Origin of the sequence: Sphingomonas crusticola (assembly GCF_003391115.1) — a bacterium.
Taxonomy (GTDB): domain Bacteria; phylum Pseudomonadota; class Alphaproteobacteria; order Sphingomonadales; family Sphingomonadaceae; genus Sphingomonas_I; species Sphingomonas_I crusticola.
In genome coordinates this window covers 2,929,003-3,156,572 of the sequence record NZ_QTJP01000001.1, presented here as the reverse complement: position 1 = coordinate 3,156,572, position 227,570 = coordinate 2,929,003, and the positions used below count along the sequence as shown (strand labels likewise).

Sequence of the window (227,570 nt, the reverse complement as noted above, 5' to 3'; positions counted from 1 at the left end):
CCGCCGGCGCCAGCGTGAACAGCACGAGCGTGAACAAGGCAGCGAGCCAGAAGGAGGCGATGAATAGCCGCGCTTCCGCTCTCCGCCCGCTGTAGGCGAAATAGGCCAGCAGGATGAAGGGCGTCGCGAAGATGCTCTGATAGGCGATGCTTTCCGCCAGCTGCAGCAGCGGGTGCGCCGCCACGAATTCGTACCAGGATAGCCAATCGAAGCGCAGCAACCGGTCGGCCCGTTCGAGCGCGAAATCATCGAACCCACGCGTATCTGCGGCGACCGGATAGCTTGCCAATGCGCCGACCAGCACGATCAGCGCGAACAGCCCGACATGATCGATCGCGTCGCGCGCGATCCGCTGCGCACGGGATTGCGCGGGCCGGAGAATGAACCGCACGGCGATCGCAATGACCGTGAGCAGTGCGAACAGGCGGTCGGCAATGTTGCGCGGATCGATCTCCACCTGCGCGCGCGCCATCAGCACAAGCACGATCAGCAGGCTCATGCCGACGGCCGCGGCGAGCCAGCGCCCCGGAAGTTCGATGGGATCGTGTTTCAGATTGCTTGCCAAAATCGGATCTTCAACCGGCGGAAGACGCCCGGCTACGGCCGCGGGCCTGAACCGCGCATTGCCATGATGCCAAGGTCGTATTGCGGGCGCTGCCGACACGTGCGAGGTTCTCCAAAACGGGAGATGGGGATGGCGACGGCACACCGGGCGAAGATCGCGATCGTCACTGCATTGCTCGCATCGACAATGGCTGTATCGGCCCCGCCGCCGCCGTGGATGAATAAAGCGCTGGACCCGGATCAGCGTGCCTCGCTGCTCGAGGCGCAGATGACGACCGAGGAAAAGCTCACCATCGTCCACGGCCCGATGGGCCGTTCGCGGATGGGCATCCCCAAGCCGGAGCGCGCGCTCGGCTCGGCCGGTTTCATCCCCGGCATCCCGCGTCTGGGCATCCCCGATCTGCAGGAGGCGGACGCCAGTGTCGGCGTCACCAATCCCGGCAACATCCGCCCAGGCGACGGCGCCACCGCATTCCCCTCGATCATGGCGACCGCGGCGACGTGGAGCCGCGCCCTGGCGTATCAGTCCGGTGTCGCGCTCGGCAACGAATCGTGGAGCAAGGGCTTCAACGTCCTGCTCGCCGGCGGCATCAACCTGATGCGCGAGCCGCGCAACGGCCGGACCTTCGAATATGCCGGCGAGGATCCGCTGCTGGCGGGTATCCTCACCGGCGATGCGATCCGCGGCATCCAGAGCCAGAATGTCGTCTCGACGATCAAGCATTTCGCGTTCAACAATCAGGAGACGGGGCGCTTCTTTGTCGATGCCACCATCGGCGATGCGGCCGCGCGCGAAAGCGACCTGCTCGCTTTCCAGATCGCGATCGAGACCGGCAAGCCCGGGTCCGTGATGTGCGCTTATAACCTCGTCAACGGCCGCCAGGCCTGTGACAGCGATTGGCTGCTCAATCAGGTGCTCAAGCGCGATTGGCGCTATCCTGGTTGGGTCATGTCGGACTGGGGCGCGGTCCACAGCACCGACAGCGCGCTGCACGGGCTCGATCAGGAATCGGGCGAGCAGCTCGATCGCGAGGTCTATTTCGGCGCCCCGCTGACCGAGGCCGTGCGCAGGGATCCCGCCTATCGAGCGCGGCTCGACGACATGGTCCACCGCATTTTGCGGACCCTATTTGCCGTCGGCGTGATGGACCGACCGGCCAAGCTCGCCGCGATTGATTATGCGGCCAACGCCAAAGCCTCGCAGGCCGTAGCCGAAGGTGGCATCGTCCTGCTTAAGAATGATGGCGGGCTGTTGCCGCTCAAGGCCGTCAAACGCATTGCGATCATCGGCGGCGAAGCGCAATTCGGCGTGCCATCGGGCGGAGGGTCGTCCTCCACCATCGCCATCGAAGGTCCGGGCCTGCAAATTCCGGTGATGGGCACCGGCGTGCTCGGCTCGCCGCGGCTGATGATCTACCATCCGTCCGCGCCGCTCGATGCAATCCACGAGCTCTTGCCGGAAGCGGAGCTCCTGGTCGATGATGGCCGTTACCCCGGCAGCGCCGCGGCGGCCGCACGCAAGGCCGACGTCGCGATCGTCTTCGCGACGCAATGGGCAACCGAGAGCTACGACATTCCCGATATCTCGCTGCCCAATGGCCAGGACGCACTGATTGCGGCGGTCGCCGCTGCCAATCCCCGCACGATCGTCGTACTGGAAACCGGGGGCCCCGTGTTGATGCCCTGGCTCGACAAGGTCGGCGCCGTGCTGGAGGCTTGGTATCCCGGCGGGCGCGGTGGCCCTGCCATTGCCAATGTGTTGACCGGACGGGTCAATCCTTCCGGGCGTCTGCCGGTTTCCTTCCCGGCGGCGCTTGAACAATTGCCGCGCCCCGAGATCGTCGGCGCCGGCGCCAATGGCGAGCGGCCTCCGCTCGGGACCAAGCCGCTGCCCCTGCCCTATCGTGAGGGCCCAGACGTGGGCTATCGCTGGTATGCGCGTCAGAAGCTGAAGCCGCTGTTCCCGTTCGGCTACGGCCTCAGCTACAGCCAATTTGACTATTCGGATCTGGCCGTCACCGGCGGAACCACGCTTTCCGTTTCCTTCAACGTCCGCAATACTGGGAAAGTCGCCGGCGCCGACGTACCACAAGTTTATCTGACATCCCTGGCCGGCGCGCCGGAGCTGCGGCTTATCGGCTGGGAAAAGATCGGGCTCGCGCCGGGAGAGAGCCGGCGGGTTACTCTGGCCGCCGACCGCCGCCTGATCGGCCGATATGATGCGAAGGCGCATGGCTGGCGCGTGCCGGCTGGCCGGTACGAGGTCGGGCTTGGCACATCGTCGGCGGCGCTAGCCGCCCGTGCCAGCGCCACGATTGTCGCCTCCTCGCTCGAACCGTGATTTCCGCTCGGCGTCGCAGGTGGTCTACCGCTTGAGGGACGGGCTCATCTCTGGCAGCGCCACCCGATGACTGATTTCACATCCCTGATCACCGCCGACCGTGGGCAGCCTGCCCGCTCCCTTTCGCTCGTGGGCAAGGCGGACTTTGCGGAGTGGCTCAACCGCCAGCCCCCGCGAGCACGCGCGGCGGTGGAGGCCGCCCGGTTCGAAGGCAAAGCCGACACGTTCGTGATCCTGCCCGGCGAAACCGCCGAAGAATGGAGCGTGGCGATCGGCGTCGACCCCGCGGGCGGCCCATGGACACTCGCCGCCGCCGCCGCCAAGCTGCCCGAAGGAAGCTATCGCCTGGCGGACGGCGTCCCCGGTGACGCGGCGCTTGGTTGGCTGCTCGCGCAGCATCGCTTCGATCGGTATCGCGAGTCGCCCGAGTTGCTGGGCCCGCGTGTCCTGCTGACCTCGGAACCAGCCCGGATCGAACAGATGCTACGCCTCGCGCACGCCACCGCGCTTGTCCGCGATCTGGTCGACACCGGCGCGGGCGACCTCGGGCCCGCCGAACTGGCAGCGGCCGCCAAAGCGGTGGCGGACAAGCACGGCGCCAGATTCTCGGTCGTTCAGGGCGATGCCCTGCTCGAAGCGTATCCGATGGTCCATGCCGTCGGCCGCGCCGCCAGCAAAGCGCGTAGCCCGCGCCTGATCGAGATCGAATGGGGCAACCCCGCCCATCCCCGCATCGCCTTGGTCGGCAAGGGCGTATGTTTCGATTCCGGCGGGCTCGACATCAAACCCGCCGCCGGCATGCTGCTGATGAAGAAGGATATGGGGGGAGCCGCTCACGCGATCGCGCTGGCTGGACTGATCATGGACGCGCGGTTGCCGGTTCATCTCCATCTGCTCGTCCCCGCGGTGGAAAATGCGATTTCGGCGGATGCCTTCCGCCCGGGCGACATCCTCAAGAGTCGCAAGGGACTTCATGTCGAGATCGGCAACACCGACGCCGAGGGACGCCTCATCCTCGGCGACGCTCTCGCCCGTGCGTGCGAGCTGCAACCCGCCCTGTTGCTCGACTTTGCGACGCTCACCGGCGCCGCACGCGTCGCGCTCGGCCCCGATCTGCCCGCCTTGTTCGCTAATGATGAGGCCCTGGCGGCGGAGCTGGCGGAGGCGGCGACGCAGGTTTCCGACCCGGTTTGGCGCCTGCCTTTGTGGCAGCCTTATAATGAGATGCTGAAGTCTGACGTCGCAGACATCAACAACGCCCCCGGCGGCGGCTTTGCCGGTACGATCACCGCTGCGCTGTTCCTGGAGCGGTTCGTTGAATCGTCGGTGCCATGGGCGCATTTCGATACGTTCGCCTGGCGCCCAACGGCAAAGCCAGGTCGCCCGAAAGGTGGCGACGCGCTCGGTCTGCGCGCCGCCTGGGAGATGCTGCAGCGCCGATTCGCCGGTTGATCGCGCGACAAAGTCCAAAATAGTGACCGCGAATGAAACGAAACGGCGCGCCCGCGTGTTTTCCTGCCGACGAGGCAATTAAGCATCGAGTGAGACGTTGGCATGATGCACGACACAACCCTGGCGGGATGGATGCAGACGCTGGTCGGTTATGTCCGCTCGGGTCAGCCCGATCTTACCAATCGCCAGATGGCGTTGCTGCTCTTGGTCTATCTGACGTCCGGGCCGCATACCGTGCGCGGGCTTGCCCAGGCGCTGGGCGTTTCGAAGCCCGTCGTCACGCGCGCCTTGAACACGCTTGGGGCGCTCGGCTATCTGCGCCGGGAGCGTGACGAGGCCGATCGGCGCAACATCTTCATCGCGCCAACGGAAATGGGGCATAAATTCCTTGAAGGTTTCGGCGGACTCATCGACGGCGATACGCCCGCGCACCTCTCGCGACAGGTTCGTCACGCCGCGGCCTGAAGGGTTTCGGCTGGAAGGGCCTTCGCGCCGGCTCGATCCCCGTACGCACGCTTACCGACCGGACATCGCCGATGTCGAACTCGCCGGCATGCTGTTCGCGCCGCATTATGCGCGCGCGCAGCCCTGCCGCTGCATCGCCGACGCCGTGACGATCCGGGCACGTCCGTCCGAACAGGCGCCGGCGATCTCGCAGCTGGTCTATGGCGAGGGCTTTGCCCTGATCGACCAAGCCGGCGAATGGGCATGGGGGCGCTGTGCCCATGACAATTATGTCGGCTATCTCCCGGCTGCCGCTCTAGGCGCGCTACCGGCCGCCACCCATCGCATCGTCGCGCCGCTTGCCCTGGTCTTTGCCAATGCCGACATCAAGGCCCCGGTGATCAAGGCGCTGCCAATCGGAGCGCGGGTTGCGGGCGAGCCGGAGGACGGGTTTTTGCGGGTTGCGGAAGGCTATATTCACCCGCGCCATCTCGCGCTGCTGGACGAAGTGGCGGGTGACGCGGTGGCGGTCGCCGAAAGCATGCTGGGCGCACCTTATCGCTGGGGTGGAAGGGGTGCCGACGGTATCGATTGCTCCGGATTGGTGCAGCGCGCGTTGGAGTTGGCCGGGATCGCCGCACCGCGCGACAGCGACATGCAGCGCGAGCAGCTGGGCGAAGCGCTCGGCGAGGATACGGCGCTCGGGCGCGGCGATCTCGTCTTCTTCCCCGGCCATGTTGGCCTGATGGTCGATGCCGAACGCCTGATCCACGCCAACGCCTATTGGATGGCGACGGTGATTGAGCCGCTGGCGGATGTCGTCGCTCGGCTCGCGCCGCTGCACGACAAGCCGATTATCGCGCGCAAGCGGATCGCCCGATGATCAAGGTCTTCGTCGACGGCGCGGCCGGTACCACCGGGCTGGAAATACGCGAACGGCTGACCGGCCGGCGTGATGTCGAACTGCTTGTCCTGCCGGAGGACAGGCGCAAGGATGCGTCAGCCCGGCGCGACGCCCTCAACCAGGCCGACATCGTGATCCTGTGCCTGCCGGACGATGCGGCGCGGGAAGCCGTGTCGTTGATCGACAATGACACGACGCGGGTGATCGACGCCTCAACCGCGTATCGCACCGATCCAACGTGGACCTATGGCTTCCCCGAATTGGAAGCCGGCGCGCGCGAGGCGGTGGCGGCGGCCAAGCGCATATCCAATCCCGGCTGCTATCCAACCGGTTTTCTCGCGCTCGTCCGCCCGCTGGTCCGTACAGGCTTGCTGCCTGCCGACACCCGGCTCAGCGTCAGCGCGGTTTCCGGCTATTCCGGGGGCGGCAAATCGCTGATCGCGCGGTTCGAGGACGCATCGCTGACGGATGCCACGCCGACCGCCTTCCACGCTTACGGCCTGACGCTGGGCCACAAGCATGTGCCGGAGATGCAGCATCATGCCGGCCTCGCACATCCGCCAATTTTCATGCCGTCGGTGGCGCGTACCTATCGCGGGATGCTGGTCGAGGTGCCGATCCATCTCGATCTTGCCCGTGGACGGATCGCACAGCTGCGCGAGGCGCTGACCGAAGCCTACCGCCACAGCGCGGTCGTAACAGTCAGCCAGGATCATCACGGCGACCTGCCGATCGAACGTCAGGCCAATACGGACCGGCTGGAATTGTTCGTGTTCGGCAGCGACGATTTCGGCCAGGCGCGGCTGGTCGCGGCGCTCGATAATCTTGGCAAGGGTGCTGCCGGTGCGGCCGTGCAAAACCTCAACCTCGCGGCCGGCTTGCCGGAAGCAGCGGGCCTGCGCCTCTAGCGGCTGCCCTGCGCCTTGCGCAGATTGTAATAGCGCTGAACGTTGGCGTTATGATCCTTGAGATCATTGGCGAAAACGTGGCCGCCCTTACCGTCGGCGACGAAATATAGCGCCTGGGTATTGGCCGGCGCGAGCACTGCCGCGATCGCATCGCGACCTGGATTGGTGATCGGCCCGATCGGCAGCCCCGCCATCGAATAGGTGTTATAATCGTTTTGCGCGCGTACCTCGCTCAGCTTGATCCGCCGCCCGAGCGGTTTGCCCTTGGTGAGCGGGTAGATGATCGTCGGATCGGCCTGAAGCCGCATTCCCGTCCGCAGCCGGTTCGAATAGACGCCCGCCACCATCGTCCGCTCCTCGGGAACGCCGGTCTCCTTCTCGACGATCGAGGCAAGCGTCAGCGCGTCGTGCTTGGAGCTGACGACGCTGTTCGCCTTGCGCGTCATCCACAATTGGTTGAGCGTCTGCGTCATGGCATCCTGCATGCGCTTGAGCACCGCCCTGCGCGGCTCGCCCCGCTGGAAGCTATAGGTTCCGGGCAGCACCGAGCCCTCGGGCGGCACCGGCAATTTGCCGGTGAGCAGCTTCTCCTTGGCCAGCCGCTCGAACACTTCGATCGATGGCATACCTTCGGGGATCGTGATCAGGCGCTGCACGGTTCGGCCGCTCTGCAGCAGTGCGAGGATTTCACGCGCGCTCATATGCGGCGCGATCTCATATTCGCCCGCCTTGATCGGCGCGGACGAGCCGAAGCGGCGCGCGAAACGCAGGAAGCCGGTGGTGGAACGCACCGCACCGACCTTCTCCAGCTCGCGCGCGGCGGCGGCCAAAGTCGAGCCCGGCGGCACTACCACCGCGGTGGCATGCTGCGCCGGGCCAGGCCCGGTCCAATTGCGATGGATGGTGAGCCACCCCGCCCCGATGACGATCAGCACGATCAGGACCAGACAGCCAAGGCCGCCGCGGGTTGAGGAGGAACGACGTTTGGCCACGGCCTATCCTAGCGCTCCTGCGATCCGGATCAAATGGCGCGCATCACCAGGCTGGCGTTGGTCCCGCCAAAGCCGAAGCTGTTGTTGAGTACCGCCTTGACCTTCCGCTGCCTGGCGACGTTGGGCACCAGATCCACGCCGGCGCATCCTTCGCTCGGATTTTCCAGATTGATCGTCGGTGGCACGATCTGGTCGCGCATCGCCAGGATGCAGAAGATCGATTCGACCGCGCCCGCGCCGCCGAGCAGATGCCCGATCATCGACTTGGTCGACGACATCGACACGGTCTGCATGGCATCGCCGAACAGGCGGCGCACCGCCCCCAGTTCCAGCTCGTCACCGAGCGGGGTCGAGGTGCCATGCGCGTTGATATAATCGATGTCCTTGGGTTCCAGCCCGGCTTTGCGGAGCGCCATCTGCATCGAACGGAAGGCGCCATCGCCTTCGGGGTGCGGCGCGGTCACGTGATAGGCATCGCCCGTCAGCCCGTAGCCGATCACCTCGGCATAGATTTTGGCGCCGCGTGCCTTGGCATGCTCATATTCCTCGAGCACGACGATGCCCGCGCCCTCACCCATGACGAAGCCGTCGCGGTCCTTGTCATAGGGCCGGCTGCCTTTTTCGGGCGTGTCGTTGAAGTTGGTCGAAAGCGCGCGCGCCTGGGCGAAACCCGCAATGCCGAGCGGGCAGATCGCGCCCTCGGCCCCGCCTGCCAGCATGACGTCGGCATCGTCCGCGGCGATGATCCGCGCGGCGTCCCCGATCGCGTGGGCACCGGTCGAACAGGCGGTCACCACCGCATGATTCGGACCGCGCAGGCCGTATTTGATCGAAACCTGACCCGAGATGAGGTTGATCAGGCGTCCGTGCACGAAATGCGGGCTGACGCGGCTTGGCCCCTTCTCGAAGCGCACGATCGATTCGCTCTCGATTCCCGGCAGGCCGCCAATGCCCGAGCCGATCATGCAGCCGACACGGCAGCTCTGCTCATAGCTCAGCTCGCCCAGACCGGCATCTTCATAGGCCTGGCCCGCGGCATCGATGCCATAGACGATGAATGGATCGACCTGACGCTGGACCTTGTGATCGACGCGCTTGCCCGGATCGAATCCCCACGGATGGTCTGCCGGCTTGACCTCGCATGCGATCGTGCACTTCTGGTCCGACGGATCAAAACGCGTGATCCGCGCCGCACCCGACTTGCCTGCCTTGATGTTCGCCCAGGCAAGCTCGACCTCGGCGCCTACCGGCGTCACGAGCCCCAGTCCGGTCACAACCACGCGGCGCATGGCCTTCTCCTATTCATCTCTCAAAACGAAAGCGGCCCCCCGACACCGGGTCGGAGAGCCGCTTGGCCATCAGGCGAAGGGCTCAGCCCCTCGCAGATCAGCCCTTATGCGCGTCGATGTAGCTGATCGCATCCTTGACGGTCGTGATCTTCTCAGCGGCATCGTCGGGGATTTCGACCCCAAACTCTTCCTCGAAAGCCATCACCAGCTCGACGATGTCGAGGCTGTCGGCGCCGAGATCGTCGATGAAGCTCGCATCCTCCGTGACCTTCTCAGGCTCGACGCCGAGATGCTCGACGACAATCTTCTTCACGCGATCGGGGGTGTCGCTCATATCTTTGTGCCTTCCCTAGGTCTTGATTTGGCGCTGCCCTACAATCGCGGGAAGGGTCCCGCAAGAGGCCGTCAGAGCATCGCCATGCCGCCATTAACATGGATTGTCTGCCCGGTCACATAACCGGCCTCCCGGCTGGCGAGATAAGCGACCGCCGTGCCGATGTCCTCACCCTTGCCGAGATCCCCCGCCGGGATGCGCGTGAGGATGGTCGCGCGCTGCTGTTCGTTGAGCGCGTCGGTCATCGCGCTGGCGATGAAGCCGGGCGCCACGCAGTTGACGGTAATGCCGCGGCTGGCGAATTCCTGCGCGAGAGCCTTGCTCATCGCGGTGAGACCGCCCTTGGACGCCGCATAATTGGCCTGGCCCGGGTTGCCCGTCCAGCCGACGACCGACGTGATCGAAACGATTCGTCCGAAGCGCGCCTTCATCATCGGGCGGCTGGCGGCGCGGATCAGCCGGAATGCGGCCTCCAGATTGACCGACAGCACCTGTGCCCATTCATCGTCCTTCATTCGCATCGCCAGATTGTCGCGCGTGACGCCGGCATTGTTGACGAGGATGTCGAGCTTGCCGCCAAGCGCTTCCAACGCTGACGGGATCAGTGCCTCCACGGACTGCGGGTCCGCAAGATTGGCCGGTACAGTCACGGCATCGCCGCCGATGTCGGCCTTGACCGCATCGAGCGCCTCCTGACGGGTGCCGGACAGCGCCACCGTCGCCCCCTGCGCCGCCAGCGCCCTGGCGATGGCCGAACCGATCCCCCCCGAAGCGCCGGTGACGAGCGCCGTCATGCCTGTAAGGTCGAACATTCTTCTCTCCTAAAGTGCTGCCGCCAGCGCCTCGATTTCGTTCATCGTCACGATGCTGACGACGTTCGCATCGGGCGCGATGCGCTTGACCATCGGACCGAGCACCTTGGCGCCGAACTCGACAAAATCGGTCACCCCCGCATCCCACATCGCCTCGACACTCTCACGCCAACGCACCGTCCCGGTCACCTGGCGCACGAGCAAGTCGCGAATGACATCCGGATCCGCCGCGGGGGCAGCGGTGACGTTTGCGTAGACCGGAACCAGCGGCGAGCGCACATCCGCCTCGGCCAGCGCCTTGGCCATTGCCTCGGCGGCGGGCTGCATCAATGCGCAGTGGAAGGGTGCCGACACGGCCAGCAAGACCGCCCGTTTGACGCCACGCTCCTTCGACAACACCATCGCCCGCTCGACGGCCGCCTTGTTCCCCGAAATCACCACCTGGCCGCCGCCATTGTCATTGGCCGCCTGGCACACCTCCCCTTGCGCGGCATCGGCGCAGATCGCCTCCGCCAGCGCAAAATCGGCGCCGAGCAACGCAGCCATCGCCCCTGCACCGATCGGAACCGCGGCCTGCATCGCCTCGCCCCGCAGCCTCAGCAGCCGGGCGGTGGTCGACAGGTCCAACGCCTGCGCAGCGCAGAGCGCACTATATTCGCCTAGGCTATGGCCGGCGACGAACTCCGCCTTGTCGGCCAGCCGCACCCCGCCTTCCTGCTCCAGCACCCTTAACGTTGCGAGCGCATTCGCCATGATCGCGGGCTGTGCGTTTTCGGTGAGCGTCAGGTCTTCCGCCGGCCCTTCCGCCATGAGCCGCGAGAGCTTTTGGCTGAGCGCCTCATCGACTTCCTCGAACACCGCGCGGGCGTGCACGCTGGCCGCAGCCAGATCGGCGCCCATGCCGACGGCCTGGCTACCCTGGCCGGGGAAAAGAAACGCCCGCATCTAACTCTCCCATTGCCCTGCCCTCACCGGAAACGGACAAGGTGGGTCTCAATCAGCGCAAGCCGGCAAAGGCTCACGATATCGGAGGCGCAGGTAGAGGAAAGCTCGGCATCCACGCAACCCGATTGGCGTGGTACACCGCTCCGCGAACCGGCTTGCCTTTTTGCGCCCCATGCGCGATAGGGCCTGCACCCGGGCGAAGGCTCATGCCTTTCGCCCGGTTTGATTTTTGCAAGACAGCCGGAGGGGCGTCGCATGGGGCGGCGTCAGCGATCGGCAGGAGATATGAAGCATGGCTCTTTACGAGCACGTCTTCCTTGCGCGCCAGGATCTGGCGCAGGCGCAAGTGGACGCACTGGCGGAAGCCGCCACCAAGATTGTTACCGATGGGCAAGGCAAGGTCGTCAAGACCGAGACCTGGGGCTTGCGCTCGCTCGCCTATCGCATCGCCAAGAATCGCAAGGCGCATTATGTGATGCTCGAAATCGATGCGCCGACGGGCGTCGTCGCCGAGCTTGAGCGCCAGCTTGGTATCAACGAAGATATCGTCCGCTTCATGACCGTCCGCGTCGACGAGCATGAGAATGGCCCGTCGGCGATGATGCGCCGTGGCGAGCGTGATCGCGAGCGTGGCCGTGGCGACCGTCCGGATCGTGGCGATCGCGGCGACCGGCCTGACCGTGGTGATCGTGGCGACCGTCCGCGTCGCGACGACCGCGACGATGTGGCCGCGTAAGGGAGTATAGCAAATGGCCCGTGCATTTTTCCGCCGCCGCAAGAGCTGCCCCTTCTCCGCGAAGGACGCGCCCCGGATCGACTATAAGGACGTCCGGCTGCTCCAGGGCTTCGTGTCCGAGCGTGGCAAGATCGTTCCCAGCCGCATCACCGCGGTTTCCGCAAAGAAGCAGCGCGAGCTCGCCCAGGCGATCAAGCGTGCCCGTCATATCGGGCTGCTTCCGTACATCGTTAAGTAAGGAGCGACACGCATGGACGTGATCCTGCTTGAGCGCGTCGAGAAGCTCGGCGCCATCGGCGACGTCGTTTCTGTCAAGAACGGCTTCGCACGTAACTATCTTCTGCCCAACAAGAAGGCGCTCCGCGCCAACGAAGCCAACAAGAAGGTCTTCGAAAGCAACCGCGCGCAGATCGAGGCCGATAACGCTTCGCGCCGCGCGGATGCCGAGAAGGCATCGAAGGGCATCGACGGCAAGACGCTGACTCTGATCCGTCAGGCGTCGAACACCGGCCAGCTTTACGGTTCGGTTTCGGCGCGCGATCTGGCCGAGCTGCTCGAAGAGGACGGTACCCGGGTCGCCCGGAACCAGATCGTCCTCGACAAGCCGATCAAGGCGATCGGCGTCAGCACGATCAAGATCGCGCTTCACCCGGAAGTGACGGTGGCGATCAAGGTCAATGTCGCCCGTTCGCCGGAAGAGGCAGAACTGCAGGCGCAGGGCGTCGACGTCATGGCGCAGATGTTCGAGCGTGACGAAGCCGGCTTCACCGAGGATTACGATCCGAACGCGGAGCCAGGTGAAATCGCCGTCGATGCACCTGCTGAAGCGGCTGACGATCGGTCTGCCGCGGCCTGATCCGATCCGATCTGGAACGAAAAGGCCGTCCGGACCACGTCCGGGCGGCTTTTTTATTTCGGCATATTCGCTACTATGGTCCGGGGGTAATCGGGCGTACGTCCCCCGGGGAGCGGCCATCAGGTCATAGCGCATCATGAATGAAATGACCCCGCCGCGTCCGCCTGCGACGATATCCGATGTAGCGGAGGCCGCCGGCGTATCGATCAAGACCGTTTCGCGCGTCTTCAACGAAGAGCCGAATGTGCGCGAAGAGACGCGCCGGCATGTGCTGCAGATCGTGGCGGAGCTGGACTACCATCCAAACATGGCGGCGCGCAGCCTCGCAGGCCGCAAATCCTACCTAATCGGCCTGCTCTACGATAATCCGTGCGCCAATTATATTCTCGGGCTGCAGAGCGGCAGCCTGGATCGGTTGCGCGGCGACAAGTGGCGGCTGCTGGTGGTGCCCTGCGAGGATTCCGGGCGGCTCGGCGGCAAGACGGTTTCGATGGTACGCTCGGCGGGCGTAGGGGGCGTGATCCTGACGTCGCCGATTTGCGACAATCCTGAAATTTTGAACGAACTGATCACCGCGCGGATACCGTTGGTTCGGATTGCGCCCGCAGGCGATGCCAATATCGACGCGATCGCCCCGTCGGTCGGGATGGACGATTGTTCGGCTGCGGCCGACATCACCCAGCATCTCATCGCGCTCGGCCATCGTAGGATCGCGATCATCCTCGGCGACCCGACCCATTCTTCGAATCAGGAGCGCTGGGCCGGGTTCAATCGCGCGATGGACCTGGCCGGCCTGCAGGTCGAGCCGAGCCTTGTCGGCCGCGGCCTCTACACTTTCGAGAGCGGGCTCGAGGCCGCCCGCTTATTGCTGAACCGGCCGGATCGCCCGACCGCGATCTTCGCCCAGAATGACGACATGGCGGCGGGCGCGATCGTGGCCGCCGGGGAGCTCGGGATTGCGGTCCCGACGCAATTGTCCGTCGTCGGCTTCGACGATAGCCAGATTGCCAGCACCGTGTGGCCGCGCATTACCACCATCCGTCAGCCGATCCGGGCCATGGCCCAGGCTGCCACCGATGCTCTCGTCAAGATATTGGAAGGCTCTCATCGCGCGCCCGAGCATCGGCTGATGCCCTATGAATTGATCGTGCGGGAATCGTGCGGCCCAGTACCCGCCGAATAGCCCCACGCGCAGCGCTCGCTTTCTTGCCTAGGGTAAGGCCCGCGCGCTTGCCTGCTTGGCGACTGCATGCGCGGCCCGAGCCACCTCGCCTTCGCGGCTAGGCTCGACATTACGCATCTCTCCCCGATCCCGCGCAGGCTTCTCCTCCTTCGCGGCTGCCACCCAATCGCTGAGGTCGTCGACAGGTGCGAATTCAGGAACCAGCTCGCGCAATAGAGTACGGACGGCGGCTGCGTCCTGCGCTGCGATCACATCGCCAAGCTGGGCGAGCCGATCGCCAAGCTTGTCCCAGGACAGATAGGCCTCGTTCGCCATCATGATCCTCGGGTGCGCCGTACGGATCGGGTCATTCCCGATCAGCAATTCCTCGAACAGCTTCTCGCCGGGCCGCAATCCGACGACCTCGATCTCGATATCGCCGTCGGGGTGGTCGGCCGAACGGATTGAAAGACCGGAAAGCTCGATCATATTGCGCGCCAGGTCGTACACACGAACCGGCTCGCCCATGTCGAGCACGAACACCTCGCCGCCCCGGGCCATGATTCCGGCCTGAAGCACCAGCTGAGCGGCCTCGGGAATCGTCATGAAATAGCGCGTGATATCGCGGTGGGTGATCGTCACCGGACCACCATCGCGGATTTGCTGGCGGAACAGGGGAACGACCGACCCGCTCGATCCCAATACGTTGCCGAACCGCACGATCGCATAGCAGGTCCCGCCGGCGTCCGCCGCCAACGCCTGGAGGATCAGCTCTGCCAGCCGCTTGGTCGCACCCATGACATTGGTGGGCCGCACCGCCTTGTCGGTGCTGACGAGTACGAACCGCGCTACTCCCAATTGCTCGGCGAGTTGCGCCATGACCAGCGTGCCGAGCACGTTGTTGCGCGCGCCCTCGACCGGATTATGCTCCACCAGCGGCACATGCTTGTAGGCAGCCGCATGGTAGATGGTGGAAGGACGCCACGTCGCGATGATCTCATGCATCCGCGCGCGATCGGTAACGGAGCCCAGCAGCGGAATGATGCGACAGCGATCCTCGGGCCGCATTCGATCTTCGAGCTCGCGGTGGATCGCGTAGAGCGCGAATTCGGAAGAATCGACCAGCAACAGCATTGCGGGCGAACCCGCCAGGATCTGACGGCACAATTCGCTGCCAATCGATCCGCCCGCGCCCGTTACGAGAACGGCAGCGCCGGTAAAGAGGTGGCGCAAATGATCCTCGTCGCCGGCCACGCTATCGCGACCCAACAGATCCTCGATTTCCAGTTCCTTGACGTCGCTCGCGTGGACCTTGCCCTCCGCCAGATCCATCAAGCCGGGCAATGTCCGCACCGCCACGCCCGCTGAACGGAGCCGTTCCAGCACCTCCTTGCGACGGCGGCGCGTCACCGACGGCATTGCCACGACGATATCCGACACGGACAATTTGGGTATGAGCGTCTCCAGCTCGCCCGGCGAAAACACGGGCAGCCCAAGCAGATGCCCGCCCTGCAGCGAAGCGTCATCGTCCAGGAAGCCCACGATATGCATCTGTCGGCTGGTGGCGACGACGCCGGCCAATTGCCGTCCCGACGAGCCGGCCCCGTAGATCAGCACGTTGGAAGAAGCGTCGCGCCGCAGGGCTTTCTGATAAGGTCGGCCGAGCCAAAGTCCGGCGAGCGCCCGCACGCCGGCCACGCTCAGGAAGAGCAGCAGCGGCTGGATAAGGCCGACGGTGCGTGGCACCCCACTGAAGCCATGGAGCGTGAACAAGGTCGCGTAAGCGACGCCGTACAGCAGGCTCGCACGAAGAATGGCCAGAAATGCGCTGGTACCGGCATGACGAAAGATCATGCGGTACAGGCCGGTGGAAACGAAAATCGGCAGAGCGATGACGACCGCGGCGATCGTCGGCACCTTTGCATCGGTCGATAGGTCGATCCAGGTGCCGAGGCGCAGATAATAAGCGACCCAGACCGAAAGCAGGCACAGCACGGCGTCGACCGCGAGCGCTATAGCGCGCTTTAGCGGCCGTGGGATGGCCAAGGCCGCCTCTGCCCACGACTTTACGAACATCGAACTCATACCTTTACATCACATCCACCCACCCGATGGCCATTGCATCAGGTAACTTCAAGCTTAGCATAGGCTTAGCCGCATCCCAAGGAAGGGCCGCTTCGGACTCGACTGCTTGATCGCATCGTTGCTTGCTCCTAGACGGGCGAGGTCTCAGCCGGGCAAGATCCAAAGCCGTGGCGCCAATCATGGATATTCGATGTTCGACGGTAAGACGCTCCTGATCAGCGGCGGCACGGGTTCCTTCGGATCGACGGTGTTACGCCTGCTCATGAGCGAGCCTTTCGCGGAAATACGCATCTTCAGCCGCGACGAGAAGAAGCAGGAAGACCAGCGGCTACATTATCGCGACAAAAGGCTGCGTTATTATCTCGGAGACGTGCGCGATTATCGCTCGATCGCCAACGCGGTCAGCGGTGTCGACTATATTTTCCACGCCGCGGCGCTGAAGCAGGTTCCCTCGTGCGAATTCCATCCGATGGAGGCGGTCAAGACCAACGTTCTTGGCACCGACAATCTGCTCGAAGCCGCGATCGCGGCCGGCGTGTCGCGCGTCGTGTGCCTTTCGACCGACAAGGCGGTTTATCCGATCAACGCCATGGGCATCTCCAAGGCGCTGATGGAAAAGGTGATGATCGCCAAGTCGCGGCTCGCCGTGGGGACCGCCACCACCATCACCGGCACGCGCTATGGTAACGTCCTCGCCTCGCGCGGATCTGTCGTGCCGCTGTTCGCCAATCAGGTGCGCAGCGGCAAGCCGATCACCATAACCGATCCGAGCATGACGCGCTTCGTGATGACGCTCGCCGAAGCCGTGGATCTGGTGCTCTACGCCTTCAAGCATGGCGAGAATGGCGACCTGTTCGTCCAGAAAGCGCCGGCGGCGACGATTGAGACGCTCGCGCGCGCGGTCTTGGAAATACTCGGCGTGCCCGATCATGAAAGCCGCATCATCGGCACGCGCCATGGCGAGAAGCTATACGAAACCCTGCTCAGCCGGGAAGAGATGGCGGTCGCTCATGACCTCGGCGATTATTATCGCGTGCCCGCCGACAATCGCGACCTCAATTATTCGGTCTTCGTCGAAAAAGGCGAGCGGACCATCTCTCAATATGACGACTTCACGTCGCACAATACGCGCCAGCTCGACCAGACCGAGATGAGCGCGATCCTGCGCAAACTCGATTATTTTCAGGGCAGTTCGGCCGGTATCGAAGAATGAGCACGCGCCGCATCCTGGTCACGGGCGCCGACGGCTTTATCGGCCGCAATCTCATCGTCGGTTTGCGCGAGCGCGGATTTGAGATCGTACCGGTAACGCGCCAGACCAGCGACCTGGCTGCAGCCTTGGCCGGCGCTGACGCGGTGGTCCATCTCGCTGGCGCCAATCGCCCTTCCGATCCTGCCGATTTCATGGCGATCAACCGCGATTTCTCGCAGCGGCTGGGTGACGCGATCATCGCGTCCGGGCGTCCCCTGCCGCTGATCGTCGCATCGACCCAGAAGGCGCTCGACGACACGGAATATGGCCGCAGCAAACTTGCCGGCGAACAGACTCTTGCAAAGGCAGGCGCTACCGCCGGAGCACAGGTCCACGTCTTCCGGCTGCCCAACGTTTTCGGCAAATGGTCGCGCCCTAATTATAACAGCGCGATCGCCACCTTCTGCCACAACATCCCGCGTGGGCTGCCGATCGAGATCCATGATCCGGCGACACCTCTGAAGCTCGTTTATATCGACGATGTGGTTCAGGCGTTTGCGACGCTGCTGGCCAATCCTGCCGCTGCGGGTGGTGTCCATAACGTAGCGCCGGTCTATCAAACGACCGTCGGCGCGGTCGCCGACATGATCCGCGATTTTCATGCGGATCGCAGCGACAACCGCATCGCAGATGTCGGCACCGGTCTCACCCGCGCTCTCTACGCGACCTATGTCTCGTTCCTGCCGCCCGACGAGTTCAGCTACCCCATAGTGAGCCATCGCGATCTGCGCGGCGCCTTCTCCGAAATGCTCAAAACGAGTTCGGCAGGGCAGTTTTCCTATTTCAACGCGCTGCCGGGCGTGACCCGGGGTGGCCATTATCACCACAGCAAGGTTGAGAAATTCCTGATCGTGCACGGTCGCGCCCGCTTCCGCTTTCGTCACATCCTCACCGATGAGCGCCACGAGCTCGAAACGTCGGCGGACGAACCGGTGGTGGTGGAGACGATACCCGGCTGGACGCACGACGTTACCAACGTGGGGGACGATGTGATGGTGTCGCTGTTATGGGCGAATGAAGTGTTCGATCGGACCAGGCCGGACACGATCGGAGCACCCGTCTAATGCGCCGTTTGAAGGTCATGACCGTGGTAGGCACCCGGCCGGAGATCATCCGCCTGTCGCGCGTGATCCCCGTACTCGACGCGCATACCGACCACGTTCTTGTGCACACCGGCCAGAATTACGATTACGAACTCAACGAAGTGTTCTTTCGCGATCTTGGCCTGCGCGCGCCGGACCATTTTCTGGAGGCGGCCGGCGGAAGCGCCGCCGAGACCATCGGTCGCGTCATCATGGCCACCGACAAGGTTCTTGCCGAGGTTCAGCCGGATGCGATGCTGGTCCTGGGCGACACCAATAGCTGCCTGGCAGTCATTCCGGCCAAGCGTCGGCGCGTTCCGATCTTCCACATGGAAGCGGGCAATCGCTGCTTCGATGATCGCGTACCCGAAGAGATCAACCGGCGCATCGTCGATCACACCGCCGACATCAACCTGCCTTACTCGACGATCGCGCGCGATTATCTCCTGGCGGAGGGACTGCCGCCGGATCGGGTCATCAAGACCGGCAGCCCGATGTTCGAGGTGCTGGCGCACCACCGCGCGGGGATCGAGGCGTCGCAGGCGCTCGCTGAAATGGGTGTGGCGGCCGGCGGCTATTTCCTGGTCAGCGCGCACCGGGAGGAGAATGTCGACGGCGAGGCTCAGCTCGGGCGCCTGGCCGCTTCGCTGAACGCCGTAGCCGCGCATTACGGCCTGCCGATATTGGTCAGCACCCATCCGCGCACCCGCGCCCGTATCGAGCAATTCGGCCTCTCGTTCGATCCGCTGGTACGGCTGCTGAAACCGTTCGGCTTCCTCGATTACAATGCGCTGCAGATGCAGGCGCGCGCGGTGTTGTCCGATAGCGGAACGATCAGCGAAGAATCCTCGATCCTCAACTTTCCGGCCGTCAATATCCGCGAGGCGCACGAACGGCCCGAGGCGATGGAAGAGGCTGCGGTAATCATGACGGGGCTCGGCGAGGAGCGCATCCTGCAGGCGCTCGCGGTCCTTGAAGCTCAACCGCGCGGCGCGGATCGGCTGATCCGCCTGCCGGCTGATTATGCCGTCCCCAACGTTTCGGCCAAGGTGCTCCGCATCATCCTGAGCTACACCGATTATGTCAGGCGGACGGTGTGGAAGGACTATTGATCCCTGCGCACCGCGCTTGCGGCTGAGGGCGCTATGACCGCCAGATCCAAGAGGATAATCCTTCTCACCAGTTCGTACAGCCGAAGCGTCGGCGATCCCTCCCTGATCAACGATCTCAGCGCGCAGCTGGCGACCGACGGCCATCAGGTGACGGTGGTAGCGATGGACTGGCGCGATCGCCCCGAAACGTCCTCCGCGCATTATCGGGAGCCGAACGGGACGGAAGTCCTGTTCCTGATACCGCCGCCTTTGCCCCGGAGAACGATCTTCCGACGTGGCCTCCGCTTCCTGACGGCAGCATCATCCCTGGTGCGCGATGCCCGGCGCGCGATGCGCGGGCGTGATTTCGATCTGATGATCGTTATCGCCCCGCTGACCCAGCAGCGAGCGCTGATCAAATGGGCGAAGCGCAGCTTCACCTGCCGCTCTTATGTCTACGTCACCGATTTCTTTCCGTTTCATCACCAGCAGATCGGCGCGATGCCCGGCGGCGCCGTCGCCCGGATCGCCTATCTGGTCGAAGCGTCCTTGCTGCGGATGTTCGACGTGATCGGCTGTATGTCGCCGGCCAACATCCGCTATCTCAAGAGTCATTACCGCCTGAAGCCGACGCAGCGCGTCGAGGAGCTCTCCCTGTGGGGACCCACCGATCCCCCACCTGCCGAAGATCAGGCCACCGTCCGGGGGCGCTTTGATCTTCCACTGGACCGCCCGATTGTCGCTTATGGCGGCCAGCTGAGCGCCGGGCGCGGGTTCGACGTGGTCTTGGAGGCCGCGCGGCTGGCGAGCGAGAGCCGCCCCGATCTTTTCTTCCTGATCATTGGCGAGGGTCCACTCGCCGGCATGATCGCGGAAGCGGCCGGCCGCCAGGGCAACATCGCCGTCAAGCCGCGCGTTCCGCGCGAATCCTATCTTTCCCTACTGGCGGCATGCGATGTGGGATTGGTCTGCACCGTCACCGGTGTCGACGTGCCGACCTTCCCATCGAAGACAATCGACATGCTACGCGCCGGCGTGCCCATCGCCGCCGCGGTCGAGAGCACGACAGATTATGCGGACTTCGTCAGGGACAACGAAATCGGGGTGGCGGTCGAGGCCGGCAGCGGCGCGCGCCTGCTGGGGGCGATCGTCACCATCGTCGACGACCCTGCAGCCGCGGCGAGGATGGCGGCGGCCGGGCGCGCGACGCTCGAGCGCGTGTTCGACGTCGCCAAGGTCAGCCGCCGGCTGGTGGCGCAGAGCTTTCCCGAAGAGTACGCCGCCTGACGCTCCCGACCGCATAAGCGATCCAGACGGCCAGTGCGCAGGCGCCATAGGCCGCAGGATAAGCGATCATCGGCGCGTCGCTCCGCCCGAAATGGATGAGCAGCAGCATGATCGCCGCGAACAGACCCAGCGTTCCGGCCTCCAGTCCGACATATCTGATCAATTTCGCCCGCGCGAAGGCGGCATACATCGCTACCGACACTGTCGCCCGGAACAGGTCTCCGGTCATATAGCCGAGGATGAAAGGAACAGCGGGGGTGAACTTTTGCGACAGGAACAGCGGCACCAGCAATCCGGATGCGGCGTAGAACAGGATTAGGAAACCGACCATGATGCCGGTTGCCGCCAGCCAGCTTTCGCGCAACACCTTGCGCCCGTCCTGCACGTGAGCGGCGGTGTAGCGCGGCATGAATATCTGGATCAGGTAGAGCGCCATCAGCTGGGTGGTGGTGTCGGACACCCGGCTCGCCGCCATCCAATAGCCGAGCTGCTCTGCCCCGAACGCCTCGCGATAGCCGTAGCGCAGGGCGAACGGTATGCCGGCATTGAGAATGGCCAGCACCGCGAATGCGCCCGAATAGCCGAAGAGGATCCGCACCTCGGCAAAGACATGGCCAAGCGTGCCGCGCGGCAGGCGATGTTGCCGTACCATCAGTCCGCTCACCAGCAACGTCGCGAGCGAGCCGGCGCTGAAGGCGATCACGGCCAAGGCCGCGTCTCCCCGCGCCAGACCGAAGACCGCGCCTGCCGTGCTGGCCAAGAGCCCGACCGACTGCGCGGCAAGGCTTGCCGGCGTGCGGCCGAGACCGGTCAGCATCGAGCAATAGATCTGGCCCGGTCCCGCCGCCAGGATTGGCAGCGCGATCGCCGGCACGACCCACCAGGCACCAGGATCGCCGGTCAGGAAATCGGCGATCAGGCTGGCGAAGGCCACGCTCGGCACGCCGAGCAACACCACCGCGCCCGTCCAGATGGCTAGGCCGGCATTACGCACCCGCGCACGGTCGCTGTCGTCACCCGCCGCGGCGATCTGGCGGATCAGCCCGGTCTGCGCGCCGCCGACCGAGAGCATATTGAGCAGGGCAGAAAATAATAGGAATTGGGAGAAGACCGAGAAGCTCGCCACCGGTAGGAACGCCGCTGAAATCTTCAGCAAAGCCAGCCCCGACAGGACCTTCAGAGCGAAGAATGCTGGCAGAGCGAGGATCGTCCAGCGCCGCTTTCCCTCCCTCTCCCCCGGCATTCGCCGCAGCTCCCTTTACCATTTCCGACGAAAATCGGCCGATGCCGCCTTGACGGGCGAAACCGGATAGCGTGAATGATTTGGGCGCTCCACGTCTGGCCCGACACTCGGTAGGCTTGGCCGGGGGGTGCGCAGGCGTCAAGCAGGCGGGCCCGCGGCAGGGCTTGCGAGCGTCTCGGGTGAGTGTTCTTGATCAGCCTTGAATTGATTACGAGTTCCTCGCCGGCGTGGGCGGACATGCTCGGCCGGGCAGAGCATGATTTCTATCACCTGCCCTGCTATCTCGAACTGTCCGCCGCGCCGGGCGAAACCCCGCTCGCCTATCTGGCGACGGCGGGCGAACATCGCCTGCTGATCCCCTTCCTGCGCCGTCCGCTTCCCGCCGCCATCTGCGGCGACGAGCTCTTGTTCGACGCCGCATCGCCTTATGGTTACCCCGGACCGATCCGGACGCGCGGAGCGCCGACCGAGTTCGTCATGGAGGCGCTCGCCCCTTTCGGCCCCAAGCTCCGCGAAGGGGGTCTGATCGCGGGCTTCGTCCGCCTGCACACCTTGCTCAACGATCCGGCCTTGTTCGCCGGGATCGGCGAGATCGTGAACCATGGCCCCTCGGTCTTCATCGACCTGACCCTTTCGCCGGAAGAGCTATGGGCACAAACGCGCCGCGGTCATAAGCGCGACCTCGCGGTGCTCGAGCGGCGCGGTTACGAAATCACGATGGACGATTGGTCGCGCTTCGACGATTTCCTCACCTGCTATTATGACAGCATGAAGCGGCTCGGCGCGGGCGACTTCTACTTCTTTTCGCGCGATTATTTCGATCGCCTGCGCGCCTGTCTGGGCGACCGCATCCACCTGTGCCTCCTGCATCTCGACGGCGAGATCGCCTGCGCCGGCCTGGTCACCGAGATGGACGGCCTATGCCAATACCATCTCTCCGCTACCGCCGATCCGCACTTTCAGGACCATCCCTCCAAGCTGATGCTGCACCATTTGCGCTTTTGGCTGAAGGCGCGCGGCAACCGCATTTACCATGTCGGCGGCGGTGTCGGCGCGCTGCGCGACACGCTGCACCTGTTCAAGGCAGGCTTTTCGCCCTTGTCGGCCGATTTCCACACCTGGCGCGTCATCCCGGACCGGGCATTGTACGATCGCCTGGTCGAGCGTTGGTCCGCCGCGACCGGGCGCGAACCGGTCGAAAGCGAACATTTCTTCCCGCAATATCGCGCTCCGCTCGAGATCTGAGCAGGCATGCGCATCCTCATCATCAGCCAGTGGTTCGACCCCGAGCCGACCTTCAAGGGCCTGCTGTTCGCACGCGAGCTCAAGCGCCTGGGGCATGAGGTCGAGGTGCTCACCGGCTACCCCAATTATCCCGGCGGCAAGCTCTACCCCGGCTATCGCCTGCGCCTGTTCCAGCGCGACACGACCGACGGCATCCGCATCCTGCGCGTGCCGCTCTATCCCAGCCATGACGGCTCAGCACTACGGCGTGCGCTGAATTATCTCTCCTTTGCGCTGGCCGCCACGCTCGGCACCATCTTCGTCCGCCGGCCGGATATCGCCTATGTCTATCATCCGCCGGCAACCGTCGCCCTGCCCGCGATGGTCCTCAAACATCTCCGGGGCGTCCCGTTCGTCTACGACGTGCAGGATCTCTGGCCGGAATCGCTGAGCGCCACCGGCATGGTCCGCGGCAGCGCCATCCTCGATCTGGTACGGGCAGGAATGCGCCGGATCTACCGCAGCGCTGCTCACATCGTCGTGCTGTCCGACGGCTTTCGCGCCACGCTGGGCGCCAATGGCGTTCCCGAACAGCGGGTCAGCGTCATCCCCAACTGGACGCACCAGCAGGATGCCGGAACCGCGGCCGAACGCGCGCAAGCCCCTGCGCTGCGTCCCGATGCGCGCTTCAACATCATGTTCGCGGGCACGATGGGGCGGGCTCAGGCGCTTGAAACGGTTCTGCAGGCCGCCAAGGCGCTGCAGGATCGCGCTGCCGCCATAGACTTTACGTTCGTCGGCGGCGGGATCGAAAGCGCGAAGATCCGCGAGCTGACCGGCTCCATGGACCTCCGCAATGTCCGCTTCCTTGGTCAGCAGCCCAGCAACGCCATGGCCCCGATCTTCGCCGCCGCCGATGCCCTGCTGGTTCATCTCAAGGATGATCCGCTATTCGCCGTGACCATCCCGTCCAAGACCCAGGCCTATTTACAGGCGGGCAAGCCGATCCTGATGGGCGTGCGCGGCGACGCCGCGCGGATGGTGGAGGAGGCAGGTGCAGGCATCGCCTTCCCACCGCAGGATCCACACGCACTAGTGGAAGCGGCATTGGCCATGGCTGAGTTAAGCGAGCCCGAGCGCCGGCAGATGGGCCAACGTGGAGCGCTCTATTATGCTGAAAGACTGTCGCTGCCGATTGGCGCCCAGGCATTCAGCGCGATTTTTGAAGCGCAGCGCTACAGCTGGCGGCGCGGCTTCGCGCTCAAGCGCCTGATGGATGTCTGTGCCGCCTCACTGGCGCTGATCGTCCTCGCCATCCCGATGCTCATCATCGCCCGGCGGATCGCGTCGATCATGGGACGACCGGTCTTCTTCCGTCAGGAGCGGCCGGGACGGGACGGCGTGCCGTTCAACATGCTGAAATTCCGCACCATGACCGACGAATGCGACGCTTCCGGCAATCTGCTGCCCGACAGCCACCGGCTGACACCGCTGGGAGCATGGCTCCGCCGCACGAGCCTCGACGAGCTACCGGAACTAGTGAACGTGGTACGCGGCGATATGAGCCTGGTCGGCCCGCGGCCCCTCCTCATGCGCTACACGAAATTCTTCTCCCGGGAGGAGCGGCTGAGGCTGACCGTACGCCCCGGCATCACCGGGCTTGCGCAGACCAGCGGCCGCAATGCGGCATCGTGGGACAAAAGGCTGGGCCTCGATGTCCGTTATGTTAAGCACTGGAGCCTGCTGCTCGATATCCGGATTCTGGCCATAACCGTGCTGCATGTCTTTTCCCGGCGCGACGTCGTGGTCGATCCCGTCTCGATCATGCAGGACCTCGACGAAGAACGGCAGGCAGGTGGCCGATGATAATCGAGCGCGCCCTGGTTGCGGATACCGGCGCAATTGCGGAGCTGTTGCAGCTCTCCTTTGACCCGGAGCTGCGGCCCTTCCTCGCTTATGCCCAGCATGGCGTCGCGGCCTTCCTGAGCGACATCCTGGTTAATCCACTGCTGTTCGCCGATCGCCATCTGCTGGTCTGCCGGGCGAGCGACGGGACGGTGATAGGCTTCGCGGAATTCCGTATTTCCAGCCGGACCGAAGGCTTTCTCTATTATATCTGCGTGTCGCCCGCCGCCCGCCGGCATGGCGTGGCCACCGCGATGATCGATACTTTCCTCGCCGATAATGCTGGCCTTGCAACGCTTGGGCTGGACGTATTCGCGACCAATGACGCGGCGATCACCCTTTATGGCAAGCGCGGCTTCGTCCGCAGCGGACAAAGCGACTGGTGCATACGGCCGATCCCGGCGGCCGGGCCGGACGCACCGGGCCACTGTCTCGTCGCCAACTCGACACCCCTTGCGGCCTTCTACCGGTACGGCTTCTGCGAACTGACGCTCGACTTCGCACGCGGCCCCCTACGCATAGGACGGATCGGCGCCGCCGTTCTGCGCTGTTCGTCAGCCGAGATTTTCCAGGATGACGCGCTGCTGGCGGCGGCTGCCGCCGTCCTGCCGCCTGCTCGCACCGCTTTCCTGATTCGCCCCGCCGAGCTGCGCGGCGGCCGGCTGCGGGACGAGGCGCTGCTGAGATCGTCATACCGCATGGTTCTGGCGGTCGAGCCCTGACCGCCGACGGCGGCTTAGCCGGCCTGACGCGCCAATATTGCGCACACCCGCGCCACGTCGGCCTCGTCCATCGCCGAACCCGACGGCAAACACAGCCCGCGCTCGAACATCCGCTCCGCCACGCCGCCCGCGATGCAAGCGGCGTCGCGGAACAGCGGCTGCAGGTGCATCGGCTTCCACAGCGGGCGGCTTTCGATATTCTCGCGCTCCAGCGCGGCCTGGGCCTCCTCGCGGTCGAATCCCGCCTCCGCCGGATCGATCGTGATGGTCGTCAACCAGCGGTTGGCGGCCATCCCCGCCGGTTCCCCCACGAACGCCACGCCGGGCATGTCGCCCAGGCTCGAGCGATAAGCAGCGAAGATCGCCCGCCGCGCCGCGACGCGGTCGGCCAGAACCTCCAATTGGCCCACCCCGATCGCGGCGCAGACATTGCTCAGCCGGTAATTATAGCCGTACGTCTCATGCTCGTAGTGCGCCGCCGGCTCGCGCGCCTGCGTCGACAGGAACCGCGCGCGCGCGATTGCCTCGCCATTCTCGCTGGCAAGTGCCCCGCCGCCGGAGGTGGTGATGATCTTGTTGCCGTTGAACGACAATATGGTGAAGTCGGCGCCCTTGCCGGCGTGGACGCCGTCGCGATAGGCGCCGACCGCTTCCGCCGCGTCGCTGATCCAGATGAAGCCGAAGCGGTCGGCCAGCGCCCGCACCCGGACGGCGTCGACCACGTGCCCATAGAGATCGGTGGTGATGACGACCTTGGGCTTGTCGGCGCGCGTCTCCAGCGCTTCCTCGAGCAGATCGAGGTCGAGCAGGAAGCCATCGCGTTCGATATCCAGGAAAAGCGGCGCCGCCCCCATGTAGAGGATCGGTGCGACCCCGCCGATGAAGGTCATGGTCGATCCCCACACCACATCCCCCGGGCCGATACCGCTTAGGCGCAGCGCGAGGTGGAGCGCGGCGGTACCGCTCGACAGGGCGACGACATGGCCGATGCCGGTAAGTTCGGCGAGCTTCGCCTCGAACAGGTCGATCATCGGCCCGATCGGCGCGATCCAGTTCGAAGCGAAGGCCTCGCCGACCAGCGCCTGCTCGCGCGTCCCCATATGCGGCGGAGACAGATAGAGGCGTGGCGGGCTGGTCATGACTGCGGGCATCCGAACGCCGCCGCGGTTCCCGGCGTCGGCACACAGGCGTTGGCGGGACCGGTCGTGATCGGTGAAGCGGTCGCAGCCAGCGGCTTGAGCGCGCCCTCACGCTCGATCCGCGTCTGCAGGCGCGTCGGCAGTCGCGTATCGATCCGCTTGGTAGCACGCGCATCGTGATAATCGCCGCCGATGCGGTCGCCAGGGAGACGCTGGCGTGGCGCCGGCTGGGCAACCAGCGACACGGCCGGCACGATCGCCAGCAAGGCTCCCAGGATCGGACGCCATATCATCGCCGGCCCTCCGGAACAGGCAACACGCGCAGCTGGCTGATCTCGCCGGAACTGCCCGCCGGGTCGTCACCGCCGTCGACCACCACTTCCAGCCATTGCGCCGTGCAGCCCGCGGGCACGGTGACGCGGCTGGCAAAAGCCGCCCCATGCTCGCCACCGTTCTCGATCGGGATCGTGGCGATCACCGCACCGCCACCGGCACAGGTCAGCCGCAATTGCGCGGCGCTGGCAGCGTTGAAGGCACGGCCGCCGACGATATAGCTCGCGCGCGGCAATAGCAGCAATTGGCGTGCGACCACCCCGCCCGCTCCCGTCGCCGCATGATAGGCAAGGCGGCTGGCCGGACCCTCCAGGCGCGGTTCCGCGGCGATGCCGCTCCCCGGCAGGATCGCCCAATCGAACGGGGTGGCGTTTTCGCCGAGCCGGGCAAAATCGGGATCGCGCAGGCCGCTGCGGACCGCGCCATGACGCGACGCGCTATAGGTCTCCCATGCGCGATCGTAACGCCCCGCATCGGCCATGCGCGCGGTCGCAAGCGCGATCGTCGTGTCCGGCAACGGATAGCCATGGCGCGCCAGTCCGACGAGCAACCGCGCCAGCCCATCGAAATCCCGGGCGTCATGGCTGGCCTGATTCAGGAACGCGTCGGCCCAGCGCGGTTTCGCCCGCAGCGTGTCGATCAGTCCCTCCACCACCGGGGGCTGGGCAAGCGCTGCCACCAGCACCGGGAAGAGCAACGGCGCCGTCGTCACCGATCCGCGCAGGGCGATATCGTAATGGTGCAGCGCCTGGGGCACGTCATTGCGTCGCACCGCATCCTCGATGAACCACAATTGCGTCGGCAGGTCGCGACGCGACAGGCTCTCGGAATAACGCATCAACCGCCGGGCGGAGCTCGGGTCGCCGGCGAGGTCGCGGGTCGTGGCCAGCATGCGCGCGGCGGCCGCGGATGTGGGTGAGCGGTCCAGCGCCCGCCGGGCCAGCTGCTCGGACAAGGTGCGGTTCGCGGGCGAAGGATCGGTGCGGAGCAATTGCTCCGAGCGCGACGCCGCCACTTCGGCGTTGGTCGGATCGATCCGCAGGGCGAGTGCCGGATCGATCGGCCGGACGATGAAGGCTAGGCTGTTGCGCAGCATGGCCACCGCCAGCAGCGCCAGCCCGATCAGAAGCAAGGCCGCACGCGGGCGCCCGATAGCGCCGCTCATCCCGATCACGCCCTTAGCGGCCTCGGGATTTGGGTTCATGGCCATAACCATAGCCATAATCATAGCCGTAGCCGAAATGCGCACGCTGCGACTCGAACTTGACCAGGACGCCGCCGATCACGCGCGCGCTGGCGCTGGCGAGGCGGCCGAGCGCGGTGCGGGCAAGGCTGGCGCGAATGCCATGCGCTTCTACGGCGAACACGACCGCCTCGACGCGGCTACCGATCAACGGCGCATCGGCCAGGCCCATCACGGGCGGCGTATCGATCACGACATGATCGTAGGATTGGAGCAGTCGTTCGATCAGCTTCGGCAGCCGCTCGCCCGTCAGCAGTTCGGCCGCGTTCGGCGGGATCGGCCCTGCGGTCATCACCGTCAGGCCATCGTCCGTTTTCTCCAGCAGACTTTCGAGATCGTCATTGCCGGCGAGATAATTGCTCAGACCCTTTGTGTGCGTCGTCCCGATCATGGTGTGCACCGACGGCGAGCGCATATCGCCATCGATCAACACCACCTTCTTGCGCGAGCGCGCCAGCATCAATGCGAGCGCAAAGGCGGTCGTCGATTTACCCTCGCCCGGCCGCGTGCTGGTGATCGAGATCGAGCGTGGCACCCCGTGCTCGGTTGAGAATTCCAGATTGGTTTGCACCGCCAGATAGGCATCGATCAGCTCGGATTTGCGATCGTGCAGCGCGTCGATCGGCGTCTGCCCGACCGTCATCGGCACCGAGCCGATCAGCGGCACGCTCAACAGACGCTCCACCTCGCCGGGGTCCGCGATCGACTCGTCGCTCTGCTCGAGGATGATCACAACCAACACGCCAAACACGATGCCCGCGAGGATGCCGAGCGCGAGGTTCAAGCCCAGCCGCGGCGACGACGGGCGCTCGGGAACGTCGGCCGTGTCGACCACGGAAACGTTGTTGACGCCGACGCCGCCGGCGACGCCAATCTCCTTGTAGCGCTGCAACAGGCCGTCATACAGCTCGCGGTTGGTATCGACCTCCCGCTGGAAGATCGCATATTGGATGCTGCGTCGGCGCAGATCGAGCAGGCCGGACTTGAGCCGGTCGACACGGCTGGCGAGCCCCTGCTGGCGCTGCAGCGCCGCGCGATAATCGGAGGCGAGCGACGATGAGACGCGCCCCTCTTCGCGTGCGATGCTGCGGTCCAGCTGCGCGATCTGCGATGCGATCGCCTTGGCGGTGGGATAGCCGGGCTCGAACTGCACCATCAGCCGCTGATATTCGGCGGCGAGTTCCGCCCGCTTTTCGCGCAACTGGTTGATCGCGACGTTGGTCAGCGCTTCGGTCTGCTCGCCGCCGGTCGCGCGCGACTGGTCGAAGCGTGCCTCCGCCTGCACCCGGTCGGCGGTGGCCTGCGACAATTGGGCGTTGAGCGCCGCCAGATCGTCGGCGACGATCGAACGCTCGACGGTGCGGTTCTCGCCCTGGCCGGATGCGGCCGGCAGGTTGATGATCTGCTGGGCCGACGCATAGGACACCAATTGCCGCTCGGATTCCTCCAGCCGACGGCGCAATTGATCGAGACGGCTTTCCAGGAAGGTGCGGGCATAGGCCGTCGCCTGGTAACGGCGCTCCAGCGTCATCTGGATGAAGCTGCTCGCCCAGGTGTTGACGATCCGTGCCGCCAGCGCCGCGTCGGGCCCGGTGAAGCTGACGTCCGCCAGCCGCGAAAGGCGCGTCGGCGTCACGTCGAGATGCTTAAGCAGCGTCTCCGCCGCGCGCCGTTGCCGCTCGCCATGCCCTGCCGGCGCGTAACGGCCGTCGCGGCCGAGCTGCGCGAGCTGGGTGGGCAGCTTGACCCGGAACATCTTGAAGAAGGCTGGATCGTCGGCAAAGCCGAGCTGCTGCGCCACGCGATCGGCCAGCGAGCGCGCCCGCAACAGCCCATATTGGGTCTGATAGAATTCCTGATCGGCGACGCTGGTTTCCTGCTGCACGTCCTGGATGTTCACGATCTTGTTGGAATCGCGCGTGATCTCGATCGTGGTCGTCGCCGTATATTTCGGCGTCATCAGCAAGGTGGCGATCAGCGCGAGCACGAGGCCGCCCAGCACGAAGCCGGCGAACACCATGCGCCACCGCGTCGCGATGCGCAGATATTGGCGGAAGAGCGGAATCTTTCCGTCGTCGTTGACAGGGCGTGCGCCGATCTCGCGGGTTTGGCTGGTCAGGCGCAGGGGCTGGGAGGTGTTCACGTCCGCGGCCTCAATTCTGGATCAGCGCGATCAGCGGCGCGGCGAGCAATGGCGTCACCGACACGAAATCCCTGAACAGGCGGCGCGCGGGCGAATCGCCGACCACGATGACGTCGTTGGGATAGACCGCCGGATCGGCATAGATGCCGCGCCGGATCGCGGTGAGGTTGTAAAGGCCCGCCATCCGCTGGCCGTTGACCGTGCGCATGATCACGACATCGTCGAGCTTGGCAAATTCGCTCACCCCTTTGGCGGACGCGATCGCACGGCCCAGGGTCATCTGGTTGGTTACCGGATAAAGGCCCGGCTCCGCCACCTGCCCATCGACGGTTACGACCTGGCTGACCGAGCTTTTGACATTCACCGTCACCTCGGGATTGCGGACGTAGCGGCCGCGCAACGCCGCTTCGATCGCGTTGGCCAATTCCACCGATGTCTTGCCGCGCGCATCCAGCGTACCGATCAGCGGCATCGCGATGCGGCCGCCTGAATCGACCTGCACTTCGCGGCTCAGCTCGGGCACGTTGAAGACGTCGATGCCGATCGTGTCGAGCGGCCCGATCAAGCTTTCCCGATCCGGCGCGACAAGATCCGTCCGTACTGGCGCGGGGAGCGACGTGTCGTGGATTACAGTCAGCTGAGAGGTGCTCTGCAACGGCACCCGGCCACCGCAGCCGCCGAGCAATGCGGCAGCGAAAAAGACAAAGCTAAAACGCATTCTTTTCAACAATCCCCTCGCGCCGCCCTCATAGGAAGAAGTGGGCGGAGCGTAAAGCAGGTTAGGCCCGGTCATGCCGCCGCCGGCTGGCCATAAGCATCCACGCGGCCGCCTGCGCCGCGACGATCATCATCAACGGCGTCCTTAGCGGATAATCGGCGATGCTTGCGAGCATGATGAGCAGCAGCAGAACCGTGCCGAGGCGGCCGAACGCGGTGCCCTCCCCGCCCCGCCGGGTCCACAATTGCAGCGACTTGACCGCCCACCAGGCGACGAAGCAGACGATCAGGATCAGCCCCGGCAGGCCCGCTTCCATCACGACCTGCAGATAATCGTCATGCGCCTGGTTCATGAAAGTCACGGCCAGATTTTCGAACGGCTCGTAACCGCGATAGACCGCATCGAACGAGCCGAACCCACTACCGAAAGGGAAGAAGTCCCGGATCATGCGCAGCAGTGACGGCAGCAAGCGGATACGCGCGTCTGCGACGGGGTCCGCCTCGAACAGCCGGCGGACCGCTTCGGCACGCGCGAAGGTAAGGGCCGCACCGATCAGCAACATCAGCAGGACGATGCCGCCAAGGCCAAGTATGCTCCGCTGCCTGCGTGACAGGGATCGGATCGCATGGCGACCCGCCGGCCATGCCAGCGGAATGGCGAGCGCGAGCGCCAGCCCGCCCAGCGCCAGACCCGCGCGCGATCCGGTGGTTGGGATCATCAGGATCAGGAACGCCCCGGCGGCTGCCGCGAGCAGCGCCCGCATCCGGACATTCGACAGGCCGCCGGCGCCGAACTCGGCCCACAGCGCGAGCATCGGGATGCCGCAACAGAGCAAAAGCGCCTGATGGTTGCGGTTGGCGAACAGGCCGACAGCCGAGCCGGTCGGCGGGGCGGCGTAGAAACGCAGCATGTCGTCGCCGCCGCCCGAGACCTGACCGAGGCCGACCATGGCGCTGGCGAGTATGATGAGCACCATCGCCGCAAGAATTGTCACCTGATGCTGTGCACGTAACCGGCTGACCGCAGCCAAGGTGGCGACAGGAGGCAGCAATGCGAACAAACTGTTCCAACCGCGATCCGGGGTAAGGTTGATCGGGCGCCAGGGCTGTGATTGCCCCGCTGCGGCCGCGGCATCGAGATAATGTGCGCGTCCCGGTAGCATCGACCAGAGTCCAGGCGGCAGCGGCACCAATTGAATGGCGACAACCGCAGCGACCAACGCGAGAAACCCCAAGCCGCGGCGGGTGATCCTGGGGTCGCCCACGCCGGGATAGGCCACCAGGATTGCGATCAGGCCAATCGAAGCCAGGCGGATCACCGGCTGGCTGGCGGCACCCAGCTGGGACGATCCCCCGGTCAATGCCGCGCAACCCAGAAAGGCGATATAGGCGGCGATCGCCACTCGGCCCGATTTGTGGACTTCCGCCATTGTCACCTGGAAGGGGAGGCCGGCGGCAGGTCCCGGCGGGACCGCACCGCCGATCCTTCGACCCACGATTGACCCATAAGAAAATAGCCGCCCCGAGGGACGGCTATTCTAACTTCATGCCTGGAACTGGACAGTGCGAGTTCAGCCGCTCGAACCGTTATCGACCGCATCGGCCACTACCACAACAGCGGCGATTGCCGCGCCCGCGATCAGCAGCGACGCGAGCAGGCCGAGACCCAGCACATGGCTTCCCTTGTTGGTCTGCGCTCCGGCGCGAACCGAATGGGACAGCGCCAGCGGGCTCGCGGAAGACCCCAACGAAAGCGACTGTGCCGCCGGTGCAACGCCCGCACCCTTTGCCGACGTAGCGGCCTGAGCGACGGATGGAACGAGCGTCAGCGCCATTACCCCACCCAGCAATGCTTTCGATACGCGCATGGAACGACATCCTTGTTATCTGATACTTAACGGGGCCGTTCGCACATTTTCTTTTGGCGGACAAGCCCAAACCGGTCCTATTTTCTCTCTCAACGATCCGTATTGGCTCATGTTCCTCACGCTAAAAGGGTGCCGACAGCGCCTGCCCCGATTCCCGCCTTGCACGCACGGCCGTGGCAGCGGCGGAGACTGCTGATATGCGCAGTTTCCAGCGCGGATGGGTGCCATCCAGCCACGACAATGCCCGCTTTCGACCGAGCCGAGCGACGAATGCGGGCGTCTGGCTGACCTCGTAGCCCGCTCGCGCCATCATCCAGATCGCCATCCGATCCGCGGCGAGTTCGGCCGCCCGCTGGCCTGCCCCGCCCCCAGGCACGCGCTTCGCCTCCGGAAATATATTATGGGCGAGTTCGTGCGCGATGATGAACGCCAGCTCCTCATCCGCAGCCGCGAATTCGTACATCGGCCCCGATATCTGCACATAATGCCCGTCTGCGCTCGCATCGAACTTTGGTTCGGGCACCAGCTGGACCTGTGAAGCGCAGCCTGGATCTCCAGCCAGTTCGATGGTGCGCGATCCAAATTCGAGCCGCGCGGGCGGATGCTCCAGGGCTTTCGCCAACGCCCGTTCGACCGCTTCGCTCGCGGCATAATTAGCAGGCCCGCCCCGCGGTCGAGGCATGGCCACCCCGTCGATCGCGCGAAGATTATCCCCCGGCTTGATGCCGGCACGGGCCGCAGCGCTCCCTGGAACGACGGCGCTCACCTGCGGCAGATCGCCGAGCCCCAGTTCCGACGACGCCTGCGCGCGCAACGCGGGGCTGAATTGATCGAGCGTCTGAACGGAAAAGCCAGCCAACGGCACAATATCGCGGCATAAGGCCGCATTGGCCGTCTGCAGCCGCCAGGCGACCGCTGCGACGCGACCATCGGCGCTTTGCAGCGTCCCGAACAGTCCCGCCAAAACCAGCAACCCAAGCATGCCGAGCGCGCTACTTGGCATTGCAACGCGGAGCAACGTCGCCGGGGATCCTTCCGCCGGCATTGGTGCAGGCACGATCTCCGTTGACGACGTTACGTGGATCGTGGCAGTCGCCCGGCTGACCGCACGCGGATCGCAAGCCGGAACTGATCCGGCCGGCCGCACGGTCCGATCAGCGCCTCGTCGTTGATATGCGGGTGTAGCTCAATGGCAGAGCAGAAGCTTCCCAAGCTTACGACGAGGGTTCGATTCCCTTCACCCGCTCCACCGCTCACAGGTCTAGCATGAACAGAACACCGGACTCGGCCTGAGTTCGGTCGCAGCGCCGAGCCGACCGAAGGCGCCACAGGATAGGATCGCGGTCCCACCAAACCGAGCAACCACTACGCCTACTCGGTGAGCTTCTGCCGTCGGCACCGATGAGCGCTCGCTCTAGCATTCTCCGGCTCAGCTGGGATTCGCTTCATCTTGCAACTGACATCAACAATCCATTGACTTTCGTACGCATAATGCATACAATCCATGATGTGTAGCCTCTCATCGGCGGACAACGGCTTTTTCTCAGGTTGATGATGGCACACGCTAAGAGCTGCTGCCCGGTCGCGTTCCGCCCATCGCGAGGCCCTTTACCTTGGCGTAGTTGAGCGGGCCGTGCTGCGCTGCACAAATCATCAAGTTCGTTTCTGGTGTTTTTTTCTTTGCCGTTCGACGTGAAATTCCCTGTGTCTGCGATGCAGGGCGCGGCAACTTTGCAACGGCAGCTAGCGCGGTTGATTTTCCAGATAGAGGTAGGTCGGATCGAAGCCCGCAAATTCCCGCAACCGTGCCACGTCCGGGATCGAGGCATAGCCGTCGCGGACCACGGCCAGGCCTGCCTCGCGCAGCTTGCGCAAGGTGCGGTTGACGTGGACCGGCGTCAGCCCGGTCATATCGCCGAAATCCGCCTGCGTGAGATCGACGGCGAAGCCTTCGGGTGTAGCCAACCCGATCACGCTAAGCCGCGCATGCAGTTCGCACAGCAGCTGTGCGATCCGCACCGCCGCCGAATGGCCCAGCCGCGCGGTCCATTCCCGATGGATCGCGGCGTCGATCACGGTCAGCAGCCACAACATGCGCGCCAGATGTGGCTCGGTTTCGGTCAGCCTGCGCAGCGCAGCATGCGGAAACAGCGCGACGCGCACTTCGCTCATCGCGATGACGTCATGGTCCAGTCGCTTGAGCAAAAGGCTGTGCAGGTCGACGAAGTCGCCGGGCGTATGAAGCGCCACGACCTGCCTTTTGCCCTCCGACATAAAGAAGACGCGACCGAGCATGCCGCTGACCAACAACGTGCTATATTCGGCCGGCGCACCGGCGCGGATCAGCGTATCGCCCGTGGGATGGGTGCGCATTTCGCCGACCGCGGCCGCCAGTGCAGCGCGCTCCCGGTCGGAAAGCCGGTCCCGCCGCTCGAGCGCACGGATCAGGACATCGACGACCGCCAGGTCGTCGTGCACCGCGTCCCGCGCCAGCACAGCCATTTGTCCCGAAGCCATGTTGTGTGCCTTACCCCGCATCGACTAAAGCGATGCCCCTTGCCGACGATCCGCTCTTCCCACTCCAGCGTCAAGTGCTTGGATTAAGGGGTTGTTCGGAACCGTTCGATCAGGGCAAGCCGGTCCGCCACCCGCGCCCGCCATGGCGCATCGGCGGGCGCGCCGGCAAGCAAGCCGCGCCACACCGCGTCCGCGCCGGCGAGGTCCCCCATCTGCACATAAGCAAGGCCGAGGAAATAAGGCGGCGCCGGATGGCCGGGCGCCACGGCCGCCGCGCGTTGGAAGGCGTAAAGCGCGGCCGGTGTAACCATGCCGTCGGCATGAGCCTGCAGCGCATTACCCAGCCCCAGCCACAGCACCATGTCGTGGGGATCGCGCATCACGCCGGCGCGCAAGATACCGGCGGCATAATCGGGGCTGCCGTTATGGATCAGGGCGTCGGCGCCATCGAGCTGCTGCGCGTCCGGGCCGACCGTCTCCAGCCAGATGGTGCGTTCGTGCGCGAACAACGTGTCGCCGCCCCGCTTGTGGGCGTTGGCCGGCGTAGGCCGACCCGGCAGTGCCGGGCTGCCCTGCCAGGCATAGCCGGCCAGCCCGACCAGCATCGCCGCGGCGATGAGCGAGGCGACGCCGCGCTGGCCGCGCGCCATGACAATCAGCCCGGCCGCGGTGACCAGCGCCAGCAGCACCGAGATCGCCCAGCCATTCATCTCCGCTGCCTCGGTCGGAACGAGCGGCGGGCGAGGAAAAGACCCGCCACAAGAAACAGGGCCGGTGCCGCCCATAACAGCCAGGTGACGCGATCGAGCGGCGGTTCATAGCTGACCCATGCGCCATAGCGCCGCACCAGCCAGGCGCGGACCGCCGCAGGCTTCTCGCCCGCGGCAATGCGCTGGCGAATGAGCGCCCGCATATCTCCCGCAAGTTCGGCATTGCTGTCGGCGATCGACTGGCCCTGACAGACCAGACAGCGGATCGTTTCCATCAGCGTTTGCGCGGCCGCCTCCTGCCGGGGATCGGCAAGCTGGGTATCGGACAGCGGCGCCGGCGGCAGGCCGCTGTCGGCGAGCACGGCCGACGTCAGCAACAGGGCCGCTCCCAGGATCAGCGGCCTCATCGTGCGTCCCTTACCGCTGCGATTATGCCGGCGACGTCTTGGGGATTGATCGGGCCGATCGTCTGGAGGCGGATCGTGCCCGTGCCATCGATCACGAAGCTTTCCGGCACACCGGACGATCCCATCGCCATTTGCAACTGGCTCGCATTGTCGGCACCGATCGCACGAAACGGATTGCCGTGGCGGGCGAGGAACGCGGCAACGGTCTGGGGTCTGTCGCGCACGGCGATGCCGACGATCGGCACGCCGGCCTCGGCGAGAACTTTCAGCTGCGGCGCCTCGGCTATGCATGGCCCGCACCAACTGGCGAAGAAATTGACGAGATGCGGCTGGCCCTTGGCGAGGTCGGCGCTGGACAGCCCGGGCAGGCCAGATGTTGCGGGCGCGAGTTTAAAGGACGGCACGGCCGCGCCAACCATCTTCGAGGTGATGTTGGTCCTGGCGGGTTTGGCGAGCCCGTAGGTCAGCGCCGAAGCCAGCGCGATGAAGACCGCGAGGGGCGCCCAACGGATGAGATTGCTCACGACCAATCCTCCTGCGGGCGCCGCCGGCCGCGCCGGACGCGCCCGAGAAGAGCCAGCGCACCGCCAAGGGCGATCAGGCCACCGCCCGCCCAGATCAGGGTCACAAACGGCTTCCACCACAGGCGAAGCTGCCAGCGCCCTTCACCAGCTGCTTTACCGAGCACCGTATAAAGCTGCCCGTCGAGCGCCGTGTGGATCGCGCTCTCGCTGGTCTCCGTCGGCGGCGACCAATAAGCCCGCGCCTGCGGCTTCAAGACGAGCGCGTCGCCAGCCCCGCGCCGAGCTTCCAGCGTCGCTTCGAGCGCTTGCCAATTGGCGCCGAAGGTCGGCGCGAGCCCGGCAAAATGCACCTGATAGGGTCCGACCTGCACCGTCTCGCCGACGCGGGCGGCGACCAGCTTCTCGACCGTGAAGCTGCTATCGCACGCTATACCGGCCAAGCTCACCGCGATGCCAAAATGGGCCACCACCATGCCCCATACGAACAGCGGCGTGCGCAGCAGATTGCGCCTCCAGAGCGGCGCGACGCTGGCGAGGGCCGCGCCGATTGCCAGCGCCAGCCCGAGCAAGGGCAGGATGTGCATGCGCGGCGCTGCGAATTTAACTCCGACCAGCACAACCGCCGCGAGGACCGCCGCCGGCGCGACGCGTCTCAGCAGCGGCATGAGCGCATCGCGCCGCCAGCGCAGCAGCGGGCCGACCCCGATCAACGCGACCAAAATCAGTGCCAGCGGACCAGCGGCGGCGTTGAAGTAAGGCGGCCCGACCGAAAGCTTGGTGCCCGTTACTGCCTCTACGATCAGCGGATAAAGCGTGCCGACCAGCACGATCCCGAGTACGGCTGAGAGCAGCAGGTTGTTGGCAACCAATGCCCCTTCACGGCTGACCAGGTTGAAGCGAGCGCCCTCACGCACCGTTCCGATCCGCGCACCGAACAGGGCCAGTGCGCCCCCGATATAAAGAAACAGCAATGCCAGGAGGAAAGTCCCCCGGCGCGGATCGACGGCGAATGCATGCACGCTGGTGAGTATGCCCGAGCGGACGAGGAAGGTGCCGATCATGCTCATCGAAAAGGCGACGACCGCCAGCATCACCGTCCACGCCCGCAAACCGTCGCGCGTAGCCAGCACGGTGACCGAGTGAAGCAGGGCCGTCGCCGCCAGCCATGGCATCAGCGACGCATTCTCGACCGGGTCCCAGAACCACCAGCCGCCCCAGCCCAGTTCGTAATAAGCCCAGTAGCTGCCGGCGGTGATGCCGAGCGTCAGGAAAATCCACGCCGCCAGCACCCACGGCCGCATGGCGCGGGCAAAAGCGGGCCCGACGTCGCGCGTCACCAGCGCACCGATGGCGAAGGAGAAAGCCACCGACAGGCCGACATAGCCAAGGTAAAGCGTCGGCGGATGGAAGGCCAAACCAGGATCCTGCAGCAAGGGATTGAGGCCCTGACCCTCCGCCGGTGCCGGGCTGATCCGTGCGAACGGGTTGGAGGCGAACAGCAGGAAGGCATAGAAACCAAGCGCGATCGCCGCCTGGCCGCCGAGTGTCGCGGTCAGCGTGCGTTCCGCGAGGCGGCGCTCGAACAATGCTATCGCGGCGCCGGCCAATCCCAGGATCGTCACCCACATCAGCATCGAGCCTTCGTGGTTTCCCCAGGTCGCGGCGAAGCGATAGAGGAGTGGCTTCTCGCTATGGTCGTTCTCGGCCACCAGCAGCACCGACAGGTCGACACGAACGAACAGCCAGATCAGCATCCCGAAGGCGAACACGGTCAGTGCGGCCTGCCCTATCGCGACCGGACGGACCGTTGCCGCTAGCTGCACCTCACCGCGTACGCCGAGCGTCGCGACGATCAACTGAAGCGCGCACAAGGCCGCACCCAACCAAAGCGCAGCAAGGCCGGCTTCGGCGATCATTTCTTCAAGCTCTCGCTCTTGTGAACTGCCTCGCCCTGCAGGCTCTTGGCCACCTCAGGCGGCATATAGCGCTCATCGTGCTTTGCTAGAATCGTGTCCGCCAAAAATTGACCGCCGGTGTCGAACTGGCCGTCGGCGACCACGCCCGACCCCTCACGAAACAAGGCGGGAACGATGCCCGCAAAGCGTACCGGCACGCTCGCTTGATTATCGGTCACGACGAACAGGATGGTGACTCCATCGGCCAGCCGCTTGAGCGACCCTTTCTCAACCATGCCGCCGAGCCGCACCGCCGTACCCGGCTGGACATGGTCGCGCACGACATCTCCCGGCGTGTAGAAATAGGCGGCCTGATCCTTGAGCGCGCTCATGGCGAGCAGCCCGGCCCCGATCACTGCCACCAGTGCCAGCAATGCCAGCGTCAGCCGCTGGTTCTTCGCTTTCATCGCTCAGTCGTCTCGCCGGCGATTCAGCGCATTGGCGCGCGCTTCGGCACGCCGCAGCGCCATCAGGCTCCAGCCCAGCAAGGCGGCGGTACCGCCGATCGTCACCGCATAGGCGGCAAGCACGAATGGCCATGCATCGAGCGCCGCACTCATGACGACGCCAACCGGCGCATCCGCGCCTCTACCTTGGCATCGGCAAGCAGCGTCCGCATGCGCATCAGCACGACGCTCAGGAAGATCAGGCTGAAGCCGAGCACCGCCAACGGGATCGGCCACAGCATCGAATTGTCGATGGTCGATCCGCGCAGGCCGATGCTCTCCCCTTGGTGGAGCGTGCGCCACCAAAGCACCGAATAATGGATAACCGGCAAATTGATCGCGCCGACCAATCCGAAGATCGCGGCGATACGTTGCCCGCCTTCCTCGCGCCCCGCTGCATTGGCCAGCGCGATATAAGCCAGATAGAGGAAGAACAGCACCAGCATCGAGGTCAGCCGGCCGTCCCATTCCCACCAGGTTCCCCAGGTGGGACGGCCCCAGATCGATCCGCTGATCAGGCAGATTGCAGCGAAGGTCGCCCCCGGCACGGCGGTTGCACGCGCGGCGACATGTGCCAATGGATGCCGCCAGACCAGTTGCGCGAAACTCGCCGCGGCTATCCCACCCCATCCGGCCATGCCGAGCCAGGCTGCGGGCACATGGATGTAGATGATACGAACAGTATCGCCCTGGAGATAATCGCGCGGCGTCACGAGCAGACCACCGCCAAGCGCAATCGCCACCAATATCATGCCGGCCCAGCCGAACCAGGCGGTCAGCGGGCGCGCGATGCGCGTGAAGCGGGCAGGATTGGCAAAGCGGTGCATGGAAAGTCCGGGCCGCATTAGTCGAGCCGCCCGCCGGAGGAAAGGCGGGTTGCGCTCGGCCGTCGCAGCGGTCAATCGCGGCAAATGTCCTCACCTCCAACCGAACGGCGCCTGCGGGGCATCGCGATGCGCATCACCGCAGCGACCGCTTTCGCGTTGATGGCCGCTTTGCTCAAGGCCGCGAGCGAACGCGGGGTTACGACGCCGGAGATGATCTTTTACCGCAATGGCTGGTCGCTACTGGTCGTTTCGATCTGGCTGAGCCTGGGGCCGGGATGGGCCGCCGTGAAGACCCGCGCGCCGCTGGCGCACCTCACCCGATCCGTGGTCGGGCTCGTATCGATGCTTTTCACCTTCGGCGCATTGGCCTTGTTGCCGCTGGGGGAGGCGACCACGCTCACCTACGCGGCACCGATCATCGCGACCCTGCTCTCGGGCCTGCTCCTCAAGGAAAAGATCGGCATCCGCCGCTGGGCGGCGGTGGCGGTCGGCTTTGCTGGAGTGTTGCTGATCGCTCATCCCGGAAACGGCGCCGCGCCAGTGGGCATCCTGGTGGGTGTCGCTGCAGCCTTTGGGCAGTCGGCGGTAATGATTACCGTTCGGCAGATCAGCCAGACGGAAAATGTCGCGGCGATCGTGTTCTGGTTCAGCGTCTTCACCACCATCGCCGGTGCCGCGATGCTACCTTTCTTTGGGCAGGGCCATGACCGGCTCACCTATCTTCTGCTGGCCCTCTGCGGATTATGTGGCGGCATCGGCCAGCTCACCATGACGGCCTCGCTGCGCTATGCGCCGGTCTCGGTCGTCGTCCCGTTCGATTATCTGCAGATCGTGTGGGGAATCACCATTGGCTGGCTGGTCTTCCTCACGCCCGCGACCCCGCTCGTCTTCGCAGGAGCCGCGCTGATCGCCGGCAGCGGCATCTACACCGCCTACCGGGAGGGCGCCCGCGGCAAGGAGCCAGCCGAAGCCCGCTCAATGCCCGAATCGAGTTAGCCGCGGCCGATCAGCGCCATCGCCATACGGTCTGCCACACGCGCGGCGGTGTCGCCGCTAGCGGCGCTCTCCGCCCAGATCGTTTCGAGCCGCCCCGGTATTTGCCGGAGCCGTGCTTCGACCTCGGCGCGGTCGCCCTGGCCCAGATATTCCAGCGTCACGTTGATGATCCCGCCGGCATTGATCACATAATCGGGGGCGTAGAGGATGTTCCGCGCATGTAGCCGGTCGCCGTCCTCGGGCGTCGCTAGCTGGTTGTTGGCGCCGCCTGCCACAATGGGAGTTCGCAGCGCGGCTATCGATTCGGCCGTCAGAACAGCACCAAGCGCACACGGGCTGACGACGTCGGCCTCGGCCGAAAGGATCTCGGCTGCGTCCACCGTGGCGCCGCCAAGTTCGGCCGCGAGCCTCTCGGCGCGAGCACGATCGACGTCGGCAAGTGTCAGCCGCGCGCCTTCGCCCGCAAGTAACCGCGCCAGACCGCCGCCGACCGAGCCGACGCCCTGGATCGCGACATGCACGCCCTGCGCGCTGTCCTTGCCGAGCGCCTGCCTGATCGCCGCCTTCACACCCAGGAACACGCCCATTGCGGTGGACGGTCCGGGATCGCCGCCTGCGCGGCCCTCGCCCACCGGCAGCCCGGATACGTGGCGCGTCTCGCGGCCGATCGCCACCAGATCGGCCTCGCCCATGCCGACATCCTCCGCGGTGACGTAGCGTCCGCCCAGCGACTCGATCGCGCGGCCGAACGCGGCCAGCATGGCCGGAGTCTTGGTCCGCGCCGCATCCGCCAGGATAACGCCCTTTCCGCCACCCACCGGCAGCCCGGCCATCGCGTTCTTGAAGCTCATCCCGCGCGACAGGCGCAGCGCATCGGTGACCGCATCGCCGGCCTCGGCGTAATGCCACAAGCGTGTCCCCCCCGCCGCGGGGCCAAGGTGGGTCGAATGGATCGCAATGATCGCGCGCAGATCCGACGCCGGATCGGAAAAGAAATGGACGCCTTCGTGAGCGTCGAAGTCAGGCAGGTCCCACAAGGAAGGCATCGATCACGCTCGCTAATAAAATTGCACAAAAGCGCAATAATCTTGTTGAACGCGCTCCGCCAGTCCTGAAAGATGGGGCGATCGACGGGGATTGAACCCGCAACCTCCGGTACCACAAACCGGCGCTCTAACCAATTGAGCTACGACCGCCACGCTGACCGCGTCGCCTGAGGCAAACGCGCCGCAGCCCCTTACGGGCGCGCTAGTGTCTCGGTCAAGGCATCCGGGGAATGAGCCTTGTTATCGATATCCGGACCCGGGCGGCCGGAACCTGCATCCACGGCTGCGGTTCGAACCCTATGGCCCAGCCCAAACCGTCCATCGCGCCCATGGAAGCGCGGCTTGTCGATATCCTGCCCCAAGGTCCGGGCTGGATCTACGAGCCCAAATGGGATGGCTTTCGCTGTATCGCCTACCGCCACGGCGAGGCCGTCACGTTGGTGTCGAAGTCGGGCAAGCCGCTTGGCCGATACTTCCCTGAGGTCATTGCGATGCTGGAGACGCTTGATGAGCGCTACTTCATTCTCGACGGTGAGCTGACGATCGCGACCGGCGACAGCCTGTCCTTCGCCGCGCTTCAGGCGCGGCTGCATCCCGCGGAAAGCCGTATCCGTAAGCTTTCGATGGAAACCCCGGCCCAGTTCATCCTGTTCGACTGCTTGTCGCTGGGCAGCCGCGACCTGGGCGGGCTGCCATTTGCGGAACGACGCGCGGCACTGGAATCGTTCTGCGCGGGGACTAGGCTGGAACGCCTACTGCTGTCGCCGGCTACTACCGACGCCCGTCAGGCGGAAAGCTGGCTGGCCCGAGCCGGCACCGCGCTGGATGGCGTCGTCGCGAAGCGGCTCGACCTCGCTTATCAACCTGGGGTGCGTGCCATGGCGAAGCTCAAGCAGCACCGCACGGCGGACTGCGTCGTCGGCGGTTTTCGCTATGCCGGCGATACACGCAAGGCAGTCGGATCGCTCCTGCTGGGTCTCTTCGACGATGGCGGCCGGCTCAACCATGTCGGCTTCACCTCCTCGTTCGACGCGGCCGAGAAGAAAAGGCTGCTGGAGGTAGTCGAGCCGTTGATCGGGCCACCCGGCTTTACCGGCGATGCACCGGGCGGCCCCAGCCGCTGGTCAACCGATCGCTCGGTGGAATGGCAGCCGCTACGGCACGAACTGGTGGTCGAGGTACGCTACGATCAGGTGACCGGCTGCCGGTTCCGCCACGGCACCACCTTCTTGCGCTGGCGTCCCGACAAGGCCGCCGAACAATGCCGGATGGACCAGCTCGCCCGGGAGCTGAAACCGGCCGAGCTGGAAGAATTGCTCGGCCTCTGACCATCACGCTACCTCGCTGCCGGTCAGATGCGCCCATGTTTCCTTCGCCTTGGCGATCCCGAACTTCCACGCCTGGCCGACCTCGATATGCGGCATCGTCGGGATTTCGGCGGCATCAACCACCGCGTGCAGGATCGCCGGTCCGGGCGCGGCAAGGAAGCCGCGCACGCTTTCCTCAAGCCTTGCGGGATCGCGGGCGACGAACCCCTGCGCGCCGCAGGCACGGGCAAGGGCCGCAAAATCGGGATTGGCAAAGGTCGAACCCTTGGTGGCTGGATTACCCGCGCCCTCCATTTCCAGATGGACAAGACCCCAGCCGGCATTGTCGTAAACCACTGCCTTGATCGGCAACTTGTGCTCGACCGCCGTCATGAACTCGCCGAGCAACATTACCATGCCGCCGTCACCGACATGAAGGATTACCTGCCGGTTGCGGTCCAGCGCCTGGATGCCATTGGCAATACCGAGCCCTGTGCCGACGGCGGCATTGTTGAACGAACCGGAAATGCGCTGGGTACCGCGCTGGCGGGTCCAATTAGCGGCCCATAACGTCACTTCGCCCGTGTCGGTGACGAATACCGCGTCGTCGTTCGCATAATCGCTCACCAGCCGCGCGACCGCCTGCGGATGGATCAGGTCCTTGCTGCGCGGGGGATCGGCCTTCCTGTCGAGCATCGCGTTCCAGTCGGCACGATCGGCGGCCACCCTGTCGAAAAAGGCGCGGTCGCCGCGCTGCGGCAGGCGTTCGAGCAGCATCTGCAGCGCCGGGCGGACCGACCCCACCACACCCAGCGCGATCGGTGTCCGCCGACCGAGCGCAAACGCCCGCTCGTCGATCTGCACGACTCTGCCCTTCTTGGGCAGGAAATCGGAATAGGGATAATCCGTGCCGAGCATCAGCATCAGATCGGCATTGTGGAGCGCGTCTACACCCGGCCGACCGCCGATCAGGCCGACGCCGCCGATCCAGCGCGGGTAATCATAGGCCATGATATCCTTGCCGCGGTACGTGTGCATCAGCGGTGCATGGAGGCGATCCGACAAGGCGGCCAATTCGGCCTTAGCCCCATGACATCCGTTGCCGCAGAATATGGCTACCGTTTCGGCCGCGGCGATTATCGCCAGCGTCGCATCGATGTCGGCAGCCGCCGGCGCGACTTCGGGTCGTTCGCGCAGAGTAGCGAGGCTTGGCACCGGGCCCGGCGCCTTGGCAGCGAACACGTCGGGCGGCACCGAGATGTGGGCGACCCCACGCGCCCCATAAGCCTCCGCGATCGCCTGGTGAAACACCGCTGGGGCCTGCGCAGGACTGGCGAGCAGCTGCGAATAGACCGCGACATCGTTGAACAGAGCAACCGGATCGTCCTCCTGCAGATAGTCGGTTCCGCGCTGCTCGCTCGACACGTTGCCGGAAATCGCGAGCACGGGCGCATGATCCTTGCGCGCCTCGTAGAGGCCGGGAATGAGATGATTGCCGCCGGGCCCAGTCGTGCCGCAACACACCGCGAGCCGGCCGGTCAGCTTGGCTTGACCGGCCGCCGCCAGGGCCGCGCCTTCCTCGTGGCGAACGCCGATCCACTCGATCCGTCCATCGCGGCGCAGCGCATCGGTGAACGGATTGAGCGCATCGCCCACGATCCCGAAAATCTGTGTCACACCAATCTTGGCAAGCGTGTCGACAAGCAGTTCCGCCACAGTCTGCGCCATCATCTCTACTCCGCTGGATGGTCGCCTGAACGCGGCGCGCAAAGAAGCGCTCCGCCGGGAATTGGACGCGGGCGCCGCCTCGGCTAAGGCGTGTCGCAATGACGCCAGACACCGCCCTTGCCGCATGGATCCACGACGCGCTCGGCCATCAGCCGCGCGATATTGTCCTTTTTCGCCGCGCGCTCACCCATGGCAGCCAGGGGGGGCCAAGCTATCAACGGCTCGAATTCCTGGGCGATCGCGTGCTTGGCCTGTCTATCGCCACCTGGCTCTACACGTTGTTCCCGGATGATCCGGAGGGCAAGCTGTCGGCGCGCCTCAATGCGGTCGTCAGCGGCGAGGTTTGCGCCGAGATCGGTCGCGAGCTTAACGTGCCGGCCCATTTGATCCTCGGCAAGCAGGCGCGCGATGACGGCGCGCAAATGAGCGACAATGTTGTCGGCGATGCGGTCGAGGCTCTCATCGGGGCGCTGTATCTGGAGGCCGGGTTGGATGGCGCCTCGGCCTTCGTCCGCCGCATATGGGAGGGCAAGCTCGACCGCAGCGCCGCCGCCCCCAAGCACCCCAAGTCGGCGCTGCAGGAATGGGCGGCCGCACGGCAGTGCCGCCCGCCAGTTTATACGTTGGTCGGCCAGTCCGGCCCACACCACGCGCCATCGTTCACCGTTCAGGTCGAGGTTGGCGGAAAAAGAGGTGGCAGTGCCACCGCCGAAGGCACGTCCAAGCAGGACGCCGAGACGGCAGCCGCATCGGCCCTATTGGAGAAGCTCGCATGAGCCAGCATTGTGGCCTGATCGCCGTCGTCGGCGCGCCTAACGCCGGCAAATCGACCCTGGTCAATGCGCTGGTCGGGCAAAAGGTGGCGATCGTAAGCCCGAAGGCGCAGACCACCCGCGCGCGCCTCCTCGGGATCGCGATCGAAGGCGAATCGCAGCTGCTGCTGGTCGACACGCCGGGCATCTTCGATCCCCGTCGCCGACTGGACCGGGCAATGGTGGCTGCCGCGTGGAGTGGCGCTGACGGCGCGGACCTGATCGCACTCGTGATCGATGCCAAAGGCCGCTTCAACAGCCCGGCTCGCGCGGTTGTCGATGCCGTCGCGGCGCGCGCCGAGCCCAAGATCGTCATCCTCAACAAGGTTGATGTCGCCGACAAGGAGCCGATGCTGGGGCTGGCCGCCGAGCTGCAGGCGATGCTGGACCCCGAAGCGATCTACTTCGTATCCGCTCTTTCGGGTGACGGCATACCCCAGCTCAAGGCCGAGCTCGCCAAGCGAGTGCCCGAAGGCCCCTGGCACTTCCCTGAGGATCAGGTCTCCGATGCGTCGGAACGGATGCTCGCCGCCGAGGTCACGCGCGAACAGCTTTACCTCCAGCTGCGCGCCGAATTGCCGTACGACAGTGCGGTCGAAACCGAGAAATATGAGGAAAAGAAGGATGGGTCCGTCGCGATCCATCAGCAAATCCTGGTCGCACGCGACACGCAGCGCGCGATCATCCTGGGCCATCGCGGCGCACGCCTGAAGGAAATTGGCCAGAAAGCGCGCGAGGAGCTGACGCGCATCACCGGTCAGAAGGTCCATCTCTTCCTGCACGTGAAGGTGAACCCGCGCTGGGAAGAGGACCGCGATCTCTACAAGGACATTGGGCTCGACTGGGTGGAGTAGAGTTGCCGGCAGTCGAAACTTCGAGATGCCGCACTACTGATTATCGCCGTAGAGAGTGAAGATGATGAACGGTCGGGTCATTGCCGTCGCCAGCGATCCTAGCCACGCTTTCTCGAAGCAACGCGCGCCCGAGATCCAGCTGGTTGCCGGGCTGGGGGTGGCGGGAGATGCGCATGCGGGGGTCACGGTCAAGCACCGCTCGCGGGTCGCTGCGGATCCGACGCAGCCCAATTTACGCCAAGTGCATTTGATTCCTTCCGAGCTGTTGGGCGAACTCGAGACGAAAGGTTTCAAAATCGCCCCTGCCGATCTTGGGGAAAATATCACCACCTCGGGGCTCGACCTGCTTTCAATGCCGCAAGGCACCTTACTTCGCGTCGGTGAGGCGGCGGTGCTTAAGGTGACGGGGCTACGAAACCCCTGTGCGCAAATCGAGCGCTTCCAACCCGGCTTGCTTGCAGCGGTACTCGGCCGGGGCCCGAATAACGAGCTGATCCGGAAGGCCGGGATCATGGCGGTCGTGCAGACTGGCGGCACGGTTCGAGTTGGGGATCTGGTAGACGTTCACCTGCCGCCCCTGCCCCACCAGCCGCTGGAACGAGTCTAGCCCGACTATTCTCGCGGTCGCTGCCAATCGGGCCTGCTGGTTAAGGCTTTGGGAAATGTAGCAGCTTGGAACCCCCGCCCGCCTCGCGCTTTGAATCGGCCTCGTAACGATAAGGGACGAAGCAATGGCAGCGCGCGCCTATTGGCAGGGGCAGATCAGGCTCGCCCTGGTATCGATCCCAGTCGAAATTTATTCGGCCACCAAGAGCGGTGCCACAGTTGCCTTCAACCAGATCCACGAGCCGTCGGGCAAGCGCATCAAATATGAGAAGGTCGCGCCGGGGATCGGGCCGGTCGATCCCGAGGAGATCGTCAAAGGCTTCCAATATGAAAAGGGCAAATATGTCCTGATCAGCGATGAGGAGATCGAGGCGGTCAAACTGGAGAGCAAGAAGACGCTCGAGCTCACGCAGTTCGTCGATGCGAGCGAGATCGATGCCATCTATTATGACAAACCCTATTTCGTCGTGCCGGCCGACGATCTCGCCGAGGAGGCGTTCGTCGTGCTGCGCGAGGCGCTGCGTAAGGCGAAGAAGGTTGGGCTCGGCCAACTCGCGTTGCGTGGCCGCGAATATGTGGTCAGCCTCAAGCCCTGCGGTCGCGGCATGGTGCTGGAGACGTTGCGTTACGCGGACGAAGTCAACAAGGCGGCCTCTTATTTCCGCGACATCGCTGAGACCAAGCCGGACGAGGATCTGCTGGATCTTGCCACCAGCCTGATCGACAAGAAGACAGCGCGCTTCCACGCCGACGATTATCACGATCGCTATATCGACGCGCTCAAGGAGCTGATCGAACGAAAGCGCAAGGGCAAGACGATCGAGACCGAAGAAGAGGAGCCCGCCCAGTCGCGCGGGTCCAACGTCGTCGATCTGATGGCGGCGCTGAAGCGCAGCCTAGAAAAGCCCAGCGCCGCCAACGACAGTGGTGTGAAGACCAAACCGGCTAAAGCGCCCGCCAAAGCTTCGGCGGCGAAGAAGGCGGCGGCAAAGGATGACGACGCCCCCGCCAGGAAGGCGCCAGCCCGGAAGCGCGCCTGATGGCCAAACGCGCGATCAAGGCAGCCGCCGACCTGCTCGCTAAGTACAATGCCAAGCGGGACTTTAAGCAGACCGCTGAGCCGGCCGGCATCGCGGAAAGCACCGGTCGCAACATTTTCATGGTACAGAAGCATGATGCGACCCGGCTCCACTGGGATTTCCGGCTGGAGCTGGACGGCGTGCTCAAAAGCTGGGCCGTGACGCGCGGCCCCTCGCTCAACCCCGACGACAAACGGCTCGCGGTGCGGACCGAGGATCATCCGCTCGCTTATGCCACGTTCGAAGGCACCATTCCGAAGGGTCAATATGGCGGCGGCACCGTGATGCTGTGGGACCGCGGCATCTGGATCCCGCATCCGGGCAAGGATCCGCGCAAGACGATCGAGGAGGGCCATCTCCACTTCACGCTGCAAGGCGAGCGGATGAAGGGCGACTGGCTTATGATCCGGCTCAAGCCGCGCGGCAACGAGAAGACGGAGAATTGGCTGCTGCGCAAGATCCAGGACGAATATGCCGGAGGCAGCGGGGATCTTGTCGATCGTGCGCTGACCAGTGTCGCCACCGGCCGCACGATGACTGAGATTGCCAGCGGCAAGGGTGGCAAAAGCGAGTGGCAATCCAATCGTGCGGATGGCGGCCAGCCGGAGGCGGCGACGGCCCCGCCCAAACCGGTCGAGCGCAAGCCGGCCAAGCGCGCCGCCGGTAAGATACCGCCCTTTCAGGCACCGCAGCTCGCTACCTTGGTCGATCATGTGCCGTCGGGCACGGGCTGGCTGCACGAGATCAAATATGACGGCTACCGCACCCTGGTGGCGGTCGGCGGGGGCAAGGCCAGGGCGTACACCCGGACCGGGCTCGACTGGTCGGATCGGTTCACCGCCGTCGTCGCCGGCGCTGCCAAGCTGCCTGGGTCGGCGCTTATTGACGGCGAAGTCGTCGCGCTCGACGCCAATGGCAGGCCGAGCTTCCAGGCCCTGCAGGCCAGCCTCAAGGAAGGCACCGGAACCTACGCTTATTTTGCGTTCGACCTTCTGGCGCTCGACGGCGAGGATTTGACCGGCCTGCCGAACCTAGATCGCAAGGAACGGCTCAAGGCCTATCTGATCGACGCACCGACACCGATCCAATATTCGGACCATGTTCTCGGCAATGGCGAGAAGTTGTTCGACAGCCTGTGCCAGCAGGGCTTGGAAGGTGTCGTCTCGAAGCGGGCCGACGCGCCCTATCGCGGGCGCCGCACGCAGAGCTGGCTCAAGGTTAAGTGCCTTCACCGCCAGGAACTGGTGATCGTCGGCTGGACGCCCTCCGACAAGGGGCGCGGGTTCCGCTCCCTGCTGCTTGGACTGCACGAAAACGGCGAGCTGCGTTACGCGGGCAAGGCCGGCACCGGCTTCGGCATGGCGATGATCGACGAATTGATGGCGAAGATGGCGCCGCTCGAGCAGAAGGAACCGACGGTCAAGGCGCCGCGGGCGGCCGTGCGCGGTGCGCACTGGATCAAGCCCAAGCTCGTGGCCGAGATCGCGTTCACCGAATGGACCGACGAGGGGGTGCTCCGCCACCCGAGCTTCATCGCATTGCGCGAGGACAAACCTGAACAGGATGTCGTGCGCGAGTTGCCAGCTACGCTCGAGGAGACGCACCCGGCCAAAGGCACGTCAAAACCAGCAGCGAAGGCCAAGCCGACCGTGCCCGATCATGCGGGGGTAACGATCACCAACCCGGGTCGCGTAATCTATCCCGAAAGCGGCATCACCAAGGGTCAGCTCGCCGATTATTATGCATTGATGGCCAGCCCGATCCTGGAATGGCTGGCCGATCGTCCCGTCAGCCTCGTGCGCTGTCCGCAGGGCCGCGCCAAGGCTTGCTTCTTCCAGAAGCATGACGCCGGCAGCTTCGGCGACGCCGTCAGGCATGTCCCGATCCGCGAGAAGGACGGGCACGACGAGCCCTATCTTTATCTCGACGACGCGCGCGGCATCCTGACTTGCGTGCAGATGGGCGCGATCGAGTTCCACGGCTGGGGCTCGAAGGTTGCCAATGTCGAAATGCCGGACCGCCTTGTGTTTGACCTCGATCCGGACGAGGGCCTCGGTTTCGAAGAGGTGAAGAAGGCGGCATTCCAGCTGCGCGACGTGCTCGGCGAGATCGGGCTGGCAACGTGGCCCTTATTGTCGGGCGGAAAGGGCGTCCACGTCGTGGCGCCGCTCGACGCCAGCCGCGACTGGGTCGCGGTCAAGGATTTCGCCAGCCGCTTCTCCAAGGCGATCTCGCAGGCACATCCAGAACGCTTCACCGCCAATATGAAGAAGGTCGAGCGGCGCGGCCGCATCTTCCTCGACTGGTTGCGCAATCAGCGCGGCGCGACCGCGGTCTTGCCTTATACCGCCCGTGCGCGACCGAACGCGCCGGTGGCGGCGCCGATCACCTGGGACGAGCTTGAGGATATCCAGGCCGCATACCATTTTACCATCGCCGACGGAGAGACTTTGCTGAAACGTGCGGCGTCGCGCGAGCTCAAGGATTGGGGGCGCGCCGATCAGCGGCTACCCGACCTGTGACCGCGCCATGCTTGGTTGCCTGCCTCCGCGTCCACGCCTATAGCGGGAACAAGCTCCTCGGCCGCGTATTCACGTCGCCAGACAGATAAAGGCTAGGCTTCCCTTGGGGATTGCACGGCGAAACACACAGGCGGATTCCGAAGCCTTGCTCGACACCAACATCGCGGAGAGTCAGGCGCCTGGAGCGCTGGAGCTCGATCCTTTCGCCTTCCATCCCGGCGCGGTCAGCCGCATCGCCGGGCTTGGCGGGACGGGACCGGCTCCTACCCCTGAATATGTCTTCCACACCCCTTACGTGGAAGCCGCGGCGGGCAAGGCGATCTTCCATGTGCAGTTCCACGGCCTGACGGCCAAAAGCGGCACGCTCGTACTGCGCGTGCACATGCTGCCGATGGAACCGGGCGGGCGCTCGCGCATGGTGAACAGCCAGCGGGTGGCGCTCAATCGACTTGCTCATCTGGGCGGCGAGATCGCGATCAGCTTCGAAGGCTATCACGATGTCGTATTCGGACTGCTGGCGATCATTTCCGGCGACACCGACGCGGCGGCGACAGGCGTCACTGTCACGCTCGACCGGCCTGCGGATCCGACCCAGCGCCCGGCGCAAGGCGCCGAGGCGCGCGGCACCGCTTATGGCAAGACTCCGCTGACGCCGGCGCCGAGCCTGCTGTCAACGGATGTTCCCACGCTCGCGAACCCAGTGTCGCAGATCGCCACCACCGGGCAATTGCGCGAGTCGATCGCGGGCGGATGGATGTCGCGGCTACGCCCCCAGGGAAAGGCGGGGGTCGAGCATTGGCGGAAGGTCTACACGCTCCAGGTGCTGCGCCGGTATGGAATGCTGGAGCATGGTGCGGTTGGTCTTGGCTTCGAGCCTTCGCCAAGCGGCGTCCCGGCGGCACTCGCAGCGATGCAAACTCGGGTGGTCGCGGCATTTCCGGCGCGTCCCGGCTATCCGCTCAATCCCGATACGTTAAAGCAAGACTTGCGGGGGCGCGCCCCCTGCGACGAACGGGCGTTCGAGGAAAACATCATAGCGCGCATCGCCTCCTGGCGAAATATACCGGAGGACTTGGTCAATTTCGATTTCCTCTGGTCTTCCCATGCCAACGAGCGCCTTTATTCGGTCGCCGCGGCGGCGCAATTCGTCGAGAATGCGATGCGCTGTCTGCGACCGGGCGGACTTGCCGTGCATACGATGAGCTATGATCTCGCGCCTGGCGGCCGCTCGACGCCGTCCAGCGAGCGCGTCCTTCTGCAGCAGAATGACGTAGAGCGCCTCGGGCTGGTGCTGGTGTCGCGCGGCCACGAGGTCGCCCAATTCAAGTTCAGCACTGCCGACGCCATCCTCGCAGACGGCGCGAAACACGGCGTCGCGAGGCGGACGATGGTCGGCCTTATTGCCCGTAAGGCGCGCCTGCCGGATTAGGCCGCCTTGGTCACGACGATGCCCATGCAGGTAGAGATGAAGCCGTCGACACCGACCTTGAGGTGAAGTGGCTCGGCCAGCCAGGAAGCGAGTTGGCTGCCTGTGTCATAGCCCCACGGCGGTAAGTCGATGAAGCGATCAAGCACCTTGCTGCCGGGGTCGAAATCGAATTCCGCGACCTGGTGCCCGTTAGCGCGAAGACGAGCGGCAAGCTCTTCCATATGGCGTTGCTGAAACAGTACCGACGGCCAATTATCGATCGTTGGCCCGTCATTCTCGATGTTGAACTCGGTGGTGTGGACTGCGATGCCACCGGGCTTGATCGTATCAAGCGACCGCTCGATGAATTCCAGCCCCTTGGCGATCGTGCCGAGATGCTCCAGCGCGCAAACCGACCAGCAAAAATCATAGCCGGTGAGGTCATCGGGGATCGCGGTCATGTCGACGGCGCGGAAATCCACCAGCCGATCGAAGTCGGCACGGGCCACCAGCTGCGGATGAAATGCATTGTCCAGCCCGGATGCGTGCTGGTTGGTTTCGATCCAGCCCCGTCCTTCCGCTTCCTCGATCGGCAGATCGGTGACGGTCGAGGCCACGCCGATGGAAGCAAGATAGCTTGATATCGGCTCCGATCCCGATCCGAACCCCAGGCCGCGCATCCCCGCGCGCAGGAAGCCATTCTCGTGGAATGCCTGGAGAATATAGGCCAGCTCCCACAGCTTGCGGTGGAACACGACGGGAATCTTCAGTTGGGCGCACCAATGGGCCGCCCAGTCACTTTCGATGTCCGCCTGCGTCGACAGGCTCGTCTTCAGGCCGACGTGGCGCGCAGCCGTCTCGCCTGGCGGTGGCAGCGCTTCGCCCAACTGCCGTGCCAGTTCATAGCCAAGGCTCTTCACGTTCAGGCTGAGGATGCGGATGTTGCGCACGACCTCGCCCAGATGGTTGAGGTTGGGTTGCGACTGCGGATTGACCATTTCCACGATCAGCCGGAGTTTTTCATAATCTTCGTGGGTGAGCGCGATCGGAGGGGCGATCTCCGGCGCATGCCCCGCCTGCTTGCGGCCCTGCCAGAATTTCCAGTTCATTGAGCTACCTAGCATATCGCGTCGGACGCGATCTTAATCTGATATGGCCGATGCGTGTTGCGGCGCGACCGGGAGGCGCGCCTTTCAGGGCTTCTTCGAAAAAGCGTCGGAATTGATCGTCATGTCGGTTTTGCCGCCAGAGGTGGAGGTCGAACTCAATGGCGCGACGCTGCCTACGATCGCCACCGCCTGCTCGGGATCGAGCATTGCCGTCACGTTGGGATAGGTCTTCACCATCGTCAGATCGAACATGGTCACTGAATAGGATGGCGGACCCTCAATAACCAGTGCGGGAGCAACACTGATTGCGCGGCCGGCATCGTTGAGCGCCACAAAATAGCGATCCGTCGCTCCATCGGGACGATAGACGGCCCATGGGACCTTCGTCTCGGCCCGATCCCGGCAGAAGATCGGCGGTGCCGCCTTCTCCTTTTTCGCCGTGTCGCTGGCGACGGTCGGAAGCATCGCGTTGATCAGCGCCTGGGCCATATCAGGCTTGACCATCCTGGCCTTGCTGAAGCGCAGCGGCGTGCCGCACACCGCAACCGGCACTGCCGCCGGGCCAGCAGGTTGCTTCGCGGGCCAGCGGATATCGCGCAGCACGCCCGACATCGTTTGATCGAGCGTCTCGGCCGACATGCTGCCGGAGGACAGCCGCACGGCGACCAGCCACTCGCCGACCGGCACAAGGGCCAGCGCCGTGGCCGTGAGGTTGCCTCCCTGCAGGGCATAGGTGATGCGGAGGGAATCGTTCGCACCACCCGACCGGATCGCGAATGGGCGGGGCTCGGCCGCGCCAACCGGCGAACCATAGCGTTTATTGGTCAGGATCGCCGTTTGCGACCGGTCGAACCAGACGGGCACGCTATCGAGGCCGGGATGGAACAGATAAATCGTACCGATCGTGTGTTCGGCATTGCCGTAGCTCGCGGCCACATCGGCCTCTTCCGTGCCAAAGTCGCCAATCTCGATCCGCGACATGCCGGCGACCTGCGGCATGAGGATCAGTCCGGTCCGGGCATGCTGCCACCCCGCCGTGACCGGCACTTCGAGTTTGCGCATGTCCGCCCACGCATTGGCGCTCGCCAAAGCGGCAGCAACCAGCGCGATCAGCCGCCACGCCATCATCAATAGCCCATCAGCGCCAGCACCTCGCGGCGGCTGCGTTCGTCATCGCGGAACACGCCCATCATGCGGCTGGTCGTCATCGATACGCCGTGCGTGCGCACGCCGCGCCCGGTCATGCAGCCATGCGATGCCTCGACCACCACCGCCACCCCCTGCGGCTGGAGATGCTCCCAGATACAGTCGGCAACCTGTGCGGTCAGCCGTTCCTGCACCTGCAGCCGGCGGGCAAAGCCGTGGAGCACGCGCGCCAGCTTCGAGATGCCGACGACGCGATGATTGGGCAGGTAGGCGATAGCCGCCTTGCCGATGATCGGCGCCATATGATGCTCGCAATGCGACTGGAACGGTATGTCCTTGAGCAGCACGATCTCGTCATAGCCGCCGACTTCGTCGAACGTACGGGTGAGATGATGGGACGGATCCTCCAAATAGCCGACGCAATATTCCTTCCACGCGCGTGCCACCCGCTTCGGCGTGTCCAGCAAACCTTCGCGGCGGGGATCGTCACCCGCCCAGCGCAGCAAGGTCCTGATAGCGTCCGCCACCTCCGTCGGCACGGGCAGCTTGGACATATCGTCTTCGGGTTCGGTCGTACCGGTCATGCGGGCACTCTTAGTTGACCACAGGCCGAAGGCGATAGCCGAAAGCTTCGCCAATATGCACTTTGCCGGTGTGCGGATTGCGACCCCGCTCTCGGAATTCCGGAACACGCGGCGCCGCGGCAAAGGCAGCCCGCGGCCGGCCGCTTGGTGCCGATATCGGCTTCGATTGCCTGTTCCGACGCGTCCCGAGTCGGCCGCTTCCCCCGCAGATTGAAGGTCCCGCCCAAGCGCGCCCCACACGAAATCAAAAAAAACATCAGATTCGAACTAGATGATTTTACCGATATGGTTCGTTCGGCAGGAAAAGGCGCATATTCGAACCGTTGTGGTAAACTTAGCATTTCCAAGAGCGTCTACGGATCCGACAACGACCGGCGCAAGCCTCGCGCCGCTTCCGGCAATCGTACAAGTTTGTTCCTGTTTTGTCCACATCATTCGGACCGATAATTGCGGCGCCCGGGCTGCCGCCGCCGTCGGGAACAGCCAGCCGGGCGGGTCATCGAGGGTCGCGGTCGTCGCGCTGAGACCGAGATCAGCCAGTCTTTGCCAGCACTGTTTTCAAGTCCTGTTGCGGGACAGTGTGATTACGCCACCTTGCCGTGTTATTCGCGCGTCGAAAATCCGCGCGGCCGCACGGCTGAATCCGAGCGGATCGTTTGCCGCGAACAGACCCGATATCGGTTCGAGCGCCAAATCGGGATCGTGGATCAGAATGCGCGTATCGCTGTAACGGGCAAAGCTGCTCGCGGCCTGCTCGAGCGTGTCCCCTTCAAAGGCAATCTTGCCTTCCCGCCAGGCGAGCTCACGCGTTACGGCGTCGGGTGAGACCGGGACGGGCTGCTCCAGCGGCGTCGCTCGAAGCAGGCTGGTTGGCGCAAGCACCATTTGCATATTGGCGGTGAGAAAAATCGGCGCCGGATCGCGCCAGCGCGCGGGATCGAGCGCGACCGAGCCATCGTGAACGAGGATTTCGATGGGCGCGTTGGGAAGTTTGCGGACTCGGAAGCCCGCGCGCGCCGCATGCAGGCGACGGCCATCGACCTCAACCAGGAAGGAGCGTTGCCGGTCCTGGGCGACGGTGAAGTAAGCCTCGCCATCCAGCAATGTAACATGGCGCTGGCGCGGGTCGTCACCGATCGTGATGCTGCTTTCGGTGTTCAGCATCACCGTCGAGCCGTCCTTCAGGGGAATGAGACGAAGCTCGCCCCGTGCGGTGCTGATGGCGGCGTTCGCGGCCGACATGCTGACACTCCAGGCGACCAAGGAGGCGCCTACCGCGCCGGCGCCGGCCCACGTGAGCATCCGTCGCCGAGATGGTCTTGTGACCGCATCTGATGCGGGTTCGGCGAAGTGATCCGGATCGAAATCCGGTCCCAGTGCCCGGGCCGATTCGCTCATGAGGGCATAAGCCTGCGCGCGCATCAATGCTCCGGCACATCTGCGATCGCCAGCGAGCCACGCCTGCAGCCGATCATTCTCTTCCGCCGTCAGAGGCGCACGATCAAGCCGCGCCGCCCATGCGGACGCCGCTTCGTCAATGCCGCCACTGGCTTCGCGTCTCGACATCTAAAGCGGCGATCTCCACGTCCAACCCTATAGAGGTTCGGGGCTGTTCTGTTCCGCCATCCCTAAACCATGCAACCAGAAAACGAAGACCGCTGGAGATCTGCTTTTCGACGGTATTCTCCGAAATTTGCATCCGCGATGCGATTTCGCGCTGCGACAGGCCTTTCACCCGCCGCAACACGAAGGCTTCGCGCGTCCTGGCGGGCATCGCCGCGATGGCGCGGGCCAATATCCTGAGCTCGTCGCGGTCAATCGCCAGCTGCTCGGGTGAGGCGCCATCGTCTGCATGGTCGAGCTTCGCGATGTCATCGACCGCATGGATCGAGACGATGCGCGCGCGCCGCACATGCTGCGTCACGATCGAACGCGCCACCTGAAACAGATAAGCGCGTGGCGCGCGAATGGCGTGGACCGATTCCATACCGGCGAAGATCGAATAGGCTTCCTGGATCACGTCGTCCGGATCGATCCCGGTATTGGTCATGCGCGACAGCCACGTGCGCAGGCGTGGCTCGTGGGGCAGGATGTTCCGCAAAAACCAATGCGTACGTTCGCGATCAAAAACATGCATGCTGGGCCCGCGGAAGATAAGCGTGGTTCGCAGCGGCACCTTCCCCTGCGCCGAGGCAAGGCAGCGCCGCTGCGTTTCAGTCGGCAAGCTAAGGGCGGAATGTGACAGTCTGACGCATGCGCAGCGCGCGGTCGGCACGCAGCGTCATACGTCCGTCATCTGTCCTGACTAGCGGCCGCTTTTTTCGCACGCGGACGGTAAGGATGCAGATGCCTGTCATGAAACGGCTCTCGCGCTCGGGCGGCATCGCCCTCGTGCTGCTCCTTGCAAGCGGGGCGGCTTCGGCAGAGCCGCTTCCCAGCCTGCCGCTGGCGCAGAATGGGGGCACCTGGGCGTCGGGCCACGTGCAGGGGATCGCCGTCGATCTGAAGGGCGGCTATATCTATTATTCCTTCACCAACCTGCTCACCAAATATGATTTCAGCGGGAAGCTGATCGGGACGTTGGTCGGCTGGAGCGGCCATCTCGGCGATCTCGACTTCAACCCGCAAGACGGCAAGCTCTACGGCTCGCTAGAATATAAAGCGCACCGCGCTTTTTATATCGCGGTGATCGATGTCGGCCGGCTCGACCATGTCGGTACCGAAGAAAGCCAGTCAGACCTGTTCCGCACCGTATATCTGCGCGAAGTCGTCAAAGATTATTCGGCTGACCTGGATGGCGACGGAAAGATCGACGAGGATGACGGGAAATTCCGCGGAGACGCGACCCGTTCGCTGGATCATCGCTATGGCTGCTCGGGCATTGACGGTGTCGCGTTCGGGCCTGCCTTCGGAAAAATCGACGGCATGCGCTACCTGACGGTGGCCTACGGCATTTACGGAAATACGGGGCGCAGCGACAATGATCATCAGGTCCTGCTGCAATATGACATCAGCGATTGGGCACGTTTCGCGCGACCTCTGAACGAAGACACGCCGCATCGGGACGGCCCGCTGCGGGCGCATGGCAAATATTTCGTGCGGACCGGGAATACGAGCTACGGCGTCCAGAATCTCTCGTATGACGACACGCTGCGGCGTTGGTTCATGGGCGTATATCAGGGCAAGAAACCGGCCTTTCCCAACTATCTGTTGTTCGCGGTCGATGCATCGGAGCAACCGCACCGCGGAGATCTGATCGGCGTGCGCGCGGCCACCGGCAAAGGCTGGGAAACTGGCATGCTGCTGCGCCTGGCGGAGGATGGCCTGTCAGATCCAGCGACCGGAATTCGCGGCTGGAACCAGAAAGGCGATGTCGGCTTCCAGCCGGTCGGACGCGGGCTATTCTATCTGTCGGTGAATTCCGGTGCGAAGGGGCACCAATCGGCCGACCTGACGCTCGCGCGCTGGACCGGCGACGCGCAACGGCCATTCGTGCCGGTGCAGTCGGAGGCGATGCCGCGAGCCACCACTGCGCGGTCACCCGATCAAAAATAAGCGATCCGGAATGGCGGAAGCGGGCGGCTGAAACATCTCAAGCCTCGGGGAGCGGCGATCGCCGCTCGAAGAGGGGTCAAAGATGTCCTGCCGTCATATTATCCTGTCCAGCTCCGCCATTGCCGTCGTGGCCGCGCTCGTCACGCCCGCATCCGCGCAAGTGCGTTCGTTCAACATCCCCGCGCAGGACGCGGTGAAAGCGATTCCTGAATTCGCGCGGCAGGGCCAGATCCAAGTCGTCGCCTCGGCGCGCGATCTGTCAGGCGTGAGCACGCATTTGATCAAGGGATCGATGGATACGCGCGAAGCGCTGCGCCTGCTGATCGCGGGCACGCCGCTGAAAGTCGTCAGCGACGACGGCACGGTCGTAACGCTTCGTTCCGAGCGCGCATCCGTAGGCGGCGACCGCGCGCGCACCGGCGGCACCGGCACCATCCGCGGACAGGTAGTCAACAGCGTCACCGGCCAATATCTGCGCAATGCGGAGGTCCGCCTCGATGGCTCGACCAGCATCACATATACGGATGAAAGCGGGCGCTTCAGCATCACCGACGTCCCGGCGGGCAGCGCCGTCATCGTGGTGCGCTATACCGGCCTGGAGGATGTGCGGACCACCGCCGATGTCGTCGCCGGGCAGGCGGCGACGATCGAGGCCGATATGAAACCCCTGGCCTTCGGCGCCGAGGGCGACGATCATCAGGAGGTCACGGTCGTGGGCGCGCGCGGCGGCCAGGCAGCTGCGCTGATGAAGCGGCGTTCCGCCTTGAACGCGGTCACCGCCGTCGATGCCGACAATTTCGGCGCGCTGACGATGGGCGACGTGGGCGAGTTCCTCAAGAACATGCCCGGCATCTCGCTCGACTATGTCGAGGTCGACACCAACGCCGTGCGCATCGGCGGCCTCGATCCAAAATATTCGATCTTCACGCTGGACGGCGCGCGCATGGCGACGGCGACGTCGAACAACAATGCCGGCCGCCAGAATTCGTTCGAGCAGATGTCGATCACGGGTATCTCGCGGATCGAACTCAACAATACGCTGACCGCCGGAATGGATGCGGATGCACCGGGCGGCTCGGTCAATCTGGTCAGCAAATATGCCTTCGAGCGGAAACGGAGCCTGCTCCAGCTTCAGGTCGGCGGGATCGGCACGTCGGATTCGCATTTCGGCAAGATCTACGCGCCCGACGACAAGAAGCATTCCACCGTCTTTCCGTCCGCGCAGGCCAGCTTTGCCGATGTCTTCCTGGACGGACGCCTCGGCGTTGCCCTGAGTGCCAGCTACAATGCCAATTATGTCGAACAAGACCGGGTCCAGACCGATTGGTCCTACCTGACCAACGGCACCGTCATTCCCTATCGCGTGATGTGGCGGCCGGGGCCGAAGTTCACGCATCGCGAGGCGGTCAATGCCGCGATCGATTATAAGTTCTCCAACAACCTCGCCTTGTCGCTGCGCGGCAGCTATTCTTTTTACGACGTCGAATATTTCAACCAATATACCTATCTGACCTTCGGCACGACGACGAAAAGCTACGCCACGCCGGATTCGACGCCGACGCATATCGTCGTGAACGCGAGCGGCACCAACACCAACGTCAACACCCAATATTCACATCGCTATGCCGGTACGCCGGCCGCGATCCTGTTGCCCAAGCTCGAATATCAGGATGACCGGTGGAACGTGGTTCTGCGCGGCTCTTATTCGAGTTCGGAATATAATTTCCGGGACGGCAGCAAGGGCTTCTTCCAGCGCGACGACACCAACGATTCCGGCATCGGCTTCACGCTGGATCGCGACGCGTCGACCTCTCCGGCCTATATGCTGACGCAGACCGCAGGTCCGAACTGGAGCGATCCGGCGAACTGGAAAACCGTCAGCAACAGCGTCCGCACCGCCGAGTCCAATGCGGTCGACCACCAATATAGCGGCAATCTCGACATCCGCCGGAAGTTCGAGGTCGGCGCGCTCCGGTTGACGGCCCTGGCAGGCGGCCAGATCCGCACGAACAACTGGCACACCAACGAGGGCTCGTACGATCTCTTCAACTATGTCGGCCCGCAGGCGGGATCGATCATCCCGGCCAATCAGAATTACCAGTTCAAGATAATCGGCTTCGATGCGGGCAATATAAACGCCCAGCATTGGCGCTCCGACAGCAATTACGCGACCTGGACGCTGTATCAGCAGCACCCCGAATATTTCGTGGCCGACACGGTCGGCAACCTGCAGCGTGACTATCTCAACGACAAGCAGGTCAAGGAGCGGGTTACCGCCGGCTATGGCGAGTTGCAGGGTCAGCTGGGCAAGCTCAAGCTGGATCTCGGCCTGCGCTACGAAGCAACCCACGAGGGCGCGCTGATCGCGCAGGCGCGCCCGGCGAGCGAGGTCCTTGCCGCCGGATATAAGGCCGGAACGGTCGATTACGTGAAATATCAATATCATAACGGCGAGCAGCTGTGGAAGACCGGCAATTATGACGATTGGTTCCTGAGCGGTGGCGTCAAATATGACTTCAACCGCCATCTGGTTGCGCAGTTTGCCTTCAGCCAATCGGTGCTGCGTCCCGATTACGGCAATCTGGGCGGTGCCATTTCGGTCAACGACAGCACCCAGATTGTGACCGTCCCCAACCCGCTGCTCAAGCCCGAGCACTCGACGAAATATTATGCCAGCCTGCAATATTATCTGGAGCCGGCGGGAATCATCGGGGTGTCGGTCTATCGCCTGGACGTCAAGGACATGCAGGTCACCGGCATCACCATCGATCCGGCAGATGCAGGCTATAACCAGAGCGATTACAGCGGTTACACGTTCGTCAGCACGATCAACCAGCCGGGGGTCAGCAAGACCAATGGGCTGACGGTGGAATATGACCAGCAGCTCGTCTTCCTGCCCGGCATCCTCAAGGGCTTCGGGCTGCGCGGCTCGGCAACGCTCGTGGATCCAGACGGCGTGCGGGTCAGCCTGCCAAAATATTCAGCGAACTGGGGCGTGCGCTACGCGCGCGGCCCGATCGACTTCCAGCTGACGGGCAATTTCCAATCCAAATATCGGACCAGCGCGCTCAGCAATACGCCGACGACCGCGAACAACGGCATCCTGTACCACACGGATCGCACGCTGTGGAATATCAGCGCGACCTACAAGGCGTCGAAGAACCTGTCGTTCCAGATTGCCGGCCGCAACATCTTCAACGCGCCGGACATCATCTATTCGAACGTGCGTGCGCGGGTTCAGCAATACAGCATCTACGGTTCGATGTGGAACGTCGCACTCAAGGCGACCTTCTAACCCCGCTTCATCCACGGAGATTCACCATGATCGATATCGATCGGCGACGCCTTGTCGTTGGCAGCGCGCTCGGCATCGGCGCGCTGCTGCTCCCGGCGGGGGCCGGGCTCGCGCAGGCGCTCACCGCCCGCGGCTTCACGCACAATGTCGCGAGCGGCGAGCCCGGCACCGATTCCATGCTGCTGTGGACGCGCTATGTGGCCGGCGCGGTCGACGGCGAGGCCCGCCTCCAGGCCGAGGTCGCGCTGGATCCCGCCTTCACGCGCATCGTCGCCGGTGGCACCGAACGCACCGGGGCCTATCGCGACTGGACCGTCAAGATCACGGTCGACGGGCTTAAGCCCGGCACGACCTATTATTATCGCTTCGTCGCGCCGGACGGCAGCATGTCGCCGGTCGGCCGGACCAAGACCCTGCCGGAGGGCGATGTCCGCCGCTTCGGCGTCGCGGTCTTCTCCTGCTCCAACATGCCGCTCGGCTGGTTCAACGCCTACGGCCATGCCGCCGCGCGTCCGGACCTCGACCTGTGGATGCATGTCGGCGACTATCTCTACGAATATGGCGCCGATCATGAGGGCGACCGTCAGGTCCCGGGGCGCATCGTGACGCCGGCCACCGAGATGATCGCGATCGCCGATTACCGGCTGCGCTATGCCTGTTACCGCGCCGACCCGGATCTGCAGCGGCTGCACCAGATGGCGCCGGTGGTCGCGATGTGGGACGATCATGAATCCGCCAACGACAGCTGGGAGGGCGGCGCGCAGAACCATCAGCCCGCCAAGGAGGGCGATTGGAATCCGCGCCGCGCCGCCGCGATGCAGGTCTATCGCGAGTGGATGCCCGTCTCCGAGGAACCGTGGAAGGCCTATCAGATCGGCAGCCTGGCGACCTTGTACCGCACCGAGTCCCGGCTGCTCGCGCGCACGCACCAGGCGGACCTCGGCCCGGTCTATGGCGCGCCCGACGAGGATGTCGCCATTGCCGCTTTCCGCGACGGGGCATGGCACGACCCATCGGCGACGATGCTTGGGACCGCCCAGGAGAGCTGGCTGTTTCACGGCTTCAGGGGCCAGGCGGGAAAGACCGCGTGGCAGATGGTCGGCATGGGAACGATCATGGGCCGCACCCGCATGCCGGCGGATGCGGTCAGCTGGCTTCGCCCCGACGTCACCCCAAAGAAGGCCCTGTCGTACCGCAATGACGTCCGCGCTGCGGCGCTCGGGCTGCCGATGTGGATGGACCGCTGGGACGGCTATCCCGCCGCGCGCGCGCGGCTCCTGACCGCCGCCCAGCATGCCGACACGGATCTCGTGATGCTCAGTGGCGACAGCCATAATGCCTGGGCCTATTCGCTGGTGGAGGACGGCCGCCCTGCCGGCGTCGAATTTGCCGGCCATGGCGTGACGTCGAGCGGGATCGAGAAGGATATGGCGGCGGACCCAAGGACGGTCGCGCGCGGCTTCGTCGAGGGCAATCCCGAGCTGAAATGGGCCGACACCAGCCAGCGCGGTTACATGATGATCGACGTCACACCGGCGCGCGTGACGGGCGAATGGCTGTTCATGCAGACGGTCGCGACACGCAACCTCGGACTTGCCGGGTCGCATCGAATGGAGGTTCAGCGAGGGCGCAAGGCGTTCAGCTGATCAGCGATTGCAGGCAGAGCCCCTAATTGACCACCGGCCTCAAGCGATAGCTCAGCGCTTCGGCGATATGGACCCGCCCCACATCCTGCGCGCCGGCGAGATCGGCGATGGTGCGCGCGACGCGGAGCACACGGGTGTAGCCGCGTGCCGAGAGGCCCATCGCGGCGGCGGCCTGCGCCAGCAAGGCGCGGCCGGGCTCGTCCGGGGTGGCGGTCGCCTCCAGCAAGTCGCCGTCGACCTCGGCATTGGTGCGCAGGCCGTGCGCCGCGTAGCGCGCCGTCTGGACCGCGCGCGCCGCCTCCACGCGCGCCCGCACTTCGGCCGAGCCTTCCGCCGGCGGCGGCAAGACGAGATCGGCGGCGCTCACCGCCGCGACCTCGACATGGAGATCGATGCGGTCGAGCAACGGCCCGGAAACGCGCGCCTGATAATCCTGCGCGCAGCGCGGTGCGCGGCTGCAGGCGCGCGCCGCGTCGCCGAGGTGGCCGCAGCGACATGGGTTCATCGCCGCCACCAATTGCACCCGTGCCGGAAAGGTGACGTGGGCGTTGGCGCGGGCGACCTGGACCTTGCCGGTCTCCAGCGGCTGGCGCAGCGAATCCAGTACAGGCCGCTGGAATTCGGGCAATTCGTCGAGGAACAGCACGCCGAGATGCGCCAGACTGACCTCGCCCGGCTTGATCCTGAGGCCGCCGCCGACCAGCGCCGCCATCGACGCCGAATGATGCGGGCTGCGGAACGGGCGCGTGCGCGACAGCCGCCCGCCTTCGAGCTGACCGGCGACACTGGCCACCATCGAGACTTCCAGTGCTTCCGCCGGCGTCAGGTCCGGTAATATGCCCGGCAGGCATGCCGCCATCAGGGATTTGCCCGCACCCGGCGGCCCCACCATGACCAGATTGTGCCCGCCCGCCGCCGCAATCTCCAGTGCACGCTTTGCGGTCTCCTGGCCCTTAACCTGCGCCAGATCCGGCCCGAAACCGGGTGCCTCCGCCTCGCCCGGCACCGGTTGGGGCAAGGGGCGCACGCCGCGAAAATGGTCGAGCAGCGCCATCAGATCCGGTGCGGCAACAACCTCGACCGATCCGGCCCACGCCGCCTCCGGGCCTTGCGCCGCCGGGCAGACCAGACCCAGTTCGCGCTCAGACGCATGCAAAGCGGCCAGCAAGACGCCCGGAGTGGGTGCAATCCTCCCATCCAGCCCCAGCTCGCCGACCACGACATGCGCGGCCAAGGTTTCGGCATCGACCACGCCCATCGCGCCCAACAGGCCGAGCGCGATCGGCAAATCGTAATGCGATCCTTCCTTGGGCAGATCCGCCGGCGACAAATTCACCACGATCCGTTTGGGCGGGAGCGAGAGGCCGATCGCGCTGAGGGCGCCGCGTACGCGCTCCCGGCTTTCCGCCACCGCTTTGTCGGCCAGCCCGACCACGACGAAGGCGGGCAAACCGGGCGTGACCTGCACCTGCACCTCGACCGCACGTGCCTCAAGCCCGAGAAAGGCAACTGTCGAAACCAGTGCGACCAAGGCTACACCCCCCGTTTGTTCCACTTTCATAGCGGCTTTTGCAAAGTTGGGAATGGGCTTCGGAGCCGCCGTATTACTGGCTCCCCCTGGCGCGAAATGCGCAGAACGCGGTACTGCTTTCCGGCCGCGGTCTTGCACAAGTAACACACCATGCGCATGTGCAGAGGATGGAAAAGCCCCGCTCACGCTGGCGCGTCGCCTTGATGGCACTAGGCTGGCTGCTGATCGCGGTCTCGCCCCTGGTAGGGGTGATTCCCGGGCCGGGCGGAATCTTCGTGTTCGCGGCGGGCGCGGTCCTTCTGATCCGCAATTCGGGCTGGGCGAAGAGGCGCTATGTCATGCTCAAGCGGCGTTGGCCGAAGATCGGTCGCGCCTGCGACAAGGCAATGCGCCGGAGGAAGTGGACCACTGAGACGAATTGACTTTGCGGCCATCCTCGCATAGTGGCGCAGGCCTTGACGGCCGCCGCTTGTCCGGCGGCCTTTTGCATTGCAGTTCCAGGGATACAGACGATGAAGCGGACCTTTCAGCCGAGCAACCTCGTTCGCAAGCGTCGCCACGGTTTCCGTGCGCGCACCGCGACGGTCGGCGGCCGCAAGGTGCTCGCCGCTCGCCGTGCGCGCGGCCGCATCAAGCTTTCCGCCTGAGCGACACCGCTCCGGTGCTGCGCCGTCTCGTGCGGCGCTCCGAATTCCTCGCCGCCAATGCCGGCAAGCGCGTGCCGATGCCCGGCTTCGTGCTGCTCGTGCGCTCGCGGGCGGATGACGATCCAGCCATGGGCATCGGTTTCACGGTCACCAAGAAGATCGGTGGCGCGGTCATCCGCAATCGCATGAAGCGCCGCTTTCGGGCGCTCGCCCGCGAAATCCTGCCGGAAGCCGGGACCGCCGGTGCCGATCATGTCATGATCGGCCGTGCCGGCGGGCTCGAGCGGGATTATGCTCTGCTCGGCGGCGAGTTGCGCAAGGCTTTGGCCAAGGCGCAACGATGATCGCCCGGCCGCTCATCTGGGTCGCGCGCGCCTGGCAGATCGGCCCTTCCCGGCTGATCCCGCCGACCTGCCGTTTCACGCCGTCCTGCTCGGCCTATGCGATCGAGGCATGGTCGCGCTATGGGGCGCTCGCCGGTTCGTGGCTGGCGATCAAACGTCTGTTGCGATGCCACCCCTGGGGCGGGTGCGGCGTCGATCCGGTTCCTTAGACCTCAAGGTTAGAAGCAGTCGTGCCAAACCAGCGCAATCTTATCCTCGCCATCGCCTTGTCGCTGCTGGCGTTCGTGGCGTGGACCTGGCTGTCGAGCCGCTATCTGCCGGCGGCCGCGCCGCAATCGACCAAGATCGTCGAGGGCAAGCAGGTGCCGCTGCCGACGCCGGAGTCGCGGACCAACCAGCCTGACAAAATCCGCGACCGCGCCATCGTGCTGCGCGAAAATCCGCGCGTGACGATCGCGACGCCGCGGCTGGCGGGCTCGATCAACCTCAAGGGCGCGCGGATCGACGATCTCGTCCTGCTCGGCCACCGCGAGACCATCGCCAAGAATTCGCCCCCGGTGCGCCTGCTGTCGCCGGGCGGCGCGCCCGATGCCTATTTCGCCCAGTTCGGCTGGAGCGGCCAGGGCGTCGCCCTGCCCGGCCCGGACACGGTGTGGACGGCCGACAGCGCACAACTCACCCCGGCCAAGCCGGTGACGCTCAGCTGGAATAACGGCCAGGGCCAGCTCTTCCGCATCGCGATCGCGATCGACCAGAATTACATGTTCAGTGTCCGTCAGAGCGTAACCAATAGCGGCCCGGGGGCGCTGGCGCTCAAGCCCTACGGTCTCGTCAGCCGGGTCGGCGAATCCAAGGATCCGTCGAGCTGGACGATGCACACCGGCCCGATCGGCGCGTTCAACGGGTCGACCGATTATTCCGTCAGCTTCAAGGATCTGAACAAGGCCGGGCCCGCGGGCACGCGCTTTCAGACGACGGGCGGATGGATCGGCTTCGGCGACAAATATTGGCAGACGGCGCTTGTGCCTGCGCAGAATCTGGGCGTCGATGCCGGCTTCCGCGCCGGCGAGGGCGGGGTCTACCAGGCCGATGTCGCCGCGCCGGCCGTCACCGTCCAGCCGGGCGCAACCGCCACCGCCGAGCAGCGCTTCTTCGCGGGCGCCAAGGAAGTGGCGGTGCTCGATGCCTATGAGGCAAGCGGCATCGCCCGCTTCGACCGCGCGATCGACTGGGGCTGGTTCGTGTGGTTCGAGAAGCCGATCTTCTACCTGCTCGACTGGCTGTTCCGCCATATCGGCAATTTCGGCGTCGCCATCATCTGCCTGACCGTGATCGTGCGCGCTTTGCTGTTCCCGGTGGCGCAGCGCCAGTTCGCGTCGATGGCGTCGATGCGGAAGGTGCAGCCCAAGATGAAGGTGCTGCAGGAGCGCTACAAGGACGACAAGCCCAAGCTGCAGCAGGAGATGATGCAGCTCTACAAGACCGAGAAGATCAACCCGCTCGGCGGCTGTCTGCCAATCTTCATCCAGATGCCGATCTTCATCGCGCTCTACAAAGTGCTGATGCTGTCGATCGAGATGCGCCACCAGCCGTTCACATTGTGGATTCAGGATCTGTCCGCGCCCGATCCGCTGACCCCGATCAACCTGTTCGGCCTGCTGCCGTTCACGCCGCCGCCGATGCTGCATTTGGGCGTGCTCGCGATCGCGCTCGGTGTGACGATGTGGGCGACCATGCGGCTCTCCCCGCAGCAGATGGACCCGGCGCAGCAGCAGGTGATGAAGTTCATGCCGTGGCTGATGATGCTGTTCTTCGCGCCGCTCGCGGCCGGGCTGCAGCTTTATTATGTCGCCAACAATCTGCTCAGCCTGGCGCAGCAGCATTGGCTGTATTCGCGCACGCCGGGGATGAAGGACGACCCGACACCGTGAGCGAGTTCGACGAAGACCGGACGGAACTGACCGAGACCGCGCGCAAATTGTTCGCGGGGCCGGTCACCTTCCTGAAGTCGGCGCCGGGGCTGGAATTCCTGCCCGAGGCGGACGTGCCGGAGGTGGCATTTGCCGGCCGCTCCAATGTCGGCAAATCCTCGCTGCTCAACGCACTGACCAACCGCAACAGCCTGGCGCGTACGTCCAACACGCCGGGTCGTACGCAGGAGCTGAACTTCTTCAATGTCGGCGAGCCGCTGCGGATGCGATTGGTCGACATGCCGGGTTACGGCTTCGCCGAGGCGCCCAAGGATGTGGTGCGCAAATGGCGCTTCCTGGTGAACGACTTCCTGCGCGGCCGCGCCACGTTGAAGCGCGCGCTGGTCCTGATCGACAGCCGCCACGGCGTGAAGGATGTCGACCGCGAGGTGATGGAGATGCTGGACAAGGCCGCCGTCTCCTACCGGCTGGTCCTGACCAAGGCCGACAAGATCAAGGCATCCGAGCTGGCGGCCGTCCAGGCGTCCACCGCCGCCGAGGCGCGCAAGCATGGCGCCGCCCATCCGGACATCATCTCCACCTCGAGCGAAAAGGGCGGCGGCATCGCCGAACTGCGTGCGGCGGTGCTGGAAGCGATTCTGAACTGAATGTCATGCCGGGCTTGTCCCGGCATCCACCGTCCGCCGTCCCCACGGGCGTCGATTGCGCGGCCCGGTGGACCCCGGAACCGGTCCGGGTGACGGTGTGCGGTTGCGGCTGCCCCAAGCCCGCATTATCGCGCGGCCATGCTCAAGCTCATCATCGGCAACAAAGCCTATTCTTCCTGGTCGCTGCGCGGCTGGCTCGCGGTCAAGCAATCCGGGCTGCCGTTCACGGAGGAGGTCGTCTCGCTCTATGACGAGGCCTGGCCCGCACGCCGCCAGCAGCCCGATCTCGCGCCGTCGGCGGGCAAGGTGCCGTTGCTGTGGGACGGCGATGTCGCGGTGTGGGAAAGCCTCGCCATCATCGACACGCTCGCCGACAAGGTGGGGGCTGAGCGCTTCTGGCCCGCCGATCCGGCCGCGCGCGCCTTCGCCCGCTCGATCGCGAGCGAGATGCATGCCGGCTTCGTCGATCTCCGCAGCGAATGCCCGACCAACTTCCGCAAGATTTTCCCGACCAAGGCGATCGGCGCCGGCGCGCAAGCCAATGTCGATCGGATCGTCCAGTTGTGGGACCGGGCGCTGACCCGCTTCGGCGGCCACACCGGTAACGATGGGGGCGATTTCCTGTTCGGGGAGTTCGGCGCGGCCGACATCATGTATGCGCCGGTGACGACGCGCTTCACCACATACAGCCTGGCCGTGCCGGAGTTCGCGCGCGATTATTGCCGGCGCGTACTGGCGCACCCGTTCATGCAGGAATGGGTGGATGGCGCGCATGCGGAGACGTGGGTGATCGAAAAGTTCGAGGCCGACCGGTAGCAACGGCTCGGCGACGGGCCGTCCGCATCCGGGGCCGTGCGCCAGGCCCAAAAGCGGCTATGGGCTGGACCGCGATGCGCCGACACAGCATGTTGCCGATCGAGCGACCTGGTGCGGGGGATTGCGAGCAGACAGGCGCGTGCGTCTCGCAGCGCGGCCAGATTGGTGTTTCAGGGTGAGGGTGATGCGTGAAGCGCAGTCGAAAATAGGGCGGGCGGCCTTCGCCATCGGCGATGACAAGCTCCGCGACGAGGAAGGCAGGATCGCGGCGCTGGCACGCTATCAGATTGCCGGAACGCCGCGCGAGGAGAGCTTCGACAAGATCACCGCACTCGTGCGCGACATCCTCCAGGTCCCGATCTGCGCGGTCACGTTGCTGGACCGGGATCGGCAGTGGCTCAAATCGATCCAGGGGCTGGATGGGACCGAGACGGCCCGGGACGTCGCATTTTGCAACCATACGATCATGAAGCGCGAGGCGATGATCGTGCCGGACGCGACGCTGGATGCGCGCTTCGCGTCCAACCCGTTCGTGACCGGCGATCCGCGAGTACGCAGCTATGCGGGGGTGCCGCTCTGCTCGCCCGACGGTTATAATATCGGCTCGCTGTGCGCGGTCGACACGATGCCGCGCGACTTCACCGCGGCCCAGATCGGCATACTCGACAAATTCGCCGCTCTGGTCGTCAACGAGATGGAGCTGCGGACCATCGCCCAGCGGGACTTCCTGACCGGCGCCGGCAGCCGCCGCGCCTTCATGGAAGCGGCGCAGAAGCTAATCGATCGCTACGACCGCAACCAGCGTGTGAGCGCGTTGGTGATGTTCGACCTCGACCATTTCAAGAAGATCAACGATCGGTTCGGCCATCAGTATGGCGACAAGGTATTGAAGGCGGTTGCCGATGCCTGCGATGACGTGCTGCGGTCGAGCGATATGCTCGGGCGGCTCGGCGGAGAGGAATTCGGCATACTCCTGCCGGAGATGGACGCGGACGCGGCGTTCGCCGTTGCCGAGCGGCTGCGGACGCAGGTTTCCGCCGTGCGGTTCGGCTGGGCGGACGACATGCGGGTCACGGCCAGCTTCGGCGTCGCAGCGCTGGGCGCGACCCAATCGGTCGAAGACTGGATCGCCGTGGCCGATGGCGCCTTATATCGCGCCAAGCGCGAGGGCCGCGACAAGAGCGTGTGCAGCGACCATCTTCCGGCCTTGGCCTAGCCGGCAAGGTGCGCCGCGGCCGCGGCGGCCGGGCGTGCCGCGCTGAAATCTGGCGGGGGCGCCCTTGTAATCGACGATCCACGCGGCCATTTCGGATATTCCATCTCAGCCTAAGGCGATGATGGTGGAGGTATGTGCGGCGAGCGCCGCCGTCCCCCATGTTTTTGCCGAAACCAGCTAAGGCGGCCTTCTCATCGGGAAGCGTCACCGTCCGCGGGCAGCTCGGTCAGAGCTGAAAGCAGGTAGCGTGGCGTTGGTATCGATCGAGAAACAGCCGGTGGCAGGCGCCGAACTGCCCCCACAAGATGACGGAGCTCGCGCTGGCGGGCCAGCAGAACGAGCTGCCCAAGCGCCGGCTTCGGAAGCGGAGCTGCTCGGCCGGCTACTGGCGGTCCGCTTCAAAAATCATGGCGCGGACCTCAAGCGTAGTCTGGTGCAGCTGGTAACGACCGCGACGCCGTTCATCGCCTTGCTGGTGGTGATGGGCGTGGCGTCGCGCGGCGCCTATTGGCTGACCTTGTTGCTGGCGATCCCGACCGGCGGGCTGCTCGTCCGATTGTTCATCATCCAGCATGATTGCGGGCATGGCTCATTCTTCAAGTCGCGCGCCGCCAATGACTTTCTCGGCCGCGTCCTGGGGGTGCTGACGATGACGCCCTATAGCAGCTGGAAACAGGGTCACGCCGTGCATCATGCGACCACCGGCAATCTCGACCGGCGCGGCCGCGGCGACATCGACATGCTAACCGTGGACGAATATCGGGCGCTGACGCCGCTGCGAAAGCTCGCCTACCGTCTCTACCGCAATCCCTTTGTCATGGTGCTGCTCGGCGCGCCGATCACCTTCATCCTGCTGCAGCGATTGCCGACCGGACCGGCCTTCCGCAACCGCGAGGCGCGCCACAGCATCCTGCTGCTCAACGTCGCGCTGGCGGCGGTGTTCGGGCTGCCGATGATCCTGTTCGGCGTCCTGCCGGTGCTGATGACCTATTTGCCCGTGACGATCATCTCGTCGTGGATCGGCAATTGGCTGTTCTACGTCCAGCACCAGTTCGAGGATGCCTATTGGGAGCGCGACGGCGAGTGGAATTTCCACGCCGCCGCCGTGCGCGGCAGCTCCTATTTCGTTCTGCCGCCGATTTTGCGCTGGTTCAGTGGCAATATCGGGATGCATCACATCCATCATCTGTGCAGTCGCATCCCCAATTACCGGCTGCGCGCCTGCTTCAAATCCGCGCCCGAACTGGCGCGGATCGCCAAGCCGATCACGCTGCTGGAAAGCCTGCGCTGCTGGCGGCTGGCCCTGTGGGACGAGCAAAGCCGGCTGCTGGTGCGGTTCCGCGATCTGAAGCCGCAGGCGGCGTAGCCACCGGCGCTCAAGCCCGGGCGGCCGACCAAGCCCGCCCACACCGCTTTAGTTTCGCCGCCCATCGCCCAGCGCTATGACATGCGTCCGTCTGCCGTCACAATCGCCTGCCAGAGATACTCCATGCATTTCGATCTGATCCAATCGGTCAGCCTTGCCGGCTCGGCGCTCGTGCCCAACGACGATCGCGCGGGTGCAGCCGATACGCTCGCCTGGGTGATTGACGGCGCGACCGATCTGGGACCGCCCGGCCTGATGGGCGCGCGAGGCGGCGCGGCATGGCTCGCCAGTGCGGCACAAGCCTATTTACAGGCTGCGACCGACGCGCCGATCGAAAGGCTCTGCACGGATCTGGCCGCGAACCTCGAAGCGGCTTACGCGGCGACCCGCACGCGCGACCCGATCGGGCGCTGGGAATTGCCGATGGCATCGATGCTGGCGGTCCGCCTGGGCGACTCCCTGCTGGAAAGCGCCTGGCTCGGCGATTGCGCCGGCCTGATACGCAGCGGTGATCGCGTCACGCGCCTCGGCCCACCGCGCCAGGGAAAGGATGACGAAGCGGCGATGGCCAGCAGCCTGGCGCAGCACGGGCTGGGCAATTTCAAGCGCTGCGCACCGATCGTGGAGGAATTGCGGCGATCGCGCAGCGGGCCGGGCAAGCGCATCCTGGGGGTCGAGGCGGAGACGATGGCGAGCGTGGAGAGCGCCCGGATCGCCTGCATGGCCGGAGATGAATTGCTGTTGATGAGCGACGGTTTCTCCGCACTGGTCGACGCTTACGGGTTGATCAGCGAGGCCGAACTGATGGCTGCCCTGGCCGAGCAGGGCCTGGCGGCGCTGGCGGTGCGCCTGCGGGAGGTTGAGGCCGCGGATGCGGCCTGCGCGCGCTTTCCGCGGTTCAAAGGATCGGACGACGCGACGGCATTGTGGCTGCGCATCGGCGGCTAAGCTCGCCTCCTGCGCGATCTGCCAGGGCATCAGCGCCCGAGCCAGCGCCGGTGGCCCCGTCCGGCAATTCTGACCGCGCCGGCATCGCTGCCGAGCTTCAGATTTTCCGCGAGGATGATCCGGTTGCGACCGCGCGCCTTTGCTTCGTAAAGCGCGCGATCGGCCTGGACGAACAATTGCTGGAAGGTCTGGCGCCCGTCGCGCGTCGCCACGCCCGCGGATATGGTGATCGATACCGGGACGCCATCGGTCAGAATGGGGGTCCGGGCGATGGTCTCGCGAAAAAGCTCCAATTGCCGCAGCAATAAGGCGCGATCGTCGCGATAGGCGAGCAGCGCAAACTCTTCGCCGCCGAGCCTCCCGACACGGCCAAACTCCCCCAGCGAGCGCGCCATCATCGTCGCGGTGGCGCGCAGAACCTGATCGCCTATCCAGTGACCATGCCGGTCGTTGACATGTTTGAACTCGTCCACGTCGACGATGATCAGCGCCAGGAAGGTGCTGTCGTCGACCTCTTCGAGGAAGGCGCGCCGGTTCAGCAGGCCGGTAAGCTCGTCGGTCGTTCCTGCCCGATAGAGTGCGAGCTGCGCCTTGCCGATCTTGAGGGAGACGGGCACGGCAATGAGGAGCACTACGAGGATCGTGACAGTCCATGATCGCACCGCGACCAGCCAACTTTCAAAAAAGCTTAGCTGGTTCGCGACATCGACAGCTAAAGCAATTGCAACGCACAACAAGGTGGTCCGCAGAACATAAAGCCTGAGGTCGCGATCACTTCTGAGCTGGATATGCGGGAAGAGAGCCATGGTTTCAGATAGTGACTATTCGCACCACTGTAAGGCTCAACGCTCGAATTAAGATTTATACAGCCAAATTGGTGAGAACTGCTTATGCCGCGCGCCTTTTAACTGGCGATTGTCGCCATTTTGGACAAGTATGGCATGAAGCGCCCTACGATGGGTGCCCCTATTTCACCCGCCGGCTCGGATAAAGCGTGCCGTCCTTGCGGGTATATCCGCCGGCGGTGAACAGCATGTCGATATCGGGATATTCGCCGCCGGCATCCGCACCGCCGCTCATGCACAGGAAGGTGCAGTCGGCCTCGCCGCGGTTGACGACGTGATGGCCGTTGCGATCGCCCTTCGGGAAGGCGACGCAATCGCCGGGCGCGAGGGGCTGCTCGCCGGCGTCATCGATCAGCAATGCCGCGCCCGACAGCATCACCAGGAATTCGTCTTCGCCTTCGTGCCAGTGACGCTGGGAGGACCAGGCGCCGGGCTCGAGCCGGACGAAGCTGACGCCGAATTCGGTGAGGCCGGTGGCCGGCGCGAGGCGGCGAACCCAGCGGCCGGCTACCGCCTGGTCGAAGGGCGGCGGATAGCCGGTGCGGTTGGATTCGGGAATCTGGGCAAGATCGATCTTGGGCATGGCGGCTCCGGATTAGAGCGCCACCATGCCGTGCTTTGCGCCGTTTTGGGAGCCCCCTGCGCTCAGCTTTCGGCCTCGCGCAAGGCGGCGGTGTCCTCGCGCGGATCGGCCGTGTCATACGCGCCGTAGACGCCGATATATTCGGGCCGCGCCGCCAGCTCGCGAATGGCGTCGCTGTCATATTCCTCGGTCCAGTCCTGTCCCGCGGCGCGCAGCAACAGCCCATCCTGCTGCTCCGGCGGCAGTTCGAGAAAGGCGCCGACGAGCTCGTAGAGGGTGCCGCGCGCGACCAGCTCTTCGAAGATTTCGGCGCTGGTCGCGGCGGGCGTGACGCGCATCAGGCTGGCTTCGCTGTCCCACTGGATGTCGGGCATGACGGGCTCCTTATTTCCTGGCCGCGTGTTCGGGCTTGCCCTTGCGCTTGGTGTGGGCAAATTCCTCGAGCTGCTTCTCGCTCATGGATTTCTCCATGCTTTTGGCGGCGCCCTTGAGCTTGCTCTCCGGCGTATCGCCGCGCTTGGCCGACAAGGCCGCGCCGGCGGCCTTTTGCTGGGCTGCTGACTTGGCTGGCATTTCCAAACCTCCGTGCTGGTCGATGGCTGTCGAACGCACGAGCTTGGCAAAGGCTCAAGCTGCACTTGTCGGCGGCCAAGCATCCCTCGGCTGCGGTGCGCGTTACGGCCCACCATATGTCCGCCGTGCCGCACCGGCAGCAGGAGAAGAATCGAATGCCGCGTCTTACCGATCCGATCGAACTGGGCTCGATCCACGCCGCCAGCCGCATGTTGATGGCCCCGCTGACCCGCGGCCGCGCCACGCGCGAAGCGGTGCCGACGCCGATCATGGCCGATTATTACCGGCAGCGCGCCTCGGCCGGGCTGATCATCAGTGAGGCGACCGGCATTTCGCGGATCGGGCTTGGCTGGCCCTATGCGCCCGGCATCTGGAACGACGCGCAGGTCGAAGGCTGGAAACGCGTCACCGCGGCCGTCCATGAGGAGGGCGGCAAGATCGTGTCGCAGCTGTGGCATATGGGACGGATCGGCCACCCGGAAGTGAACGAGGCGCAGCCGGTCTCCTCCTCCCCCACGACCGCGCCGGGGCACGCGCATACCTATACCGGCAACCAGCCTTATCAGCCGGCGCGCGCGCTGGAGGTGGGCGAGATTCCGGCGTTGCTCGACGATTATGCCCGCGCGGCGGAAAATGCGCTGAAGGCCGGGTTCGACGGCATCCAGCTGCATGCCGCCAACGGCTATCTGATCGACCAATTCCTGCGCGACAATGCCAATTTCCGCACCGACGACTATGGCGGCCCGATCGAGAATCGGATCCGCCTGCTCGGCGAGGTTGTCGACCGGCTGGTGGCGACGATCGGCGCGGACAAGGTTGGCGTACGGCTGTCGCCCAATGGCGAGGTGCAGGGCGTCAACGACAGCGATCCGCATGCCTTGTTCGGCGCGGCGGCCAAATTGCTGGACGAGAAGGGCGCGGCGTGGCTCGAGCTGCGCGAGCCGCGGCCGGGCGGGACGCGCGGAGCTCCCGACGTGGCGCCGGTCCATCCGGTGATCCGCAAGGCCTTTTCGCGTCCGCTGATCCTCAATGCCGATTATACCTATGAGAATGGCCAGGCGGCGCTGGATCATGGCGAGGCGGACGCAATCGCGTTCGGACGGCTGTTCCTTGCCAATCCCGACCTGCCACGCCGCCTGCTCGACCGGCTGCCGCTCAACCCGCCCCGCCCGGAGCTGTTCTACACCCAGGGCGAAGAAGGTTATGTCGACTATCCGCGCTGGGAAGAGGTGAGGCAGCCGGCTTAGGAGAGCGCGGGACGCGCGACTTATTCCCGATCCGGCTCCCACCCCGCGGGTGCCAGCGTGAAGCCGGCAAAATCGAAGCCGGGGACGACGACGCAGGATACGAGCGCCCACCCCGCCCCGGCACGTGCCGCCTGCCAGACGTTCGCGGGGACGAGCGCCTGCGGATTGGTCGCGTCGAGCGTGATCGCGTCACCGCCGATCTGGAGCTCCAGCGGGGCGCCGGAATGCCACAGCCATAATTCGTCGGCATCGACCTTGTGCCAATGCGAGCTTTGCCCCCGTTCCAGCAGGAACAGGATGGCGGTGCCGCCCGCGCGTTCACCGGGGGCGGCGGCCGCGCGCCAGGTCTCGCGATACCAGCCGCCTTCGGGATGGGGCGCGAGGCCGTGGCGTTCGATCAGCGCGGCGGCATCACTCACCCGTGGCGCTTCGCCGCCCAGGCCTTGACGGCGTCCAGCGTGCCTGTGACGTGGCCGGCCGGGTCCATCGCCGAATAAGCGAAGATCACGCGGCCGTTGGGCGCGATCACGTAGGAGGTGCGATCCGACATTGCCGGATTCTTGGGCATGGTCACGTTATAGGCGCTGATCGTGGCGGGGGTCGCCGATCCGACCGCGAATTTGTTGCGGCATTCCGAGACCGAAAATTGGTTGAGCTTGTCGATGTTGTCGGCGGACATGCCGATCACGGTCGCGCCCAATTTCTTGAAGTCGTCGGTCGCCTCGGCGAAATCATGCGCCTCGATCGTGCAGCCCTTTGTGAAAGCGGCGGGATAGAAATAGAGCACGACCGGCCCCTTTTTGAGCGCGGCCTTGAGCGAGAAGGGCATCGGCTTGCCGGCGAGGCTGACCTGGGTCGCGAAGTCGGGCGCCTTGGCGCCCACCGGCAGCGCGGCGGTCGCGATCGCGGGCAGCGCCGACAGCGCAAGGGCGAAGCAGAGAGACGAACGCAGCATCGGCGGGATCCTCGGGCAAGGGAAGAAGGCGCTCAGCCTATCCCAAGCGGCGCCCGACTCCAACCGTTACGCGGGCCGCAGATCCCCGACCAAAGTCGGTATCAGCTCGGATACCGTCGGGTGGATCGGCACCGCCCATTGCAATGTCGCGAGCGGCTGATCCGCGTTCATCATGTCCAGAATGCCGTGGATCGCCTCATCCCCACCCGTGCCGAGGATGGCCGCGCCGAGGATGCGTTTCGTCTCCGCATCCGCGACCAGCTTGATGAAGCCGAGCGTCTCCGCCTTCTCGACCGCACGGCCGACCTTGGTCATCGGCCGGGTCGAGACGAGCAGCGGCCGGCCGCTGGCGCGCGCCTGGGTCTCGCTCATGCCGACCCGGCCGAGCGGCGGGTCCGTATAGAGCGCATAGCCGAGGATGCGCTGCGAGAGCTTGCGCGCGGCACCGTCGAGCAGATTCGCGGCCACGATCTCATAATCGTTCCAGGCGGTATGGGTGAAGCCGCCGCGGCCGTTGCAATCGCCCAGCGCCCACACGCCGGCGACGTTGGTCGCGAGCATGTCGTCGACGACGATATTGCCCTTGGCATCGGTTGCGATACCGGCCTTGTCGAGGCCGAGATCATCCGTGTTGGGCCGTCGGCCGACGGCAAGCAGGACATGGCTGCCGATCACCTCGGGCGCGCCCTCGGTACAATCCACGCCGACCGCGACGCCCTGTTCGTGCCGACTGAGGCTGATGCAGCAGGCGTCGGTGCGCACGGCGATGCCTTCGCCTTCCAGGATCGCGCGGATCGCGTCGGAAATGTCCGGATCTTCGCGGCCGATCAGCCGCGGCCCCATTTCGACGATAGTCACGCGCGCGCCGAAACGGCGATACATCTGCGCGAATTCCAGCCCGATATAGGAGCCGCCGACAATCACGAGATGCTCGGGCACATGATCCAGCGCGATGATGCTGCTGTTGGTCAGGAACGGGACGTCGTTCACGCCGGGCATATCCGGCACCGATGCCCGCCCGCCGACATTGAGGAAGATCCGGGGCGCCTCCAGCAGATCGTCGCCGACGCGCATGACATGGGGCTCTTCGAAACGCGCGTGACCGCGCAGGAAGGTGAGCCCCTCCATCCCCGCCAGCCATTCCTCATTGGAGCGGCGGGAATCCTGGATGATCGTGGCGGCGCGCGCCGCCACCGTCGGCATGTCGATGCCGATCGCGCCGGTGGTCACGCCATAATCCGCACCGCGCCGGGCGAGATGCGCGGCATAGGCGCTGGCGATCAAGGTCTTGGTCGGCTTGCAGCCGGTGTTGACGCAGGTGCCGCCGACGAGATGGCGCTCGACCAGCGCCACCGTCATGCCAGCGCCGGTCAGTCGTCCCGCCAGCGCCGGTCCTGCCTGGCCGGCGCCGACAATGATCGCGTCGAAGCTGCGCGTCACGCCGCCGCCAGGACAATCAGAATGGCGCCAATGATAGCAACCCCATCCTCAATCAGTGCCGCCGGCCGATCCTGCCCGAAGGTGGCCGCGAGGCGCGCGCGAGCCGCCGCGCCCGCCAATGTGCCGATGACCGCGCCGATCGCCCCGGCGACGATGCCGCCGATCAGCATGTGCTGCGATGCGCCGAGCGCGCCGCCAGCAAGGCCACCCATGACGATCCGGGTGCCGAACTGAACCGGCACCTTGCGGCTGGGCGTGGTCGGCAGCTGATCGGTGATCAGCTCGCCCAATGCGAGCAGCCCCAGAATCCACGGCGTCCACATATAGCCGAGAAAGGCGAGCGGCGTGCCAGTCAAATCAAGGCCACCGAATCGCGCGGCGAAAGCAACCGCAGCAGGCGCCATCAAGGCCCGCAGCCCAGCGACAACACCGATCAAGAGAGCCAGCAGCAATATCATGTTCGTTCCCCCACAAACCGTGGCGCAAGGTCGCGCATTCCGGCGCAAAGGTCCACCGCTGTAGTCTTTGCGGATCGGCGCCTGTCACTTAAGAGAGCGGCGATGAGCGACCTCGTCGATTTCAAGCTGGCCGAGCAGCCGACCAGGACTTTGCTGCACGTCGGCACGGAGCAGCAGCCGGTCATCGTGTTCGATTCGGTGATGTGCGATCCTGCACAACTGGTCGACTTCGCCGCGCAGAGCGTGACGTTCGGCAAGGATGGGGTCGACGGCGGAGCCTATCCCGGCCTCGGCGCCCCCGCGCCGCTGGATTATGCCCGGCCGCTCGCGCAGGCGGTGGATCCGATCATCAGGCAGATATTCGGCATTGGCGACGCGCCGCTCACCAAGGCGCGATGCCGCTTTTCGCTTGTTACCACACAGCCGGAGGACCTCTCGCCGCTCCAGCGCATTCCTCACATCGACACGACCGACGGCAGGCAGTTCGCGCTGCTCCACTATCTGTGCGGGGATGATTTCGGCGGCACGGCATTCTTTCGCCATCGCGCGACCGGTTACGAGACGATCGATGCCGCGCGCGCGGCCCATTATCGTGCGACCCGTGAGCGGGAGCTCGATGATGCGCCGCCGATCGCCGCTTATTTCGCGAAAGACAGCGCGACCTATGAGCGGATCGGCGCTGTCGAGAGCCGATTCGACCGGCTCGTGATCTATCGGTCGCATCTGCTCCATTCGGGGTTGATCAACGATCCGCACTCATTGTCGGCCGATCCGCGGCGCGGCCGACTGACCGCGAACATCTTTCTGACCTACGCCGCGGACTGAGTCGCGGCCGCCCGAGCCTCATGATGATAGCGCTCCCAGTCCCGGCGGATAAAAGCCCGATAAACCGCTCGGCGTGACATTTTAGCCACGTTTCTTCGCTGCAGTCGCGAAACAAACTAGGGTAGCCAAAGAGAAGAGTTCATGGTGCGACGCAGCCAAGCGGGTGCGCAAAGCAGTCAAGCCAACCTTCTCGGTCAATAAAGCAAACGTTTACATTCCTGGCCGTCGATTGCGCGCCTTTTCGCGCGTGCGCGTTTCGTTGACAGCCATTGCCGGTATGATAATCCCGATGCGGCACCATTGGTGTCTGCACAAAAATAATCAGCGATCACTTAGAGTTGCTGAACATGGGGGGTATCTGATGAAGAGCTTTACGCTTTCGGCTTCGCTTGCGCGTTCGACTTCCGCATTGGCGGTAGCTGCGTGTCTTTTGATGCCTGCGGCCGGGTTAGCCCAGACCGGCGGTGGTATCGATAACGCGGGCGCAACCGCGACCAACGCCCAGCCCGGCGCTGCGGGAAATGTCGCGCAGCAGGACGCGGCGGCCGACGAGATCGTCGTCACCGGCATCCGCGCTTCGCTCAACCGCGCGATCGACATCAAGCGTAACTCGTCCGGTGTGGTCGACGCGATTTCGGCCGAAGATATCGGCAAGTTCCCCGACACCAACCTGGCGGAATCGCTGCAGCGCGTGACGGGCGTTTCGATCAACCGCGTCAATGGCGAAGGTTCGGAAGTCACGGTCCGCGGCTTCGGCGGCGGCTTCAATCTCGTCACCCTCAACGGGCGGCAGCTGCCCGCGACCAACCTGGTCGGCGTCGGCGGCGACCAGAATGTCGACTTCGCCACGGCGACCGGCCGCTCGTTCGACTTCGGCAATCTCGCGTCGGAAGGCGTGAGCACGCTGGAGGTCTACAAGACCGGGCGCGCCCGCATCCCCACGGGCGGCATCGGCGCCACGATCAACGTCGTCACTCGCCGTCCGCTCGACGCGCGCGATAGCGGCCTGAGCGGCTCGATCGGCGCCAAGGCGTCGTACGACATGAGCATGAGCAAGGACGTCGACGGCCTGAAGAAAGTCACGCCGGAAGTATCGGGCCTGTTAAGCTGGAAGAACGACGCCGACACGTTCGGCATATCGGCCTTCGGCAGCTATCAGAAGCGCAATTCGACCGCCGCGAGTGCGACCGAAAATGCATGGAATATCCGCACGATCGATCAGTTCCGCACCGAGAATTTCGTGAACGCGTCGACCGTCATCACCAATGCACCGCCGACCGGCACGTTGGTCGCCGTGCCCAACGATTCGCGTTACAATTTCTCGGAATCGCAGCGCGAACGCATCAACGGTTCGGCTGTCGCGCAATTCCGTCCGACCGAAAGCCTGACGATCACCGCCGACGTCCTGTACGCGCAGAACCGGCAGAACGAGGCGCGCCAGGATCAAACCAACTGGCTCAATCGCCCGTTCGATCGCGTCACTTTCGACAGCAGCCCGGTCGCCACCGCCTCCTTCATCCAGCAGGCTGTGCCGACCACGAAAGATTCGGGCTACGAGCAACAGTTTCGCGCGACCAAGGACATCCTCAAGCAATATGGCTTGAACGCGAAATGGGACCTGACCGACAGCTTCACCGTTGCCCTCGACGGACAGCATTCGACTTCGGTGTCAAAGCCGGATGCCTCGAACGGCGCCAGCTCGACCCTCTTCTCGATGGGCGTGAACACCGTCTTCGCGCAGCAGATGGATTGGACGAGCGGTTTCCCGCAGACCAACTGGACGCTCAACGACTGCTTCGATCGCAACGGCACGGCTCCGGGGGGATTGAGCGGCAATTGTAACTCGCAGAACGATGCGGGCGACCTCGGCACGCAGGTCGCGCGCACCAATGCCGCACGCCAAAGCCAGCGCATCAACCAGGGCCAGGTCGATTTCGGTTGGGATCTGGGTCAGGGCAGCCGCTTCGATTTCGGCGGCAGCTACATCGACTCCAAGATGCGCAGCACCCGCGTCCAGCAGGAGCAAGTGCTCGGCGACTGGGGCATTAGCACCCCGGGCGAAGTCACGGCCCGAGCGAACGACCTCATCACCACCTTCTGCCTAGTCTGCAAATTCGACAAATATGATCCGGGCGTGTCGGGACCGGGCCTGGTCGCATTCCGCGGCAACGCCGTCGAATTGTTCAACGTCTTCTCCCCCATCTATCAGGCGCTCGCCCCAACGCTCGGGTCGAACCGGGGTCTCCGCGTGACCGGCAATGACGACAATAGCGTTCGCGAGAAGATCGGCGCGGTATACGGGCAGCTGACCTGGAAGGGTCAGCTCGCCGATCGCGAAACCAGCGTCGTGATTGGCGCGCGGTACGAACGCACCAAGGTCAAGTCGGTGTCGCTGGTCGCCGCTCCGACGGCGATCATATGGACGTCCGACAACGACTTCACGCGCACGGTTTCGGCCACGCTGACGCCGGTCCAGGGCACGGGCAAGTATAACAATCTCCTGCCCTCGATCGACTTCCAGATCGAGCCGATCGACAATGTCATCACCCGCGTCTCCTTCAGCCGCACGATCGCCCGGCCAGGCTATGGCAACCTGTTCGTCGCGCAGACGGCTGGCGCTGGCGGCCGGGCAACGACCTACGGCGGCCAGCCGAATGGATCGTCGGGCAATCCAAACCTGCAACCGCTCATCTCCGACAATTTCGACGTGTCGGCAGAGTGGTATTACAAGCCATCGAGCTATATCTCGGCCGGCTTATTCGAGAAGCGGGTGCGCAACTTCGTTGGCTCCGGCATCACCACCGGCAACTTGTTCGGGTTGCGTGACGCGACCGCCGCCACGCCGGGCTCGCGTTCGGGCACCGCCCGAGGCCGCCTGACGGCGCTCGGCCTCGATCAGACCGACGTCAATTTGTTCAGCTATACGGCGCGTCTCATCCAGAACGGCGGCAACGTTGCGCAGACGGACGCGGACATCAGAGCCAATTCTACCGGTACTGCGGTCAACTTCAGCTATTTTGACCAATTGTCGAACCAGGTCGATATTTCGCCTGACGCGAACGACCCGCTAACAATCTTCTCGATCACGCAGCCGGTCAACAACCGCGAGGCCAAGATCTGGGGCGGCGAGTTCGCGTTCCAGCACTTCTTCGGCAACACCGGCTTCGGTGTGGCGGCGTCCTACACGCTGGTTCGCGGCAACGTGTCGATCGATGTGCTGGCGCCGCCGGTTGCCGATCAGTTCGCGCTGCTCGGCCTGTCGGACAGTGCCAACGCGTCGCTGATCTACGACAAGAACGGTCTGTCGGCGCGGGTGACGTACAATTGGCGCGACAAGTTCCTGTCTGAGACCGGCCGCGGCGGTGCTGCCGATCGCAACCCGGTTTTCTTCAGGCCCTTCGGAACGCTGGACACCAATATCAGCTGGGACATCACGCCGCACATCGCGGTGTCGCTGGAAGCGGTCAATCTGCTCAGCCAGTCGGTCCGCAGCTATGGCCGGTCGAAAAACCAGACCTTCTTCGCGCAGGAGAACAAGCCACGCCTGCTCGCAGGTGCACGCTACCGCTTCTGATCCGATCCGAAGCCTCAACCGGAAGGGCCGCTGTTCGCAGCGGCCCTTCTCTTTTTGGGAGTGCGGCCAAGCCGAGTTGAGCCCGCCGCACCCTTGGGCCATAACCGCCGCTCGGCACAGGCCGAGTGAGAGAGGACCGTCAATCGGCATGAACCGGGTGCAGATCAACAATGTCGATCATGCGGATCTGAAGGTCGCGATCGCCTACGGCGCGGACTATGGCGACAGCGTCAACCAGCTGCCGGTCTTCCCGACCGAATTCGAAGAGGTTGCTCGCGAATATCCGATCCTGTTCCAGCGCGACGACAATGGCGTTTGCCAGTCGCTCGCCTTGCTCGGGCTCGACCGCGATGAGAATCTGTTCCTCAGCGAGAAAGGCTGGCTCGGGCGCTATGTCCCGGCGATCCAGCAGCGTGGCCCCTTCTCGATCGGGCTGGTGCGCTCAGAGCACGGGGACGAACCGGCCGACGCGTTGATCCACGCCGATCTCGACGATCCTCGCGTCGGCAGCGAAAGCGGCCACGCGCTGTTCCTGCCGCACGGCGGCAACGCCCCCTATCTCAACCATATCGCCGGCGTGCTGCGGGTGTTGCATCAGGGCGTCGAGCTGTCCGGGCCAATGTTCGCCGCATTCGAAGACCATGGCTTGCTGCGTCCGGTCACGCTGGAGGTGAAGCTCGCCGAAGGTCGCCAATATGATATTCCGGATCGCTTCACGATCGATGAGGTTCGCCTGAGCCAGCTGGATGGCGCCGCGCTGGAAAAGTTGAACAGCGGCGGCTTTCTGCGAGCGGCTTTCGCCGTTGCCTGGTCTTTGGCCAATGTCGCCCGCCTGGTCGACCTCAAGAATCAGCGGGACCGTGGCTGAGCCCGGTCATCCTGGATGGACGCAACGATGACCGGCCCAACGCGCGCAACCAAGGTGATCGAGGGCCTCGCACCCGGCGAGGTGCCGTGGGACGCGCTCGCAGACGAAGCGCGGCCGATCATCCTGAAAGGGCTGGCCCGCGACTGGCCGCTGGTGGGCCATGGGCTCGCCTCTGCGGACGAAGCGATGCATTACCTGCTGACCTTTTACGCGGGCCATCCAGTGGTCGGTTATACCGGCCCGCCCGAGATTAACGGGCGGTTTCACTATGATGCCGCCGCGACGGGACTGAACTTCACCGGCGCGCGCGTGCGGCTGGACGAGTTCCTCGCGCAGATTGCGGCTTCGGCCGGCGATCCGGAAGCGCCATCCTTCTATGTCGGCTCGACCGACGTCGACGGCTATTTGCCCGGCCTGCGCGCCGAGAACGACCTGGCGCTGGCGGGGCTCGCCAAGGCCGCCGAGCCGCCGATGGTGAGTATCTGGATCGGCAATCACACGATTGCGTCGGCACATTACGACATGTCGAACAACATCGCCTGCTCGCTCGTCGGCCGACGCCGCTTCACCCTGTTTCCGCCCGAGCAGATCGACAATCTCTATCCCGGCCCGCTCGAGCCGACGCCGGGCGGGCAGGTCGTCAGCATGGTGGACTTCGCCCATCCCGATCTGGATCGCTACCCACGCTTCGCCCAGGCGCTCGCCGCGGGCGAGGTGGCCGATCTGGAACCGGGCGACGTGCTGATGTACCCGGCCTTATGGTGGCATCATGTCGAGGCGTTCGAGCCGTTCAACGTCATGATCAATTATTGGTGGAATGCGGCGCCCGCCTTCATGGATACGCCGGCAAACACGCTGCTCCATGCCATGCTCAGCCTGCGCGACCGGCCGGAGCCCGAAAAGCGCGCGTGGCGGGCGATGTTCGATTATTATATTTTCGGCGACGCCGAGCGGCCCGCCGCCCATTTGCCGGAGGCTGCGCGCGGTAATCTCGCACCGCTGGACATGATGAAGGCGCGGCGGCTGCGCGCGCTGTTACTCAACAAATTCAATCGTTAAACGGGCTATGGGGGAAGAGGCGATGGCAGCGCAGATGGTAAAGCGCGTGGTGATTGCCGGCGGCGGCACCGCCGGCTGGATCGCCGCGGCGGCGCTGATCAAGCAGCTCGGGCCGCTGATCGACGTCACGCTGGTGGAATCGGACGAGATCGGCACGGTCGGCGTGGGCGAATCCACCATTCCGACGACGCGCGCCTTCCACGGCTTCCTCGGCATTTACGAACAGGCGTTCGTCCGCGCGACAACCTCCACCTTCAAGCTCGGCATCGAATTCGAGAACTGGAATCGGATCGGCGACAAATATTTCCACGCCTTTGGCTCGGTCGGCAAATCGGTGTGGATGGCGGATTTCCAGCATTTCTGGCTGGAGGCCAAGCGCCAGGGCTTTGGCGGCGACTATGGCGATTACAGCCTGGAGCAGCAGGCGGCGATGGCGGGCAAGTTCGCGACATCCGACCAGGCCGCGATCGGTTATGCCTATCATCTCGACGCGACGGCTTATGCGAAATTCCTGCGCGGCCTGGCCGAGCCGGCCGGCGTCAAGCGGATCGAAGGCAAGATCGAACAGGTCGAGCAGGATCCTGAGACAGGCTTCGTTACCGCGCTGGTACTGCAAAGCGGGGATCGGATCGAAGGAGACCTGTTCATCGATTGCACCGGTTTCCGGGCATTGCTGATCGAGCAGACGCTCAAGACCGGCTTCGACGATTGGAGCGAATGGCTTTCGACCAATGCCGCCGCCGTGGTGCAGACGACGTCCACCGGCCCGGCACGGCCCTACACGCGCGCGATCGCGCATGAGGCAGGCTGGCGCTGGCAGATCCCGCTGCAGCACCGCGTCGGCAACGGCCTGGTCTATTGTTCCGATTATATGTCGGACGACGAGGCGAGCGCAAAGCTGCTCGCCGACAGCGAGGGCGAGGCGCTGTTCGAGCCGCGCCTGCTGCGCTTCAAGGCGGGCGCGCGCAAACAGGCATGGAACAAGAATGTAATCGCGATGGGCTTGTCGAGCGGCTTCATCGAACCGCTGGAATCGACCAGCATCCACCTCATCAAGATTGCGGTGACGCGCCTTATCCAGTCTTTCCCGTTCAGCGGCGTCACCGAGTCCGCGGTGGAGCGCTTCAACGCCCAGTCGCGCAAGGAGGCGGAGCATATCCGCGACTTCATCATCCTCCACTATAAACTGACCGAGCGTGATGACAGCCCGTTCTGGCGCCGTTGCCGCGACATGGCGATCCCCGACAGCCTGGCCGAGCGCATCGCCCTGTTCCGCGACAATGCCGCGGCTTATCAAGGGGCCGACGAGATGTTCCGCATCGATAGCTGGATCATGGTGATGATGGGCCAGGGGATCGAGCCGCGCGCCTATCATCATATCGCTCAGATGATGGAGCCGGCAAAGCTCAAGCAGGCGCTGACCGACCTCAAAAGCGGAATTGCCGCCGAGCTGACCAGATTGCCGCAGCATCAGCAATTCGTAGAGAGCTACGCCGGGGCGTAATCGCCTGACCCGCCCTGCACCCGATCTGCACGGAAACAGCACGCGATCAAGACGAAGGCGCGACAAGCGCCCGCAAGCGCGACGTTAGAGATACGGTCCTCCCAAGGCGAGGATCGATCGATGCATTCACCAGGCGGGCGTTACAGCTTTGTCCGCAAATTCGGCGTCACGATCCTGCTGGTCGCGCTGTTCGACCGGCTGTTCCCCGATATCGTCGATGGCGTCGGCATGGGCGTGTTCGCGCTGGCATGGCTGATCGGGCTGATCGCCGTGCGGCCGGCGGTACGGCGACAGCAGGCAGCCTTCGTCGCGCTCGGCGCTGCCCTGCTGTTCATCTTGTCGCTGACCTACGATCCAGGCGTGCTCGCTTGGGCGATGTTCTGGTGCGCCTTGTCGGTCGCGGCGCTGCTCCCGCGCACCGCCGGTTTCGACGACGCCTGGCGCTGGGCCGCGCGCCTGCTGTTGCACGCTGGAAGCGGGCTGGTCGCGCCGTTGGCCGACCTCCATCGCCTTTTCTACCGCCGCCCGCGCGAGCGCAGGCTGACGATGCGCTCGGTTGCGGCGCTGCTGGCGATGCCGCTTGTCGGAACCGCAATCTTCATCGCCTTGTTCGCCAATGCCAACCCGCTGATCGCGGACCTGCTCAGCAGGATAAGGCTGCCGTCGATCGATCAGATCTGGGCGTGGACCATCGCCACACTTTGCGTCTGGCCGGCAATGCGGCCACGCGCGCTCGCGACACGATTGGCTCGCCGACTCCCCGAACCGGGCCTGCAACTGCCGGGGTCGTCCCTCCCTTCGGTGCTGATCGCCCTGGTGCTGTTCAACGCCCTGTTCGCGTTGCAGAATGGGCTGGACATCGCCTTTCTGTGGAGCGGCGCGGCACTGCCGGCCGGCACCACCATGCCAGACTATGTCCATCGCGGCGCCTATCCGTTGATCTTCACCGCGCTGCTGGCCGGCTTTCTGGTACTGACGATGCTGCGGCCGGGGACCGCCAGCGCGGACAATAAGCCGGCGCGGTGGCTGGTGGCCTTATGGGTGGCGCAGAATATTTTCCTGGTGGCGTCCAGCGTGCTGCGGACGATCGAATATATCGAATCTTATATGCTGACGGCCTGGCGCATTGCCGCGCTAGCGTGGATGGCGTTGGTGGCGGTCGGCCTGATCCTGATCCTCTGGCGGATGCTGAGCGGACGGAGCGCGCGCTGGCTGATCAACGCCAATGCGCTGGCCGCGTCCATCGTCTTGCTGCCCTGCTGCTTCATCGACCTGGGCGCGACCGCCGCGACGTGGAACGTGCGGCATGCGCGCGAGGCAGGCGGGACCGGACAATCGCTGGACCTGTGCTATCTCTCCAGCCTGGGCGATGCCGCCCTGCTGCCGATCATTGAAATGGCGCAACGCCCGGTCCCGGCCGAACTACGTGACCAGCTCGATTATCTGCGGGAAAAGCGGTTCAACGATCTGGCCAAGCGGCAAAGCGATTGGCGGACATGGACGCCGCACGGCGCCATGCGGCTGCACCGCGTCCAACGGCTGCTGGACTTTTCGACGCCAGCTCGGCTTCCCGCTCCGGGCGAACGCGACTTCTGCGGTGCGCTGGTGAAGAAGCCCGCTCCCGCCCTGCCCTTGACCGCGACCCCTGCGCGATGATCCAGTGCCCCATGCCCCGAACGATCCTGGTTGCCGACGACGATCCGCACATTCGCCAGTTGATCGTCTTCGCCCTCACCAAGGCGGGGCTCGACGCGATCGAGGCGGAAGATGGCGAGGCCGCGCTTGCGGCGGCCGCGGCGCATGCACCGGACCTGATCATATTGGATATCAACATGCCACGCATGGACGGGATCGAGGTCTGCCGCCGCCTGCGCGCGGATGGGGACTTGCCGATCCTGTTCCTTTCGTCGCGCGACGACGAGCTTGATCGCGTGCTCGGCATCGAGCTCGGTGCCGACGATTATGTCACCAAACCCTTTTCGCCGCGCGAAGTGGTGGCACGGGTGATGGCGATCCTCCGCCGCGTCTCCGCCCATCCACCGGCGGCACAATCGGTGACGGGCAATTTGCACCATGGCCGGCTTATGCTCGATCTCGAAGGGTGGCGCGCCACTTGGGACGGGGACGAGGTGCCGCTTACCGTCACCGAATTCGGCATCTTGCGAACGCTCGCGGCGATGCCGTCCAAAATCTTCAGCCGAGATGCGATCATCGACCGGCTGCACGGGCCCGGTTTCGCGGTGACCGACCGCACGATCGACAGCCACGTCCGCAATCTGCGCGCGAAATTCGCCAAGGCAGGTGCCGGCGACATCATCGAAACCCGCGCGGGCGTCGGTTATCGCATCGGTCCGTGCGCGGGCGCATGATCGGGCGCGCGAAGGCACTCGCCAAGCGTCACTGGCCCCGGCTCGGCCTGCGGACCATCCTGCTCAGCACGCTGATCCTGGTTGCGGCCCTGCCCGGCTTCGGCGCGCTGTTCCTGCGCGTCTATGAGAATGTGCTGGTACGCCAGACCGAAAGCGAGCTGATCGCGGAGAGTGCGGCGCTGGCCGCCGCGGCGGCGGCAGGATGGCCGGGCTTCGTCGCTCCGCCCGAAACCCGTGCCGACGATTATTACCGGCCCGAGACGCCGAAAATCGATCTGCGCCTATCTCCGATCCTGGCCGAGCGACCGCCACCCCGCCTCGTGCCGGGGACGATCGACAGTCAGGCGCGCGCGGCGGCGATACGGATGAAGCCCGTGCTGGCCCAAACCGCCGCCACCACGCTCGCATCGATCCTGTTGCTCGACCGGTCGGGGCGGGCGGTGACGGGCAGACTGGCGGGAATGAGCTATGCCGATCTACCCGAAGTGGCGGCGGCGCTGGATGGCAAGGCGTCAACAATGCTCCGCCGCAACGATGCCCGTCACCGCTCCCTGCCCATCGCGTGGCTCAGCCGGTCGGCCGATCTGCGGCTCCATCATGCGCGGCCGATCACCGTCAATGGCCGGACGGTCGGCGTGCTGCTGCTGTCGCGGTCGCCGCCCGCCTTGTACATGGGCCTGTACGAGGACGCCGGGAAGATCGCATTCGGCTTTGCCTTCATCCTGCTGATCATCGTGGTGCTGAGTGGGCTGCTGTCGCGCGGCATCGTCCGGCCGATCGCGCAATTGGGTGCCGTCACGCGGGATGTCGCGCGCGGCGTGGTGGTAGCGCCGCCCAAGATACCCAATACCGCCGCGATCGAGATCCAGGCGCTCTATGCCGATTTCGCCGCCATGGCCGCGGCGATTGAGCGGCGATCGCGCTATCTGCGCGATTTCGCCCATGCGGTGAGCCATGAGTTCAAGACGCCGCTGGCCGGCATCCGGGGCGCGGTCGAACTGCTGCAGGACCATCATGCGACCATGTCGGAAGAGGAGCGGCGGCGCTTCCTCGCCAACGCGGCGGTCGATGCGGAGCGGCTTTCATCGCTGGTGACGCGCCTGCTGGAACTGGCGCGGGCCGATATGACGGAGGCAAACGGCGAGGTCAGCGAGCTTCCGATCCTGCTGCGGCGGTTGACCGATGCCTATTCCCGCCCAGACTTCACGATCTTCGTCTGCGGGCCGGCCGTACCGCCTCCGGTTGCCGTGCCTGCGGCAACGATTGAAGCGGTCGTCGGCGGCCTCATCGAAAACAGCCGGCAAGCCGGCGCCCGGTACTGCTGGATTCATGTCGCCGCGAAGCGGGACCATATCGGCCTGACGCTCACCGACGATGGTCCGGGCGTCGCACCGGCCGACCGCGAGCGCCTGTTCGAACCCTTCTTTACCACCCGCCGTGCCGACGGGGGGACTGGGCTTGGGCTGGCGATCGCGCGGTCGCTGCTCGATGCCAGCGGGGCTTCGATAAGGTTGGCCGACAGCGAAACGGGCGCGCGCTTTGAGCTAAGCTTTCCGCTGGGGTAATTGCCCCGGTCGAGCCTCAGCGCTTCATAATGAGAGCCGCTCGCGCGTGCTGTCGTCAACCTTTCCCGACAGGCCGGGCACCTCATCGAGTTGGCGCAGCGCAGTGAAACCGCCCCGCTCCTCACGATAGCGGACGATCTCGAAGCCGTGGCCCGCCAATCCCTCGACCCCGTCCAGCTCATCCTGGCTGGCCTTGTTGATGTTGACCTGCGGCGGGGCAGCCTCAACCACGCCGTGTCTCCCCAAGCGTCGGTGCTGGTGTCGTCACCGCATCAGCCCGGCGGCCCGCAGCGCATCCTCGATGACCTTGCCGACTCCAGAAGCCTGGCTTGGCTTGGGCGCGGCGGCGGCAGGACGGCTCGGTATCCGCCGAAGACGCGGGGTCGTGCTTTGCCGGGCAGGAGCTTCAGCCTGAGCGCGGACGGCAACTGCCTGGCGCGGGATGGCGCGGCGGGCGGGCTTGGCGGCCGCCTTCTCCAGCCCCCAGAAACGGGCGATGTGGCGGGTAGATGAGATATGTGCTTCCAGCATATAGGCACCCGCCTTGCCGAAGCCGTCCTCGCCCTGCGTCGCCAGCGGCGTGCCGTGACCCATGCCGGTGATGCTATATTCCTCGATCACATCGCGTCCGGCGGCGTCGGTCCATACGCGCCGCGGATATCCATCGACGATTTCCTCGCGGTTCGGCGCTGCCGTCACGCCGTGAAGCGTGCGCCACTGGCCGACGATTGCCGCCGCGTTGACCGGGTCTACGGTCGCATCACCGCTGCCGTGCCAGACCGATATGGTCGGCCACGGGCCGGCATGGTCGGACGCAGCGCTCACCAGCGCGCTCAATTGGGCTTCGTTCGGCCCGCCATGACCACGCATGCGATCGAACGCCTGCGGCATATTGGTGGCGCTGCCGTAAGGGAGCCCGCCGATGATGGCGCCGCCTGCGAACACCTCCGGGTAAGTAGCAAGCATCACCGATGCCATCGCACCGCCGGCAGAAAGACCGGTGATGTAGATACGGCGGGGGTCGAGGCCATATGTGTCCACCATGTTCGCGACCATCTGCCGGATCGAGAGCGCCTCGCCCTCGTCGCGGCGGCAGTCGCTGGGCGTGAACCAGTTGAAGCAGAGATTGGGATTGTTGGCGCGGCGCTGCTCCGGGAACAGCAATGCGAACCCATCCTGTTCGGCGAGATGCGACCAGCCCGAGCCGGCGTCATAGCCCGCGGCGTTCTGCGTGCAGCCGTGCAGGACGACGACCAGCGGCGCGCCGGCAGGCAGATCCTCAGGAACATAGACCTTGGCGCCGAGCGCGCCGGGATTGGTACCGAAATCCTGCAGATCAGCCAGCAGACCGCCTGACGCCGCGTCGGCGATCCCCTTGCGGGCCTCCGCCAAGGCGGCCAACCGCGTCAACGTATCGGACAATTTTCTCACGCTTACACTCCCGATCGCTGCAAACAGGTGCGATCAACCTGCTTAACGTAAGCGTTATGCTGCAATGCACAATAAGATTGCACGATCATTTAGTAATATATTGTTTTACTAATCTAGATTAGCGCATGAACGGATGGCGCCGCGCGAGATCATTGCGGATCGTCGTCGCGGCGACGCCGCCCTCGCCCATGGCATGGCTGATCTGGTCCAGCCCTTTTACCACGTCTCCCGCAGCATAGAGGCCGGCGATGCTGGTACGTTGGTGGTCGTCTACCACCAGGCATCCCTCGTCCGACGCTTCCGCCCCGAGCGACCGGGCAAGTTCGGAGCGGATAACGGAGCCCAGCGCGGGATAGATGCTGGCGAAGCTGCGGGTCCCCGCGGCGGTGTCCACCTGGATATGATCGGCCGCCAGCTGAAAATTATGCGCCGGCCCGTCGATCGCGGCGATACCCGCCTGCTCCAGCAAAGCGCGCTGTGCGTCGTCCAGCTCATGCGGGCCCGCCGGTGCGATCAACGCAAGGTCCGCCGTATAGCCGCGCAGGAAAATCGCTTCGCGCACGCCATGTTCGCCGCTGCCGATGACGCCGACAGGCAAGTCGGTGACCTCATAAGCGTCGCAGATCGGGCAATAGCGGATCAGTCCGCGGGCCAGTGCCTGATCATGCACTTCCGCCCGCATTTCCGGACGGATATTCACCACGCCCGTCGCCAGCAGGATTGATCGTGCCACCACTTCCCCATCGGAAGTGGAGATGTGGAAGAGGTCGTCGTCACGAGCGATGGCCGTAACTTCGCCCTCCTCGATCCGCGCGCCATAGATACGCGCCTGCTGATTCATGCGGCGGAGCAGGTTCGGCCCGCTGATGCCTTCCGGAAAGCCGGCATGGTTGCGCGTCTTGGGGATCAGCCCCGCGCGACTGTTGCCGGCATCGACGACGCGGATGTCGAGATGAAAACGGGCCAGATAGATGGCCGCGGTCAAGCCGGCGGGGCCGGCGCCCACGATCAGGCAGTCGAGCGGTTCCTCGGCCATCAGGCAGCGAGCATCAAAGCGGGGACAACAGGGCGCATCGCGCGCACCAAGCCGCAAACCTGCCGATGTGCAAGCTCGTTAAGAACGGCGCTTACCCCGTCCGCGCGTCATCGGATCCGGCTTGGCCGGCGGCCGCCAGCCGGGCGGCGGGGTCATGCGCTGTTGGCTCGTGCCGAGGCCCATCCGGCCCGGTTGCTGACGCGTCAGGCCCGAGACATCTGCTTCGGCATCGTCGCCCGCGCCGCCCCCCCGAGCGATGCTGAGCTGGTCGCGCAAGCGCCGAGCCTCTTCGAAATCGAGCGCGGCCGCCGCCTCTTCCATCCGCACGCGGAGCTGTTGGATCTTGTCAGTCACCGGCCCAGAACGCGCGAACGCGGCTTTCGCACCCGTCACCAATGCAGGCGGACGCGCGCGTTGGCTGGGACGATATAGTCGATCCGATCCTTGCCATGCCGTTTGCCCTTTGCCTGGCCACCTGGCTCCGACGAAACGTCGACGCGCGGCAATGGCGCCCGGCCGTTGCGGATGAGACTGAGATTCGCCGTGCTCGATGGAGGGCCGTCGAGCTGGAAGGCGAGGGACGTCTGGCTGGTGCGGTCGCTGGCCAGCAGGGATCGGTCGCAGAACAGGTCAAACGGCGCGCCTTCGATATGGTGGAAGGCGCGGCTGGCAAAAATGAAAGCTGCGCCCGCGCCATAAATCTCCTGCCCGACCTGGCCGGCTATGTCGCCGCCGACATACAAATCCTCGAGCGGGAATGAGAGTTTTCGGTCGATGTGACCGTTGCGCGGCTTCTTGCACAGCAAGTCCGCGGGCAGCGCGTCGGGATAATAGAACCACGCCCGGTCCAGCGCGAACCGGCAATATTCGCTGACCATGAGACGCGCGGACGCGTCCAGATCGGGGCCTCCATCCTTGAGATAGCGTTCCATCGCCGCGAAGCTGTCGAAACATTCGTACAGTGCCATGTAAGGTGCGTCATGCAGTGCGGTCACGCCCAGGAAATTGGGATAGTGACGCGCCTGACCGATCTGCGATTCCCAAATCGCGGCATTGTGAAAAAAGCTCGCCAGGTAGACATAGCTTTGGTGCAGGTGCCGCTCCTGGTTCGTGATGCGCCACAGCCGCATGCACGCGGCGGCACCCCACGCGGTGAGATTGGCCTGGTAGTTGAGCTCGAAGCGCATACCGCGGGCCGCGTCGATCGCCGTGCGAGCTTCGGTCAGATAGAGCGGGTCGGATGTCAGCTCATAGGCGGTCAGCATGACGTAGGCGTAGATGCCGCCGACGTCGGTCTGGCCCAGACCGGTATCGTCACGGGCCTCGGTGATGACCGAGAAGTCGGTCACCTTATACTGGATCGGCCACTTATATCTGAAATGGTGCGCCGCCTTGATGGCGTAATCGAGCGAATCCTCGAACAGGCGTCGCGCCTGTTTGTCGCCGTCGAGCGCCATCCGGCCGAGGCCCAGCAGCGGATGGTAAAGATACCAGCTGTCGACCGCATCAGCATCCTTGTCGTCGCCGACATTGGGCAGATAACGCCGCAGCGTGCGGAGCTTGGGATCGAAAAACTTCTCGAGCCCCGCCGCCAAAGTCTTTTCCATCGGCAGCGGCTTACCCAGCCATTTGCCGAAATCGTGGATCGAGCTGAGCAGGGTCACCTGCACCATCGCATCCGGATATTCCGACGCGGTATAAGGATGGGCATAGACATGGCCGTAATGGCGGATCGTCGCCTCCGGCGCTTCTTCGAGATCGCGTAACGTGCGGCGCGCGCGATCCGGCCAATCGTGGAACTGGCGATCCGGCTTGTCGAGCAACGGGTAGGCGCTGCCCAGCATCTGCAGGAACAGCCGTGCCGAATGCGCCTCGTTGAGCGGGGCGTCCTCGTGGAATACGAGCAACGCGTCGGACAAGGTCACCATTTCCCCCTTGGGCAGCGGATTGACCGGGGGCGTGCCGCTTTGCGGCGGCGTCGGCGGGAGGTAGCCAAGCTCAGGCCACTCGCCTCCGACCGCGCCATCGGGGCGGGTCTCGGTAGCGTTGTAATAGGGGTTCATCGCCGTCAGATTCTGGATGTAGAGCAAGCTGCCGGGCGTGCCGCCGTCGAAACGGCAATAAAGAAGGCCGCTGTTCAGCCCGCGCTGCGCCGCTTCGACATTGCCTTGCGCCGTCAGCGGATCGTCGTCCCCACCGAGTGGATAGAGATCGCGCGGCAAATAGGGCACCAGCATATCTTCAGCCGGGGTGAGCTGCGCCGTGACCCGCAGCACCGGCAGCTCATCGGTAGCGGTCCTGAACGTCACGACATGATCGCCCATCGCGCTGGTTAGCCCGATCCGCAGTGCCTCGCCCTTGCGCGCACGCAGCCGGCGCGCCTTGAAGCCCCCCGGCGCGAAGGCGGCACGGATCGCCAGCCGGGCCTCGTCGCGACGGGAAATCGCCCACAAGGAATCGTGCCCGAGTGCTACGGTGACAGTCCGCCCCGCAATTTCGAACCGGCCGATCGTCCGCATGCGGTTTCGACGCAATTCCTCACGCAGGGCGAGCACGTAAGGGCTGGCGCCAGGAATGGCATTACGATGGAAGGTCGGATGCGGCGCGGTCATGCTTTCTCCTTGCTGTCGAGTCGGCAGCGAAACGTCCTATCCACTGAACAGTTTCCCGCGCCCGCCGCACCAAAGCAGGTTGGGTTTGCCCGATCGTGGATCGGCGAGGAACTTCGTCGCCACCGATGCTTTCCGGGCAGGAGCAAGGAGATAGATGTGACCGCCGACGCTGACGCCCATACCCGACAGCCGCCACTTGACGGAAAAAAGGCGGTCATCACCGGCGGAACCACCGGCATCGGCCGCGCGATCGCGGTATTGCTTGCAAGCTACGGCGTCGATGTCTTCATCTGCGGCCGAACGCCCCAGCATCTCGAGGACGCGTTGCAGCGGATCAACGAGGTCGGCAAGGGCGACGGTATCGCCATCGATCTGGGCGATCCAGACAATGTGAAGCGCTTCTTCGACGCCGGCCGCGCCTATTTAGGCGGCCTGGACATAGCAATTATCAACGCCGCCTTCGCGGCCGAGGGCCTGAGCGATACGAGCGAGCAGGATTTGCGCTATGCCATTGCCACCGATTTCACCGCCTACCTGTTGAGCGCGCATGCGGCAGCCGAGCTGCTCCGCGAGGAGGGCGATATCGTCTTCATCGGTTCGATGAGCGCGCATGTGCTTGGCCCGCAATCGACCATCTACGCAGGCATCAAATACGGCATTCAGGGCTTCTCCGAGGCGCTGCGCAAGGAGCTTGGCCCCAAGGGGATACGCGTCAGCAATGTCGAGCCCGGCAAGACCGGATCGGACATGCAGTCGCCCGATATCCCGCCTGAAAAACAGCGCGAGATGATCAACAAGGACGAGATGCTCCGCGCCGAGGATATCGCCGTCGGTGTGCATTACGTGCTGACACAGCCACGGCGCGCGGTCGTTCAACAACTCACCATCGCGCCGCGCGTGCAGCCCCAGGAATGAACTTCCCGGTAGACAAGCTCGTCCTGGTCCCGGGCGATATCGACCTGTCGCGCTCGCCGCTAGCCGGTCAGCTCGGCGTCGAGACCTACGTGCTCGGCGCGTTCAATCCGGCGCTGACGCGATTGCCCAACGGCAATCTGCTGATGATGGTGCGCGTCGCCGAAGCGCTGCGCAAGCCGGTCGCGGATGGCAAGGTCCACGCCATCCGCTGGGACGAGGGGCGCTATGTGCTCGACGCCTGGCCGCTCGAGCTCGCCAATACGGCCGATCCGCGCAAGTTCACGATCGCCGGCGGCGGATGGAAGGTCATGGCGCTGACCTCGCTTGCCTGGCTGCTGCCGGTCGAGCTGACGCCCGACGGACTCGAGGTGGTCGCGCATCACTACGACAAGGTGATCGCACCCCAGGGCAGCTTTCAGATGTACGGGCTGGAGGATGCCCGGATCAGCAAGGTGGGCGACAGGTGGCTGATGACGACCTGTTCGGTCAGCCCGGAACGCCATTCGACCACATTGTACAGCTCGGACAACGGCCTCGACTGGACGTTCGAGGATGTCGTGCTGGATCACCAGAACAAGGACATGCTGATCTTCGAAGGGCTGATCGACGGGCAATATTGGGCACAGACGCGGCCGCTCGGTGACCTCTATTTTGCCTATCCTCCCGGCAGCGAATGGCGCGCAGGTCCTTCGATCAACCTCGCGACGTCGCCCGATGCGCATCATTGGAAGCCGCATCGCAACCCCGGTATCCGCCCCCATTCGGCGACGGTGGCGACCGCACGCATGGGCGGCGGCACACCGCCGATCCTCACCGACCGTGGCTGGCTGACGCTGTGGCATGGGGTCGAGCCCAAGGAGATCGTCGGCATCTATCGTACCTATTGGTCGATCCTCGACAAGGACGATCCGACCAAGACGATCGCAACCCAGCACCAGCCGCTATTGGAAGCCAGTCCGGAACTGACCCGGCCGATCGAAGATCTCATGTACGTACGCGACGTCGTGTTCACGACCGGGATCGCCGACGGCGGCGACCATTATATCGTGGCATCGGGCGAGGCGGACCTCGCCTGCCGCATTACGCATATCCCGAAGGACGTCTTCGCAGCCTGAGGCGAAGCGGCGCGGCGCTACTTGATGGCGATGTCGCCCGGCTCGGCACCATAGGTTTCGCGCAGGAAGCTGCGTGCCAGCGTTGCGGTCCGGAAGCTCTGCTCCAGCGTCTCCGAAGAGACCAAGGGATAACCCTGCGAATTGAGGCGGGTCGTGCGGACCGCGATCGAAATCGCCCCCTCTGGATTTTTCGTGATCAAATAGGGTTTGACGGCAACTCGCGACACGTTTGTTCTCCTTGAAATCTGGTGCAGCGCCATGGCTAGCTTACCCTTCGAAAATCGCACTGGAGGGCGTATGCGCGGACGCAGGCAACGGAACGGAGGCGTGGTCACGCTCCGGCATAATGGTATCCGCCTGGCTGCAGCTCATCGATATGCTCCTCGCAAGCGGGAGCATGACGGCTCTCGGTCGCCACCGCGCTCGCTGGCCGGTGGTGGCGATACCCTTAGATAGGCGCTGCCGAGCCAAATAGCGAATTTCGGCTCGGCAGCGGCGATGCGTCGAGTTAATCGCGCCTTACGGCTGCCCCTTGCCGCCCCCGGCGCCATAAACATTGCCGGTTGTGTAGCTGCCGTCGCTTTCGGCGAGGCGAACATAGATGCCGGCAAGTTCAACCGGCTGGCCGGGGCGCTTGAGCGGCGTATCGCCGCCGAATTGCTCCAGCTTCTCCATCGTCGCGCCGCCGCTGACCTGGAGCGGCGTCCAGATCGGGCCGGGCGCGACGCCATTTACCCGGATGCCGCGCTCGGCCAGCTGCTTGGCCAACGACTTCACATAATTCATCGTCGCAGCCTTGGTCTGTGCATAATCATAGAGGTCGGGGCTCGGATCATAAGCCTGTTCCGACGTCGTGCCGATGATTGCCGAGCCGGCCGGCAGGTGCGGCAGTGCCGCCTTGATGATCCAGAACGGCGCGTAGATGTTGGTCTTCATCGTCGCGTCGAATTCCTCGGTCGTGATGTCGAGAATAGAAGCCTTGGTCTGCTGACGGGCGGCATTCATGACCAGGATGTCGACCCCGCCCATCGCCGCCACCGCATCGTCGACCAACTTGCGGCAATAGGATTCCTCGCGCAGATCGCCCGGGAGCGCGACCGCCTTGCGACCGGCCTTCCGGATCAGGTCCACGACCTCGCGTGCATCGGGCTCCTCGCTGGGATAATAGCTGATCGCTACATCGGCGCCCTCCCGCGCATAAGCGATCGCGGCGGCGCGGCCCATGCCGCTGTCGCCGCCGGTGATCAGCGCCTTGCGTCCGGCGAGACGGCCCGAACCCTTATAACTGGTTTCGCCGTGATCGGGACGGGGGTTCATCGCGCTGGCCAGCCCCGGCCATGGCTGTGATTGACGCTGAAATGGCGGTTTGGGGAATTTGGTCGTGGGATCTACCAGCCCCGGTCCTGCACCTGGCCCCTTCCCGGCGGCAGCGATGGCGGGCGCAGCCGCTGCTGCCAGGCCTGCCGCTCCGCCGCCAACGACCGCACGCCGCGACACGCCGTTTTCACCGTCATCCACCATCATAACCTCCTGAAATAGGTCGGGATAACGAGTGAGGCTGCAGCCCGTTCATTTGATTGAAAAATTGCAGTCAGCCGCCCAGGGCAGTGCGTTATTTCGGATCGAAAGCGCGGAACCTCGCAGGAGCGGCCGCGCTCTAGCTCCGACAGGTATCAGATGAGGAGGCGATCATGGCAGATGAGGCAATTCTGTATCGCATGATATTGCCGGAGCATACCTGCCCGTTCGGGGTGCGCGCCAAGGCGCTGCTGGAACAGCATGGACTGGCGGTGGATGACCGCATCCTGCGGACGCGCGACGAGGTCGATGCTTTCGAGGCGGAGCACCAGGTTGAAACCACGCCGCAAATCTTCATCGCCGGAAAGCGGATCGGCGGCTGTGACGAGCTGGAAGCCTATCTCGAGGATGCCCGTATGGCGCCTTGAACAGGTCAGTAAAAATCGCGTTCGGCCTTCCTTGGTGAATTTGCCCGCATGAGGCTTGATCCGGAGCGGGTGCGTCCCTGGCTCGACCACGGGATAACCGAACGCACCGCACCTTCCCATATGGGGCCGGGGCCATGAGCACGAAAACGAAGGGCCGCCCCTCGCGGAACGGCCCTTCACATTGTCAGCCGAAAACGGCGTCGATGTTAGACGAGGCGAACCCCCGCAATGGAGGCAATGCCTGCAAACTGCGCCGCGGTCGGCGTAAGACAATGAGACATTCGACCACCTCCTTTCCGTTGTTGAAGATGAAAAAGAGATGGCATCATTTCGCGCCGCTTCAAGAGCTTAGCGGAATTATTTATCGATCCTAGGGCGTCGTTCGCGGCGATCGTCACCACTCGCCTTCCCCGTCGATTTGGCGAAGGCAACCCCGTAGTTCGCCGGCATCTCAAACGCAGCGCCATGCGGCGACGGCGCGGTGCGGACGAGATCGTCCCGCAATGGCTTGGCCGCACCCTGCCCTAGACGCGCTCCAAGAGCCGTCCCTGGCGAGCATGTTGGCTGGGGCGGCAGGATTCGAACCTGCGAATGGCGGCACCAAAAGCCGCTGCCTTACCACTTGGCGACGCCCCAACAGCCGCGCGCTTATAGCCAGCGCGCGACGCATGGGAAGGCTTAGAAGATGCGCTCGACCCAGTTGTGCGGATCGGGCGCCAAGCCACGCTGGATATCGACCAGGGCCGCGCGCAACTGTTCGGTCTGCATGCCGGGGCCGCCATTGCCGATCGTGAAATCGAGCCCGTCGCGGCCGCGCACCCGGCCGATCGGCGTTAGTACCGCAGCGGTGCCGCAGGCGAATGTCTCGCGCAGCCTGCCGCTCTTGGCATCGGCCTGCCACTGGTCGATGGAATAACGTTCCTCGCGCACGGTCAGACCGCGATCCGCGGCGAGCGTCAGCAGGCTGTCGCGGGTGATGCCAGGCAGGATCGTTCCCCCGAGCGGTGGCGTGATCATCGATCCGTCATCCATCACGAAGAAGACGTTCATGCCGCCCAGTTCCTCGATCCATTTCTGCTCGATCGTGTCGAGGAAAATGACCTGGTCGCAGCCTTCGGCGATTGCCTCCTTCTGCGGCAGCAGGCTCGCGGCATAATTGCCGCCGCATTTGGCGGCACCGGTACCGCCGGGGCCGGCCCGGTTATAATGTTCCGACACCCACAGGGTCACCGAGGGGGCGCCACCCTTGAAGTAGGCGCCGACGGACGATGCGATCACCATGTAAAGATATTCGTCGGCCGGCTTGACGCCGAGGAACACACTGCTCGCGATCATGAACGGGCGTAGGTAGAGCGCAGCCCCCTCCCCGCCCGGGATCCAGTCGCGGTCTGCCTTGACCAGCTGCCGGCAGGATTCAACGAACAGCTCTTCCGGCAGTGGCGCCATCGCCAGCCGCTCGGCCGACGCTCGAAACCGGCGCGCATTGGCATCGGCGCGGAACAGCGACGCGCCGCCGTCCTGGGTACGATAGGCCTTGAGGCCCTCGAAAATCTCTTGAGCGTAATGCAGCACGGCGCAAGCCGGATCCATTTCGAGCGGGCGGCGCGAATGAACCCGCGCATCGTGCCAGCCCTGCCCTTCCTTGTAGCGGATAGTAACCATATGGTCGGTGAAGATCCGGCCAAAACCGGGATTTTCGAGCAAGGCGGAGCGTTCGCTCGCCGGCATCGGCGCTGCGCTCGTCTCGACCGCGAAGGTCAGGCTCGAATCACCCGTCATGATCGTCTCTTAACCCTTAAATCTCTGTTCTCTGCGGCTTGCGCCGGCCTAGGGTGCGTGCCACATTAGGTCAATATGGCTGTCCCGTCCGCTTCGCCGCTGTTCTTGCGTGAAACCGAAATTCGGCGTGGCGCCGAGCTCCTGTTCTTTGGCTATGGGCATCTTTATCGTCAAACCGATCAATGCCTGCTCAAGCAAGGCATGGGCCGCGCCCACCATCGGGCGCTCTACTTCATAGCGCGCCAGCCCGACCTCACTATCTCCGCGCTCCTCAAGACGCTTGCCATCACCAAGCAGTCGCTAGGCCGGGTGCTGGGGGAGCTGACCGAGCGGGGGATGGTGGAGACCCGTACCGGCCGCGAGGATCGGCGCCAGCGACTGCTGCGGCTCACACCGGCTGGTGCGAAGCTGGAGCAGGAGTTGTTCGAGGCCATGCGCGGCAGACTTTCAGCGGCTTATGCCCAGGCAGGGCAGGATTCGGTGACCGGCTTCTGGCGCGTGCTGGAGGCCCTGATACCGCCGGAGGAGCGCAACCGCGTGGCCGACCTCGGCGATATGCCGATCTGATCTTTCGCATCTGCAGCAATCCGGTTGCACAACGGCGCCCGCCGCCTTATCGGCCGCGCCCTATGAACATCGAACTGATCCCTGTGGGCAAGGATCCGCCCAACGAAATCAACGTCATCATCGAGGTGCCGGTGGGCGGCGAGCCGGTGAAATATGAATTCGACAAGGCATCAGGCGCGCTGTTCGTCGACCGCATCCTGCACACGCCGATGCGCTATCCGGCGAATTACGGCTTCGTGCCGCACACCCTGTCGCCCGATGGCGATCCGCTCGATGCACTTGTCATCGCGCGCTCACCCTTCATCCCCGGTTGCGTCGTGCGTGCTCGACCGATCGCGGTGCTGAAGCTGGAAGATGAGGCCGGCGGCGACGAAAAGCTGGTCTGCGTGCCGGTCGACACGACCTTCCCTTATTATACCGATGTCGGCGAACGGCACGATCTGCCCTCGATCGTGCTCGCGCAGATCGAGCATTTCTTCACCCACTATAAGGACCTTGAGGCGGAGAAGTGGGTGCGGATCGGCAATTGGGGCGACGCCGAGGAGGCCAGGAAAATCATTCTGGAAGCTATCGAAGCGGGCAAGCAGGCCAAGGTCTGAAGCCTTCCCTACGCCCCTCCGGACAGGTAAGCCGGTCGTGACAGGGGGGACTTCCATGGCGGCACAGGGCTGGAGACTCGGCAACCGGATTGCCCCTCCACGTTTTCTTATATTCCTGGCCGTGATCGTGATCGGCACGCCGATCGGGGTCTCGACGCTGGGCTGGGCGCCGGGCGCCATGGCGGCGTTCGATGCCGCCGCGTTGATCTTCTTCCTGCTGATAACCTCGATCTTCAACGACGAGGCGGATGGCATGCGCCGTTCGGCGAAAGACAATGACGCCAATCGCGCGGGACTGCTCGTCATTACCGGGATCGTATCGCTGGTGGTGCTGGCATCGGTGACGGCGGTGCTGACCCAGGAAAGCAAGCCCAAGCCGTTGGAAGTCGTGCTGATCGTCGGCACGTTGGCCTTGTCCTGGCTGTTCAGCAGCCTGATCTATGCCCTCCATTATGCCCACATGTTTTATGGCGAGGCGAAGGGTAAGGACGCGGGCGGGGTGACATTTCCCGATACGAAGGAGCCCGATTATTGGGACTTCCTCTATTTTTCGACCTGCCTGAGCATGACCTTTCAGGTTTCCGACGTCGACATCAATAGCGGGCGCATTCGTCGCGTCGTCATGTTCCATTGCCTGGCCGCGTTCGTGTTCAATCTCGGCATCATCGCCTTCACTATCAACGTTCTGGGCGGCGGCTAGCCCTCAAAAAACTAGGCTGGACAGGAGCGGCCTGGCCGCGCAACAGCCGCCGCATGATCTCTCCCCGCTCGCTGCTGCGCGTGGCAGCCTCCGCCCTCGCCCTCACCACCGTCCCGGCCCTCGCTCAGACTGTCGAAGCGCCGACCGGCACCAGCATGCCGCAGGCGGCACCGCTGACCGACACGATCCCACCGCCGCAGGACGTCCGTTATCCGGGCACGATCACGCTGGATGTGGATGCGACCGACATCCCGCACGGAATTTTTCGCGTGAAAGAAGTGATCCCGGTGAAGCCGGGTCACCTCGTCCTGCTTTACCCGAAGTGGCTGCCGGGCACGCACTCCCCGGCCGGGCAGATCAACAAGCTCGCCGGCATCGTCTTCACCGGCGGCGGCAAGACCATCCCATGGACGCGCGATCCGATCGACGTGTTCGCTTTCCATCTCGACGTGCCTGCCGGCGTCGACACGATCGAAGCCAATTTTCAATATCTGTCGCCGACCGCCGCCAATCAGGGGCGCACCGTGATGACGCCGGTGATGCTCAATCTGGAATGGATCGCGACCGCACTTTATCCGGCAGGCTATTATGTTCGCCAGATCATGGTCACGCCGAGCGCGACCTATCCCGCGGGCTGGACGTCGGCCACAGCGCTGCGTCCATCCGGCACTGCGACCGCGCAGGGGGGCCGGATCCAGTATGAGACGGTCGCATTCGACACGCTGGTGGACTCGCCGACGATTGCCGGCCGCTTCGCGCGCATCGAGCCCTTATCGCGCGATGTGACGATGAACATCATTGCCGATCGGCCCGATCATCTCGCCGCCAAGCCGGAGCATCTCGCCAAATTCAGGACGATGGTCGATCAGGCAACGAAGCTGTTCGGCGCCCAGCATTATAATCATTACGACTTCCTGGTGACGCTGTCGGATACGCTCGGCGGCCAGGGGCTCGAGCATCATCGTTCGACCGAGATCGGATCGCCCACCAGCTTCTTCACCGACTGGGACAATAGCGCGGCCGGGCATAATGTGGTGGCGCACGAATTCACGCACAGCTGGGATGGCAAGTTCCGCCGCCCGGCCGATCTGTGGACCCCCGATTATCGCCAGCCGATGGGCGGCAGCCTGTTGTGGGTTTACGAAGGTCAGACCCAATTCTGGGGCAATGTGCTCGATGCCCGTGCCGGCATCGTCTCGAAGGAAGAGGCGCTCGACGCACTCGCCAGCGTCGCGGCCACCTATGCGACCCAGGCCGGCAAGCAATGGCGTCCGCTCGTCGACACCACCGAGGATCCGATCATCGCCCGCCGCGCCCCGGCCCCTTGGCCGAACTGGCAGCGGTCGGAGGATTATTATTCGGAAGGCCAGCTCATCTGGGTCGAGGCTGACAGCATCATTCGGGAACGTTCGAAGGGCAAGCGCTCGCTCGACGATTTCGCGCGTGCTTTCTACGGCATGCGCGATCGCGATTGGGGCGAGCTGACCTACACGTTCGATGATGTCGTCGCAGCGCTGAACAAGGTCGAGCCCTATGATTGGGCCAGCTTTCTGCATCAGCGGGTCGATGCGGTCGCGCCCGAGGCGCCGCTGGGCGGCATCACCCGCGGCGGCTACAAACTTGTCTATACCGACAAGCCGGGCTCGTGGTGGAAATCGCGCGAGAAATCCCGCAAGGCAAGCGACTTCACCTACTCGATCGGGGTGACGGTCGGCCGCGACGGTTCGGTCAGCCGGGTCAACTGGGATAGCCCCGCTTTCAACGCAGGCATCACGATCGGTACGAAGATCCTGGCGGTCGAGGGCACCGCTTATTCCGACGACGATCTGAAGCAGGCGATCAAGGATGCGACCGGCAGCAAGCCGATCAATCTGCTCGTGCAGCAGGGCAGTTATTTCCGCACGGTCAGCATCGCGTGGAGCGGCGGGCTGCGCTATCCGCACCTGGAAAAGATCGATCCCAAGGCGCCGAGCACGCTCGACGCGCTGTATGCGGCAAGGAAATAAGTGAATGGCGGCACCCGCCCAGACCCTGCTCCTATTCGGCGCCACCGGCGACCTGTCGCGGCGCATGTTGCTGCCGTCCCTGTTCGGGCTCGATGCGGACGGGCTGCTGCCGCCTGACCTGAAGATCTACGGCACGGCACGCAGCGACATGGACGATGCCGCCTTTCGCGAGACGGCCGCCACGGCGCTTGAGCCGATCCTGAAGGACCGCAACCTCTCGCAAGAAGTGCTCGATCGCTTCCTCGCCCGCGTACATTATGTCGCGGCGGACGCCTCGCGGCCGGAGACGCTGGCGGCCTTGGGCAAAGCGGTCGGTTCACGCGCCGATGCCGGGCTCGCCATCTTCCTGTCGACTGCGCCATCCCTGTTCGAATCGACCATTGCCGGGCTTGAAGCGGCCGGCCTGGCAGGCGAGCAGACGCGCCTCGCGCTCGAAAAGCCGCTCGGTCATGATCTCGCCTCGTCGCGCGAGATTAACGACGCGGTCGCACGCGTCTTCCCCGAAGCGCGTACGTTCCGCATCGACCATTATCTCGGCAAGGAGACGGTCCAGAATTTGCTGGCGCTGCGCTTCGGCAACATCCTGTTCGAGCCGCTGTGGAATGCGAGCGCGATCGAGCATGTCCAGATCACCGTCGGCGAGACCGTCGGATTGGAAGGGCGCACCTCCTATTTCGACGGCATGGGCAGTCTGCGCGACATGGTGCAGAACCATATGCTCCAGCTGCTCGCGCTGGTCGCGATGGAAGCGCCGGCGCAATTCACCGCGACCGCGGTGCGCGACGAGAAGGTCAAGGTGCTGCGCTCGCTGCGCAAGCTCGATCCCAAGGAAAGCGTGATCGGCCAATATGCCGCGGGCGCGGTCGCGGGTCAGCCGGTGCCGGCCTATGCCGCCGAACTGGAAAAGGCTTCCGATACCGAGACGTTCGTCGCGCTCAAGGCGCATGTCGATAATTGGCGCTGGCAGGGCGTGCCCTTCTACCTGCGCACCGGCAAACGGCTACCGCGGCGCACGTCGGAGATCGTGATCCAGTTCCGTCCGGTGCCGCATTCGATGTTTGCCGGGCGCGGGGCGGCGCTGCAGCCCAACCGTTTGCTGATCTCGATCCAGCCGGAAGAGAATATCAGCTTCACGATCATGGCCAAGCAGCCCGGGCTCGACCGCGATGGCATCCGCCTGCGCGAGGTGCCGCTCGACATCCGCATGGCCAATGCTTTTGCCGACGTGCGGCGGCGCATCGCCTATGAGCGGCTGCTGCTCGACCTGATCGAGGGCGATCCGACCTTGTTCGTGCGACGCGACGAGGTCGAGGCGCAGTGGGAGTGGATCGACGCGATCCGCGCCGGCTGGGCCGAAAATGGGATGACGCCCAAACAATATCCGGCCGGCACATGGGGCCCTGCGGCCGCCATCGCCCTGACCGAACGCGACGGAGTAACCTGGCATGAGTGAGTATAAGGCATGATCGAAGCGGAATGGTGGGAGCATGACGACGCCGAGGCGTTTGCCGAGGCAGTCGCGGGCGACATCGGCTTCATCATCGAAAGCGCGCTGGATGCGCGCAACGGCGCCGTGATCGGCCTTTCCGGCGGCAAGACGCCGGTGAAGGCCTATGAGAAGCTGGCACAGATGAAGCTCGACTGGAAGCGGGTGACGATCTTCCCGGTCGACGACCGGCTGGTCGCGATGGACAGTCCGCTCTCCAACGTTGCCATGCTCGCCAAGATCTTCCTGCCCAAGGGCGGGCGGGTGATGCCGCTTGGTGCCGACAATCCCGATTATAAGGGTGCGGGCAATGCCGCTGATGCGCGGCTGCAGGACCTGCACTGGCCGCCGGACCTGGTAGTGCTGGGCGTCGGCGACGACGGCCATACTGCCTCAATCTTCCCCGGACCGGATCTGGAGGCGGCACTGACCGCGCCCAAGACGCGCCGCGCGATCGGCGTGATGCCCGATCCGCTGCCGCCCGAGGCGCCGGTTGCGCGCGTCACGCTGACCCGCGCCGCGATCCTTTCGGCCAAGGCGCTGATGCTGTGCCTGACCGGCGACGCCAAGCGTGCGATCGTCGAACAGGCGATCGAGGATGGCGCCGGTTCCAAGGTGCCGATCGGTCAGGTCCTGGCCGAGGCCGAGCAGCCGATCGACATTCACTGGACGGCGTGATCGAAAGCTAGCTGCCCGGCCGGGTCTGGAGCAGCCATTGCTCGGTGCCTTCCAGCCCGAGCGCGGTGAGCACGCCGGTCATGTAGGCGCCGGTGTCGATGCCGATGCGGTTCGGCAGAATCTCGACCTCGTTGCGAACGGTGTGGCCGTGGACCACGACCGCGCCATGATCGTCCGCGCTGTCGAGGAAGGGCGCGCGGATCCAGCGCAGGTCCTGCCGCTCCTGCTGGGCGAGCGCGACGCCCGGGCGGATGCCGGCATGGGTGAGGAAATAATCGCCGAACTGCACGCCATCATGCATCGCCCGGAAGAAGGCGCGGTGCGTTTCCGGCACGTAGGAAGGCAAGGTATCGGGCGTGAAGCGGTCGGGCACGTCCAGCACCATCCGTGGCGCGCCATAGCTTTCGAACAATTCGCGCCCGCCATAGCGTAGATAATGCAGCATCTCCGGCAGATCGGGATCATCGATCAGCTGCAGCAGCATCTCTTCATGGTTGCCCATTATGTAATGGAAGCGCGCGAAAGCGGGCGGGCCGTGCAGGAAGAAATCGACGATCTCGCGCGACTGGGGCCCGCGATCGATCAGGTCGCCGAGCAGGACGACGTGTGTCTCCGCCGGCCCGCGCGCCTGGTCATCCGCCTCGATCTGGCGGAGCAAACGCTCGAGGAGATCGAAGCGGCCATGGATATCGCCGATCGCATAGACACGCTGCCCGGGCGGGATCGCAGCGGGCGCGCGCGGCGGCGGGGGCGGCTCCGCAGGCTTCTTGCGCCAATTGAACAGGTTCATCGATGGGCTACAACGCGGACCGGCGGCAGCGCGTTGCACAGATCGATCGCACCGGCCGGGCGCTCGAAGAAATCATCGTGGCGGTTGGCGCGCAGGTGCAGCCATTTGGCGAAACTCGCGCTGTCGGGGCGGAGCCATTCATAAGCCGGGCGCTCGGCCGCGGGCAAATCGGCGGCGAGAACGAGGCGGGTGATGGCGAGCGGATGTTCGTCCTTCTGATAAAAGCCGAGAGCGCCGGTGCCGCGCGGCAAGGCGGTCATATGTTCGAAGCCGTCGATCATGCGGCCGACCAGGGCGATGTTGCGATCGAGCGCGCGCGGGCTCTGGCCGATGACGGCATAGAGCTCGCCGCCGCTGCCGGTATCGGGCTTCAGGCCGCGGGCGACGCCGACGATGCCGTAACAATGCGCCATCCAGGCGCGGCCGCCGTCCGAAGCGGCGGGGAAGGCGCCGCTATAGCCGACTTTCGGCGCGAACGTATCGCGATAGGGCAGAGGCGTCATCGCCAGGCCGGCGGCTGGGCGATCATATTCGGCGGGCAAATGCTGGCCGAGCCCCTCGGGCGGGGCCTTGTCGTCGTCATTCTGGCCCCATTGCACGACATAATTGTCCTGCACGCGATAGACCGCGCCATGGTCGAACCAGTGGGCGCGGATCAGCCCGCGGATGTTGGCCACATGGGCCGGCGCGAAGGCGGGCGCGAGCGCGAAGGCCGCACGGCGGCCATTGGCAAGATCGATCAGCACCACATCCTGCGGATCGACCCGCTGCCAATCGGAAGCCGGGGCGGCCGCGACGATATCCGCCAGCGTCGGCGGCTTGGGCGTGGCGGCGGGGGCGGCGGAAGGCGCCGGCGCGGCGGCGGTGGCGAGGAGCGCGGCGAGCGCGAGCGAGGCGGGATATTTCATGGCGCAGAGCCTGCCACAGGGTGGCTGCCTTGCGAAAGCCTTTCCCCTTCGATAGGGCGCAGCGCTCCGGCGGAATGGAGCGGTGGCCGAGTGGTCGAAGGCGCTCGCCTGGAAAGTGAGTATACGTCAAAAGCGTATCGAGGGTTCGAATCCCTCCCGCTCCGCCATTCCGCCGGACCGTCCTGGAAAGCGAGCATATTTCAATAGCGTAGCGAGGGTTCGAATCCCTCCCGCTCCGCCATTCCGCCGGACCGTCCCTGGGGTCATCTCATACGGCGCGTGGAACGGGCACGCCCATCGGGCGGTTCAGGGGATATCCCTCTTCTTGAAAGGCCGGCCATGTCTTCCATTCCCGCTGACGACCTCATTCCCGACAATGACCCGGACGACCTGGACGACAATGACAATGCCGAGCAGCGCGAACCGACGCAGGCGCAGGACGTGGCCGAGGAGGCGCTTCATCTCGGCGCGGATCCCTATGTCGAGAGCGAGCATGGCGGCGCGACCAACCCGGCAGGCGTGATGCCGCTGGACGTGCCTGACCTCGTCGACACGATGAACCAGATGGTCAGCAGCGGCCGCATCGACAACGGCGCCTTTGCCGGCGAGCCGATGATGGACGACGAGGAGGATTATCTCGGTCAGACCGACAGCGACGACGATAACGACGGCTGACGCTGCAGGACCCGCGCGCTGCCCGGACGGGGGCCGCGCGGGGCCGTCCTTTCTCTGATCGCCCCACCGCGCCGCGCCGCCCGACACCTCCCGCTACCTCGCAAAAAGGGGGGATGGAGCCGGCGCGCGCTTGGGGTTATGCACGGGTCGCCTGTACCGGTGCGTTGCGTCGTCAAACCCTGGGGAGGACTATCATGACCATCTGGACACCGCGCGTCTTGAGCGTGCTTCGTATCGTGGCCGCCTTGCTGTTCATGGAGCATGGCCTGATGAAGCTGTTCCACTTTCCCGCCGCCCAGCCGGGCGCGCCCGATCCGCTGCCGGCGATGCTGATGGCGGCAGCGGTGATCGAGGTGGTCGGCGGCGCGCTGCTGGCGCTGGGCCTGTTCACGCGCGTCGCCGCGTTCGTCTGCTCGGGCGAGATGGCAGTCGCTTATTTCATCGGCCATTTCCCACACAGCCCGTGGCCCGCGATCAATGGCGGCGACGCGGCGGTGCTATACTGCTTCGTGTTCCTGTTCCTGGCGTTCGCCGGCGGGGGCGAATGGAGCGTCGATGCCGCGTTGGCGAAGCGGCGCATCACAAGCGAATAAGTAGCGCATTCCTGCCTGTTCAACAGGGAATTTTACGCGTTTTCAAGGCGATGACAGGGGGCGGGGCATGCTCCGCCTCCTTTTGCACGTAAAACATGGGCGCAAGATCACATAGCTTCGCTGCTCCCAGCCGCCCCTCATCAGGGGGCGTGCGAATAAGCGTTGGCGTCGCCGTCCCCCCGTCCGCTAGCATCGCTGCATAACAGAGCGGAGGGGCTGCAGGATGGGCGACTATATTTCTCCGAAAACAGGCGTGCGGCGGCGGGCGTTTCTCGCCGGGAGCGGCGGGATCGGGCTGGCGGCGTCGCTAGGGCGCCCGGCGCGGCTGCTGGCAGCGGCGGCGGGCGGCCCCTCCCCCGCCGCGCCGCCTCCGGGCGACCCCTCACGCAACCTGCTCGACAGCGAATGGCGCTTCTATCGCGGCGACATCATGTCCGTCCCGCCGCATAGCGGCAACGAAACCTATGCGAGCACCAAGGCCGGTGCAGCGGCGGGCGCGGCGGCGATCAAATATGACGACGCAAAGTGGCGCGTGCTCGATCTGCCGCACGATTTCGTGGTCGAAGGGCCATTCTCGCCTGAGGAGAATGTCGGCCAGGGCTATCGGCCGAAGGGGGTCGGCTGGTATCGCCGCACGCTGACGCTGAGCGAGGCGGATCGCGGCAAATATCTGGAGCTGCAATTTGACGGCATCGCGACCAACGCCACCATCTGGTTCAACGGCAATGTCGTCGCTCACGTTTGGAGCGCCTATAACAGTGCCTATATCGACGTGACCGCGTTCGCGCGCTTTGGCGGCGAGCCCAATGTGATCGCGGTGCGCGCCGATTCCTCGCCGCTGCAGGGCTGGTGGTATGAGGGCGGCGGGATTTACCGCCATGTCTGGCTGGTCAAAAGGCCGGCGGTGCATATCGTCAGTGACGGCGTCTACGCCCATCCGCGCGAGGGCGCGGGCGGGCACTGGAGCATTCCAGTCGAGGCGACCGTCGGGAATATCGGCGAGGCCGAAGCCGACGCGACGGTGCGCGCGGTGCTGATCGATCCCGACGGCAAGGCAGTGGCGCAGGCTGAGGCAGCGGTGACGGTGGCGCCGCTTGGACGGGGCGTGGCCTGGGCAACGCTGGCGGTGGACCAGCCCCGTCTGTGGTCGATCGAGACTCCGACGCTGTATCGGGTGCGGACGAGCGTCCATGCCGGCGGGCGCGAGCTGCATGCGGTGGAAACGACCGCGGGCTTCCGTACCCAGCATTTCGATGCGGCGCGCGGCTTCTTCCTCAACGGCAGGCCGGTGAAGATCAAGGGCGTGTGCATCCATCAGGATCATGCCGGGCTGGGCGTGGCGCTGCCGGATGCGATCATCGATTTTCGGCTGCGGCGCTTGAAGGAATTGGGCTGCAACGCGATCCGATCGTCGCACAATGCGCCGACGCGAGAATTGCTGGACGCGGCCGATCGGCTCGGCTTCCTGGTGATGGACGAGAACCGGCTGTTCAACAGCAGCCCGGATTATCTGGCCATGCTGGAGTGGATGGTGCGGCGCGACCGCAACCATCCATGCGTGATATTGTGGTCGGTGTTCAACGAGGAGCCGCTGCAGGGGACGCGCGAGGGCTATGAGATGGTCCGGCGGATGGCGGCCTGCGTCAAGGCGCTCGACGACAGCCGGCCGGTGACGGCGGCGATGAACAACGGCATGTTCGAGCCGGTCAACGTGTCGCAGGCGGTCGACGTGGTCGGCTTCAATTACCAGATCGACCAATATGACAAGTTCCACGCCGCCTTCCCTGACAAGCCGCTGACCAGCTCCGAGGACACGTCAGCGGTGATGACGCGCGGCGAATATGCGTCAGACCGGACCGGCCGCCATGTGCTCGCCTCCTATGACGAGGAAGCGCAGCCGTGGGGCGCGACCCACCGTCATGCGTGGAAGGCGATCGCGACGCGGCCGTTCGTGGCGGGCGCATTCGTGTGGACCGGGTTCGACTATCGCGGCGAGCCACAGCCGTTCGAATGGCCGACGGTGAATTCCTCTTTCGGGATCATGGACCTATGCGGCTTCCCCAAGGCGGCTTTCTACATCCATCAGGCGCAATGGGTGGAGGATCGGCCGATCCTGCATCTGATCCCGCATTGGAACTGGAGCGGGCGGGAGGGACAGCCGATCCGCGTGATGGCGATGAGCAACGCGGAGAGCGTGGCACTGCTGCTCAACGGGCGGCTGATCGGCGAACAGAAAGTCGACCCATACGAGATGAACGAGTGGCATGTGCCTTACGCGCCGGGGCGGCTGGAAGCGCTGGCGCGGCGCGGTGGGCGAATCGTGGCGCGGGCGCGGGTGGAGACGACCGGCTTGCCGGTGGCGCTGCGGCTGACGCCTGACCGGACCGCACTGGCGGGCGACGGGCGCGACGCGACCGCAGTGACGGTGGAGGCGCTCGACCGGCAAGGGCGCGCGGTGCCGACCGCCAATCTGGCGGTGGAGTTCGACATTGACGGCGGGCGGATCATCGGCCTCGGCAATGGCGACGCCAACAGCCACGAGCCCGAAAAGGGGCGGACGCGGCGGCTGTATAACGGCCTCGCGCAGGTTATCGTGCAGTCGAACATGGGCGCGAACGGCGCGCTGACGCTGCGCGCTTCAGCCAGCGGGTTACGGCCGGGGCTTGCGCGGATCGGCGTAAGGGCCTGACGTGTCGCGGCCGCCGGACGGACTGCCCTCCGGCAATCGGTCTCCCGATCCACCGGCGCTTATAGGGCAGGACCACCGACGGCCGCTTATCGGTGGAATTACAGGAAGTTGGATGAACCGCGAGGCAATCGGGCTGGCAGCGCCGGTTCAGGTTGGGGAATGAGCGGCAGCTGAGACCAATCCGAGGCCAAGCTTGTTCGGTTGGCCGCTTTTGCCATCGTCGGCGGTCCGCTATGGGCGCTGCATGACGCCTCGCATCCTGGTCGACGCCGACGCCTGTCCGGTGAAAGAGGAGATTTACCGGGTGGCGTATCGCACCGAAGTGCCGGTCACGATCGTGTCCAACAGCCATTTGCGCGTGCCCGATCACCCGCTGATCGACCGGGTCGTGGTGAGCGACAGTTTCGATGCCGCCGACGACTGGATCGCGGAAGCCGCAGGCGCGGGCACGATCGTGGTGACGGCCGACATCCTGCTCGCGGATCGCTGCATCAAGGCGGGCGCGGCCGTGCTCGCGCCGACCGGCAAGCCTTTCACCGCGAGCGGCATCGGAGCGGCGATCGCGACGCGCGCGATCATGGCCGATCTGCGCGCCGGCGGGGATCAACTGGGCGGGCCGGCGCCTTTTTCCAAGGTGGATCGATCCCGGTTTTTGCAGGCACTCGACGAGGCGATCGGCCGCCTGAAACGGGGTTAGACGCCGTTCCGTTTCGGCGGGTGGAGCAAGAAGCTGTTCGCACATGCAGCACTACCCTTGGCGGCGCAGTCGTGATAGGCGCGCGCTATGCTCAATCTGAACGGCATTACGGTGCGCCTTGGCGGACGCACGATCCTCAACGCTGCCAGCGCGACGCTGCCGGCGCGCAGCCGCGTCGGGCTGATCGGGCGCAACGGCGCCGGCAAGTCGACCCTCATGAAGGCGATCATCGGCCAGATCGATCCCGACGAGGGCGCGATCGAGATGCCACGCGGCACGCGCATCGGCTATATCGCGCAGGAGGCGCCGAGCGGCACCGCCACGCCGATCGACACGGTGCTCGCCGCCGATACCGAGCGCGCGGCCTTGCTGGCGGAGAGCGAAACCTGCCACGATCCCGACCGGCTGGGCGAGGTGCATGAGCGGCTGATCGCGATCGACGCCTATGGCGCGCCATCGCGCGCGGCGCGGATCCTGGTCGGCCTGGGCTTCGACGATGCGATGCAACAGCGGCCGCTCGACAGCTATTCCGGCGGGTGGAAGATGCGCGTCGCGCTGGCGGCGTTGCTATTCTCCGAGCCCGACCTGCTGCTGCTCGACGAGCCTTCGAACCATCTCGATCTCGAAGCGACCTTGTGGCTGGAGACCTTCCTCAAATCCTATCCGGCGATGATGGTGGTGATCAGCCACGAGCGCGACCTGCTCAACAATGTCGTCGATAATATCCTCCACCTCGAAGGCGGCAAGGTGACGCTATACGCCGGCGGCTACGATTCGTTCGAGCGGCAGCGCGCCGAGCGCGCCGCGCAACTCGCGGCGGCCAAGGCCAACCAGGATGCGCAGCGCGCCAAGCTGCAGGATTTCATCGCGCGCAACAGCGCGCGCGCCTCGACTGCCAAGCAGGCGCAGTCGCGCGTCAAGGCGCTGGCACGGATGCAGCCGATCGCGGCGATGGCCGAGGATCCGACTTTGTCATTCGACTTCCCCGATCCCGAAGAATTGCGACCGCCTTTGATCACGCTCGACCTGGCGAGCGTCGGCTATGCTGGGACGCCGATCCTGCAGCGGCTCAACCTGCGGATCGACCCCGACGACCGGGTCGCTTTGCTGGGGCGCAACGGCAACGGCAAGACCACGCTCGCCCGCCTGCTCGCCGCGCAGCTTGCGCCGATGGATGGCGAAATGAATGCGTCGGGCAAGATGCGCGTCGGCTATTTCACCCAATATCAGGTGGAGGAGCTCGACAGCGACGACACGCCGCTCGAGCATATGACGCGGGTGATGCAGGGCAAAACGCCGGCGGCGGTACGCGCGCAGCTCGGCCGCTTCGGCTTTTCCGGCGACCGCGCCACGAGCAAGGTCGGCAAGATGTCGGGCGGCGAGAAGGCGCGGCTCGCGTTGGCACTGATCACGCGTGACGCGCCGCACATGCTGATCCTCGACGAGCCGACCAACCATCTCGACGTCGATGCACGCGAGGCACTGGTGCAGGCGCTCAACAGCTATTCGGGCGCGGTTTTGCTGGTGAGCCACGATCGCCACATGCTGGAGCTGACCGCCGACCGGCTGGTATTGGTCGACGAGGGCACGGCGCGCGAGTTCGAGGGCAGCATCGACGATTATACCGACCTGATCCTCGGCAAGAACCAGCCGAAGAAGGACGGGGCCAAGTTCGGCAAGAAGGACAAGAAAGCGGCGGCCGCCCAGCGCGAGGCGGCGGCGGCGTTGCGCAAACAGGTGCAGGAGCATGAGGCGGCGGTGGCCAAGCTCACCGCCGACCAGAGCGCGATAGATCTGGCGATGTTCGATCCCAAGCAGGCGGAGCCCAAGCTTGCACAACTGGCGATGAGCGACCTGATGAAGCGGCGCGCGGACGTGGCGGCGGCATTGGAGCAGGCCGAAGCCCGCTGGATGGAAGCGAGTGAGCAGCTGGAGCGGCAGGCGGCCTAGCATCAAGCGGGCTCGACCCTGCTAACGCGAGCCTCTACTCCGGAACCCGGGTTCAGTCGGGGGCTTGTGTGATGCGCGCGTTATCCGCGTCTTTGCTGTTGTGGACGATATCGGTCGGCGCGCTGGCGGCGGTGCCCGCTCCTGTGGAAAGGGCAGCCGTCCGGCGGTCGGAACGGCCGGTGATCGGCCCGCCGGAATCATGGGTGTTGCCGGCCGCGGTGCCGCCCGCGCCTGCCGCTGCTGAAGGCGCCTCGACGGTCGATCTCCTGTCCGATGCCCAGGTGCGGTTCAGCGCGGACGGCGACAGCACCTATCGCGCCGTGATCTATCGGATCGCGACCCCGCAAGGACTGGAGGACGGCGCGCTTCAGATCAGCTGGGATCCCGATCTGCAATCGGTGACGTTGCACCATTACCGGCTGCTGCGGGATGGCAAGACGATCGACCTGCTGGGCGACGGATCGAAGCTGATCGTGGTGCGCCGCGAAACCAATCTCGAGCGGGCGGCGCTCGACGGCGAACTCACCGCAACGCTGCAGCCCGAAGATGTACGCGTCGGCGACGTGATCGACCTGGCCTATACCCGCACGCGGCGCGATCCGGCGATGGCCGGCAAATCGGAAATATTGATCGGGCCAAATGACGGGGTGCCGTTCGGGCGCAACCGGGTGCGTATCTTGTGGCCGGCAAGCAAGAAGATCACCTGGCGGGCCTTTCCGGGGGTGATTCAGCCCCGGGCCGGCCGCGTGGGCGCGGATAATGAGCTGGTGTCCGATCTGAGCAACGTGACAACGCCGCGGCCGCCCCGGGGCGCGCCGTCGCGCTTCAAGGTAGTGAATGCGGTGGAAGCTACCGAATTTGCGGACTGGCCCTCCGTGTCGCGTGTCTTCGCTCCCTTCTACCTCAAGGCCGGCACGCTCCCCCCGCAAAGCCCGCTGCGGGCGGAGGCGGCGCGCATCGCTCAATCCTCATCCGATCCCAAAGTCAGAGCCGAGCTCGCGCTCGCGCTTGTGCAGCAACAGGTCCGCTACCTGTTCCTCGGCATGGATGATGGGGGCTATGTTCCCGCCGACGCCGACCTCACCTGGTCGCGCCGCTTCGGCGACTGCAAGGCCAAGACGGTGTTGCTGGTCGCGTTGCTCAAGGAATTGGGCATCGATGCCCGCCCGGTTCTGGTCCACACCACCGACGGCGATTTCCTGGCAACGCGCCTGCCGATGATGGGATCGTTCGACCATGCCATCGTCGAAGCGCGGATCGGCGGACGCAGTTACTGGCTGGACGGCACCCGCCTCGGCGACCGCAAGCTCGATCGGCTGCGGACGCCTAACTACAAGGTCGGCCTGCCGATCGTCGCGCAGGGTGCCGCCCTGGAGCCGTTGACGCCCGAACCGCTGACCCAGCCGACCGAGACGACATCGCTGACGCTCGACGCGAGTGCGGGCATAGATGTTCCCGCCCCGGCCAAGGCCGAGATGCGTTTCCGGGGCGATTCCGCAGTCGACATGCGGCTCAAATATTCCGAGCTGTCCGCGACCGACCGGGATGTTGCGCTGCGCAAGCTGTGGCGCGAGACCTATGACTTCGTCGTGCCGCAGGCGGTGGCGATTAGCGACGATGCCGAGAGTGGCGATTTCCTACTCACCATGGTCGGAACCGCGCGCATGGCCTGGGACGAAGAGGTCGGGACCCGCTGGTACGAGGCCGATCGTGCGCGCCTCGGCTGGAAGTTCGACGATACGCGCGAAGACACGCTCAACAGGGATGCGCCATTCGCGTTCGATTATCCCGATTGGTGGCAGTCCAAAGAGACAATCATGCTTCCGTACAAGGGTGCAGGTTTCCGGTTGCAGGGCGACGATGTCGATAAGACGATCGGCGGGCTTTACGCCTTCCACCGCAAGATCGGGATCCAGGACGGCGTCATGACGATGGAGGCCGATACGCGCGCGCTGGCGGCGGAACTGCCTGCCGCGCAGGCGGCGCAGACGCGGCTGCAGATGGCCGAACTTGCCCGCACCGGCGTGTATGTGCGCCTGCCCAATGATTATCTCGCGACCGACGCCGACATGGCGGCGCTGAAGGATGACAAGGCTGCCAGCGCGCAAGCCTATCTGCATCGTGGCGCGATCCACTTCGACCGCGGCGAGCTGGACGCCAGCATCGCTGACGAAGATGCCGCGATCGCATTGAAACCCGATCAGGCGCTCGCTCACTCGGTACGCGCAATGGCGCTGGCGGCGAAGGGCGACATGCGAGGCGAGGCGGCCGCGGACAAGGCGCTGGCGCTCGACCCCAAGCAGGGTCTGGCGTGGCGTAGCAAGGGCGTGTTGGCGCTGCAAAGCGGTCGTTTTGCTGACGCGGACCACGACTTCACGCAGGATCTGGCGCTCAACGAGAATGACGAACACGGCCTTGTCGGGCGTGGCACGGCGCGCGTGCAGCTTGGCCGGTTCGCGGACGGGCTGGCCGATATCGACGCCGCGCTTGCGATCGCCCCCAAGATCCCGATCCGTGCCGTAAGGGCGCAGGCGCTGCTCGGGCTGGGCCGCAAGGACGAGGCGTCGGCCGAAGCGGATCGAGCGGTCGCGGCGCAGCCGAACGACGCGAACGTGCGGCAGCTTCGGGTGGGACTGCGTTCTATGGTCGGCCTGAACGCTGAAGCGATTGCCGATCTGGATGTACTGATCGCCGCCAAGCCGCAGGCAGAATATTATGCCAGCCGCGCCATGTTGTGGCCGGCCGCCGATCGGGCCCGGCGTACGGCCGACATCGGCGCAGCGCTGCGGCTTGATCCGGCCAATCTGCTGGCACTTTCCATGCGTGCCAATGACGAGATCGAAGCAGGCGCCCTTGACCAGGCCGAAGCCGATATCGCCGCAGCCGACAAAGTGGACCGCAACGGGCGGGCGACGGAGGGGCTGCATTCGGCATTGCTCGTCAAGCGCGGACGACTGCGCGAAGCCTTGGAGCTGGCCAACAGGATCGTCGCCAAGCATCCCGAGGACGCCATGGCATTCAACAACCGATGCTGGCTGAAGGCCACGCTGAATCTGTCGGCCGATACGGCGCTGGCCGATTGCGAAGCCGCGCTCAAGCTGGCCCCGGGCAGCCCGGCAATTCTCGACAGCCGCGCTTTCGCGAAGCTGCGGATGGGAACGCTGGACGGCGCAATCGAAGATTATAATGCCGTGCTCAAAATCGCCCCGAACCTTCCCGCCTCCCTCTATGGGCGTGGGCTGGCACGCGCGCGGAAGGGCGACCGGGAAGGAGCGCTGAGCGATATCGCCGCAGCGCGTAAGCTCAGCCCTGCGATCGACGCGCGGTTTGCGACCTTCGGGATGAATCCGCCTGACGCGCCGGCGGCCCCGCACCCCTGAGCGAGGTCCGGCTGCCCGTCTTCAATGAAGCTTCGCGATGCTGAGGCCGTCGGCCTTGGCGCGTTCCTTGATCGATTCCTCGCTGCGGGTGAGCGCCTTGGCGATGGCACGCAACGGCATGCCCTTCTTGGCAAGTGTGTGGAGCTTCTGCAGCTCGTCCTGCCGCCAGGGTTGACGATGCCGTTCGAACTTCTCGGCCATGGCATGTCCTTTGTTTGCGGTTGACGCTGCGCGGCGGCGCCAGCATCCCCAACGGCTATAAGACGAGAACCGGACGGGAGGAACTATGCGTTTCCGGCAGCTGCTTTTGGGCGCCCTGTGCGCCGGGATCACCCTTCCTGTCAGCGCGCAACAGGCGCATCCGGAGCTGTGGCCCGCGGCGCATAGCCCGCTGGCGCCGGACGCCAAGATGGAGGCGCGGATTACGGCGATGCTCGGCCGCATGAGCATCGAGGAAAAGGTCGGGCAGACGCTCCAGCCGGAGATGAAGTTCCTGACGCCCGCCGACGTCGCCAAATATCATATCGGCAGCATCGAGAATGGCGGAGGCTCCGTCCCGGGCGGCAACAAGCATGCCGGCCTCGCCGATTGGCTGAAGGTGATCGACGGTTTCTGGCGGGCATCGGTCGACCCCGCAAACAAGGGCGAGCGCATCCCGCTGATGTGGGCATCGGACGCGGTCCATGGTCACAACAATGTCTTCGGCGCGACCATCTTCCCGCACAATATCGGGCTGGGTGCGGCGCGCGATCCGCGGCTGATCGAGCGGATCGGGAGGGCGACGGCGGAGGAGGTGCGCGCGACCGGCATGGACTGGTCGTTCGCACCTGTGCTGGCGGTGGTGCGCGACGATCGTTGGGGGCGCACGTACGAAAGCTATTCGGAGGATCCGGCGTTGGTCGCTTCCTATGCCGGCGCGATGGTGCGTGGGCTGCAAGGAAGCGGCAAGACCTTCCTCGACCGGGATCATGTCGTCGCCAGCGCCAAGCATTTCCTGGGCGACGGCGGCACCGACGGCGGGCGCGATCAGGGCGACAATCGCGCGAGCGAGGCGGCACTGCGCGATATACACGGCGCGGGCTATCCCCCCGCGATCGACGCGGGGGTGCAGGTGGTGATGGTCAGCTTCTCAAGCTGGCAGGGGCAGAAGATGCACGCCAATGCCAGCCTGATCACCGACGTGCTCAAGCGGCGCATGGGGTTTGACGGCATTGCGATGGGTGACTGGAATGCGCACGGCCAGGTGCCGGGTTGCACCAATGGCGACTGCCCGATCTCCACCAATGCCGGCATCGACGTCTATGACGTGCCCGAAGATTGGAAGGCCTTGTTCGAGAACAGTGTGCGGGAGGTGAAGGCGGGCACCATACCGCTGGCGCGGCTGGACGATCAGGTACGGCGCGTGCTGCGCGTAAAACTGCGCGCGGGCCTGTTCGACGAGGGGCTGCCCTCAACACGGCCGCATGCGGGCGACACGAGCTTGCTGGGCTCGCCGGCTCACCGCGCGGTCGCGCGAGAGGCAGTGCGCAAGAGCCTGGTGCTGCTCAAGAACGATGCCGGCCTGCTGCCCCTGAACCCGCGCCAGCATATCCTGGTCGCGGGCGCGGGGGCCGACAGCATCATGAAGCAGACCGGCGGCTGGTCGCTATCCTGGCAGGGCAATGATAATGCGAACACCGATTTCCCCGGAGCGACGTCGATCTGGGGCGGAATAGAGGCCGCTGTACGCGCGGCGGGCGGAACCGCGACGCTCAGCCCGGACGGAGGTTTCACGGCGAAGCCCGACGCGGCGATCGTGGTGTTCGGCGAAAATCCCTATGCCGAATTCCAGGGCGATCAGGCTGACGTGGCGCTCCATAGCGAGAATGCGGAAAGCCTGGCGCTGCTGCGCAAACTCAAGGCGGCGGGCGTGCCGACGGTGGCGGTACTGATTTCGGGACGGCCGCTCTACCTCAACCCGCAGATCAACGCGGCCGACGCGTTTGTCGCAGCGTGGCTGCCGGGCTCGGAGGGTGCAGGCGTCGCAGACGTGCTGCTGGCGAAGGCCAACGGACGGCCTAATTTCGACTTTGCCGGCAAATTGTCCTTCTCCTGGCCCAGAAGCCCCGACCAGACGCCGCTCAATGTCGGCGACCCAGGCTATGATCCGCAATTCGCTTATGGCTATGGCCTGCGTTACGGAGATACGGCCAAGGTTGGCCTGCTCCGGGAAGTGGCGATCGCATCGCCCGCGGCCGAGCGGGGCGTGTTCCTGAAGGACGGGATCGGCGTCAACGGCTTCGCGCTGTCGATCGGCGACGCGCAGGCGCCACGCATCGCCGCCGTGGGATCGCGCATGGCAACCTATGGCAAGGAAGCGCTGACGCTGCGCCAGATCGACCGGAACCGCCAACAGGATGCCTGGGCGGCGCGCTGGAGCGGCGCCGAGCCCGCGTGGATCGAGCTATACAGTCCGACGCCGGTCGACCTTGCGCGCGAAGCCAATGGCGCCATGGTGCTGACCGTAGCGCTGCGCATGGTGCAGATGCCGGCGCACAGGCTCGAGATCAGCATGGGCGGCGCCGCGCCGGCGGCCAGCGCACTTGCCGCGCCGCTCACCGGACCGACCGGACAGTGGCAGACGCTGCGTATTCCGCTGCGCTGTTTCGGCGGCGACCTCGCAAAGGTGCAGTCGATCCGTCTCTCCACCGATGGTGCTGCGGCGTTCGATCTCGGCAACATCGCTGTCCAGGAAACGCGTGCGGGCGATCGCTGTCCCGGCTAGCTCAGGATTTGCCGGGCCTTAGCGCCTCGATCATCGCCTCGTCGCAGATCACATTGGATCCCCCGGGCTCCAATTCCGGGACAGGGGCGGCAGCGCTCAGCGGCACGCCGGCAACATAATGGCGGGCGAAGACGCGCATGACATGGGCGACACCAAGCTCGTTCACCTCCCGCATATCCTCTTCAAAATAGACGCCCGCGGTCGCGGGGCCGGTGATGATTTCGTAGGAGGGGAAATAATCGACCCAGGCGAAGCGCCGGGACACCGCATCCGCGGCGACCCGCAACGCCGCCTTGCTGTAGGCGGTGGATACCAGGACGTGACGGTCTTCGTAGGTCGCGATCAGCGGCACCGGCGAGACAGTGAGCAACACCCGCACGCGCGGATTGATGGCGCGCATGCGTTCCAGTGCCGCAGCGAGATCCGCCTCGACCTCGGCCGCGCTGAAGTTGACGAATTCGTGCAAATCCGGCTCGTAGCTGCCACCGGCAACGCCGGGGGCGAGCGGATAGATCGAACCGTCCGCGCGCGAACGCCAGGCTTCGGTCAGGCCGAGCGTGAAGACGAACACATCAAGCTCGGCCACCAGCCGGCGCACGGCGGCGAGATGAAGTTCACGGTCAGCGGCGACCGCTTCCCGCGAGGAGAAACCGTCCGGCTCGACCGTCTGCCGGAACGGATCGATCCAGCCGCCATTACGTCCAGGCCAGGCTTTATCGACCGGCTGGCGACCATCGAACGCCTCTTCTAGCAGCTGACGCCATTGCGCGGCGGTGTAGATATTTCCGTAGCGCGCCGAGAATAGGCCATATTGGCGGCGGCGGGCTTCCTCGTCGGACAGACCCTCACCGCTTTCCGCCACGAAATAGTGCAGGCCCATGCCGGCGATCGCGCGCGCGATATGCTGCGCGAAGCAGGAGCCGGCAGTCGCCACGCGATCGGAAGGACCAATCCGGAAGCCCGAGGCGGTGACGGGATCGATCAGGTGCGATTCCGTGGCCGAGATCGCGCGCCGCCAATAGTGATGATCGGGAAGATCGCGATAGGGGTTGCTCATAATGCGGCCCGGATCGCTTCGCGCAGGCGGAGCAAGCGCGGCTGGATGTACCATTTGACCCGCAGGCGCGATCGGTCCCACGCGGCGTAGTCGGCGAGGCTGCGCTCGAGAAAGCCCATCAGGTCGAGCGGGGTGGGATCGTTGGGAGCGTGGAACAGATAAGCGCCGCGCACCCCCAGGTGTGCCCCGATCGCCGGATAGATCGGCCAAGTCGTGCCCGCCAAGGCGTCGGGCGGCGGCATGGCATCGGCATGGATCGGGCGGCCGATTTTTGCCAGCACCGCATGCGCGAAGTCGAACAATATTTCGATCTTGGGATGGTTGATCGTGTGCATGAACGAGCGGCCGCGCGATCGCCGTACGAAGGTTGCGCCGATCTCCAGACCATGGGCCCGGAACCGTTCGATCATGGTGTCGCGCTCGGGTATCCAGAAATCGAAATAGCCGGCGGCCGTGAAGATTTCGGGGTTGAACAGCGACGCGGCTTGTTCGGCGGAAAGCCCTTCCTTGTAAGCGGCGAGCGCGATCATGCTGTGATAGGGGCCAGCGAAGCCGTTGACTGCCTCCCCATCCGCGAAGACGTAGACGCAATCGGGATGGTATGCGTGGAACTGGAAGCTCGGTACATGCGCATAAGCAGGCAGCGTAAAAGGCTTGCCGGCAGCCCAGTCCCGGATTTCCGGCATGACCACCGCAAAATCATAGCCGCTGAAATGATCCGGGTCCTCGGCGATCCGCCGCGCGAATTCCCAATGATCGCAGGCGGTGCAATCCACGTCTTTCGCCAGGCTCTGGATACTGCTGGCGAGACCGAAGCTCTGGCAATTGGCAATGACGACCCAGCGTTCGCGCATGCTTCGTCCTATGGGGCGGGCCATGTGTCTGTCCAGATCGCAGACTCGCGATCCCAAGCGGACCAGCGGTCAGGAGCGGGTAAAGTCGAGCACGCGCCCCTCGTGCGCGCTGCGGCGGGCGCATTCGATGATGCGCAGGCCGGCGATCGCATCCGCGGGATCGACCGGCGGCGGCGCCTGGTCGAGGATTGCATCGGCGACGGCGCGGTAGAAGAGCCTCCAGTCACCGCGTGCGCTCGGCAGCGGCTGGGAACCTGCGGCGTCGGTGAGTATGCCATGATCCTCCGGTGGCTCGACACCGAAGCCGGGATCGTCGGGGGCTGTACCCGCGCGCAACGCGGCCTCCTGCGGATCGATGCCATATTTGACGAAGCTGCCGCGCATGCCGTGGAGCGCGAAACGTGGGCGAGGCGCAGCCAGCAGCGTCGCAGCCGAGAGGATCACGCGGCGCGCACCATAATGGAGGGTGAGCTCGAAATAATCGTCGACGCGGCTTGCTGGGCGCTGGCAGGCAATGTCGCCGACGATCCGGTCGGGATCACCGAACAGGCGAAGCGCCTGATCGATCAAATGTGGGCCGAGATCGACCAGCACCCCGCTGCCCGCGCCCGGCTCTTCCTTCCAGCCGGGCTTGATCTCAGGCCGGAAGCGATCCCAGCGCAATTCCGCCAGTGCGATCTCGCCCAACCGGCCGCTCGCGACGAGCGCAGCTACGGTGAGGAAGTCGCTGTCCCAGCGGCGATTGTGGAAGACGGTCAGCATGCGGTCTTGCGCCTTCGCCAGCGCAATCAGTGCCTCGCTATCTGCCACGTCGAGCGCGAACGGCTTGTCGACGACGACATGCTTGCCGGCCGCCAGCGCCTCGCGCGTGAGCGGGACGTGCGTCTGGTTGGGCGTCGCGACGACGACGAGGTCGATGCTCTCGTCGGCGAAGACGGCCGCCGTATCGGGGGAGACGAGCGCGGCGGGAAAGGCCTGTGCCACCGCGTCCGCCTGACGGGTGACCACGCGGGTCAGCGAGAAGCGAGGCTCGCACGCGATCAGCGGCGCGTGAAACGATGCGCCGGCAAGCCCGTACCCGATCAGCGCCACATTTATCGTCATGCACCCTCCTCCAGCTGCCGCCGGTTATAGACATTCGCACGTACCGCGATAATGGCCGCTCGCGTCAAGCAGGAGCGACCAATGGCCTTCCCCGCCCCCTATATTGCCGACCCGGCACGCTATGACGGGCGCATGCCGTACCGCCGCTGCGGACGCAGCGGGCTGGACCTGCCCGCGATCTCGCTTGGCCTGTGGCAGAATTTCGGCGGGGCTGACGTGTTCGAGACCGGCCGCGCGATGCTGCGCCGCGCATTCGACCGCGGCGTCACCCACTTCGATCTCGCGAACAATTACGGCCCGCCCTATGGCTCGGCCGAAGAGAATTTCGGCAAGGTGCTGGCAACCGACTTCGCCGGCCATCGCGACGAACTGATCATCTCGACCAAAGCCGGGTGGGACATGTGGCCGGGACCCTATGGCGATGTCGGCAGCAGCAAGAAATATCTGGTCGCGAGCCTCGACCAGAGCCTCAAGCGGATGGGGATCGATTATGTCGACATCTTCTATTCGCACCGCGTCGATCCCAAGACGCCGCTGGAGGAGACGATGGGCGCGCTCGCCCAGATCCATGCGCAGGGCAAGGCATTGTATGTCGGCATTTCCAGCTACGAACCCGGACTGACACGCAAGGCGGCGGCGATCCTGGCCGAGTATAAGGTGCCGCTGCTGATCCATCAGCCGAGCTACTCGATGCTGAACCGCTGGATCGAAGAGGAATTGCTCGGCACGCTCGACCAGCTCGGGACCGGTTGCATCGCCTTCTCGCCGATCGCCCAAGGGCTGCTCAGCGACCGTTACCTTAACGGCGTGCCCGAAGGCGCGCGCGCGTCCAAGGGTGGATCGTTCAAGCCCGAGCTGATCAAGCCCGAGACGATCGAGCATATCCGCGCGCTCAACGACATCGCCAAGCGCCGCGGCCAAAGCCTCGCGCAGATGGCGATCGCCTGGGTGCTGCGCGATCGGCGCGTCACCTCGGCGCTGATCGGCGCGCGCACCGTCGAGCAGCTCGACGATTCACTGGATGCGGTGAACAATCTGACGTTCGACCAGGCCGAACTCGATGCGATCGACGGCCATGCGCGCGACAGCGGCATCAATATCTGGCGCGGCTCCTCCGACATCACGCAGGTGCCGGAGGGTACGCGCGGGTAAGCCGGCGCGACGCGCGCTACAGGGCCAACCGCAGGGTAGCGCCAAACACACGCGGTGCCCCGAGCTGGCCCAGGAACACGACCGGTGCGGCGCCGACGATCGAGCTGGTCGAGAGGTTCTGATAATATTTCTTGTCGAACGCATTCTCGACCCAGGCTGACAGATCGTAACGCCCGTTGGCGAAGGTCGCACCGACACGGAACTGGGCGGTACCATAGCCGGGCACCAACCCGTATGGACCATCATCGACCGTGCCATACATGTTCGAGCGATAGGAATAGCGGGCGAGCGCATAGGGCCGCACACCGCGGCTCGTTTCGAAATGCAGGTCGACGATCGCGTTGGCGGTCCATTTGGGCGCCTGGTAGACGCGCCGCCCGGTGAGATCGCACGTGCCGGTGACGCCGACCGGGCACGGCGCGTTGCGGTACGACGTATAATAAGCGTCGTTATAGGCGCCATTGGCGGACAGGGTCAGCTCTGGGCTGACCCGCCAATTGGCGTCCGCCTCGACGCCGCGCGCGCGGACGTTGCCGACATTGGCGAGATAGGAGCGATTGCCGTTGCTCGGAACGATGTTGGCCTGCAGGCCCGATAGCGAGGTGCGGTAGACGCTAAGGTTGAGTGTCAGGCGATCACCGAACAATTGCTGCTTCAGGCCGGCTTCCCAATCGCGCACCTTTTCGGGATCGAGGATCAGCGGCGTGCCCGCCGAGACTGCCGAATTGAGGTTGAGGCCGGCGCCCTTGTAGCCGGTCGAATAAGAGACATAGGCAAGCAGGTTCCTGGTCGGCTTCCACGACAGGCTGGCGAGCCAGGACGTGTCGTTATTGCTGACCGAAACGTCATAGTGGAATGGGATCGATGTCGCCGGATTCGGCGTGCCGCGGTTCGACGTGTCGGAAACGCCGCTACGCTTATCGTGCGTGTAGCGGATGCCGCCGGTCGCGGTCAGCGTCGGCGTGATCTCGAAATTGGCCTGGCCGAAGGCGGCGAGACTCGTGGATGTGGTGTCGACGTCATCGATATATTGCGAGCCCGGCGCGATATTGATCGCCGCCGCATTGGGGTTCGCGAGCCGGGCATAAGCGGTGTAGAATGCCGAGGCATCGTAACCGAACTGGTTGAGGATATAATGATCGCGCAGGCGCTGGTGGAAATAATAGGCCCCCGCCTGCCAACTGAACCGCCCAGGCGCTGAGGCAAGGCGGAATTCCTGCGAATATTGGTCGTCGCGCGTCCTCGCGACATTGACCTGAATCACGTCGAGCGGCGTGTTGTCGCTGTCCTGCAGCGGATTGAAATACCAATGGCGATAGGCACTGATCGAGGTCGCGGTCGCGAAGCCGAGATCCCATTCCGCCTGCAGCGAGGTGCCGCCCTGATGCGTACGCATCTGCTGGGGCGCATTGTTACGGGTATAGTGGGTCGTTGCGACCGGGACATAACCCAGCTGCGCCAGCGCGTTGAGCGTGCGCGCGGTGGTCGCGCTCAGGGAAGCTGGGAGCACTGTCTTAATCACGCTGACGCAGCAGGTGTCGTCCTCCTGCGAATAATCCCCCAGCAGGCGGATCTTGAGCTTGCTGGTCGGCGTCAGCAGCAATTGGACCCGGCCGCCGCTGCGGCCGATACTGTTGGCAGGCGAACCGGTGGTGATATTCTTCAGCACACCGTCGCGATGCGTGTTGAACCCGGTGACCCGAAAAGCGAGCAGATCGTCGATGATCGGCCCCGTGACGCTCACGCGTTCCTGATTATAATTGCGGCTGCCGCCAGAAATTTCGCCGGTCAGGCCGAACTCGAAGCTGGGTGCGCGCGTCGTGATATTGAGCACGCCGGCGGAGCTGTTGCGCCCGAACAAGGTTCCCTGCGGCCCGCGTAGCACCTCAACCCGATCGACATCGATCAGGTCGGCCAGCGCCATGCCGGGACGGCCGAGATAGACATTGTCGATATAGACGCCGACCGAGCTATCGAGCCCGTCGGACGCGCTCGACACGCCGATGCCGCGGATCGCGACCGAGCTGTTGCGCGGGTTCGAATTGAAGGCAGTCAGGCTCGGCGTCTGCTGCTGGACGTCGGCAAGCGTAAACGCGCCGGTGCGTTCGAGCCCCGCGCCCGACAGCACCGACAGCGCAACCGGCACATCCTGCGCGCGCTCGACCTGATGGCGGGCGGTCACCACGATTTCGCCTGCATCACCGACATCGGTCATGGCGGGGTCAGCGGCCTCCGGCCTGTCGGCGCCCGTCGAAGCAGCTGCAGCCGAGGTGGCCGCGTCGGCCGATGCAAGCTGGACATTTTGCGCGGCAGCACCCCCGGCCAGCAGCATTGCCGCCAGCACCGCGGCCGATGTTGCCGAAAAACGAGCCTGGTTCATATGATCGCCCCTTCCCTTTGTCAGGGCGACGCCGACTAGAAACCTATTTCCCTAGTAGGTAACTATGGAATCTAGGGGAGGCGTAAGTTTTTGTGTGTGGTCGCCCAACCGCTTCCGGCGTCAATCCACGGCCCATGGAACAGGCCGGCAGGAGAGTCGCATGGCGAAGATCGGTTCACTGGAAGTAAGCGCGCAGGGCTTCGGCGCGATGGGGCTATCGAACGTTTACGGTCATGCCGAAGATGCGGATTCCGTCCGTACCATCCATCGCGCGATCGAGCTGGGCATTACCCTGTTCGATACCGCGACCGGCTATGGCGATGGCCATAACGAACGGCTGCTCGGCAGCGCGATCGCTGGAAAGCGGGATCGCGTGGTGCTCGCCAGCAAATTCACCCATCGCCGCGGCGGCACCGACGCGATCGTCAGCGCACGCGAGGCGGTCGAGGCGAGCCTGCAGCGGCTCAACGTCGACCATATCGATCTCTATTATCTGCACCGCATCGATCCGCTGGTGCCGATCGAGCAATCGGTGGGCGAGCTTGGCCGGTTGCGCGACGAGGGCAAGATCGGAGCGGTCGGCGTGTCGGAGGCCGATGCCGACCAGATCCGCCGCGCGCATGCCGAAACCCCGCTGGCCGCGCTGCAGAGCGAATATTCCTTATGGACGCGCGATGTGGAGGCCGAGATCCTGCCGACCGTGCGCGAGCTCGGCATCGGCTTCGTCGCCTATAGTCCGCTCGGGCGGGGCTTCCTCGCCGGCGCCTTGCCGACCGAGGCCGACGACCGCCGCAACATCCATCCTCGCTTCCAGCAGGATGCGGTCGCGGCCAACGCCCGTCGCCGCCGCATCATCGAGGATGTCGCCGAGCGGCTTTATGCCACGCCGGCGCAGGTCAGCCTCGCCTGGGTCCTGTCGAAGGGCGTCGTGCCGATCCCGGGAACGCGCCACATCGCGCATCTCGAGGACAATGTCGCGGCCGGCGAGATCGCGCTCGATGCCGAGACGATTGCCGAACTCGAAGCGGCCTTCCCCCAGGGCGAGACCGTCGGTGATCGTTACCCGCCCGAACAGATGAAGCTGGTGCCGCGCCAGCCCGCCTTCGCCTGATCCCCTCCCAGCAAGAAAGGTCCGGACCCATGAGCACACAGCTTCAGCAGCCCCGCCAACACTATAACCGCATCCAGGTCGACCCGGTCACACCGGTGATCGGCGCCGAGATTTCCGGCGTCGACCTGTCGCGCCCGATCGACGCCGAGACCGCCGCCGATATCCAGAAGGCGCTGCATGATTGGCGCGTCGTCTTCTTCCGCGACCAGCAGCTTTCCAACGATCAGCTCAAGGCGTTCGGGCGGGCGTTCGGCCCCCTCACCCCCGCCCATCCCATCGCCGACGGACTGGAGGAGCATCCCGAAATCTGGGAGCGATCCGTCACCGAATATCGCACGCGGCGCAGCGCCAATGACAGTTTGCCGCCGGGACGCACGCCGCCGCGCGATTATAAAGGCTGGCATATCGACATCACCTTCGTCGCCAATCCCAACCGCTATTCGATCCTCTACGGCGTCGAGATCCCGGCATTCGGCGGCGACACCATCTTCGCCAACCTGATCGAGGCCTATCAGGGATTGTCGCAACCGATCCGCGACCTCATCGACGGGCTGCAGGCGGTCCACCGCACCAGCAGCTATGACAGTGCCAGCCGCGGCCCGCGCCGTGACGGGCTGCCGACAGGGCCGTTCACGGCGCTTCATCCGCTGGTGCGCATCCACCCCGAGACGGGCGAAAAACTGCTATTCCTCAACCCCGGCACCACCAGCCACATCGTCGGGCTCAAGGAGCGCGAGAGCCAGGCCTTGCTCGACCTGCTCTATGGCGAGCTGACGCGGCCCGAATATCAGGTCCGCTTTCATTGGCGCCCCGGCAGCCTGGTGGTGTGGGACAATCAGGCGGTCGCCCACGCCGGGCCGATTGATTACGCCCATTTCCAGGGCGCGCGCACGGTGCGCCGCATCACCGTCGCGGGCGAGCTGCCCAAGGGGCCGGACGGCTTCACCTCGCGGCCGCTGGAAGGCGACCTGTTCGGCGTGCTTGGCTGATGCCACGCGCCGCGTCCTCACGCCGCGCCGGTCCGATCGGGCTGGCGGCGTTCGTGATCGTCTCGATCGCCTTGCTGGTGGCGTTTGCGCCGGCAAGGCGCGGGGGCGCGGGGCCCGCCGCATTCGACCTGAGCAAGCCCTTGCCGGATACGATCCCGCCGGGCGTGGTGCTGCGCGTCGGCGACCCGGTCACGCAATGGATTTTCCAGCACGAAGGTTGGGAGAAGCAGCTCCCGTTCAAGATCGAATGGGCGCAGATCACCGGCGGGCCGGACGTGACCGAGGCATTCCACGCCGGCGCGCTGGATGTCGGCCTGGGCGCGAGCGTGCCGCCGATCCACGCTGCGTGGACAGGCATTCCGGTGCGGATCGTGGCCTTCCGCGACTTCGCCGAGCCTGACCGGCACCAGGCATGGGTGTTCGGCGTCTCGCCCAACGCCAAGGTCGCCTCGGTCGCGGATCTCAAGGGCAAGCGCATCGCCTTCAGCCCGAGCCAGGTCCAGGCGGTGGTGGTGCTGCAGACCCTGAAGGCAGCGGGGTTGAAGACCAGCGACGTCACGCTCGTCGAGCTTCCGTCCAGTATCGGCGGCGACGTCTACACCAACGCGCTGGCAAGCGGTGAGGTCGATGTGGCGCCATTGGGCGCCGGCATCGTCGTGCAGCGCTATATCCGAAAGTTTGGCAGCGACGGTGCGCGCTTGCTCAAGCACCCGCCGTTTCGCGACGATGCGCTCAACGTCTATGTGCCGGAAACGGTGCTGGCAGACCCCGGCAAGGCGGCGGCGCTCAAGCTCTTCATCCGCTATTGGGGCAAGGCGCAGGCTTGGATCAACGCCCATCCGGAGGCGCTCGCGGAAGGCTATTATGGCCGCCATCAGGGGCTTCCGATCGCGGACGGCCGCCTGATCGTCGGGGCGACCGGCAAGGTGCATGTCCCCGGCGACTGGTCCCGCGCACGCGCGGTCGAGCAGGCGGCGATCGACATATTGGGGCAGCAGACCGGCCGCCCTCGCCTCGATGCCGCGACCCTGTTCGATCCGCGCTTCGAGACCATTGCCGCCACGGCAGCGCAAGGAACGGCATCATGAACGCACATAGCGGGGAAATCCTGCCCGCGCCCGCTCGCGTGCAGCAACGCCGGGCGCTCGGGCCGGGCACGCCCAACCGTTACGGCCATCTGCTCGGACCGGGATTGTTGCTGCTCTATTGGGCGGTGCTGTCCGAGACCGGCTGGCTCGACCCGCGCACCCTGCCCGCGCCCTGGACGGCCGTTATCACGGGTGTCGAACTGCTGCGCGAGGGACGCCTGCAGACCAACCTCGCAGTCTCGGCAAGCCGGGCGGCGGCCGGACTGCTGGTCGGTGGCAGCGCGGGCGTGCTGCTCGCCTTCATATCCGGACTATCGCTGCTCGGCGGCTACGTGATCGACGGGCTGGTGCAGCTCAAGCGCGGTATCCCGATCCTCGCTCTCATCCCGTTCATGGTTTTGTGGTTCGGCATCGGCGAGCCGATGAAAGTCGGGGTGATCGCCGTCGCAGCCTTCTTTCCCATCTATATCCAGACGCACAGCGCCTTGCGCGCGATCGACCTGCGCTATGTCGAGCTGGCCGAGACGCTGGGGCTGAGCCGTGCCCAATTCCTCCGCCGCATCATAATCCCCGGCGCCCTGCCCGGCTTCCTGCTGGGGCTACGCTTCGGCGCGACCGCCGCCTGGTTGGCGCTGGTGGTGGTGGAGCAGCTGAATGCGACCAGTGGCATCGGCTATATGGTCACGCTGGCGCGCAACTATGCACAGACCGACGTCATGCTGGTCGGACTCGTCGTCTACGCGCTGCTCGGCTTCTCGACAGATGCCGTCATCCGTTGGGCCGAGCGGCGGTTACTCTCGTGGCGCAGGACGCTCGCCCGATGAACGCGCCCGCCGTCCGTATCCGTGACTTGCGGCGCACCTTCACGCTCAAGGGCGTGCTCAACGGTGTCGATCTCGACATCGCGCCGGGTGAATTCGTGGCGCTGCTTGGTCGCAGCGGCTCGGGCAAGAGCACCCTGCTGCGCGCACTCGCCGGCATCGATCATGAAGCGCAGGGGACAGGTGAAATCGTGTCGCCGCCCAGCGCGGTCATCTTCCAGGATTCGCGCCTGCTGCCGTGGCTGCGCGTGCTCGACAATGTCACGCTTGGCTTGACCGGACAGCAGCGCGCGGCGCGCGGCCTGGCTGCGCTGGAGGAGGTCGATCTCGCCGATCGCCAAGCGGCGTGGCCGCATGAACTGTCGGGGGGGCAGCAGCAGCGCGTGGCGCTCGCCCGCGCGCTGGTGCGCAATCCCGCTTTGTTGCTGGCGGACGAGCCGTTCGGCGCGCTGGACGCACTCACCCGGATGCAGATGCATGGCTTGATGCGGCGGGTGGCCGCGCGTCATGGGCCGGCCGTTTTGCTCGTGACACACGATATCGATGAGGCGATCCAGCTGGGCGAGCGCATCGTCGTGCTCGATGACGGGCGATTGAGCGCGAATATCCGTGTGGATCTGCCGACGGACAAGAGCGCGCGCGCCGAGCGGATCCTGGACCTGCGTGGTGTCTTGCTGCGATTGCTGGGTGTGGCAGCCGATGCTCAGGCGTCCGGCTAAGGCGGCCGGACCGGATCAGGCGGCGGTCAGATGGCTCGCGCGGCGGAAGCGCCAGTTGGTCAGGTGCGCGATGGCGATGGCGATGCTGCCGAGTACGGTCACCGGCATTTCCAGCGGTGTCTCACCCCAATGGATTGCAGCCAAAGCCAGCAGGGCCAGGCCAATCGTGCCGGCGATCAGCGGGCCCGCCAGCCGATGGCGCCGATAGCCCGCGAACAGGGCGCCCGCGGTTGCGGGGATCGCCAGAGCTAACGCGATCAGGTGAAAATGCTCCGGGATCGGCAGGACCGAGGAAAGCACCGGAAGCACCGCGATCAGCAGCGGCAGCACCAGGCAATGGATCAGGCAGGCGATGGTCGCCCCGACCGCGATACCTTCGATAAGATCGGCTCTGCTGCGCATGACGAGCCACAGATGGACGTTCCCGCCGCCAAAGGCAATGATATATTGTATCAAGCAAGTTAGGATGACGTTCAGCCGTGCCGCTGCTAAGCTAGACGCCTATGGCGCAGCAAACCGATCAGCGGCTGTATCGGCACAAGCTGCCAACGCGCATTTGGCATTGGCTCAACGCGCTGACGATCTTCATCATGCTGATGAGCGGGCTGATGATCTTCAACGCCCACCCGCGTCTCTACTGGGGCAAATATGGCGCCAATTTCGACAAGCCGTGGCTGCAGATCGGGCCGACGCCGAGCGGCGGCGGGCATGTCGTGATCGGGTCCCAGGTGTTCATTCCAACCACCGGGGTGCTCGGCCGCTGGAAGGATCAGCGCGGGGTCGTACAGACCCGCGCCTTCCCTTATTGGGCGACGATCCCCAGCCGCTACAGCCTGTCGGGCGCGCGGCGCTGGCATTTCCTGTTCGGCTGGGTGCTGATCCTGGCCGGCACCGCTTATTTCATCACCAGCCTGATCAACCGTCACTTTCGCAAAGACGTGCTGCCGTCGCGCGCGGAATTGAAGCCGCGCCACCTTTGGCAGGATATCAAGGATCACGCCCGCCTGCGCCTGCCGACCGGCGACGCGGCCGGGCGCTATAATCCGCTGCAGAAGCTGGCTTATGTCGGTGTGATCTTCTTCCTGATCCCGATGATGATCCTGACGGGGCTCGCGATGGGGCCCGGCTTCAACGCCACCTTCCCGCAATTGCTCGACCTGTTCGGTGGACGCCAATCGGCGCGATCGATCCATTTCCTGTGCGCGTTCGCGCTGCTGGCCTTCATCATCGTCCATGTCGCGATGGTGATCCTGGCCGGGCCAATCAACGAGATGCGATCGATGATCACCGGCTGGTTCCGGCCGCCGCCGGAGAAGCAGCGCCATGGTTGAGAAAATCAGCCGCGTCGATGCTCGCGCTCCCTCCGTTCGGGCTGAGCCTGTCGAAGCCCTGCCTTTCTTGCGGAGGGAGGACAGCCCTTGGACAAGCTCAGGGCGAACGGAAGGGCGCGGCGGCCAGACCAATCCTGCCGTAAGTCTCTCGCGGCGAAGTATGCTTGTTGCCGGCAGCGGCCTGCTGCTTGCCGGCTGCGATCGGATCGCCGCCACCGCCGGCGCCAAGGAGGCGTTCCAGGGCGCGGAAGACCTGACCTATCGCGTCAACCGGCTGATCACCCCGCGCGACGCCCTGGCGCCGCAATATAGCGGCGCGGACATCTCACCGATCTTCCGCTCGAACGGTACGTCCATGCCCGGTTCACCCGATTATGCCCGTCTGCTCGCGAACAATTTCAGCGACTGGCGGCTGCATGTCGGCGGGCTGGTCGCGCGGCCGCTCGCCGTCACTCTCGATCAGCTGAAGGCACTGCCCCAGCGCACCCAGATCACGCGCCACGATTGCGTCGAAGGCTGGAGCGCGATCGGGCAATGGACCGGCCCGGTGCTCGGCCCAATCCTGCAATTTGCCGGCCTGTCGAGCGCGGCGCGCTACATCGTCTTCCACTGCTATGACGATTTCGGCGGCGCGGCTTATTATGAGAGCATCGACCTCGTCGACGCCTTCCACCCGCAGACGATCCTGGCGTGGGCGCTCAACAACCGTCCGCTGCCGGTGCCGAATGGCGCGCCTCTGCGACTGAGGGTCGAGCGCCAGCTCGGCTACAAGCATGCCAAATATCTGCGCGCGATCAAAGCGGTCGCCAGCCTCGACAAGATCGGCGGCGGCAAGGGCGGCTTCTGGGAAGATTCGAGCGATTATGCCTGGTATGCGGGGATTTAGCCGGGCCGCAATCGCCCTTGCGCTGACAGCCGGCGCATCCGGGGCCGCCCCGCCCCTCCCCGTCCATGAAGGCGGGCGGGTCATTCGTCACGGCGATGGCAGCGTGGAGTTTGGCTGGCCCGCGACCTATTTCGAAAGCCGCTTTCATGGCACCGGCGTGAGCGTGACGCTGGACAGCGCCAGCGAGCGGATGCGCCTGTTGATCGACGGCGCCGAGAAAGCGCTGTTCATCCAGCCGGGGCCTGTCAGCATGACCATGGCAGGGCTGAAATTGGGCGACCATCTCGTCCGCCTCGAGAAACTGACCGAGAGTCAGACCGGCGGCGGACGCTTCTTTGGCTTCACGCCGACCGCCGACGGCACGCCCCTCCCCGCTCCGGTCCATGCGCGCGCCATCGAGTTTGTCGGCGATAGCTATACGGTCGGCTATGGCGACCTGTCGGTCAGCCGCACCTGCACCAGCCAGGAGGTGCACGACCGGACCGATAGTCAGCAGGCATTCGGACCGCTGCTCGCGCGCCGGCTTGGGGCGGATTATCGCGTAATCGCTTATTCGGGCTTCGGCATTGTGCGCAATTATGCCGGCGGCGCGCCCGGATCGAACCTGCCCACATTGTTCGCCCGCCTGAAGCCGGACGATGCCGGCCAGCTGGACGCGCCCGACGACAATTGGCGCCCGCAACTCATCGTCGTGAACCTCGGCACCAACGATTTCTCGACGCCGCTTCATGCCGGGGAGAAATGGCCCGACGCCGCCGCGCTGCAGGCGGATTACCGGGCCAGCTATGTCGACTTCGCCCGCCGACTGCGCGCGGGGAGCCCGCAGGCAACGCTGATCCTCATGGGTTCGGACGCCTTTTTCGGTGCGGTCGAACAGGTCGCCGCGACGCTGAACCGCGACGGCGGGAGGCCGGTGCTGACCCTGCATTTCGGTGATCTTGAGCTCACCGGCTGCAATTATCATCCCTCGCTCAAAGACCAGGCCGGGCTGGCCGCCAGCCTGGAGAGCCTGATCGCGCAGCATCCGGCGATCTGGGGTAGCGCGCAGCCCTGACCGGCCCCACCCCCTCCCCGGGATCACGCACGGTTGACAACCGTACGTATAAAGCGTACAATCGTGACAACGCAGATGCTCTTACGCTTGAGCCAACTTCCTGCCTGTTACCTGGCGGAGCCTATGCGCGTTCCAATGGGTGCGCGGTCGCGCCGGCGCGTCGCCAAAATCATCAAGTTCGTTTCTGGTGTTTTTTTGTTTTCCCGCTCGGTGCGCGTCCGCGGATCCCGGCCGACGTGGCACGCACCGCGGCGAATGCATCGGCCGAAATTGCGTTGCCCTTCTGGCCCCGATACAGGTCGGGCAAGCGCGCAGGAACGAGCCGCGCATCGGGAGAGCGTGATGGACAAGGGCCTGATCAAGATCGCCGCATTCGTGATATCCCTGTGGGCCGTCCCGGCCGTAGCCACGCCGATGTTGACCGCCGGGGATCTGCGCCCTGCCCAAAGCCTCGACGGCGCGTGGCATTATTCGGTCGATCCCTATCGCGACGGCGAGGCCGGCTTCCACGGTGGCGAGCCCGGCCCGAGCAGCCGGCGCTATGCCGATCTCGATGTGGAAGCGGCAATGAAGGCCGATCCGACCGCCTTGTTCGAATATGACATGGACCAGTCGCCGACGGCCACCCTGCCTTCGTCTTGGCTGACCCATGCGCCGGAGATGCGTTATTATCAGGGGCTGGTCTGGTACGAGCGCAAGTTCGACGCCCAGCCCAAGCCTGGCATGCGCCAATTCCTGCGCTTCGGAGCGGTCAATTATCGCGCGACGGTGTGGCTCAACGGCCGGAAGGTCGGCGCGCATGAGGGCGGCTTCACCCCCTTCGCGCTGGAGGTGACCGGCGTCGTGCGCGCGGGCCAGAACCGGCTGGTCGTGGCGGCGGACTCGGCATCGAGCGACACCACCCTGCCCCCGTCCGTGACCGACTGGGAAAATTATGGCGGCATTACGCGCAGCGTAAGGCTGGTCGAGACACCGACGACCTATGTGGACGATCTGTGGGTGCGGCTGACACGGGACGGCCGGATCACGGCCGACGCGCAGCTCAACGGACCGGCGAGCGCTAATCAAGCCGTCACTGTCCGCATTCCCGAACTCAACGTCACGATCGGCGGCAAGAGCGACGCCGCCGGCAAATGGTCCGGTTCGGTCGGCGTACCGTCGCGGCTGCGACTTTGGTCGCCCGAGACACCCAAATTATACGCCGTCACGGCAAGCAGCGGCAGCGACGCGATTACCGACCAGATCGGCTTCCGCACGATCGCCGTTAAGGGCGCGCAGATCCTGCTGAACGGCAAGCCGATCTACCTGCGCGGCATTTCGGTGCACGAGGAAGAGATCGGCGCCAACCCCGGGCGCAATATCACGCCGGAAGCAGCTCACGACCTCCTCGCTGTCGTCAAGGACGGGCTGCACGGCAATTATGTCCGCCTTGCCCACTATCCCCATTCGGAAGTGATGACGCGCGAGGCCGACAAGATCGGGCTGCTCGTGTGGAGCGAGATTCCTATCTATTGGCGGGTGGCGTTCGATAACCCGCAAGTGCTCGCCAAGGCGCGCACAATGCTGGCCGAGAATATCGAGCGTGATCGCAATCGCGCGTCGATCATCATCTGGTCGGTCGCCAACGAGACGCCGGTGAGCGCGCCGCGCACCGACTTCCTGGAAACGTTGGCGGACGATGCCCACCGGCTCGATCCGACGCGGCTGGTCTCGGCAGCTTTACTCAACGACCGCACGACCACGAACGGTCATGCCGAGATGGTGCTGAACGATCCGCTTGTCAGCCATGTCGATGTGCTGGCGATCAACACCTATAATGGCTGGTATACGGCGGATAAGCTTGCCGACGTACCGAACATCACGTGGCGCGTGCCCGCCGACAAGCCGCTCGTGTTCTCCGAATTGGGCGCGGACGCGCTCGCCGGCTTCCACGACCCGGCGACGATGCGCAAGGAATCGGAGGAGTATCAGGCGGCTTTCTTCCGGCAGACGCTGCAGATGGCGGATCGCATCCCGACGCTCGTCGGCATGAGCCCATGGGTGCTCAAGGACTTCCGCTCGCCGCGGCGCCAGCATCCGGTGTTCGAGAGCGGCTGGAACCGCAAGGGGCTGATCTCGCCTACCGGCCAGCGCAAACAGGCCTTCCAGGTACTCGCGGATTATTACGCCAAGAAGGCGTCGGACGCGGCATCTATCAAATAATCACGGAGAGGATTGAGGGTGCGTAAGATAGCCTCTTTGCTATGCATGACAGCGTTGGCGGGGGCGGCAGCCGCCGCTCCCAATCTCAAACTTAACGAGCAGGGCTATTTCGCCGAGCCCGGGCTGAACGTGATGTCGTTCAGCGACTATTATCCCGACGGCCACCAGACCGGCGTCACGATCGTCCAGCATGGCGTGCGCGTCGCCGCCAATGGCGATCTGCGGCTGGAGGCCTCCCCCGGACAATGGTCGGCGATGCCCGCCACCGGCGAACGCATTGTCGATCCCGCCACGCAAACGGTATCGCGGCGCCTGTCCTTCCCTGATCCGGCCAAGGATCGCACGGGCTTCAACCCGATCGTCTATCCCGATCTCAAACTCGGCTACACCGTCAGCGTGACGCCCCTGGACGGCAATAGCTTCCGCATTCGGGTCGATCTCGATGCGCCGCTTCCCGCCAAATATGTCGGCAAGGTCGGTTTCAATCTCGAATTGTTCCCTGGCGACCTGTTCGGCAAGAGCTGGCTGCTGGACAAGCAATCCGGCATCTTCCCGCGCCAGGCGAACGGCCCGATGGCAGCCGATGCCGGCGGCGAACAAATCGCCGCCCCGCTCGCGACCGGCCGAACGCTGGTCGTGGCGCCGGACAGCGACAAGCAGCGGCTGACCATACGCAGCGAGACCGGCACGCTGACCTTGCTCGACGGCCGCGGCAATCTCAACAACGCCTGGTTCATCGTGCGCAGCCTGGTGCCCGCGGGCGCTACCAAAGGCGCGATCGAATGGGTGGTGACGCCGAGCGTCATCCCCGGCTGGAAATCCTCGCCGGTGCTGCAGGTCTCCCAGCTCGGTTATACCAGCCGCCAGCCCAAGCAGTTGGTGATCGAGCAAGACGCGACCGACGCCAGCTCAGAGTCCGCGCATCTCTATCGGCTGACGCCCTCCGGCCGCGAGGAAGTGAAGAGCGGCCGGCCCACGGATTGGGGCCGCTTCCTGCGCTATGGCTACCACACCTGGGACTTTTCCGATGTGACCACGGCGGGCATGTACGTCATCTCCTATCGCGATCAGACCAGCCAGCCGTTCAAGATCGGCGACGATGTGTATGATCGTCACGCCTGGCAGCCGACGCTCGAATATTTTCTGCCGGTTCAGATGTGCCACATGCTGGTGCGCGAGAAATATCGTGTCTGGCACGGGCTCGATCATCTCGACGACGCGCTGATGGCACCGGTCAACCTCAACCATTTCGACGGCTATGCGCAGGGCCCGTCAACACTGACCAGATATGAGCCGCTGGAGCATGTGCCGGGGCTGGATGCTGGCGGCTGGCACGACGCAGGCGATTACGACCTGCGCGTCGAAAGCCAGATGGGCACGACCTGGCTGCTGGCGAAGATGATCGAGGAGTTCGGCCTCGATTACGATGCGACCACGATCGATCAGGCCAGGAAGCTCGTGCTGATCCACCAGCCGGACGGCAAGAATGATGCGGTCCAGCAGGTCGAGCACGGGCTGCTGACCGTACTCGGTGGCTACCGCGCGCTGGGCCGATTGTACCGCGGCATCCAGGACGCCACGCTGGAGCAATATACGTTGCTGGGCGAGGCGGCGAACTCGACCGACAATGTCGTCGGCAAGCCTGTGGCCGGGCTTGGGAATTATTTCCAGAGCGTGCCGATCCCGGCGGACGACCGGCTCGTCTTCACCGAAGATAATCCCAATCGCGAGACCGAGGTGGCCGGACAGCTTGCCACGGTCGCGCGGGTCATGAAGAACCGCGACCCCAAACTGGCGGCCGAAACGCTCGCGGCCGCGCGCGATGTCGCGGGCAAGGCGCTCGACCGGGCGACCAGCGTCGAGAACAAGGCTTTTGCCTTGGCCGAGCTCTATCTGTCGACCGGTGACAAATCGTATATGGACCGGCTGATCGCAATGAAGCCGGAGATCGTCGCGCAGATCGATCGCGCCGGCTGGGCGGTGGCGTCGGTGATCGACAAGGTTCCGGATGCTGCATTCAAGCGGGACCTTCGCACGGCGGTTGCCGCCTATCAGGCCAGGCTCGCCGCCAGCGCCCGCACGGACTCGCCTTATGGCGTGCCCTACAAGCCCGACATCTGGGGCGCCGGCTGGACGATCCAGGAATTTGGCGTGAAGCAGTGGCTATTGCACAAGGGCTGGCCGGATCTGGTACCGGTCGCGAACTTCGTGAACGCGCTCAATTTCGTGCTGGGCGTCCACCCGGGCGAGAATAATGCGTCGTTCGCATCAGGCGTCGGCGCGCATTCGGCAACGGTCGCCTACGGCTTCAACCGTGCCGACTGGAGTTACATTCCGGGCGGGGTCGTTTCCGGGACCGCACTGATCCGTCCCGATCTGCCCGAGCTTAAAGTTTGGCCTTACTTCTGGCAGCAGACCGAATATGTGCTCGGCGGAGGCGAGACCAATTACATGTTCCTCGTCCTCGCCGTGAATCAACTCTACAAGGACAGACGCCGGTGAGGTTTTCGCAGATCGCAACGGGTACGGCGCTTGTTGTTGCCATTGCGCCTGCGGTTCAGGCCGGGCGCGTCGGCTTCGGCCGAACCAGCGAAGGCCGCGCCGCCCATCTCTACACGCTGACCAACAAGAATGGCATGGTCGTGCGCTTCACGGATTATGGCGGGCTGATTACCGAGATCGACACACCCGATCGCATCGGCAAGCGCGCCAATGTCGCGCTCGGCTTCCGCAGCGTCGGCGAATATCAGGCGCGCAACGGCCTCTATGGCTTCGGCTCGCCGATCGGCCGCTATGCCAATCGCATCGGCGGCGCGCGTTTCACGCTCGACGGCAAGACCTACAATTTCACGCCGAACAACGGGCCAAACCTGCTCCACGGCGGGCCGCCCGGTTATAATGTTCGCTTCTGGCGCGTGGCGATGAAGCCGTTCGGCATCAATCATGGCGCGGTGCTGACGCTCACCAGCCCAGATGGGGATCAGGGTTTTCCCGGCACGTTGCGCGTCCGCATGACCTACACGCTGACCGAAAATAACGAGCTCCGGATCGACTATCGCGCGACCACGACCAAGCCGACGGTACTCAACCTGACCAACCACAGCTATTTCAACCTCGCCGGCGAGGGCAACGGCGATGTCGGCGGGCATATTGTCGAGATCCGTGCAAGCGACGTGGCGCAGACCGACAAAACGGCACTGCCCACCGGCCGGATCGTCCCGGTGTCGGGCCCACTCGATCTGCGCAGCCCGCACGTCCTGCGCGATGGGATCGACGCGCTGCGCGCCGCCGGCCTGGGCGGCTACGATACGCCCTATGTGCTGGCCAACGCGCCCCGCAGGACGCCGGAACTGGCGGCGCGTGTGACCGAGCCGACATCGGGTCGAATGATGGAAGTCTACACGACCGAGCCCTCGGTGCAGGTCTACACCGCCAACCATCTTGCGGGTATCGACAAGGGGCCGAGCGGGCAGCCTTATGTCCGCTATGGCGGCCTGGCGCTGGAGACGCAGCACCTGCCCGACAGTCCCAATCACCCCGAATGGCCGACGACCGTGCTGCGCCCAGGCCAGGTGTTCAGGTCGACCACCATCTACAAGTTCGTGACGCCGGTAGACCGCCTACACAATTAGCAAGCGCGGCAGGTGGGGTAGGAGCTCGCGGGCGAGGAACCCCGTGGGGCCGATCTCCGCTGCTGCCGCCCGGCCGGCGGCCCCGTGCAGCCAGACGCCCCATCCTGCCGCCGTGAGCGGCGCCACGCCGCGCGCGAGCAGCCCGCCAATCACGCCGGCGAGCACATCGCCCGAACCGCCGGTGGCAAGGCCCGGCGCGTCGCTATCGTGAACCAACGTCTCTCCGTCCGGTGACGCGATGATCGTCCGGGCATCCTTGAGGACGACGATCGCACGGAAGCGGCGGGCGGCCTCGCGTGCCGCCTTTTCGGGGTCGGCGGCGATTGCCTCTTCGCTGGTTCCCGACAGATAGGCCATTTCGCCATGATGAGGCGTCAGCACGACGCGGCAATCATGCGCCGCGATCATTGTCTCCAGCCCGGCAGCGCAGGCAAGCGGGGCCGCGTCTAGCAGGATAGCGAGGCCGGCGCGCGGCTTGTCGATCACCCGCTTGGTCAGGGCCCCCACATCAGATCGCCCGCTCATACCGGGACCGAACACGAAGGTGTCGCAGGTCTCGAGCTGTTCGTTGATGAGCGGCGCGGCTTCAGGCCCCAGTTCGCCATCTTCGCCCTCCGGCAAGGCGATTACACCCGCTTCCGGCATGGCCAATCCCAGCGGGATGGCGGCGGCCTCGATCGTGCCCATGCGCACCTTGCCCGCGCCCACGCGGAGCACTGCTTGCGCGGTCAACCCGAGGGCGCCCGGCACACGCCGGCTGCCGCCGACGGCAAATACGCGCCCGCGCTTGTTCTTGTCGGTGCCGTTAGCGCTGGCCGGCAGCGGATTGGCATTGCGCCAGGTGAGATCGATCCGGTTCATCCGCGCGCGGCGACCACCGGATCGGGCGCATCGGTGGTAACCTCGCCCTCATCCTCAATCGGCAGCGCGTCGTTGTAGCGCACCAGCACCAGCCCGCCCGAGCGGCCCGCTTCCGGATCGAAGCGATATTCGGTCACGCCGCAATTGGCGACGTTGGCCGCGCGATCGATCCCGAGGATCTCGTCCTCGTCCAGCCGCTCCAATATGTAGCGCAGACACAGCACTACCACTTGATGGCACACGATCATCACGCGGCGCTCGGCATAGTGAAGCGAGACGGTGTCGAGCACCGAGCGCAAACGCAGGATGACGTCGCACCAGCTCTCGCCGCCGGGGGGCCGATGATAGAATTTTCCGAGCAGGCGCCGGAATTCAGCCTGGTCGGGATAGGCCTGCGCGATGCCGGGCGCGGTCAGCCCGTCCAATATGCCGAACTCCTTCTCGCGCAGCCGCTCGTCCGAGCAGATCGGATCGTCGCTGGCACTGCCGCCGGCATCGCGAAACAAATGCGCCGTTTGCAGCGCGCGTTTGTAGGTGGAGGACAGCAATACATCCGGGCGGTCCCCCTCCGGCTGACGCGAAAACCAGTCGCCGAGCGCGTGCGCCTGCCGTGTCCCTAGCGGGCTGAGCGGAATATCGACGTCGCGCCCATCGAGCGCGATGCGGTGCAGCTCGGCACGCAAGGCCGCGTCACGCGCGACATTGCCGGCGCTCTGCCCGTGCCGCACCAGCCATAATCGCGTCGGCCATCTCTGCGCCATCGTCCGCCTCCGCCCTCCCCAACCCAGCCGCACGCCATTCGGTTTCACCTCCTTCGTCGTTGCGCGGCACGGAAAGCGGCGCACGGCGTTAGAAAGGAGAAGGAGAAATATCATGGCCAGCCAACCCCCAAGCCCCGAAATCCCCACGGACCTCCCCATCGACGAGCCAGTACCGACGCCGGTCGATCCGATCCCGCCGGTGCCAAGCGATCCGGTGATCAACGGCGCGGCCGGCAGCTCGCTGATCGAAGGGCCGTAACGGTAAACTTTGAGGAAGAGCGCAAACATGTCCGGCCCTGCGCCCGGCCAAGAAATTAGTGGCCCATCATGCGCCGACTACAATTGTAATTGAAGGTTCAGGTTCGGCCTGCCAATGTTGCGATCGACATTGCTCTTGGGGGACGATGCCGATGCTCGGGACAGGCCGATCCTTGCTGCAGCGAACGGCCTCGGCCCTGAGCTGGTGGGCCTCGTCCGACCGTGCTTCGGGCGAACCTGCTCCATTGCCCCACACGCTCGAGACGATCGCCGAGACAGCGGTCGAAGGCGGCTATAGCGCCGGTATCGGGCTGGGCTTCTGCTTGCCGATCAAATCGCCCGCAGTCGCATCCTTCGGCCATGCCAACCTCGAAACACACACCCGGATCGATAACGGGAGTCTTTTTCGGATCGGCGCGTGCACGCATCAGATTATCGCAGCGGCGATCCTGCTGCTGGTCGAGCGAAATAAACTCCATCTCACCGATAAGGTCGGGCATGCACTGCGCGGTGACGACGGGTCTGACACGGAGAGTGTGCACGATCTACTGCTTGGGGACGCCGCAGCATACGTCACGCTCGGACAGTTAATTGAACACGTAGCGAGCGAGAGTTTGGCGGGCTTCGTTACCGATAACCTGCTCATTCCGGCGGGCATGACGGCGAGCCGGTTCACCGATGCGACCAGGATTACGCCGCATCGGGCCTCCGGCTATCGGCTGAGCGGGGATCGCGCGCACGATTTCAGCAATGCCGGCGCAGGCCAGGATGCTGCCGCCGACGAGCTCCACGCAAATGCGGGCGACCTCCTGCTGTGGAATCGTGCGCTCCATAACGGGCGGCTACTGACGCGCGGCACGGTTGATATGATGACTGCCACCGGCGTCGAAAGCCCGCCGTGCCCGGCACTTGCGCCGTTCACCGAACGCCATAAGCGGGGGTTGGGGATCGAGGTTGGCCGGATATTCGGGCGGCGCGCCTTCTGGCGGCGCGGCCAGGCGCCGGGCTTCGACACCTGGCTGTTTCACTTTCCAGACGATCGCGCGGATCTGGCGCTGCTCGCCAACACCGAACAGGGGGCCGCAACGATCCTGGAGCCGATTCTGCGCGCGATCCTGCGGGTTTAGACCAGCCGGCTCTGCTTGAGCGCGGCTTCGATGAAGCTTGCGAACAAGGGATGCGGATCGAACGGCTTGGACTTCAATTCCGGATGGAATTGCACGCCGACGAACCAGGGATGGTCGGGCCGCTCGACGATTTCGGGCAGCTCGCCATCGGGAGACATGCCGGAGAAGACAAGGCCGCCTTTTTCGAGCGCCTCGCGATAGTGTACGTTGACTTCGTAGCGGTGGCGGTGGCGTTCCGAAATGTCGGTCGAACCATAGATGGCCGAGGCGTGGCTATTGCCCGCGAGCAGCGCTTCATAGGCGCCGAGCCGCATAGTGCCGCCCAGATCCCCCCCCTGCTCGCGCTTCTGCAAACCTTCGACGCTCATCCATTCGGTGATCATGCCCACCACCGGCTCGTCGGTCGGGCCAAATTCGGTGGTCGATGCCTTTTCGATGCCGGCCGTGTTCCGCGCGCCTTCGATGCAGGCCATCTGCATCCCCAGGCAGATGCCGAAATAGGGTACCTTGCGCTCACGCGCGAAGGTTACGCTCGAAATCTTGCCCTCGCTGCCGCGCTCGCCGAAGCCGCCAGGGACGAGGATGGCGTTCATCGGCTCGAGCTTGGCCGCAATCTCCTGCTCGTCTTGCTCGAACAATTCGGCATCGAGCCAGCGGATGTTGACCTTGACGCGATTGGCGATGCCGCCGTGGACCAACGCCTCGTGCAGACTCTTATAGGCATCCGGCAGGCCGACATATTTGCCGACCACACCGATCGTGACCTCGCCTTCCGGATTTTCCAACCGGTCGACGATATCGTGCCAGCGCCGCAGATCGGGGGGGCTGCCCGGCTCCATATTGAACGCGCGCAGCACCGCCGCGTCGAGCCCGGCGGCGCTATACTGGATCGGCACCGCATAGATGTTCGATGCATCCAGCGCCGGGATAACCGCCGTCAGCGGCACGTTGCAGAACAAGGCGATCTTGGCGCGCTCGGTTTCGGGAAGCTCGCGCTCGCAGCGGCAGACCAGCACGTCGGGCTGGATGCCAAGGCTGGTCAGATCGCGCACGCTATGTTGGGTCGGCTTGGTCTTCAGTTCGCCCGCCGCGGCGATGTACGGCACCAAAGTCAGGTGGACGAAGCAGGTATTCTCGCGGCCGAGATCGTTCCGCAGCTGGCGGATCGCCTCCATGAACGGCAGGCTTTCGATATCGCCGACCGTGCCGCCAATCTCGCACAAGACGAAATCCAGATCGTCCACTTCGGCGCGCGCGAACTCCTTGATGGCGTCGGTCACGTGCGGGATTACCTGCACGGTCGCGCCGAGATAGTCGCCGCGCCGTTCGCGCTGGATGATCGACTGATAGATCCGGCCCGACGTGATGTTGTCGCTCTGCCGCGACGGCACGCCGGTGAAGCGTTCGTAATGGCCTAGATCGAGGTCGGTCTCGGCCCCGTCGTCGGTCACATAGACCTCGCCGTGCTGATACGGGCTCATCGTGCCCGGATCGACATTGAGATAGGGATCGAATTTCCGAATGCGCACACGGTATCCGCGCGCTTGCAAGAGCGCCGCGAGCGACGCTGCCATCAGGCCCTTGCCAAGCGAGGAGACCACGCCGCCGGTTATGAATATGAACCGCGCCATGGGAGAAAAGGCTTAGCGGTTCGAATCCGAAATGGGCAAGCGGCGTTTTCGCCTTTGCCCTGCAAAACTAACGCGCCAGCGGAACCGCATTGTTGTCGGCCGGCGGCGGCGCAGGTGCGGCGGGAGCCGAAACCGGGGCCGCCGTCCGGGCAAGACTGGTGTCGATCCGGCTCGGGCTCTTCGACATAGTCGCGAGCGCGGCCAGGCCGATCGAGAGAATGACGAACACGGTCGCCAATATGGCGGTGGTGCGCGTCAGGAAATCGGCGGCACCGCGCGCGCTCATCAGCCCGGCCGGGTTTCCACTCGAAGCGAGACCACCGCCCTCGGAACGCTGCATGAGAATGACGCCGACGAGCGAGGCCGCGACGATCGCGTGGATGATGAGAAGGAAGGTAAGCATAAGGGCGGGCCGTTAACGCAAAGGGGCGCGAGGAGCAACCGAGAGCATGGCTACCCCGCCGCCTTCTCTAGCAGATCGTGGCGCCGCAAGGCGTGGCGGAGCTGATCGTAGCTCAGCTTGAGCGCGGCCGCGGTTGCGCGCTGATTGAAGCGGCAGCGGGCGAGCGCTGCCTCCAGCAATTGTCGTTCGTGCGCATGGCAGGCCGCGCGCAGGTCGTCGCAATGGTAGGACGGTGGCGGCGCGGCTGAGGGCGTCGCGGTTGCAGGAACGGGTGCATCGTCCCGTATCGGACGCACGACATCGCGGCGATAGGGCGAGGCGAAGGGATCGAACTGGATCGCGTCGACCGGCTTGTCGGTTTCGTCCCAACGATAGACCGCACGCTCGACCACGTTGCGCAGCTCGCGGACATTGCCGGGCCAGTCATAGGTTTCGAGCTGCTCGGCGGCATGCTTGCCGAAACCGGGCCAGCGCGGCCAACCCAGTTCGGCCGCCATCCGGCGGGCGAAATGGTCCGCCAATACTGGGATGTCGCCTTCGCGCGCCCGGAGCGGCGGCAGATTGATCACCTCGAAGCACAGGCGATCGAGCAGGTCGGCGCGGAAGCGGCCGCGTTCGACCAGCGCCGGCAAATGTTCGTTGGTGGCGGCGACGATCCGCGCATCGACGCGGATCGCGCGGGACGATCCGATCCGCGTCACCTCGCCATATTCGACCGCGCGCAACAGCCGTTCCTGCGCGCCCTGGCTCAGCGTCGCCAGCTCGTCCAGGAACAATGTCCCGCCATCGGCCTCCTCGAACCGGCCGGCGCGCGCCTTGGTCGCCCCGGTGAAGGCGCCGGCCTCGTGCCCGAACAATTCGGCCTCGATCAGCGTCTCGGGCAACGCCGCGCAGTTCATTGTCACGAGCGGGCCCGCCCAGCGCGGGCTGAGGCGATGCAACCGTTCGGCTACCAATTCCTTGCCGGTGCCGCGTTCGCCGATCACCAGGACCGGCCGGTTGAGCGCGGCCGCGCGGCTGGCCCGCTCGACGGCATCCAGGAACGGACCCGATTGGCCGATAAACTGTGCTTCGCGATCCATGCCGAGAGGTTGGCGGATTTCACCACTTTTTGGCAAGTACTAATTAGCGAATATGCTGCCCTTTTTGGTTAAAATGGCGCTTTTCAGCCATTTCTTCGACTTGGCACGCCCCCTGCAAAGAATGAGGCAACGCCGGGTAGCCGGCGATGAAATCCAGGTTCAGGGAGAAATCCAATGTTCAAGTTCGACAAGACCGACATGCAGCGCTTCCTGGTTTCGGGAGTGGCCGCATTGGCAATGTCCGCCACCTGCGTGTTCGCAGCGGTAGGCCCGGCCAAGGCCGCGACGACCAGCCCGACGCAGCAGGTTATCCAGATCGCCGCGCGGTAATCGCGGCGACGTCCGGGGCGGGTGGTCCCTTAGCCCGTCCCGGATTACAACAATGGCCAGAGTGACGGCCGGAACGCGTAGACAGGAGCAGACACGATGGGAATTTTCTCCCGCACACGAGACATCATCGCAGCCAATATGACCGATCTGCTCGATCGGGCTGAGGACCCCGCGAAGATGATCCGCATGATCATCCTTGAGATGGAGGAAACCCTGGTCGAGGTCCGTGCGTCGGCCGCCCGTCACATTGCCGATCAAAAGGAAATGCGTCGCCAGATCGCCAAGCTCGACGCGGTTCAGCAGGGCTGGATCGAGAAGGCCGAGCTCGCTCTGTCCCGCGACCGTGAGGATCTCGCCAAGGCGGCTCTGGTCGAAAAGCAGAAGACCGCTGACCTTGCCGAGCAACTGCGCGATGAAATCGCCGCGATCGACGAGGCGCTGGGAAGCTGCGAAGCGGACATTGCCAAGCTGCAGAGCAAGCTGCGCGAGGCCCGTGCCCGGCAGAATTCGGTCTCGACGCGGCTTGAATCCGCCCAGAACCGGACCCGCCTGCGCGAAATGTATGCCGGCCAAAAGGTCGAGGACGCCTTCTCGCGCTTCGAGCTGCTCGAGCGCCGGGTCGACTTCGCCGAAGGTCGCGCCGACGCCGCCGGCATGGGCGTGCAGAAGAGCCTCGAGGAGGAAATCTCCGAGCTGCGCTCCGCCGACAAGGTCGATGCCGAACTGGCCGCGATGAAGGCCCGCGTCGCGGGTCCGGCCGCGCCAAGCCAGGAAGGCTGAGCGCATGGACGCCCCAATCTTCCTGGTATCGGTCATCTCGATCCTGACTTTGTTCGTCGGGCTGCCGTGGCTGATCTTCCACTATGTCACCCAGTGGAAGAAGAATGGAACGCTCTCCGTCGAAGATGAGAATCTGCTCGACGAATTGCACGCTCTGGCGCGCCGTCTCGACGATCGCATGAATACGATCGAACGGATTGTCGCCGCCGACAGCCCAAGCTTCCGGCCCGGCCTGCGCGACGAGCGCACCGAGCTTGACGAGGATTTCGAACTGCCCCGCTCGCCCGAGCGGGCCACCCGCACCCGCCGGCGCGAGCATTGAGCCACCGCGCACTATCAAGAGGGGAGTTACCAATGACACCGCGCCGCACCCGCTTCTACCTCGACAAGCAGAATGGCAAATTCCTGGGCGTTTGTGCCGGGATCGCCGATTATACCGGCATCGACGTCCTGCTCGTCCGCGTCGGTTTCGTGCTGCTCAACTTCGCCACCGGCTTCTTCGGCGGCTTCGGCATCGCCGCTTATTTCGTCGTCGCCTGGGTGGCCGACAAGAAGCCGCGCGAGCTGGACTATGAAGATCGTGAGGACCGCAAATTCTGGCAGAAGGTCCGCGCGCGGCCGGGCAATTCGATCCGCGACGTCCGCGCCAGCTTCCGCGACATCGACCGCCGCCTCGCTGACGTCGAAACCCACGTCACCAGCCAGAACCGCCGGCTCGCCGACGAGATCGAAGCGCTGCGCTAAAGTCGCGATCGGACACGAAAGGCTAAACGGATGGACAAGGTGCTAATGCTCCGCGACTTCGCTCCGCTGGTCGGCGTGGTTGCCCTGCTTGCCATCGGCGGATGGGTGCTCACCACCTGGCTGCGCGTCAAGCACGGCTATCCGCTGGAAGGCGGCTGGGGTCAGGCGATTTATCCGCAGACCAACAGCGAAACCACGGAGCGCGTGAAGCTGCTGACTGCCGAGAACGCCCAGCTGCGGGCCGAGCTTGGCTCGGTCAAGGATCGCCTCGCCACCATCGAGCGCATCGTCACCGATCGCAGCTTCGGTCTCGACCAAGAGATCGAGAAGCTGCGCGGGCCGGCCAACTAAGGAAGCGCGCCATGATCAACCCACTCATCATTCCCATCCTCGGCATCTCGTGCGGCCTGCTTGCGATCTTCGGTGGCGTGTTCGTCCGCCCCTGGATGAAGTTGCGCCAGCGCAAGATGGAATTGGACGCGCAGATGATCGCGGAAAAGGCCGCCCAATATGGCGCGCATACCGATCGGCTGGAGCAGCGCGTCGCGGTGCTCGAGCGCATCCTGACTGATCGCTCGACCCAGCTGGGTGAGGAAATCGAGCGTCTCCGCGACGCACCAATCAACTGACGTCAATCAAGCTTGGAGCCTGTCATGAACCCGTTCGAAATGGTGGTGCTGATCGTCCTTATCGGATCGATCGCCGGCGTACTCAGGGCGAGATATGGCGTCGTTCGCACCGGGCGCGGCAAGGAGGAGGTCTATGTCGGCACCCGCGAGAATGACGCTGAATCCGAACGTCTGCGGGGCGAGGTTCGCCAGCTGAAGGATCGGATTGCGGTGCTCGAACGGATCGTGACCGATGGCGACCGCAACCATGGCATTGCGCTGGAGCGCGAGATCGAGGCGCTGCGCACGGATAAGGAGTTTCGGCAATGACCGATCCGATCATGTGGACTGCGATCAGCGGCGTAAGCTTCGCTGGTCTGGTTGTGGTGACAATCGCGGCGTTGAAGGGCTGGCGCGAATGGATCGGCCTGCAGCGTTTGTCGATTGAGGGCAGTTCCGGACGGGGCGAGCCGGTCGCGGGCGTCCCGAGTTCGGCGGCGCGTATCGAACTCGCCGACCTCAGGGAGCGGGTGCGCAAGCTGGAAGCGATCGCGGCCGGGGTGGATTTGTAGCCTGATCGCCCACCGACTTGCCAGCTGGTGCCGAACCGAAGCCCAGCCCATTCCCGCACGATGAACGCCCGGTTGTTTTTCGTTCACGCAACCTCTGATTGCCGCTTCCGTTCTGTCGCTACCTTATTCGACAGAGAGGAAGATTATGCGCAAGCTCATCCTAGGCGCAGCTCTTGCCGCGCTGGCCGTTCCCGCTGCGACCCCAGCAGTCGCGCAGGATCGCTGGAGCCAGCACGACCGGCGCGACAATCGCGACGATGGCAACCGCAACGTTCGCGGCGATTGGCGCAACGCTAACCGCTACGATTATAACCGGCCCGATCCACGCTACGGCCGCTATGACGCCTCGCGTTACTATCGTGCCGACAACCGCTATCGCGAGCGTCGCCTGGGTCGCAACGACCGCGTCTACCGTGGCAATGACGGCCGTTATTATTGTCGCCGCAGCGACGGCACCACCGGCCTGATCGTCGGCGGCGTGCTCGGCGGCTTGCTTGGCAACACCCTCGCCAACGGACGTTCGACGACGCTCGCTACCGTGCTCGGCGCCAGCGGCGGCGCCTTGCTCGGCAAGTCGGTCGACCGCGGGAACGTGCGTTGCCGCTAAGCTGAACGTTTCCGTTACGGCTGCGTAAGAGCCGGTTCAGTTCGTGCCGGGTACCCGTTTGAGACAGGTGCCCGGCACCGCATCAACAGGAGAAGAATATGCGTCGATTCATCACGGCGGCGATACTCGCCACAATGGCGCCCGTCGCGCTCGCAGCCCCCGCGTTTGCCCAGAGCCGGGTGGACGAGCAAAGGTGGGACGCCGCCCAGCAGCGTTACCAGGCGGAATTCAATCGCTACTTGACCGAGCGCGATCGCTATAACGAGGCCCGCCTCATGTCGCGCCAGGGCAGTTACGGCAGCAATTACGCGCCGCAGCCGAACGACGACCGCTACGATCCCAATTACGATCCCTCGCGCTATTATCGCAGCGGGCCGCAATATCAGGAGCGGGTGCTGGCGAGCGACGATCGCGTCTATCGCGGCAATGACGGTCAATATTATTGCAAGCGTTCCGACGGCACGACCGGCCTGATCGCGGGCGGTGCCGCCGGCGGCGTGCTCGGCAATGTCATCGACGGCGGCCACTCGCGTACGGCCGGCACATTAATCGGTGCCGCGATCGGCGCCCTCGCCGGCAAGGCGGTCGACCAGCAGAACGCGCAGCTTCGCTGCCGCTAATGTTTGTGCCCGCCGGTCGTCAGCGGCTGGCGGGCACAGCCTTCAAACGCGCGCTCGTGATATGCCAGCGGCGCTGTGCCGCGTTTGAACCATCGACGTCATTGACCCGCCGCAGCGTGTAATTGCCGGCAAAATGCTGGCGCCGCCCGTTTCTCAGCGCCGCATCAAGCCGGACATTGATAGTCGCATAGACGCTTCCGGCGCCCCCCTCCGCCTCGAACGGCGGGATCGGCGTAAGCTTGACCCATGCCGTCTCGGCATAACCTCGCCGGAGGGCGGCAAGGCTCTGCCCGCCGCTCCAGATCGCATGCGCGGCACGATAATCGTGCCGCTGGATCGCCGCATAATAGCTGCGGACGACCTGCACCGCCGCCTGCACCGAGCGCTCGCGCGCCGGCGTCGGCGGCACTGGATTGGCCGCCAGCGCGAGCGCAATCAACATCAGAAGATGCCGTGGCCGAGCATCAGCCGCACCACCGCCACACACAAGACAATCAGATTGAGATTCCGGCCGGCCTTGCCGTGCGCGAGCGAGCCGATGATGACGCCGACCACGGGCAAGGGCAGAATGAACCAGTTCGCCCACCCGAGCAGCGGCAGCAACGCAAACAGCACGGGAACGATCGAGATCAGGCCGATCGCCAGAGACAGCAGGTTCAACATGGGCAACTCCTCAACCTTCTCATGCGGCATAGCAAACTGTATTGCTAGCACAACACAGCAGGACTATCCTTGTGCCTAAAGGAGCCCGTCCGATGCGCAAGATATTGATCTGCACGTTTCCCCTGCTCGCGCTTGCCGCCTGCAATAGCAGCGTGAAGCTGAGCGACGCCGAGGGAGGCGATGGCAATGCGAGCGACAGCAATGTTCATATCGCGATGAACGAAGGCAATAAGGTGTCGGTCGACGTTCCCGGTTTCAGCGCCAAGCTGGCCCTGCCCAGCATGAATCTCGGTGGCCACCTTGATCTTGACGGCATCAAGGTTGCGCCCAACACCAAGGTTACCACCCTGGATGTCACCGCCCACGACGATGCCGGCAATCAGGACGACGGCAAGGTCAACATCCGTTTCACCAATCCCGCACCCGCCGCGGCCGTGATCGATCATTATGCACGCGCCACCGCCGACGCCGGCTATGGCGACATTGCCCGCACACCGACCTCGCTTACCGCGCGCAAGGAGCAGAAGACCTTCGCCGTCAATGTTTCGCCGCAGGGCACCGGCAGCCAGGGCACGATCCTGATCGCGGGCAAGGATTGATGCGCGTCGAACTGACGCTGCTCGGGCTGACACTGCTGCTCGCGCTGGCCCAGATCATGGCGGCGGCGCACCTGCGCACCCGGCAATATGGCACCAAGTGGAATACGGGCGCGCGCGACGAGACGATGCCGCCGCTCGATCCAATCCCCGCTCGGCTGCTGCGTGCGCAGGCCAACCTGTTCGAAACTTTGCCGCTCTTCATCGGCGCGGTACTTGCCGCGGCGGTCGCGGGACGGCTCGGGCATAAGACGGAGATTGGGGCCTATCTCTATTTCTTCGGGCGCCTGGCTTATGTGCCGCTCTATGTCGCCGGCGTGCCGGTTGTGCGGACGATCGTGTGGGGTATCGCGACCGTTGGGCTCGTGCTGGTGATCGTGGGTCTGCTGATCGGCTAGCCGTGCGCGCGCGCAGCGGCTACAGCGCGCGCCATGCCCCCCCTTCTTCTCGTCATGCTCGGCGGCGCGATCGGCGCCGGTTTCCGCTATCAGGTCGGTACCGTCGCGCTGCGCAACCTCGGTCCCGGCTTTCCGTGGGGGACGTGGATCGTCAATCTGCTGGGCGGGCTGCTCATGGGCATTCTTGCGGGGCTGCTGGTCAGGCAATTCTCGCCCGCCGAGGGTGAGCCGCTGCGGCTGCTGCTCGGTGTGGGCGTGCTGGGCGGCTTCACGACTTTCTCGGCCTTCAGCCTGGAAGCGGCCAACATGCTGTTACGCGGCCAGATAATACTCGCCGTCGCCTACGCACTTTCCTCCGTCGCAGGCTCGATCATGATGCTGTTTATCGGCCTGTTCGCCACGCGGGCGCTGGCATGAGCGAGCCCATCCAGGACACGCGCAACTTCATCGTCGCCGACGATGACGACGGCATCCGGCTCGACCGCTGGTTTCGCCGCCACCTGCCCGATGCAAGCTTCAACATCGTGTCGCGCTGGGCGCGGACCGGGCAATTGCGCGTGGACGGCAAGCGGGTCGCGCCGGGCGACCATATCGCCGCCGGGCAGACGATCCGCGTACCCCCGCTTGAAGCGCCTGCCCCGGCCAAAGCGCGTCCGAAGAAGGAGCGGGTAGCGCTCAGCCCGGAAGACCAGGAATTGATTCAGTCGATGGTCATCCACAAGGACCGCGCCGCGATCGTCCTCAACAAGCCGCCCGGCCTTGCCACGCAGGGCGGCACCAAGACCGAGCGCCACGTCGACGGGCTGCTGGACGGGATCCAGTTCGAAGCCGAGGGCCGGCCCAAATTGGTCCACCGGCTCGACAAGGATACGTCCGGCGTGCTGCTGGTGGCGCGTTCGTCCGGGGCGGCAGCGCATTTTTCCAAGGCCTTTTCCAGCCGTACTGCGCGCAAGCTCTATTGGGCGCTTGTGGTCGGCGTCCCGTCGATTGAGGACGGCATGGTCGAGCTGCCGATCGCCAAACAACCGGGCACCGGCGGCGAGAAGATGCATGTCAGCCTTAAGGAAGGCCAGCCGGCGCGTACTCGCTATCGTGTGATCGAGCGGGCCGGCAACACCACTGCCTGGGTCCAGCTCGAGCCCTATACGGGCCGTACCCACCAGCTCCGTGTCCACATGGCGGCGATCGGCCACCCGATTGTGGGCGACGGCAAATACGGCCATCAGGAAGCGTTCCTGACCGGCGGGATCAGCCGCAAGATGCACCTTCACGCGCGGCGCCTGCGGGTCGATCATCCCGACGGCAGCAAGCTCGATGTCTCGGCCGATCCGCCGCGCCATTTCGTGGAAAGCCTGGCGCATCTCGGCTTCGACCTGGAATTGGGCGATGCGCTGCCGTTCGATCCGCCCAAATATAGCGAGACGCCCGAAGGCAAGAAGAAGGCGGTCAGCGCCGCGGCCAAGGCACGCCGCAAGGACCGCAAGGGGGAACGGCGGTCGCGGGGGACGCGGTGACGCATCCCAATCGGGCATTCGCATGGTCCGACGAAGCGGCAATGCGGGCGTTCGTCAGCGAAACCGCCTTCGCCCAAATTGTCGTTGTTGCAGACGGGCGGTTGGCGAGCGCGCAGGCGCCGCTGACCTTCGGAGCGGGCGGCTCCGCCCGTTTTCATCTATCGCGATCCAACACGCTGACTGCTGCTCTTGACGGGGCACCGGTGCTCGCCAGCGTGATCGGCACCCATTTCTACGTCAGCCCGGATTGGTATGGCACAGCCGATCAGGTGCCGACGTGGAATTATCGATTGGATGCCGAAGCGGCCGGTGCCATCGCCGCCTTGCGCGCGCTCGGCCAAAATCGCGCCGCAGATGCGATGGCGGCGGTACGATGAACCGCCTGGCAGTATTCGATTGTGACGGCACGCTGGTAGACTCCCAGGCGACGATCTGTCTCGCGATGGAACGCGGTTTTGCCGCGCGGGGAATTGCCGCACCCGCCGGTGCGGCAACGCGCGGGATCATCGGCCTGTCGTTGACCGAGGCGATGGCGGTGCTCCATCCCAGCGGCGATGCCGTGGAGCATGAGGCCTTGTCGGCCGCCTACAAGGCCGCCTTTTTCGATCTGCGCGCAAAGGGCCTCGCCGACGAGCCGCTCTACGATGGGATCGCAGACGCCATCGAGCTGCTCGATGCGCGCGGCTGGGTGCTCGGCGTGGCGACCGGCAAGTCCGATCGCGGGCTCAGGCACATTCTCGAACATCACGGCCTGCATCCTCGGTTCGTGACGCTGCAAACTGCCGATCGCCACCCATCGAAGCCCGATCCGTCAATGCTGCACCAGGCGATGGCCGACGCCGGCGCGTCGCCGGCCACCACCGCCATGATCGGCGACACCAGTTTCGACATGCAAATGGCCAAAGCGGCCGGATGCGCCGCGGTCGGCGTGGCCTGGGGCTATCACAACCGACAGGAATTGCTCGACGCCGGCGCCGATGTGGTGGCCGAACATCCCTCGGCACTTGTCGCCATCCTTGAGGTGCTGCCGTGAAGCGCTTCTATTCCGAGGTGACGATCGCCGATGGTGCGATCCTGCTCGATGGGCGTCCGGTCAAGACGCCGGCGCGCGCCGCATTGATCATCCCCTACCCGACCCTCGCGGCGGCCGCCGCGGCCGAATGGCGAGCCCAGGGCGAAGAGATCGATCCCCGCTCGATGCCGCTGACCGGGCTCAGCAATGCCGCGATCGATCGGATCGCGCCAGATCCCACGGCCTTTGCCCGGACATTGGCCGCCTATGGCGGAAGCGATCTGCTCTGCTACCGGGCCGACGCACCTCCCGAGCTCGTCGCCCGTCAGGCGGAGCTGTGGGATCCGATGCTGGATTGGGCACGCGCGCGTTACGACGTGCATTTCGTCGTCACTACCGGCATCATCCATGCTCCCCAGCCGCCCGCGACCGTGCAAAGGCTGAGCGAGGCGCTGGCGGCGCGCGACGCCTTCGGCTTGGCGGCGATGGCGCCGCTGATTACGATCGGCGGATCCCTGGTAACGGCGCTCGCTTTGTCGGAAGCCGCGGTAGAGGCTGACGCAGCCTTCGATCTCACCCATCTCGACGAGATTTGGCAGGCGGCACGCTGGGGAGAGGATCAACTCGCGCTGGAGACGCGGGCGGCGCGGCGGCGTGATTTTCTCGCAGCGGCGCAATTGCTTAGGCTGCTCTGAAATCCACGCGATGGCCTTTTCCGTCGGGCGCCGGTAACAGCCCCCCATGGACGTTTCCGATCTTCGCGTGGCCCTGTTTTCGGGCAATTATAATTATGTGCGCGACGGCGCCAACCAAGCGCTCAACCGCCTGAGCGGGTACCTGCAGAACCAGGGCGCCAAGGTCCGCATCTACAGCCCGAAGAGCAAGACGCCGGCCTTCCCGTCCACCGGCAAGGTCGTTGGCATTCCGGCCATCCCTATCCCCGGGCGCACCGAATATCGCGTCCCGCTCGGCATCCCGCCAAAAATCCAGCGCGACCTCAAGGAGTTCGGGGCGAGTATCTTTCACGTCGCCATTCCCGAATTCCTCGGCCACCGCGCGGTGACGCTCGCGCGGGCTTGGGACATACCGGTTGTCGCATCGGTCCACACCCGCTTCGAAACCTATCCGCGTTATTACGGCTTCGCCTTCCTCGAACCCGTGGTGGAAGGCGTCTTGCGGCGATTCTACCGACGCTGCGACGCGATCTTCGCGCCGTCCGAGTCGATGGCGCAGGTGCTGCGCGAACAGCGGATGAGCTATGACGTCGGCATCTGGTCGCGCGGCGTGGACACCGACATCTTCTCGATCAGCCGGCGCGATATGGAATGGCGCCGCAGCCTCGGCGTAGCCGACGATGAGCCGCTCATCTGCTTCATCGGCCGCGTCGTCATGGAAAAGGGTCTCGACGTCTTCGCCGAGACCATCGACGTGCTGCGCCGGCGTAATGTGCGCGCGCGCGTGCTGGTCATCGGCGACGGGCCGGCACGGCCATGGTTCGAGAGCCGCCTGCCACCCGATACGATATTCGCCGGTTTCCAGCGCGGCGAGGATCTCGGCCGTGCCATCGCCTCGTCGGACATGCTGCTCAATCCGAGCGTGACCGAGACATTCGGCAACGTCACGCTTGAGGCAATGGCATGCGGCCTGCCGGTGGTCGCCGCGCGCGCGACGGGTAGCCTCAGCCTGGTCGAGGATGGCGTCACCGGCCGCCTGATCCGTCCTGGCGCCAATGAGCAGTTCGCGCAGGCGCTCCAACTCTATTGCGAGAATCCGGAGGCGCGCGCGGCAGCAGGCGCGGCCGGCCGTCTGGTGAGCGAGCGTTATTCCTGGGACGCGGTCAATCAGGCGCTGGTCGAAGGCTATCTGCGCGTGATCCGCCACCGCGAATCCGGCGGCCATCCGGTCAACCGCCCACGCTGATCAGCGTGCTTCTGCTGCCATCTCGCGGTTGCGCAGGATTGCGGCTGTGAGCGTGTTGCGCAACAGCGGCACCAATCCTTCCGGCTCATCGAGCACGTCGAGCCCGCGGCGCGTGCTCCCGCCCGGGCTCGCGACGCGATCGGCAAGCATGCGCGGAGTTTCCTCAGCGGCGGCCGCCAGCGCTCCCGACCCACTTATTGTCGCCAGCGCCATGCGCGCTGCCTGATCCGCCGGCAGCCCCGCATCTGCGCCGGCTTCGGCCAATGCATCGATGAAGCGGAACAGAAAGGCCGGCCCCGAACCGGCGAGCGCCGTCACGACGTCGAACAAGGCTTCGTCGGTCCATTCCACAAGGCCTAGCGGGGCCATGAGCGCCGTCACCCGGTCGCGGCCGGCCTGATCGCTATTGTCCCCGGCGAGCGCAACGACCCCTTTGCCAAGCGCCACGGGCGTGTTCGGCATGGCCCGCACGATCTCGCGCGGTGCGGGGAAGCGCCGCCGCAGCGCCTGCAACTCGACGCCCGCCAGGATCGACACCAGCAACGTCTCCGGTGCCAGCAAAGGCGCCAGAGCGGGCGCGACCAGATCGAGCATCTGCGGCTTCACGCCAAGCATGACCAGCGCGGGCACCGCGCCGTCCGGCGGCGGCGCGCTTAACACCGTCACGCCCTCCGCGACCGGCGCACCCGACTTGCGGATCACGGTTACTTCTCGGGGATCGAGCCCGCATTCGAGCCAGCGGCGCAGCATCGCGCCCGCCATATTGCCGCAGCCGACGAGCCAGACCGGCCCCTCGATCGCCCAGTTACTTATCTCAACCGGAACGCCCGTCACGCCTCGCCGTGCGTTTCGATCAGCGCGGCCGCCATTGCCTCGGCCGGCGACTTGCCCCCCCACAGGACGAACTGGAAAACCGGATAGAAACGCTCGCACTCGTCAATGGCGGCCTCGATCAGCGTCGATGCCTGTTCCAGCGTCAGCGGGCTGTCGCTTGAGCCGTCGAGCAAGGCGGCGTGGCGGAACAGCAGCATGCCATTCGACGACCATATCTCGAAATGGCCGATCCACAGCTGCTCGTTGACCAGCCCGATCGTCTCGTAAACGACAGCGCGCTTGTCGGCGGCGACGCGAATGTCCGGCAGTGCCAGAAACTGGAGGACGCGGTCATCCTCGCGCCAGACGCCCCGCAGTTCATATTGCGCCCAGCTTCCGGGCACGGTCGCGACGATCTCATCCTCGCCGACGCGGTCATGCGTCCAGCCATGCGCTTCGAAATAGGTTTCGAGCGTATCGACCGGCGCCTCGTCTTCGCGCTCGTTCTCAAACTCGTCGGCGATCATCGTCGCACCTCAATTGCCCCTGCAGAAGGTAGCGCACCCGGCTTGAGACGCAAGATAAGGCGTCCGGCCGTGGTGACAAAACTGTGGATAGGTTCGGGAATAAGCGGGGATGCGATGTTAAAGCCTGGCTTGCGAGATCGCAGCGAGGGCTTGCGCGAAGCGCTCCTCCGGCGATCCGCTTATGACTTGATAGGGCAGCCCACGCCGCTCCAGCTCGGCACGCGACAAATCGAAGAAGTGCCGGCGCTCGTGCAGGTCGCCGAAGAAGCGGGTGCCATCGTCGATCCACGGCATGTCGATGTCGAGCAGCAGATAAAGGTCGGCAGTGTCCGTAAAGGCATCGAACCAGCGGTCGCGCCGCTGGAACAACATGTCGGCCCAGACCGCGGTCATCAACGGATCGGTGTCCAGGAACAGCCGTCGCTCGCACTGGCGCAGCATTGCTTTCGTCATAGCCTGATGCGTACGGCCAATCGTGACGAGATCCTCCATCGCCAGCGACAGGCCGAATTGCTCGCAATAGGTCCGGCCATATTCGGGGACATAAAGCGTCCCGAAATGAGCCGCGAGCCGGCGCGCGAGCGTGCTTTTGCCGGTGCTCTCCGGCCCGTGCAGGCAGATGGTAGACGCGTAGGAGGGGCGCACCGCGGGCGGCAGGAAACCCCAATGGCTGAAAGCATCGGCGCCGATATCCGCGGAGCGCAGCGGCACCGCCTCATGATCGGGATCGATCAGGGTGAACCGCGCGCCCAGCGCAAAGGCAATCGCCTCCTGCTCGCGCTCCGCTGCGATCAGCCGATCGACCTTGTCGGCGTGCAGATGGCTGATCTGGGCGGCGAGCCGTTCCGCGCCTGTTTGCAATCCGGCCGCAAGACTAGCCGACGGCGTCTCGCAGGCGACGACCCGCAGCGCAGGAAAGGTTTCCTTCACCCACTCAACCCGCTCGGCTCCGGGAATTTCATCGTCGGCGTGCCAGCACAGAATGATCGTCAGGCGATCGACCAGCGCCGACGCGGTGCGGATCAGCGCGATATGCCCGGCGTGAAGCGGCATGAACCGCCCGATAACGATGCCATGGGTCAAATGCGGGCCGCCCGCTCGGCGCGTGACCATTGGCGCAGGCCGATCACCGAGAGCAACAGGAAAAGGCCGTATAAGACGGCGGTGAGGTAGAGCTGCTTGGTCACATAGAGCGGGATCGCCGCGACATCGATCAGGATCCAGAGAATCCAATTCTCGATCCGCCGCCGGGCGAGCAAGATCTGCGCCGCTATGCTCGCGACCGCGATACCGCCGTCCCACCATGGAAAGGCCGCATCGGTACTGGCGTTCATCATCGCGCCCCAGGCGAGGGTCAGGACGACGATAACGGCTATCCACGCGACGCGCGCGCCCGCGGTCAGCCGCTCGACTGCGATCGGATGCTCTACCCCGCCGGCGCGCCACCATGCCCACCATCCATAAAGTTGGATCGCGAAAAAGAAGAGCTGGAGGACGGCATCGCTATAAAGCTTCTCGCCAAAGAAGATGCGCGCATACAACGCGACCATCATCAGCCCGATCGGGTAATTCCAGATGTTACGCCGCACCAGCAGGACGATGTTGGCGAGCCCGAGCAGGGTGGCGATAGCTTCGAGCGGATTCACGGGCGGGAGCGATAGCGGGCAGCGAACGCTGGCGCCACCACCGATCGGAATGGATAAGCGCTTGCAGCCCCATGCTGCCCTCGCTAACAGGCCCCGGCTTGGCATCGCCGGTTCGGCCCTTAGGCTGATGAGAACCGCCTCCGTCGGGGAGTAGCTCAGCCTGGTAGAGCACTGCCTTCGGGAGGCAGGGGCCGGAGGTTCGAATCCTCTCTCCCCGACCATTAACCTTCGTCGAGGATGGATCGCGTCCGGAAATCCTGTTGGAGAACGGGTGGCCGGTCCACTCGGCACCTGTTTTGGAGAGCTGCGGCCAAAGCTCACGCTAATCGATCGATTGAAGCACCGCTGGCTGATCGGCACACTGATATAGCCTGAGTACCATCGTGTAGAGATTGATGTGCGCGGTCGTGCGCATCACGCCAGCGTTCGCGCCGGCCCGCTCAGCCCGCTTCAGAAGAGATGCCTTCCCGGCTTGCATGTGCTTGTTGCCATATTCCAGCGCTGTCAGTGATTTGCTCATCATTCCAAGTGGCGAGCACGACTGCGCCTGATCGAGCGTCATCAGCTTGACCGATGATGGCTTGATGGGTTTCGACTGAACCGGCCCGCAAACCAACATTCCCGCGAGAGCGATCCGGCGTCTCACGCCCGAGGAGCCAGGAAAGACAGGGAATTAGAGTGCTGACTTTTGTCCATTGTGGATAAGACTATCACCCTAACGGATAGAATTCCACGCTTTTTACGAGCAAAGCGGCACCGCTATATTGTGTCCATAACGGACATATTTGGCCGCAGAGTCGCGTCGTCGCTCGCGGCCTGATCGTCGACGGGCCACCGTGGCTTATTGGCCGGTCGGCCGCTCTGCCGTGCTCGAGCCGGCCTTGGCGATGGGCGGGGCGTCCTCCCAGCCGCCGCCGAGCGCCTTGAACAGGCTGACTGCCTGTTCGGCGACGATGGCATCGGATTGGGCGAGCGCACTGCGAGCGGCGGCGCGATCCTGTTCGGCCACCAGCAGGTTGAGAAAATTGTCGCGGCCGGTGGTGAAGCGCAGACGCGAGAGTTCGGCGGCGTCACTGGCGGCGGCGTTGGCGCGTGCGAGCGCCGCATTCTGTTCGAGTGCGGCTGTATAGCGGGCAAGCGCACTTTCGGTCTCACGCAAGGCGTTGAGCACCACCCCCTGGAAACCGGCGAGCGATGCATCCGCCCCCGCGCGGGCCTGGCTTATGCGCGCACGGGCAACCGCGATGTTCGGGAAGCTCCACGAGATGAAAGGACCGATCGAGTAGCTGAACGACGCCGACTTGCCGAGATCGCTGGCCTTGGGCGCGCCCAGCCCGACCGACCCCAATAGATTGACCTGCGGATAGAGCGCGGCGGTCGCCACGCCGATGCGCGCCGTGTCGGCGGCCAGCGTTCGTTCCGCCTGGCGGACATCCGGGCGCCGGGCGAGCAAGCTGGCGCCATCGCCAATCGGGATTGCGGTCCTGACGCGCGGCACGGCGCGGCATGCGGCCGCCGCGCCATCGATCTCAGCCGGCGGGCGCCCGGTGAGCGCCGCCAGCGCATAGATTTCGGCGCGGCGGCTGGCCTCGAGTTGAGGGACCTGCGCATTGGCCTGCTCGACGATGACTGCCGCCTGATCGACGTCGCGACGCGTGCCGCGGCCCGCGTCGAGCAAGCGGCGCGTCAGCGAGAGTGTGTTGCCCTGCAGGCGGGCAGTCTCACGCGCGACGTCCGCCTGCTCCGCGAACCCGCACGCGTCGGCATAGCTTTGTGCGACCTGCGCCGCGACCGAGATGCGAGCTCCGTCGAGCACGGCTTCCTGCGCCTGATAGTCACCGCGTGCCGCCTCGATCGAACGGCGGACCCGTCCGAAGACGTCGAGCTCGTAACTCGCATCGAAGCCGATCTGATAATAATCGTAGGTAACGCCGGAGGGGCCGGACGCGGCGCCACCCCCGGCGACCGTACCCGCACCGCCCGCGCCGGTATTTTCAAGTCCGACGCGGCCATGCGTATAGCCGCCCGATACGTTTGTCGTGGGCAATAACCCGGCGCGCTGCTCGGCCAGCAGGCCGCGTGCCTGGCGCAAATTCGCCTCGGCCCGAGCGATGTCGGTATTATAGGCAAATGCGTCGGCGATCAGCCGGTCGAGCACGGGATCGGCGAACAGTTCCCACCAGCGCGCCGCAAGCGGCTGGCCGGACAGCAAGGCACTGTTCTGGCTCTCCACGAAGGGCCGCGCGGTTGGCTCCGCCAGCTTCGGCGGACTGTAATTGGGCCCGACCGCGCAGGCGCCGAGCGCCAGCAGGCCAAGCAGCACCGCAGTACGGCGGATCACGCCGTTTCCTCCGTTTTCGGATGGCGGCGCAGTCGCGCCGACTGCGCGCGCGCCCAATCGCCGAGCTTGCGCGTGATGACGTAGAAGCTCGGCGTGAACAGCAGGCCGAACAGGGTCACGCCGATCATGCCGAAGAACACCGCCACGCCCAGGGCCTGGCGCATTTCGAAGCCGGGCCCGCGCGAGATGACCAGCGGGAGCACGCCAAGGATGAATGCGATCGACGTCATCAGGATCGGCCGCAGCCGCTGATGCGCCGCGCGCTCCGCCGCCTCGCGTGGCGTCAGCCCCTCCTCCTCGCCCTGCCGGGCAAATTCCACGATCAGCACGGCATTCTTCGCGGCAAGGCCAACGAGGACGACCAGGCCCACTTGGGTGAGGACATTATTGTCCATGCGGAATGCCCCGACCCCAAGGATGGCAGCGAGCAGGCACATTGGCACGATCAGGATCACCGCCAGCGGCAACACCAGGCTTTCATATTGGGCCGCCAGCAGCAAAAACACGAACAATACCGCCAGCGCGAAGACGTAGATGCCGGTATTGCCCGCCTGCTGCTGCTGATAGGCAAGATCGGTCCATTCGAAGTCCATGCCCTTGGGCAGAACCTTCGCCGCCACCGCCGCCATTGTCTTCAGCGACTGGCCTGACGAATAGCCGCGTGCGGAATCGCCCTGCAGCTCGGCCGACGGATAGAGGTTATAGCGCACCACGCGGTAAGGCCCGGTATCGTCCTTAACGGTTAGCACCGCGCCCAGCGGCACCATGTTGCCGGCGGTCGTGCGCGCGCGCAGCCGCTCGATATCGGAACGCGACTGGCGGAAGCGGGCATCCGCCTGCGCGGTCACCCGCCAGGTGCGGCCGAGATAGTTGAAATCGTTGACATAGGTCGATCCCAAGTAGGAGCCGAGCGCTGAAAACACGTTCGAGACCGGCAGGCCCAGTTGCTGCGCGCGCAGCCGATCGACATCGGCTGTCAGCCGCGGCGTGCGCGTGTTGAAGGTGGTGAAGCTGGAGGTGATGCCCTCGCTCTGGTTGGCCGCGCCCATCATCGCGAAAGCGGCCTTCTCCAGCGCGGCATAACCCAGCCCGCCGCGATCCTCGATATTCATCTTCCAGCCGCCGCCGGTGCCGATCCCCTGCACGGGCGGCGGCGGAATCACCAGGATATTGCCTTCGGTCAGGCCGCCGAACGCCTTGCGCAACTGATTGGCGAATTCGTCGGCGGAGATATTGTTGCGTTCCTTGCGATCCTTCAGCAGCACGAAGATCACGCCCGTATTCGGCGCGGTGGTAAAGGTCGCCCCGTCAAAGCCGGCAAAGGCGACGTCGGTGCGCGTACCCTGCAGCTTCTGCGCTTCGCCCATCGCCCGCTCCATGAACGCGCTGGTCCGTTCGAGCGAGGAGCCGGGCGGCATCTGCACCGCCGCAATGAGATAGCCCTGATCCTGCGCGGGAATGAAGCCGGTCGGCGTCGCATAAAAGCGCCAGCCCGCGATCAGCAGCAGCCCGACATAGACGATGCCGACGAGGGCCAGTTTGCTGACGAGGCGCGCGGTAAGCCGCCCATAACGGTCGGACAGCCGCCCGAAGCCACGGTTGAAGCCGTTGGCGAAGCGCCGCGGCCAGCCACGCGGACCGGCAGGCACGCGATCATCATGGCTCCGGGGCTTGAGCAACAGGGCCGCCAGTGCCGGAGACAGGGTTAGCGAGACGAACGCCGAGATCGCGGTCGCGGACACGATCGTTAGCGCGAACTGCTTATAGAATTGGCCGGAAATCCCCGGAATGAAGGCGGTCGGAACGAAGACGCCGCAGAGCACGAGCATGATGGCGATCAACGCGCCGGAAACCTCGTCCATCGTCTTGTGCGCGGCCTGGAGCGCGCTCAGCCCCTCCTCCTCCATCAGTCGCTCGATATTCTCGATCACGACGATCGCATCATCGACGACGATGCCGATCGCGAGCACTAGCCCAAACAAGGACAGATTGTTGAGGCTGAAGCCGAACAGCTTCATCGCGGCGAAGCTGCCGATGATGGAGATCGGGATGGCGATCAACGGTACGATCGCCGCGCGCCAGCTTTGCAGGAACAGAACCACGACCAGCGCGACCAGCACCAGCGCCTCGAACAAGGTGCGGCGCACCTCGCTGATTGATTCCGAGATGTAGGTCGTCGGCTGATAGGGGATGGAATAGGTCATCCCCGGCGGGAAGCTCTTGGCCATTTCCTTGAGCGTGTTCTCGACCGCCGCCGCCGCAGCGAGCGCATTGCTGCCGGGCAATTGCGTCACTGCCAACACCGAAGCCGGTTGGCCCTTCACATAGGCGTTGGTGGTGTAATCCTGGGCGCCAAGCTCGATGCGGGCGACGTCGCGGAGCCGGGTCAATCCGCCGTCGTCGCGGCGCTTGAGCACGATGTCGCCGAACTGCTCGATCGTGCTCAGCCGCCCGAGCGTCTGGATACCGAGCTGGAAGGCGCTGTTGCCCTGCTTGCCGAACGGGGGCGCCCCGATCGATCCGGCCGCCACCTGAACATTCTGGGCGCGGATGGCGCTGATCACCTCGTCGACGGTGAGATTGCGCGAGGCCGCCTGATCCGGGTCGATCCACACCCGCATCGCATAGTCGCGGCCGCCGACCGTACGCGTGTCGCCGACACCCTCGATCCGCTTGATCCGGTCGGCAATCTGCAGCGTGACATAATTGCTGACATATTGCTGGCTGAGCGAATGATCCGGCGAATAGAAAGCGATCGCCATCAGGAAGTTGGGCGAGGCCTTGCGCACCGTCACACCGATATTGCGGACCTCTTCAGGCAGGCGCGGCTCGGCCTCGGAGACGCGGTTCTGCACCAGCACCTGCGCGCTGTTGACGTCGGTGCCGGGCGCGAAACTGATGGTGATGGTCAACGTGCCGTCGCCGACCGCCGACGAGGACATGTAGATCATGTTCTCGACGCCGTTGATCTGCTCTTCCAGCGGCACCGCCACCGTTTCCGCCATCGTCTCGGCGGTCGCCCCCGGATAGGCGGCGGTTACCGTCACGGTCGGCGGCGCGATCTCGGGATATTGCCCGACGGGCAAGGTCGGATAGGCGATCGCGCCGATGATCACGATCAGGATCGAGAGCACCGCCGCGAAGATCGGCCGGTCGATGAAGAAGTGCGGAAAGCGCATTCGCTTAGCGCGCGCGATCGGTGAATGTGGCGGCGGTCGACTGCGGCGCCGTCACGGATGTCGGCGGAGGGCCGGCGTCGCCCGAACGAACCTTGATCGAGGTCCGGCGCGCCGTAACCGTTGCTCCCGGCTGCAGCGCCCCTATCCCGTCGAGCACGACCAGATCGGCCGGCGCCAGTCCGTCGCGGATCGCGCGCAACCCCATCACTTCAGGGCCGAGCTCGACTACTCGCTGAACCGGCTTGCCGTCACGCCCAAGCACCCACACAAGCTTGCGCGACTGATCCGTGACGATCGCCTCATCGGGCACGAGCATGGCCCGGTAAGTGCCGGAGCCGAGCAGGCGAGCGCGGCCGAACATGCCCGGCGTCAGGAAGTGGTCGGGATTTGGAACGACGGCATGCGCCTGGATCGTGCCGGAATTCGGATCGAGGGCATTGTCGACGAACGCCATGCGGCCATGGTGGGAATAGCCGGTCTCGTCCGCGAGCTGGATATCGACCGGATTGGAGGCCGTGCGCGACGAACCGCGCGTGCCGCGCTGCGCTTCGCGCAGATATTTGAGGTAGAAGCTCTCCGCTCCGTCGAAGGCGAACCAGATCGGGTCGAGTGAAACGATCGTGGTCAGGACCGTATCGCCCGCCGTGACCTGGTCACCCAGCGATACACGCCGGCTCGAAACGCGCCCGGAAACCGGCGCGCGCACGGTGGTGAAGCCGAGGTTCAGCCGCGCAAGGGTCGCGGTCGCGCGCGCAGCCTTGAGGTTGGCGGTCTGCGTGCGGACCTGCGCCTGATCATTCTCCAGCTCTTCGCGGCTGACCGCCTGCGCCCGGAACAATTGCGCCGAGCGCGCCTGGACCGACGCGGCATTGGTGAGCGCGGCCTGGCTGGCGGCGATCTGCGCCTCGGCCTGCGCCAGCTGCGCCTGATAAGGACGGGGATCGATCACGAACAGCGCGTCGCCCGCCCGCACGTCCTGACCGTCGCGGAACAGGATGCGGCTCACGACGCCGGTGACGCGCGCGCGCAGCGTTACCGACTGCGGCGCCTGGAAGCGCCCGATATATTCGTCCCAGTCGACGACATCGCGCTGCAACGGCTGCGCGACCGATACGGTCGGCGGCGGCGGTGCCGGCGGCGCCTTTTTGCCGCAGCCGGCGCAGGCTGCGAGCAAAGCCAATGTGATGAAGTATCGCGCCATCATGCGGCCCCCCATTTGGCCGAGAATCGATTCTAGCAGCGCCATTGGCGATGCGGAACGGCTCCCGGTACAAGGATGGCGGAGAAAATCCACCATTATCGAATGACCGGTACAGAATGTGTGGGTGGGAGCGCGATCGCGCCCGCCGCGTTACCATTTCATGGCACGCGCGCTGAAAGTTTACCGCACGCCGATCGGCTTTCACGACGCCTATGTCGCGGCGACGAGCCAGGCGGCCGCGCTCAAGGCGTGGGGCACCGACCGCAATCTGTTCGCACGCGATGCGGCGGAGGTGGTGACCGATCCGGCGCTGACCGCCGCCCCGCTCGCCGAACCGGGCAAGGTCATCAAGCTGTTGCGCGGCTCGACCGAGGAACAGATGGCGGCCGCTTCGGAAGCTCCTGTCGCACGCCGCAAGGTACAGCCGCCCGACGCGAGGCCGCACAAGCCGCCCCCTCCCCGCCCCAGCCGCGCCGCGCTCGACAAGGCCGAGGAAGCGTTGGCAGCGGAAGAACGCGCGCAAGCCGAGGAAGTGGACGCGGTGACCCGACAGATCGAGGCGCTTGAACGGACGCGCAGATCGCTGCTGAAAAAGCATGGGGAGCGGCGCACGAAGCTCGAAGCGGCCCGCGACAAGGCGGAGGAAGACCATCGCGCGGCGCTCGAGCGATGGCGGCGGCTCGCCTCCTAGCCCTGCCGCAAGCTAAGCCGGCTGATCCTCCTTCGCCGGGCAATGGTGTTTCAGAAAGTCGGGGTGCGTCGGCATGGCCGCGACCTTGTCGGCGATCTGGCGGCGCATCGTTGCCAGTTGCTCGCGCAATTCGTCGTGCGGCATCATCGCCGCCAGCCGGTGATAGCCTTCGGGCATCACCCGCTGGCCGGTGAGAATCATGGCCCAGCTGTCGACGCGGAATAGTTCATGCGGCATCTGATAGGCGCGCGCATCCTCGCGCCATAAGGCGATCCGCATCTTCAGCGTCTCCGGTATCTCCATCGCCCGGCAGCGCTTCCAGAAGCCGGAATCATCGCGCTCGGTCACGTGATAATGGAGGATGATGAAGTCGCGGATATGTTCGAATTCCTGGCGCGACTTGTCGTTGAACCGCTCCAGCAGCGCGTCGTGGCATCCGTCGAACGGAAAATCCTCGATCAGACGCGTAACCGCCGTCATCATCAAGTGGATGCTGGTCGATTCCAGCGGCTCGATGAAACCGTTGGCGAGCCCCAGCGCGACGCAATTGCGGAACCAGGTCTTGCGCCGCATGCCCGTCTTGAAACGCAGCGACCAGGGTTCCACCAGCGGCTCGCCGTCAATGTCGGCGAGCAGCTTGGCGCGCGCTTCATCCTCCGACATGAATTCGTTGCAGAAAACGATCCCATTGCCCTCGCGATGTTGCAGCGGGATGCGCCAGCGCCAGCCTGCCTGGTGCGCGAAACAGGTCGTGTAGGGCCCCGGCGGATTGGGCGAGCGCGACTGGACCGCAACCGCGCTGTTGGTCGTGATCCAATGCCCCCAATCCTCGAATTCGACGCCAAGCGCCTGGCCGAGCAGCAGGGATCGGAAGCCGGTGCAGTCGATGAACAGATCGCCCTCGACCCGAACTTCGTTCTCGAGGGTGACCGCGGCGATGTCGCCACTGGCGGGATCGAGATCGACATTGCGGATCTTGCCCTCGATCCGCTTCACGCCCGCGGGTTCGGCCAGACCGCGCAGGAAGCGGACGTAGCGCGCTGCATCCAGATGGTAAGCATAGCCGATATTGCTGGCATTCTTGGTGAAGCGATTGGCCTCCCCCGCCACCCACTCAAGGCAATATTCGCCAAGTTCCCCGCCAAACCCCTTGGCGCGCGCATGCAGCCAGAAATGATGGAAGTCGGCCATCCAGCTGGCACGCTTGCCGAGCAGGCCGAACGGGTGGATGTAGCGATCGCCGATGCGCGCCCAATCCCGAAACTCGATACCGAGCTTGATGGTGGCGAGCGCCGAAGACATGAACTTGCGTTCGTCGATGCCCATGAAGTCGTGGAAGCTGCGAAAGGTCGGAACGGTGGATTCGCCGACACCGACCGTCGATATCTCGTCGGATTCGATCAATGTGATGTCGAGCAACGGCCCGAGATGGCGGACGAGCGCGGTCGCCGTCACCCAACCCGCCGTGCCACCGCCGCAGACGACGACACGGCGCACCTTCTGATTGAGCGGGTTCCTCGTCATCCTTGCCCCGTATTAGTGCCTTTTGTCCGCAGATTAGCGCCGGGCGGGGCGATGGGAAGCAGAATGAGACTGTTCCAGCGATAGCCGGGCGGGGTTGTCGGCTGCGCATCGCACCCCACATGCGCCTCGCTTTACCAGGAGAAATGTCATGGCCGATCTGTCAGCTTTCCCGATTGCGCAGCGTTGGCCAGCAGATCATCCGGACCGCATCCAGCTCTATTCCGCGCCGACGCCGAACGGGGTCAAGGTGTCGATCGCGCTCGAGGAAATGGAAATCGCGTACGAGCCCCACTTCGTCGATATCATGCAGAATGAGAGCTGGACGCCGGAATTCCTGTCGCTGAACCCAAATGGCAAGATACCCGCGATCGTCGACCCCGACGGCCCCGGCGGCGCGCCATTGGGGTTGTTCGAGTCCGGCGCGATCCTGCAATATCTCGCCGAGAAAAGCGGCCGCCTGCTGCCGGCCGATCCGGCGCGGCGCTACGAGACGCTGCAATGGGTCTATTTCCAGATGGGCGGCGTCGGGCCGATCTTCGGCCAGGTCGGCTATTTCTTCAAATTCGCCGGCCGTGAGATCGAGGATAAGCGCCCGCTCGAACGCTATACCAAGGAGTCGATACGGCTGCTCGGCGTGTTGGAAAGCCGCCTGGAGAACCGCGCCTGGATGATGGGCGACGACTATACGATCGCCGACATCGCGCTGCTCGGCTGGGTGCGAAATCTGGTCGGCTTCTATGGTGCGGGCGAGCTTGTCGAGTTCGATAAGCTCAAGGCGGTGCCATCCTGGCTGGAGCGCGGCCTGGCGCGACCTGCGGTCCAGCGCGGCCTGTTGATCCCGGAACGGCCCGCTCCGAAATCCGCCGCTTAGGGGAGGTCGTCGAGGAACGGGCCGATGGCGGCGAGCGCCTCAGGCTCGTCGAGCATGGGGGCGTGGCCAACATTGGGCACCTCGCGCAACAAGGCATTGGGGTGCGCGGTGATCATCCTTGTGGCGTCGCCCGCCGTGAGCAGATCGGACAGCCCGCCGCGAAGCAGCAGCAACGGCCGGTTGCTGGCGAGATTGTGCCAGCGATCCCACGGGTCGGCCGGCAGCGGCCCTGTGCTGAACGCCGCGGCAATGCCCGGATCATAGTCCGCGACGATCCGGCCGTCGGCAGCGCGGAACATCCGCTCCGCCATCGCGCGCCAGTCGGCAGCGCCATAATGCGGCAAAGCCGCCTGATTCTGGTCGCGGAGATACTCAGCCGCCTCGTCCCAGCCGGCAAAGGCCGGCGCGTTCCCCACATAGGCGCCGATCCGTGCCAGCCCTTCGGCGGCAAGCACCGGCCCGACATCGTTGATGATCGCCCCGGCGACGAGCGCGGGGGCGTCCGCGGCCAGCTCCATCGTGATCAATCCGCCCATCGAGGTGCCGACGAAGATAGCCTCCGCCACGCCGAGCGAAGCGGCCAGACGGCGAACGTCGTCTGCATAAGTGGACAGCCAATAGGCCGCAGCCGGGTCGCGGTCTGACAGGCCGCGCCCGCGGATATCGACCGCCAGTACGCGCCGCTGCCGTGCGGCTATCCAGGGGGCCAGCCGATCGAAATCCCGGGCGTTGCGGGTGAGGCCATGGAGGCAGATGACCGGCAGCCGGGCGGCCCCTTCCGCCGCCGCGTAATCGCGCGCGTGCAGCGTCAATCCGTCCGCCGACGTCCAGCGGCGATGCCGCCAGCCATCGTCCTTGACCATGGTCATGCCGGATCGCGCGGCCCCATGCCGCGCGCGATCAGATCGCCGCCGACGCGCGCCACCTCTGCGGGATCACAATCCTCACCCCAGACGCCGAAGCGCAGCCCCAGGAACACGTTCATGCCCATCAGTGCCCAGGCGCGGATTTCCGACGAGCCCGGGCTGATCTCGCCACGCTCCTGCGCCGCGTCGAGACGCGCGGCGATGCGCCGCGCGGTGCTGGTATAATGTTCGCGGTAAATGGCAGGATCGACGAACTCGGCCTCGTCGATGATGCGGTAGATTTCCTTGTGCCGGCGGGCGAATTCCAGGAAGGCCTGCTGGCCGACGCGCTCGGCGTCGAGCTGGTTCGCCTCGCCTGCGATTCGTGGCGCGACATAGTCGCGGACCTGCCCGGAGACATCGCGGACCAGGGCCGTGAACACCTCCTCCTTGCTGTCGAAATAGGTGTAGAAACTGCCGATCGCGACGCCCGCGCGCTGGGTGATCTGGCTGATCGACGCCTCGTGGAACCCCTTTTCGCCAAACTCCTCGGCCGCCGCGTCGAGCAGCTGGCGGAGCGTCTTTTGGCCGCGTGCTGTTTTCGGCACCTTGTCGCGGGGCGCGGCGGGCTCCCGCATATCTCCTTGATCCTTAGTCACCTGCCCGCATCCCCCTCCCGTGTATTTCTAATTTGAAACCCGGTTCAGGTTTCATTATGACGTGACTCACACGAAGCGCAAGCGGCACGCTCAAGCGCTCGAAGGGGAGAGGATTATGCGTTTTACCGCCATCTCGATTCGCGCGCTGTTGATCGGAGGCGCGAGCCTCGCGGCGATGTCCGCACCCGCTCTTGCGCAGGCCAGCAACGCCGATGCGACACCGGTCGTCACGACCGCCGACGAGGCGGGCGGCGCTACCCAGGAGATCGTCGTCACCGCGCGGCGTCGGGAGGAAAGCCTGCTGAGGGTGCCGGTTGCGGTCACCGCTTTCTCCGCCCAGAAGCTCGAAATGTCCGGCGCGGTCGACCTGACCGATATCCAGAACACCACGCCGAACACCACCCTCAAGGATGCGCGCGGCACCAATTCGACCCTGGCCGCCTTCATTCGCGGCGTCGGCCAGCAGGATCCAGTCCCCGGATTCGAGGCCGGCGTCGGCATCTATCTCGACGATGTCTATCTCAACCGTCCGCAGGCGGCCGTGCTCGACGTTTACGAAGTCGACCGGATCGAGGTGCTGCGCGGGCCGCAGGGCACGCTCTACGGCCGCAACACGATCGGCGGCGCGATAAAATATGTCACCAAGCGGCTGCCCGATCATTTCGAGGTCAACGTAAAGGGGACCTACGGCTCGTACAACGAGGCGGACGGCGTGATTGGGGTCTCGACGCCCATCGGCGATAGCGGTTTCAAGATCGGCGTGTCGGGCGCGCGGCTGACGCATGACGGCTTCGGCGAGAATACCAACCTGCATATCGACAATTATAACAAGGACGTCTGGGCGGGCCGCGGCACGCTCGAATTCCAGTCGCCCGACAAGCGCCTGTTCGTGCGCATCACCGGCGATTACACCGACGACAAATCCAACCCGCGCAACGGCCACCGCCTGATCCCCGGCCTGTTGTCGGGCGCGCCGGTGCAGGACGATGTCTATGACACGCGCGCGGGCCTCGTGATCCCAAAGCAGCGGGTCAAGGGCGGCGGCCTGTCGATGTCGGTTAGCGCGGACCTGACCGACAATGTAACCTTCCGCAGCATCAGCGCCTATCGCAAGGATACCTCGCACGCGCCGATCGATTTCGACGCTTTGCCCGCGGCCGACGTCGACGTTCCGGCAATCTATCGCAACAACCAGACCAGCCAGGAATTCCAGCTTCTCTACAAGAGCGACAAGCTCAACGGTATCATCGGCTATTATTATCTCGACGCCGAAGCCTCGACCGGGTTCGGCGTGCTGCTGTCGACCACGCTTCCGGGGCTCAATGCTTATACCGCCGGCGACGTGCGGACCCACACCCACTCGGTCTATGGCGATTTCACCTATAGCTTCACCGATCGGCTGAGCCTGTCGCTCGGCGGCCGCTACACCTGGGACCAACGCCAGAGCCACGTCTTCAAGGCCAATTATATCGGACTGACCTCCGAATTCGGCGGCAACCCGGCTTTGTTCGGCCTGCCCTCGACCAATTTCGAGGGTGGCGCGAACTTCAAGAAATTCACGCCGCGAGCATCGCTCAGCTTCCAGGTCACGCCCGATCAGATGGTGTATGCGTCCTATTCGCAGGGCTTCAAGGGCGGCGGCTTCGATCCGCGTGGCTCGGGCACCTCCGCGCCCAACACCGACGGCGTCCCGGGGATCAGCTATCAGGAAATCTACAATTATCTCCTGTTCAAGCCCGAGACGGTGAAGAGCTACGAGATCGGCTGGAAGGGCGCCTTGTTTGATCGCCGCCTGACCTTCGCCGCGGACGGCTTTTATTCCGATTATTCGGACGTGCAGATTCCCGGCTCGGTCGGTTGCGTGATCGGTGGCGTGCAGAGCTTCTGTGGCATCACGACCAACGCCGCCAAGGCAACGATCAAGGGCGCCGAGCTGGAGGCTAACGCCATCCTCGCGCGCAATTTCGCCGGGGCCGGGTCGAATGCCTATTTCAACACGACGCTGGGTTATATCGACGCGAAATATAAGCGCTTCATCGGCCCTACCGGCGTCGATGTGTCAGATGTCCGTGTATTCCAGAACACGCCACACTGGACTGTCAGCGGCACGCTCGGGGCTGGCCTTCCGATGGGCGCGGGCACGCTGACTGGATCGGGCACCGCCTCCTACCGCAGCCTGACGCATCAGTTCGAGACGGCGAGCCCGTTCCTCGACCAGAAGCGCTACACGCTGTTCGACGCCAATCTCGTCTACAGCTTCCACGGCGGGAAATATTCTCTCGGCATCCACGCCAAGAACATCACCAACGAGCATTACAAGACGTCGGGCTACCAATATATCGCCTCGACCATCGCCGGTGTGCCGATCCTGAATGCGCAGGGCCGCTATACGCCAACGCTCGGCAAGGAAGGGATCGCCACCGCTTTCTATGGCAATCCGCGCCAGGTGCTTGCGTCCTTCACCGCGAAGTTCTGAAGTCCACGGCCGGGCGTGATCCGCCCGGCCGACTTTGCGGAGGCAAACGGATGCGCACGGACACCATGGCAGGCAGGGCGTTCGTGCTGGCGATGCTGCTGATCGTCTACACGTTCAACTTCCTCGATCGGCAGGTGCTCGGCATCCTCGCCGGCCCGATCAAGGTCGAGCTCAACCTGACCGACACGCAGCTCGGCATGCTCGGCGGGCTTGCCTTCGCCATCCTCTATTCGACGCTCGCCATCCCGTTCGCGTGGGTGGCGGACCGCACCAAGCGGACGTGGGTGATCACCGCCTCGCTCGCGGTGTGGAGCGGGTTTACCGCCTTGTGCGGGGCGGCGACCGGCTTCGGGCAATTGTTCCTCTACCGGCTCGGTGTCGGTGTCGGCGAGGCGGGTGGCGTGGCGCCGTCCTATGCGCTGATCTCCGAAGTCTTCCCGCCACAGCAGCGCGCGCGGGCCCTGTCGATCTACTCGCTCGGCATCCCGCTCGGCGCCGCACTGGGCGTGCTGTTCGGCGGCTATATCGCGGCGACGATCAACTGGCGGTCCGCTTTCGTTGCGGTCGGCATTGCCGGGCTGGCATTCGTGCCGATCTTCGCGCTGACGGTACGCGAACCCGTCCGGGCGGCACGCGCCGCGAAAGCGCCGATTGATCGCAGTGTTTTCCGCATCCTCGCCGCCAAGCCGAGCTTTTGGCTGCTGGCGTTCGGGGCGGCGTCGAGCTCCATGCTCGGCTATGGCATGGGCTTCTGGCTGCCGTCGCTGATGAAGCGCTCGTTCGGGATGGAGCTGATCGCCGTCTCGCATTTCTACGGGCTGCTGCTGCTGATCGGCGGGATCCCCGGCGTGCTGATCGGCGGTTGGCTCGCCGACCGCGCCGGACGTAGCGGCAAGTCCGGCTATGCGCGCGTGCCGGGCATCGCCTTCCTGGCCGCAGTGCCGCTATTCGCGGCGGGTATCCTCAGCCATTCGGCCACCCTCGCCTTCCTGCTATTCCTCGTGCCACAGGGACTGGCCTATATGTGGCTCGGCCCGGTGCTGACCGCCGTCCAGCATCTCGTCCCCGCCCCGATGCGCGCGACCGCCTCGGCCAGCTTCCTGCTGATCAACAATCTGATCGGTGTCGGCTTCGGCGCAATGACGATCGGCAAGCTTTCCGACCTGCTTACGCCCAGCCTGGGCGATGGGGCGCTGAGGATGGCGTTGCTCGGCTCATTGGTTTTCTACGTCATCGCCGGCCTGCTGATGCTGATCGCCGCACCCCGCCTGGCCAACGACTGGATCGACTAGATCCGGCGCCCCCGCAGCTGACACGCACACAGCCTATCGGATCGATCCCCGCGTCAGACCGTTTGCGCGAGGGAAAAGGACGATCATGCTATTCGTAGCCGCATCGATATTGCTGGCCTTTCTGGTCACGCTGGGCTCGGCGCGTTGGCTGACCCTCCATGCTACCGCACGCTCTGCTTCCTCGCAGGTCATGCTGGCCGCGCTCAGCTTCCCGCTGGTCGCGCTCGCGCTGTTCGTAGTGGCGGTCTGCGTGGCCCTGATCAGCATGTCGCGCGGCCCTGATCTCCCCGGTCAATCGGAGGGCATGCCGATTTTCGCCGCGGTGTTCTTTCTCATCTATGCCTGGGCGATCGGCGCCATTGTCGGCCTGCCGACGGCCATCGTCGCCGTCAGGATGTTCCGCCCCGGGTGATGGCCGATGCGACGGTGATCAGATCGCCACCGCATACAGCGCATGATGTGCGAAGATGTAGAGCGTCCGGCGATCCTTGCCCCCGACGACCAGCTGGATCGGCCGCTCCGGCACCGGGATCTGGGTCAGCTCCTTGCCGTCGGCGCCGTAGACGAACACCTGTCCGTTCGCGACGAACACCTTGCCGTCCGGTCCGACGGCCACGCTCTCGCCACCGCGCTCCGCGAAGACGCGAAGGTCGGTGACGGTGCCGCCCTGCCCGACCAGGCCGTTATAGGTGCGGTTCTCCGAGCCGTTGGTCAGGAACACGCGTTCGCCCGGCTTGGCGGTGACGAAGCCCATCGCATCCATCGTGTCGGAGAAGCGCCAGTCGCCCTGCCGGAATGCGCGAAACGCCGGCAATACCAGGCTGCCGTCCGGCGAGACATATTCGCGTGCCTTGGGCTCGGCCATGCCGCGAGCGAACTGCTCGGCGAGCGTAGAGTAAAGATAGGTCGTTGGATCGAGCTGGTCCTTGAACTCGCCGTCATTCTTCCAGACATTGCCCGGCAGCGCGACGGTGACGTTGGTGCGCACCTTGGCCGGCGTCGGCGGAATGAAGGTGATGCGGTCCGCCGGCTCGTCCGGCTTGAAGCTGTAGACGGTCACTTCCGGCCCTTGCGGCGACAGAACCATGACATTGCCCGATTTGTCGATCGCGAGGTTGACCGGGTCGAGCGGATTGTCGCGCACGATCTCCAACCCCTTCTCGCGCGTCCAGCGGTAGATGCGGTTGAACCGGTGTTCGACGAAATAGAGCGTGCCGTCCGGCGCCACCGCCCCGCCCGAGATCGAATAGAAGCCGTCCGCCAGTTTCTCGACCGCTCCCATCCCCGGCAAGGGCGCGGGCGGCGCGGCCACGGGCATCGCGTCCTTGACATCCAGCACCGCGAATTCGCGCTCGCGCACCTCCCACTTGCGGGTGACATCGGTGATGGCATTTTCGAACGGGAATTTGCTGGCGCGCAAATAGGGTGCGCAGCCATTCTCGTCGCACATCGCATAGCCGCTCTCGGCATTGGTATGGAGGTTGCGGAACCGAATGTCGGTCGAATTCTGCAGGCGCACCGCGGTCACCGCCGGCTTGGGCGAGCGCGTCACGCGATAGGCATGATAATTGGCAAACAGGATGTTGCGCGAATTGCGCACGTCGAGCCCATTGGCGTCCGAACTGTCGCGCACTTCCTCTTCGGTCTGCGGCGCCAGGAATTCCCAATTCTCGACGCCGTCGAGGACGATCTCGTTGCGGCCATGATGCTCGTTGGAGAGTTCGTAGACATGCCCCGGCGTCTTGGTGTTGGAGACGAACAGCCCCGCCCACCCATAGGGATGCGGCAGCCAGATATTGGCGAAGGTGCCGCCGCCCCCGTCCGTCACCCACAGGCTGGGGTTCTGGCCGTCGACGCGCGCGCCGGGCACGCGTTCGGTGAATTCGCGCGGCGTTCCGCCCCCGCCCTGGAACTTGACGTCGTTGACCATCGATTCCGCGCCGGCCTTCCACAGCAGGCCGGTGACGCGCGGATTGGTGACGCCGGTATAGATGCCGATCCCACTCATGATCGCATTGCCGCCCTTGGCGGTCTCGATCATGGCCTTGGGCGCGCCGGGCCCGGCATAAGCCGGGCTGTTCTCCGGCAGGTAGATGGCGGTCCGCGTCGGGTGCAGGCCAACCAGCACGGTATCCGGCCTCAACCGCAGCGTGTCGCTGATCGGATATTGACCCGTCGGGAAGTAGAGCACGCGGTGGCCGTCGATCGCCTTTTGCAATGCAGCGGTATCGTCGGTCTGGCCGTCGCCCTTCGCGCCGAGATCATGGACATTGGCCCAGGTGGTCGTCGCGGGTAACGGCGCGATCGCACGTTTGGGCTTTGGCAGCGCGCTTAGCGAGTCCGCCTGCCAATTGGTGCGGATCGTCCCCATCGCGTTGATCGTGTCCAGCGTCAGACCATAGTTGAACGCCTTCACCCGATAGCGCGCGCCCTTCCCCGCTAGCGTCCTGCCGCTTTCGCGGAAGCGCGCGAAGGTCGGCACGTTGCTGGCCAGCGCATTTTCGAAGCCGATCTGGGTGAACACGCTCTTCTCGGCGCTGATCACCACCGCAGCTTTGGAGATATTCTCGAAGCGAACATCCTTGCCCCACAGCGAATCCGAATAGCCTTCGTCGATCTCGATCCCGACCGGCGTGTTGCGGATCGACACGTTCGCCATGCTCAGATCGACCTCATGCTCGCGGATCGCCGCGTCGCGCTGCCCGTCGAACGAGGAATCGAGCAGGGTGAATTGCCATGCGGGCGAGGTCTTCTCGGTGATGATGCCATAGCGTCCGCCGTGGAAGTGCACGTCCTCCATCACGTTGCCGGCAAGATAGACGCCCGCCAGGCCTGAACCGAGATTGAACTCCATGTGGCTCAGGAAGGTATGTTGCGCGACGTGGAAACGTGCCACCACCGCGCCGGCATTGCCGTCGCCGATCTCGAAATCGATATTCGTCATCGCGGAATAAAAAGTGCCCGAATTGGCATCGAACGTTTCCGGGTTGAACGGCACCGCGGTCGCGACGGGGAAGGGCGGCTTCTTGTTGCCATAGGCATCGTTGCCGGTGAACACGAACATCGTGGCGATGCCCTTGTCGAAGCCGGGTGTATTGGCGCCCAGCACGATTACCGGCCGGGTCTTGCCGATCCCGAAGATCCGCACCGCCGGCGGGATGAGGATCGAGCGCGTGATGCGATAGCGCCCGGCCGGCAGGAACACGATGCCGCCGCGCGCGCGCTCGCCGCCGGCCGCCGTATCGATCGCGGCCTGGATCGCGGCGGTGTCGTCCGCGCGCCCGTCGCCCACGCCCTTTACCAGCACCGCGGCCGGGTCGTTCGGCAGCGTGGTGAAGACCGAATTGGTCGCCGCCGACGCCATGACGGGAGCGGCCAGCAATGCCGCCGCGATCAGCTTCGTCTTCATCGAAAATCCTTCGCTTGCGTCGGGCTTACTTCTCGGGATCCTGCCCGGTGAAGGGCGAGCAGCAGGGTTTGCCGATCGCGTGGAATTCCATGATCTCGGCGCGGGTGCCGTCGGGATCGAGCAGGTTGAGCTGCCATTTGGCGTCGCGCCCGATCTTCGGCACGCCCTGCTGGTCCTTCAGCCGATCGCCGTTCCACAGCATCGTATAGGCGTCGCGCGTATTGGCGACGCCGAGCGAGAAATGGTTGAGCACGCCAAGATCGGCGGCCTTCATCGTGGGCGGGATACCCACTGTGTCGGGCGTGCCGACCACCATATATTCCAGCCAGTCGGTCCCGTCCGGCACCTGCAGCGAAATCCAGCTCGGATGATCGTCCCGCATGCCGCCAAACCAGTAAGGCCGGAAGCCGAGCACATCCCGCCAGAAGGCGTCCTGGTTGGCACGATTGTGAATGATGAAGCCGACATGGATGATGTGGCTCGACAGCGGATTGGCCGGGATTGCCGGCGGTGCCGCGGGCGGCTGCACGAACTGGACGCGATTGCCTTCGGGGTCGGTCACGTCGAACCACTTGCTGCCGTCGGCGGCGCTGGTCGCATGTGCCGGAACCTTGACCTTGCGTGACGCGAGATACGCCCGCATCGCCTCCGCATCGGCGGTGTTGTAGGCGACATGGTCGAGCCGGTTGATCGAGGGCGCGCCCGGCGGCAGCGGCAGCAGCTCGACGAACTGCAGCGGGCTGAAATAATAACGCGCGCCTGCCGGATTTTCCGGATCCGCCATCTTAACGGCGCCCAGATCGTGGACGTAGAAGGCCTCGCTCCTGGCCGGATCGGCGGCATAGATCGCCAGATGCGATACCGAAGTCAGCGGCGGTCGCACCGGGGCGGCAGCCGAAGCGGCGCCGGTCGCGAGCAGGGCCAGGGTCAAAGCCATCGCGCGCTTCATCGTCTCTCCTCTGCCGCTCGCTTCTGCGATCGTTGTTACCGCAAACATACCGGCTTATGCTCGCGCCGCCAGCCCTACAAAGGTCGGGGGGCGAAGGAGGACGAGGATGCCGCAGGAAATTTCGCGCCGCACATTGATCGAGCTTAGCGTCGCCGGCACCGCCGCCCTCGCCGCGGCTGAAGCGCGCGCGCAGCGCCGCCCCGCTTTGCCCAAGGATCAGAAGATCGGCTTCGCCGTCGTCGGACTCGGCAAATTGTCGCAGGGGCAGATCATCCCCGGTCTGCGCAGCGCCCGGAGCGCCAAGCTGGTGGCGGTCGTCAGCGGCCATCGCGACAAAGCGGCGCGGATCGCGGCGGCCGAGGGGCTGCCCACCGACGCCATCTACTCCTACGAAGATTATGACCGCATCGCCCAGGATCCGCGCATCCAGGTCGTCTACATCGTGCTGCCGAACGCCATGCACGCCGAATATACGATCCGCGCGCTCAAGGCCGGCAAGCATGTGCTGTGCGAGAAGCCGATGGCGACAAGCGTCGCCGATTGCGAGGCCATGATCGCCGCCGCCAAGGCCGCCAACCGCAAGCTGATGATCGCCTATCGCTGCCATTACGAACCCAAGAATCTGGAGGCGATGCGCCGCATCCGTTCCGGCGCGCTCGGCAAGCCGCGGCTGGTCGTGACCGATATGGGGCGTCAGGCCGATCCCAGCGACCCATCCGACGCATGGCGCCTCGACCGCAAGCTGGCCGGCGACGGCGCGCTCGGCGATATGGGCATCTACGGCGTCAACGCCTCCCGTTACCTGCTGAACGAGGAACCGGTCGAGGTTCGCGCCTGGGGCAATACGGACAAAAGCGACCCGCGCTTCGCCACCACCGACGATCTGATCGCGTGGCAATTCCGCTTCCCGTCCGGCGCCATCTGCAATGGATCGACCTCCTTCAATTATAACGCGACCATGTCGTTCGAAGTGTGGGGGGAGAAGGCGCGGATCCGTGCCGACCCCGGCGCTTTCTACGGCGGCAACCATTTCGCCATGGTCGACGGCGGCAATCTCAAGGAGATCGACACGCCCGAGGTCGATCAATTCGCCCGCGAGATGGACTGGATGGCCGACGTGGTGCGCGGCAAGGCGCCACTCGTATCGCCGGGCGAGGAAGGCTTGCAGGACGTGCGGCTGATGAAGGCGATCACGGACTCGCTCGCGCGGGGCGGTGCGCCGATCAGTACCGACTGGGGCTATAAACGCGCGGTCGATCCGGCGGCGGTGGTCGATATCGTCGCGTGACGGCAGGGATGGCCGGGCGCCTCTTATTGCGCCGCCCGTGCCTCTCCCCAGAAACCCGGCTGGGGCGCGCTGAGCCAGCCGTTGCGGCTCGTCACGCCGCCTTCCCGATCCCGGCTCAGCCACAGCGGGCCGTCGAGATCGGTGAACAGGCTTCCCACCGCGATCATCAGCGCCGGCGCGATCGAGAGCGACGAACAGATCATGCACCCGGTCATTACACCCAGCCCGCGCTGCCGCGCCTCTCGGGCCAGTTCGAGCGCGGCGGTAAGCCCGCCCGTCTTGTCGAGCTTGATGTTCACCACAGCATAGCCGTCGGGCAGGGCCTCGAGGTCGGCCGTGACATGCACCGATTCATCCGCGGCAATCGGGATCGCCGAGACGAACCCGGCAAGCGCTGAATCGTCCCCCACCGGCAAAGGCTGCTCCAGCAGGTCGACCTTCAGCTCCACCAGCAGCTGCTGCAACCCGCTGACCTCTTCGATCGTCCAGCTTTCATTGGGGTCGACGATCATGCGCGGCCGGGGCGCGGCGGCACGGACGGCCCGTAGCTGCGCCGCCGGGTCGCTGCGGTCCACCTTGACCTTGAGGAGCGGCACATCGACGAGCGCGGCGGCAGCCGCGCCCATATGTTCGGGCGTATCGAGGCCGACGGTCATCGCCGTCGCAATCTCGGGCAGCGGACGCTGCAAACCCAGCATGGTCGCGACATCGCTGCCGGCGAGCCGCGCCTCCAGATCCCACAGCGCGCAGTCGACCGCGTTGCGCGCGGCACCCGCCGGCATCAACTGCAGCAATTCCTCGCGTCCGGCGCCGCGTTCGATCGCCGAGCGCACGGCATCGATCGCCCCGATCGTGGTTTCCACCGTTTCGCCATAGCGCGGGTAAGGCACGCACTCGCCACGCCCGATCGAACCGTCTTGCTCGATCTGCACGGTCACCACCTCGGCGGCGGTCTTCGTACCGCGCGAGATACGGAATGGTGTGCTTAGCGGAAAAATCTCAGGCAGCGTCGAAAGCGTGCGGTGCATGTCAGGTCAGGCCATTGCTTTGGCGGCAGGGATAGCCCGCTCGTCCAGCAGCATGTCGAGGATGGTCTCGACGCCAAAGCGGTATGGATCGGAACAGGGCAAGCACAGGTCGTCTGCCGTTCGGGCGCAAAGCGCAAGGGCCTCACCCTCCGAGAGGCTCGACGTGTTGAGCGCGACGCCCACCGCCCTCACCTGCGGGTTGGTCAGTCTCGCCACCTGAAGATTGGCCTCGAGACATTCCACCAGACCCGGAAGGCCGAAATGCGGCAGGCCCCGCATGTGGCGCCGGGCAGGATCGTGACATAGCACCAGCGCATCGGGCTGCGCGCCATGGAGCAATCCCGTCGAGACCCCCGCAAAGGAGGGATGGAATAGCGACCCTTGGCCCTCGATCAGGTCCCAGCCGCCGTCGTCCCGCGCTGGTGAAAGCTGCTCGATCGCGCCGGAAATGAAGTCCGCGACCACCGCGTCGAGCGGCACGCCGCTTCCTGCGACCAGGATGCCGGTCTGGCCGGTCGCGCGAAAGTCCGCCTTGATGCCGCGGCGGGCCAGCGCGTGCGCCAGGCATAATGTCGTGTACATCTTGCCGACTGAACAATCCGTCCCGACTGCCAGCAGGCGCTTGCCGGCACGGGGCTTGCCATTGCCCACGGGAATGCCCGGCTGCGGGTCGCGCACGTCGTGCAGCGTGCGGCCAAGGCGCCGCGCGGTCTCGACGAGGCGCGGTTCGTCCTTCAGTCGCTGGTGCAGGCCGGAGGCAATGTCGAGGCCTGCCTCCATCGCCGCGACGGCATCGGTGACCAGATCATCGCCGAGCTTGCCGCCGGCATTGGCCACACCCAGGATCAGTGTGCGCGCTCCAGCGGCGAAAGCCCCCGCGAAATCCATACGCGGCAGGCCGAGGGTGAGACCGCAATCGTCGTGGCGGAACTCGCCGACGCAGATTTCCGGCCGGAACACGGCCAGCCCGCGCGACGTCTTGATGCCGGCCTCGTCGTTAGAATGGCCAAGATAGAGAAGGTAAGGCGTGGCGATCATGGGAGAGCCTGCATTGGTAAGAGCGCGAAGCCTTATCGCCGGGTCGGGGCGAGCCCCAATTCTTAGCGCCATCGCCCCTATAGCACGGGGCTATAGCTCATCGATGACGCTTGCGAGCAGATCCAGAAATTCCGATGCCGTTCGCGTCGGCGGGCGATCCGTAAGATAGACCGCGTTGATATCGAATGTGATCGCCGGTTGAAGCGGACGCGAGGAAAGGCCGTGGGTGAGCGACGCCTGCGCCGTGAAATTATCGACGATCGCCATGCCCACGCCGGCACGGACCAGTGCCGCGGCGACATAATAGGTACGCGCCGACACGACCTCGTCGAGCACGACGTCCAGACCATCCAGCTCGCTCGATAGCATCCGCCCGATCGGGCCGCCCTGCATCGGGCTGATGAACTTGCGCTCGCGCAGCTCGGCCAGATGAATGCGGGGAGGTGCATCGGGAAAATCCTGCTCGCGATAGAGCACGACCAGTTCGCCCTCGCCGATCACCTGATGGCTGACCGGCGCCGTCGCCGGCACTTCGTAGCTGATCGCGATGTCCGTCTCTCGCTCGTATAATTTCCGGACCATCTCGTCATGGTGGAGCGTCTGCAGATCGAACAAGACGTCCTCATGCGCCTGCATGAAGGCCGCGACCGCCTCTGGAATGGCGCGCAGTCCCAACGAGGGCAGCGCCGAGACCCGCAGCAGGCTGCCGCGGCCAAGCCGCATATTGTGACAGGCCTGCCGCAGCGAGCGCACGCGATCCTGGATGTCGGAAACCTCGGCGAACAAGGCGCGCGCATCCTCGGTCGGGATCAGCCGGCCGCGCGTGCGTTCGAACAGCGACAGGCCGATCGAGCTTTCGGCATGGCGCAGCACTTTGGTCACCGAGGGTTGCGACACGTTGAGCGAGCGCGCCGCGGCGCTTACCGTGCCGTGCAGGTAGACCGCGTGGAAAACTTCGATCTGGCGCAGGTTCATTCGCGGCCTTCCTGATCATGCGCACCCGACAGAATAAGGGCGCCGTACGGCATTTCGCCGCACGACGCCCTTATCAAGCCGCGCCGATGAGCGATATCAACGCAGCTGGAAGCGTACCCCGACCCGGAACGTACGCCCCAGCAGATCGGAATAGGTGCTGTTCGCGGCAAGGCCGGTTTCCGGCACCAGCAACGGCCCCTTGTTGAAGATGTTGGTCACGTTGAGGAAGACTTGCGCGTCCGACGAGCCGCCGAAGGGGATCTTACGCGTGAGGTTGAGGTCGACGTAGAACAGCCCCTTCACATGATTGTTGTCATAGGTGTTGAACTGCGTGCCCGTAAGAATGGGACAGTTCGTCTGGCAGACGATGCCACCCGCATCATATTTGCCGGAGCTCACGCCACGCGCCACCGCGGTGATCGTGGTATTGGGCGTGTCGTAGGTCGCGCTGAAGTGGAAGATCCACTTCGGCGTGCTCGTCTGGCCGCCATTCACGCCGACGCTGTTGAGCGCCACCGTACCGACAATGCCCTGATCGATGATGTTGTCGATGTAGCGGGTCGCCTGGCCGCGCAACGTCACGCTGTCCACGTTACCCAGCGGCTGCCGATAGGAAGCCTCGAAATCGATGCCGCGGACCAGCTGGCGCGTGAAGTTGAACGGCTGGCTGCGGAACAGGATGCGCGTCGCGTTGCTCGGATCCTGCGTAATTGCTGCGCAATATTCCGCACGTCCGTCGGCGCAGCGATTGATGATCTCCTGCGCGCTGAGGCTGCCGATCACGTCGCGCATGTCGATGCGGAAATAATCGACCGAGGCGTTGAACCGGCGCAGGAAGCGGGGCGAGAAGACCGCCCCGATATTCCACGAATTCGCCTTTTCAGGCTTGAGGTCCCGGTTACCCAAAACTGTCGCCGAATAGGAAATGCTCGACGGATAGACGACGCCGTTCGGTCCGGCTCCGGGCGCGAACGGATTGCGTACCGAGTCGCTGTTCGACGCACCCGCTTGGTACAGTTCGTTGAGGTTGGGCGCCCGGATGTCGCGCGAGCGCGTCACGCGGAAGCGGATGTCCTCGATCGGCTGCCAGGTCGCACCCGCCTTCCACGTCGTGACGTAGCCAGAGGTCGAATAGTCGGTCGCACGCACCGCGCCGTTGAACTCGATGCCAAGGCCGAGCGGCACCACCGTCTCGAAATAGGCTTCCTTGACGTTATACTTGCCGTTGGTCGGCAGATAGTTTCCGACCGACCACAAATTGGTGGTCGAGTTCGGGCCGACGGTCGGCCGGAACGCGTCGGGGACGGAGCCCCTGATCTTCTCTTCGCGATATTCGCCGCCAACTGCGACGCTGACGTCGCCGGCCCAGGTGGCGAATGGCGTCACCGACAGATTGGCACCGGCGACCTTCTGTTCCGCGATCTCGTCGCGATAGGGGTTGCCGAGCACATAACCGAACGCCGCAGGGTTGGCGACGCCCAGACCCAGGCGGTTGAGCGGCACGCAGCTCTTGTCGTCGTTGGTTGTGCTCGCGTCGACATTGATGCGGCACACGATCGATCCGGCGGCATAGCCGCCCGTATTGCCCGCCGCCGCGAACACCGCGTCGGTCGCGTTCAGCATCTTCTGCGTGTTCATCACGTTGGTCAGCTGCTCGCGCAGCTCGGCGCGGCCATATTGGGCGTAGATGTCCCAGTGGGACGAATTGCCGAATGCCTGGAAATCACCCTGGGCGCCGACGACATAGCGTTGCACCTTCCGGCGGTTGTCCACACCGCGATAAGGGAGATCCGCCGCCGTGGTGGCCAGCGTCACCGTGTTGATGCCGGCCAGGCGCGCCGCACCCAGCGTGTTGATCAGGAAGGCGTTGTCGCGCTGGAGCGTGATGCCCGTCGACAGGTTCGGACCGGCATTGAACTTGACTTCCTGCCGGTTGAACGAGGCCTCACCGAACAATTCGACATGCTCGGCGAGCTCGTAGCTCAGCCGGCCATAGAAGCCGTAGCGATGGTCCTGCGGCAGAAGGCCGATACGGCGGCCGGAATCGTTGACCTGCCAGTCGCCCCCCTGCGTCAGCGACGGTGCCGAAGCCCCGGTCGGTGACGGATAGGTCAGCGCGCCATATTGGAACTGGTTGATAGAACCGTTCGCGCCGAAATAGATGCCGCGCAGGCGGTTGGCGGTGCCGCCGGTCGAGCCGGTGATCAAGCCGCCCGGGGTGGAGTTGGCCGCACCGACCTGACGCCGGATCAGGAATTTGGGCGTGGTGCTGGTCGCGGTCCAATTGGGGTCCTGGATGCGCACATAACCGGTCGCGTTCCAGGCGCGATCCACCTCGAAGATGCCGTCCTGGTGGGCGAGCTCGGCATTGAGCAGGATATGGGCACGCCCGCCGGCGAACGACTTTCCGGCAGTGGCGCTGAAGGAATAATTGCCGCCGTCGCCATAGGTGGTGACGCCGCTGTCCCCGGTGACCCGCAGACCTTCATACTTCTTGTCGAGGATGAAGTTGACGACACCGGCGACGGCGTCCGAACCATAAGCCGCCGACGCACCACCCGTGACGATCTCGACGCTCTTCACCAGCGCCTGCGGAATGGTGTTGATGTCGACCAGCCCGGTGATGGTCGAGCCGACCGAGCGGCGGCCGTCGATCAGGACCAATGTGCGGATCTCGCCCAAATTGCGCAGGTTGAGCGCGTTGATGCCGGCCTGGCCGCTGCTCAGATTGAGGCGCGAATTGGCCGGCCGGGTCGATCCTGCGAGCGCCGGCTGCTGGTTGATGAAATCGGCGATATTGTTGGTCGGCGACTGGTTCTGGATTTCGTCCCTCGTCAGCACGGCGAGCGGCGTCGGCGACTGGAAGCCGCTACGCGCCACGCGGGTGCCGGTGACGATGACCTCGCCCTGCGAATCCTCGCTGGCGGTCGCGGTCGCCGGCGCTTGCGTGGATGTTGTCGCGCTCTGCGCGAACGCTGGCGCGCTGTGAACGAGGGCCAAAGCCGTCATTGCCAGGCCGGCCGTGTAATGGCTGCCAAACCGCGGATGAATTCGCCGGAAAATACGCATCTTGAAAGACCCCCTTTGGCTCGCATCGGGCCACCTCCGGAGCTATGCCCGGCGTGCGGTCATGAGACCGGCAAAGCCCGCTGCGAAAAATGTGCAGCACCTGATGTCCCACCTGATAACTTACGGAATTGTCCGGGTAAGCCGTTGGTGGCCCTTATTCCCGTCATCCCTGTTTTTTGGACGCGACCCACCCGATCGTGTCAGTTCCAAGACAGCGAGGCTACAGGGCGGCGGCAGGCGGTCAATAGCCTGAAGCGACTTTAATTTTTCTCGGGTATAGCCTGAGGGAATGGCAGATATATCCGTCCCGCTTCGTGGGAAAATCGTCCGGCCGATAACTCGGGGTTATGGAATATGGCCGGCTTGCTATGCGCCGTCGACCAACGCACTCCGATAGACCTCGATTTCATCGTCACCATCGTTTGAGGCTCCGGATGATTCAGCGTCGTGCGTTCCTGTTGGCGTCGGCAGCGCTGCTGTCGCTGGAAGGCACCGGTGTCGCACGGCTGATCCGCAAAGCCCCTCTCGGCCGGGGGGGCACGATCCGCCTCCCCGGCGCTTATGCCCCGATCGAGATCTTGGAGGATGCCATGGGCATCCCCCACATCCGCGCGCAATCCAAGCATGATGCCTTTTTCGGTCAGGGTTATCGCGTCGCCTGCGACCGGCTGTTCCAGCTCGATCTGTCCAATCGCCGCGAGCAGGGGCGCATGGCGGAAGCGTTCGGCCCTCGCTTCGTCGCTGCTGACCGTGCCTCCCGCCTGTTCCATTATCGCGGTGACGTCGATGCCGAGCTCGCCGCATTGCCGGCGGAGGTGCTGGAATGCGCGCGCGGCTATGTCGCCGGCATAAATGCCCGCATCGCGGAGGTTGAAGCCGACCCTGCTTTGCTGCCGCTCGAATATGGCATTTTGGGTGTCATGCCGCTGCGGTGGGATGTACGCGACCTGGCGCGCGTGCGTGGCGGCGGCATGGGCGACGCCGACGACGAGGTGCGCCACGCTGTGCTGCAGGCGCGCGGACTGCTCGAATATGACCAGCTGATGGATCCGCTGCGCCCGGCGTGGAAGTTCACCGTGCCCGAGGGCCTGGACTGCACCGCGGTCACGGAAGCCGATCTCGGTCTGCTGCTCGACGACGCGCGACCGCTCCCGTTCGGCGAGATCAAGCTTGGCGCCTATGATCGCGAGCTCGACCGGATCGCGCTCGCCGCCCAGGGCAGCAATGCCTGGACGATCGCCGGATCGCGCACCGCCACCGGCCGCCCGATCCTGGCGAACGATCCCCATCTCTCGATCGGCGGCGCCAGCCCGCGCCATATCGCGCACCTGACCGCGCCCGGTCTCGACGTGATCGGCGGCGGGGAGCCCGGCCTGCCCGGCATCATGCAGGGCCATACCGATCACTTCGCCTTCGGCCGCACCAATTTCCACATCGATCAGACCGATCTCTTCATTCTGCGCACCCGCGACGACGATCCCGACCAATATTGGCACGACGGTCGATGGAAGCGGTTCGAGACGTTCGAGGAGGAGATTGCGGTCAAGGGCGCCCCGCCCGAGCGCGTGACCCTGCGTTATTCGCAAGGACGCCCGATCGTCTCGCAGGATCCGGCGCGCCACCGCGCGGTCGCCTTCGCCACGGTTTCGATGCTGCCCGGCGCCAACATGCGCTTCGCCATGATCGCCATCAATCTGGCGCACGACTGGGCGTCGCTGCGCCAGGCGTTCAAGCTGCACGTCTCGCCCACCAACATCCATTATGCCGACGTCCACGGCAATACCGGCTGGCACGCGGTCGGCTTCACGCCCAAACGCCCGCGCCACGACGGGCTGTTTCCCGCCCCCGGCGACGGCAGCTACGACTGGACCGGCATTCTCAAGGTCGAGGAGATGCCCAACATTCTCAATCCTCGGGAAGGCTGGTTCGCGTCCGCCAACCAGATGAACCTGCCCCCGGACTATCCGTACAGGGAGCGCATCATCAGCTTCAGCTGGAGCGATTCCTATCGCTACGACCGCATCGCCGAGGTGCTGCGCGCCCAGCCCCGCCACCGGCTGGAGGACAGCGTCGCGCTCCAGCACGACGTGCAATCCTTGCCGGCGCGCGCGCTCGTGAAACTGCTGCCGGCGAGCCCCTCGCCTGCGGCCGCGCCTGCCGCCGCTCTGCTGAGGCGGTGGGATTGCGGCATCGAGGCCGATAGCGCCGCCGCCCTGCTCTACGAGCTGGTCATGCCGGAACTGTCCTCGTCCTTCCGCGCGCTGGTGATCCCTCCAGCCGCGCAGGACCTGATCAAGTCGGTCAGCCTCTCCCAGATGTTGAAACTGCTCGCTGATCCGGATGCACGCCTTGGCAGCAATCCGGTCGCCGGGCGCGATGCGCTGATCGACGCAGCCCTCGCCGCAGGCTGGGCCAAGGCAGTCCAGCTGCGTGGTCCGGATCCGGCCCAGTGGAAATGGGGCGATCTCCACCACGTGACGATCGCGCACCCGCTATCCGTCCTCCCGCCGATCGCGGCCGCCTTTCCAAAGATAGAAGGCGGGCGTTCGGGCGGAGACGGAACCACCGTCATGGCGCGCGGCGTGAACCCCAAACGCAGCTTCGACGTCATGCACGGCGCGAGCTACCTGCTCGTGGCCGATGTCGGCGCGTGGGACAATTCACGCGTCCTGCTGCTCCCCGGCCAGTCGGCCGATCCGCGCTCGCCGCATTATCGGGATTTTTACCAGGACTGGCTTGCCGCCCGCACTCATCCTCTATGGTTCAGCAAGGCGGCGGTCGATGCCCATGCGGTGGAGCGGAGCATCATCGTCCCGGCCTGAACAAGCGTGCGCCAAAACTCGCGGACCGGGCGATCGCCGAGGCGACGACATGCTGGGCTCACGCCCGGCGAGATATCTACGAATCCTGCCCGCATATCGCGTGGAGCCCGGCAGCCATGAATTTGGCGAATCTGCGCTTGATCGCCTGAAAGTCCTCCGATGAGCACAACCCCTCGGAGAGGCGATCGATACGCCCCGTCCGCGACAGGCTTAAGGTGTAGGCGCCGGAGGTAAAATGAAACCCCCAAAGAAGGTCCTCGCGCCGCGCATGCGGCAGGGCTTTCTGAAGGAGGCCTATCAGGCGGATCACCAGCGGATCGAAGGACAGATCCATATTCTCCGCCCCGTAGCCAGGCGCGTTATTGACCTGCGCGAACAAGCGACCAAAATTCCGCCAGCCCTCACCGCCGTTGCTGTAGGCGTCGAACGCGCCCGTATAGAAAGCATCCAGCGCGCCTTCCGCAGTCGGCTTGTCGCCAACCTCGCGCTCATAATCGTCCAGCGCCTTCGTTCGCGTAGCCACCGCGTCCCGGACGCGACGTTCGAAAACCTTGTCGAACAGCTCGCGCTTACCGTCGAAATAATAATGTATCAGGGCGGGATGCACGCCGGCACGATCCGCTATGTCGGCGATCGTCGGGCCAAAGAAGCCCAATTTCGAAAACAGCTCTTCGCCCGCGTCCAATATTTGCTCGACCGCCGCGGCGCGCTGCTCGGCCTTGGTTTTACGGCTCGTGGAAACCTTTGGCGATGGAGGCATGAGCTCGTCCCGTCCTGGTGCGACGCCCGCACCGTGCAGCGACCGCGACCCGCCTCCCAACGGTGGGGCGGCCCCGCTTCGCGGTCAAGCAATGCTGCCCGAAAAAGATCTTTATTAATACATTAATGAACTTGACGCACCCGGACAGGCCCCGCTACCTACTCAGCCACAAAAGAGCACCTGCCCGGCGTCCGACTCGACGCTGAGGAATGGGCGCCGGCGTTCAGGAGAAGGTCCGGGTGTCGAAAAGACCGATGTTGACGACTTTGGTCGTTTTCCTATTGGCATTTGGCGCCAACCAGGCGCCGGCCAGGGCTATGACGGGCCCCTCGGCCGCCGGCAAAAATGCGCAGCTGCAGGCACTGCAGGCATTGCTCGATTCCTATGTCGCGGCCGGCAAAGCGGCCGGGATCGTCGCCGCGATCGGCCAGGACGACGCCCCTCCGACTTTCGTATCGGCCGGCCGCCTCAGCGATGATCCTGCCGCGCCCGCGGCCGGTCCGGACAGCCTGTGGCGCATCTACTCGATGACCAAGCCGATCACGGCTGCGGCGGCCATGATCCTGGTCCAGGAAGGCAAGCTGAAGCTTGACCAGCCGATCAGCGACTTCATTCCCGCCTTCAAGACGATGCGCGTGCTGGACGCGCCCGCGACTTCCCTCGCCAGCCATCCTGCAACGCACCCCATTACGATCCGCCATCTTCTGACCCACACGAGCGGTCTCGGCTATCAGATCATCGGCACCGGCCCCCTGCCTCGGGAGTATCAGCGCCTCGGCCTGCTTGGCGGCCGTGCGGACGCCGAGGCGAGCAAGGCCCAGCCCAAGACGCTCGAGGCGTTCGCCAATCGCGTGGCGACCGTGCCTTTATTGGCCGAGCCGGGAACCGAGTGGAATTATTCGATCAGCCTCGACGTCCTCGGCCGCGTCATCGAAGTCGCCTCGGGCGTCCCGTTTGATCGCTTCGTCGACACGCGGCTGCTCAAGCCGCTCGGCATGAATTCGACATATTGGACCGTGCCGCGCGCCGACGTCGGCCGGATGTCGACGCTCTACTTCTGGCAGGGCGATCACCGTGTTCCGCTCGAAACCGGTGCTGGTACGGACTGGCTCCACCCGCCGCTGGTTCCCTATGGCGGCGCGGGATTGGTGTCGTCGGCGCGGGACTATGACCGCTTTCTTCGGATGCTTGCCGAAGGCGGTTCGCTCGACGGCGTGCGCGTCCTGAAACCCGAGACCGTCAAGCTCGCGCTGTCGAACTTGCTGCCGCCGGGCGTGCATGTGGTCAACAATGTCACGCCGGCTCCCCTCGTCGCCGAAGGGTTCGGCGCGGGCGGATCGCTCTATCTCAACGACGTTCCTGACGGCGTGGGTGCCGGAACCTTCGGCTGGTTCGGCGCGGCCGGCACAGTCGCTTTCATAGATCCGAAAAATAAAACCAGAGTTACCGTGATGGTGAACTATTTTCCAGCGCGAAAATGGCCGCTCTATAGCGACGTTATTAAATCGATTTACTCAAAGTAAAGATAATAAAAATGATCTGCTGTTCAGCGCAATAGCAGACAATTTATCAAAGAGAGGGATGTACGGCAATGTCTTGGAAAGCAGGTAAGCGCGTCCTATTAACCGGCACGTCGGCTGTGGCCATCATGCTCCTGTCAGCCGGCCCAGCCTGGGCGCAGGCGTCGAGCGCGGCCGGCGATGGCAGCGGCTCGACCTCGAACGCACCCGTTCCGCAATCCGGCGCCGATGGCTCCGCCCCGACCGATACGCCGGCGGAGATCGTGGTGACCGGCACGAGCATTCGCGGCACGCCCCCGGTCGGGTCCAATCTCATCAGCGTCACGAGCGACACTATCCGCACCATCGGCGCGAATACCACGCCCGATTTGCTCGCAACCGTGCCGCAGCTCAACAGCTTCAACACCGCCCCCAAGCGCGAGGGAGGCGGTGCCGGGGCGTTCGCGCCCGGTCTGCGTGCCTTGCCCGCCACCGCGACCCTCCCCCTGCTCAACGGCCATCGTCTGGTCGCCAGCGGCACCAACGGAACGGCCCCTGACTTTCCGTTGCTCCCCGAACTCGCAATCGAGCGGGTCGAGATTGTCGCGGACGGTGCCTCGGCAATCTATGGCTCGGATGCGGTCGCCGGTGTGGTGAACTTCATAACCAAGAAACGCGCGAACGGCGTCGAGACCTCGGTCCGTTACGGCATGGCGGACGATTACCATACGTTCAGCGCCAGCGCGTTGGCCGGCAAGGATTGGGGAAGCGGGTCGATCGTCGCCTCGTACCAATATGCCGAGAACGGCAATATCACAGGCGGCGACCGCACCCATCGCGTGCAGGATTTCCGGCCTTATGGCGGCGTCGACACCCGTTCGACGACGTGCCCCTCGCCCAACGTTCTCGTCAACACGACCGCCTATCTCGTCAATTATGCGGCTCCCGGTCTCGCGCCGAATACGAAGAATTATTGCGATGCGGGCGCGGTGACCGACCTCGTCCCGAAAACCCACCTGCACAGCGCGTTCCTGACCGCACATCAGGATCTGGGCGATCGCGTCACATTGTGGGGCGACATTCTGTATTCGGATCGAAAAGATTGGGTCCAGGCGCCGCCACCGCCCGCCGCCTCCGGCGTATTACTTTACAATATTCCCGGCTTTTCGGTGAATCCGTTCTTTCGGACGCCGCCGGGAAGCGGCGCAACCGCGGAATACGTCCTTTATCGCACCGACAATCTCTATGGTGCCGACCATATCAATAATTTCTTCCGTATCCGCGCGGGTAATTCGTCTGCCGGCGTCGACGCCAAACTGGTCGGGGACCTGAAACTCAGCGTCTACGGCATCTACGACTGGGCCAAGAACGAGTCGTACCTGCCCGCCGTCAATCCGGCGGCGCTTGCTGCCGCCGCCAGCGGTACCACCACTGCCACAGCGCTCGATCCCTTCGGAAACGGTACTTCCCCGGCGGTTGCGGCGGCGATTACCGACTATGCCGGCGATCTCACCGTCGATCAGCGCATCTATCTGGGCGCGGCCAAGATCGATGGATCGCTCCTCGATCTCCCGGGTGGTCAGCTCAAGATCGCGGTGGGGGGCGAGTATCGGCGGGAAACGTTCAAGCAGCGCGGGATTTACGGCGGCGCCGCCGTGCCCGAAAATCTCGGCCGCAACATCGCCTCGCTCTATGGCGAGCTATTCGTGCCGGTTTTCGGTGCCGCCAATGCGGTGCCGTTCCTGCAGAAGCTCGAGCTGTCGCTGTCCGGCCGCTACGACCATTATAGCGACTTCGGGTCCACGACGAACCCGAAGATCGGGATCAATTGGGATCCCGTGGGCGGCCTCACGATCCGCGGCACTTACGGCCGCTCCTTCCGCGCACCCGGCCTGCGTGATGTCGGTGCGACGGTCGGCGCTTATTATTTCAGTGCCGCCAACTTGCCGGCGCTCGGCTTGTACGATCCGACGCGCGCAACCCAGGTCGATACGATCGTTCTCTATGGCGGCAACCGGGGTCTTCAGCCGGAAAAGGCCCGGACCTATTCGATTGGGGCGGATCTGCATCCTGCCTTCCTGCGCAACTTGCGCGCGAGCGTGACCTTCTATGACATTCACTACACCAATGTGATCGGGACTCCCGCGGGCAGCGTCGCGTTCACCGATCCGACCTTCGCGGGCGTAATCTATCGCAGCCCGTCGGCGGCGCAGCTCGCCAACCTGCTGGCGCTCGCCGTACCGGTCAATTTCGTCGCCGCTTCGCTGCCGGCGATTGGGAATGCGCTCGACTTCCGTCAAGGCAATTTCGGCGTCCGCGATACCAACGGGCTGGATTTCGACGTGAATTATCGCCTGCCGACCAGTTTCGGCGCGATATTCGCCGGTCTCGCCGGCAACCATATTCTCAAGTTCGACACGCAGCTTTCGCCGACGGCCCCGGTCTCGAACCAGCTCGATCTTGGCCTCGCCAAAACGACCTTGCGGGGAACGTTGGGAACGCAGGCCGGCCCACTGAGCGTCGTCGGCTTCGTCAATTACCGCGCCGGCGTCACCGGATTGTACGCCACACCGACCGGGACGAGCGTCTATAAGGCCAATTCCTACACGACCGTGGACCTGCGGGCGACGGTGGCGCTGCCCAATGTCGGCCTCGCCAAGGGCGTTCTGTTGTCCCTCGAGATCAACGATCTGTTCAACAAGAGGCCGCCATTCTTCCCCGGCACCGATGGCATCGGCGGCACCTACAACCCGATCGGGCGCTTCGTTGCGCTCAACCTGCGAAAATCCTTCTGACCGGAGCGCAGGATCGTGACATTTGCTGTGCATACCCACCCTGCTGCGCGAGCGCGTGACGGCTCGCCGGGCCCCTCTTCCCCGGCGGGAAGAGGGGACGAGGCTTTCTTCGCTGCGCCGTTGCCGGGCAAAGCCGGAGCCGGTCTCGCCCTGGGGGCAAAGCCTGGCGAGGGACGGTGGTGATCGCGCCCGCCGAGGATGGTCGCGCATTGCCGCTGCGGGATCGGGTGGCGCTCATTACCGGCGCGGGCGGCGGGCTGGGCCGAGCGCACGCCCAGTTTCTGGCCAGCAGGGGTGCGAAGATCGTCGTGAACGATCTTGATCGAGCAGCGGCCGCGTCTGTTGCATCGGAAATCATCGCCGCCGGCGGCGATGCGATCGCCGTCCCGGCATCGGTGTCCGACGAGGCGCAAGTGGTCGCGATGGTGGATGAGGCCCTGCGGCGCTGGGGACGCATCGACATAGTGATCAACAATGCCGGCATCGTCCGCGACAAAAGCTTCGCAAAGATGAGCCTGGACGATTTCCGTCTCGTATTCGACGTGCACGTCATGGGTGCGGTGATCTGCACCAAGGCCGTGTGGGGCGCGATGCGTGACCGGAATTACGGCCGCATCGTCATGACGACTTCGTCCTCCGGGCTGTACGGCAATTTTGGGCAGGCAAATTATGGCGCGGCCAAGCTGGCGCTGGTCGGCTTGATGCAGACGCTCGCGATCGAGGGCGAGAAATATAATATCCGCGTCAACTGCCTCGCGCCGACGGCAGCGACACAGATGACCAAGGGCGTCCTCTTCGGCAGCGACGGCGATAAACTCGCGCCCGAACGCGTCAGCCCCGGCTTGCTCGCCTTGGTCGGCGAGCAGGCACCGACGCGTGCGATCCTGTGCGCAGGCGCCAGCCATTTCGCCTGTGCCAACATCACGCTTACCGACGGTCTCTTCATTGGTGCCGCGGCCGATGCGGATGCGCAGGTCATCGACCGCTGGGCGGAAATCGCGGATCGTCGCGGGGAGTCCGTCCCGGCGCACGCGCTCGTTCAATCCGAGCGCGAGATCGCCTCCGCCGCTTCTGATCCGCAGAATGTTGCTGAATGTCCATCCCGTTGAGCGCTGAAGACGGCGGCACTGTGCCGCTGAGCATGATCCTGGGTCATCATGCCGCCCGATCGCCCACCCGGGCTGCGCTCGTCATTGAGGATCGCGCGATAAGCTATTGCGAGCTCGATGCGCGATCCAACCGTCGCGCCCGCATGTTTGCGTCCCGGGGCGTGGGTTTCGGCGACTTCGTAACCGTCGCGCTTCCGAACGGGCTCGCTTTCTACGAGACCAGCTTCGCGATCTGGAAGCTGGGGGCTATCCCCAATATCGTCGCAGCCAAATCGCCGGTGCCGGAATTGCGGAGCATTCTGGACATCGTGCGGCCTCGGCTCCTGGTCGGCGACTTCGATCCGGACATCGGCGTCGAACGCATCGCGGCGGGCGAATTGCCGTCCGCCGACCTTTCGGACGCGCCGCTGGACCCCGTGATTTCACCGCATTGGAAGGCGATGACCAGCGGCGGTTCTACCGGCCGGCCCAAGGTGATCGTCGATCGCATGGCAGCGCAGTGGAATCCGGCCGAGGGCTTCCTTTGCCAGCAGCCGGGGGACACGGTGTTGAACCCCGGCCCGCTCTATCACAACGCGCCGTTCTACGTTGCTCATGCATGCCTGTTCGTGGGTGGCACGGTCGTGGAGATGAACAGGTTCGATGCGCGGCGCGCGCTCGATCTGATCGATCTGCATCGGGTCAACTGGGTCAATCTCGTCCCGACCATGATGCACCGCATCTGGCAATTGGGGCCGGACGTGCGCTCCCGCTACGATCTGTCCAGCCTGCGCATGATCCTGCACATGGCTGCGCCCTGCCCGGCATGGCTCAAGGAGGCCTGGATTTGCTGGCTCGGCGCGGAGCGGGTCTGGGAATATTACGGCACCACCGAGGGAACCGGATCGACCATGATCTCGGGCGCCGACTGGCTCGAGCATCGGGGGTCGGTGGGCAAGGTTCGCCCGGGCGCCGAGATCGCCATCCTCGACGAGCATGGGAGGCACTGCCCCCCCGGCCACATCGGGGAGGTTCATTTCCTCCCGGAACAGGGGGTCGGCTCGACCTATTATTACATGGGCAGCCAGGCCAAGCTCAACGGCGACTGGGAGTCCAACGGCGACTTGGGCTCACTCGACCAAGACGGATATCTCTATCTTGCCGATCGGCGCAACGATCTCATCATATCCGGTGGCGCCAACATCTATCCGGCCGAGGTCGAAGCCGTGCTGGATGCGCACCCGGCCGTCCGCACCAGTGCCGTGATCGGCCTGCCCGATGAGGAATGGGGCGCGCGCGTCCATGCGATCGTCCAACCGCTTTCCGGAGTGAAGCTCGACCAGGAGGAGCTGCTCGCGTTCCTGGCCGAGCGCCTGGCCCGCTACAAGCTGCCGAAAGAGATTGAGTTCACCGCCGAACCGCTGCGCGACGACGCCGGCAAAGTACGCCGTTCGGCGCTGCGCGACGAGCGCATCCCGGCATGACCTCCGCTTTGTCCCAAGGAATGCAGAATGCGTGACGCCGTCATTGTTTCTACCGCCCGAACGCCGATTGGACGCGCGTATCGCGGCGCCTATAACGCGACGCTCGCACCGACGCTTGCCGCGCATGCCATCAGGGCCGCGCTGGAACGCGCCGGCGTCGACGGGGCCGACGTCGACGACGTCATCATCGGCGCAGCCATGCCGCAGGCGAGCCAGCACACGATCGGCCGTACGGCGGCGCTTCGTGCCGGCCTGCCGGTCACCGTGGCGGGCATGACGATCGATCGCCAATGCTCGTCCGGCCTGATGGCGATCGCCACGGCCGCCAAGCAGATCATCGTCGACCGTGCCGACATCATCGTCGCCGGCGGCGTGGAGTCGATCTCGGAAGTACAGACCGCCGATCTGCGGGTGACCGAGGATCCCGAACTGATCGCGATGGTGCCCGACACCTACATGCCGATGATCCGCACGGCCGAGATCGTCGCCAGCCGGTACGGCATCTCGCGCGAACGGCAGGATGCCTACGCCTTTCGCTCGCAGCAATTGACCGCGGCGGCGCAGGCGGCAGGCCTGTTCGATGGGGAGATCGTGCCCGTCGCGGCGATGATGAAGGTCGCCGACAAGCAGAGCGGCGCCACCTCCCTCATACCCGTCACGCTCGATCGCGACGAAGGCAACCGGCCGCAAACGACGATCGAGGCGCTGGCGGCGCTGAAACCGGTCATCGAGGGCGGCGTGATTACCGCCGGCAATGCGTCGCAACTGTCGGACGGCGCTTCGGCCTGCATCGTTATGGAAGCGCAGGTCGCCGCCGACCGCGGCCTGAAGCCGCTGGGACGCTACCTCGGCATGGCGGTCGCCGGCACGCAGCCTGACGAAATGGGAATCGGCCCCATCTACGCCGTCCCGAAATTGCTGAACCGGTTCGGGCTTACCGTCGCCGACATCGGCCTGTGGGAGCTCAACGAAGCCTTCGCCGTGCAAGTTCTCTTCTGTCAGGACCGTCTCGGCATCCCCGAAGACAGGCTGAACGTGAACGGCGGCGCGATCTCGATCGGCCATCCCTACGGCATGTCGGGTGCGCGGATGGTCGGCCATGCCCTGCTGGAGGGCAGGCGCCGGGGGGCAAGCCATATCGTGACGACGATGTGCGTGGGCGGCGGCATGGGCGCCGCCGGTCTCTTCGAGGTGCTTTGATTGCCCGCCTACCGCGTACCTCACAATTCCTAGCCGAAAGCGTCATTTTCATGCAGCGTTACGCGCTCACCCTCGACAAGTTCATCGATCATGGTGCCAAATGGCACGGCGAACGGTCGGTCGCCTCGGTGACGCGCGACGGCAGTGTCGGCCATATCTCCTATCGCGATCTTCGCGCGCGCAGCAACCGCCTGTCCGGCGCGTTGTTGAGCCTTGGGCTGGATGTCGGGGACCGCGTCGCGACCCTCGCCTGGAACACCCAGCATCACCTCGAGATGTACTACGGCACGACGAACGCCGGCCTCGTCTGCCATACGCTCAATCCACGACTGACCGTCGCCCAACTGGCGATGATGGTCAACGAGGCGGCTGATCGCGTGCTCGCAATAGCCTCGACGCTCACCGCCTTGCTCGAGCCTTTGCTGCCCTTATGCCCCACGATCGAGCACATCCTGGTCCTGGATGAGGTGTCCGAAACCAGCGGCACGGATCTCGGGTCGGTGCCGATCGAGCCGCTCGACGCGTTCGTGTCGCGGCGCGGTGCTGAGGTCGTTTGGGGTGCGTTCGACGAATGGTCGCCAGCCGGCCTGTGCTTCACTTCCGGCACGACGGGTCGGCCCAAGGGGGTCGTGTTCACGCATCGATCCAATTACCTTCACACGCTGATGTCGATCGGGCCGGATGCCTATTGCCTCACGGCCGACGACACGATCCTTGTCGCGATCCCGATGTTTCACGCCAATGCCTGGGGTCTTCCATTCTCGGCGCCGGCCGTGGGCGCCCGTCTCGTTCTTCCCAACCGGCATCTGGATGGCGAGAGCCTGGCGCGGCTGATCCGCGACGAGAAGGTCACCATCGCCTGCGGGGTTCAAACCGTCTGGCTGAGCCTCATCGATCATCTCGACGCGACCGGCACGGATGTTCCCACGCTGAAGCGGGTGACGATCGGCGGATCCAAATGCCCCGATTCCTTGATCCGCCGCATGGAAGACCGGCTTGGCGTCCGGGTTCAGAATACGTGGGGAATGACCGAGATGTCGCCGCTCGGCACGGTCGAATCCGTCCTGGCGCCGGCCGCCGAACATCGTTCGTCCGGCCGGCCGCCGATCGGCGTCGATCTGAAATTGACCGACGAAACGGGGGCGACGCTCGCCGAACAACGCGGGGCAATCGGCCACCTCAAGGTGAAGGGTGCAGCGATTATCGATCGCTACTTGGATGCGGAGCAGGATGCGCTGGACGAGGAAGGCTATTTCGACACGGGTGACCTCGCGATGCTCGATGACGAGGGCAATCTGACGATCTGCGGCCGGACCAAGGATCTCATCAAGTCTGGCGGCGAATGGATCAACCCTGCCGAGATCGAGGCCATCGTCGGGCGCGATCCTCGCGTCGGGCAGGTCGCCGTCATCGGCGGCCCGCATCCGAAATGGGGCGAACGGCCGGTCCTCGTCGTCGAGCTGCTGCAGGACGACGGGGTCGATCCGACGAACCTGATCGAAACGCTGCGGGGAAAAGTGGCGGACTGGTGGATCCCAGAGGAAGTCGTGCGGCTGCCGCGGATGCCGCTGGCGGCGACCGGCAAGATCGACAAGCTGCGGCTGCGTGACGATTTCGAGAGCGGTCAGCTCGCGCCCTACCTGTTCCGCACCGCCCGCTCGAGGACACCCGTATGAAGATTGGAGTGGTTGGCGCCGGCCTGATGGGGGCGGAAATCGCGCTCGTGTTCGCGATCGCGGGAATGGACGTTCTGTTGAACGACCGCGATCAGGGGCGGCTCGATATCGCGATGCGGCGGCTGGGTTCGCTCCTCGATCGCGGCGTGGCACGCGGATTGTATCGCGCGGACGAGGCGGAGGCGGGCCTTCGTAATATCAGCACCAGCACGACTATCGAGCGGTTCGCAGATCGCGATCTCGTGATCGAAGCGGTCTTCGAAGCGGTCGAGGTGAAGCGCGCCGTTCTTGAGCAACTCGCGCGGACGTGCCGGGACGATTGCGTGATCGCGTCAAATACGTCGACCATCCCGATCTCGACGCTCGCCGCCTTCATTCCCGTGGAGCGGCGCGGCAAGGTGATCGGGACCCATTTCTTCTCGCCCGTGTCGCGCATGGCGCTGGTCGAAGTCGTGCCGGGCTTCGACACGGGTGGCGACACGGTCTCGTTCGTCATCGATTGTCTCGATAAGATCGGGAAAAGACCGATCCGGGTGAAGGACGTCCCGGGCTTCGCTGTGAACCGGCTCCTGCACGCGATGCTGATCGAGGCGGTCAAGCTCGTCGAGGAGGGCGTCGTCGCCCCGGATGACCTGGATCTGGCATGCCGCCTCGGGCTCGGCCATCCGCTGGGCCCATTCCAGCTGATGGACCTCGTCAGTTCCGGCTTGTGCCTGCAGGTCCAGGAAATCCTTCAGGAGGCCTATGGCGAGCGGTTCCGCCCGCCGGCATTGCTCAAGCAGCGCGTCCGCGCGGGATATGAAGGTGGGCGGGGCAAGCCCGGATGGCTGCCCGGGCCTGACCCTGCGCCAGTGTCGGGAGAGGTCAAATGAGCGAAACCCCGCGCCCTGCACGACCGATTGCGACGACCCGCGGACACGCAGGCTTCGCCCTCGGCATGCTGTGCTTTGTCTATGTCATCAACTTCCTGGACAGGCAGCTGGTTTCGATCCTCGCAAAGCCGATCCAGGATAGCCTTCACGTCACCGACGGCCAGCTCGGCAAGATAACCGGCTTATATTTCGCGCTATTCTATTGCTTCATTGCGATCCCCGTCGGCTGGCTGGCGGACCGTACCAGCCGCATCAAGGTGCTCGCCGTCGCATGCGGTTTGTGGAGCGGGGCGACTGCGGCATGCGGCCTTGCCAGTAATTATGGCCAGTTGGTTGCCGCAAGGATGCTCGTCGGCGTCGGCGAAGCGGGCGGTGTGCCCCCGTCCTACGCGATTATCTCCGACTATTACCCGCGAGGAAAGCGCGGAACCGCGCTGGGGATCTTCAACCTCGGGCCGCCGTTGGGATCGGCGATCGGGGTCGCGTTCGGGGCATCGCTGGCGGCGGCGTTCGACTGGCGACTTCCTTTCTACGTCGTCGGCGCCGTCGGGATCGTAACCGCCCTCGCCGTCCACCTGTTCGTGCAGGAACCGCCGCGGGAAGTGGTAGGCGCGGCTGACGGCCGGACGAGCGAGATGCAGGAGCCGGCCGGCTTTCTGAAGATGATCGCTGGCTTCTTCTCCGATCCGGTGCTCGCCTTGGCGTCGGTCGCAAGCGGTTCGGCAAACTTCATCACCTATGGGCTGAGCAACTTCGCGACGCTGTTTCTCATGCGCGAAAAAGGCATGACGCTCGAGGATGTCGCCCTTTATTACTCCCTCGTTCTCGGCCTCGGCATGGGCGGCGGCATCTTCGTGTCTGGACGATTGATCGACAAGTTCGGCAGCCGATCCCGGGCTGCCTACGCAATGGTCCCCGCTTACTCGCTCCTGCTGGCGCTTCCCTTCTTCCTCGGTTTTGCCTGGGCAGCGGACTGGCGGGTCGCGATGTGCTTTCTGGCGGTCCCTACGTTCCTCAACTCCTTCTTTCTTCCGGCGACCGTCACGCTGGTCCAGGAGAGAGTGCACCCGCACAGGCGGGTGATCTCGGGCGCCTTGCTCCTGCTCGTGATGAACTTCATCGGCGTGGGCCTTGGACCCACCTATGTCGGCTGGGCGAGCGACCATTTCCGCGCCGGCGGCGCCGTCAGCTCCTTGCAACCCGCATTTTACGCGCTGGCACCAATGTACGTCATCGGCGCGCTGCTATTCTTTCTGCTCGCCCGCATGCTGCGTCGGTCGGACAAGGCGTCCGGCGTTGAGCCCCGCAACTGACGAAATCGATCGTGATGAGAAATAGAATGATCATCCATTTTACCCAATATCGCCGCGCCAAGGGTGGGATTGTCCGTTTCCCCAACGCGGCTCGACCGCGTGGCCTGTTCGCCTTGGCCGCGGCTCTTGTGATGCTGACGCTGGCTGCACCGAGCTGGGGAGCCCGCTGTGAGGATCTTGCCAGCCTGCAGCTTCCCGCGACCGTGATCGAGCGTGCGGAAGCTGTCCCGGCCGGCGGTTTCGCGGCGCTGGGCGCGCTCCGGCGGGCGGACCTGCCTGCTTTCTGCCGCGTCGTCGCGTCGGTCAGGGCGGCACCGGATTCCAATGTGCAGGTGGAGGTTTGGCTGCCGCAAAGCCGTTGGGCCGGCGTGTTTCACGGCAACGGCAACGGCGGCTTCGGCGGAATTCTCGCATCAGGTTATGCCGGCATGATCACCGGATTGCGTCGCGGCTATGCCACCGCCGTTACCGACACGGGGACCGCGCCTGCCAATCCGCTCGAAGGGGACGCCCTTATCGGCCATCCCCGCAAATGGAGGGATTGGGGGCGGCTTTCGACCCACGTCATGACGGTGACCGGCAAGGCGATCGCGGAGAGCTTCTACGGCCGGCCGGCCTCGCGCGCTTATTATACGGGCTGCTCCACCGGCGGGCAGCAGGGGCTGATCGAAGCGCTTTATTATCCCAAGGATTATGACGGCATCCTGGTTGGTGCGCCGGTGATCAACCGCACGTGGGGCCATGCAGCCGTGCTGTGGGACTATCGGGCCGCGAACCTGCAAGCGGGCGGGCGCCTATCCGACGAAAAATTGACGCTGCTCAACACGGCCGTTCTGGCGGCCTGCGCCGGGCGCGCAAATGGCCTGCCCGGCGATCCCTACCTCGCCGATCCGCGGGCGTGCCGCTTCGATCCGGCGGTGCTTGCGTGTCGCAGCGCGGTTAACCCGAACTGCCTGAGCCCGGCAGAAATTGCGACTGCCCGCGCCTTCTATTCGGGACCGACCAATCGTGCCGGGCGCCCATTATATTATGGATGGCCGCTCGGCAGCGAGCTGCCCGGTCGCTTCGGCTGGAACTTCCTTCAGGCGCCGATCAACGGCGAGCCGGCCTTCGACGGTCTGTTCAAATGGGTGTTCGGCGCAGAGTGGGACTGGCGCGCCTTCGACTTCGATCGGGATATGCCGCAAGTCGATGCCGCGCTTGGCGCCGTCGTTAACGACGCGACGCGGGGAGATATCCGGGCCTTCCGGGCCCGTGGCGGCAAGCTGATCATCTACCATGGCTGGTCGGACACGCTGGTGGCGCCGGAGCAGACGATCGCGTTTTACGACCGTATCGCGCGCGGTTCCGGAGGCCTCAAGAAGGCGCAGGCCTCTGCCAGGCTGTTCATGGCTCCGGGCGTGATGCACTGCGGTGCCGGGCCCGGGCCGGACGGCTTCAACTCTGCCAACGGCGCAGCCCCACCGCCCGCTTCGGAGACGCCGCGTGACGACCTGTTCGCCGCGCTGACGCATTGGGTCGAGGACGGAACCGCGCCGTCCCAGGTGATTGCAACCCGCTATGACAATGACACCGGGAAGACCGTCACACGGCAAAGGCCGCTTTGCGCCTACCCGATGGCGGCCTGGTATCGCGGTGCCGGCTCACGGGATCAGGCGATGAACTTCGCCTGCTCGGTCAGGAAGCCGACCGCCAAAATCAGGCATCCACTGGGTGAACGGTCGTGAGGCGCCACCGCTTCTGTATGCGGCCCGCTGCGGATCTTACCCAAGCGATTGGAAGGCGCAGCGGCGAAGTCGCGCAATGGCTCTTATTACCTAGCCTTTAGCGATCCCGCTCGGCTCGCTTGCGATCGGCCTTCCGCGCACGGCTCACCGCGGCCGCATGCTCGCGCGCGCGCTTTTCGGAGGGTTTTTCATAGTGCCGACGAAGCTTCATCTCGCGGTAGACACCCTCGCGCTGCAGCTTCTTCTTGAGCGCGCGGAGCGCCTGGTCAACGTTGTTGTCACGAACGATGATCTGCATATTCTCAACTTCCGATTACATGAACATGTATAAGGCCACGGACTTAGCCCATAACAGGCGCTGCACGAGGCGAAAAGCGCGGATACGATTCCATCCAGACGACGGACACCGCTTGACCACGATGCTGATCGCGCCAGGAGCGGGCCGCCCCAACGAATATCGCTGAGACATGAAAACGTGGCGCACCCGAAGGGATTCGAACCCCTGGCCTCTGCCTTCGGAGCGCGGGAAACAAGGATAAAGCTGGACGACGAGGGACCGAAAAACGGCAGTTTTCTTCCACTTTTTGTCCGAGGCGGGCCACGTTCTTCCGACTATGTTTTCCGTACTTTTTCCGTACGGAACGGCGAGTGGCCATCATGGCGCGGGACTTGAGCAAGGCGCAGCGTTAGCGCATACGGGAAGCCGGGTCCTTACTTGTGCAGCAGCTCTCAAATGATCCGGGCTGAGTCCGGCCGAGACGAGTAGCGCTCGGTGCAATGAGGGCGAAGTTGCAGTTAGCGTCTCGTAGCTATCAGCGTATTTCCGCAAGCCAGTGTTTCGATGGCTTTAGGGGAAAGCGAGGCCAAGACCTCCTCCCAAAAAGGGCTGCCCGGTGTCTCTCGTAGGAGAGCCTCCACAGACATAGACAGCAACCGCTCTCGAGCGGCCGGAGCCATGCTCTGGGTCAGATCCTGTAGCAGCCAATTGACCGTATGGTCAGGAGTTTGATTCGGAAATGTATCAAGCTGCTCTACGGTAAACCCGTCCGCAAACATCTGCCTGAGCCCTTCACGGGTAGCATTGTAATAGTGATTGGGAAAGCCATGAACGGGCTGCAGGAAGGGCCAATCGATAAAAACTTTCCCGCCGGGCTTCAGCATCCTACGAAACTCAAGCGCAGCCTCCCAAGGGCGTTCCACATGCTCAAGCACGGCGAAACACCCGATACCATCGAGTGATTCAGAAGCTATTGGATATCGGCACGCTGGCTCCATCACGATATCGGCCGATTGCGACCGATAGACTTCTAGGTACAAGCAATTTGGCTCGACCCTCGTCCTTTTTCCACAGCCGACGTCCAGATAAAGCTTTTGGGGATTGGCGCGAATTTCATCGATAAACGGGCCGAATCCTGCATTGGCAGACTCCGCCTGATATTCCTCAAGGTCATACAGCGTACATCCATAGCGGACTGGAAAAGTCTCCGGCTGCTCCAAGTAATTGAACTCGCCTCCCGCCCCGGCAGTTGCGCTAAGCAAGTGCACAAAGCGGTCGTAGCGTTGCCTCCTGCGGATATGACGCCTCTCGCGATTGACGATCGCCTGTCGCCTTCCCTCGCACAGGCCGTGCTCCTCAAAATGGGCGAGCGCGTTGCCGCCGGCGGCAACATGCCGGGCAACGTCGGGATTGGCCAGCAGGTAGCCTTCCTCGTCGAAATTCTGGGGGGTAGCGAGCTCAAGGTCCATAGGAGACATTAATAGCCGCTTTTCCCGCCCGTTCGCTAGAGCGGCTTACGGTGGAAGGAACCGAGTTGAAGCACACCGGAGAGGAAAAAGCGCCGCCCGCACGGGGCGGCGCCCAAGGTCAGATAATGTCCACTCCTATGCCCATGGCGCCGTTACCGTAAAAACGCGGACCATGGGGATTACCGGTGCTGAAAGGCGTAGCGGCGCTAACGATGCCGCCGGTGCCGAAGTTGGCATTCATGGCGAAGACGGCGTCATGAACCGAATTATCGATGTCGACAGGGTGTTGATGAAAGAATATCTGATTATTTGAGACGGTCGCCCCGTTAACGTTACGGAGCTTAACCCAAGTTTTCCCGTTGGCGTTGTTAGGGTTGGCGTTATCGGCGGTAACCTGGGCATTGTTGATACTAATTATGTCGCCGTTTGTGACACTAATAGAAGTATTGTTCGTGCCCAGCGGAGTGAGAAAGCACCCGCTGCCTACCGTAAGCGCCGCCACACCGTCGATAGTAAGAATACTATTATATGGAGCGCAATGCGTATCCGTCATCGTGATATCGAGATATTTTACGCCAAGAGCGTTGGCCGGAGTGGTGAAAGATAACAGATGGTTGGTGGTGATGAAGGTGCTGCCGTTGCAGATCTGCAGCGCCTGTGGAGGATCAGTGTAGACCTGCGTAGCGGTAATGTTGAAGCTCCCGATCACGTTGCCGGCGCTATCGATCAGGTCAGCCGGGCCATTGACGAAGGCGCCACCGGCCACGTCATATAGAGCGTAGGTCAGGCCGGTGGGGTTGGGTAAACTCGTGCCACGGCCAAAGAAGCCGATGACCGACCCTTGGCGGACAGTTTTGTCACGCGCATACCCGCCACTCGTGAAGGTCCCATTGACGGCGGTCAGCGGGCTAAAGACCGGAACCACAGCTTTGTCGGTGTAGGAGGAGTGGCAATTATCCAGCACAGTGACGACGGACAACCCTTCCTGACGCAAAAAGCAGCTGTCTGTCACGAGTGCGGACTGCTGCAGCGGCTTACCGATATAATCCACGTCCCGGATCACGAAGTTCCACGTATTCTTGATGTGCAGCGGCGCTTGGCACTGATGTGCCTGGGCCGTGTCTTGTGGCGTTATTCTGAGCTTCTCAACGAAGCCGGTCCCGCTGGCGCGGCTATCACGATAGGGGAAGTTCCATTTAAAGAGATTATCGATAACAGCCGAATACTGAACACGGCCATTCCGAACGAAAAAGTGTTCAGGGCCGATCGTAGTAGTCGCCGGCCCTTTGATAGCCGTATATACAATCTGGCTTTGAGGCGTCGTAAACCTCATTGTGCTCTGCTGCAGATCGAAGCCGATCACCGCTGAGCCGACAAATTCCAGCTTTCGATCAATAATATATCGCCCGCTGGGGCCGCGGCCCTGGCCAGGCTCAAAGTATAGAATGCTGTCGGTCTGCCCCACACCAACCGCAGTGAAGAACGCCTGAATAGCGTCGCTATCCGTACTGCTGGAATTTGCATAAAAATTGGCAATGTTGGCCATCGTTCATCCTCGGTCCTTAAGCTCGAATGGCTGGCCCCGTGCCTACCACAGCTAAGGAACATATCATGAACATCACGAAATCCTACAAGTCTCCTATAAAACGATGGGTGCGCGCCGACGGGTTGCGGCTGCCGCGGCACGGCCGAGCCATTCAAGTGTCGGTACTGCTATTCAAGGCGATGAATGGGCGCGGCATCCGTCGAGTGCTTTGCGGAGCACGAAGTGCTAGCATCAGGACCACATGCTTTCCCGGCGCGAGCCGCCGCTCGGCGACACAGCACCGTGCTGAAGCTTGAAGGTGTTCACCGCGCGGGACTTCGGCTTCGCCAGGCGTCTACGCTCGCAATTGGAGCAGCAGCACGAAGGCGCGCCGCCTGGCGGTTGCGAGGATTCGCGAGAGCACTGCGCGCTGGTAACACGAGACCAATCCGGCCGTTACTGGCACAGAACTTACCGAGCCCGCATTGCGAACCGCAGGTCGGTGGCTAGGCGTTGAGACGTGGCGCAGCCGAAGGGATCCGAACCCTTGGCCTCTGCCCGCAGGCGCACGGGAAATCAGGGGATGCCAGACGACAACGGACATCAAAACGGCGGATTCCTTGACTTTTTGCACGAGGGGAACCACGTTTTTCCGACTATGTTTCCGTACTTTTCCGTACGGAACGGCGAGTGGGCCATCATGGCGCGGGACTTGAGCAAGGTGAAGGAGCGGGAGGCTCTTCCTGCCCGGCGTGAGCCGCATTGGCAGCGTCTGCGTCCGGGCTGTTTCATCGGATATCGGCCTTCCGCGCGCGAGGGCAGTGGCACCTGGATCGCGCGCGCTTATTCCGAGGACGACCGCAGCTATCGTCTCAAGGCACTGGGCGACTTTGGCGCGATTCCTGCGCGCGATCAGTTCGCGCTCGCCAAGAAAGAGGCCGAAGCATTTGCCGATCTGGTGGAAACTGGTGGTATCGCCGAGCAGACGATAGAGACGGTTGCCGAGGCGTGCCAACGCTACGCTTTGGCGAATGTTGAAATTGTGAGCCGCTTCAAGCGGCATATTTACAGCGATCCAATCGCCAAAGTTAAGTTAAGGAAGCTGCGCCGGCATCATCTGGCGGCCTGGCGGCAACGGCTGGAGGACAAGCCATCGCAGATTAGTCGGCGCAAAGATGGTCGGATGACCATGCGGCCTCGGGCACCGGCGTCCGTTAACCGTGACATGGCAATGTTACGGGCGGCGCTTAATCGGGTCCTCCCCCACGGCATTCCCGATACGGAGGCTGCTTGGCAGGAAGCGATCAGACCGATCAGAAATGCCGATCGGCAAAGAACGCTTTATCTGGACCGCGAGCAGCGACGCTCGCTGTTGGCCGAGGTTGATGAGGAAGCGGAACCGTTCGTCAGAACGCTGTGCCTTTTGCCGCTGCGACCGGGCGCGGTCGCAAAGCTGAGAGTATCGGATTTCGACCTGCGCACTGCCGAGCTGACGATCGGAAAGGATAAAAGCGGCAAGCCTCGTCGCATTGTAACGCCCCAAGGAGTTTCGACGCTTCTGGGGTCGCACGCAAAGGGCCGCCCCGTAGAGGAGCCACTTTTCATTCGTCGAAACGGGCAGGCCTGGGACAAAAATTCGTGGAAAGGCCCGATCGCTGAGGCAGCGCGACGTGCTGGGCTCCCGCCGAACACCACCGCCTACACGCTCAGGCACAGTACTATCACCGACCTGGTGATTGGCGGACTGTCACTATTGACCGTTGGCCAGATCAGCGACACCAGCGCCGAGATGATCGAACGGCACTACGGTCACTTGATCCAGTCGATAGCGGCGGATGCTTTGGCCAAGCTCGCCCTCTGAGCGGACGGGAGAACGCTTTATATATCCCGCTCAACGGGGCGGGCGGGCAGCTGGGAGACTTGTCACGGGCGGAATGCGTTCTTGTTTCTACCCGGCCGCCGGAGTGGCGCGGCCAAATTCGCGAACTCGCAAATCAGCTTGCGCGTGTGACGCGGGTCGATGATTTCCTCTGCAAGAAAGGCATCTGCAGTGCGGAACGGCGAGCGATAGACGTTCAGCCGCGCCTCGATTTCGGCGAGCTTGGCGGCGGGATCCTGAGCTTCGCTAAGTTCCGCCCGATAGGCGGCCTCGATCCCGCCCTCAACCGGCAGCGAGCCCCAGTCGGCGGATGGCCATGCGTAGCGGTAATGCATTCGCACGTGGTTCGCATGAGCCGCGCCTGCCACGCCGAAAGCCCGACGGACGATGACGGTACACCATGGCACATCGGCTTGGTAAAGAGCCGCCAGCGCGCGTGAACCATGCCGGATCGTTCCTGCTTGTTCGGCTTGCTGGCCGATGACGAAGCCGGGGACGTCGGTGAAATTTACGACCGGCAGATGGAACGTCGCCGCAAAATCGATGAAGCGGGTCAGCTTGATCGCCGAGTCAGTTGTCCAGCCACCGCCATAGACACGCGGATCGCTGGCGACGATGGCGACCGGCCAACCATCCAGCCGCGCCAGCCCGGTAATGGTCGAACCGCCATAGCGCCGCCCCATCTCGAAAAAGCTGTCGCCATCCAGCACCGACCGCAGGATCGCGCGCATGTCATAGACCTTGCGACGATCGCGTGGGATCGCCCCGATCAGCCAATCGTCGGCGCGATCCGACGGGTCGGTGGGTTCGCTCCGCGGCGGGAGTTGGAATACGTTCGGCGGGAGATACGAAAGAAACCGGCGCGCGCGGGCGAACGCTTCGTCTTCGCTGTCGACGACGTCGTCGATGGCGCCGGCCTTGGCATGGACTTCGCTGCCGCCCAGCTCTTCCTTGGTGAAGGTTTGCCCCAAGCGTGCAACCAAGGCGGGACCGGCGATGAACATCTGCGACGTTTCGCGCACCATGATCGAATAATGGCTGGAGACCAGTCGGGTGGATCCGAGGCCCGCGACAGAGCCGAGACCGAGACTTACGACGGGGACCTTGGCGAGGTTGTCGACCACCCAGTCCCAGCCCTGGTTGTAAGGAACGTAAGTGCGGCCATCGATTTCGATCGTCTTGACCGACCCGCCGCCCCCCGTACCGTCAACCAGCCGCACAAGCGGAATCTCGAGTTCGTTCGCCATCTGCTCGGCGAAGACCTGCTTGCTGCCGATCGCGGCATCCATCGCGCCACCGCGCACCGTGAAATCGTCGCCGCCGACGACCACGGGCCGCTCATCGATACGGCCGCGGCCCATCACGAAGTTGGCGGGCAGCAGATCGATCAGATTGCCGACGTCATCATAGGTTGCCTTGCCCGCGATCGCGCCGATCTCGTGAAAGCTGCCGGCATCGAGCAGCCGGTCAATCCGCTCGCGGACAGTCAGCTTGCCATTGCTATGCTGGCGCTCGACCTTCTCTTCGCCGCCCATACGCTGGGCGAGCGCTTCGCGTCGGCGAAGCTCCGCAATCTCCGGCTCCCAGCTCATCTAAATCACTCCAAAATAAAACGAAGGAGGCAGGCCAGTCTGCGTCAGCGGCCGCCGAATACGGGCCGGCGCTTTTCGACGAATGCCGTGATGCCCTCGCTCATGTCGGGGGAAAGGGTGGAGGCGGCGAAATTCACCGCTTCAGCTTGTAGCTGCCGTTCGAGATCCTCGCCTGAAGCCTGGATCAGCAAGGCCTTGGTACGCGCGATGGCGGCGGTGGCGCCGTCGGCCAGCTTGCGCGCGAGCTTTTCGGTTTCCTCTGCCAAAGCCCCTGCAGGGACAACCCGGTTGATCAGGCCGTATTCGCGCGCTGCCGAGGCATCGATCCGTTCGCTTAGGAAAGCGAGCTCGGCCGCGCGCTTCATGCCGACCGCGTGCGGTAGGAAATAGGTGGCGCCGCCGTCGGGCGTCGTCCCGATCCGCGAATAAGCCAGTGAAAAGAAGGCGTCGTCGGCCGCAATTGCGAGATCGGATGCGAGGACGAAGCTCACGCCGAGTCCGGCGCAAGCCCCGCTTACGCTGGCGATGACCGGCTTGGGCAGGCGCCGCAGCAACATGATGATCGGGTTCATCTTCTGGCAGGTCGCCTCGAAAAAGGCGCTGCGGTCCTCCGGCGGAAGCGCGAAGCTTTCAACGAAACTCTTCACGTCGCCGCCCGCCATGAAATTGCCGCCTGCACCCGACAGCACCAGGCAGCGCACGGCCGGATCACGCTCGACACGCAGCAGGAAAGCGATGAATTGGTCGCGCATGCCGTCCGAAAAGGCGTTGAGGGATTCCGGCCGGTTCAGGACCGCGCGTGCAATGCCGTCGGCGACCGATCCCTCGAAATCGGCCATCAGTGCGTCTCCGCCGGTTCGAAGCGGGCGAGCGCCTTGGTGATATAGTCCGGCGCGGACGCGAACGGCTCGGCATGCGAGAGATCGGCGATCCGCTCATAGGCAGCCGCCACCGCGTCCGGATCGGCGGCGTCGGCGTCGTCCATGAAGACGCCTGCCCCCTCCATCATCGCCGCCCGGGCGAAATAGCCCGCACCCGCGCTGATCACGTGCCCGCTGACCGTGCATTCGTCGCTGCTGAGGTAAGTCACCGCCGACGAAACCGCCTCTGCCTTCAGATGCGGCAGTGCCGCAGGAGGCATCATCGCCTCGGTCATACGGGTCGCGGCGATCGGCGCGATCGTATTGATCAGCACATTGTCGCGCGCGCCTTCCTGCTTGAGCACGTTCATCAGGCCTACGAGCGCCATCTTGGCGGCGCCGTAATTCGATTGGCCGAAATTGCCGTACAGGCCGGCGCCGGACGAGGTCATGACGATGCGTCCGTGCTTTTGCTGACGCATATGTCCGAACGCCGCCGAGGTGCAGTAGACCGCGCCCAGGAAATGAACGCCGACGACCGCGCGAAAGTCGGCCATGTCGGCCTTGGCGAAGGTCTTGTCGCGCAGGAAGCCGGCATTGTTGACGAGGATGTCGATCCGGCCAAATTGCTTGATGGCGGTGTCGATGAGCGCGGCCGCGCCGCTCTCTTCCGAGATGCTGTCGTAATTGGGCACGGCGGTGCCGCCGGCAGCCTCGATCTCGGCAACCACCCGGTCGGCGGCTGCACTGGAACTGCCGGTGCCGTCCAGGCCGCCGCCGAGATCGTTGACGACAACCTTCGCCCCGCGGCTTGCGAGCATCAATGCATGCGACCGGCCGAGTCCGCCGCCCGCACCTGTAACAACTGCAACACGGTCCTTGAGCGAGATGGTCATAATGTCTCCAGAATATGTGTCATGCCGATCCGGTCAGTTCAGCGCGGACCATGGCCGCGCCGTCCGAAAGAGCCTTGAGCTTGGTGAAGGCGGTCGCCCGATCGAGATATTTCATGCCGCAATCGGGCGCGGGGATGAGCCGCTCGGGCGGGACGTGCGCCAGCGCCGCGCGAATGCGCGCCGCCACCTGCTCGCCAGTCTCGACCGGAGCATTAGGATCCAGGGCGAGTAGGCCTAACAGGATGGTCTTCGGCGCAAGCTCGGTCAGTGCGCCCAGATCGATGCCCGGCTGGGCGGCCTCGATCGAGATTTGCTGCGCGCGGCAGTCCGCCAATTGGCCGAGGAAGGTATAATGCTTGGGCTTCCCCTCTCGCGCGAGGAAGCCGTAGCCGAAGCAGAGATGGATGGCGGTGGTGACGGTGAGTTCAGCGAGTGCCCGATCGATCACGCGCACGCCGAACGCGCTTGCCTCGTCCGGCGCGTTGCGCAGATAGGGCTCGTCCAACTGGATGACGTCCACCCCCTCGGCCTGCAGCAGGCGCGCTTCGGCGTTAACGGCATCGGCGAAGGCGGAGGCCAGCGCCTCGGGGTCTTTGTAATATTGATCGTGAGTGAGCTGCGACATCGTAAACGGACCGGGCAAGGTGACCTTGATCCGGCGATCGGTATTGCGCTGGAGGAAGCGTGCAGATGCCACCTCGACCGGCGTGCGCCATTTGATCGGGCCGACCACGCGCGGCAGGCGGCTGATCTGACCCGTCTCGCGCCGGATGATCGCGGGATCGCTTTCATCGATGCCCTCGAGCGAGAGCAGGAAATGGTTCGAATAGCTGTCGCGCCGGATCTCACCATCGCTGATGATGTCGATGCCGGCGCGCTCCATGTCGCGGATGGCGAGGCGGGTGGCATCATCCTGGGCCTCTTCCAGCATGTCGGGATCGACACGCCAGAAACCGCGCGCGCTCACGCGCGGCACGTTGCCGCCAGTGAGCACGCTGCGGTCGATCAGCCAGCCGGGCTGGGGATAGCTCCCGACGACGGTCGTCGGGAACAGCCCCGGCAAAGCCCGATCCGGTCGATCTGCACGCGGCAGGCCGCCTACCTCGCCTGGGGTCATGAATAGTGGGTTTCGTGGCGCAAAAAGTTGGTGGGCGTGTAGTCGCCTGCCATCCAGGCGGCGAGCGAGGCATGGGCGGTATCCGCTTGCACCCGGTTAATCTCGTCGAGGTTGGGCGGATCGACGGTGAATTCGACCAGCAGCCCGTCCGGGTCGGTCACGTAGACCGACTTGCAATAGCCATGGTCATAGGACCAGCCGCCGAGGCCGGCATCAGCGCAACGCTTCTGGATCGCGTCCTGCGTTTCCTGATCGACCTCGAGTGAAATGTGGATGAACATCTCCTGCTTCTTGGCGGCGAAGCGCTTGTACACCTCCGGATCGGCGAAACTGAAGAATGCGAGGGCGCCCCCGTCCTTCATGCCATAGAAAGTGTGGCTGTAGATCAGGTCGGTACCCTGGAACTCGGTCCGCTCCACCCACGTCGCGAGGAGGGGCATGCCGATAATATCCTCGTAAAAGTGGCGCGTACGCTCCTGATCTTCCACGACCCAGGCGTGGTGGTGGAGCCGGTTGGGAATACCATTCGGGACGTTGGCAGGGTGCGCCATATTCATCTCATCCTCCGGTCAATTGGTCCGTCGAAGCCGCTCGACGGGTGCGCCATCAGCATAACAGTCACGGGCGAAGCTACTCAGTTCGGCGTTGAAGCGCTCGGGTTCCTCCCAAAAAGGCATATGGCCGCAGGCCTCGAACCAGGCGACGCGGGCGCCGGCCACCTTGGCTGCAATCGCCTCGGCCGCGTGCGGCAGGGTCATGCCGTCCTGCCGGCCGTGCACGACCAATGTTGGTATGCGGAGAGATCGAAAGGTTTCGGTATAATCGACCCGCCATTGGCTGGAGCCCTGGCGCGCCTTCATGCCCGCGCTCATGACCACCCCCAGCATGAGCGCGAAGTCGGCATCGCTGAGCGGGATGCGCGCGCATCTGCGAACGAACAGTTCGGCGCCGGCGATCGTGTCTTCCAGGTTGGAGCTCAGCAATAGCTCACCGCACGCATCCGGCCCCCGCACCGGCTGATCCGGATCGGCGAAGGCAGCGACCGCCACGAAGCTCAACCCGGCGACGCGATCGGCGGCGAACTGGTGGACATATTGCGCGATGACGCGCCCTCCGAACGACCAGCCGACTAATATTACCTGTTCGAGCTGCAGCGCTTCGATCACCGCCCGCAGATCATCACCCCAGATCGTGCCCTGATTGTAGGCGTCGAGCGTGTCGGGATGATCCGATTCCCCGTGCCCGCGCAGGTCGTAGCTGACGAGACGGAAGCTTTCGGCCAGCTCGCCTCGAAACTGGCGCAAGAAAGCGAGCTGGGAATGCGACCAGCCATGGACGAACACAATGGCGGCCCCGTCGGTGCGCCCCCATTCACGCACCGACAGCCTCACCCCGTCCGGCGCTTGGACCATCGTCTGGCGGGACGAATACATCTACGTCCTCGCAGCCAGGGAGGCGAACCGCAGTTCCATCAGAATTCGGTGCTCACCTTGAGCCCGAACACGCGTGGCACGCCGGGGGAGTAGATCGATGTGCTGGCCGCCGCTGCGTAAGCCCAGATCGCCTTGTTGAGCAGGTTCGACCCATACAGCTGGAACTGCCATTTGGTGTTGGGCAGGGAATAGGTGATCGAGCCGCTGAGCGAGTCATATTTCTTCTGGCGGACGAGCCCGCCCGGCTCCCAGGTAAATCCGCTATTATGCTCATCGTTGATCGCGAACAGGACCGGTCCCGCCGTATATTGCGCGCCGAGCGTCGCCATGAACTTGGGCGCACGCGACATATGATGGCCGGACAGGTCACAAATCTCGGTGGTCGGATTGCCGCCGGCGGGCGAAGGCTGGGGACAGGCGCCCCTTGGAAAGTCGACATATTTGGCATGAAGCAGCTCGAACCCGCCGCTCAAGCTCAGGCCGCGCGCCGGACGTATCGTGAAGTCGACATCGGTGCCGTACATGTGGGACGATGCCGCATTGAACAGCGCCACCGTGCCGGTTCGTCCTACCCCGGGCGTTAGGCTTTCCAGCTGAAGGTTTTTCACTGAATAATAGAAAGCTGCGACGTTCAGCGAGAGGTGGCGATCGAAAAGCTCGTTTTTCAGGCCCGCCTCGAAAGCGTCGATCGTTTCGGGAGACGCCGGCGTATTGGTGAAGTCGGTGCTGTTGAACGTGCCGCTGGCAAAGCCGCGATTATAGGAAACGAAGCCCATCATGTCGGGCGAGAATTTATGATCGAGCGACAGGCGCCAGGACGGGCTGCCCCACGATTTGTGCGTCGGGATGCCGCTGCTTTCGGGCGTACTGATCGTGCCGAACAGATTGGCAGTGCCGCTGATTGATTTCTTGTCGAGCGTGTAGCGGAACCCACCGGTCAGGCGCGTGTCGGGCAATACGGTGACGGTCGCCTGTCCGTATGCCGCGTAGGAATCGGTCGGCAGGCTGGCGGTGATATGGAAGAATTCCGAGCCGTCGAGCGCGGGGCTGAAGGTGTTCTTGCTGACGTCGTGCAGATAATAAAGCCCGACTATCCAGTTGAAGGTGTCGACGGTGCCGCCCTGGAGCTGCGCTTCGTCCGAGAACGTGTGCGCCTTCAGGTGAAACGGATCGATCGTGAGCGCCTTGCCGCTGCCGAACGGGATTGCGTTCACCCCGTAGGTAAGCTTTGCCCAAAGCGTGTGGTATGCGGCGGTGTTGATGAACGTCGCCCAGCCTAGATCCTGGCGGACATGCAACGAAGCCATAAAGGTGTTGGTGGGGCTCTTCGTGTCGACCGGATCGGCGACCGTGTACGTGTCGATGAAGCGTGTCTTGCCATCCTCGGCGAGCGAACCAGGGATGACGCCGGTGGTCCCACCGATATAGTTGGCGACGTGGGTGTAAAGCAGGTTCAGCGACACATCGGTGCCGGTGTCGGACTGCCAGCGCAGCTTGCTCTGACCGCCCCATTCTTCCGACTGATAGATGTGCTTCTTCAGCGTCACATTGTAACCGTAGCCATGCATGCGATCGACGCCGTAAGCCGCGACGTTGAAGGTGAGATTGTCGGTCAGCGGGGTGTTCGCGTAGAAGTGGCCGGTGATCGTGTCGTAGTTGCCGTACGAGGCATCGACCTTGACCAGCGGCGTGTGACTGGGATCTTCGGTCTTGATGTTGATGACACCGCCGAGCGCGTTGCGCCCGAACAAGGTGCCCTGAGGGCCTTTGAGCACCTCGATCTGGGCGATGTTATTGAACGAGAAGATCGCAGAGGCGGGCTGGAACAGATATACGCCGTCAATGTAAATTGCGACCGGCTGCTCGATGTTGATACCGTCCAGCTGCTGCCCGATACCACGCATGTAAGGATTGGCGTTGGTCAGTCCCTGCGTGAACACGAGGCCCGGCACAACCGACGACAAATCCTGGGTTGAGCTAAGGGCAAAGGTCTTGAGTGCCGCCGGGGTGACCGCGGTCACTGTGATCGGGACATCCTGCAGACGCTCGGCCCGGCGCTGCGCGGTTACCACGATCTCACCGAGATCGTTGGTCGCGGGATTGGTAGTCGGCCCGGTGGAATTATCATGGAGCGAAGATGCCGGCGGCGCGGCCGACACGCTGTCGGTCGTTTGCGCGCTTCCAGCGCAGGCCGAGCCCATCGCCAGCATTGATGCGCCGGCCGTCAACAGCGACCGCTTTGCCCCTTTGATCGACATTACCACCTCCCTCTTATCGGCCATCGTGAGCCTGTTATTCTGCACACGTTGCCAGCAGAGATTGAGCGAGTCAACTGCAACGAGTCAAACCCGCGCGAAATGCAAATCACCAGAGAGCCTTCGAAGGACACGCAGTCTTCCCGCATCGTGGGAGGGGCTGGCGCGCACGCGCGCTCCAGCAGCGATATAGAAATGACTGCACACGTTGTCAGAACATGCTAACCGCGATTCTCATCGGAGAGCGGCGGCCAGGTCCGAGGCCAGCTGGGGAGGAGAATGAGATGAAGGGATTGATGCAGGTCGAGCCGCTGCTGTTGAGCGCGCTTCTCGTGCACGCCGAGGAGAATTTCGGTGATGTTGAAATCGTGGCCTGGGAGCCGGAGCGGTTCAGCTACACCTATGCGCAAGCGGGTCAGCGCGCGCGCAAGCTCGCCAGCGGCCTGCTGAAGCTCGGCCTACATCCCGGGGAAACGGTTGGCTCGCTGGCGTGGACAACCCACCGGCATTTCGAACTCATGTATGCGGTGCCAGGTATTGGCGCGGTGCTTCACACCGCCAACCCGCGGCTCTCCGCGCGCCAGATCGCCTTCACGATCAATCACGCGGCCGACCGCTTCCTATTCGTGGACCCTGATTGCATCACGCTCGCAGCCGAACTGGCACCGCTGCTGACCACAGTGGAGCGCTTCATCATCATGGGACCGCCCCGCGAATCCGATCCGTCCGGCCTGACCCTAGGCTATTTCGACGACATCCTCGCTGCAGGCGATGCCGATTTCGCATGGCCCAGCTTCGACGAGCGGACGGCATCCACGCTCTGCTTCACCTCGGGCACGACCGGCGATCCGAAGGGGGTGCTTTACAGCAATCGCGGGAGCCTGCTCTCGGCGATGGCGATTGCACCTGCTGATGGCTGGGACGTCAGCGCATCGGACACGATCATGCCGGCAGCGGCCTTTTTCCACTGTAACGGCTGGGGCGCCCCCTATCTCGCTCCCATGGTGGGCGCGAGGCTGGTGTTGCCGGGGCGGGCCGTCGATGGCGAAACCATGCTGAAGATCATCAGCGAGGAAGGCGTAACGGTGGGATCGGGTGTCCCGACCGTTTGGATGGGCTTGCTTGATCAATGCATTCGCACCGGCCGTGCTCCCGGGACACTGAACCGGATTGTGTGCGGCGGCGCCGCACCGCCGCCAGCGATGATGAGTGATTTCTTCACCCGCTTTGGTGTGCGCACCATCCAGGTGTGGGGCATGACCGAAACCACGCATGCCGCTACCATGCTTTCCACGAGGCCCGACGTGCTCACGGGGGCGACCGAGGCCTTGGCTCCTCAGGGGAAGCCTGTCTTCGGGACGAGGTTGCGCGTCATCGGACCCGGCGGCGCGCAGCTTCCTAACGACGGCACCACGCCCGGACAGCTGCAGGTTAAAGGGCCCTGGTGCGCTACCGAGTATCTCGGTCGGGACGATATCCAGCTTTGCGACGAGGAAGGCTGGATGAACACCGGCGATCTTGCCACCGTCAGCGCTCGCGAAGGGCTGCGCATCACCGATCGGATCAAGGACGTGATCAAGAGTGGCGGCGAGTGGGTGAGTTCGATCGACCTCGAGCATGCCGCCAGAGAGCATGATGACGTACTCGAAGCTGCCGTCATCGGTGTGCCGCATCCGCGCTGGCAGGAAAGGCCGGTGCTGTTCATAGTATCGCGCGACGGTGCCAGGCTCAGTCCGGCCGATGTGATCGCCTATCTCAAGCCGCGCGTGCCCAAGCTCTGGGTTCCCGATGACGTGATCCTCATGGACGCATTGCCGCACAATTCCACCGGCAAGGTCAGCAAGGAAGATTTACGCCAGATCTATGGGGAGCGGGTTCGGGCTGGGTGACGCAACGAGGCAATCGGAAACAGGTTAAAGGAGATTGGGATGTACTTTGCGGCGATGTATGATCTGAACGAAGGCCAGGCCGAAGCGCAGGCGCGCGAACGGCCCGCCCATTTTGCCCATGCGGCGACGGGGCTGGTCAGGATCGTGATGGCCGGCCCCACGGTGGGCGACGCCGGCACTGTCAACGGCGGCCTATATGTCTTCGAAGCGCCGGACTGGGCGACCGCGCGGCGCTTTTGCGAGGAAGATCCCTACACCAAGGGAGGAATCTGGCGCGTGCTTAGCGTGCGTGAGTTCGACAAGAAGGTCGGCTGATCGCGCGGTCCTTCTCGCCCCGCTGTGCGGGAGAGCGATCGGGTCGCGGCGGCCAAGCGGAACCAGCCGGTCATGCGAACAGCTTATTAGCGATCTCCGCGACGTGCCGGCCCTGGAAGCGGGCACCGTCGAGCTCGATCTGGCTCGGCTGACGGCTGCCGTCGCCCGCGGCTATGGTGGTGGCGCCATAGGGGGTGCCGCCATGTACTTCGCTCAGGCCCATCTGCGCCTCGTAGCTGTAGGGCAAGCCGACGATCACCATGCCGAAATGCATGAGATTGGTGATGGCGGAGAACAAGGTCGTCTCCTGCCCGCCATGCTGGGTTGCGGTCGACGCGAAGGCCGAGCCGACCTTGCCGTTCAGTTTTCCGCTCGCCCACAGCCCGCCGGCCTGATCAAGGAAAGCCGCGATCTGGGACGGCATCCGCCCAAAACGGGTCGGCAGGCCGAGAATGATCGCGTCATAGTCGGCGAGCTCGTTGACGCTTGCGATCGGCGCTGGCTGATCGAGCTTGAAGTGAGCCGCCTTGGCGACCTCCTCCGTCGCTGTTTCCGGCACGCGCTTGATGTCGACGGTGGCGCCGGTCTCGCGCGCGCCGTCCGCGACAGCCTGCGCCATCTGCTCGATATGCCCGTAACTCGAATAATAGAGAACCAGAACCTTGCTCATGATCATCTCCCTGAGCTCGCAAATTAGGGGCGCCGGCCATCCCCAGCGCGCGATCTGCGAACGCTGTGCTATCAGCGCATCACGAACGGGTTGGGAGCCTCGCCATTGAGGTCTATCCAAACGCTCTTCTCTTGCAGGTAGCCGCGGATTGCGGACATGCCGTTTTCGCGGCCCACGCCCGATCTTTTATAGCCGCCAAAGGGCGACATGTAGCTAACCGCACGATAGGTGTTGACCCAGACGGTGCCAGCTTCGAGCCGTTCGGACGCAGTAAGCGCGCGTCGGATCGACTGGGTCCAGACGCCGGCGGCGAGGCCGAATTGCGTGTCATTGGCGATCCCGATCGCCTCTTCTTCGTCCTCGAACGGGATCACCGCCAGCACCGGCCCGAACACCTCTTCCTGCGCGATCCGCATCGATTGCTTCACGTCCGTGAATATCGTCGGTTCGACGAACCAGCCGCTGCCGCATTCCGGCCGCGTCGCCGCCGCGCCGCCAATCACGCAGGACGCCCCTTCCCCACGCGCGATGTCGATATAGTCGAGCACCTTGCGATATTGGCCGGGCGTGGTGACGGGTCCGATCTGGGTGGCGTCGCTGAGCGGATCGCCCATCTGCGCGGTGCGCGCGAGCGCAAGCAGTCCGTCCACGACCTGATCATGAATTGAGCGCTGAACGAGCAACCGCGATCCGGCGATGCAGGTCTGGCCGGTGGCGGCGAAAATGCCCGAAACCACACCGCGAATGGCGTTTGGAATATCGGCATCGTCGAACACGATGTTGGCCGACTTGCCGCCCAACTCCAGCGTGACCGGCTTGATACCGCGGGCCGCCAGACCATAAACCTGCTCGCCTGTCGCATCCCCGCCGGTGAACGCGACCTTTGCGACGCGCGGATCGGTCACGAGGGCTTCGCCGATTTCCGAACCGAAGCCGGTGACGATGTTGACCACGCCGGGCGGGAAACCAGCTTGCTCGAACAATTCGCCGAAGGCGAGTGCGGAAGCCGAGGAGAATTCGCTCGGCTTCCACACGATGGTGTTGCCGGCGGCAAGCGCCGGCGCGAGCTTCCACGTGGCGAGCATCAGCGGCGAATTCCACGGTGTGATCGCCGCGACGACGCCGATCGGCTCCTCGCGCGTGAAATTGAAGACGCCCGGCTTGTCGATCGGGATGACCCGGCCTTCGATCTTGTCGGCCAAGCCCCCAAAATAATAGAACCATTGCGGGATGTAGCGCAGCTGGCCGCGCATCTCGGTGATCAGCTTGCCGTTGTCGCGCGTCTCGATCTCTCCGAGGCGATCAGCATTCTGGGCGACCAGGTCGCCGAAGCGCCGCAGGATCGCACCACGTTCGGATGCCGACATTTTGCGCCAAGGCCCGCGAAACGCGGCCGCCGCCGCCGCGATCGCGCGATCGACATCCGCGTTGTCGCCACGCGCGATCATCGCCCAAGGCTTGCCGAGGAAGGGATTGTCGGTCGGAAACCATTCGCCCCCGTTCGCGTCGACCCATTTGCCTTCGATCAGCATCTGATGGCGCGGCAGATCGGCTGCTGCGGGCATGCTCATGCTGCGTCCAGCTCGGCCAGCGCCTCGCGCGCCAACCGGAAAGAATCCACCCCGGCCGGGACACCGGCATAGATCGCAACCTGCAGCAGTACCTCGCGAATTTCCTCACGGGTGACGCCGTTCCGGATCGCGCCCTTGACGTGCATCTTCAGCTCGTGTGCGCGATTGAGCGTACCGATCATCGCCAGATTGATCAGGCTGCGGTCGCGTTTGGAAAGCCCATCGCGGCCCCACACCCACCCCCAGCAATATTCGGTCACCAGTTCCTGCAGCGGGCGATTGAAATCGTCGGCGTTGCGGATCGCGTTTTCGACGAACTCGGCGCCGAGCACCGACTTGCGGATTTCAAGGCCGCGATCGTAGATTTCCTTACTCATCGATGATCTCCGGATCTTCAGTTGATGGATTGTGCTTCGGGTTGGATCCCGGCCCAGCGCTCGACGACCTTGGCCATCGCCGTGAAATCGGAATCGGCGCCATAGATCTGGTTGGTGATCGACAGCATCTGGCGGACGGCGGAACCGACGATCATCGGCACGCCCAGCGCCTCGGCCTCCTCGACGCCCAGCCGCACATCCTTGAAGGACAGGCCGGTGGCGAAGCCGAAGTCGAAGCTGCGCGGCAGTACCGAGCGCGGCCACTTATCCTGGGTGGCGCTATTACGGCCGGACGAGACGTTGAGGACTTCGATCATCGTCGCCGGATCGAGACCGCCCTTGATCCCCATCGCCATCGCTTCCGACGTGATCGCGATCGCGCAGGCCGCCATGATGTTGTTGGCGAGCTTCATCGTCTGGCCGGAGCCGGGCGTCTCCCCCATGAAGAACAATTTGCCGAGCAGCGATAGGATCGGCCGGAGCTCCTCGAAATGCGCGCGGCCGCCGCCGACCATGATCGCGAGCGTTCCTTCGCGCGCGCCCTTGATGCCACCCGAGACGGGCGCATCGAGGAAGGCGATCGACTTGGCCGAAAGCTGCTCGGCGATGATCTTGCAGGCCGCCTGTCCGATCGTCGAAAGATCGACGAAGCGGCGGATCCGACTGCCATGAATAAGACCATGCTCGCCGGTGGCAATATCGCGCACGATCGCCGGACTGGGGAGGCTGGAGAAAACCAGCTCGGCCGCATCGGCGATCTCGCTCGGCGTGAAGGCACGGACCGCGCCGCGCGCAACCAGCGCCTCGGCGGCGGCATCGCTTGGATCCATGATGTAAAGCTTGTGACCGGCCTCGATCAGGCGGGAGGCCATCGGCCCGCCCATCCTGCCAAGGCCGATGAAGCCGATCGTCTCGGTCATATGATTGTCCCTCGCGCATTTTTGGGGCCGACAAGGTCGAGCCGGACGATATCCGGCAAGTCCGCGAACATCCGTGGATAGTCGGTGAGCACACGCGGCTCATGACCGGGAATGATGTGGTCGCGCGACGTGGCGAGACGATCGAGCATCTCGAGCCCATCCATATAATCGGCCATGTCGACCAGGACCGGGAATGGCCGGCGCAGATCAATATTGGCGTGGAGATGCGCGGCGTCCGACGCGAGCACGACCGTGCCACGGCTGGTCGCGACCTCGACAATCTGCAACCCGCCCGAATGGCCGCCGACCAGGTGAAGAGTGACGCCCGGCGCCAATTGGCTGGTGCCGGCATGATATTGGACGCGGCCGTCAAAAACGTTGTGGACCATCGCCGAGACGTCCTGCGGCTCGAACGGCATGCGCATGACCGCGTGGCACATGCAGCGGCCGGTGCAGTAATGCATCTCGGCTTCCTGCAGGTGGAACCGGGCGCGGGGAAAGGCGCCGAGATTGCCGGCATGGTCGTAATGCATGTGGGAGATGATCACGTTGGACACCGTATCCGGCTGGATGCCGAGCAAAGGGAGGCTCTGCTCGATCGGCCGCACCATCGTCCGCCCGCGTCGGGCGGCGACGGCGGGGTCGAAGCCCGTGTCGAGAATGAAGGTGCGGGTCTCGCCCACGATCGCCCAGATGAAATAATCGATCGGCATCGGCGTCGTATGATCGTCGGAATAGATCAGATTCTCGGCCGCCATGCGGTCATGGTGGCCGTAGCGGATCGCGTAAACGGCGTACGTGTCGGTGCTCACCGCGGGTCTCCCTGCTCAGATCAATTCGTGGCGGTGACGTTCGACGAAACCTGTATCGATCGGCCCGTCGCGGAATGCGGCGTGGCCGACGATCTTGCCGAGAAAATCGAGATTGTTGGGGATGCCATCGATCCTGCACTGCGCGAGCGCAGCGCCGAGGCGCTCGACGGCGTGCGGCCGATCCTCCCCCCACACGATCAGCTTGCCGATCATCGGGTCGTACCAGGGGGAGATCGTATCACCCGCCCGCACGCCGCAATCGATACGCACCCCATCGACGGCGGATGGAAAGGCCAGCGCATCGAGCCGACCTGGCGATGGCATGAAGTTGCGCGCGACATTCTCGGCGCACAGCCGGACCTCGATCGCATGGCCGTGTCCGGCAATGTCGACTTGAACGAACGGCAGGGCCTCGCCCTCGGCGACGCGGACTTGCCATTCGACCAGATCGAGCCCGGTCGTCATCTCGGACACCGGATGCTCGACCTGCAGCCGCGTGTTCATCTCCATGAAGTAGAAGGCGCCGGTCGCCCCCGCGTCGACGATGAACTCGATCGTGCCGACGCCCCGATAGTCGATCGCCCGCGTGATCGCGATCGCTGCCTCGCGCATGCGCTCGCGCGTTTCGGACCCGAGCCAGGGTGCGGGAGCCTCCTCGACGATCTTCTGATGGCGCCGTTGGATCGAACAATCGCGGTCGAACAGATGGACGACATGGCCATGCCCGTCAGCCAACACCTGGACTTCGACATGCCGCGGATTTTCAAGATATTTCTCGAGCAGCACGCGCTGATCCCCGAAGCTGCTGGTCGCCTCGCGCTGGGCTGAGGCCAAAGCCGCGGCAAAGGCGTCGGCTCCGTCCACTCGCCGCATGCCGCGCCCGCCGCCGCCGGCTATCGCCTTGATGAAGACCGGCCATCCGATCTTCTCTGCCGCCGCTTGCAATGTCTCAGGCGTTTGATCCTCCCCCTGGTAGCTGGGCAGGATCGGAAGCCCGGCGGCGGATGCCA

210 protein-coding genes and 5 tRNA genes (2 of these 215 only partly in view) are annotated in these 227,570 nt (G+C 64.7%); 116 read left to right on the top strand and 99 right to left on the bottom strand.

All coding sequences use genetic code 11. The features are described from left to right. Positions 1-565, bottom strand: partial view of a phosphatase PAP2 family protein gene (locus tag DX905_RS14940; protein ID WP_240320879.1) — the 5' portion only. 503 nt of this gene lie to the left of the window's left edge; only the first 565 of its 1,068 coding nucleotides appear in the window; the start codon lies at positions 563-565; its stop codon lies off the left edge, out of view. A gap of 129 nt (positions 566-694) precedes the next feature. On the opposite strand from DX905_RS14940, the gene DX905_RS14935 reads away from it, so the two are divergent. From DX905_RS14935 to argC, 5 genes are all read left to right on the top strand, one after another. Beyond that, the gene (locus tag DX905_RS14935) at positions 695-2,905 is read left to right on the top strand and encodes a beta-glucosidase (RefSeq protein ID WP_240320878.1); all 2,211 of its coding nucleotides are present in this window, start codon (positions 695-697) and stop codon (positions 2,903-2,905) included. Positions 2,906-2,971: 66 nt separating this feature from the next. Then, positions 2,972-4,357 (top strand): leucyl aminopeptidase family protein, encoded by a 1,386-nt coding sequence (locus DX905_RS14930; RefSeq protein WP_116092045.1) that lies wholly within the window; start codon positions 2,972-2,974, stop codon positions 4,355-4,357. A gap of 105 nt (positions 4,358-4,462) precedes the next feature. Continuing rightward, positions 4,463-4,822, top strand: coding sequence for a MarR family winged helix-turn-helix transcriptional regulator (locus tag DX905_RS14925; protein WP_240320972.1), 360 nt, complete (start codon positions 4,463-4,465; stop codon positions 4,820-4,822). An 88-nt stretch (positions 4,823-4,910) separates the two neighbouring features. Beyond that, entirely contained in the window at positions 4,911-5,684 is a 774-nt protein-coding gene (locus tag DX905_RS14920; RefSeq protein ID WP_116092044.1) for an NlpC/P60 family protein, read from the top strand. Beyond that, positions 5,681-6,613 carry an N-acetyl-gamma-glutamyl-phosphate reductase gene (argC, locus tag DX905_RS14915; protein ID WP_116092043.1) on the top strand — a complete coding sequence of 311 codons (933 nt, stop codon included), beginning with the start codon at positions 5,681-5,683 and terminating at the stop codon, positions 6,611-6,613. The genes DX905_RS14920 and argC overlap by 4 nt, the downstream gene beginning before the upstream one ends. Here the strand turns inward: argC and mltG are convergent. The 5 genes from mltG to fabD form a co-directional block, all read right to left on the bottom strand. Further along, positions 6,610-7,605 (bottom strand): endolytic transglycosylase MltG, encoded by a 996-nt coding sequence (gene mltG / locus DX905_RS14910; protein ID WP_116092042.1) that lies wholly within the window; start codon positions 7,603-7,605, stop codon positions 6,610-6,612. The two genes, argC and mltG, sit on opposite strands and share 4 nt — an antisense overlap. Before the next feature lie 29 nt (positions 7,606-7,634). Next, positions 7,635-8,894, bottom strand: coding sequence for a beta-ketoacyl-ACP synthase II (gene fabF / locus DX905_RS14905; RefSeq protein WP_116092041.1), 1,260 nt, complete (start codon positions 8,892-8,894; stop codon positions 7,635-7,637). 97 nt (positions 8,895-8,991) lie between these two features. Continuing rightward, entirely contained in the window at positions 8,992-9,228 is a 237-nt protein-coding gene (locus tag DX905_RS14900; protein ID WP_116092040.1) for an acyl carrier protein, read from the bottom strand. 71 nt (positions 9,229-9,299) lie between these two features. Then, positions 9,300-10,040, bottom strand: coding sequence for a 3-oxoacyl-[acyl-carrier-protein] reductase (gene fabG, locus DX905_RS14895; protein ID WP_116092039.1), 741 nt, complete (start codon positions 10,038-10,040; stop codon positions 9,300-9,302). A gap of 9 nt (positions 10,041-10,049) precedes the next feature. Further along, the gene (fabD, locus tag DX905_RS14890; protein ID WP_116092038.1) at positions 10,050-10,985 is read right to left on the bottom strand and encodes an ACP S-malonyltransferase; all 936 of its coding nucleotides are present in this window, start codon (positions 10,983-10,985) and stop codon (positions 10,050-10,052) included. Between the two features lie 292 nt (positions 10,986-11,277). Between fabD and rpsF the strand changes: the two genes are divergently transcribed. From rpsF to DX905_RS14870, 4 genes are all read left to right on the top strand, one after another. Then, positions 11,278-11,721 (top strand): 30S ribosomal protein S6, encoded by a 444-nt coding sequence (gene rpsF, locus DX905_RS14885; RefSeq protein ID WP_116092037.1) that lies wholly within the window; start codon positions 11,278-11,280, stop codon positions 11,719-11,721. Positions 11,722-11,734: 13 nt separating this feature from the next. Next, entirely contained in the window at positions 11,735-11,959 is a 225-nt protein-coding gene (gene rpsR / locus DX905_RS14880; RefSeq protein WP_011950937.1) for a 30S ribosomal protein S18, read from the top strand. Positions 11,960-11,971: 12 nt separating this feature from the next. Then, entirely contained in the window at positions 11,972-12,577 is a 606-nt protein-coding gene (gene rplI, locus DX905_RS14875) for a 50S ribosomal protein L9 (RefSeq protein WP_116092036.1), read from the top strand. A 136-nt stretch (positions 12,578-12,713) separates the two neighbouring features. After that, positions 12,714-13,760 (top strand): LacI family DNA-binding transcriptional regulator, encoded by a 1,047-nt coding sequence (locus DX905_RS14870; protein WP_240320877.1) that lies wholly within the window; start codon positions 12,714-12,716, stop codon positions 13,758-13,760. Between the two features lie 27 nt (positions 13,761-13,787). Here the strand turns inward: DX905_RS14870 and DX905_RS14865 are convergent, their stop codons facing one another. Then, entirely contained in the window at positions 13,788-15,815 is a 2,028-nt protein-coding gene (locus DX905_RS14865; RefSeq protein ID WP_205412271.1) for a polysaccharide biosynthesis protein, read from the bottom strand. Positions 15,816-16,014: 199 nt separating this feature from the next. Between DX905_RS14865 and DX905_RS14860 the strand changes: the two genes are divergently transcribed. Genes DX905_RS14860 through DX905_RS14845 form a run of 4 tightly spaced genes read left to right on the top strand, consistent with a single transcriptional unit; the run spans position 16,015 to position 20,536 of the window. Beyond that, a complete protein-coding gene (locus DX905_RS14860) occupies positions 16,015-17,037 on the top strand; it encodes a polysaccharide biosynthesis protein (protein WP_116092034.1) in 1,023 nt (340 codons plus the stop codon). Beyond that, complete coding sequence (locus DX905_RS14855) at positions 17,034-18,140, top strand: polysaccharide biosynthesis C-terminal domain-containing protein (RefSeq protein WP_116092033.1); 1,107 nt, start codon at positions 17,034-17,036, stop codon at positions 18,138-18,140. Before DX905_RS14860 ends, DX905_RS14855 begins: the two co-directional genes overlap by 4 nt. Next, the gene (locus DX905_RS14850; protein WP_116092032.1) at positions 18,140-19,270 is read left to right on the top strand and encodes a UDP-N-acetyl glucosamine 2-epimerase; all 1,131 of its coding nucleotides are present in this window, start codon (positions 18,140-18,142) and stop codon (positions 19,268-19,270) included. Before DX905_RS14855 ends, DX905_RS14850 begins: the two co-directional genes overlap by 1 nt. A 33-nt stretch (positions 19,271-19,303) precedes the next feature. Further along, a complete protein-coding gene (locus DX905_RS14845) occupies positions 19,304-20,536 on the top strand; it encodes a glycosyltransferase family 4 protein (protein ID WP_116092031.1) in 1,233 nt (410 codons plus the stop codon). Here the strand turns inward: DX905_RS14845 and DX905_RS14840 are convergent. Beyond that, positions 20,487-21,779 (bottom strand): oligosaccharide flippase family protein, encoded by a 1,293-nt coding sequence (locus tag DX905_RS14840; RefSeq protein WP_116092030.1) that lies wholly within the window; start codon positions 21,777-21,779, stop codon positions 20,487-20,489. The genes DX905_RS14845 and DX905_RS14840 overlap by 50 nt on opposite strands. Before the next feature lie 237 nt (positions 21,780-22,016). Between DX905_RS14840 and DX905_RS14835 the strand changes: the two genes are divergently transcribed. Genes DX905_RS14835 through DX905_RS14825 form a run of 3 tightly spaced genes read left to right on the top strand, consistent with a single transcriptional unit; the run spans position 22,017 to position 25,630 of the window. After that, a complete protein-coding gene (locus DX905_RS14835; protein ID WP_162875666.1) occupies positions 22,017-23,024 on the top strand; it encodes a GNAT family N-acetyltransferase in 1,008 nt (335 codons plus the stop codon). Between the two features lie 6 nt (positions 23,025-23,030). After that, positions 23,031-24,869 carry a sugar transferase gene (locus DX905_RS16410; RefSeq protein ID WP_116092028.1) on the top strand — a complete coding sequence of 613 codons (1,839 nt, stop codon included), beginning with the start codon at positions 23,031-23,033 and terminating at the stop codon, positions 24,867-24,869. Then, on the top strand, positions 24,866-25,630 hold the full coding sequence (locus DX905_RS14825; RefSeq protein WP_116092027.1) for a GNAT family N-acetyltransferase: 765 nt from the start codon (positions 24,866-24,868) through the stop codon (positions 25,628-25,630). The genes DX905_RS16410 and DX905_RS14825 overlap by 4 nt, the downstream gene beginning before the upstream one ends. A 14-nt stretch (positions 25,631-25,644) precedes the next feature. On the opposite strand, the gene DX905_RS14820 is transcribed toward DX905_RS14825, so the two are convergent. From DX905_RS14820 to DX905_RS14785, 8 genes are all read right to left on the bottom strand, one after another. Beyond that, entirely contained in the window at positions 25,645-26,769 is a 1,125-nt protein-coding gene (locus DX905_RS14820) for an aminotransferase class I/II-fold pyridoxal phosphate-dependent enzyme (RefSeq protein WP_116092026.1), read from the bottom strand. After that, positions 26,766-27,062: a hypothetical protein gene (locus DX905_RS14815; RefSeq protein WP_116092025.1), complete on the bottom strand. Its 297-nt coding sequence runs from the start codon at positions 27,060-27,062 to the stop codon at positions 26,766-26,768. Before DX905_RS14815 ends, DX905_RS14820 begins: the two co-directional genes overlap by 4 nt. Beyond that, positions 27,059-28,312 (bottom strand): hypothetical protein, encoded by a 1,254-nt coding sequence (locus tag DX905_RS14810; protein ID WP_116092024.1) that lies wholly within the window; start codon positions 28,310-28,312, stop codon positions 27,059-27,061. The genes DX905_RS14815 and DX905_RS14810 overlap by 4 nt, the downstream gene beginning before the upstream one ends. Beyond that, on the bottom strand, positions 28,281-30,488 hold the full coding sequence (locus DX905_RS14805; RefSeq protein WP_205412270.1) for a GumC family protein: 2,208 nt from the start codon (positions 30,486-30,488) through the stop codon (positions 28,281-28,283). The genes DX905_RS14810 and DX905_RS14805 overlap by 32 nt, the downstream gene beginning before the upstream one ends. A 10-nt stretch (positions 30,489-30,498) precedes the next feature. Next, entirely contained in the window at positions 30,499-31,206 is a 708-nt protein-coding gene (locus tag DX905_RS14800; protein WP_116092023.1) for a polysaccharide biosynthesis/export family protein, read from the bottom strand. 61 nt (positions 31,207-31,267) lie between these two features. After that, positions 31,268-32,701, bottom strand: coding sequence for an O-antigen ligase family protein (locus DX905_RS14795; RefSeq protein ID WP_162875665.1), 1,434 nt, complete (start codon positions 32,699-32,701; stop codon positions 31,268-31,270). A 75-nt stretch (positions 32,702-32,776) separates the two neighbouring features. After that, positions 32,777-33,073: a hypothetical protein gene (locus DX905_RS14790; RefSeq protein WP_162875664.1), complete on the bottom strand. Its 297-nt coding sequence runs from the start codon at positions 33,071-33,073 to the stop codon at positions 32,777-32,779. A 121-nt stretch (positions 33,074-33,194) separates the two neighbouring features. After that, complete coding sequence (locus DX905_RS14785; protein ID WP_162875663.1) at positions 33,195-34,055, bottom strand: M48 family metallopeptidase; 861 nt, start codon at positions 34,053-34,055, stop codon at positions 33,195-33,197. 193 nt (positions 34,056-34,248) lie between these two features. Here DX905_RS14785 and DX905_RS14780 point away from each other — a divergent pair. Then, a tRNA-Gly gene (locus tag DX905_RS14780) sits at positions 34,249-34,322 on the top strand. Positions 34,323-34,816: 494 nt separating this feature from the next. Here DX905_RS14780 and DX905_RS14775 read toward each other — a convergent pair. The 8 genes from DX905_RS14775 to ccmC all read right to left on the bottom strand — a co-directional run bounded on the left by DX905_RS14775 (position 34,817) and on the right by ccmC (position 40,459). Beyond that, positions 34,817-35,590, bottom strand: a complete 774-nt coding sequence (locus tag DX905_RS14775) for a Crp/Fnr family transcriptional regulator (protein ID WP_162875662.1) — start codon at positions 35,588-35,590, stop codon at positions 34,817-34,819. An 83-nt stretch (positions 35,591-35,673) separates the two neighbouring features. Next, positions 35,674-36,300, bottom strand: a complete 627-nt coding sequence (locus DX905_RS14770; RefSeq protein ID WP_116092018.1) for a tetratricopeptide repeat protein — start codon at positions 36,298-36,300, stop codon at positions 35,674-35,676. Continuing rightward, positions 36,297-36,707, bottom strand: coding sequence for a cytochrome c-type biogenesis protein (locus DX905_RS14765; protein ID WP_116092017.1), 411 nt, complete (start codon positions 36,705-36,707; stop codon positions 36,297-36,299). The genes DX905_RS14770 and DX905_RS14765 overlap by 4 nt, the downstream gene beginning before the upstream one ends. Next, on the bottom strand, positions 36,704-37,231 hold the full coding sequence (locus DX905_RS14760; protein ID WP_116092016.1) for a DsbE family thiol:disulfide interchange protein: 528 nt from the start codon (positions 37,229-37,231) through the stop codon (positions 36,704-36,706). Before DX905_RS14760 ends, DX905_RS14765 begins: the two co-directional genes overlap by 4 nt. Next, positions 37,228-39,147: a heme lyase CcmF/NrfE family subunit gene (locus DX905_RS14755; RefSeq protein WP_116092015.1), complete on the bottom strand. Its 1,920-nt coding sequence runs from the start codon at positions 39,145-39,147 to the stop codon at positions 37,228-37,230. Before DX905_RS14755 ends, DX905_RS14760 begins: the two co-directional genes overlap by 4 nt. Next, positions 39,144-39,593, bottom strand: coding sequence for a cytochrome c maturation protein CcmE (gene ccmE, locus DX905_RS14750; RefSeq protein ID WP_116092014.1), 450 nt, complete (start codon positions 39,591-39,593; stop codon positions 39,144-39,146). Before ccmE ends, DX905_RS14755 begins: the two co-directional genes overlap by 4 nt. 3 nt (positions 39,594-39,596) lie before the next feature. Further along, positions 39,597-39,746: a heme exporter protein CcmD gene (gene ccmD, locus DX905_RS14745; protein WP_116092013.1), complete on the bottom strand. Its 150-nt coding sequence runs from the start codon at positions 39,744-39,746 to the stop codon at positions 39,597-39,599. Beyond that, on the bottom strand, positions 39,743-40,459 hold the full coding sequence (gene ccmC / locus DX905_RS14740) for a heme ABC transporter permease CcmC (protein ID WP_116092012.1): 717 nt from the start codon (positions 40,457-40,459) through the stop codon (positions 39,743-39,745). Before ccmC ends, ccmD begins: the two co-directional genes overlap by 4 nt. A gap of 126 nt (positions 40,460-40,585) precedes the next feature. Here ccmC and DX905_RS14735 point away from each other — a divergent pair, with 126 nt between their 5' ends. Then, the gene (locus DX905_RS14735) at positions 40,586-41,455 is read left to right on the top strand and encodes a DMT family transporter (RefSeq protein ID WP_240320876.1); all 870 of its coding nucleotides are present in this window, start codon (positions 40,586-40,588) and stop codon (positions 41,453-41,455) included. On the opposite strand, the gene DX905_RS14730 is transcribed toward DX905_RS14735, so the two are convergent. Beyond that, the gene (locus DX905_RS14730) at positions 41,452-42,501 is read right to left on the bottom strand and encodes a Glu/Leu/Phe/Val family dehydrogenase (RefSeq protein ID WP_116092010.1); all 1,050 of its coding nucleotides are present in this window, start codon (positions 42,499-42,501) and stop codon (positions 41,452-41,454) included. The genes DX905_RS14735 and DX905_RS14730 overlap by 4 nt on opposite strands. A 73-nt stretch (positions 42,502-42,574) precedes the next feature. Beyond that, positions 42,575-42,651 (bottom strand) — tRNA-His (locus tag DX905_RS14725). Between the two features lie 80 nt (positions 42,652-42,731). Between DX905_RS14725 and DX905_RS14720 the strand changes: the two genes are divergently transcribed. Next, the gene (locus DX905_RS14720) at positions 42,732-43,829 is read left to right on the top strand and encodes an ATP-dependent DNA ligase (protein ID WP_240320875.1); all 1,098 of its coding nucleotides are present in this window, start codon (positions 42,732-42,734) and stop codon (positions 43,827-43,829) included. Between the two features lie 3 nt (positions 43,830-43,832). On the opposite strand, the gene DX905_RS14715 is transcribed toward DX905_RS14720, so the two are convergent. Further along, positions 43,833-45,539, bottom strand: a complete 1,707-nt coding sequence (locus DX905_RS14715; protein ID WP_240320874.1) for a thiamine pyrophosphate-binding protein — start codon at positions 45,537-45,539, stop codon at positions 43,833-43,835. 95 nt (positions 45,540-45,634) lie between these two features. Here DX905_RS14715 and rnc point away from each other — a divergent pair, with 95 nt between their 5' ends. From rnc to DX905_RS14685, 6 genes are all read left to right on the top strand, one after another. Continuing rightward, positions 45,635-46,312 carry a ribonuclease III gene (gene rnc / locus DX905_RS14710; protein WP_116092008.1) on the top strand — a complete coding sequence of 226 codons (678 nt, stop codon included), beginning with the start codon at positions 45,635-45,637 and terminating at the stop codon, positions 46,310-46,312. Continuing rightward, positions 46,309-47,202: a GTPase Era gene (gene era / locus DX905_RS14705; protein WP_116092007.1), complete on the top strand. Its 894-nt coding sequence runs from the start codon at positions 46,309-46,311 to the stop codon at positions 47,200-47,202. Before rnc ends, era begins: the two co-directional genes overlap by 4 nt. Before the next feature lie 64 nt (positions 47,203-47,266). Beyond that, positions 47,267-47,809, top strand: a complete 543-nt coding sequence (locus DX905_RS14700) for an MOSC domain-containing protein (RefSeq protein ID WP_116092596.1) — start codon at positions 47,267-47,269, stop codon at positions 47,807-47,809. Positions 47,810-47,933: 124 nt separating this feature from the next. Further along, positions 47,934-48,848 (top strand): non-homologous end joining protein Ku, encoded by a 915-nt coding sequence (gene ku / locus DX905_RS14695; protein ID WP_116092006.1) that lies wholly within the window; start codon positions 47,934-47,936, stop codon positions 48,846-48,848. Further along, on the top strand, positions 48,848-51,409 hold the full coding sequence (ligD, locus tag DX905_RS14690) for a DNA ligase D (RefSeq protein ID WP_116092005.1): 2,562 nt from the start codon (positions 48,848-48,850) through the stop codon (positions 51,407-51,409). Before ku ends, ligD begins: the two co-directional genes overlap by 1 nt. A 145-nt stretch (positions 51,410-51,554) precedes the next feature. Continuing rightward, positions 51,555-52,838 (top strand): hypothetical protein, encoded by a 1,284-nt coding sequence (locus DX905_RS14685; RefSeq protein WP_116092004.1) that lies wholly within the window; start codon positions 51,555-51,557, stop codon positions 52,836-52,838. Here DX905_RS14685 and DX905_RS14680 read toward each other — a convergent pair. The 5 genes from DX905_RS14680 to DX905_RS14660 form a co-directional block, all read right to left on the bottom strand. Beyond that, entirely contained in the window at positions 52,835-53,926 is a 1,092-nt protein-coding gene (locus tag DX905_RS14680) for a class I SAM-dependent methyltransferase (RefSeq protein WP_240320873.1), read from the bottom strand. The genes DX905_RS14685 and DX905_RS14680 overlap by 4 nt on opposite strands. A gap of 84 nt (positions 53,927-54,010) precedes the next feature. Next, positions 54,011-55,051, bottom strand: coding sequence for a hypothetical protein (locus DX905_RS14675; protein ID WP_162875661.1), 1,041 nt, complete (start codon positions 55,049-55,051; stop codon positions 54,011-54,013). 2 nt (positions 55,052-55,053) lie between these two features. Continuing rightward, on the bottom strand, positions 55,054-55,656 hold the full coding sequence (gene folE / locus DX905_RS14670) for a GTP cyclohydrolase I FolE (protein WP_116092002.1): 603 nt from the start codon (positions 55,654-55,656) through the stop codon (positions 55,054-55,056). Positions 55,657-56,214: 558 nt separating this feature from the next. Further along, complete coding sequence (locus tag DX905_RS14665; RefSeq protein WP_116092001.1) at positions 56,215-57,222, bottom strand: FecR family protein; 1,008 nt, start codon at positions 57,220-57,222, stop codon at positions 56,215-56,217. After that, positions 57,191-57,931 (bottom strand): RNA polymerase sigma factor, encoded by a 741-nt coding sequence (locus DX905_RS14660; RefSeq protein ID WP_240320872.1) that lies wholly within the window; start codon positions 57,929-57,931, stop codon positions 57,191-57,193. The genes DX905_RS14665 and DX905_RS14660 overlap by 32 nt, the downstream gene beginning before the upstream one ends. Before the next feature lie 80 nt (positions 57,932-58,011). On the opposite strand from DX905_RS14660, the gene DX905_RS14655 reads away from it, so the two are divergent. The 3 genes from DX905_RS14655 to DX905_RS14645 all read left to right on the top strand — a co-directional run bounded on the left by DX905_RS14655 (position 58,012) and on the right by DX905_RS14645 (position 64,152). After that, on the top strand, positions 58,012-59,211 hold the full coding sequence (locus DX905_RS14655; RefSeq protein WP_116092594.1) for a hypothetical protein: 1,200 nt from the start codon (positions 58,012-58,014) through the stop codon (positions 59,209-59,211). Between the two features lie 82 nt (positions 59,212-59,293). After that, positions 59,294-62,506, top strand: a complete 3,213-nt coding sequence (locus DX905_RS14650) for a TonB-dependent receptor domain-containing protein (protein ID WP_116091999.1) — start codon at positions 59,294-59,296, stop codon at positions 62,504-62,506. Between the two features lie 26 nt (positions 62,507-62,532). Beyond that, positions 62,533-64,152, top strand: a complete 1,620-nt coding sequence (locus DX905_RS14645) for an alkaline phosphatase D family protein (RefSeq protein ID WP_116091998.1) — start codon at positions 62,533-62,535, stop codon at positions 64,150-64,152. Positions 64,153-64,174: 22 nt separating this feature from the next. Here DX905_RS14645 and DX905_RS14640 read toward each other — a convergent pair whose 3' ends face one another. After that, positions 64,175-65,683, bottom strand: a complete 1,509-nt coding sequence (locus DX905_RS14640) for a YifB family Mg chelatase-like AAA ATPase (RefSeq protein ID WP_116091997.1) — start codon at positions 65,681-65,683, stop codon at positions 64,175-64,177. Between the two features lie 167 nt (positions 65,684-65,850). Between DX905_RS14640 and DX905_RS14635 the strand changes: the two genes are divergently transcribed. The 10 genes from DX905_RS14635 to DX905_RS14590 all read left to right on the top strand — a co-directional run bounded on the left by DX905_RS14635 (position 65,851) and on the right by DX905_RS14590 (position 73,598). Continuing rightward, positions 65,851-66,105 carry a hypothetical protein gene (locus DX905_RS14635; protein WP_116091996.1) on the top strand — a complete coding sequence of 85 codons (255 nt, stop codon included), beginning with the start codon at positions 65,851-65,853 and terminating at the stop codon, positions 66,103-66,105. A 90-nt stretch (positions 66,106-66,195) separates the two neighbouring features. Further along, positions 66,196-66,330 (top strand): 50S ribosomal protein L34, encoded by a 135-nt coding sequence (rpmH, locus tag DX905_RS14630; RefSeq protein ID WP_116091995.1) that lies wholly within the window; start codon positions 66,196-66,198, stop codon positions 66,328-66,330. 14 nt (positions 66,331-66,344) lie between these two features. Beyond that, entirely contained in the window at positions 66,345-66,674 is a 330-nt protein-coding gene (rnpA, locus tag DX905_RS14625) for a ribonuclease P protein component (protein WP_205412268.1), read from the top strand. Then, a complete protein-coding gene (gene yidD, locus DX905_RS14620) occupies positions 66,671-66,883 on the top strand; it encodes a membrane protein insertion efficiency factor YidD (RefSeq protein WP_116091994.1) in 213 nt (70 codons plus the stop codon). Before rnpA ends, yidD begins: the two co-directional genes overlap by 4 nt. A gap of 21 nt (positions 66,884-66,904) precedes the next feature. Further along, on the top strand, positions 66,905-68,605 hold the full coding sequence (yidC, locus tag DX905_RS14615; RefSeq protein ID WP_116091993.1) for a membrane protein insertase YidC: 1,701 nt from the start codon (positions 66,905-66,907) through the stop codon (positions 68,603-68,605). Then, positions 68,602-69,252, top strand: a complete 651-nt coding sequence (gene yihA / locus DX905_RS14610) for a ribosome biogenesis GTP-binding protein YihA/YsxC (RefSeq protein WP_116091992.1) — start codon at positions 68,602-68,604, stop codon at positions 69,250-69,252. Before yidC ends, yihA begins: the two co-directional genes overlap by 4 nt. Positions 69,253-69,390: 138 nt before the next feature. Next, positions 69,391-70,068, top strand: coding sequence for a glutathione S-transferase family protein (locus DX905_RS14605; protein ID WP_116091991.1), 678 nt, complete (start codon positions 69,391-69,393; stop codon positions 70,066-70,068). 184 nt (positions 70,069-70,252) lie between these two features. Beyond that, complete coding sequence (locus DX905_RS14600; RefSeq protein ID WP_338053766.1) at positions 70,253-71,284, top strand: sensor domain-containing diguanylate cyclase; 1,032 nt, start codon at positions 70,253-70,255, stop codon at positions 71,282-71,284. Positions 71,285-71,531: 247 nt separating this feature from the next. After that, positions 71,532-72,650 (top strand): fatty acid desaturase, encoded by a 1,119-nt coding sequence (locus DX905_RS14595; protein WP_240320871.1) that lies wholly within the window; start codon positions 71,532-71,534, stop codon positions 72,648-72,650. 123 nt (positions 72,651-72,773) lie between these two features. Beyond that, on the top strand, positions 72,774-73,598 hold the full coding sequence (locus tag DX905_RS14590; RefSeq protein ID WP_162875660.1) for a protein phosphatase 2C domain-containing protein: 825 nt from the start codon (positions 72,774-72,776) through the stop codon (positions 73,596-73,598). A gap of 29 nt (positions 73,599-73,627) precedes the next feature. On the opposite strand, the gene DX905_RS14585 is transcribed toward DX905_RS14590, so the two are convergent. The 4 genes from DX905_RS14585 to DX905_RS14570 form a co-directional block, all read right to left on the bottom strand. Next, positions 73,628-74,260, bottom strand: a complete 633-nt coding sequence (locus tag DX905_RS14585) for a GGDEF domain-containing protein (RefSeq protein WP_162875659.1) — start codon at positions 74,258-74,260, stop codon at positions 73,628-73,630. A 304-nt stretch (positions 74,261-74,564) separates the two neighbouring features. Beyond that, positions 74,565-75,026 carry a cupin domain-containing protein gene (locus DX905_RS14580; protein WP_116091987.1) on the bottom strand — a complete coding sequence of 154 codons (462 nt, stop codon included), beginning with the start codon at positions 75,024-75,026 and terminating at the stop codon, positions 74,565-74,567. A 62-nt stretch (positions 75,027-75,088) separates the two neighbouring features. Further along, positions 75,089-75,400, bottom strand: coding sequence for a hypothetical protein (locus DX905_RS14575; RefSeq protein WP_116091986.1), 312 nt, complete (start codon positions 75,398-75,400; stop codon positions 75,089-75,091). A gap of 10 nt (positions 75,401-75,410) precedes the next feature. Beyond that, the gene (locus DX905_RS14570; RefSeq protein ID WP_116091985.1) at positions 75,411-75,599 is read right to left on the bottom strand and encodes a DUF3008 family protein; all 189 of its coding nucleotides are present in this window, start codon (positions 75,597-75,599) and stop codon (positions 75,411-75,413) included. A 155-nt stretch (positions 75,600-75,754) separates the two neighbouring features. On the opposite strand from DX905_RS14570, the gene DX905_RS14565 reads away from it, so the two are divergent. Further along, positions 75,755-76,846 (top strand): alkene reductase, encoded by a 1,092-nt coding sequence (locus DX905_RS14565; protein WP_116092591.1) that lies wholly within the window; start codon positions 75,755-75,757, stop codon positions 76,844-76,846. A gap of 20 nt (positions 76,847-76,866) precedes the next feature. Here DX905_RS14565 and DX905_RS14560 read toward each other — a convergent pair whose 3' ends face one another. The 4 genes from DX905_RS14560 to DX905_RS14545 form a co-directional block, all read right to left on the bottom strand. Further along, entirely contained in the window at positions 76,867-77,265 is a 399-nt protein-coding gene (locus DX905_RS14560; RefSeq protein ID WP_116091984.1) for a cupin domain-containing protein, read from the bottom strand. Then, positions 77,262-77,801 carry a peroxiredoxin gene (locus DX905_RS14555; RefSeq protein ID WP_116091983.1) on the bottom strand — a complete coding sequence of 180 codons (540 nt, stop codon included), beginning with the start codon at positions 77,799-77,801 and terminating at the stop codon, positions 77,262-77,264. Before DX905_RS14555 ends, DX905_RS14560 begins: the two co-directional genes overlap by 4 nt. A 66-nt stretch (positions 77,802-77,867) precedes the next feature. Further along, on the bottom strand, positions 77,868-79,241 hold the full coding sequence (locus DX905_RS14550; RefSeq protein ID WP_116091982.1) for an FAD-containing oxidoreductase: 1,374 nt from the start codon (positions 79,239-79,241) through the stop codon (positions 77,868-77,870). After that, positions 79,238-79,699, bottom strand: a complete 462-nt coding sequence (locus DX905_RS14545; RefSeq protein WP_116091981.1) for a DUF4126 family protein — start codon at positions 79,697-79,699, stop codon at positions 79,238-79,240. The genes DX905_RS14550 and DX905_RS14545 overlap by 4 nt, the downstream gene beginning before the upstream one ends. Positions 79,700-79,801: 102 nt before the next feature. Between DX905_RS14545 and DX905_RS14540 the strand changes: the two genes are divergently transcribed. The 8 genes from DX905_RS14540 (at position 79,802) to DX905_RS14505 (ending at position 91,463) form a co-directional block, all read left to right on the top strand. Continuing rightward, a complete protein-coding gene (locus DX905_RS14540) occupies positions 79,802-80,524 on the top strand; it encodes a DUF6445 family protein (protein WP_116091980.1) in 723 nt (240 codons plus the stop codon). 361 nt (positions 80,525-80,885) lie between these two features. After that, the gene (locus DX905_RS14535; protein WP_116091979.1) at positions 80,886-84,098 is read left to right on the top strand and encodes a TonB-dependent receptor; all 3,213 of its coding nucleotides are present in this window, start codon (positions 80,886-80,888) and stop codon (positions 84,096-84,098) included. A 148-nt stretch (positions 84,099-84,246) separates the two neighbouring features. Continuing rightward, the gene (locus DX905_RS14530) at positions 84,247-84,966 is read left to right on the top strand and encodes a SapC family protein (protein ID WP_116091978.1); all 720 of its coding nucleotides are present in this window, start codon (positions 84,247-84,249) and stop codon (positions 84,964-84,966) included. Positions 84,967-84,993: 27 nt separating this feature from the next. Then, positions 84,994-86,025 (top strand): cupin-like domain-containing protein, encoded by a 1,032-nt coding sequence (locus DX905_RS14525; protein WP_116092590.1) that lies wholly within the window; start codon positions 84,994-84,996, stop codon positions 86,023-86,025. Between the two features lie 22 nt (positions 86,026-86,047). Beyond that, positions 86,048-87,529, top strand: a complete 1,482-nt coding sequence (locus DX905_RS14520; RefSeq protein WP_116092589.1) for a tryptophan halogenase family protein — start codon at positions 86,048-86,050, stop codon at positions 87,527-87,529. 120 nt (positions 87,530-87,649) lie between these two features. Then, on the top strand, positions 87,650-89,185 hold the full coding sequence (locus tag DX905_RS14515; RefSeq protein WP_116091977.1) for a DUF4153 domain-containing protein: 1,536 nt from the start codon (positions 87,650-87,652) through the stop codon (positions 89,183-89,185). 11 nt (positions 89,186-89,196) lie between these two features. Further along, entirely contained in the window at positions 89,197-89,898 is a 702-nt protein-coding gene (locus DX905_RS14510; protein WP_162875658.1) for a response regulator transcription factor, read from the top strand. Then, positions 89,895-91,463, top strand: a complete 1,569-nt coding sequence (locus DX905_RS14505; protein ID WP_116092588.1) for a sensor histidine kinase — start codon at positions 89,895-89,897, stop codon at positions 91,461-91,463. The genes DX905_RS14510 and DX905_RS14505 overlap by 4 nt, the downstream gene beginning before the upstream one ends. Before the next feature lie 24 nt (positions 91,464-91,487). Here the strand turns inward: DX905_RS14505 and DX905_RS14500 are convergent, their stop codons facing one another. The 5 genes from DX905_RS14500 to DX905_RS14480 form a co-directional block, all read right to left on the bottom strand. Further along, positions 91,488-91,694 (bottom strand): ComEA family DNA-binding protein, encoded by a 207-nt coding sequence (locus DX905_RS14500; protein WP_116091975.1) that lies wholly within the window; start codon positions 91,692-91,694, stop codon positions 91,488-91,490. Between the two features lie 33 nt (positions 91,695-91,727). Next, positions 91,728-92,894 carry an extracellular catalytic domain type 1 short-chain-length polyhydroxyalkanoate depolymerase gene (locus DX905_RS14495; RefSeq protein ID WP_116091974.1) on the bottom strand — a complete coding sequence of 389 codons (1,167 nt, stop codon included), beginning with the start codon at positions 92,892-92,894 and terminating at the stop codon, positions 91,728-91,730. Positions 92,895-93,012: 118 nt separating this feature from the next. Beyond that, on the bottom strand, positions 93,013-93,930 hold the full coding sequence (locus DX905_RS14490; protein ID WP_116091973.1) for an NAD(P)/FAD-dependent oxidoreductase: 918 nt from the start codon (positions 93,928-93,930) through the stop codon (positions 93,013-93,015). Positions 93,931-94,008: 78 nt separating this feature from the next. Further along, the gene (locus DX905_RS14485; protein ID WP_116092587.1) at positions 94,009-94,284 is read right to left on the bottom strand and encodes a UvrB/UvrC motif-containing protein; all 276 of its coding nucleotides are present in this window, start codon (positions 94,282-94,284) and stop codon (positions 94,009-94,011) included. Positions 94,285-94,319: 35 nt separating this feature from the next. Beyond that, positions 94,320-96,542, bottom strand: coding sequence for a hypothetical protein (locus tag DX905_RS14480; protein ID WP_116091972.1), 2,223 nt, complete (start codon positions 96,540-96,542; stop codon positions 94,320-94,322). A 156-nt stretch (positions 96,543-96,698) separates the two neighbouring features. Between DX905_RS14480 and DX905_RS14475 the strand changes: the two genes are divergently transcribed. Together DX905_RS14475 and DX905_RS14470 are read left to right on the top strand one after the other, a co-directional pair. Beyond that, positions 96,699-97,457 carry an SDR family oxidoreductase gene (locus tag DX905_RS14475; RefSeq protein ID WP_116091971.1) on the top strand — a complete coding sequence of 253 codons (759 nt, stop codon included), beginning with the start codon at positions 96,699-96,701 and terminating at the stop codon, positions 97,455-97,457. Then, complete coding sequence (locus DX905_RS14470) at positions 97,454-98,572, top strand: glycoside hydrolase family 130 protein (protein WP_116091970.1); 1,119 nt, start codon at positions 97,454-97,456, stop codon at positions 98,570-98,572. The genes DX905_RS14475 and DX905_RS14470 overlap by 4 nt, the downstream gene beginning before the upstream one ends. Before the next feature lie 17 nt (positions 98,573-98,589). On the opposite strand, the gene DX905_RS14465 is transcribed toward DX905_RS14470, so the two are convergent. Next, entirely contained in the window at positions 98,590-98,799 is a 210-nt protein-coding gene (locus DX905_RS14465; RefSeq protein WP_116091969.1) for a hypothetical protein, read from the bottom strand. A gap of 292 nt (positions 98,800-99,091) precedes the next feature. Then, a complete protein-coding gene (locus DX905_RS14460; protein WP_116092586.1) occupies positions 99,092-100,093 on the bottom strand; it encodes an SDR family oxidoreductase in 1,002 nt (333 codons plus the stop codon). Positions 100,094-100,263: 170 nt separating this feature from the next. Here DX905_RS14460 and DX905_RS14455 point away from each other — a divergent pair, with 170 nt between their 5' ends. Further along, positions 100,264-100,518: a glutaredoxin gene (locus DX905_RS14455; RefSeq protein ID WP_240320870.1), complete on the top strand. Its 255-nt coding sequence runs from the start codon at positions 100,264-100,266 to the stop codon at positions 100,516-100,518. Positions 100,519-101,079: 561 nt separating this feature from the next. Here the strand turns inward: DX905_RS14455 and DX905_RS14450 are convergent. Next, a tRNA-Gln gene (locus DX905_RS14450) sits at positions 101,080-101,154 on the bottom strand. Positions 101,155-101,196: 42 nt separating this feature from the next. Further along, the gene (locus tag DX905_RS14445; protein WP_116091968.1) at positions 101,197-102,297 is read right to left on the bottom strand and encodes a branched-chain amino acid aminotransferase; all 1,101 of its coding nucleotides are present in this window, start codon (positions 102,295-102,297) and stop codon (positions 101,197-101,199) included. 75 nt (positions 102,298-102,372) lie between these two features. On the opposite strand from DX905_RS14445, the gene DX905_RS14440 reads away from it, so the two are divergent. The 6 genes from DX905_RS14440 (at position 102,373) to pgl (ending at position 108,333) form a co-directional block, all read left to right on the top strand. Further along, a complete protein-coding gene (locus DX905_RS14440; protein WP_116091967.1) occupies positions 102,373-102,864 on the top strand; it encodes a MarR family winged helix-turn-helix transcriptional regulator in 492 nt (163 codons plus the stop codon). Positions 102,865-102,926: 62 nt separating this feature from the next. After that, positions 102,927-103,463, top strand: a complete 537-nt coding sequence (gene ppa / locus DX905_RS14435; RefSeq protein WP_116091966.1) for an inorganic diphosphatase — start codon at positions 102,927-102,929, stop codon at positions 103,461-103,463. Positions 103,464-103,518: 55 nt separating this feature from the next. Beyond that, the gene (locus tag DX905_RS14430) at positions 103,519-104,163 is read left to right on the top strand and encodes a DUF1345 domain-containing protein (protein ID WP_116091965.1); all 645 of its coding nucleotides are present in this window, start codon (positions 103,519-103,521) and stop codon (positions 104,161-104,163) included. A 53-nt stretch (positions 104,164-104,216) separates the two neighbouring features. Next, a complete protein-coding gene (locus tag DX905_RS14425; RefSeq protein ID WP_116091964.1) occupies positions 104,217-106,169 on the top strand; it encodes a M61 family metallopeptidase in 1,953 nt (650 codons plus the stop codon). A gap of 4 nt (positions 106,170-106,173) precedes the next feature. After that, on the top strand, positions 106,174-107,622 hold the full coding sequence (gene zwf / locus DX905_RS14420; RefSeq protein WP_116091963.1) for a glucose-6-phosphate dehydrogenase: 1,449 nt from the start codon (positions 106,174-106,176) through the stop codon (positions 107,620-107,622). 9 nt (positions 107,623-107,631) lie between these two features. Continuing rightward, positions 107,632-108,333 (top strand): 6-phosphogluconolactonase, encoded by a 702-nt coding sequence (gene pgl / locus DX905_RS14415; protein WP_116091962.1) that lies wholly within the window; start codon positions 107,632-107,634, stop codon positions 108,331-108,333. Between the two features lie 7 nt (positions 108,334-108,340). On the opposite strand, the gene DX905_RS14410 is transcribed toward pgl, so the two are convergent. Both DX905_RS14410 and DX905_RS14405 read right to left on the bottom strand, forming a co-directional pair. Continuing rightward, positions 108,341-109,123, bottom strand: coding sequence for a metallophosphoesterase family protein (locus tag DX905_RS14410; RefSeq protein WP_116091961.1), 783 nt, complete (start codon positions 109,121-109,123; stop codon positions 108,341-108,343). Then, on the bottom strand, positions 109,120-110,031 hold the full coding sequence (locus DX905_RS14405) for a peptidylprolyl isomerase (RefSeq protein ID WP_116091960.1): 912 nt from the start codon (positions 110,029-110,031) through the stop codon (positions 109,120-109,122). Before DX905_RS14405 ends, DX905_RS14410 begins: the two co-directional genes overlap by 4 nt. Before the next feature lie 76 nt (positions 110,032-110,107). On the opposite strand from DX905_RS14405, the gene DX905_RS14400 reads away from it, so the two are divergent. The 7 genes from DX905_RS14400 (at position 110,108) to DX905_RS14370 (ending at position 120,015) form a co-directional block, all read left to right on the top strand. Continuing rightward, a tRNA-Ser gene (locus tag DX905_RS14400) sits at positions 110,108-110,198 on the top strand. A 172-nt stretch (positions 110,199-110,370) separates the two neighbouring features. Then, positions 110,371-110,706, top strand: coding sequence for a hypothetical protein (locus DX905_RS14395; RefSeq protein ID WP_240320869.1), 336 nt, complete (start codon positions 110,371-110,373; stop codon positions 110,704-110,706). Between the two features lie 194 nt (positions 110,707-110,900). Then, entirely contained in the window at positions 110,901-111,299 is a 399-nt protein-coding gene (locus DX905_RS14390) for a DoxX family protein (protein ID WP_116091959.1), read from the top strand. A gap of 223 nt (positions 111,300-111,522) precedes the next feature. Beyond that, entirely contained in the window at positions 111,523-113,988 is a 2,466-nt protein-coding gene (gene galA, locus DX905_RS14385) for a beta-galactosidase GalA (RefSeq protein ID WP_116091958.1), read from the top strand. 244 nt (positions 113,989-114,232) lie between these two features. Beyond that, positions 114,233-114,685, top strand: a complete 453-nt coding sequence (locus DX905_RS14380) for a YaiI/YqxD family protein (protein ID WP_116091957.1) — start codon at positions 114,233-114,235, stop codon at positions 114,683-114,685. An 87-nt stretch (positions 114,686-114,772) separates the two neighbouring features. Next, positions 114,773-116,635 (top strand): ABC-F family ATP-binding cassette domain-containing protein, encoded by a 1,863-nt coding sequence (locus DX905_RS14375; protein WP_116091956.1) that lies wholly within the window; start codon positions 114,773-114,775, stop codon positions 116,633-116,635. Positions 116,636-116,706: 71 nt separating this feature from the next. After that, positions 116,707-120,015: a DUF3857 domain-containing protein gene (locus tag DX905_RS14370; RefSeq protein WP_116091955.1), complete on the top strand. Its 3,309-nt coding sequence runs from the start codon at positions 116,707-116,709 to the stop codon at positions 120,013-120,015. A 21-nt stretch (positions 120,016-120,036) separates the two neighbouring features. Here DX905_RS14370 and DX905_RS14365 read toward each other — a convergent pair whose 3' ends face one another. Next, positions 120,037-120,216: a hypothetical protein gene (locus DX905_RS14365; RefSeq protein WP_116091954.1), complete on the bottom strand. Its 180-nt coding sequence runs from the start codon at positions 120,214-120,216 to the stop codon at positions 120,037-120,039. Between the two features lie 85 nt (positions 120,217-120,301). On the opposite strand from DX905_RS14365, the gene DX905_RS14360 reads away from it, so the two are divergent. After that, the gene (locus DX905_RS14360; RefSeq protein ID WP_116091953.1) at positions 120,302-122,779 is read left to right on the top strand and encodes a glycoside hydrolase family 3 protein; all 2,478 of its coding nucleotides are present in this window, start codon (positions 120,302-120,304) and stop codon (positions 122,777-122,779) included. 1 nt (position 122,780) lies between these two features. On the opposite strand, the gene DX905_RS14355 is transcribed toward DX905_RS14360, so the two are convergent. The 3 genes from DX905_RS14355 to DX905_RS14345 all read right to left on the bottom strand — a co-directional run bounded on the left by DX905_RS14355 (position 122,781) and on the right by DX905_RS14345 (position 125,794). Next, positions 122,781-123,836 carry a GSCFA domain-containing protein gene (locus DX905_RS14355; protein ID WP_116091952.1) on the bottom strand — a complete coding sequence of 352 codons (1,056 nt, stop codon included), beginning with the start codon at positions 123,834-123,836 and terminating at the stop codon, positions 122,781-122,783. Further along, positions 123,833-124,690, bottom strand: a complete 858-nt coding sequence (locus DX905_RS14350; protein ID WP_116091951.1) for a WcbI family polysaccharide biosynthesis putative acetyltransferase — start codon at positions 124,688-124,690, stop codon at positions 123,833-123,835. Before DX905_RS14350 ends, DX905_RS14355 begins: the two co-directional genes overlap by 4 nt. Before the next feature lie 69 nt (positions 124,691-124,759). Beyond that, positions 124,760-125,794 (bottom strand): oxidoreductase, encoded by a 1,035-nt coding sequence (locus tag DX905_RS14345; RefSeq protein ID WP_116091950.1) that lies wholly within the window; start codon positions 125,792-125,794, stop codon positions 124,760-124,762. A gap of 81 nt (positions 125,795-125,875) precedes the next feature. On the opposite strand from DX905_RS14345, the gene mgrA reads away from it, so the two are divergent. After that, a complete protein-coding gene (gene mgrA, locus DX905_RS14340) occupies positions 125,876-126,946 on the top strand; it encodes an L-glyceraldehyde 3-phosphate reductase (RefSeq protein WP_116091949.1) in 1,071 nt (356 codons plus the stop codon). 16 nt (positions 126,947-126,962) lie between these two features. Here the strand turns inward: mgrA and DX905_RS14335 are convergent, their stop codons facing one another. After that, positions 126,963-129,326 (bottom strand): TonB-dependent receptor, encoded by a 2,364-nt coding sequence (locus DX905_RS14335; RefSeq protein ID WP_116091948.1) that lies wholly within the window; start codon positions 129,324-129,326, stop codon positions 126,963-126,965. A 160-nt stretch (positions 129,327-129,486) separates the two neighbouring features. On the opposite strand from DX905_RS14335, the gene DX905_RS14330 reads away from it, so the two are divergent. The 5 genes from DX905_RS14330 to DX905_RS14310 are packed head-to-tail and all read left to right on the top strand — an operon-like array spanning position 129,487 to position 134,054. After that, positions 129,487-130,437, top strand: coding sequence for an aldo/keto reductase (locus DX905_RS14330; RefSeq protein WP_116091947.1), 951 nt, complete (start codon positions 129,487-129,489; stop codon positions 130,435-130,437). A 29-nt stretch (positions 130,438-130,466) separates the two neighbouring features. After that, positions 130,467-131,426 carry a TauD/TfdA dioxygenase family protein gene (locus DX905_RS14325; RefSeq protein WP_116091946.1) on the top strand — a complete coding sequence of 320 codons (960 nt, stop codon included), beginning with the start codon at positions 130,467-130,469 and terminating at the stop codon, positions 131,424-131,426. After that, complete coding sequence (locus DX905_RS14320; RefSeq protein WP_116091945.1) at positions 131,426-132,514, top strand: ABC transporter substrate-binding protein; 1,089 nt, start codon at positions 131,426-131,428, stop codon at positions 132,512-132,514. Before DX905_RS14325 ends, DX905_RS14320 begins: the two co-directional genes overlap by 1 nt. Next, complete coding sequence (locus tag DX905_RS14315; RefSeq protein WP_116091944.1) at positions 132,511-133,338, top strand: ABC transporter permease; 828 nt, start codon at positions 132,511-132,513, stop codon at positions 133,336-133,338. The genes DX905_RS14320 and DX905_RS14315 overlap by 4 nt, the downstream gene beginning before the upstream one ends. Continuing rightward, the gene (locus DX905_RS14310; RefSeq protein ID WP_116091943.1) at positions 133,335-134,054 is read left to right on the top strand and encodes an ABC transporter ATP-binding protein; all 720 of its coding nucleotides are present in this window, start codon (positions 133,335-133,337) and stop codon (positions 134,052-134,054) included. The genes DX905_RS14315 and DX905_RS14310 overlap by 4 nt, the downstream gene beginning before the upstream one ends. Positions 134,055-134,069: 15 nt before the next feature. Here DX905_RS14310 and DX905_RS14305 read toward each other — a convergent pair whose 3' ends face one another. Continuing rightward, positions 134,070-134,456 carry a MerC domain-containing protein gene (locus tag DX905_RS14305; protein ID WP_240320868.1) on the bottom strand — a complete coding sequence of 129 codons (387 nt, stop codon included), beginning with the start codon at positions 134,454-134,456 and terminating at the stop codon, positions 134,070-134,072. Positions 134,457-134,557: 101 nt separating this feature from the next. On the opposite strand from DX905_RS14305, the gene DX905_RS14300 reads away from it, so the two are divergent. The 6 genes from DX905_RS14300 to DX905_RS14275 all read left to right on the top strand — a co-directional run bounded on the left by DX905_RS14300 (position 134,558) and on the right by DX905_RS14275 (position 143,159). Further along, positions 134,558-135,385 carry a cytochrome b/b6 domain-containing protein gene (locus tag DX905_RS14300; RefSeq protein ID WP_116091942.1) on the top strand — a complete coding sequence of 276 codons (828 nt, stop codon included), beginning with the start codon at positions 134,558-134,560 and terminating at the stop codon, positions 135,383-135,385. A 160-nt stretch (positions 135,386-135,545) separates the two neighbouring features. Then, positions 135,546-136,271: a molybdopterin-dependent oxidoreductase gene (locus DX905_RS14295; RefSeq protein ID WP_116091941.1), complete on the top strand. Its 726-nt coding sequence runs from the start codon at positions 135,546-135,548 to the stop codon at positions 136,269-136,271. After that, positions 136,258-137,325: an SGNH/GDSL hydrolase family protein gene (locus DX905_RS14290; RefSeq protein ID WP_116091940.1), complete on the top strand. Its 1,068-nt coding sequence runs from the start codon at positions 136,258-136,260 to the stop codon at positions 137,323-137,325. The genes DX905_RS14295 and DX905_RS14290 overlap by 14 nt, the downstream gene beginning before the upstream one ends. Positions 137,326-137,667: 342 nt before the next feature. Beyond that, entirely contained in the window at positions 137,668-139,527 is a 1,860-nt protein-coding gene (locus DX905_RS14285) for a glycoside hydrolase family 2 protein (protein WP_116091939.1), read from the top strand. 18 nt (positions 139,528-139,545) lie between these two features. After that, on the top strand, positions 139,546-142,029 hold the full coding sequence (locus tag DX905_RS14280) for a glycoside hydrolase family 9 protein (RefSeq protein WP_205412267.1): 2,484 nt from the start codon (positions 139,546-139,548) through the stop codon (positions 142,027-142,029). Then, positions 142,026-143,159: an aldose epimerase family protein gene (locus DX905_RS14275; RefSeq protein WP_162875656.1), complete on the top strand. Its 1,134-nt coding sequence runs from the start codon at positions 142,026-142,028 to the stop codon at positions 143,157-143,159. Before DX905_RS14280 ends, DX905_RS14275 begins: the two co-directional genes overlap by 4 nt. On the opposite strand, the gene DX905_RS14270 is transcribed toward DX905_RS14275, so the two are convergent. Both DX905_RS14270 and DX905_RS14265 read right to left on the bottom strand, forming a co-directional pair. Continuing rightward, positions 143,148-144,020, bottom strand: a complete 873-nt coding sequence (locus tag DX905_RS14270) for an NAD(P)H-hydrate dehydratase (protein WP_116091936.1) — start codon at positions 144,018-144,020, stop codon at positions 143,148-143,150. The genes DX905_RS14275 and DX905_RS14270 overlap by 12 nt on opposite strands. Then, a complete protein-coding gene (locus tag DX905_RS14265) occupies positions 144,017-144,781 on the bottom strand; it encodes a histidine phosphatase family protein (RefSeq protein WP_116091935.1) in 765 nt (254 codons plus the stop codon). The genes DX905_RS14270 and DX905_RS14265 overlap by 4 nt, the downstream gene beginning before the upstream one ends. 112 nt (positions 144,782-144,893) lie before the next feature. On the opposite strand from DX905_RS14265, the gene DX905_RS16140 reads away from it, so the two are divergent. Continuing rightward, complete coding sequence (locus DX905_RS16140) at positions 144,894-145,040, top strand: hypothetical protein (protein ID WP_162875655.1); 147 nt, start codon at positions 144,894-144,896, stop codon at positions 145,038-145,040. Between the two features lie 172 nt (positions 145,041-145,212). Further along, the gene (locus DX905_RS14260) at positions 145,213-146,166 is read left to right on the top strand and encodes a serine hydrolase domain-containing protein (RefSeq protein ID WP_162875654.1); all 954 of its coding nucleotides are present in this window, start codon (positions 145,213-145,215) and stop codon (positions 146,164-146,166) included. On the opposite strand, the gene DX905_RS14255 is transcribed toward DX905_RS14260, so the two are convergent. The 3 genes from DX905_RS14255 to pspF all read right to left on the bottom strand — a co-directional run bounded on the left by DX905_RS14255 (position 146,163) and on the right by pspF (position 149,282). Further along, the gene (locus DX905_RS14255; protein ID WP_116091933.1) at positions 146,163-147,797 is read right to left on the bottom strand and encodes a CTP synthase; all 1,635 of its coding nucleotides are present in this window, start codon (positions 147,795-147,797) and stop codon (positions 146,163-146,165) included. The two genes, DX905_RS14260 and DX905_RS14255, sit on opposite strands and share 4 nt — an antisense overlap. 67 nt (positions 147,798-147,864) lie before the next feature. Continuing rightward, positions 147,865-148,200: a preprotein translocase subunit SecG gene (secG, locus tag DX905_RS14250; RefSeq protein WP_116091932.1), complete on the bottom strand. Its 336-nt coding sequence runs from the start codon at positions 148,198-148,200 to the stop codon at positions 147,865-147,867. 50 nt (positions 148,201-148,250) lie between these two features. Then, positions 148,251-149,282, bottom strand: coding sequence for a phage shock protein operon transcriptional activator (gene pspF, locus DX905_RS14245; RefSeq protein WP_116091931.1), 1,032 nt, complete (start codon positions 149,280-149,282; stop codon positions 148,251-148,253). Positions 149,283-149,456: 174 nt separating this feature from the next. Between pspF and DX905_RS16135 the strand changes: the two genes are divergently transcribed. The 10 genes from DX905_RS16135 to DX905_RS14200 all read left to right on the top strand — a co-directional run bounded on the left by DX905_RS16135 (position 149,457) and on the right by DX905_RS14200 (position 153,543). Next, the gene (locus DX905_RS16135) at positions 149,457-149,612 is read left to right on the top strand and encodes a hypothetical protein (RefSeq protein WP_162875653.1); all 156 of its coding nucleotides are present in this window, start codon (positions 149,457-149,459) and stop codon (positions 149,610-149,612) included. Positions 149,613-149,708: 96 nt separating this feature from the next. After that, positions 149,709-150,392 (top strand): phage shock protein PspA, encoded by a 684-nt coding sequence (pspA, locus tag DX905_RS14240; protein WP_116091930.1) that lies wholly within the window; start codon positions 149,709-149,711, stop codon positions 150,390-150,392. A 4-nt stretch (positions 150,393-150,396) separates the two neighbouring features. Continuing rightward, the gene (pspB, locus tag DX905_RS14235) at positions 150,397-150,714 is read left to right on the top strand and encodes an envelope stress response membrane protein PspB (protein ID WP_116091929.1); all 318 of its coding nucleotides are present in this window, start codon (positions 150,397-150,399) and stop codon (positions 150,712-150,714) included. A gap of 32 nt (positions 150,715-150,746) precedes the next feature. Beyond that, the gene (pspC, locus tag DX905_RS14230) at positions 150,747-151,136 is read left to right on the top strand and encodes an envelope stress response membrane protein PspC (RefSeq protein WP_116091928.1); all 390 of its coding nucleotides are present in this window, start codon (positions 150,747-150,749) and stop codon (positions 151,134-151,136) included. Between the two features lie 30 nt (positions 151,137-151,166). Next, positions 151,167-151,487: a hypothetical protein gene (locus DX905_RS14225; protein WP_162875652.1), complete on the top strand. Its 321-nt coding sequence runs from the start codon at positions 151,167-151,169 to the stop codon at positions 151,485-151,487. A gap of 11 nt (positions 151,488-151,498) precedes the next feature. Next, positions 151,499-151,765: a hypothetical protein gene (locus DX905_RS14220; protein ID WP_205412266.1), complete on the top strand. Its 267-nt coding sequence runs from the start codon at positions 151,499-151,501 to the stop codon at positions 151,763-151,765. A gap of 24 nt (positions 151,766-151,789) precedes the next feature. Beyond that, positions 151,790-152,074 (top strand): hypothetical protein, encoded by a 285-nt coding sequence (locus DX905_RS14215; protein WP_116091927.1) that lies wholly within the window; start codon positions 151,790-151,792, stop codon positions 152,072-152,074. After that, positions 152,071-152,316, top strand: coding sequence for a hypothetical protein (locus tag DX905_RS14210; protein WP_116091926.1), 246 nt, complete (start codon positions 152,071-152,073; stop codon positions 152,314-152,316). The genes DX905_RS14215 and DX905_RS14210 overlap by 4 nt, the downstream gene beginning before the upstream one ends. Positions 152,317-152,461: 145 nt before the next feature. Beyond that, on the top strand, positions 152,462-152,923 hold the full coding sequence (locus tag DX905_RS14205) for a glycine zipper 2TM domain-containing protein (RefSeq protein WP_116091925.1): 462 nt from the start codon (positions 152,462-152,464) through the stop codon (positions 152,921-152,923). Positions 152,924-153,021: 98 nt separating this feature from the next. Then, positions 153,022-153,543 carry a glycine zipper 2TM domain-containing protein gene (locus DX905_RS14200; protein ID WP_116091924.1) on the top strand — a complete coding sequence of 174 codons (522 nt, stop codon included), beginning with the start codon at positions 153,022-153,024 and terminating at the stop codon, positions 153,541-153,543. 19 nt (positions 153,544-153,562) lie between these two features. On the opposite strand, the gene DX905_RS14195 is transcribed toward DX905_RS14200, so the two are convergent. Both DX905_RS14195 and DX905_RS14190 read right to left on the bottom strand, forming a co-directional pair. Then, positions 153,563-153,985, bottom strand: coding sequence for a hypothetical protein (locus tag DX905_RS14195; RefSeq protein ID WP_116091923.1), 423 nt, complete (start codon positions 153,983-153,985; stop codon positions 153,563-153,565). Further along, positions 153,985-154,206: a hypothetical protein gene (locus tag DX905_RS14190; protein WP_116092580.1), complete on the bottom strand. Its 222-nt coding sequence runs from the start codon at positions 154,204-154,206 to the stop codon at positions 153,985-153,987. Before DX905_RS14190 ends, DX905_RS14195 begins: the two co-directional genes overlap by 1 nt. A gap of 92 nt (positions 154,207-154,298) precedes the next feature. Between DX905_RS14190 and DX905_RS14185 the strand changes: the two genes are divergently transcribed. Genes DX905_RS14185 through DX905_RS14150 form a run of 8 tightly spaced genes read left to right on the top strand, consistent with a single transcriptional unit; the run spans position 154,299 to position 159,646 of the window. Then, on the top strand, positions 154,299-154,805 hold the full coding sequence (locus DX905_RS14185) for a hypothetical protein (protein ID WP_116091922.1): 507 nt from the start codon (positions 154,299-154,301) through the stop codon (positions 154,803-154,805). Beyond that, positions 154,805-155,200, top strand: coding sequence for an MAPEG family protein (locus DX905_RS14180; protein ID WP_116091921.1), 396 nt, complete (start codon positions 154,805-154,807; stop codon positions 155,198-155,200). Before DX905_RS14185 ends, DX905_RS14180 begins: the two co-directional genes overlap by 1 nt. Positions 155,201-155,233: 33 nt before the next feature. Next, complete coding sequence (gene crcB / locus DX905_RS14175) at positions 155,234-155,617, top strand: fluoride efflux transporter CrcB (RefSeq protein WP_116091920.1); 384 nt, start codon at positions 155,234-155,236, stop codon at positions 155,615-155,617. Next, a complete protein-coding gene (locus DX905_RS14170; RefSeq protein ID WP_116091919.1) occupies positions 155,614-156,714 on the top strand; it encodes an RluA family pseudouridine synthase in 1,101 nt (366 codons plus the stop codon). Before crcB ends, DX905_RS14170 begins: the two co-directional genes overlap by 4 nt. After that, the gene (locus tag DX905_RS14165; RefSeq protein WP_162875651.1) at positions 156,711-157,091 is read left to right on the top strand and encodes an FMN-binding negative transcriptional regulator; all 381 of its coding nucleotides are present in this window, start codon (positions 156,711-156,713) and stop codon (positions 157,089-157,091) included. The genes DX905_RS14170 and DX905_RS14165 overlap by 4 nt, the downstream gene beginning before the upstream one ends. Continuing rightward, positions 157,088-157,747: an HAD-IA family hydrolase gene (locus DX905_RS14160; protein WP_116091917.1), complete on the top strand. Its 660-nt coding sequence runs from the start codon at positions 157,088-157,090 to the stop codon at positions 157,745-157,747. The genes DX905_RS14165 and DX905_RS14160 overlap by 4 nt, the downstream gene beginning before the upstream one ends. After that, positions 157,744-158,421, top strand: a complete 678-nt coding sequence (locus DX905_RS14155) for an ATP12 family chaperone protein (protein WP_116091916.1) — start codon at positions 157,744-157,746, stop codon at positions 158,419-158,421. Before DX905_RS14160 ends, DX905_RS14155 begins: the two co-directional genes overlap by 4 nt. 46 nt (positions 158,422-158,467) lie before the next feature. Beyond that, positions 158,468-159,646: a glycosyltransferase family 4 protein gene (locus DX905_RS14150; protein ID WP_116091915.1), complete on the top strand. Its 1,179-nt coding sequence runs from the start codon at positions 158,468-158,470 to the stop codon at positions 159,644-159,646. On the opposite strand, the gene proC is transcribed toward DX905_RS14150, so the two are convergent. The 4 genes from proC to pnuC form a co-directional block, all read right to left on the bottom strand. After that, the gene (gene proC, locus DX905_RS14145; protein WP_275896082.1) at positions 159,647-160,480 is read right to left on the bottom strand and encodes a pyrroline-5-carboxylate reductase; all 834 of its coding nucleotides are present in this window, start codon (positions 160,478-160,480) and stop codon (positions 159,647-159,649) included. It lies immediately after the preceding gene. Continuing rightward, positions 160,477-160,986: a type III secretion system chaperone family protein gene (locus DX905_RS14140; protein WP_116091914.1), complete on the bottom strand. Its 510-nt coding sequence runs from the start codon at positions 160,984-160,986 to the stop codon at positions 160,477-160,479. The genes proC and DX905_RS14140 overlap by 4 nt, the downstream gene beginning before the upstream one ends. A 117-nt stretch (positions 160,987-161,103) precedes the next feature. Next, complete coding sequence (locus tag DX905_RS14135; RefSeq protein WP_162875650.1) at positions 161,104-162,069, bottom strand: AAA family ATPase; 966 nt, start codon at positions 162,067-162,069, stop codon at positions 161,104-161,106. After that, positions 162,066-162,632 (bottom strand): nicotinamide riboside transporter PnuC, encoded by a 567-nt coding sequence (gene pnuC, locus DX905_RS14130; RefSeq protein ID WP_162875649.1) that lies wholly within the window; start codon positions 162,630-162,632, stop codon positions 162,066-162,068. The genes DX905_RS14135 and pnuC overlap by 4 nt, the downstream gene beginning before the upstream one ends. Before the next feature lie 144 nt (positions 162,633-162,776). Between pnuC and DX905_RS14125 the strand changes: the two genes are divergently transcribed. After that, positions 162,777-162,853: transfer RNA gene (locus DX905_RS14125), tRNA-Pro, on the top strand. A 101-nt stretch (positions 162,854-162,954) separates the two neighbouring features. Here the strand turns inward: DX905_RS14125 and DX905_RS14120 are convergent. The 4 genes from DX905_RS14120 to DX905_RS14105 form a co-directional block, all read right to left on the bottom strand. Next, on the bottom strand, positions 162,955-163,278 hold the full coding sequence (locus DX905_RS14120; RefSeq protein WP_162875648.1) for a hypothetical protein: 324 nt from the start codon (positions 163,276-163,278) through the stop codon (positions 162,955-162,957). Between the two features lie 195 nt (positions 163,279-163,473). Then, a complete protein-coding gene (locus tag DX905_RS14115; RefSeq protein ID WP_338053763.1) occupies positions 163,474-164,973 on the bottom strand; it encodes an efflux transporter outer membrane subunit in 1,500 nt (499 codons plus the stop codon). Further along, on the bottom strand, positions 164,970-168,152 hold the full coding sequence (locus DX905_RS14110) for an efflux RND transporter permease subunit (RefSeq protein WP_116091910.1): 3,183 nt from the start codon (positions 168,150-168,152) through the stop codon (positions 164,970-164,972). The genes DX905_RS14115 and DX905_RS14110 overlap by 4 nt, the downstream gene beginning before the upstream one ends. Before the next feature lie 4 nt (positions 168,153-168,156). Beyond that, complete coding sequence (locus tag DX905_RS14105; protein WP_240320866.1) at positions 168,157-169,356, bottom strand: efflux RND transporter periplasmic adaptor subunit; 1,200 nt, start codon at positions 169,354-169,356, stop codon at positions 168,157-168,159. A gap of 121 nt (positions 169,357-169,477) precedes the next feature. Here DX905_RS14105 and DX905_RS14100 point away from each other — a divergent pair, with 121 nt between their 5' ends. Further along, positions 169,478-170,044: a hypothetical protein gene (locus DX905_RS14100; protein ID WP_338053761.1), complete on the top strand. Its 567-nt coding sequence runs from the start codon at positions 169,478-169,480 to the stop codon at positions 170,042-170,044. 12 nt (positions 170,045-170,056) lie between these two features. Here the strand turns inward: DX905_RS14100 and DX905_RS14095 are convergent, their stop codons facing one another. Next, positions 170,057-171,568: a tryptophan halogenase family protein gene (locus DX905_RS14095; RefSeq protein WP_116091907.1), complete on the bottom strand. Its 1,512-nt coding sequence runs from the start codon at positions 171,566-171,568 to the stop codon at positions 170,057-170,059. A 148-nt stretch (positions 171,569-171,716) separates the two neighbouring features. On the opposite strand from DX905_RS14095, the gene DX905_RS14090 reads away from it, so the two are divergent. Next, positions 171,717-172,439 (top strand): glutathione S-transferase N-terminal domain-containing protein, encoded by a 723-nt coding sequence (locus DX905_RS14090; RefSeq protein WP_116091906.1) that lies wholly within the window; start codon positions 171,717-171,719, stop codon positions 172,437-172,439. Here the strand turns inward: DX905_RS14090 and DX905_RS14085 are convergent. Then, positions 172,436-173,308 carry an alpha/beta fold hydrolase gene (locus DX905_RS14085; protein ID WP_240320865.1) on the bottom strand — a complete coding sequence of 291 codons (873 nt, stop codon included), beginning with the start codon at positions 173,306-173,308 and terminating at the stop codon, positions 172,436-172,438. The two genes, DX905_RS14090 and DX905_RS14085, sit on opposite strands and share 4 nt — an antisense overlap. After that, entirely contained in the window at positions 173,305-173,922 is a 618-nt protein-coding gene (locus tag DX905_RS14080; RefSeq protein WP_116091905.1) for a TetR/AcrR family transcriptional regulator, read from the bottom strand. Before DX905_RS14080 ends, DX905_RS14085 begins: the two co-directional genes overlap by 4 nt. Positions 173,923-174,058: 136 nt before the next feature. On the opposite strand from DX905_RS14080, the gene DX905_RS14075 reads away from it, so the two are divergent. The 3 genes from DX905_RS14075 (at position 174,059) to DX905_RS14065 (ending at position 178,123) form a co-directional block, all read left to right on the top strand. Next, positions 174,059-176,419 (top strand): TonB-dependent receptor, encoded by a 2,361-nt coding sequence (locus DX905_RS14075; RefSeq protein ID WP_116091904.1) that lies wholly within the window; start codon positions 174,059-174,061, stop codon positions 176,417-176,419. Between the two features lie 50 nt (positions 176,420-176,469). Beyond that, on the top strand, positions 176,470-177,711 hold the full coding sequence (locus tag DX905_RS14070) for a spinster family MFS transporter (protein WP_116091903.1): 1,242 nt from the start codon (positions 176,470-176,472) through the stop codon (positions 177,709-177,711). Between the two features lie 85 nt (positions 177,712-177,796). Further along, on the top strand, positions 177,797-178,123 hold the full coding sequence (locus DX905_RS14065) for a hypothetical protein (protein WP_116091902.1): 327 nt from the start codon (positions 177,797-177,799) through the stop codon (positions 178,121-178,123). 18 nt (positions 178,124-178,141) lie between these two features. Here DX905_RS14065 and DX905_RS14060 read toward each other — a convergent pair whose 3' ends face one another. Next, on the bottom strand, positions 178,142-181,120 hold the full coding sequence (locus DX905_RS14060) for a glycosyl hydrolase family 28-related protein (protein ID WP_116091901.1): 2,979 nt from the start codon (positions 181,118-181,120) through the stop codon (positions 178,142-178,144). A gap of 25 nt (positions 181,121-181,145) precedes the next feature. Beyond that, on the bottom strand, positions 181,146-182,069 hold the full coding sequence (locus DX905_RS14055) for a VOC family protein (protein ID WP_240320864.1): 924 nt from the start codon (positions 182,067-182,069) through the stop codon (positions 181,146-181,148). Positions 182,070-182,175: 106 nt separating this feature from the next. Here DX905_RS14055 and DX905_RS14050 point away from each other — a divergent pair, with 106 nt between their 5' ends. Beyond that, the gene (locus DX905_RS14050; RefSeq protein WP_240320863.1) at positions 182,176-183,357 is read left to right on the top strand and encodes a Gfo/Idh/MocA family protein; all 1,182 of its coding nucleotides are present in this window, start codon (positions 182,176-182,178) and stop codon (positions 183,355-183,357) included. Between the two features lie 23 nt (positions 183,358-183,380). Here the strand turns inward: DX905_RS14050 and dgcA are convergent, their stop codons facing one another. The 4 genes from dgcA to DX905_RS14030 form a co-directional block, all read right to left on the bottom strand. Beyond that, positions 183,381-184,385: an N-acetyl-D-Glu racemase DgcA gene (dgcA, locus tag DX905_RS14045; protein ID WP_116091900.1), complete on the bottom strand. Its 1,005-nt coding sequence runs from the start codon at positions 184,383-184,385 to the stop codon at positions 183,381-183,383. 6 nt (positions 184,386-184,391) lie between these two features. Beyond that, entirely contained in the window at positions 184,392-185,423 is a 1,032-nt protein-coding gene (gene dgcN / locus DX905_RS14040; RefSeq protein ID WP_116091899.1) for an N-acetyltransferase DgcN, read from the bottom strand. A 90-nt stretch (positions 185,424-185,513) separates the two neighbouring features. After that, the gene (locus tag DX905_RS14035; RefSeq protein ID WP_116091898.1) at positions 185,514-186,398 is read right to left on the bottom strand and encodes a LysR family transcriptional regulator; all 885 of its coding nucleotides are present in this window, start codon (positions 186,396-186,398) and stop codon (positions 185,514-185,516) included. Positions 186,399-186,494: 96 nt separating this feature from the next. Beyond that, positions 186,495-189,407 (bottom strand): TonB-dependent receptor plug domain-containing protein, encoded by a 2,913-nt coding sequence (locus tag DX905_RS14030; protein WP_240320862.1) that lies wholly within the window; start codon positions 189,405-189,407, stop codon positions 186,495-186,497. A gap of 494 nt (positions 189,408-189,901) precedes the next feature. Here DX905_RS14030 and DX905_RS14025 point away from each other — a divergent pair, with 494 nt between their 5' ends. Then, complete coding sequence (locus tag DX905_RS14025) at positions 189,902-192,289, top strand: penicillin acylase family protein (RefSeq protein WP_116091896.1); 2,388 nt, start codon at positions 189,902-189,904, stop codon at positions 192,287-192,289. Positions 192,290-192,365: 76 nt separating this feature from the next. On the opposite strand, the gene DX905_RS14020 is transcribed toward DX905_RS14025, so the two are convergent. Further along, complete coding sequence (locus tag DX905_RS14020; protein ID WP_116092574.1) at positions 192,366-193,049, bottom strand: TetR/AcrR family transcriptional regulator; 684 nt, start codon at positions 193,047-193,049, stop codon at positions 192,366-192,368. A 254-nt stretch (positions 193,050-193,303) separates the two neighbouring features. Between DX905_RS14020 and DX905_RS14015 the strand changes: the two genes are divergently transcribed. The 9 genes from DX905_RS14015 (at position 193,304) to DX905_RS13975 (ending at position 206,703) form a co-directional block, all read left to right on the top strand. Continuing rightward, the gene (locus DX905_RS14015; protein WP_116092573.1) at positions 193,304-194,572 is read left to right on the top strand and encodes a serine hydrolase domain-containing protein; all 1,269 of its coding nucleotides are present in this window, start codon (positions 193,304-193,306) and stop codon (positions 194,570-194,572) included. A gap of 125 nt (positions 194,573-194,697) precedes the next feature. Then, a complete protein-coding gene (locus tag DX905_RS14010) occupies positions 194,698-197,343 on the top strand; it encodes a TonB-dependent receptor plug domain-containing protein (protein WP_240320860.1) in 2,646 nt (881 codons plus the stop codon). 176 nt (positions 197,344-197,519) lie between these two features. Then, positions 197,520-198,452, top strand: a complete 933-nt coding sequence (locus DX905_RS14005; RefSeq protein WP_240320859.1) for an SDR family NAD(P)-dependent oxidoreductase — start codon at positions 197,520-197,522, stop codon at positions 198,450-198,452. Further along, positions 198,437-199,915, top strand: a complete 1,479-nt coding sequence (locus DX905_RS14000) for an AMP-binding protein (protein ID WP_116091894.1) — start codon at positions 198,437-198,439, stop codon at positions 199,913-199,915. The genes DX905_RS14005 and DX905_RS14000 overlap by 16 nt, the downstream gene beginning before the upstream one ends. 27 nt (positions 199,916-199,942) lie before the next feature. Continuing rightward, on the top strand, positions 199,943-201,115 hold the full coding sequence (locus DX905_RS13995) for an acetyl-CoA C-acyltransferase (RefSeq protein WP_116091893.1): 1,173 nt from the start codon (positions 199,943-199,945) through the stop codon (positions 201,113-201,115). A 50-nt stretch (positions 201,116-201,165) separates the two neighbouring features. Continuing rightward, positions 201,166-202,791, top strand: a complete 1,626-nt coding sequence (locus tag DX905_RS13990; protein WP_116091892.1) for an AMP-binding protein — start codon at positions 201,166-201,168, stop codon at positions 202,789-202,791. Next, on the top strand, positions 202,788-203,663 hold the full coding sequence (locus tag DX905_RS13985; protein WP_116091891.1) for a 3-hydroxyacyl-CoA dehydrogenase family protein: 876 nt from the start codon (positions 202,788-202,790) through the stop codon (positions 203,661-203,663). The genes DX905_RS13990 and DX905_RS13985 overlap by 4 nt, the downstream gene beginning before the upstream one ends. Continuing rightward, positions 203,660-204,976: a spinster family MFS transporter gene (locus DX905_RS13980; protein WP_116091890.1), complete on the top strand. Its 1,317-nt coding sequence runs from the start codon at positions 203,660-203,662 to the stop codon at positions 204,974-204,976. Before DX905_RS13985 ends, DX905_RS13980 begins: the two co-directional genes overlap by 4 nt. A gap of 26 nt (positions 204,977-205,002) precedes the next feature. Further along, positions 205,003-206,703 (top strand): tannase/feruloyl esterase family alpha/beta hydrolase, encoded by a 1,701-nt coding sequence (locus DX905_RS13975; protein WP_240320858.1) that lies wholly within the window; start codon positions 205,003-205,005, stop codon positions 206,701-206,703. A gap of 97 nt (positions 206,704-206,800) precedes the next feature. Here DX905_RS13975 and rpsU read toward each other — a convergent pair whose 3' ends face one another. The 3 genes from rpsU to DX905_RS13960 form a co-directional block, all read right to left on the bottom strand. Further along, entirely contained in the window at positions 206,801-207,001 is a 201-nt protein-coding gene (gene rpsU, locus DX905_RS13970; protein ID WP_037535892.1) for a 30S ribosomal protein S21, read from the bottom strand. A 497-nt stretch (positions 207,002-207,498) separates the two neighbouring features. Then, positions 207,499-208,449 (bottom strand): class I SAM-dependent methyltransferase, encoded by a 951-nt coding sequence (locus DX905_RS13965; RefSeq protein ID WP_240320857.1) that lies wholly within the window; start codon positions 208,447-208,449, stop codon positions 207,499-207,501. Between the two features lie 118 nt (positions 208,450-208,567). Next, entirely contained in the window at positions 208,568-209,995 is a 1,428-nt protein-coding gene (locus DX905_RS13960; protein ID WP_116091888.1) for a hypothetical protein, read from the bottom strand. Positions 209,996-210,494: 499 nt separating this feature from the next. On the opposite strand from DX905_RS13960, the gene DX905_RS13955 reads away from it, so the two are divergent. Next, the gene (locus tag DX905_RS13955) at positions 210,495-211,835 is read left to right on the top strand and encodes a tyrosine-type recombinase/integrase (protein WP_240320856.1); all 1,341 of its coding nucleotides are present in this window, start codon (positions 210,495-210,497) and stop codon (positions 211,833-211,835) included. Positions 211,836-211,897: 62 nt separating this feature from the next. Here the strand turns inward: DX905_RS13955 and DX905_RS13950 are convergent, their stop codons facing one another. Genes DX905_RS13950 through DX905_RS13920 form a run of 7 tightly spaced genes read right to left on the bottom strand, consistent with a single transcriptional unit; the run spans position 211,898 to position 220,033 of the window. Continuing rightward, positions 211,898-213,445: an acyl-CoA carboxylase subunit beta gene (locus DX905_RS13950; protein ID WP_116091886.1), complete on the bottom strand. Its 1,548-nt coding sequence runs from the start codon at positions 213,443-213,445 to the stop codon at positions 211,898-211,900. Positions 213,446-213,489: 44 nt separating this feature from the next. Next, on the bottom strand, positions 213,490-214,284 hold the full coding sequence (locus DX905_RS13945; RefSeq protein ID WP_116091885.1) for an enoyl-CoA hydratase/isomerase family protein: 795 nt from the start codon (positions 214,282-214,284) through the stop codon (positions 213,490-213,492). Continuing rightward, the gene (locus DX905_RS13940) at positions 214,284-215,201 is read right to left on the bottom strand and encodes an SDR family NAD(P)-dependent oxidoreductase (protein WP_116091884.1); all 918 of its coding nucleotides are present in this window, start codon (positions 215,199-215,201) and stop codon (positions 214,284-214,286) included. Before DX905_RS13940 ends, DX905_RS13945 begins: the two co-directional genes overlap by 1 nt. Positions 215,202-215,220: 19 nt before the next feature. Then, on the bottom strand, positions 215,221-216,264 hold the full coding sequence (locus tag DX905_RS13935; RefSeq protein WP_116092570.1) for a uroporphyrinogen decarboxylase/cobalamine-independent methonine synthase family protein: 1,044 nt from the start codon (positions 216,262-216,264) through the stop codon (positions 215,221-215,223). Positions 216,265-216,314: 50 nt separating this feature from the next. Continuing rightward, a complete protein-coding gene (locus DX905_RS13930; RefSeq protein WP_116092569.1) occupies positions 216,315-216,869 on the bottom strand; it encodes a VOC family protein in 555 nt (184 codons plus the stop codon). 18 nt (positions 216,870-216,887) lie between these two features. Beyond that, positions 216,888-217,751 (bottom strand): alpha/beta fold hydrolase, encoded by an 864-nt coding sequence (locus tag DX905_RS13925; RefSeq protein WP_116091883.1) that lies wholly within the window; start codon positions 217,749-217,751, stop codon positions 216,888-216,890. A gap of 38 nt (positions 217,752-217,789) precedes the next feature. After that, entirely contained in the window at positions 217,790-220,033 is a 2,244-nt protein-coding gene (locus DX905_RS13920) for a TonB-dependent receptor (RefSeq protein ID WP_116091882.1), read from the bottom strand. A gap of 269 nt (positions 220,034-220,302) precedes the next feature. Here DX905_RS13920 and DX905_RS13915 point away from each other — a divergent pair, with 269 nt between their 5' ends. Both DX905_RS13915 and DX905_RS13910 read left to right on the top strand, forming a co-directional pair. Then, a complete protein-coding gene (locus tag DX905_RS13915; RefSeq protein ID WP_240320968.1) occupies positions 220,303-221,895 on the top strand; it encodes a long-chain fatty acid--CoA ligase in 1,593 nt (530 codons plus the stop codon). A 39-nt stretch (positions 221,896-221,934) separates the two neighbouring features. Further along, positions 221,935-222,210: a YciI family protein gene (locus DX905_RS13910; RefSeq protein WP_116091880.1), complete on the top strand. Its 276-nt coding sequence runs from the start codon at positions 221,935-221,937 to the stop codon at positions 222,208-222,210. A 70-nt stretch (positions 222,211-222,280) separates the two neighbouring features. Here the strand turns inward: DX905_RS13910 and wrbA are convergent, their stop codons facing one another. From wrbA to DX905_RS13880, 6 genes are all read right to left on the bottom strand, one after another. Beyond that, positions 222,281-222,880 carry an NAD(P)H:quinone oxidoreductase gene (gene wrbA / locus DX905_RS13905; RefSeq protein ID WP_116092568.1) on the bottom strand — a complete coding sequence of 200 codons (600 nt, stop codon included), beginning with the start codon at positions 222,878-222,880 and terminating at the stop codon, positions 222,281-222,283. Positions 222,881-222,951: 71 nt separating this feature from the next. Beyond that, positions 222,952-224,451: an aldehyde dehydrogenase gene (locus tag DX905_RS13900; RefSeq protein WP_240320855.1), complete on the bottom strand. Its 1,500-nt coding sequence runs from the start codon at positions 224,449-224,451 to the stop codon at positions 222,952-222,954. Beyond that, entirely contained in the window at positions 224,448-224,828 is a 381-nt protein-coding gene (locus DX905_RS13895) for a carboxymuconolactone decarboxylase family protein (protein ID WP_116091879.1), read from the bottom strand. The genes DX905_RS13900 and DX905_RS13895 overlap by 4 nt, the downstream gene beginning before the upstream one ends. 17 nt (positions 224,829-224,845) lie before the next feature. Beyond that, positions 224,846-225,748, bottom strand: a complete 903-nt coding sequence (locus tag DX905_RS13890; RefSeq protein ID WP_116091878.1) for an NAD(P)-dependent oxidoreductase — start codon at positions 225,746-225,748, stop codon at positions 224,846-224,848. Beyond that, a complete protein-coding gene (locus tag DX905_RS13885; protein ID WP_240320854.1) occupies positions 225,745-226,560 on the bottom strand; it encodes an N-acyl homoserine lactonase family protein in 816 nt (271 codons plus the stop codon). The genes DX905_RS13890 and DX905_RS13885 overlap by 4 nt, the downstream gene beginning before the upstream one ends. 15 nt (positions 226,561-226,575) lie before the next feature. Beyond that, on the bottom strand, positions 226,576-227,570 hold the 3' portion of the coding sequence (locus DX905_RS13880; protein ID WP_116091877.1) for an acetyl-CoA carboxylase biotin carboxylase subunit. It continues 370 nt past the right edge of the window; only the last 995 of its 1,365 coding nucleotides appear in the window; its start codon lies off the right edge, out of view — the gene reads right to left on this strand; the stop codon is at positions 226,576-226,578.

Excerpts from the sequence above, each read along its gene's own strand:
- DX905_RS14935 (WP_240320878.1), top strand. The coding sequence starts at position 695 with ATGGCGACGGCACACCGGGCGAAGATCGCGATCGTCACTGCATTGCTC.
- DX905_RS14930 (WP_116092045.1), top strand. The coding sequence starts at position 2,972 with ATGACTGATTTCACATCCCTGATCACCGCCGACCGTGGGCAGCCTGCC.
- DX905_RS14925 (WP_240320972.1), top strand. The coding sequence starts at position 4,463 with ATGCACGACACAACCCTGGCGGGATGGATGCAGACGCTGGTCGGTTAT.
- DX905_RS14920 (WP_116092044.1), top strand. The coding sequence starts at position 4,911 with ATGCTGTTCGCGCCGCATTATGCGCGCGCGCAGCCCTGCCGCTGCATC.
- argC (WP_116092043.1), top strand. The coding sequence starts at position 5,681 with ATGATCAAGGTCTTCGTCGACGGCGCGGCCGGTACCACCGGGCTGGAA.
- fabF (WP_116092041.1), bottom strand. The coding sequence starts at position 8,894 with ATGCGCCGCGTGGTTGTGACCGGACTGGGGCTCGTGACGCCGGTAGGC.
- DX905_RS14900 (WP_116092040.1), bottom strand. The coding sequence starts at position 9,228 with ATGAGCGACACCCCCGATCGCGTGAAGAAGATTGTCGTCGAGCATCTC.
- fabG (WP_116092039.1), bottom strand. The coding sequence starts at position 10,040 with ATGTTCGACCTTACAGGCATGACGGCGCTCGTCACCGGCGCTTCGGGG.
- fabD (WP_116092038.1), bottom strand. The coding sequence starts at position 10,985 with ATGCGGGCGTTTCTTTTCCCCGGCCAGGGTAGCCAGGCCGTCGGCATG.
- rpsF (WP_116092037.1), top strand. The coding sequence starts at position 11,278 with ATGGCTCTTTACGAGCACGTCTTCCTTGCGCGCCAGGATCTGGCGCAG.
- rpsR (WP_011950937.1), top strand. The coding sequence starts at position 11,735 with ATGGCCCGTGCATTTTTCCGCCGCCGCAAGAGCTGCCCCTTCTCCGCG.
- rplI (WP_116092036.1), top strand. The coding sequence starts at position 11,972 with ATGGACGTGATCCTGCTTGAGCGCGTCGAGAAGCTCGGCGCCATCGGC.
- DX905_RS14870 (WP_240320877.1), top strand. The coding sequence starts at position 12,714 with ATGAATGAAATGACCCCGCCGCGTCCGCCTGCGACGATATCCGATGTA.
- DX905_RS14865 (WP_205412271.1), bottom strand. The coding sequence starts at position 15,815 with ATGTTCGTAAAGTCGTGGGCAGAGGCGGCCTTGGCCATCCCACGGCCG.
- DX905_RS14860 (WP_116092034.1), top strand. The coding sequence starts at position 16,015 with ATGTTCGACGGTAAGACGCTCCTGATCAGCGGCGGCACGGGTTCCTTC.
- DX905_RS14855 (WP_116092033.1), top strand. The coding sequence starts at position 17,034 with ATGAGCACGCGCCGCATCCTGGTCACGGGCGCCGACGGCTTTATCGGC.
- DX905_RS14850 (WP_116092032.1), top strand. The coding sequence starts at position 18,140 with ATGCGCCGTTTGAAGGTCATGACCGTGGTAGGCACCCGGCCGGAGATC.
- DX905_RS14845 (WP_116092031.1), top strand. The coding sequence starts at position 19,304 with ATGACCGCCAGATCCAAGAGGATAATCCTTCTCACCAGTTCGTACAGC.
- DX905_RS14840 (WP_116092030.1), bottom strand. The coding sequence starts at position 21,779 with ATGCCGGGGGAGAGGGAGGGAAAGCGGCGCTGGACGATCCTCGCTCTG.
- DX905_RS14835 (WP_162875666.1), top strand. The coding sequence starts at position 22,017 with ATGCTCGGCCGGGCAGAGCATGATTTCTATCACCTGCCCTGCTATCTC.
- DX905_RS16410 (WP_116092028.1), top strand. The coding sequence starts at position 23,031 with ATGCGCATCCTCATCATCAGCCAGTGGTTCGACCCCGAGCCGACCTTC.
- DX905_RS14825 (WP_116092027.1), top strand. The coding sequence starts at position 24,866 with ATGATAATCGAGCGCGCCCTGGTTGCGGATACCGGCGCAATTGCGGAG.
- DX905_RS14820 (WP_116092026.1), bottom strand. The coding sequence starts at position 26,769 with ATGACCAGCCCGCCACGCCTCTATCTGTCTCCGCCGCATATGGGGACG.
- DX905_RS14815 (WP_116092025.1), bottom strand. The coding sequence starts at position 27,062 with ATGATATGGCGTCCGATCCTGGGAGCCTTGCTGGCGATCGTGCCGGCC.
- DX905_RS14810 (WP_116092024.1), bottom strand. The coding sequence starts at position 28,312 with ATGGCCATGAACCCAAATCCCGAGGCCGCTAAGGGCGTGATCGGGATG.
- DX905_RS14800 (WP_116092023.1), bottom strand. The coding sequence starts at position 31,206 with ATGCGTTTTAGCTTTGTCTTTTTCGCTGCCGCATTGCTCGGCGGCTGC.
- DX905_RS14790 (WP_162875664.1), bottom strand. The coding sequence starts at position 33,073 with ATGCGCGTATCGAAAGCATTGCTGGGTGGGGTAATGGCGCTGACGCTC.
- DX905_RS14785 (WP_162875663.1), bottom strand. The coding sequence starts at position 34,055 with ATGCTTGGGTTGCTGGTTTTGGCGGGACTGTTCGGGACGCTGCAAAGC.
- DX905_RS14775 (WP_162875662.1), bottom strand. The coding sequence starts at position 35,590 with ATGGCTTCGGGACAAATGGCTGTGCTGGCGCGGGACGCGGTGCACGAC.
- DX905_RS14770 (WP_116092018.1), bottom strand. The coding sequence starts at position 36,300 with ATGAATGGCTGGGCGATCTCGGTGCTGCTGGCGCTGGTCACCGCGGCC.
- DX905_RS14765 (WP_116092017.1), bottom strand. The coding sequence starts at position 36,707 with ATGAGGCCGCTGATCCTGGGAGCGGCCCTGTTGCTGACGTCGGCCGTG.
- DX905_RS14755 (WP_116092015.1), bottom strand. The coding sequence starts at position 39,147 with ATGATCGCCGAAGCCGGCCTTGCTGCGCTTTGGTTGGGTGCGGCCTTG.
- ccmE (WP_116092014.1), bottom strand. The coding sequence starts at position 39,593 with ATGAAAGCGAAGAACCAGCGGCTGACGCTGGCATTGCTGGCACTGGTG.
- ccmD (WP_116092013.1), bottom strand. The coding sequence starts at position 39,746 with ATGAGTGCGGCGCTCGATGCATGGCCATTCGTGCTTGCCGCCTATGCG.
- ccmC (WP_116092012.1), bottom strand. The coding sequence starts at position 40,459 with ATGCACCGCTTTGCCAATCCTGCCCGCTTCACGCGCATCGCGCGCCCG.
- DX905_RS14735 (WP_240320876.1), top strand. The coding sequence starts at position 40,586 with ATGCGCATCACCGCAGCGACCGCTTTCGCGTTGATGGCCGCTTTGCTC.
- DX905_RS14730 (WP_116092010.1), bottom strand. The coding sequence starts at position 42,501 with ATGCCTTCCTTGTGGGACCTGCCTGACTTCGACGCTCACGAAGGCGTC.
- DX905_RS14720 (WP_240320875.1), top strand. The coding sequence starts at position 42,732 with ATGAGCCTTGTTATCGATATCCGGACCCGGGCGGCCGGAACCTGCATC.
- DX905_RS14715 (WP_240320874.1), bottom strand. The coding sequence starts at position 45,539 with ATGATGGCGCAGACTGTGGCGGAACTGCTTGTCGACACGCTTGCCAAG.
- rnc (WP_116092008.1), top strand. The coding sequence starts at position 45,635 with ATGACGCCAGACACCGCCCTTGCCGCATGGATCCACGACGCGCTCGGC.
- era (WP_116092007.1), top strand. The coding sequence starts at position 46,309 with ATGAGCCAGCATTGTGGCCTGATCGCCGTCGTCGGCGCGCCTAACGCC.
- DX905_RS14700 (WP_116092596.1), top strand. The coding sequence starts at position 47,267 with ATGAACGGTCGGGTCATTGCCGTCGCCAGCGATCCTAGCCACGCTTTC.
- ku (WP_116092006.1), top strand. The coding sequence starts at position 47,934 with ATGGCAGCGCGCGCCTATTGGCAGGGGCAGATCAGGCTCGCCCTGGTA.
- ligD (WP_116092005.1), top strand. The coding sequence starts at position 48,848 with ATGGCCAAACGCGCGATCAAGGCAGCCGCCGACCTGCTCGCTAAGTAC.
- DX905_RS14680 (WP_240320873.1), bottom strand. The coding sequence starts at position 53,926 with ATGAACTGGAAATTCTGGCAGGGCCGCAAGCAGGCGGGGCATGCGCCG.
- DX905_RS14675 (WP_162875661.1), bottom strand. The coding sequence starts at position 55,051 with ATGGCGTGGCGGCTGATCGCGCTGGTTGCTGCCGCTTTGGCGAGCGCC.
- folE (WP_116092002.1), bottom strand. The coding sequence starts at position 55,656 with ATGACCGGTACGACCGAACCCGAAGACGATATGTCCAAGCTGCCCGTG.
- DX905_RS14665 (WP_116092001.1), bottom strand. The coding sequence starts at position 57,222 with ATGTCGAGACGCGAAGCCAGTGGCGGCATTGACGAAGCGGCGTCCGCA.
- DX905_RS14655 (WP_116092594.1), top strand. The coding sequence starts at position 58,012 with ATGAAACGGCTCTCGCGCTCGGGCGGCATCGCCCTCGTGCTGCTCCTT.
- DX905_RS14650 (WP_116091999.1), top strand. The coding sequence starts at position 59,294 with ATGTCCTGCCGTCATATTATCCTGTCCAGCTCCGCCATTGCCGTCGTG.
- DX905_RS14645 (WP_116091998.1), top strand. The coding sequence starts at position 62,533 with ATGATCGATATCGATCGGCGACGCCTTGTCGTTGGCAGCGCGCTCGGC.
- DX905_RS14635 (WP_116091996.1), top strand. The coding sequence starts at position 65,851 with ATGGAAAAGCCCCGCTCACGCTGGCGCGTCGCCTTGATGGCACTAGGC.
- rpmH (WP_116091995.1), top strand. The coding sequence starts at position 66,196 with ATGAAGCGGACCTTTCAGCCGAGCAACCTCGTTCGCAAGCGTCGCCAC.
- yidD (WP_116091994.1), top strand. The coding sequence starts at position 66,671 with ATGATCGCCCGGCCGCTCATCTGGGTCGCGCGCGCCTGGCAGATCGGC.
- DX905_RS14605 (WP_116091991.1), top strand. The coding sequence starts at position 69,391 with ATGCTCAAGCTCATCATCGGCAACAAAGCCTATTCTTCCTGGTCGCTG.
- DX905_RS14600 (WP_338053766.1), top strand. The coding sequence starts at position 70,253 with ATGCGTGAAGCGCAGTCGAAAATAGGGCGGGCGGCCTTCGCCATCGGC.
- DX905_RS14590 (WP_162875660.1), top strand. The coding sequence starts at position 72,774 with ATGCATTTCGATCTGATCCAATCGGTCAGCCTTGCCGGCTCGGCGCTC.
- DX905_RS14580 (WP_116091987.1), bottom strand. The coding sequence starts at position 75,026 with ATGCCCAAGATCGATCTTGCCCAGATTCCCGAATCCAACCGCACCGGC.
- DX905_RS14575 (WP_116091986.1), bottom strand. The coding sequence starts at position 75,400 with ATGCCCGACATCCAGTGGGACAGCGAAGCCAGCCTGATGCGCGTCACG.
- DX905_RS14570 (WP_116091985.1), bottom strand. The coding sequence starts at position 75,599 with ATGCCAGCCAAGTCAGCAGCCCAGCAAAAGGCCGCCGGCGCGGCCTTG.
- DX905_RS14565 (WP_116092591.1), top strand. The coding sequence starts at position 75,755 with ATGCCGCGTCTTACCGATCCGATCGAACTGGGCTCGATCCACGCCGCC.
- DX905_RS14555 (WP_116091983.1), bottom strand. The coding sequence starts at position 77,801 with ATGCTGCGTTCGTCTCTCTGCTTCGCCCTTGCGCTGTCGGCGCTGCCC.
- DX905_RS14545 (WP_116091981.1), bottom strand. The coding sequence starts at position 79,699 with ATGATATTGCTGCTGGCTCTCTTGATCGGTGTTGTCGCTGGGCTGCGG.
- DX905_RS14540 (WP_116091980.1), top strand. The coding sequence starts at position 79,802 with ATGAGCGACCTCGTCGATTTCAAGCTGGCCGAGCAGCCGACCAGGACT.
- DX905_RS14535 (WP_116091979.1), top strand. The coding sequence starts at position 80,886 with ATGAAGAGCTTTACGCTTTCGGCTTCGCTTGCGCGTTCGACTTCCGCA.
- DX905_RS14530 (WP_116091978.1), top strand. The coding sequence starts at position 84,247 with ATGAACCGGGTGCAGATCAACAATGTCGATCATGCGGATCTGAAGGTC.
- DX905_RS14525 (WP_116092590.1), top strand. The coding sequence starts at position 84,994 with ATGACCGGCCCAACGCGCGCAACCAAGGTGATCGAGGGCCTCGCACCC.
- DX905_RS14520 (WP_116092589.1), top strand. The coding sequence starts at position 86,048 with ATGGCAGCGCAGATGGTAAAGCGCGTGGTGATTGCCGGCGGCGGCACC.
- DX905_RS14515 (WP_116091977.1), top strand. The coding sequence starts at position 87,650 with ATGCATTCACCAGGCGGGCGTTACAGCTTTGTCCGCAAATTCGGCGTC.
- DX905_RS14510 (WP_162875658.1), top strand. The coding sequence starts at position 89,197 with ATGCCCCGAACGATCCTGGTTGCCGACGACGATCCGCACATTCGCCAG.
- DX905_RS14505 (WP_116092588.1), top strand. The coding sequence starts at position 89,895 with ATGATCGGGCGCGCGAAGGCACTCGCCAAGCGTCACTGGCCCCGGCTC.
- DX905_RS14490 (WP_116091973.1), bottom strand. The coding sequence starts at position 93,930 with ATGGCCGAGGAACCGCTCGACTGCCTGATCGTGGGCGCCGGCCCCGCC.
- DX905_RS14480 (WP_116091972.1), bottom strand. The coding sequence starts at position 96,542 with ATGACCGCGCCGCATCCGACCTTCCATCGTAATGCCATTCCTGGCGCC.
- DX905_RS14470 (WP_116091970.1), top strand. The coding sequence starts at position 97,454 with ATGAACTTCCCGGTAGACAAGCTCGTCCTGGTCCCGGGCGATATCGAC.
- DX905_RS14460 (WP_116092586.1), bottom strand. The coding sequence starts at position 100,093 with ATGGTGGATGACGGTGAAAACGGCGTGTCGCGGCGTGCGGTCGTTGGC.
- DX905_RS14455 (WP_240320870.1), top strand. The coding sequence starts at position 100,264 with ATGGCAGATGAGGCAATTCTGTATCGCATGATATTGCCGGAGCATACC.
- DX905_RS14445 (WP_116091968.1), bottom strand. The coding sequence starts at position 102,297 with ATGACGGGTGATTCGAGCCTGACCTTCGCGGTCGAGACGAGCGCAGCG.
- DX905_RS14440 (WP_116091967.1), top strand. The coding sequence starts at position 102,373 with ATGGCTGTCCCGTCCGCTTCGCCGCTGTTCTTGCGTGAAACCGAAATT.
- ppa (WP_116091966.1), top strand. The coding sequence starts at position 102,927 with ATGAACATCGAACTGATCCCTGTGGGCAAGGATCCGCCCAACGAAATC.
- DX905_RS14430 (WP_116091965.1), top strand. The coding sequence starts at position 103,519 with ATGGCGGCACAGGGCTGGAGACTCGGCAACCGGATTGCCCCTCCACGT.
- DX905_RS14425 (WP_116091964.1), top strand. The coding sequence starts at position 104,217 with ATGATCTCTCCCCGCTCGCTGCTGCGCGTGGCAGCCTCCGCCCTCGCC.
- zwf (WP_116091963.1), top strand. The coding sequence starts at position 106,174 with ATGGCGGCACCCGCCCAGACCCTGCTCCTATTCGGCGCCACCGGCGAC.
- pgl (WP_116091962.1), top strand. The coding sequence starts at position 107,632 with ATGATCGAAGCGGAATGGTGGGAGCATGACGACGCCGAGGCGTTTGCC.
- DX905_RS14410 (WP_116091961.1), bottom strand. The coding sequence starts at position 109,123 with ATGAACCTGTTCAATTGGCGCAAGAAGCCTGCGGAGCCGCCCCCGCCG.
- DX905_RS14405 (WP_116091960.1), bottom strand. The coding sequence starts at position 110,031 with ATGAAATATCCCGCCTCGCTCGCGCTCGCCGCGCTCCTCGCCACCGCC.
- DX905_RS14395 (WP_240320869.1), top strand. The coding sequence starts at position 110,371 with ATGTCTTCCATTCCCGCTGACGACCTCATTCCCGACAATGACCCGGAC.
- DX905_RS14390 (WP_116091959.1), top strand. The coding sequence starts at position 110,901 with ATGACCATCTGGACACCGCGCGTCTTGAGCGTGCTTCGTATCGTGGCC.
- galA (WP_116091958.1), top strand. The coding sequence starts at position 111,523 with ATGGGCGACTATATTTCTCCGAAAACAGGCGTGCGGCGGCGGGCGTTT.
- DX905_RS14380 (WP_116091957.1), top strand. The coding sequence starts at position 114,233 with ATGACGCCTCGCATCCTGGTCGACGCCGACGCCTGTCCGGTGAAAGAG.
- DX905_RS14375 (WP_116091956.1), top strand. The coding sequence starts at position 114,773 with ATGCTCAATCTGAACGGCATTACGGTGCGCCTTGGCGGACGCACGATC.
- DX905_RS14370 (WP_116091955.1), top strand. The coding sequence starts at position 116,707 with ATGCGCGCGTTATCCGCGTCTTTGCTGTTGTGGACGATATCGGTCGGC.
- DX905_RS14365 (WP_116091954.1), bottom strand. The coding sequence starts at position 120,216 with ATGGCCGAGAAGTTCGAACGGCATCGTCAACCCTGGCGGCAGGACGAG.
- DX905_RS14360 (WP_116091953.1), top strand. The coding sequence starts at position 120,302 with ATGCGTTTCCGGCAGCTGCTTTTGGGCGCCCTGTGCGCCGGGATCACC.
- DX905_RS14355 (WP_116091952.1), bottom strand. The coding sequence starts at position 123,836 with ATGAGCAACCCCTATCGCGATCTTCCCGATCATCACTATTGGCGGCGC.
- DX905_RS14350 (WP_116091951.1), bottom strand. The coding sequence starts at position 124,690 with ATGCGCGAACGCTGGGTCGTCATTGCCAATTGCCAGAGCTTCGGTCTC.
- DX905_RS14345 (WP_116091950.1), bottom strand. The coding sequence starts at position 125,794 with ATGACGATAAATGTGGCGCTGATCGGGTACGGGCTTGCCGGCGCATCG.
- mgrA (WP_116091949.1), top strand. The coding sequence starts at position 125,876 with ATGGCCTTCCCCGCCCCCTATATTGCCGACCCGGCACGCTATGACGGG.
- DX905_RS14335 (WP_116091948.1), bottom strand. The coding sequence starts at position 129,326 with ATGAACCAGGCTCGTTTTTCGGCAACATCGGCCGCGGTGCTGGCGGCA.
- DX905_RS14330 (WP_116091947.1), top strand. The coding sequence starts at position 129,487 with ATGGCGAAGATCGGTTCACTGGAAGTAAGCGCGCAGGGCTTCGGCGCG.
- DX905_RS14325 (WP_116091946.1), top strand. The coding sequence starts at position 130,467 with ATGAGCACACAGCTTCAGCAGCCCCGCCAACACTATAACCGCATCCAG.
- DX905_RS14320 (WP_116091945.1), top strand. The coding sequence starts at position 131,426 with ATGCCACGCGCCGCGTCCTCACGCCGCGCCGGTCCGATCGGGCTGGCG.
- DX905_RS14315 (WP_116091944.1), top strand. The coding sequence starts at position 132,511 with ATGAACGCACATAGCGGGGAAATCCTGCCCGCGCCCGCTCGCGTGCAG.
- DX905_RS14310 (WP_116091943.1), top strand. The coding sequence starts at position 133,335 with ATGAACGCGCCCGCCGTCCGTATCCGTGACTTGCGGCGCACCTTCACG.
- DX905_RS14305 (WP_240320868.1), bottom strand. The coding sequence starts at position 134,456 with ATGCGCAGCAGAGCCGATCTTATCGAAGGTATCGCGGTCGGGGCGACC.
- DX905_RS14300 (WP_116091942.1), top strand. The coding sequence starts at position 134,558 with ATGGCGCAGCAAACCGATCAGCGGCTGTATCGGCACAAGCTGCCAACG.
- DX905_RS14295 (WP_116091941.1), top strand. The coding sequence starts at position 135,546 with ATGCTTGTTGCCGGCAGCGGCCTGCTGCTTGCCGGCTGCGATCGGATC.
- DX905_RS14290 (WP_116091940.1), top strand. The coding sequence starts at position 136,258 with ATGCGGGGATTTAGCCGGGCCGCAATCGCCCTTGCGCTGACAGCCGGC.
- DX905_RS14285 (WP_116091939.1), top strand. The coding sequence starts at position 137,668 with ATGGACAAGGGCCTGATCAAGATCGCCGCATTCGTGATATCCCTGTGG.
- DX905_RS14270 (WP_116091936.1), bottom strand. The coding sequence starts at position 144,020 with ATGAACCGGATCGATCTCACCTGGCGCAATGCCAATCCGCTGCCGGCC.
- DX905_RS14265 (WP_116091935.1), bottom strand. The coding sequence starts at position 144,781 with ATGGCGCAGAGATGGCCGACGCGATTATGGCTGGTGCGGCACGGGCAG.
- DX905_RS16140 (WP_162875655.1), top strand. The coding sequence starts at position 144,894 with ATGGCCAGCCAACCCCCAAGCCCCGAAATCCCCACGGACCTCCCCATC.
- DX905_RS14255 (WP_116091933.1), bottom strand. The coding sequence starts at position 147,797 with ATGGCGCGGTTCATATTCATAACCGGCGGCGTGGTCTCCTCGCTTGGC.
- secG (WP_116091932.1), bottom strand. The coding sequence starts at position 148,200 with ATGCTTACCTTCCTTCTCATCATCCACGCGATCGTCGCGGCCTCGCTC.
- pspF (WP_116091931.1), bottom strand. The coding sequence starts at position 149,282 with ATGGATCGCGAAGCACAGTTTATCGGCCAATCGGGTCCGTTCCTGGAT.
- DX905_RS16135 (WP_162875653.1), top strand. The coding sequence starts at position 149,457 with ATGTTCAAGTTCGACAAGACCGACATGCAGCGCTTCCTGGTTTCGGGA.
- pspA (WP_116091930.1), top strand. The coding sequence starts at position 149,709 with ATGGGAATTTTCTCCCGCACACGAGACATCATCGCAGCCAATATGACC.
- pspB (WP_116091929.1), top strand. The coding sequence starts at position 150,397 with ATGGACGCCCCAATCTTCCTGGTATCGGTCATCTCGATCCTGACTTTG.
- pspC (WP_116091928.1), top strand. The coding sequence starts at position 150,747 with ATGACACCGCGCCGCACCCGCTTCTACCTCGACAAGCAGAATGGCAAA.
- DX905_RS14225 (WP_162875652.1), top strand. The coding sequence starts at position 151,167 with ATGGACAAGGTGCTAATGCTCCGCGACTTCGCTCCGCTGGTCGGCGTG.
- DX905_RS14220 (WP_205412266.1), top strand. The coding sequence starts at position 151,499 with ATGATCAACCCACTCATCATTCCCATCCTCGGCATCTCGTGCGGCCTG.
- DX905_RS14215 (WP_116091927.1), top strand. The coding sequence starts at position 151,790 with ATGAACCCGTTCGAAATGGTGGTGCTGATCGTCCTTATCGGATCGATC.
- DX905_RS14210 (WP_116091926.1), top strand. The coding sequence starts at position 152,071 with ATGACCGATCCGATCATGTGGACTGCGATCAGCGGCGTAAGCTTCGCT.
- DX905_RS14205 (WP_116091925.1), top strand. The coding sequence starts at position 152,462 with ATGCGCAAGCTCATCCTAGGCGCAGCTCTTGCCGCGCTGGCCGTTCCC.
- DX905_RS14200 (WP_116091924.1), top strand. The coding sequence starts at position 153,022 with ATGCGTCGATTCATCACGGCGGCGATACTCGCCACAATGGCGCCCGTC.
- DX905_RS14195 (WP_116091923.1), bottom strand. The coding sequence starts at position 153,985 with ATGTTGATTGCGCTCGCGCTGGCGGCCAATCCAGTGCCGCCGACGCCG.
- DX905_RS14190 (WP_116092580.1), bottom strand. The coding sequence starts at position 154,206 with ATGTTGAACCTGCTGTCTCTGGCGATCGGCCTGATCTCGATCGTTCCC.
- DX905_RS14185 (WP_116091922.1), top strand. The coding sequence starts at position 154,299 with ATGCGCAAGATATTGATCTGCACGTTTCCCCTGCTCGCGCTTGCCGCC.
- DX905_RS14180 (WP_116091921.1), top strand. The coding sequence starts at position 154,805 with ATGCGCGTCGAACTGACGCTGCTCGGGCTGACACTGCTGCTCGCGCTG.
- crcB (WP_116091920.1), top strand. The coding sequence starts at position 155,234 with ATGCCCCCCCTTCTTCTCGTCATGCTCGGCGGCGCGATCGGCGCCGGT.
- DX905_RS14170 (WP_116091919.1), top strand. The coding sequence starts at position 155,614 with ATGAGCGAGCCCATCCAGGACACGCGCAACTTCATCGTCGCCGACGAT.
- DX905_RS14160 (WP_116091917.1), top strand. The coding sequence starts at position 157,088 with ATGAACCGCCTGGCAGTATTCGATTGTGACGGCACGCTGGTAGACTCC.
- DX905_RS14150 (WP_116091915.1), top strand. The coding sequence starts at position 158,468 with ATGGACGTTTCCGATCTTCGCGTGGCCCTGTTTTCGGGCAATTATAAT.
- DX905_RS14140 (WP_116091914.1), bottom strand. The coding sequence starts at position 160,986 with ATGATCGCCGACGAGTTTGAGAACGAGCGCGAAGACGAGGCGCCGGTC.
- DX905_RS14110 (WP_116091910.1), bottom strand. The coding sequence starts at position 168,152 with ATGCGCTTTCCGCACTTCTTCATCGACCGGCCGATCTTCGCGGCGGTG.
- DX905_RS14105 (WP_240320866.1), bottom strand. The coding sequence starts at position 169,356 with ATGATGGCGCGATACTTCATCACATTGGCTTTGCTCGCAGCCTGCGCC.
- DX905_RS14095 (WP_116091907.1), bottom strand. The coding sequence starts at position 171,568 with ATGACGAGGAACCCGCTCAATCAGAAGGTGCGCCGTGTCGTCGTCTGC.
- DX905_RS14090 (WP_116091906.1), top strand. The coding sequence starts at position 171,717 with ATGGCCGATCTGTCAGCTTTCCCGATTGCGCAGCGTTGGCCAGCAGAT.
- DX905_RS14085 (WP_240320865.1), bottom strand. The coding sequence starts at position 173,308 with ATGACCATGGTCAAGGACGATGGCTGGCGGCATCGCCGCTGGACGTCG.
- DX905_RS14080 (WP_116091905.1), bottom strand. The coding sequence starts at position 173,922 with ATGCGGGAGCCCGCCGCGCCCCGCGACAAGGTGCCGAAAACAGCACGC.
- DX905_RS14075 (WP_116091904.1), top strand. The coding sequence starts at position 174,059 with ATGCGTTTTACCGCCATCTCGATTCGCGCGCTGTTGATCGGAGGCGCG.
- DX905_RS14070 (WP_116091903.1), top strand. The coding sequence starts at position 176,470 with ATGCGCACGGACACCATGGCAGGCAGGGCGTTCGTGCTGGCGATGCTG.
- DX905_RS14065 (WP_116091902.1), top strand. The coding sequence starts at position 177,797 with ATGCTATTCGTAGCCGCATCGATATTGCTGGCCTTTCTGGTCACGCTG.
- DX905_RS14060 (WP_116091901.1), bottom strand. The coding sequence starts at position 181,120 with ATGAAGACGAAGCTGATCGCGGCGGCATTGCTGGCCGCTCCCGTCATG.
- DX905_RS14055 (WP_240320864.1), bottom strand. The coding sequence starts at position 182,069 with ATGAAGCGCGCGATGGCTTTGACCCTGGCCCTGCTCGCGACCGGCGCC.
- DX905_RS14050 (WP_240320863.1), top strand. The coding sequence starts at position 182,176 with ATGCCGCAGGAAATTTCGCGCCGCACATTGATCGAGCTTAGCGTCGCC.
- dgcA (WP_116091900.1), bottom strand. The coding sequence starts at position 184,385 with ATGCACCGCACGCTTTCGACGCTGCCTGAGATTTTTCCGCTAAGCACA.
- dgcN (WP_116091899.1), bottom strand. The coding sequence starts at position 185,423 with ATGATCGCCACGCCTTACCTTCTCTATCTTGGCCATTCTAACGACGAG.
- DX905_RS14035 (WP_116091898.1), bottom strand. The coding sequence starts at position 186,398 with ATGAACCTGCGCCAGATCGAAGTTTTCCACGCGGTCTACCTGCACGGC.
- DX905_RS14030 (WP_240320862.1), bottom strand. The coding sequence starts at position 189,407 with ATGACGGCTTTGGCCCTCGTTCACAGCGCGCCAGCGTTCGCGCAGAGC.
- DX905_RS14025 (WP_116091896.1), top strand. The coding sequence starts at position 189,902 with ATGATTCAGCGTCGTGCGTTCCTGTTGGCGTCGGCAGCGCTGCTGTCG.
- DX905_RS14020 (WP_116092574.1), bottom strand. The coding sequence starts at position 193,049 with ATGCCTCCATCGCCAAAGGTTTCCACGAGCCGTAAAACCAAGGCCGAG.
- DX905_RS14015 (WP_116092573.1), top strand. The coding sequence starts at position 193,304 with ATGTTGACGACTTTGGTCGTTTTCCTATTGGCATTTGGCGCCAACCAG.
- DX905_RS14010 (WP_240320860.1), top strand. The coding sequence starts at position 194,698 with ATGCTCCTGTCAGCCGGCCCAGCCTGGGCGCAGGCGTCGAGCGCGGCC.
- DX905_RS14000 (WP_116091894.1), top strand. The coding sequence starts at position 198,437 with ATGTCCATCCCGTTGAGCGCTGAAGACGGCGGCACTGTGCCGCTGAGC.
- DX905_RS13995 (WP_116091893.1), top strand. The coding sequence starts at position 199,943 with ATGCGTGACGCCGTCATTGTTTCTACCGCCCGAACGCCGATTGGACGC.
- DX905_RS13990 (WP_116091892.1), top strand. The coding sequence starts at position 201,166 with ATGCAGCGTTACGCGCTCACCCTCGACAAGTTCATCGATCATGGTGCC.
- DX905_RS13985 (WP_116091891.1), top strand. The coding sequence starts at position 202,788 with ATGAAGATTGGAGTGGTTGGCGCCGGCCTGATGGGGGCGGAAATCGCG.
- DX905_RS13980 (WP_116091890.1), top strand. The coding sequence starts at position 203,660 with ATGAGCGAAACCCCGCGCCCTGCACGACCGATTGCGACGACCCGCGGA.
- DX905_RS13975 (WP_240320858.1), top strand. The coding sequence starts at position 205,003 with ATGATCATCCATTTTACCCAATATCGCCGCGCCAAGGGTGGGATTGTC.
- rpsU (WP_037535892.1), bottom strand. The coding sequence starts at position 207,001 with ATGCAGATCATCGTTCGTGACAACAACGTTGACCAGGCGCTCCGCGCG.
- DX905_RS13965 (WP_240320857.1), bottom strand. The coding sequence starts at position 208,449 with ATGGACCTTGAGCTCGCTACCCCCCAGAATTTCGACGAGGAAGGCTAC.
- DX905_RS13960 (WP_116091888.1), bottom strand. The coding sequence starts at position 209,995 with ATGGCCAACATTGCCAATTTTTATGCAAATTCCAGCAGTACGGATAGC.
- DX905_RS13950 (WP_116091886.1), bottom strand. The coding sequence starts at position 213,445 with ATGAGCTGGGAGCCGGAGATTGCGGAGCTTCGCCGACGCGAAGCGCTC.
- DX905_RS13945 (WP_116091885.1), bottom strand. The coding sequence starts at position 214,284 with ATGGCCGATTTCGAGGGATCGGTCGCCGACGGCATTGCACGCGCGGTC.
- DX905_RS13940 (WP_116091884.1), bottom strand. The coding sequence starts at position 215,201 with ATGACCATCTCGCTCAAGGACCGTGTTGCAGTTGTTACAGGTGCGGGC.
- DX905_RS13930 (WP_116092569.1), bottom strand. The coding sequence starts at position 216,869 with ATGGCGCACCCTGCCAACGTCCCGAATGGTATTCCCAACCGGCTCCAC.
- DX905_RS13925 (WP_116091883.1), bottom strand. The coding sequence starts at position 217,751 with ATGTATTCGTCCCGCCAGACGATGGTCCAAGCGCCGGACGGGGTGAGG.
- DX905_RS13920 (WP_116091882.1), bottom strand. The coding sequence starts at position 220,033 with ATGGCCGATAAGAGGGAGGTGGTAATGTCGATCAAAGGGGCAAAGCGG.
- DX905_RS13915 (WP_240320968.1), top strand. The coding sequence starts at position 220,303 with ATGCAGGTCGAGCCGCTGCTGTTGAGCGCGCTTCTCGTGCACGCCGAG.
- DX905_RS13910 (WP_116091880.1), top strand. The coding sequence starts at position 221,935 with ATGTACTTTGCGGCGATGTATGATCTGAACGAAGGCCAGGCCGAAGCG.
- wrbA (WP_116092568.1), bottom strand. The coding sequence starts at position 222,880 with ATGAGCAAGGTTCTGGTTCTCTATTATTCGAGTTACGGGCATATCGAG.
- DX905_RS13900 (WP_240320855.1), bottom strand. The coding sequence starts at position 224,451 with ATGAGCATGCCCGCAGCAGCCGATCTGCCGCGCCATCAGATGCTGATC.
- DX905_RS13895 (WP_116091879.1), bottom strand. The coding sequence starts at position 224,828 with ATGAGTAAGGAAATCTACGATCGCGGCCTTGAAATCCGCAAGTCGGTG.
- DX905_RS13890 (WP_116091878.1), bottom strand. The coding sequence starts at position 225,748 with ATGACCGAGACGATCGGCTTCATCGGCCTTGGCAGGATGGGCGGGCCG.